Consider the following 210,876-nt stretch of genomic DNA (forward strand, 5'->3'; position numbering starts at 1 on the left):
CGTCCGAACAAACAGGCACAATATGTATACGCACGAAGACCTCGCCCAGCTTCAGGCCCAGTCACTGAAGATGCAGGGCTGGATACGCCGACAGACCTTCTCGCCCGAGCTGGAAAAGACCCTGCGCCGCTTCTCCAGCTGGGAGGTGTCTGAGTTGATATTCGGCATCAATCAGTCGACCTTCCGCGGCAAGCTGGCCGCCGACCCAAACCTTCCCCTCGGGGAAGTTGAAGAGGACGGGCGCCAGCGTTGGTTCAGCCTGGAAGAGATCAATGAGTTGCGCCGCCGCATACGCGTCAACAAGACATCCCTGCTGCCAGAGCGCCCGCAAGGCAAGCGCGCCTTCCGCGCCGCCATCGCCAATTTCAAGGGCGGCGCAGGCAAGTCCACCGTCGCGTTGCACTTCGCCCATGCCGCTGCGCTTGACGGCTACCGCGTGCTCGCCGTCGACTTCGACCCGCAAGCGACGCTCAGCCATTCGATGGGCCTCAGCGATGTGGGCGAGGACCACACGGTCTGGGGGATCATGGCCCGCGACCTTGAACGAGAGACAGACCGGATGAACGCGTCGGCCCCCGGCGCCGAAAGTGGCACCGCCCTGCCCCAACGCCGGCTGCCATCGTCTATCCGCGACATGGGCCTTGGCGCGTTGCGCCCCGCGGACTTCATCAAGCCCACGGCGTGGCCGACGATTGATATCGTACCATCCTGCGCCAATGCCGCCTTTGTCGAGTTTGCTAGCGCCCAGTATCGGCACCTCAATCCGGAATGGACCTTCTTCGGTGCGGTGTCGCGCTTCCTCGACGCGCTGCCGGACGATGCTTATGATCTGATCCTCTTCGATTGCCCGCCTGCGATTGGTTACCAGTCGATGAACGCGGTCTTTGCGGCGGACATGCTCTATATTCCATCGGGCCCCGGCTATTGGGAATATGACAGCACGACCAGCTTCATCGGGCAGCTTGCCGAGGCGTTGGAGGATCTGTCGCATGGCTTCGAAAACTTCCCCACGGGGAAGATCGCCTTGCCCAAGGCGTTTACCGACATCCGTTTTCTGATGACCCGATACGAGCCGTCGAACGAGCTGCATCAGGCCATGTTCGCAGCTTTCCAGCAGGTTTTCGGCGACCGTATGGCCGAGCACCCGATAGAGCTGACGCGGGCGGTTGAGCAATCGGGGCGCTTCCTGAGCTCTATCTATGAGATTGATTACCGCGAAATGACGCGCGGCACATGGCGCCGTGCGCGGGCAAGTTTCGACCGCGCCTATGAGGAATTCAAATCCCACCTGCTGATCGCGTGGGACAAGTTGGAGGCTGACGCATGAGCCGCAAACGCCGTATGTTCGATATCGAAATGCCTGAAGAAGGCGACGAAAACTTCCCCGCGGGGAAGGTGGAGCAGAAGGACTCGCGACGCGGCCCAATGGCGACTGCCATCGCCGAAACCGCCGAATCCAGCCGCGACCGCGCGAAAGTAGAGGCCGAAATCCGCGCGGAAAATGATGCTCTGGCGCAGGAGCATGTTCGCCTGAAGCGCGCCGGTCTGGTCACCGATATGATCGAATTGGATGCCATCGAAACGTTCAAGCTGATGCGCGACCGTGCGCCGGGGCCGGATTTTGAGCTGCCCGAACTCGTTCAGTCCATCCGCGATATCGGCCTGTCAAACCCGATCAGGGTAGAGCCGCGCACAGATGGTCGCTACGAACTCATTCAGGGTTATCGCCGGCTGTCAGCCTATAGGGAGCTTCTGAAGGAAACCGGCGATGCCGAACAATGGGGCAGGATCCCAGCCGGCATCGTGGCCAAGGGCGATGCGTTGGAGCAGCTTTACCGGCGCATGGTGGATGAGAATATGGTGCGCAAGGACATCTCTTTTGCAGAGATGGCGCAGCTTGCGGTTCATTATGCAATGGATCCGGACACGGATGAAAACGACCCGGACAAAGCCGTGGCGATCCTGTTCAAATCGGCGGGCTATCAGAAGCGCAGCTATATCCGCAAGTTTATCCCGCTGGTTAAAAGTCTTGGTGAGACGCTGCAATTTCCGCAGGAGATCCCGCGTGCGCTTGGGCTCGCCCTGGCGCAGCAGGTGGATGAGGTGCCGGGCACGGCTGCTGCCATCAAGGCTGAGCTGAAGGATTGGGACAATCGCTCGGTGATGGATGAGTTGGGCGTGTTGCGGCGTTTTGCGGGGCAGGGGGGTGATGGCAGTGACGACGCGCCGCAAAGCGTGAAGAAACCCGCTGTCCCTGCCGAGAAGGCAAAGACGACCTTCCAGCTTACGCGACCGCAAGGCAGCGCCAAATGCACTGCCGCCAACGGCCGGCTGGAGATACGGTTGCCGCGAGACTTCTCTGCGCTTGACCGACGGCGGTTGGAATCGGCGGTCGCGGCCATGCTTGACCAGCTTGACTGATCTTCCCCGCGGGGAAGGTCCGCCAATCGCCTAGCTTTGTCGCCGCAAGCTCGCTGCCGGACTGCTTGCGATAGGCTCGAAAGTGCAGCGCGGGGTGAGGGGTAGGGCAGGGGGTGATATAATAGCAGATGGGGCGGAGCAGTTTTGGCAGATATACGATAGATCCGATAATCAGTCCTTATCGTGTATGATATAGCCTTCATTAAAATAATCTTGTAACGGAAATTGGGAGCTTTATAATTGCCGTACAATGATAAATGTAATCATATAACAGAATGATAAAGTGAATGATGCATCTCCCGGCTCTGACCTCCTGACCGATATTCTCGCCGTCGAAAGCGCGGCGGGCCGGCTGGAGGGTGCGTTTCTGGCCGACCCCGAACTGGGCCGGATGTGGCGGGCGCAGATGGTGCTGAGCGAGGTGTGCCGCTCGGTCGGGCTCGAGGATATCCATCTCTTCGAGGGCGACCTGGTGATGCGCGGCTTCGAGAACCGGAATACGTCGCTCGCGACCGCGCGCGGCGCGCTGCACGGGGCCGAGCTTATGCGGGTCATGGCCCGGCCCGGCGATCTGCGCGCCGATCCGGTGGCGGTGCTGACACGCTGCCTGCGGGCGGGGTTTGCCGAGGATCGGGCCTTGGACCAGGAAGGGCAGGGGGCGGAATGGCCCGATCTCGTCGCCCTCGCGCCAGGTATTGTCGGCGAGATCGATGCGGCACCGACGCCGGTTCTGGCCGCGATCCGGGCCGCGGCGCATTTGCGTATGGCCACCGCAGCGCAGCTTCCGGCAGCGGAGCGGCTGTTGTTCATCGCCGTGGATCACGCCAGTCGGCTGCCGCATCAGCGCGACCATGCGACCACTGAGGAGACCGGGGTCGCACCGCTGCTGGGTCAGATCCGCGCAAGCTGGGTGCTGCTGCCCTCGATGGCCATGACCGCGCAGGGTTTTCGGGCCTGGTCGCCCGGTAGTGCGCGCGGAATCCGCGATCTGCTGGCCGGTTTGCGCATCGAGTCCGGCCGGGCACTTGGCCAGCTGCCACTGCTGCGCCGCTGGCGCGACCGGGCCCGCCAGCTGGCGGCGGACCAGCCCGGCAAGTCGCATCTGGACGATCTGGTGACGCTTGCCATCCATCAGCCGATTCTGACCGGGTCCGGCATCGCCGAGGCGCTTGGTGTCACCGACCGCACCGCGCGCAATCTGGTGGACAAGGCGGTGGATGCCCGTCTGCTGGCCCCGATCACCGGCCGACGCAGCTATCGGGCGTGGGCACCGCTGCCCATGGCCGAGCGGCTTCGGATGCGCAATCCGATCAGCGAGCGGCCGCGGAGTACAAGGCCCGATCCGACGGAGGCAGATCTGCGCGTCGGACACGAGTCGGACGCGGCAGGGCAGGGGGACGCCATGGCCGAACTCGACGCCGCATTGGCGCAGGCAGATGAGATCCTCGGGCGATACCGCCCGGTGACGCTGCGCGAATAATCCCGGGATTGATCTGGGCGAAAGAGAGGATGCAATGACAGAACCCAGCCTGAAAACCGACACCCGACAGGCCGATTGGCGCCGCCGAAATGTGCCTAAATACACCGCCCATCTGGCCGTGCAGCGTGGATTGAAACGCGGCGAGATCACCCGCCAGCCCTGCGAAGTCTGCGGCCATCCCAAAACCGACGCCCATCACGACGACTACGACGCGCCCCTGCAGGTCCGCTGGCTGTGCAGACAACACCACACAAGGCTGCATAATGGCGGAGAAGATCTGTTCGCGGGGGTGTGTGGGCGGGACTAGGCGGAGGCGGTTTTGTCGCAAACTTTTGCCGTGAGGGGAGTGGATCCAAACGCTTGCTCGCTTACGCTGCCAGTTCCGCAAATTGAGCAAAGGGGCAGAGTCCAGGTGTCAACTGGCCCTTACGGATCATGTTCGCGGCCTCAATGCCCTCAAGTGTCGCTGACGCCGAAGCGAAGGATTTGAACCCGAGCATGGGCCGGATCCGCTTCTTGATGCTGCGGTGGTCTTGCTCCACGCGATTATTGAGGTATTTGATCCGTATCATTTCGATCGGGATCGGACAGCCAAAGCGTTTCAGCATCCTATTAATCTCGGTGATGCCCGCAGTATTTGCCCCGCTCTTGTCGATCACGATTTTGCGCGGCAGGCCATTCACTTCCAGCGCCCGGGCGAAGAACCGGGTGGCGGCCTTCTTGTTGCGGCGCTTCGACAGCATGAAGTCCAATGTTTTACCGAATTTGTCGACCGCCCGGTACTGGTAGACCCATTCACCCTTCACCTTGATGTAGGTTTCATCCATGCGCCAGGACCGATCTGTCGGATGCTTGCGGCGGCGCGCTTCCTCTGCCTGTTGGCCGGCATATCTCCCGACCCAACGGTTCAGCGTCGCGTGATCGACCCTCACACCCCGCTCGGCCATGATCTCTTCCAAACCCCGGTAGGGCACCGTGTAGCGGACGTAGAAAAACACCGCAAACAGGATCACGGTTTTGGGGAAATGCGCCCCGTTGAAAGAAACCGTCATAACCGCATCCCCCCTCTGCCAAGATCAGACAGGATCATACATCGCCACTCCTCCCAAGAAAATCTTGCGACAGAGCCGAGTTGTGCAGACCGTATAGCTCGTCACAGGGAAAACGATCAAATAAGCCGTCCGCGAGCATCGCCCGCGCACCGCCCAGCCCTTCTTCTGCCGGTTGGAAAATGAACACGACCCGCCCGGCAAAATCCCGCGTCTCGGCCAGATAGCGCGCCGCACCCAGCAACATGGTGGTGTGTCCGTCATGACCGCAGCCGTGAAAGACACCGGGGTTCTGAGAGCGATAGGGAAGGTTGGTTTCCTCTTCCATCGGCAAGGCGTCCATGTCCGCGCGCAGCCCGATGGTCTTGCCCGGCCGCGAACCTTCCAGCACACCGACGACGCCGGTTTTACCAATGTTGCGCGTCACGGAAATGCCCCAGCCCTCCAGCAGTTCTGCCACCCGCGCGGATGTCCTGACCTCCTGAAAGCCTATCTCGGGATGGGCATGAAAATCGCGGCGGATCGCGGTCAGATCATCGCTGTAGGCAGCGATGCCGTCGATAACGGGCATGGCGTCTCTCCTTGGTATGTCTGCAAGCGTAAGATCGCAGGTTATCTGTCTGTCTTTTCAGGGCGTGCTACCACGATCTGACGGTCTCGGACATATGAGGTGACTACCTGCTTGATCAGGTAAAACAAAATACCCGCCGGTCATCGGCACGGGGCAGAGGTGAGCTTTGGTAAAAAGGGTTCAATACGCGCCATTTGGGTGTCCGGCAGTCAAAACGGATAAGTACGTTCACCTTTCGCTTTTCGAAAAGTTAATCAGTCGAGCCTGCAGAAAACGACGCCTCTCCAAATGAGGGCGAGACGTCTTTTTGATCCAGACGCCGGGCTTCCTCGGCTGTCGTCATGACACCGGCAGCACCGATTTCTTCAAGTGCGTCGTCGATTGTCTCTGCGCCCGATGCCGGGCGGTAACTGTCATCGCCCGTTTCGGATGTGGAGGCGAAGCGCTGTTGCCAACCATCCTCGCTTTCGCAGGCCAGAACGACGCGGACGGTTCTGGGCTGGGAAATCTCATACTCCCGGCAAAACTCACCACCCACCGTCAGGAAGGAGGCGATCATCACAAGATCACTGTCGTCGTCAAAACGCTGCGCTTCACCGGAGGGCAGGGACTCTAGCGCCGCGATCTCGGCAGCAGAGAAACCGTCCTGCGGCTGATCCAGCCACCACCAGCCGAGCCCCAAAGCCAGAATTGCGGCGCAAGCGGCGGCGAGCAGAGGTCTGCGGTTCAAATTGGCAGGGGTTGCAGTCCCCGCCGGGGCTTTGGGCGCGGCAGTGGCACGGATATGCGCCGCAAGCGGATCCTCTTCCGCAGCTATTACCTTCATGCCGGCCAGTAGCCGTCGCGTTTCCTGAAAGCGGTGAAGGCGCTGCTGAAGGCCGGAATCGGATGCCACTGCAGCGCGGACGGCCTCGGCGCGCAGCGGATCCAGTTCGCCGTCGGCAAGTGCCATCAACGTTTCGTCATCTATCTGCATGAACCAGTTCCTCGCGGTAGCCTTTTGTATACGTCGCGGCGTTCATTTTATTCCAAGCTTTTGTGACAACGCGATCCGGGCACGTGACAAGCGGCTCATCACGGTGCCGATGGGCAGATCAAGGGTTTGCGCGGCTTCTGCGTAGCTAAACTCTTCCACGCAGACCAGATGAAGCACTTCGCGCTGATCGTCCGAGAGGTCCAGCATCGCGTCGCGTACGCTGCGCAGCATCAGCCGCGCCTCAAGCCCTGGGCCGGGATCGGTCGGCAAAACTTCTGGCTGCTCGTGAACATCGATCTGTGTTCCGGCCCGTTTTTCGCGGCGAGTCATGTCAATAAACGTGTTTCGCATTATCCTGAACAACCACGGGTCCATCTTTTGGCTACGATCGAAGCTGTTGGCATTGGCAATGGCCCGTTCCACGGTGATCTGTACCAGATCGTCAGCCACGTCCGGACGACGGGCGAGCGACAGCGCGAAGCGCCTGAGATTCGGCAGCAAGGCGATCAGGGCTTCGCTGAAGGCCGCATCCATGGTGACTCCGCACTAAAAATTGTTAATCAATTGGAATAATAAAAATCGAGCGGCGTAAATGTCCAGAAATGCAGACAGGAGGGCATCATGCCATTGCGTGTTATCATTTTCATGCTTGTTTCCTTGGGTACGCTTCACGCAGATTTCCGGTATGGCGGATCAATGTGGCAGGTTACAGTCGCTTTTGCCGATGATGACGATAGCGGCAGAGGTGATGATGACGATGATGATGGCGGCAGCAGCAGACAAAACGACGACGACGATGACGATGGATTTTTCGTCCGCCGCCGGGTGCAGCAACCGCGGCCTCAGCCTCAGCGTCGTGTTCGGGCTGTTCCTGCGCCGCCGCCGCCGCTTCGCGCACCTGATGAGGTGATTGCACGCGGCCTTGGCGAACAGGATCTGGCCGAGCTTCAGGCAACGGGCTTCCAACTGCTTCGGCAGGTCGAACTGAATTCCGGTCCGGATTTTGTCCGCCTTCGCAAGCCCGCGGCCCTTGGATTGGAAGAGGCGCGGCAACAGGTGCGTGATCTGGCCTCGACCGAGGCTGCGGATTTCAACCATTTTTACCGGCCAGAGAACGACGAGGCCACGCAAGACTGCCCCGGTGGCATTTGTCCGGCACGACGGATGATCGCTTGGCCGACCGATGTTTCGGGCTGCGGGGAAGCGCCGCGTATCGGTATGGTCGATACCGATCTGAATGCCGAACATGACGCGCTGAAACAGGCACGGGTGACGATTCGCAAGATCGACAGCGGAGATATGGCCGCATCCGAAAAATTGCATGGTACGGCGGTAGCGGCACTTCTGGTTGGGCAGCAAGACAGCCGTGCTCCGGGGCTTGTCCCTCATGCCGAACTGATCGCTGTGGATGCCTTTTACAAGATACGCTCAGACGAACGTGCCGACGCCTTCGCGCTGATCGAGGCTCTGGATTACCTGGTCGCCGAACAGGTGGATATTGTGAATATGTCGCTCAGCGGTCCGGCAAACGAAGCGCTTGCGGACCAGATCCGGCATATGGCGGCACAGGATATGGTGATGGTTGCGGCGGCGGGAAATGGCGGACCGAAGTCAAAACCATCCTATCCGGCGGCGTATGACGACGTGATCGCCGTCACAGCCGTAGATCGCGACTCTCGGGTGTATCGTCGGGCCAGCCGCGGCCCCTATATCGACGTCGCGGCGCCGGGTGTTGATGTCTGGACGGCTGCCTCGATCAGCGGGCGGCGCGGCAAGACGGGTACATCATATGCCACACCTTTTGTCACTGCTGCCGCTGCGCTTCTTATGCAGGCCCGCCCGGAACTGAGTGCAGGGGAAGTCCGCGAGATAATACAGGCGTCGGCCCAGGATCTGGGGGAAGAGGGCAGGGATGAGGTGTTCGGCTACGGACTGCTACAGCCCTCGCATCCCTGCCAATAGCGAGCGGATGCAGCTGCATTTTATGCGGCTGCATCGCCTTCTTCCGCGTGCTCCTTGATTTCCAGCCGTGAAGCGACGTTCTCGACGCACAGGACAGAAGCCGGCATGGCCCGCAACCAGCGGCTGACCGCCGTGCAAATATCCGGACCTGCCGCTGCCAGGTCCTGTCCGATCAACACCAGCCTGGGTTTTGCTATTGCCGCCTGAACAAGGCTGACCGCCGCACGCTGTTCCGCTGACAGGTTGCTGCCGCCTTCGCTGACGCGCCGGTCCAGATCGCCATCCGGGCAAAGCGTCCGGCGCAGGCCGAGCCGATCGATCACCTCAAGAATTCCATCGTCGTCGGGCCGACTGGAGGCGGAAACGGTCAGCACCCGGCGCAGCGATCCGCGCAGCATTGGCCGATCCGGTCCGATCCGGCAGATATTGCGGCGCAGGGTACCTCGGCTAAGATCCTCAATGGGGATGCCCGACAGGAAAATGGCTCCGGCATATGGCGCTTCAAGCCGTTGGAGAAAGGAAAACAGTCTCGACGCCTGCAACTCGGGCAGTTTCAACAAATGGCATGCGCCCGGATCGACGATCAGGGTGAGCGGATCGCTGTCCGCGTCGAGCCTCAGCTCATCAATCCTCAGCGCAATCGGCCCCGGAGGCAGCCCAAGCCTGCCATACGCCCCGCGCCGGGGCCGCGAAAGCGCAGCGGCACATTTATCCCGCGCGGCCCGCCAGGCGGCATAATGGTTCCAGACGCCGGCCAGCTCTCGCATCGGTGTCAGCAACAGGCCAAGCGCCGCAAGTGCCGCGGCGATCGTGTCGGTTCCAAGTCCGGCCCGCGCCCCGATCAGGATCACTAGCGCCGCGGTGATGCCGGCGATCAGATCGGGCAGCGACTTCAGCATCTCTGCCATGCGTAGCCGGGCAAGGGCGGCGTCGATCATGCGTTCGCTGCGGCGTTGCAAGCTGCGCAGGGCCCGCCCGCGTTGCCCAAGCCGATCAAGTTCGGGGGCAAGGGCCATGCGTTCGGTCATATCAGCGGCAATCCGTCCGCGTCGCGCGCGCAGTCGGCGCTGAAGCGGCACAAGTGACGCACCACCAGCAACAATCGCGGCAAGCGCTACTATTGTGGGTGGCAGAATTGCCCATAGAAGCACGGGCGACAACCATGCCAGAACCAGAAACGTCACCGGGATCAGAATGCAGCCTGCAACGAGGCGCGGCAGGCCCAGCCTGGCCCAGTTTCGAAATGCAGTCATGTCGCCCACGAAACGCAATCCGACATAGCCGCTGCGGCGGGCCGCAACGTCGCTGGCCGACATGGCGCAAGCATGTTCGAAAAGCGCCTTTCGCAGATCAAGCGCATATGCCTGCCCCAGCTTTTCGCCGTCAAGCTGCGCCGCGACCCGGACCGAGGCAATCACCGTCCCGGACAGCGCCAGCACAAGAAGCTCTGTCATGGGCAAGTCAGACTGCCGGGCGTTCATCGCTGCAAAGAGGCCGCGCGTCGCGATGGCAGCGGCCCCGGCCGCGGTCCCCTGCAACAGGGTCAGAACCGCCACCCGCGCAAGCAGCCATCGTCGTCCATGCGCTAGAAGTGGCGGCATGTATGTCATGCCGCCTGCTTCCATTGTCCGATGATCCGCAACGCCAGCCCGTTAACCTCTGCCGGATCAGACAAGTCCCGCTTGCGCAAGACCTGGATATTTGTGGCGGCCTGAGCCTCGGCACTGGCCATGGGAGAACAGCTTACGATGCCGGTGAGGATGTCGGGGCGCAGCCCGATCCGTGATAATTCGCTGACACCCCCCGCCGCCGCCACGGCGTCACCACATGCAAAGATCAGCCCCGAAATCCGCTTCTTAAACCAAGGGTCCGCGATTAATTGTGCAGTTTCACGCTGGAACAGCCCGTCAGCCACCTCCATCACGGCGATTTCCGACCCGCTGCGCTGCGCCTCTGCCAGCAAGCGTTCGATCCCGCTGCGAATGCGGCTCAGCGGTTGCATATAGGTGGTCACCATTCCCGCATCGGTGAAGTCGCCGACGTAATGGGCCCCTGTATCACTATATTCATTGTAATCGCCGAAGGCGCCTGTTCCCGTCGCCTTGATCGTTGCCGTTTTCCAGCCCGCGCGCCGAAGTCCAAGCGCAAGCTGTGCGGTGGCCAGCGTCTTGCCGGAATTCATTGAGGTGCCCAGAACCGCGATTATCGGAATATCCGCCCATTGCTGCGGGTCGGGCAGCGCGAACTGATCAAGGTTGAGCGCACAGCCTTTCACATCCAGAAGCCGTCCCTTTGGCAGCAGCTTCGTGGCGGGTCTGATACGTTCATTGCGGGCGATCATTCGCCCGATACATCCGCCGCCTGCCAGCATGTCAGCCCCGGTCGGGTCGATTTCGGCCAGCCCCTCGAACTGATCCGGTGCATAACGTGCGCCACAAGCCAGCACGACAAGATCACCGGGGAACAGTTCGGAAGGGCGGCCGGTGGTCAGTTGCACGCGCTTGTGCTGCCCGATCTCTTGAACCTGCGCCAGAATGAGGTCTCCGGGTCGTGCTGCAGCGAAATCGATGTCCATGCCAGCGGCCCGCTCACGAATAACGCGGCGTGTCGAAAAGCTCCATTTCGCGGTGCTCAGAAGTTTCTTAACGGTGGTTTGCATTTTGCTCTCCGATTCAGTGTTTCGCTTCAGGCAGTGGCTGTCATGCAGGGTGCGGCGGCATTTGCATTACAGACCTGTCGGGCCAGACCGCCATGGCGGATGGCCCAGACGACATCGTGGCCGCAGCCGGCAATATCTTGCAGCCCGATACGAGGGTGCAGGCCATGATCCCTCGTGGCTTTCTCCAACGCCGCGGCATAGCGATGCGCACGGACAAGACGGGTTTTTCCCTGAATGCGATCAAGTTCGGGCGTCTGGCGCAGTGTCTTGTCGCGTCGCGTGTCGCGGTTGCCGGCATAGATATGGAACGGGCGGTCAAGAAACGCGCGCAGGCTCGCACGGGAACGGCGCAACCAGGTTTCGTCCCGGCTGTTCACGCTGTCGGCCAGACCGTATGGCCAAGGCATGGAATGATCGGGCAGGCAGTACCAGCCGGCAGCGGCAAGATGCAGATCGGCGACCTTTTGCGGGTACAGCATGGCAAAGCGATGGCCAAGTTGCGCCCCACCCGAATGTCCGAAAAGACTGACAGGCTCGTCAAACTGCGAAAATTGCAAAGCGGCGGCGGACAATAAAGCCAGCAGCGCATGATCCGGTCTCGCGGCACGGCCCGGACGCTGAAAGAAGCGCCAGTTCTCGGCATCGAAATGCGGCACAATGATCATGCGCCCGCTGGCTTCCGCCTCGCGGCGGAACAGGCTGGTCAGTTGGGAGGCATTACGCGAGATCCCATGCAGTACCAGCAGCGGCGGCGCCGTGGCGCGCCGGTCGGGAATGATGATATTCGCGCTCAGCCGCTTTGCCGTGCCGACGGTTGTCAACGTCGTGATACGCGCCTGATCGGTGTTGATTTCATGCAGATAAGTCATGCTTGGTTTCCCATCGTGCTCTCTGCCCGGACTACGTTGGGTTGCAGGCGTTTATTCCTGCATCGGCGAATTATTCTGAAAAAATTCAGCTTTCAGAGCTGAGTGGGCGGCTTGCCGGCAATAGAAATCCGTGGCTGCACCAATGGCAGCCACGGAGGGGAGGGGCACTCAGATTAAGCTGCGATCAATCATCGTCATCATTGCCGCGGCCGCCGTCGTCGTCGTCATCGTCGCGACCCCCGCCCCCACGACCGCCACGGCTTCCCCCATTGTCGTCATCGTCGTCACGCCCGGCAACGCTGCGCCGCCCGTCGTCATCGTCATCGTCGCGGTTGCTACGTCCAAGACGTCCGTCGTCGTCATCGTCCCGGTCAGAACGGGAAATGCCCCGACGGTCATTGTCCCGATTCTGATTCATGCGGCGGATATCCCGGCGCGAGAGATCGCTTCTACCGCCGAGCGACCAGATCTTGTTTGCACCCTCGCGGCCGAAGGCCCGCACAAGCTCGCTATAGGACAGCAACCCATTCCCGTTTCGGTCGATATCCGAAAACCGCGCGGATTGCGCCGGTGTGGATGCGCTTCCCATCAGAAGCACCGACAAGCTGAAAACGGCAATCTTGTGAGTGTGTTTCATAGTAGTCTCCTTCTAGCCCTCCGGATTGCTGCAAAATGTCGACAGCCGGACAGCGGAGATCATCCGCATGGCGGCTGGCACCGAGAGGTCATTCACTGGATTTCCGGCAGGGCGGGTCGCCGCGGCGGCGTCGATCTGACCGCCGCGGCTTCCCGGATCTCTGCCTGTTATGTGCGACCATGTCGCATCGTTTTCCCTTCCTCTACCGCCCGTCATTGGGCGGTGAAGGGATTACGACTGCGGTGGGGTATTATTCCGATCGGGCTACTTTTTATTTTCATCGGAGATCAGCGATCTCCGCGTCAGGCGCAGGTAGAGACGCCGGCCCTGTCTCAGCAAAGGATATATCATCGCGGCCCTGCGCGGCGAGGCAAACAGACGGCGCTGCAATCCATTGCCAATGCCGCCCGAGCCGGACAGCGTTGCGATCAGGTGCATGGCGTCCGCGCCGAAAAACTGCCTTCCCTGCCAAATGACCGCCATCCCTTGGTCCAGATCGCGCCCATCCGCGAAGGCGGCCGCAACACGCGGATCGTCCGACCGGGCATCGACCAGTTCGACCGCGCCCAAGACATCACGCAGTCGCATCATCGACACATAGGATGAGCAGAACGGACATTGTCCGTCATAGATTATCGTGATCCCGCGATTCATCCCACATGCCCCATTTCGTCGTTTACATTGGAATAACGTCTCACCTCTGCCGTAATTCCCCTAGAGGACGCAGAAAGGAGAAGACACATGACCCGGATGGATCAGGTGGCGACGATGTGGAACCGCGCCACAGGGTCGCTTTCGAAACCCGTCTCCGGTCTGTCGCTTGCGGTTTTTCGTATCGCCTTGGGTGCGCTGCTTCTGTGGGATTGCTGGCGTTTTATAAAATACGACCGGATCTGGCGGTACTGGATTGAGCCGGATTTCCATTTTACCTACGCCGGTTTCGCCTGGGTGACGCCACTGCCCGCAACGTGGCTTTATGCCGCCTGGGCCGCGATGGGTATCTGTGCCTTTCTGGTGATGATCGGGCTTTTCTACCGCGTCGCCATCGTCGCGCTGACGGTCATCTTCAGCTATTTCTTCCTGTTGGATAAGGCGGAGTATCTGAACCACTTCTATCTCGTGATCCTGTTCATGATCCTGCTATGCTTTCTGCCTGCGCAGCGGAGGCTTTCGGTGGATGCCAGACGCAAGGTGCATGATACCTATGTTCCCTATGCTGCGGTATTTATCCTGCGCGCACAGATGGAAGTCATGCTGATCTTTGCCGGTCTGGTCAAACTGACCCCTGACTGGCTGGCCGGGGAACCCCTTGGCCTTTGGTTGCGCGCACAGGCTGGTGATTTCCCCTTCGGTGTCCTGTTCAGCTATGACTGGGCCATCATCGGCGCAAGCTGGGGAACCATTGCGCTGCATCTTCTGGGCGCGCCGCTGTTGCTGTGGAGAAAGACACGATTGGCGATTTTCATTGTCTACTGCCTCTTTCACAGCGCCAATGCGATGTTCTTCAACATCGGTATCTTCCCTTGGCTGACCATCGCTGCCACAACGATTTTCTTTGCACCAGACTGGCCGCATCGTGCCGCCCGCTGGCTTCTGGGCCGGTTCGAGGAATTGCCGCCCATGACGCCGGCACCGGCCCCGCTGCTGCGTCCCATATCGGGCGTCGCGCTTGCATCGATCATGGTCTGGATGGCCCTACAGCTTTTCCTGCCGCTTCGCGCGGGCTTGTTTCCGTCCGAGGTCCGTTGGAGCGGGGACGGCCACCGGTTTTCATGGCGGATGCGAATCTTCGACCGCTATGCCGAGGGTCGTTTCATCGTCAGTGCGCATGGTCGGGAATGGGTAATCGACCCCTTCGAGTATCTGTCAGAGCGTCAGGCAACGAAAATGCTGGTACGCCCGGACATGATCCATCAGTTCGCGCGGTATCTGCAAGGCATCTGGCTGGACCGGGGCTATAGCAAGGTTGCGGTTCGCGCAGACATCGGCAAATCCCTGAATGGTCGCCCACTACAAACCTATGTCGATCCCGGCGTCGACTTGACAGCAGTTTCCGTGCAGTTGCTTTCAGCCGATGATTGGATCCTTCCCTTACGAGATTGTCCGGTTGGTTCCAATGCATGTCTCAGATAGACCAAAACTCAGCGGCACTCCCAGCTCTTAGGCGATACGCCGGTCACCCTTTTAAACGCGCGGGTGAAGGCGCCGGGCTCGGAATAGCCCAAAATATCCGAAATCTGTGAAAGACTCAGATCGCTATGACGAATATACAGCTTGGCCCTGCCGACCATTACTTCGTCCTGCAGCGCGCTGAACCGGACGCCTTCGTCGGCCAGCCTGCGGCTTAGGGTGCGCGCGGTCAAACCCAACTGGCCGGCGACGGTTTCCAGCGAGGCGATGGGTTCAAGCGCCCGCAGTTGTCGCGTCACCAGATGGGATGTTCTGTCCTGTCTGCGCAGCACCGGAAGTTGACGCATGATCGCCATTTCCAGCGAACGGAACATCGCAGCACTCGCTGTGATTGGCCGATGTGTCCAGAACCCTTTCGGCATCCGAAGCTCATTCCTGCCGCGGCCAAAACGCAGAAGGCCCGATAGCCTGTCGGGCAGGTGGCGGTTGGTTACATCGCGATCATACTGAAAATCCATCGACAAAGGCGGCGGCGCATCGGGGTAGAAGCCGTGGATGAAACCAAGCGTCGAGGCCATGTCGCGTGCCGCAGAAAACGCATCCAACGTCTCGTTTCGGGTTTCAGGGACAAACTCGATGAATTCCTCTTCGTCGGTTTCGCCAAATGCAACGCAGCAATTTGACCAGATGAGTTCCGGAAAACGCAGGAACATCGACAATCCCTCAAGGCAGCTTCCGGCGAATTTTGCGGCATTGCTGATCGGGGCGAACATGCTGATATCGGTGCTGGCACCAATAGCAAGCCCGGCCTCCAGCGGGGTGACGTCGCTATATTCCGTTTCCAGCAAGCGTTGCAGAAAGCGTCGCTCTGCCGCGATGTCGATCAGCATGTCGGGGTCGGACATAACCGCGGCAGGCAGGTTGCTGTCACGGATCAGCGCAGATGTATCGCTGCCTTTCCGGTCAAGCTCGTGCAGATGCAGCAGAATGCCAAAGGCGCGGCGCTTTGGCGTCACCAGATTTTCGATTCTTATGATGCGTCGCTCTGACACGGTTGTTCCCCTACGTCACAATGGTCATTTGAAGCAAGAATGGCGTGAAATGTCAATTTTGTGTCCGTTTCAATCCTTACCGGAACAGCCCGGCAATGAGACGCTTGTCCCAACTGGGAGGAGATCACATGGAACAACGCGAGGTTGTCATCATCGGCGCAGGCATTTCCGGCATCGGGGCCGCCTGCAATATCGAACGCAAATCCAAAGGCACGGATTACGTCATTCTGGAGGGGCGAGAGGCGATCGGCGGGACATGGGATCTGTTCCGCTATCCCGGCATCCGCTCGGACAGCGACATGCACACCTTCAGCTTCGATTTTCGCCCTTGGCGCAAATCCAAGCGGCTGGCCAGCGGCGAGGATATCCGAGCCTATCTGGCAGAGGTCGTCGACGAATTCGGCCTTCGCGAAAAGATCCGCTTCGGGCACAGGATCGAGGCGGTCGCATGGGATAGTGGCGCCGCGGAATGGACGGTCAGCGGCACCCGGAACGGTGATGAGCCGTTCACGATCAAGACCCGTTTCCTTGTCATGGCGACAGGCTATTACAATTACGAACAGGGTTATCGCCCGGATTTCGACGGGATGGAGGATTTCAGGGGCATCGTCGCCGACCCGCAATTCTGGCCGGAAGATCTGGATTACACTGGCAAGAAGGTCGCCCTGATCGGCAGTGGTGCTACAGCGGTGACCATCGTTCCCGCCATGGCAGAAAAGGCTGCGCATGTGACGATGATCCAGCGGTCGCCCAGCTATGTTTTCAATTGGCCGGTCAATGACGAGACGGCGGGCTTGCTGATCGACTGGCTGCCGGGACAGTTGGGTGCGCGGCTGGTGCGCGGCCGTAATCTGGCGCTGAACAATGTCATCTTTGCGCTGTGCCAGCGTTATCCCCAGATGATGCGCCGCTTCTTCATGAAGCATATGAGCGGGCTTCTGGGGGGCGACCGGGCCTATACCGAGCAGCATTTCAACCCGCGCTATAACCCGTGGGAGCAGCGGCTGTGTTCGACTGTCGGCAACGACCTGTTCGGCTCAATCCGCGATGGTCGCGCCTCGGTCAAGACGGACCATATCGACCGCATCACCGCAAACGGAATACGCCTGAAATCCGGGGAAGAGGTCGAGGCCGATATCATCGTCCCTGCAACCGGGCTGAAACTGCGCTTTTTCGGCGGGATGAAGATGATCCGCGACGGGGTGGAGCTGGCCTCGGGGCAGTTGACCAGCTATCGTGGCCTGATGTTCGCGAATGTGCCGAACCTTATCTATTTCGTCGGCTACACGAACAATCCCTGGACCGCGAAGGCCGACATGATCGCGCATTACCTGACCCGCGTGCTGAACCACATGCGCAAGACCGGGCTGCGCGTCGTCATGCCCGAACTGGACGAAAACACGGCCGACGCTCTGCCGATGCTGGCACTGACTTCTGGTTATGTGCAGCGCGGCAGCGATCTGCTGCCCAAGGTCGCGCAGGACGAGCCTTTCCGGGTTTATCAGAATCCATACAAGGACTGGTTCTTCATCCGCCACTCTCGCCTGAATGACGGTGTCTTGCGGTTCTCGGGCAAAGGGGCACATGCAGAAGCGCCAACCCCCATATCCGCCATCGCCGCCGAGTAGACTTTCACCGGACCTGGCCCGCGCGCCACGCGGCGCGTGGCACAGATAGCTGAGGTATCATCATGTATCTGAAAGCAAATACGTTTATGGCGAAGATGGGTGACCTGTCGCTTGGACTGACACCCGCTGCTGTCGCGAGTCTTCTGGTCACTGGCAGGCGCGCGCAATGCGATGGCCGCCGCGTCGATCCGCACGCCCAAATTGCAGGCCGGTTCTTTACCGCGCTGAGCATTCCGACCAGTGATGCGAAGCTGCAAGCGTTCCGCGCCTTTTTCGACGATCTGGGAAAGCGCGCCGGGTTCACCGACACAGGGGGCGTCAGCGCGCGCGACATTGCGATGCCGCTTTCCGATCGCAGTCTGACCGCACGGCTTTACTCGCCCGATGGCGTGGCAGAGGACGGGCCGCTGATCCTGTTCTTTCATGGCGGCGGCTATGTGCTGGGCAGCGTCGCGGGCTATGACCCGATCTGCCGCAGGCTGTCCAAGCTCAGCGGTCAGCGGCTGTTGTCGGTCGAGTATCGTCTGGCACCCGAACATCCCTGGCCGGCACCTGTAGAGGATGCCCGCGACAGCTGGGCATGGGTGCAGCAGAACGCAAACCGGCTGGGCATCGACCCGAACCGCGTAACGCTGTCGGGTGACAGTGCAGGTGGCGGGCTGGCTCTGGTCGTTGCCAATGACGTGACGTCGAGACCGCAACAGGCGCAACCTGCGGGATTGGCCCTTGCCTATCCCGCCGCACGTGTCACGCTGGAGGAGCGGGAGGAAAAGGCGCTCGCAGGGATGGAGTTGCTGCTGGGTGTCGACGTGCTGCACTGGTTCAGGAAAACCTATACGGCGGGGCGTGTATCGGCGTATGATCCAACAACTTCGCCCGCGCTTAATGATGAGGGCCTGAACCGCATGCCGCCGACGCTGATCCTGACGGCGGGCTTCGATCCGCTGCGCCCCGGTGCGGAATTTCTGCGCGACCGCTTGGCGGCGAAACATCGCGCAGTCGAACTGCATGAATACCCGTCGATGATTCACGGCTTTCTCAGCCTTGGGCGGCATTTCAGGGAAGCAGAGGACGCGGTGCAGCGTCTGGCGCAGCATGTTCGTGCTTGCAGCGAGCACAAGCAGCAGTCGCGCCAAACAGCTATGGGAGGGAACACATAATGACCGGCCGGATGATGTATGAGCAACTGACGGTAAACTCACTGATTGACCACGCCGCGCGTTTTCATGGCGCGACAGAGGTCGTGTCGGTTGAAACCACAGGCGAGGTGTCGCGCAGCACATGGACCGAGGTTTCGGCCAACGCGCGACGTCTTGCCTCGGCACTGGATCATCTGGGCGTATCGTCCGGCGCGCGGGTGGGGACCATTGCATGGAACAATCGTCGCCATCTGGAAATCTATTTCGGCGTGGCAGCAGGCGGGCGCGTGACCCATACGATGAACCCGCGGCTGACGCCCGAGCAGGTGGCCTATATCGCCAATCACGCGGGCGATGAGGTGCTGATGTTCGACGCCACATTCCTGCCGCTTGTGGCGCCGATCCGCACCCATCTGGACAGCGTGAAACATTTCGTCCTGCTGGGGCCGCGCGACACCACTGCTGCCAGCAAGCTGGACGGTCTGCTGTTCTATGACGAATTGCTTGAAACCGGCGATCCGGAACATGAATGGCCCGAGATCGACGAACGCGCGCCGGCCGCCATGTGCTATACTTCCGGCACAACCGGCAATCCAAAGGGCGTGCAATATTCGCACCGCTCCATCGTGCTGCATTCCATAGGGGGTAATCAGCCCGACGGGCTGGCGCTGTCGGCGCGTGACACTGTCATGCCGGTGGTGCCGATGTTCCACGTGAACGCATGGGGCGTGCCTTACATCGCAGCTCAGGCCGGATCGCGGCTGGTTCTGCCGGGGCCGAAGCTGGACGGGGAAAGCCTTGCCCGCCTGATTGATGCCGAGGGCGTGACCGTTTCGTTGGGCGTGCCGACGATCTGGATGGGTCTTCTGGCCGGGCTGGAAACCACCGGCGCCACGGCGTCCAGCATGACCCGGACGGTGGTCGGCGGATCGGCCCTTCCGCCCTCCATGATCCCGACCTTCCGCGACAAATACGGCGTCGATCTGGTCCATGCCTGGGGCATGACCGAGACCTCGCCGCTTGGTACCCTGAACCAGCTTCTGCAGAAGCACGAACACCTTTCGGCAGAGGAGCAGGCGCAGATCCGGCTGGGTCAGGGCCGCCCGCCATGGGGCGTCGACCTGCGGCTCGTTGATGACGAGGGACAGGTGCTGCCACATGACGGCACGACGCAAGGCGCGCTGCAGATACGCGGTCACTGGATCGTCGAGGGCTATTACGGCCAATCCGAAAGTGCCCTGACCGATGACGGCTGGTTCGATACCGGCGATGTCGCGACGATTGACCCTGACGGCTATATGATCATTCGCGACCGGTCCAAGGATATCATCAAATCGGGCGGCGAATGGATCTCGACAGTGGAGCTTGAAAACATCGCTATTTCCCATCCCGCAATCGCCAATGCTGCAGCCATCGCAGCGGTCCATCCCAAATGGGATCAGCGACCGGTTCTAATCGCGGTCCGCGCTGCCGGTGCCGAGTTGTCGGAAGAAGAGATGATTGAGTTCTATGTTGGCAAGGTCGCGAAGTGGCAGGTTCCCGACCGCGCCCTCTTCGTCGATGAGTTGCCGCTCGGCGCGACCGGCAAGGTCCTTAAGAACCGGCTGCGGGAGCGTTTCGGTTATATACTGATCGAAAGCGAGTAGACCGGCTTCCCCCATGCCCAGGATGCCGTGCGCCTGACGATGGAAGAGACAATTGCCCTTGGCGCTTGCCGATGTCTTGAAGCCATGCCTGGGACAGACGCTTGTGGTGTTACCGTGCCACGACCAGTGAATAGATCCGCCAAACTGCACCGATTCTTTAGCGCAATCAGCCTGGACATCCCAATACAGCCTTGCTCCGCCGTCAATCGCTGAAGGCAGCGGCCGCGCACACAACCGAAGGATGAATTTTCCCGTTGAACTCCTTGTTTCCAGCATAAAATAAGGCAATACCTATTCAACTTTCCTTAGATCTTTGCCTTTAGGCAGGAAGCAGGTGCCGATGCAAAGCCCGATCCATGACATGACCGACCGGGCCGAAGGTGCGTTATTTGGGCTGGCAATTGGCGACGCCCTTGGAATGCCTTCTCAAACCCTGGTGCGAGAAGAAATTTGTGAACGCTACGGCAGGATAGAGGGTTTCGTCGCACCGTTTGAGGGGCATGAGGTTTCTCATGGTTTAAGGGCTGCACAGGTTACGGACGACACGGAACAAACCCTTTTGCTGGCCAGGCGCTTGATCGCCGATCCTGTGGTTTTCGACGATAAGGCATGGGCGCAAGATCTTCTGTCGTGGGAAGCCGGCATTCGCCGGCGCGGGCTGAGAGATATTCTGGGGCCGTCGACGAAATCGGCGATTGAGGCCCTGCTGTTGGGAACGCCACCCACAGAGACCGGACTGAAAGGTACGACGAACGGGGCGGCGATGCGTATCGCGCCGGTCGGGATCATGATGCAGACGGATGCTGCATCTCTGGTAGAAAAGGTCGCGCAGACGGCACGTGTTACGCATAATACCGGTGAAGCTATCTCTGCGGCCTCTGCGGTCGCGATGATGGTGTCGGCGGGCATCGCGGGGGAGAGCATTGATGACGCACTTGCTTCGGCGCTCGGTGCCGCGCAACTTGGGCAGACCTATGGCAGCAAGGCCGGCGTCGCCGATATGGTGGATCGGATTGCGACCGCGGTGGAAATCGGGCGGACCGGCGATGTCGGCAAGCTGGTCGAAGCGACAGGCAGTTCTGTGCAAAGCCATGAATCAATTCCGGCGGCATTCGGTTTGCTGACGCTCTGCCGTGGGGACGGGTGGAAGGCGATGTTGCTGGCGGCCAATATAGGTGACGACACCGACACGATCGGTGCAATCGTCGGCGCGATGTGCGGCGCGTTTAGCGGAAAGTCTGGCCTGCCCGCTGACGCCGTCGCCGCCGTCACGGCCGCAAATGATCTGGATATCCCCGCAATCGCAGGCAAACTTGTGTCGCTTCGTCAGAAATCGGACAGTCGCGGCTGATGCCAAAGCTTATACAACTGACCGCGCCGGTTCTGGATCTGGTCTACAAGGTCACAGCGATCCCGGAATCGGGTACAGAGGCGATTGTGAACGACTTTTCCTCGACCCCTGGCGGTGGCATCAACGCGATGGTCGCAGCCCGGTCAGCGGGGATGGATGTTGCCCTTGGCGGAAGCCTCGGCAGCGGGCCATTTGCGGATACGATCCGCGAAATGCTGGCCGAACACCAGATCGAACATATCGGTGCAGCTGTCGCCGCAAGCGACCAGGGATCATGCGTCGTGCTGCTGGAACCGGATGGAGAGCGCACTTTCGTCGCCTATCCTGGTGCGGAAGGTCACATTTCGCCGTCCGACCTTACCGGGCTGGCGGTGCATGGCGGTGACTGGGTGATGCTGTCGGGCTATACGCTCTACTACCCAGGCGCAGGACCGGCTGTCGCTGAATGGATCGCGCAATTGCCCGACGATATTCATGTACTGTTCGACCCCTCACCACTTGCAGCAGAGATACCCGCCGCACTGCTTGAGGCTGTCGTGAGCCGTGTCGACTGGATCAGCAGCAACCGTGCGGAGGCCGCTGTTCTTGTGGGCGATAACGATCCGGTTGGTATGGCCGGGACGATGGCCAACGGTCGCAAGGGTGCGGTCCTGCGGCAGGGCGCCGATGGCGCTTTGCTGGCGATGGACGGACGGGTCGAGAAGATACCACCGCATCCGGTTCACGTCGTTGACAGCAACGGTGCGGGCGATTGCCATATCGGCAGCTTTATCGCTGAAATATCCCGCAGCGGCGATGCCGCCCGCGCGGTCCGCTATGCCAATGTCGCAGCTGCCCTGTCCACGACCCGCGACGGCCCTGCGACGCCGCCAGAGCGGGGCGATGTATTGGCGCTCATTTGACGCGGCAGAGGTGCCGGCCCCATAAATACTCATCAGGAGGAACCCGAACATGAACATCAAGCTGATCGCGATACCGGCACTGGTCCTGTCCACCCAGATGACCGTGGCAGAGGAAATCCGCGTTCTCAACTGGCAGGGATACGGCACCGATATCGGCTGGTCTCTGGAAAGCTTCAAGGAAGCAAGCGGGCATGACGTTGTCCATGAATATTTCAACTCGGAACAGGAAATGCTGACCAAGCTGCGCACCAATCCCGGCGCCTATGACGTGGTCATGATCAATGCCGTGTTCACTGAACAAGCGAAATCCGAAGGGCTGATCGCGCCTATTGATACCTCGGAAATCGAGAACTTCGCGGACATCGCCCCTTCCTTCGCCGAGGACAGCAAGCTGGTCTATGATGGCGAAGTCTATGGCGTGCCGTGGACCTGGGGGCTGACCTCTGTCGCAGTTAACACCAACGCCTATCCCGAACCGCCTACCTCTCTGGAAACCATGTGGGACCCGGAGCGCGAGGGCCGCGTCTCTATCCGCGACGACGCGTTGGAGGCGATTCAGTTCGGCGCCCTGGCAACAGATCAGGACATCAACAATATCGCAGACATGGACGCGGTGCGCGAAAAGCTGGCCTCTCTGATGCCGCAGCTGCGCACCTTCTGGGGCAGTGAAAATGACTGGAACCAGTATATGGCCGCCGGAGAGTTCGACATTGCGACCTATTGGTCCGGCTCTGCCGCGCGTTCAATCGCGCAGGGTCTGCCGATCAGCTATGTCGTACCCGAAGAGGGCGCGATCGGCTGGCTTGACAGTCTCTCGATCCCGGAATCCTCGACCAAGAAAGAGGCCGCTGCCCAGTTCATCGACTGGATGATCGACCCGGAATTCTATGCGAAGTGGGATCAGGAAGGTGCGCCCGCATCGGCCAACAGCAAGGCAATGGAAGAACTGCCCGACGATTCGTTTAACAAGAGCGTATTGGGCGATGCCGACACGGTCGCCCGTGTACAGTTTCAGGCCCCCATCAGCGACGAAACCCGCGAGGAATATCTGAAGCTGTGGCAAACGCTGAAAGCACAGCAGTGATCCGGGGGAACCGGCGGGCATGGCAGACAATCTGACCCCGGACGACCATAAGCGGCTGTTCACATTGCTGAGCCCCGCCTATCTGTGGTTAACGGTTGCCATTTTCCTGCCACTTTCGGCGATGCTGTTCTTCAGCTTCGTCAGCGACATGCCGGGCGGGGATACCGCCTGGCATCTGACGCTGGAAAATTACCGCGAGTTCGTTTCCAATCCCACCTATTTTACGCTGTTGCGCAAGTCGCTGCTGCTGGCCACAACGGTTACGCTGATCTGCCTGCTGATCGGCTTTCCCTGCGCGCTCGTTCTGGCCAAAAGCATCAAGGGACGCTCGCGAGAGGCGCTGTTTCTGCTGGTGATCCTGCCTTTCTGGTCAAACTCTCTGGTGCGGATATTTTCATGGGCCATCGTGCTGCGTGGTAATGGCGTGCTGGAGCTTGGGCTGAACGCAGTCCTGCCCTTCGATGTGCGACTGAACCTGATGTTCACCACCACCGCGATTATTATCGGACTGGTGCACAGCTATCTGCCCTATGTGATCCTGACCAGCTATCTGGCGCTGCAGGCGATCAGCGATGATGTCATAGACGCCGCCAGGACGATGGGTGCCTCGCCCTTCACAATCTTGCGCCGTTTGCTGATCCCGCTTTCCGCCACCGGGCTGATTGCGGGCGCGACATTGGTGTTCGTGCCCATTGTCGGCTCTTTCATGGAGCCACGCATTCTGGGCGGCCGTGTCGGCACCTATTACGGAACGGTGATCGAGGATCAATTCGTCGCCGTCTATAACTGGCCGCTTGGTGCCGCGCTGTCATTCCTACTGCTTGGGGTCGTGCTGCTGATTCTTGGCCTTGCAAGCCCTGCGCTAAAGCGGGGGGCCGTGTGATGCTGCGAATGCTGGGGATATTGGGGCGCATCTGGCTGGGGCTGATCCTGTTTTTCCTTTACGCGCCCATCGTCGTGATGGCGGTGATGTCTTTCAACGCCTCGCCCTACTACCAATTGCCGTTTGAATTCTCGACCCGTTGGTATCAGGAGATGGCAGCCAACGATCAGATCATCACTGCCGCGATCCGTTCGGTCCTGATCGCCTGTGCGACGACCGTTATCGCAACCGCACTTGGCACCGCTGCATCGGTTGCCCTGTTCCGCTATGACTTCCGGGCCAAGCGTGTTTTGCAGGCGCTGCTTTTCCCGCCGATTGCAATTCCGTGGCTGATATCGGGCACCGCCATGCTGATCTTCTTCTTTTCGATCGGCATCGGACGCGGGACGCCCGCCGTGATCATCGGACATGTGGCACTTGCGCTGCCCTATGTCATTGTCACCGTCTCTGCCCGGATGAGCAGCTTTGACATCACGCTGGAAGAAGCCGCGCGCTCACTGGGCGCAAGCCAATGGACCGTCTTGCGCCGCGTCACGCTGCCCTGGATCACGCCCGGCATCATCGCTGGCGCCCTGTTCGCATTTGCGGTCAGCTTCGATCAGTTCGTCGTGTCCTATTTCCTGTCGGAACCGGGCGATACCACGCTGCCCGTGCTGATCTACACCGCCATCCGCAAGGGCTTCACGCCAGAGATCAACGCCATCTCGACCATCATTATCGTCGTTTCCATGGCCCTCGTCCTGTTCGCGACCCGCAACTCAAAGTTCGGAGGAGAAAGCTGATGTCCGCCGTCGATGTTCAGAGCGTCTCGAAAAGCTTCGGCACCGTAAAGGTTCTCGACGACATTTCTGTTCATTTCGGCGATGGGGAGCTTTTCGGTCTGCTCGGCCCGTCTGGAAGCGGCAAGACCACGCTTTTGCGACTGATCGCGGGCTTTCATTTCCCCGAGGATGGCACAATCCGGATCGGCGACCAGAATGTCGAAAATGTCCCGGTAGAGCGGCGCGATGTCGGAATGATGTTTCAAAACTATGCCCTGTTTCCGAACCTGACAGTCGCCGACAATGTCGGATTTGGCCTGCGGGTCCGCAAGGTCTCTGCCGCCGAGGAAAAGCGGCGCATCGCAGAAGCGTTGGAGCTTGTGCAGCTGGGCAATATGGCGGATCGCAAACCACGCCAACTTTCCGGCGGGCAGCAGCAGCGCGTGGCACTGGCGCGGGCCATTGTCACGAATCCGAAGGTTCTGCTTCTGGATGAACCCCTGTCCGCCCTCGACAAAAGTCTGCGCGTCGAAATGCAGTTCGAGTTGAAGCGCATTCAGCGAGAGGTCGGGATCACCACGATCTTCGTGACCCACGATCAGGAAGAGGCGCTGACCCTGTCAGACAAGATTGGCATTCTGCGGGCGGGCCGTATCGTCCAGTCCGGCCCACCCAGAGAGGTCTATGAGCGGCCAGCCAGTGCCTTTGCCGCCGGTTTTCTGGGAGAGGCAAACTGGTTACCGGAACGCCTGTATGAGGGGCTGTCACTTCCGCGCGCGGCGGATCAGATGAGTTTCGCAATTCGTCCAGAGCAAACAGATATGACCACATCGCGCCCCGACGGTCTGAACGCCGTGCAAGGCCGCCTGAAGCATCGCGTTTTTGCCGGTTCGATGGCCACCAGCCTTGTGGACGTTGCTGGCACGGAATGGAAGGTCGTCGCCCGCGACCGCGATATTCCCGACATCGCCGAAAACGGCGAGGTCTGGCTCAGCTGGGAGCCGTCGCGGACGATTGCTGTGCCCAAGGGTGACGCGCCCTGATCGGCGCTCATCGCCGCTTGCCCGGTTTGCCACCATATTCGCGCCGCACCGCTTCCGGAACCTGATCTTCGGACACGACACCGATCAGAATGCCGGTTCCGAAAGAGTTACTCCGCATGGCCTCTATCTGCTGTTCGGAGCGGGTGATCCTTTGCGCAGGCCGTCTTGCCCATTCTGACAGCCGTCGCTCCATGAGTGTGCGGACCGCCGCATGGTCGGCAGAGGGGCCAAGATCGCGCAGCTCATCGTGATCGTTGCTCAGGTCAAACAGCATCGGGCGGAAGGTTTCGGCGTGGATGTATTTCCATTCCTTGTCCCGGATCATGACCAGCCGGGCGTCCTTTGGTGCCACGCCCAAAGCCTCTGCCATCGGTGTCGGGCCATAATCATATTCAGACACCACGAATTCGCGCCAATCCTCTGGCCCTGCGCCATGCAGGAAGGGCAGAAGCGAACGCCCCTCGATAATATGGCCGGGCAACTCATCGCCCGCGAAGTCAACGAATGTCGCAGCGAGATCAATCGACTCGACCAGTTCGTCGCAGACTGTACCGCGCGCTGCATCGGCTTCGGGTGAGGGATCATAAATGATCAGGGGAATTTTTACGGAGGGATCGTGGAACAGATCCTTTTCACCCAGCCAGTGATCGCCCAGATAGTCGCCATGATCGGCGGTCAGAACGATCATGGTATCTTTCAGGCGTCCGGTTTCGTCCAGCCAGTCCAGCAGCTTCCCCAGCTGATCGTCGCATTGCGCGATCAAACCCATATAGGCGGGGATGACCTCTGCCCGGACATCGTCGCGTGAAAATGCGCGACCGATGCGGTTGTCCATGAAGGCCGCATAGACTGGATGCGGGTCCACACGTTCGGCTTCATCACGTGTGGCCGGAATCACATCCTCGGGGCCGTACATGTCATGCCACGGGGCGGGCACGATATAAGGCCAGTGCGGCTTGATATAGGAGAGATGGCACATCCACGGGCGATCATGATCGGCGGCGATGAAATCCATCGCCTGCCGGGTCAGCCACGGGGTCTCACTGTCCTCTTCAGCGATATTGGCGGCTTTGCGAGAGTTCAGTAGGAACCATCCCGACACCATGTCCTCGCCATCCAGCCCTGAATTGGCAAAGTCATGCCACGGGTTGTCACCGTCATAGCCCCTTGACTTGAGGTAATCGTTATAGGGCTGCGGACCCTTGTCATACCAACCCGCCTCGCCCTTGCCCCACAGGCCGTCATCGCGCGTGTGAATGTCGAAGCCGCATTCGGCGACACGCGCACCGATGATACTGTCGCGCGAAAGCCCCAGCCGTTCCATCCCATCCGCATCGACGCGCATATGCGTTTTGCCCACAAGAACCGCATCCATCCCCGCCTTGCGCAGATGGTCACCAAGGGTGATCTCACCGACGCGCAGCGGATAGCCGTTCCAGCTTGCGCCATGCGAATGCACATAGCGGCCGGTATAGAAACTCATCCGCGACGCGCCGCAGACCGGCGACTGGCAATAAGCGTTGGAAAACCGAACACCCATCTTCGCCAGACGATCCATATTCGGCGTCTGCATGGTCGGGTGGCCGGCGCAGGACATGTAATCATGCCGCAACTGATCGTACATGATGAACAGAATGTTGCGCGGTTCCGGCATCACGGGCCTCAGATCAGCTCAAGAATTTCATTGACAAAATCAACGTTGCTGCGAATGCTTGACAAAGTCAATGAAATCTCGTGGCTCTTGGGGGAGGGATGCGCGAAGCGATCAGCAAAACGCCAGCCCGGCAGGCGGAGCCTCAACAGGACATTCGCGATCTGCTGAGCTTTCGTCTGACGCGCTTGTCGCAGGTCAGCGACTCTGTTGGGCAGCGATGGCTCAGCCGGGATTATGGTCTGCGCCTGCTTGAGTGGCGCGTGATCGGCCTTGCCGCAGCCATGTCGCCCAAGGCGCGCTTTGCCGATGTCTCGCGTATCCTGAACGCGGATAAGGGGCAGCTTAGCCGGACCGTATCGGCCCTGGTGACAAAGGGCCTCATTTCGCAATCGCCGGACCCGTCAGATCAGCGTGGCCGGGTCCTCTCGCTGACAGGTGCGGGGCAGGACATCTATCGCCGGGTGATGCCCGAAGCTGTCCGGCGCAACGCGGAAATGGTCCGCAATCTGACAAGCAATGAGATCGCGCATTTGTTCGAGCTGCTGGAAAAGATGCAGCCAATCATGGACGAGCGCGCGAAAAACGAACCCTGACATTCGCATCTGAGGAGGAGAGAATATGAAACTTGCAACCACCCTGCTGGGCACCGCAATCGCATTGACGATGACAGCCGGTGCTGCGCTTGCCGAATGGCCCGAAAAGCCGATCCAGATCCTGATCCCATGGCCCGCACCGAATGACCCGTCGACGCTCGTGGCCACCGCTGTTGCGCCGGTCATGTCAGAAAGCCTCGGCGTTCCGGTCAAGGTGGTCAACAAGCCGGGCGGTGGTGCGGTGCTGGGCGCTGCCGAACTGGCGCAGGCGCGGCCCGATGGCTATACGCTTGGTCTGGTTTCTGTCGGGCCGATGATCACGCAGGTCGCACGCGGCAAGACGCCTTACACACTTGACGATTTTCAGGCGCTCGGCCTTGTCTGGGCAAGCCCCTTCAGCATGGCCGCGCGCGCCGATGCACCCTATTCCAACCTTCAGGAACTGGCCGAATACGCAGCCGATAACGAGGTGCGTCTGGCGCATTGGGGTATTGGCGCCGTGCCGACGCTGATCGCGATGAACTATGCCGACAAGGCCGGTTTCGAATGGCAGGAAACGGCATATGACCAGCTGAACCCGCTGCTTGTCGATCAGGGCGACGCGGATGTAATCACCTATTCGACCACCGGGCTGACGGATTACATCGAGGCCGGACAGATGAAACTTCTGGCCGCGATGGTACCCGACCGCCTGCCCGCCTTCCCCGATGTGCCCAACGTCGCCGAACAAGGCTATGGCCCCGCCTTTTCAGTGTGGTTCGGCGCGTTTGTCCCTGACGGCACCGATCCCGAGATCGTGACCAAGCTGTCCGAGGCGCTGTATGCTGCGATGGAAGACCCGGAGGTTCAGAAGGTGATCGAGAATGTCGGCGTCGTCCCTGAAACGGATGGCCCGGAAGCCGCAGAGGCGCGGATGCAGGAAGAATTGCAGACCTTCAGCGCGTTGATGACCAAGCTCGGGATCATGGAGTGAGCGCCGACGAACAGCCGCAATCGCCGGGTGAGAACCTGGCGCTTGCCCTGATCGGTCTGGTGGCCCTGATCCTGCTGGTGGCCTCGCCCTGGCTGGTCGACCGCTCTGGCCCGGATCCTTATTACAAAGGTCCGCTTATCTATCCTCAGCTGGTGCTTGCGATCATCGTTGTGGCGGCGCTGCGCCCGGCCATTCAGGCGATCCGCCATCCCACCGGCATTCGCGGCATTGATCTGATGCCGCGCCGCAGTCTGGGTGTCTTCGCCCTGATGTGCGCCTTTCCGGTCATGATCGCCGCGATCGGACTGGCTCCGGCCTGCTTGCTGGCAATGGCGTTGGGGCTGATAACCGCCCGGCAAAGCTGGCAGCGCTCGCTTATCATCGCAATCGCCGGGGCCGCCGTTCTGTGGCTGCTGTTCAAAGGCCTGCTAGACATCTGGTTCCCGCAGCCCTGGCTGCTGGACATGGTCCGGGGCTGAGCGATGGATTTTCTGACCGCAGGATTCACGGCAGCCTTCGCCCCCGGCAACCTTCTGGCACTGATTGCTGGTTCGGCGCTAGGCATCATCGTCGGCGTCCTGCCCGGACTGGGCCCGATGGTGGGCATGGTCGTCCTGCTGCCTTTTACCTTCGGGCTGGAGCCGTCAGTGGCCCTTTCCCTGCTGCTCGGCGTGTTCTGCGGCGGCTATTTCGGCGGTGCGGTTCCCGCAATCCTTCTGCGCACGCCGGGCGTTCCGTCTTCGATCGTCACCAGCTTCGACGGCTATCCGCTGACCGAAAGAGGAGAGGCGCAGACCGCCCTTTCAAGCGCGCTCGTCGGGTCACTGGCGGGTGGGCTGATCAGTGTCGTGCTGCTGATGGCACTAGCACCGCTGCTGGCTGGCATTGCACGCAGCTTCGGGCCACCGGAATATCTGTTCGCGGCGATCCTTGGCCTTGTGCTGGTCATCGTCGCCAATCGCGGCAGGCTGGCGCAGACCACGATCCTGACCGGCATCGGCATGTGGCTGGCCACGGTCGGCATCGACGGCCCGACACTGGCACCCCGCTTTACTTTCGGCTTCTGGGATTTGCAGAACGGGCTGGATCTTGTCGCACTGATCCTTGGCCTTTTCGGAATCGGTCAGGCATTGTTGCTGCTGGAACAGGGGCTGCTGAAAACCGACAATCTGAAACTTGCCGGAAACCGCCTTGGGCTGGACCATATCCGCCGCGCCTTCGGCTATCCGCGAACGCTGCTGCGTTCCGGCGTGATCGGCACATTCATCGGTTTGCTGCCCGGAACAGGAACGATGCTGGCTTCTTACCTGTCCTATGACGTGACACGACGCCGTTCGCGCAACCCGGAAAGCTTCGGTCAGGGAAATCCCGAAGGCTGTATCGCGGCAGAGGCCGCAAACAACGCCGTCCCCGCCGGTGCGATGATCCCATTGCTGACGCTTGGCATCCCCGGAGAGGCGCTGAGCGCGCTTTTGCTGGGTGTGTTCACGCTGAACGGGATCTACCCCGGCCCGCTGCTGCTGGTGAAAGAGCCGCAGCTGATTTCGACGCTTTACTGGTCAATGCTGCTGATCAACCTCATCTCTTTCGCGATGCTGGCCGTATTGCTGAGACCCTTCGCAATGGTGGTGCGCATTCCGCCTGCAATCCTGTCGGTCTGCGTGATCGTGGTTTCGCTGATCGGGATTTACGCGGTCAACAACCGGCTGTTCGATTGCGGTGTGGCGCTTGTCGCCGGGGCTTTCGGCTATTTCCTGCTGCGGGCAGGCTGGCCGGTTGTCGCGCTTGTCATGGGGATTGTCATCGGCCCGATCATCGAAAACCGCCTTCGCCAGAGCCTGAGCATGGGTGACGGAGATCTGAGCCATATCCTGACACGGCCCGTTTCTTTGGTGCTGCTGGCGGTGATTGTGCTGCTGGTTGTTTTGCCGCCGTTAAGCGACGCCGCGCGGCGAAAAAAAAGAGCGGGCCGGTAAAAACACCCGCCCGCCGGTCAGATCATTCGCTACGCCTCGCCGTCCGCAGGTTCAGGCGGCCGCAGGCTGTTCCTCCGCCGGAATGGGCGGGTTTGTTTCGGGCGGGATGGGGCAGGCGTAGGGGGAATCGGCCAGATATTCCGCATGGGCGGATTTGGCCGCCGCAATCAGCTCCGGCTTGGTCAGCGCGGCCCGCGCCGTTGCTGCCATCACCTTGGCCGCGTGAAGCATGCCCTTATGCGCCGCCGGCACCTTCCCCTGAGAAGTCTGCTGCCAGCTATGCAGCGCGGTTCCAACAGCGCAGGTCGCCACACGGGCCTGAACGGTCGGAACGGCCCAGCTGACATCGCCGACATCCGTTGACCCCATTCCGCCCATGAAGGGCCGGTCCAGCGGCGCGACGAAGTCGCACATTGCCTTGTCGTAGTCGGGCTTCATGGCGAGGCGGATGAAAGTGTCGGCGATATCCTCGCGCGTCATCGTCTTGCGGATCTCTTTCGCGAAGGCGATGTCCTGATCATCGAAGGGCACCGGGCCAAGGGCATCGAATTCAGCCTGCATCGCCTCGGAGAGCGGGCGATTTCCGACAAGGTTCGAAACCGCCGAAAACACCTTGGACGTGACCTTGGTTTCAGACATCAGCGCCGCACCTTCGGCGATGTTGCGGACACGCTCGACCAGCAGGGCCAGCCCCGCCAGATCGGGGCTGCGGATCAGCTGCCGCACGGTCGCCTTTGCCTGAACCACGTTCGGACCAATCCCGCCCGCGTCGAGATAAGCGTAATGGACCCGCGCCGCATCGGGCATATGCTCTCGCATATAGTTCACGCCGACATTCATCAGTTCGACCGAGTCCAGGGCAGAGCGGCCAAGTTCCGGCGCACCGGCAGCATGTGCGGCTTTGCCATGGAAGGTAAAGTCAATCCGCGTATTGGCCAGCGAGCGCATATCGTCCACGGCGTTGAAGCTGGCCGGATGCCATGTGATCGCGATATCCACATCGTCGAACAACCCGTCGCGCACCATATAGGTCTTGGCGGCCCCGCCCTCTTCCGCCGGGCAGCCATAATAGCGCACGGTGCCGGGCAAGCCTTCCTCTTCCAGCCAATCCTTGACGGCAGTGGCGGCAGACATGGCCGCCGCGCCAAGCAGGTTGTGACCGCAGCCGTGCCCGAAACCGTGATCGGCGATCTGCTTCGGCTCTGCCAAGCCGGGTTGCTGGGACAGGCCCGGCAGCGCGTCGTATTCGCCCAGTATGGCGATGACGGGGCCGCCTTGCCCGGCTTCGCCCATCACGGCGGTTGGAATACCCGCGATATTTTCGGTCACGCGGAAGCCCTGCTGGCGCAGCATCCCGGTATGCGCCGCGCAGGATTGCTTTTCGCCATAGGCAAGCTCTGGCGTGTCAAAGACACGGTCGGCGAGGCCGGTGAATTCCGCGGCCCTTTTTTCAACATGGGACCAGATCGGGTTGTCATTGCGCATGGCTTTCTCCTTCAGGCGGGGCGTGCGGCTCTCAGGCCGCGCGGTCATTCAAATGGCAGGCCGACATCCGCCCCGGCGCGACCTCTTTCAGCGCCGGAACTTCGATCCGGCAACGCTCATGAGCATGGGGACAGCGGGGGTGGAAATGGCAGCCTTTCGGCGGGTTCATGGGTGACGGGATCTCGCCCTCGATGGCGTGGTAGGTTTTCTTGCCCGTTTCAAAAGTCGGAATATTGGCAACCAGAGCCTGAGTGTAAGGGTGGTTCGGCCGCGCGATCAGATCCTGCGCCGTGCCGATTTCTACCAAGCGCCCCAGATACATCACCACGATCCGGTCAGAGATATGTTCGACCACGCCGAGATCGTGGCTGACAAACATATAGGTCAGGTCAAATTCCTCGCGCAGCCTGACGAACAGGTTCAGCACCTGCGCCTGAATCGACACATCAAGTGCGGCGACAGATTCGTCGCAGACCAGAAAGTCCGGCTTGACCGCAAGCGCCCGCGCGATCCCGATCCGCGCCCGCTGACCGCCGGAAAACTGGTGCGGGTATCGCTTGCCGGTGCTGGGGTCCAGCCCAACCTGTTGCAGAATGTCGTCGACATAGCCGGGTACATCGCGGCGCGGCACGATCCCGTGGACCCGCGGTGCCTCACCGACAATGTCGCGCACGCGCGAACGCGGGTTCAGGGATGACATCGGGTCCTGAAAAATCATCTGGATCTTCAGCGCGGCTTCTTTTGCAGCGGCACCTTTCAATGTCGCCACGTCCTGCCCGCGATAAAGAATGCGTCCCTCTGATGGTGCATTCAGGCCGGCGACCATCCGGCCAAGCGTGGATTTCCCGCAGCCGGATTCGCCGACAAGGCCCAGAATTTCGCCGCGCCGTATATCGAGGCTGACATCATCAACGGCATGAACGGTGACAGGGTGCAGGTCAGCACCCAGCTTGCGTGCCGCGCGCTCAGCAACGTCCAGCTCTTTCGTGAAGCGCTTCGAGACGCCGTCGATCTGCAGGATTGGGTCTTGAGTCACGAGGCAGGCACCCCCTCGACAGTTTCGTCATGCGGATGGAAGCACCGCACCATGCGATCCGGTCCGGCGGGGCTTAGCGAGGGCTCTGCCTGACAGGCTGCGTCGGCGCGCGGGCAGCGGGGCCGGAACTTGCATCCATCGGGCAGGTTCAGAAGCGAGGGCGTCGCCCCCTTGATCTGATTCAGCATCGCCCCGTGCTGCTTGCCATGCGGCACGCTTTCGATCAGGCCGCGCGTATAAGGGTGGCGGGGCTTTGCGATGACCTCTGCCGTTGGTCCCTCTTCGATGATGCGGCCCGCATACATGACCGCCAGCCGGTCGGCGAGGCCCGAGACAACGGCAAGATCGTGGGTGATCCAGATCAGCGCCGTGCCGGATTTGGCACAAAGCTGCTGAACCTCGGACAGGATCTGCGCCTGAATGGTCACATCCAGTGCCGTTGTCGGTTCATCCGCGATCACCAGATCAGGTTTGTGCAGCAGCGCAATCGCAATCGCCACCCGCTGCCGCATCCCGCCAGAGAACTGATGCGGATAGCTTTGCAGCCGCTCATCGGGCGACGAGATGCCAACCTGCACCAAAGCCTCGCGCGCGCGGTGAAGGGCCTCTGCCCGCGATACGTTTTCATGGGCGCGCACGGTTTCGATCATCTGGGTGTCGATGCGCAGAACCGGGTTCAGCGTCATCATCGGGTCCTGAAAGATCATCGCGATGCGCTTGCCACGCAGTTTGCGCATCAGTGCGTCACCGCCTGCGATCAGATCGTCGCCGTTAAACAGGATCTGCCCGCCCGCGATCCGGCCCGGCTGGTCCACAAGCCCCAGGATCGAAAAGCCCGTCACCGACTTGCCGGAGCCGGATTCACCGACAAGCCCCAGTATCTGCCCCTTCTCCAGCGAAAAGCTGACCCCATCGACAGCCTTCGCCACCCCGTCGCGGGTGAAGAAATGCGTTTGCAGATCTTTGACTTCCAGCAATGCGGTCATTTCTGCAACCTCGGGTTAAGAACATCGCGCAGCCGGTCGCCGACCAGGTTGATGGCGATGATCGTCACGACAAGCGCGATGCCGGGGAACAGGCTGATCCAGTAGCGGCCGGACAGCAGATAGTCGTAGCCATTGGCGATCAGCAGCCCAAGCGAGGGCTCGGTGATCGGCACACCGACGCCAAGGAAGGACAGCGTCGCCTCTAGCGCGATAGCCTGCGCGATCTGCACGGTGGCCACCACGATCAGCGGCGGGATGCAATTGGGCAGCAGATGCCGGAACATGATGCGGCGGTTGGAAAAGGCGAGGCATCGTGCGGCATCGATATAGTCCTTCTGCCGCTCGACAATGGCAGAACTGCGCACGGTGCGGGCGTAATAGGCCCATTGCACGATCACAAGCGCCATGATGACCTTGTCCACCCCGCGTCCCAGAAGCGCCAGCAGGATCAGCGCAATCAGGATAGCGGGGAAAGACAGTTGCAGGTCCACGATGCGCATGATGAAGCTGTCGATCCTGCCGCCGAAATAGGCCGCCGTCACCCCGACAATCGTGCCAATGGTGATCGCCAGTGCCAATGAGGTCAGCGCAACCATCAGGCTGATCCGCAGGCCATACATGATTGCCGACAACATATCGCGGCCCTGCAGGTCGGTGCCCAGCCAATAGGTCAAATCGGTGCCCATGCTGGCCTCGCCCGGTGGCAGGCCGCTGTCCATGATGTTGAGTTGGGCGAGATCATAGGGGTTCTGCGGCGCAATCCACGGGGCGGCAATCGCGATCAGGGCGACCAGCAGGAACAGGATCAGGCCGATAACCGCGACCGGGTCCTCGACAAATTCCTTCGCGATGCGCACGAAGGGCGTTTCGACGTGGGCGGGAGCGGGGGCGGGGGTGTTTGTGGCGGCCTCTGTCATCCCTTCATCTCCGACAGGCGGATGCGCGGATCGAGAAGAGAGTAGATCACGTCGACCACGAAATTGATGGTCACGATGATCAGAACCGTCAGCATCAGATAGGCGACGATCACCGGGCGATCCAGCAGGTTGATGCTGTCGATCAGCAGCTTGCCCATGCCGGGCCATGCAAAGACAGTTTCCGTCACGATGGCAAAAGCCACCATCGACCCAAGCTCCAGCCCGATGATGGTGACGACGGGGATCATGATGTTCTTCAGAATATGCACCAGCACCACACGGCGATCCGACAGCCCCTTCGCACGTGCGAATTTGATATAGTCCTGCAACGCAACCTCTCGCGTGTTGGCGCGGGCAAGCCTGATGATCAGCGACATCTTGAATAGCGCGAGGTTCACCGCCGGCAGGATCAGATGGGACAGCCCGTCCCATGTCAGAAAGCTGACCTGCATCCCCAGAAATTCGGTCGTCTCGCCGCGCCCGCCTGCCGGCAGCCAGCCGAGCAGAACCGCAAAGACGAGGATCAGCAGCATCCCCTGCCAGAAGTTCGGCAGCGAAAAGCCAAGGATCGAACCGGCCATGATCGTCCGGCCCGCGATGCTGTTCGGGCGCAGGCCGGCCCAGACACCCAGCGGAACCCCGATACCCACCGACAGAAACAGCGCGACAAAGGCCAGTTCCATCGTCGCCGGCAGCCGGTCCAGAATGATTTCAAGCGCCGGGCGGCCATAGACAAAAGACGTGCCCAGATCGCCCTGCAGCGCATTGACAACGAAAATGCCGAATTGCTGATAAAGCGGCTTGTCCAGACCCAGCCGCTCTGTCGTGGCGGCAATGTCGGCCTGCGTCGCTTCGGGGTTGATCAGAACATCGACCGGGTTGCCGATGAAATAAACACCAATGAACACCAGCACCGCCATCGCGATGACGGCAAGGATGCTCTGTCCCAGTCGGCGGACGAGATAGACGATCATGGGGCGGTCCTTCTGACCCTGGCAAGCTGCTGGGAACCGGCACCCCGTCCGCGCGGGATGCCGGTCAGGTTGTTTACTCGGCCGCCTTTTTGACCTCGGTTGCCATCGTGTACTGATCCACGCGCGGCTCATAGGTCAGGTCGGATTTCATCGCCCAGACAGTCTGTTCGTAATGCAGGGGAATGATGCCGAAATCGTCGAGGACCATCGTTTCAGCCTGCTGCAACATCTCGTCACGCTTGGCATCGTCGATGGTCGCCATCGCCTCCAGCAGGATCGCATCCATTTCCGGGTTGGAATAGCGGCCCGCATTGGTCGGCCCCATCCCGGTATTGGCATCATAGGTCGCCACCAGAGATTTCAGCGGAGACGACATATCGCCCGAGGAAGCGCCCCACCCGGCCATATAGATCGGGAATTCCAGTGCATTCCGACGAGAGAAGAACTGGCTGGCCGTGCTTGCATCTACCTTGGTCTGGATGCCGATCTGGGTCATCATCTGCGCGACAGCCTGCGCGACCTGTTCATCGTTGATGTAGCGATCATTGGGCGTGCCAAGCGTGATCGAGAAGCCATCCGGATAGCCAGCCTCTGCCAGCAGTTCCTTGGCGCGTTCCGGATCATAGGGATCGACCGCGCGGCCAGAGGTGCCGAACATCGGCGGCGGCAGCAACTCGCCCGCTGCCTGTGCGTAACCACCCATGATCCGTTCAGTGATACCTTCACGGTTGATTGACAGCGAAATCGCCTCGCGGACGCGGGCGTCCAGCAGCGGGTTTTCGTCGGCGCCTTCGATGCCCGGTGCATCTTCGACCTGCTGCATATGCAGGTAGATGATCCGGTTCGACAGGGCATCGACGACCGAGAAGCCGCCTTCCTCGATCCGCGGAATGTCCTGAATGGGCGGCGATTCGATCATATCCACGTCGCCGGCCAGCAGTGCTGCAACGCGGGGGCCATCACTGGTGATCGGGCGCATGACGACGCGTTCCCATTCCGGGGTGCCATCCCAGTATTCATCAAAGCGCGTTACGACCAGTTCCGACCCGCGCGTATAGGTGTCCAGCTTATATGGCCCGGTGCCAATCGCGATATCGGGTGAATTGAACGCCGGAGCCTGCGGCACGTCTCCCATACCCTCGCAAGTTCCTTCGGGGCCATAGGTCACGGTATCCTCGGCACCCAGGGCATCGGCGGAAACGATGGCAAGGCTCCACAGATCGGTGGGCAGCAGCGGATTGGTCGCGGTCGTGGTGATGGTCAGCGTATGATCGTCTTCGGCCTGCATATCGGCGATGCCGCCGGTGAAGATCGTATAGGCAGAGGGCGAATTCTCAACCAGAGGAACACGGCAATAGGAATAGATCACATCGCGCGCGGTAAAGTCGCTGCCATTGTGAAACTTCACCCCTTCGCGCAGCTTGAAGCGCCAGGTGGTGTCGTCAACCGCCTCCCAGCTTTCGGCAAGGCCGGGGGTGACTTTCTGCACGGCGTCCTGCGTGGTCAGCGCCTCGAAGATGTTCTTCGACACCTGAATATTTGTAGAAAGCTGGTGAAATTGCGGGTCCATCGAAGTCGCCTCGGACTTCAGGCCGATTGTCAGCTCTTGCGCGAATGCCGGGCTGACACCGGCGGCGACAATCCCGGCCACAATCGGTGCGGTCAGTCTTTTCATGGTCATCTCCTTCCTGTTGATCTGAATGAGCCTGTTCCCGAGGTTGATCCCCGATGGTGCAATCCGGCTTGGCGACCACGGTATTATGCGATAACCATAAGTCAACCATGAAAGATTATGATTTTTCTGCATAGGCTGTGATGCGATCCCGAATAGCCGACGAACAACGAAATCGCCACGCAGGCATCACCCTTCGCGAGCTGGAGGTTTTGCAGGCTCTGATCGCGGCGGGCACATCCATCAGCGCAGCCCGTCGGCTTGGCATTTCGCAATCGGCGGTCAGCCGCAGGCTTTCGCAGCTTGAGGACCGGATCGGCTCACAGCTGTTCACGCGAACCGGTGGCCGGCTGACACCGACGGTCGAGGCCTTGTCGATCAACGAAAAACTTGCCCCGATATTCGAAACACTCGCCCAGATCGTCAACGCGGCGGATGAAACGAAACAGGCCAATGCGGGCACGATATCCATCGTCGCACCGCCAACCATTGCCCACAGGTTTCTGCCGCCGCGCATCGCCGCCTTCCGCAAGCAAAACCCTGCGCTGCAAATTGCTTTCGACGTTCTGGCCAGTGACAGTATGCTGACCGGGATTGCCGAGGGGCGCTATGACATCGGGCTGAGCGACAGCAACATCGCGCATGAGGGCATCACCAGCGAATTGCTGCTGGAAACTCAGGCAATCTGCATTCTGCCGCAGGGGCATCATCTGGCGTCCTATGACGTGATCCGGCCAGAGGACCTGCATGATGAGCAGTTCGTTGCCCTGTCGCGGCGACATTCCAGCCGCGCGAAGATCGACCGCCTGTTTGATCATGCCGGAATCCGCATGCAACCCGTGATCGAAACATCGACGAATGTGTCATTGGTGGAATTCGTGCGAGAGGGGCTGGGGGTGTCGCTGCTGAACCCGTTTCCGATGATTCACCAGATCGGAGATCAGATTGCCGTGCGTCCCTTTTTGCCCGCTGTAAGCTACAGCACCAATTTCCTGACACCCGCAAGCCGCGCCCCTTCGGCGGTGACGCAGGCGTTCATTCAGTATATACACGGCAGCCTTGATCGCGATGCCTATCCGGGCACCGCAATTAAGCCTTGAGCCCGCGGTTCGGACGGTAAAATTATTCTACCTGAAAAACGTAGTACGGCTGCGTGTTACCGGACGGAATATACCGGCTGAAACGGCTTGAGAAGTGATCCCGTCAACGCCGTTGGTTCAGAAAGAACGGGCGAAAAATGAAAAGACTGAAACGGATGGCGGCGAACCTGAGAGTCGGTCAGTAGCTATTGCATCGGTAGCGTCAAGAAGCTTTGGCACATTTGTTCACGCGACGACGGCTCCTTTGGTTTGATCGGCGAATAGCGGGGTCATGTTCATATATTTCCGCGTCGACCATTGGTGCCGGCGATGTGCCTCAGCCTGGCCGCGGCCAGGTTGAGGCAGGATTTTCCATCTGGGAAGGCACCGACAACACGGGTGCGACGCCGGATTTCTTTCATCATCCGCGCCAGCGGGTTGTTGGTCCGCAGCTTGATCCAGTGGCAGTCTGGAGTTCGCGCCGGTCCGCGCAGCGGCAAAGCTTCTGGGGGGACGGTTTGAGGCAAGAACGGGCGGAGCCCGGTAGAAGGTCAGGGTCTCGTGACCATGCCCTTCCGGCAGATCCGCCGCTTTGGACAGCCTCATGGCGCGCGGGTTGGCGATGACAGCAGCCATCTTTTCGGATGCTGTCCTGTGATCCTCCTGCGCGTGGATGGCCACTCACGCATCTTTGCAATGTCGCGGACCTTGCCAGCGGGCACGAGGCTGAAGACGTTGCGGTAGAAATGCACGACGCTAACACTGCCACCCGGCATCGGGCAGGAACTCGGATGCGCTTTCGACAAGGCCACGGCAGGCGTCCGAAACGATCGGCAGATAGAATACAACTGATTTGGATTGTGCTGTTTCGCTTATTGACCAACCTCCATCACGCTGTTGGGCGTGGCGGTAATCGTGTTTTTTCATAAGTGTGGTTCCAGGCAATCCTATTGCCATGATGCTGCCTCCCGGTGCAACGGAGGCGGACATCGCCCGGCGGGCTGCGCTTTATGGGCTCGACAAATCACTTCATACGCAGTTCCTGATCTGGGGCAGGGGGTCACGGCGATTGCGGCAGCTCTATCACGACACGACAACCGGTTCATCCTAAATCCGATCCACCAGATGCCGGGAGTAAACACCCTAACGAGCCCGTCATACGAGTGATTTCTGCCTTTCGGGTCTGACACGCAGGCACCAGTGCCCACAGCAAAAGAACAACTTGACTCAAAATAGTTTGTTAAGACAAAGTGCCTGAAAGACGAAATGTAGCTATCTTTTCGAACTGCAGGGAGTGCTGAAGATGGGCCGGCCGAATATCATCCTGATCTTGAACGACGACATGGGATACTCGGACATCGGTTGCTACGGCGGAGAGGTGGAGACACCCAACCTTGACAGTCTTGCGGCCAGCGGATTGCGTTACTCTCAGTTTTACAATACCGCCCGTTGCTCTCCCTCACGCGCGTCGCTGATGACGGGGCTGCATCCGCACCAGACGGGGATCGGTATTCTGACCTATGATACCGGGCCAGAGGGCTATGTCGGCAATCTGGTGCAAGGCTGCGCGACAATACCCGAGGTGCTGAAATCGCGCGGGTATCGCAGCTATATGTCGGGCAAGTGGCATGTCGCCGCTGACCTGGACAAGCCCAACGGCGCATGGCCGGTGGAACGTGGGTTTGACGAATTCTACGGCACGATCATCGGGGCGGGCAGTTTCTACTACCCGAACACGCTGACCCGCGGGAACGAAAACGTCGAGCATGAGCCGGTCGATGACCCGTCCTTCTTCTATACCGACGCGATCTCCGATCAGGCGGCGCGCTTTGTTCAGGATCATGCGCAGCGGGACGATGACGCGCCGTTCTTCATGTATGTCGCCTATACCGCGCCGCACTGGCCCTTGCATGCGCATGAGGAGGATATCGCCAAATACAAGGGGCGTTTCGATGCCGGTTGGGACAGGCTGCGCGAGGAAAGACTGGCTCGGTTGGTAAAGGCTGGCCTGATCGATAAATCCTGGCAACTGACAGACCGCGATCCGTCTCAGCCGCCGTTCGAGGAGGCGGCGGAGAAGGAATGGCTGACCCGGCTGATGGAGGTCTATGCCGCGCAGATCGACCGAATGGATCAGGGGATTGGCCGCATTCTTGACGCGTTGGACGATACCGGCCAGCGGGACAATACGATTGTCATCTTCCTGTCCGACAATGGCGGCTGCGCCGAGGATATTCCGCAGGGGGTCGAACCCAAGCAGCTGGTCGAGGATCTGCGCATTGCACAATACGAAACCCGCGACGGCAGGCCGGTTCACATCGGCAACGATCCCTCTGTCATGCCGGGCGCCGAGGATACCTATCAAAGCTATGGTATCCCTTGGGCGAACCTGTCGAATACGCCGTTCCGTCTGTATAAGCATTTCACGCATGAGGGCGGCATCTCTACCCCTCTGATCGTGCATTGGCCCGGCAAAGTAGAGGCGGGTGGTATTCGCCATCGTCCCGGACAATTGCCGGATATCATGGCGACGATCCTTGATATTACTGGCGCTGACTATCCGACCGAACGTGCGGGCAATGCGGTTCCGCCCTGCGAAGGGGTCAGCCTGATGGACAGCTTCGCGCAGGATATGCCGCGCGGCGAACCCTTGTTCTGGGAACATGAGGGCAATGCTGCGATGCGCGATGGCGACTGGAAGCTGGTGCGGCGCTATCCGGGCGCGTGGGAGCTGTATGATATGGCCGCCGATCGCACTGAAATGCACGACCTTGCATCGCGCCATCCCGATCGGGTCGCACGCATGGCCGCCGCCTGGGATGAATGGGCGGAACGCTGCGGGGTCATCCCGCGCGAGAAGATACTGGAAATGATGAAGGCAATGAATGTGGATGCGTTCTGGGAAGAGGACGCCTGACCCGGAAAAGGGCAATTGCAAAGGGGGAGGAAAGACATGATGAAGATGACAAAACGCGTGCTGCTTGGCAGCGCGGCAGCCTTGGCGCTGAGTGGTGCCGCTTGGGCGCAGGATACGATGACCTTGCGGCTGGCCAATGTTCTGGCACCGACCGACGTGACCGCCGCCGGTGTCGACAAGTTCGCCGAACTGGTCGATCAGAAATCCGAGGGCCGCGTGAAGGTAGAGGTCTTCCACGGCGGGCAGCTTGGCTCTGGCGTGGAGACATTCGAAGCGGTCAAGAACGGCAACCTCGATTTCGCCGCCGACAGCTTCGCCAATCTGGCCACGATCACCCCGGCGTTTGAGGTGTTTCACTTCCCCTTCCTGTTCGAAAGCCGCTCTCAATTGCTGAATGCGATGGAAAGCGAGGCGGTGCAGGAAAGGGTCAACGAAGAGCTGGCACCGACCAATCTGCGTTGGTTCACAACCTTCGAAATCGGCGGCCCGCGTGAGGTCGGCACGTCGAACAAGAAGATCGAAACCGCCGAGGATCTGGCCGGGATGAAGTTCCGGGCGTCGCGTTCGCCGCTGGAGATCGGCAGCCATGAGGCCTGGGGTGCGGCCGGTGTGACGGTCGACTGGCCTCAGACGCCAGAGGCGGTGCGCATGGGCATGGTCGACGGGCTGACCGTTCCCTATGCCAGCTTCTATTCTGCCAAGTTTCACGAAGGCGGGCTTATCAAATATATGCTGGATCTGAACTTCCAGAACTATGCCTCTGTCGTGGTGGTCAACGCCGAGAAATATGCAGCACTGCCCGAGGATGTTCGCAGCGTTCTGGAAGAAGCGGCGCAGGAAGCCCATGAATGGCATGTCGAATATGTTGCCGACTATGTCACGCAGAACGTCGCCGACATGAAGGAAGCCGGGGTCGAAATCTACAGTCTGCCTGACGAGGAATACCAAAAGGTCAAGGACATGACGATCGACAGTGTCTGGGGCAAGTTTGTCGGCCAGCCCGGCATGGAGCAGGACAAGATCGACCTCATCCAATCCGAAGCCGGTGAGATCGGCGATGGCGGATGGGGCTATTCTGTCGAATAGGGAAGGTGTCTATGGCAAGGTCTGAACTTCACGCGTTATTGCGTTCGATCCAACATAGTCTCTATGTAAGCGTCCGTGCCGTTTGTGTGGCCTTGCTGGCACTGATCGTCATTTCGATCAGTGCCGCCGTCCTCGCACGGTTCGTCATTTTCACACCACTCAACTTCGCCGATCCGCTGTCGAAATATCTGATGCAGTGGATGGCGTTTCTTGGGCTGGGCATGGCGATGTGCCGCTCGGAACATGTTGTCGTAAGCGCCTTTTCCGACCGGCTGTCGGTGCCTGCGCGTAAAAGGCTTGGGCTGGTCATATGCCTTCTGGTCGCGGCGCTGTTTGTCGTAATCCTGATCTATGGCTGGCAGTATGCGATATCGGGCTGGAACTCTTCCGATCCGTTCGTCTTTGGCGTTCCCATGATCGTGCCTTACCTGTCCGTTCCGGCGGGTGCGCTTTACGCGCTGATCCAGTCTCTGCTGAGCGCGGGTATCATTCTGACCGGCAGAGATGACGAAGATCCGCTGCCACATGCTGCCACACAGGGAATCTAAGACGTGCTGGGTATCTATCTTGTTGTCTTCCTGTTGCTGATCTTCCTTTCGGTGCCCATCGCCTTTTCGCTGGGTCTGGCCACGGTCACCGTGTTCTGGCTGGACGGTCAGCCGCTCAGCCTGTTTGCGCAAAGGCTGTGGACCGGGCTGGACAAGTTCACCCTTGTCGCGCTGCCGCTCTTCATCCTTGCCGGTGAGTTGATGAGCGGGTCCGGCATCCTGTCACGGTTGCTGGATTTCTCTCGACTGTTGGTCGGGCGGATCAAGGGCGGGTTGCTGCATATCAACATCCTCGTCTCGATGTTTTTCGGCGGCATCAACGGCTCTGCCATCGCGGATACAAGTGCGGTGGGCGCGATGCTTATCAAAGCGACAGAGCGTGAGTATGGAGAGGCCGATACTGCGGCGGCGGTTACGGCTGTCTCATCCGTGATCGGGCCGATTATCCCGCCAAGCCTGCCGATGCTGATCTATGCTTTCGCTGCCGGAAATGTGTCTATCGCCGCGCTGTTTCTGGCGGGGGTGATTCCCGGCGTTCTGCTGGGCGCCACCTTGCTGATCGCAACGGCAGTTATTGCCAACAAAAAGGACTATCCGCGCGACAGCACTCGCTACGCCCTGCGTGAGGTTCTGCGCATCATCGGTCGCTTCTCCATCGCGGCGGTCCTGCCGATCATCATGGTGGCAGGCGTCGTCGGCGGCTTCGCAACCCCGACAGAGGCGGGCAGCATCGCCATCCTCTATGCGCTGTTTGCTGGTTTCTTTCTGACCCGAGAGCTTAGCTGGGCGGCGGTCTTTGCCGCGATGGAGCGTACTGTGCTGGTGACTGCGGTGGTGATGATCATCATTGCGTTTGGCAACGTCTCAACCTGGTGGCTGACGATCGAGGGCGTGCCAAGGATCGTTGCCGAGTTCATTCAGGGCACGACCAGCAGTCCCGTCGCCTTCATCGCAATCATGCTGGTGGTTTATCTGGTCGTTGGCCTGTTTATCGAACAGGCCGCCGCGATGGTGATGCTGGTGCCGATCTTTGCGCCTCTGGCGACAAGCTTCGGTATCGACCCGGTACAGTTCGGGCTGTTCACCTGCATGACGCTGGCCTTGGGGCTTGTCACGCCGCCTGTCGGCCTGTGCCTGTTCGTTGCCGCCAGCATTGGCGGGATCAGCGTCGGTCGGGTGGTGCGGGCAGCCGTGCCCTATCTGCTGGCGATGTTCATGGTTGTTCTTCTGATCGGCTTTGTGCCGCAGGTTTATCTGTGGCTGCCCCGCTGGTTCGGCTATTGAGCGGCACGCGCAAGGATCACTGGATTTGCGGAGGCAAGATTGAGTATAGCCCGATCCTGTCCCGGCAATTCACGCAAACCGGGCTGTATATCGTTGACCGAAGCCTGAGATGAGCAAGAACAATAAAAGCAATCGGACCAAGGCCGCCGGGGCCAACCCGCCATATGAAGCCGGGGTGCCGCTGCACGCGCAGGTGCGAGAGCGTATCCGTCGTCATGCGATGGGCGGTGATCTGATTGATGAAAACGGTCGCCTCATGCCGGAACCAGAGCTTGTTAAGCATTTCGGGGTCAGCAGGGTAACCGTCAGGCAGGCGCTTGCCCCGCTGGTTGCAGGCGGCATGTTCGAACGTACGCCGGGACGCGGGACATTTCTGCGCGGCAACCTGTCTGAACGCTGGGTCGGCCGCCTGATGGGCTTTCAGGAGATTATCAGCGAGCAGGGCGACAGTGCTGTCGCGCGCGTGCTGGATCAGGGGTTGATCAAGGCGACCGAAGAGATGCGGAAGGTCATGGATGAGGCAGCGCTTTGGCAGCTTCGCCGTGTCCGATACGCCGATGACGCGCCGATAGCGATTGAACACGCCTATTATCCGCCGGATATCGGCGCCGATCTTCAGGATCGTGATCTTGCAATCGTGCCGATCTATCGGGTTTTCGAAGAAGATATGGGCCTTGTGATCGGTGAGGCCAAGCAGGACGTTGCCGCCCGTCTGTCGCTTCCGGAAGAGGACCAGCTGCTCTCGCTGGGCCATCAATCCGCGCTGCTCAGCCTGCGGCGCATCACTTATTCCGACGACGGGCGCCCGCTGGAACTTCTGACTGCCGTTTATCGCAGCGATGTTTTCAGTTTTTCCATATCGCTTTCGCGTGGGGTCTGAAGCGGAGGTTTTTCAGCGAAGCCGGGCAAAGAGCTACGCTTCATGTCCCGGACTTCACCGCACGCCCGTCTGCTTCGTCCCGATCGTCCGGGATGACGTCGCGCAGCGTTTCAAGGGTCATATTGTAGTGCTCTGTCAGCAGCGAAATGGCGAGGTCGGGGTCGCGTTCCAGCACCGCATCAAGGATCGCCTGATGTTCTGCCGCGCCGCCTTCGCGTCTTGCGCGACTGGGATTGGTGTTCATCGACAAGTTTCGATAGCGCACTGCCTGATCCATGAGAGTCGTGCAGAAGTTCAGCAACAGTTCTGACTGGCAGCGCGACAGAAGCAGCGTGTGAAATTCCTTATGCCGTCTTTCCCATTCCTCAGAAAGCTCGCGCCCATGCTCCTCTGGCAGGCGGCGATGGGTGCGGACCAAGCGGTGACAACTCAGCACCAGAGCCTCTTCCCAGGCATCATCGACATGCTGCATCGACTCTCGCAATGCGAGTGTTTCGACCCATACGCGGGTTTTGACCAACTCTTCCAGTTTGGCCATCGAGATCGCGGTGACGAAGAAGCCCCGATGGCTGCGACGTTCGACCAGCCCCTCGGATGACAGACGGTTAAGCGCCTCTCGCAATGGCACAGAGCCTATGCCGTAGCGATCGGAAAGTACGTCGACCTGAAGCTTATCGGTTGGAAACAGCTCTGCGGTGAGGATATCATTTCGCAGCAGGTCATACGCTTGCTCTGAAAGATTTTTGACTTCCTGTTGCTCACTTCCGTCACCCGTCATCGATTAGCCCAACGCACCAGGTTTCGATGATTTGTTCCAGAACACGAAGTATCGCTGCATCCAAACGACGGTAAAGTACAGAGCAAGGCCGAGCAAGCTGAGATACAAGATAAGCGCAAACACCCGCGGCGTGTCCAGCTGGCTGGCGGATTGCCGGATGAGGGCGCCGAACCCGCTGCCGCCACCAAGAAACTCTCCGGTGATTGCGCCGGCCATGACGCCTACTGCCGCGATCTTAAGGCCCGTGAAGATGTAAGGCAGGCCGGTCGGCAACTTCAGCCGTAACAGCGTCTGGACACGACTGGCACCCATTGCCTTGAAAAGCATCCGCTCGTTCTCTGTTGCTGCATACAGGCCGGCCGCAGTTGCAACGACGATTGGAAAGGTTGCAATGAAAGCAGCGAGCGCCACCTTTGACGCAATATCAAAGCCGAGCCACGCGATGAACAAGGGCGCGAAGGCAACCTTCGGCATGGTGTCAATTGCGACAAGGTAGGGCATGACTGCGCGTTCACCGAACTTCGTTTCCCCGACCAGAACACCCAGTGAAAAGCCGATCCCGATGGCAATAGCGAAGCCGTAAAAGACCGTACGTGTCGTTGTCCATAGCGCTTCGAGCATATAGCCCCCGCTCAGAAGGTTCTCGCCGACAAAGCCCAGATCAGCCAGTGTTTCGGCTGGTGTCGGAAGGATGATCGGGGAGACCCATCCAAAGCGGGTCACAATGTCCCAGACGCCGACCACGACCACAAACAAAGCAATCATTGCAACAGATCGCGGGATGCGGTCGATAAAGGCTTCGCGTTCTTGCCAGATGGTATCTTCCGGCTCCTGCGAATGCTGAATATCGGTCATTCGTGCGCCTCCTTCCCCAAAAGCCCCCGGATATGGGCGACGATCTCGCCGAATTGCGGTGTGTTCACCATTTCCAGCCTGCGCGGTCGCGGCAGATCAATCCGCACATCCTCAAGAACTCTGCCTGGACGCGACTGCATCACAATGATGCGGTCGGACAGAATGACTGCCTCATCAAGCGAGTGGGTGACGAGAAAGGCCGTCGCGCCGCGTTCAAGGCAAATTCGCTGCAACTCCATATTCATGAAATCTCGCGTCAGCTCATCGAGCGCCGAAAAGGGTTCGTCCAGCAGCAGCACCGCCGGATCGGAGACCAGCATCCGGCATATAGAGGCACGCTGCGCCATGCCGCCGGAAAGTTCCCCCGGATAGACATTCGCGAAATCGCCCAGACCGACAAGCTCCAGCAGGTCGGCAGCAGGTTGGCGCGCGGCCTTTGCGGCGCTACGGCCCTGCCGGATCTCGATCGGCAGGACGATGTTTTCGATCGTCGTTTTCCATGGCAGCAAGGTCGCCTGCTGGAACATCATCCCGATGTCGGGTCGCGGGCCGAGGACGGGCCGGCCGTCAAGAACGACCCTGCCCGTTGTGGGCGGTATGAGCCCCGCCATGATCTTCAGCAGCGTGGACTTCCCGCAACCGGACGATCCGATGACCGAAACGAATTCACCTTTGTAAATGGTCAGAAACACATCGGAAAGCGCGACCAGATTGTTGCTGGCATAGGTCTTTGACAACCGTTCGATCTGATAGACCGGCTGCAAAGGCTGCGCGTCGGGTTCAGGCTGTATCGGGCGAGGCTCTGCCATTGGCATCAGGCATTCCAGTCAGGCACGAACTCGTTCGTATAGACCGCCGACAGATCGGCCAGCGGCTCTGCCAATGCACCCGAGTCAACGGCAGAATCGTGAATTGCCTGCCAGTGCTCTGGCGGCTGGAAGCCGTAACCTTCGTCAATATACTTATCAGTCGGCGTCATCCTCTCGACAACACCGTCGAACAGGGCCGATGCATAATCCTGTTCCGCTTCCTGAGGATTACCCGCTGCGCAATGGGCTAGGCAGGTTTCCTTGTTGGCCGGATCAGAGGCAAATTTTATGCCGCGCACAAGTGACCGGCCGAACGCCAGCGGAAGTTCGGGCGTTGATGCAATCTGACTTTCGAGCATCGCGATCCCATTGCCGAAAAAGCCCAGATACTCACTCGGTGTGATCTCGCGCAGGTTCAGGCCGCGGGCGGCCAGAATCGCTACGTCTGACACTGCGCCAGAATAGGCAGCGACCTCATCGCGCAAAAAGGCAACAGCTGCAGTGCCGCCATCTCCTACCGGCAGATAGGTGAAATCCTGATCTGGTTTCATGTCTATATCGGCCATAATCGCATTGGTGAAAGACACTTCGGCGCCATCGGCTGTTCCTATGCCAATAACGGTGTCTTTCAGGTCGGCCGGTGCCTGATACAGACTTTCCTCCTTGACCATCAGGCCGAATACAGACTTCGGATAAAGGTTGTAGATGAATTTCACGTCGACGCCGCGTGCGCGCGCACCCAGAGTCGGACCTGGGCCGGGCGCACCGATCTGCGCTTGTCCGGCGGTCATCGCCTGAAGCACCGCTGACGAACCATCTATCGCCTCCAGCGTCGGGGTGAAGCCTTCCTCCTCAAAATAGCCTTCACCGACTGCCACCCAATAGGGAAGCCATGTCAGGGCTGACGGGTTCGGCACAGCGAATGTGATCGCCGTTTGCGCCCGGACAATCGCGGGTGCGCCAAGCGCCGACACAGCCATGCCGCCAAGCGCAAGCTGGCCGAAGCTGCGACGGGTCAGATTATTCCTTGTCGTCATAATTTCTCCTCGCTGTTTGCTACGCGTCCGCATCAAATCAGTTGCGCAGGGTAGCTGGACCACATGTTATACGATCACAAGTATTTCGGCAAAGATTATAAAAAAACATCGTTAAGAGAAGGAAATTATCTTGAACGCAGCGCATATTCGCTGAATCCTAAGCGGATGATGACTTGCAGCGACCGAATCGTGACGCGGCCCGTGCAGCCGATTCAAGTTGCTGCAAGCACACCCATGAGGAGGGGGATCCATGACGAAGTTTGCCGTTGCCGCGCCCGAAGAGGCATATCTGGACATCACTGGCTCGGAAGAGGTTTTCCCGGTTCGGCGTATCTACTGCATCGGCAAGAACTATGTCGCGCATATTATCGAAATGAACGCCGATGAGCGCGACCCCCCGGTAATCTTCATGAAACCGCGCGATGCGCTCGTCAGGAACGGGGGCGAGATTCCCTATCCCGTTTTCACCAAGAATTTTCACTATGAATGCGAATTGGTCGTCGCGCTGAAGTCCGGCGGCTATAATATCGCCGAAAGGGATGCCTCCAGCCATATCTTCGGCTACGCGGTCGGTCTGGACATGACGCGCCGCGACCATCAGGCGGAAGCACTGGAAAAGGGTCTGCCGTGGGAGGTGACGAAAGCCTTCGACAAATCCGCCCCAATTGGACCCATCACACGCGCAGACGATATCGGCATCATGACCAAAGGTCATGTGAAGCTGGACGTCAACGGAGAGACGCGGCAGGACGCCGACATATCCCTGCTGATCTGGAAGATCGACGAGATCATCGCAAAACTGTCAGAGCAGAATGAGCTGAAAGCCGGCGACATCATCATGACCGGCACTCCGGCCGGCGTCGGTGCGGTGGTGTCTGGCGATGTGCTGGACTGCTCGGTCGACGGGCTGGAGCCGATGCAGGTCAAGATCGGTCAGCCTGCCGCCTGAGTGTGGGGTGTGATCAGTAAATACTGTGCAGCGGCCTATACGCGTGATAGTCCTGCCTTATGATTTACAGAAGCATCATTGACGGCCAGAGCGGCCAGAAATTTATTGACGACGCGATCAGGGAGCTTGGTGTGTTGTCACATTAACTCGCTGAGTTTTCTAGCCTGGGTGCCGGGCGCTGATTAAGCGACGTTTGCCGCGGATTTCCACGCCTCGAATGCGTCGAGCCTATGGTAGCGGATGGTGAGAGCGGAACGGCGACGGGCTGGAACAGAGAAACGATTGCGGGTTGCGGAATGGCAAGTCATAAACCGCTGCGACCCGCCCGGGGACCGGAAGCCCTGCATCACACGCTCTCTTTTCGAAATGATAGATGGTTGTTTTCAGCCCGATTGTTCAGACCCTTGTGGGGCCAATGATCAAGCCCGGGCGCGACTTCGCGCTTAGCGGCGCCATAGGATCGCAATTTGTCTGTAATGACCGTTTTGGGAGCGAAGCCCCAGCGTTTCATCAGCTTGATCAACAGTCGCTTTGCGGCGCGCTTGTCGCGCTTCGATTGCAGGATTTCCTCAAGAACGACATCGTTTTGATCGACCGCGCGCCATAGCCAGTATGACCGGCCCGCGATCTTCACGACGACTTCGTCCGGATGCCAGACATCGTCAGGACGAGGCTGCCGTCGCCGCGGAGCGTGGGCGATCAGAGGACGAACTTGACGGTCCAACGCCGGATCGTTTCATACGAAACGTCCACGCCTCCTTCCAGCATCAACTCCTCGACTTTGCGCAGGCTCAGGTGGAATCGAGCGCAGAGCCAGACAACATTGGAAATGATCTGAGGCGGAAAGCGATGGCGCATGTAGCTGATTTTCTTTGTCTGCATCGACAGCGCCTACGTCCAGATCAAGAAACACGCAACCTCAGGCCTGTTAACGTGACAACATCCCGGACGGTTATGGTCAGTGGCTTTTACGGGTATTCTGCCATTGCGGGTGCGGTGCCGAATGCCGCCCATGTTAGCGCGCCAAGCCCTAGCAGCATATTTGGAACGAGTCTCATCACTTGCCTCCGGATGGATTCGGTTTAGTGTTTGAATGTCGGTCTGCGATTGGCCAACGCCGTGGCGTTCAGCAACAAGGCCTTGCATTGCCTGAGTTGACCAACAGGCCGCGCGGCTGTCCAATGCATTTATAGGGCTGTCTGTCATGCGTCTGGTGCATAAGCCGGATGGTGACGCGAGTGGCAGATCTTCAAGGGATTTGCCAATATGAGGGCCGTCAAGACATCTTTGCGTCAACCTTTAACAGGTGCTCGGCAAGCGTTTTGGCGCCATAGTCGTTCCGAAACAGCCCCATATCTGCAAGCCGCCGCATAAGCTGATCGAAGAAAAGCCGCATCGACTCCTCTGACCCGCCGGGCAGCGCGATGAAGCCGTCTATGGCGCCCTCATCGTGCCAGGATACGATCTCGGCCAGCACATCCTCGACCGTGCCGACGGCGACCCAATGGGCCGAGCCGACGACTTCGGGGCGGTGCAGGACCTCGCCGAGTGTCGGGCGGTTCTCAAGGATGTGTCGGCGCAGCAGGTCGGCATGGGTGCGGCTTCGGACAGGGTGGTCGCATCCGGGCAGATCCTCGGCTGTCAGAATCTGTTCGTCGGGCAGATGCGATAGGTCGATGCCCAGGACCATGCGCAGCTTTTCCAGCCGCTGTTCACGGGTGAAATGATCATGTGCGCGGCGGTGCAGTGCCCATGCCTCTTCCCGCGTTTCGGCGATGAAGAAATACAGACCCGGCAGCACCCGGATCGCATCGGCGGGACGGCCGGCGGCAACAGCGCGGCGGCGCAGATCGGCCCGCAATTCCTGTGCGGCAGCCATATCGGGTGTCGCCGCGAAAATTGCGTCGGCGACACTGGCGGCGAAGCTGCGGCCCCGATCCGAGGCCCCGGCCTGAAACAGCGGCGGATCGCCGGCGGGGTGACCCGCGATATTCAACGGCCCGTCGACGTGGAAGAACTCACCCCTGTGGTTGACCGGCGGCAAGGGCCGGCCATCGGCCAGATCCTGCGGAGGATTGGATCTCCACAGTGCCTTGACAGTATCGACAAATTCCGCGGCCTTGCGATATCGCGCCTCGGGTGGTGGCATCTCTGCCGCACCAAAATTCCCCGCACCCTCAAGCGAAGTGACAATGTTCCAGCCGGCCCGCCCGCCGCTCATCCAATGCAGCGACTGCAATTGCCGGGCGGTGACATATGGCGGGTTGAAGCTGGTCGAGATGGTTGTGACCAAACCGATATGGCTGGTATTCAGCGCAACTGCTGTCAGCGCAAGCGTTGGGTCGAGAGGTGCGGCACCCTTGGCAGGCGTGCCGGGCGGGACAAACAACGTGTCGGGTTTGAACACGAAATCCAGCTTTGCGGTTTCGGCCATCTGCGCGAGCCTGACGTTGAAGGCCACCGGGTCCTCATCGACGTTGCGATGCTCCGACGCCCCTTTCAGCCAGGTCGCTGTCAGGCTGAGCCCGATCGTAAGCTGCCTCTTCCGTTCCGCCATGCACCTTCCCCGACATGCGGGCGGCGCGGTCGGGCCGCGCCGCATCCGATCAGAATGTTACCTTCAGGCCAACGCCCAGTTCGCGCGGTTCCGTTACCGTCGCCTCATAGCCGCCGATGGTGGCAGAGGGGCGCATGAAGGTGGCGGCGTTCTCGTCGAAGATGTTGTTGACATAGGCAAACAGCTCCATGTTGTCGCGCGGCGTATAGGTCATGCGCGTATTGGCGATGGTGAAGCTGTCGACCTTGCGATCATCCGAATTGGCGTCATCGGAATAGTATCCGTCGGTATAGCGCAGGTTGCCCGAAAGGCGCAGGTCCGGGGTGATGTCCCAGTCGGCGCCGAGCGTCAGCGTCTTGCGTGGCGCGCGGGCGAATTCGGTGCCTTCATAATCGCCAATCGCATCTGAAAACTCGGTGATCTCGGTCCTCAGCAGGCCAAGCCCGGCCTTGAGGCGCAGCGCGTCGCTGGCGTGATAGTCTGCCGTGACCTCCAGCCCATAGGATTTCGCCTTGTCGGCATTTATCGTGTAGGACGACCACAGCCCGCCCACGACCTCTGCAAAGACATAGCGCTGCGCGTTGTCAAACTCGCTGTAGAACAGATTCCCGGTCAGGAACAGGCGATCATCCAGCAGCCGCGCGCGGCCGAACAGTTCATAGTTCCACACCGTTTCGGCGCCGTAATCGTAATAGACGCCGTTATTGAGGTTCAGCGACGTGCCGCCGGGGTTATACCCTTTGCTGATCAAGGCGCCGATGGTGGTATCGGGCCGGATCTCATAGGCCAGCGAAAGCTTGGGAAGCCAGGCGTCGAAGATTTCGTCATAGTCCAGCTTGGTTCTGGCGAAGGACGATTCACCGTTTCTCACGATATGGTCGCGCTGATAGCGCAGCCCGCCGGACAGAATCCAGCGATCTGCGAAGCGCCAGTTCACCTCGGAAAAGATGCCGAGGCTTTCCTTTTCGTCGTAATAGTTAGAGTCGCCGCGGAAATTCAGGTATTCATCGGCCTCGTTGCGCGATGCATAAAGGCCCACCACGCCGCTGATCGGATCGTCCTCGGTGCCGAAAGTGGCGCGGGTCTCGTTCGAGATGCTTTTGGTATCAAGGATCGCGGTGCCGGATGTCTCGGGGACGGTTTCGCGGAAGGTATGGCCGTCGGAATATTGCAGCCGGTTTGTCAGCGTTGTGCCGTTGGCGGCATCATAGCGAAGATCGAGCACCGTCGTATTCGTGCGCTGCGCCCATGATGGGTTCGAGGTCGCGGTGCTGTCGCGATCTTCAAAGGGAATGGTCGCCGCTTCCCAGGTCGGACGGTTCGTGTTGCTGTGGCTGAAGGTCAGCTTCGCCTCAAAACCCGGCAGTTCCTCGGGCTGCCACAGCAGCTTGACCCGCGCATTCCGGCTTTCAAGATCGTGGCCGGTGTCGGTTTCCTGATAGGCCGTGCTGGTATAGTCGATAAAGGTGTCGCGCGCCGAATAGTCCAGTGCGACGCGCGCCGCCAGATCCTTCGCAATGGGGGCCGAATACATTGCCGAAACCCGGCGCTTGTTGCGGCTGCCATATTCCAGCTGCACGGCCCCTTCAGGGGAGAAAGTGGGGTCTTTGGTGTTGACGATAATGGCGCCGGCAATGGAATTCGCGCCCTGAGCGACGGTCTGGGGTCCGCGGAAGACCTCGATACTGTCAACGTCCCATACGGCGGTGCCGCTGAAGACCTGCTCGTTATAGTTCAGGTAATGCCCGTCAAGATTGACGGATGTGCGCGGCTGCGTGCCGCCGAAAAACGCCGTGGCGCCGGAATTGGGCCCCTCGCTGTCCTGGCCACGAATAGTGGGCGCGCCTGCGAAGCCACCGGTATTGGCATAGCTGAGATTGGGGACGTCGGCTGTCGCCTCGGCCACGGTTTCGATCTGCGAGTTCTCTTCAAGATCCTCGGCCGTGACCACGGCCACCGACGATGCCGTCTTATCGATGCTGCGGGAGAGTTTTTCGCCCGTGATTACCAAAGTATCCAGGACGATTACCGGGTTCGTGGTGCCGTCCTGTGCGAGGGCGAGTGTGGGGCAACCCAGTGACAGCGTGACAAATGCAACGCCGCCCATGAGATGCGCGTATCTGCGCTGAGTCATGTGCATATTCCTAACCATTCGGTCGGCTGGCTGGCACATGGGCTTGCTGACGTGTTGTTTTGCGTCCCCCTATACAGAATGTGTTCTGCATATCAAGGACCGGAGTGCCGAATCTGAACCTGCGGGCGCAAATGTTGTCGGATTTCAACAGCGTTAGCGCCGCCCGGTCCGGGTTAGGAGCCACAAGATGTAAAGCCCGCCTAGCAGACCTGTCGTCAGGCCGATTGGCATCACAAGATTTCCAGCGATCCGCTGGCTCAGCAGATCGGCGGCCAGCAGCAGAACCGAACCCATCAGCGCGGCAGGCAGCATCGGGATCTCTGGCGCTCGGGTCAGCCGCCGCACAAGCTGTGGTGCAGCAAGTGCCACAAAGGTGATTGGCCCGGCCGCCGCCGTCGCTACCGAGGTCAGGCTGACCGCCGCCAGAACCGCCACCAGCCGCGTTTTTTCGGTCGCGACGCCCAGTTGACGGGCCATGTCGTCGCCCATATCCAGCAGGCTCAGGCGGCGGCCGTGCCAGCATGCAATGGGCGCAATCAGCAGAAATCCCATGTTGGCTGGCAGCACATGCCACCATGTCCGCATATTCAGCGACCCGGCCAGCCAGACCTGTGCGGCCATGGCCCGGTCCAGGTTGCCCATCACAACCAGCATCGTGTTCAGTCCCGACAGCGTCGCCCCGATGCCGATTCCGACCAGCACCAGCCGCTGCCCCCCTGCTGACCCGCCTTTGCGCGACAGCAGAAAGACAGCCGCCGCCGTCGCCACGCCAGAGATCATAGCGGCAAGCGCCGTCGCCAGCGGGCCCGCGCCGAACATAACAATCTGCACAATCGCCCCCGTCGCCGCGCCGGTGGTAAAGCCGATCACATCGGGCGATCCCAGCGGGTTGCGCGCGACTGACTGAAACATCGCCCCCGCCATCCCAAGTGAAGCCCCGACAAACGCGCCGGTCAGCAGCCGGGGCAAACGAACCCTCATGACAATCTGTTCGGCGGCAGGATTGTCGCCTGTCCCGCCAAGTATCGCCAGAAGCTCGGCCACAGGCAGCGGCATCGTCCCGGTTCCCATCAACAGGACGGCAAGAGCCAGCAGAACCATGAAAAGCAGCGCACAGATCAGCGCCACACGAGGGCGGAAAAGCACAGACAGCGAACCCAGCCGCAAGGCCCGGAACGACCCGTTCATGATCCCACCAGCCGAAAGCGGCGCACAAGGATGATGAAGAACGGCCCACCAAGGATGGCTGCGACAATTCCGGCGGCGATCTCCTCTGGCCGGGCAAGGACGCGGCCCATGATGTCGGCCGTCAGCAGCAGGAAAGCTGCGATCAGGCCCGAGGCCGGCAGGATCAGCCGGTGGTCCGGCCCGCAAATGATCCGCGCCGCATGGGGTGCCAGCAACCCGACAAAGCCGACGGGCCCGACCGCCGCCGTCGCGGCGCCTGCCAGCAACATCACCGTCAGACAGGAAAGCACCCAGACCCGCCCGGTCCTGACCCCAAGCGTTCGTCCCAGATCCTGACCCAATGCGATGGCGTTCAGGTTGCCCGCCAGCCCGGCTGCCAGCAATCCGCCTGCCAATACCGCCGGTGCCAGCACCGCCGCCACATCAAGCCCGCGTCCCTCCATCGAGCCGGCGGTCCATTTGCGTAAGGCGTCGAAAAGCTCCAACGGGGCATTCAGCACCAGAATGCCGGTCAGCGCGCCCAGCACCACCGACAATCCCGCACCTGCCAGAACCAGCCGGATCGGATCGGAGCCGGTGTCGTGCGCCCGGCCCAGCAGGACAACGACTGCACCCGCGAGACCGGCGCCGGCAAAGCCGAACCAGACATAGCCTGCAATATCTGACAGTTCGAACAGCGCGATGCCCAGCACCACTGCCATCGCGGCGCCGGCATTGATGCCCAGAAGCCCCGGCTCGGCCAGCGGGTTGCGGGTCAGCGCCTGCATCATCGCCCCGGCCATGCCAAGCGCAGCACCCGCCAAGGCTGCCAGCAGGGTGCGCGGCACACGAAGCTCTCGGACGATCAGATGCAGGTCATTGCGGGGGTCGGGCTGGCGCAGTGCATCGAGGATAACGGGCAGCGGGATATGGCGCGACCCGACCGCAAGACTGGCGGCCATGACTAGTAACAGGACCGCCAGCCCGAACGCCAGCCAGAAGCGTCGTCCGCGCGTCATTGTGTGGGCAGATGCTCCAGCACCGTGTCGATCATCTGGCGCCCCGAATAGGGATCGATACGGAAAGAGCTTTTGCCAAGCGGATAGACCCGGCCCGACAGGACCGCCGGATGGTTGGCCAGAACCGGATCGGCCATGAAGGCCGCCACGTCGCGTTCGTCCCCGGCCAGCAGAAACACCGTCTCGCCGGTGATCGCAGCCGACAGGTTTTCACGAGAGATAAAGTCGAAATCCGATGATCGGGTGACCGCACCGCGCAGATTTTCGGGCAGCGGTTCGACCGTGAAGCCTAGCGCGGTCAGGATTTCTGCCTGCGGGCTGTCGGACTTGCCGATGGACCAGCTTCCGCCGATATCATAGCCGACGATGCTGGCGCCGCCCTTCGGCACTGCGATCCGGGCCGTTGCGTCGGATGAATATGCCGCGAAGCTGGCGATTGCCTCTTCGGCCTGCTGTTCCCGGCCGGTTGCCCGGCCCAGCATCCGCGCCATCTCTGGCCAGCTTTGATCGGCATAGTTCAACGCAATGGCCGGGATACCAAGTGCATCCAGTTCGGCCATATAGTCCAGCCCGCTATCGCCCCCGGTTGATGAGGCGACGACCAGATCCGGCGTGGCGCCGATCAGTGCTTCGATATCGAATTGCAGGTTGGGATAGAGCACCGCCACCCCCTGCGCGTCTGCAGCCTGCGCCCATTGGTGGAAAAAACCCTTGTCGTCCGTCAGCGGCCCGACAGCCGTTGCTGCCGTCGCGACAAGCGGCGCGTCAATGGCCAGCAGGATTCCGGTCAGGCTGGGCGAGGTTGAAACAATCCGCTGCGGCGCCTGTTCAAGCGTCAGTTCGCCCGTGTCATGCGCAATATCGCGCGGCCAGCCGGTATCCTGCGCATAAAGGGCGAAGGGCAGGGCCACCGCGATCAGAAACAGGGTGCGAAACATGGGTGCCTTTTACCGGTTCCGGGTCTGACAAGTCGCTGGCTGATCGGGGGACAAGAGGGAACCGACGGCTGCGGCCATATTGCAGAACGCATTCCGCAATGCAACATGAGGGTGATCGAGCAAGGAGTCACCGATGCATCGCCTGTCAGCCGAAAACGCCACGCTGCGCTATGACATGCGCGAGATCTCCCGCGGTCTGTCGGTCGCAATTCCGGACGGGTCCCTTTCCGTGATTGTCGGCCCGAATGCCTGCGGCAAATCGACCCTGCTGCGCGCATTGTCGCGCCTGCTCACGCCCGCCGCCGGTCGTGTGATCCTGGATGGGGCAGAAATCGGCCGCCTGCCCGTCCGTGATGTCGCCCGGCGCCTTGGCCTGCTGCCACAAAGTGCCATCGCGCCGGATGGCATCACGGTCGCCGACCTGGTTGCGCGCGGGCGCTTTCCGCATCAATCGTTCCTGCGGCAATGGTCACTGGCGGATGAACGCGCGGTTTCCGAGGCGCTCGACGCGACTGGCATGACCGATCACGCCACGCGGCCGGTTGCCGAACTGTCGGGCGGGCAGCGCCAGAGGGTCTGGATTGCCATGGTGCTGGCGCAGGAAACACCGATCCTGCTGCTTGATGAGCCAACGACCTATCTGGATATCGCCCATCAGATCGAGTTGATGGAGCTGCTGACCGACCTGAACGCCAAGGGTCGGACCATCGCCGCCGTGCTGCACGATCTCAATCAGGCCTGCCGCTATGCGTCCCATCTGATCGCGATGCGCGACGGTGCAATCATCGCTGAAGGGAGGCCCGAAGAAATCGTGACCGAAGCGCTGATTGCGGAGGTCTTCGGCCTGCACACCCTGATCATCCCCGATCCGGTGACGGGGCGACCAATGGTCGTGCCGAAGGGGCGTCAGGGCTGACGCGCGGCCGGGGTTCCGCCAGTTTCGATATTGATCTGCCTTGCGGCCCGCAACATCGCCTCACTGTCATTTTCGCTGCGGATGCTGCCAATATCCGCAAATGATGTGACGACGCAGGCGACCTCTTGCTGTGGGTCCAGAATGACTGCAGCCTGACCCTGAATTATTTGGCAGTAAGTGATTGCTGCGCTGTGCCCATCCAAGCTTTCGGGCCTGTTCCAACAGAGATTGCCGACGTGTTGTAACTGATCTGCAATTGGTGTGAACAGCCCGTTTCAGGCAATCATTTCGCGGGCATAGCTCTGCCACAGATCAAAGGCATCGGATCTGGCGTGGCGGTATGAGATGGCGGAAAGACGATAGCGGCGGGGTCTGAATATCGTATTGATCTGGTCATGGACGGACAGGAAACGCTGCGCCTGCCTAGGCGACTTGAACCGGCCGATGAGCTTCTCTCGCTTCCGCGTCGGTCGGTGCGAGCCCTCGATCCGGTTGTTGATCCCTTTGTGGGCGCGGTGGTCGGCGTCCGGGGCCAGCTGACGGATCGGTTTGATATAGCTGCGCAACTTGTCCGTAATGATAACGCGGGGCTGGGCAAAACGGGCGATCAGTTGACGCAAGAAGCGCTTGGCCGCTTTGGCGTTTCGCCTTGGCTGCACCAGAATGTCGAGCACATCCCCGCTCCCATCCACGGCCCGCTACAACCACATCTTCACGCCGTTGATCGGCACGACGACTTCGTCCAGATGCCACTTCTCCGCCGCAGCGGGCCGGTCGCGCTTGATGCAATGTGCGAAATGCCGACCAAACCGGTGCACCCATTTGCGAACAGCTTCCCGGCTGACAATTACGGCCCCCTCAGCGGAGCAGATCCTCTACATCCGCCGTGCGCAGCGCGAACCGATGGTAGGCCCAAACGGCGTAAGCGATGATCTCGCGCGGGAAACGAAAGCCTTCAGGCGCGGCATCTCAGCTACAATATTCATGGTGAACGGCTAAACTGCCGCAGGTGCGTCAGCAAGTTGGCAATGCCCGACAAACAGATAGAGCTTGCCTTCCTCCGTCCTGACCTCGGCGATGTCCATATGGATACAGCCAATAGGATATCGCTTGAACTTCTGCCGCTTAGGTTTGTCACCTTCGACGTCAGGCAAATGCGATATTCCATGTCGCTGAAAACAGCGATGCAATGAAGATCGTGTCAGATGGGGGATCGAGGGCTGCAAGGCATAGAGACAATCGTCCAGAGGCAAGAGCGTGTGACGCCGCAAGGCAATGACCATCGCTTCTTCTTCGCTGAGAATGGTTGAGCGCGGCTCTTTCGGCCCGGCCTTTTGATCCTCGACCGATTGCCGCTTGCGTCATTTGGCAACTGTCTTGGGACAGATCTCAAGTTCGCGACTCAACTCCGCGATCGAAGCTTGCGATCGCTGTATGTGAGCTTCGACGGCGTGCGTGGTCGAGCCGCTGCAAAAGCCGAGAGAGCGAAGGTTTCAGTCACTCTGCGTTCAACCCGGCATCAAGCCATGCAAAATCCGGGCGCAGCGAAGCCATCGCCCGGATCAGCTTTTACGACGGCGCGATCACATCGCCGGCAACAGCACGCCGTCAATGACGTGGACGACGCCGTTGCCGGCCTCCATATCTGCGGCGGTAACCGTTACGCTGTCGTTGATCTTCACCATTTCACCGTCGCGCGTCAGGGTCAGATTGCAGTTGCCCATTGTCGTCACCGGATGCGCGCCGCCATCATCGGCAATCATTTGCGCGACATCGGCAGCAAGCGCCTTCGTCTCAACCACGTGGCAGCCGAGAATCTGGACAAGCTGCTCCCTGTTTTCGGGCATCATCGCCTCTTCAAGCGCGCCCTCTGGCAAGGCTGCGAAGGCCGCATCGGTCGGGGCAAAAACGGTAAACGGACCTTCGCCCATAAGCGCTTCACCCATTTCAGCCGCGACGACGGCCTGTTCAAGCGTCGTGTGATCTGCGGATTCCATCACGATATCCGCAACAGTCGCCGGCATTTCGGTTGCGTCCTGCGCAAGGGCGGTCGAGGCCGCCAGAGCAAAGGCCGTGGTCATTGCAAATTTAATAACTTTCATTCCATCCTCCTATGGCTGGTCATCTGGTGACGAAAGCGAAGCGACAATTGTTGCGGTGCTCACGCTTTCGTGAAAATCAGCGATGGCTTGCGGTCGGGTCTGCGCTGTTGCATCCTCAGCCCAGCGAACCGGAGCCCTCTATGTCCTCAGATGCGGCAGAGTTGCAGGAACTGCTCGCACGGGTCGCCTTGCGGGACCGTGCCGCGTTCCGGCAGCTTTACAGCATGACCTCACCGAAACTTTTCGGGATCAGCTTGCGTATCCTGAAGGATCAGCAAGAGGCGGAAGATGTCTTGCAGGAGGTGTTCGTAAAAATCTGGCACAATGCCGACCGTTATTCCGCGCAGGTGGCAAGCCCGCAGGCATGGATGAACGCCGTGACGCGCAACCTGGCCATCGACACGCTGCGCCGTCGCAAGCCAGGTGGCGGCGATCTGGATGCGGCGGAAAGCCTTTCGGATGATCGCCCCGGCCCGGAAGACGCAGCTGTTATGCGATCTGAGGGACGACGGATCGACGCCTGCCTGGACGAGCTTGCCCCAGACCGAGCCGAGGCCGTGCGCCTGGCCTTTATCGAAGGCGAAACCTATCAGGAGCTGGCAGAGCGGTTCACCGTTCCGCTGAATACAATGCGCAGCTGGCTTCGTCGCAGCCTGCTCAGATTAAGGGAGTGTCTGTCCAGATGACCGATGACATCCCGATGCCCGATCCCCGCGACATCGCCACGGCTGGCGAATATGTTCTTGGCACATTGCCACTGGCAGAGCGTGAGACGTTTCGGCGCCGCCTTCTGAATGAACCGGCTTTGGCGGCCGAGGTCGCAAGGTGGGAGGCGCATTTCGATCCCATTGCAGATGAGGTCAGGCCCCTCAGCCCGCCCGCCAAGGTTTGGAACCGTGTCGAAAGGCGTCTGTTCCCGGAAAGCATACCGCCTGCAAACGCTGTCAGATTCTGGCAATGGCTTTCTCTCGGTTCCGTCTGCGCGTCAGCCGCCATGATCGCGCTGCTTTGGTTCGGTCAGCCGGAACCCGAAACAGAGCCCAGACTTTGGGTTTCGGATATGGTGTCAGTTGACAGCTCTGTCCGGCTGACCGCGCTTTACGATGAAAGCGATGGCGAAATGCGCGTTTCCGTTGCTGGTCAACCACCCGCAGAGGGTCGCGATTTCGAGCTTTGGCTGATTCAGGGCGAACGCGCGCCGATCTCGCTGGGTGTCATGCCGCATGAGGGACAGGCGGCCATGCCAATCCCGGAAGACCTGCGCATTCTTGTGGCGAATGCAACGCTGGCCATTACGGACGAACCCGCTGGTGGCGCACCGGGCGGCGTCGCAACCGGCCCTGTCGTCGCGCAAGCAGCAATGCGTCGAATCTAAGGCGCCCAACCGGCGCGACATCGCGACATAAAGATAAATCAACTTGCTTGCGTCATAACGTGTTCTATCTTTGTTCCATGCAGCGAACATTACAGGACAAACTGGCAATCCTTGCCGATGCGGCGAAATATGACGCCTCTTGCGCGTCCAGCGGGACGACACGCCGCGATTCGCGCGGTGGTGGCATAGGCAGCGCCGGTGGCTCGGGCATCTGTCACGCTTATACGCCGGATGGGCGCTGCATCAGCCTGCTGAAAATCCTGATGACGAACTTTTGCATTTACGATTGCGCTTACTGCATCAATCGCGTGTCCAGCCGGGTTGAACGTGCGCGCTTCACCCCGGAAGAGGTCGTTACCCTGACACTGGAATTCTATCGCCGGAACTATATCGAGGGGCTGTTCCTCAGCTCTGGCATCATCCGCAGCCCGGATGACACGATGGCCGATATGGTGCGCATCGCAAGGATGCTGCGGCGCGATCACGGCTTCAAGGGCTACATCCACCTCAAGACCATTCCCGAAGCCAGTAAAGAGCTGATCGACGAGGCGGGGCTTCATGCCGACCGGCTTTCGATCAATATCGAGCTGCCGAAGGACAGCAGCACGCGCAAGCTTGCGCCGCAAAAGAAGCCTGAGACGATCCGCGCCGCGATGGCCGGTGTGCGCCTGTCAACCGAGGCCAGCCGGGATCGCAGCCATACCGGCAAACGCCCGGCAAATTTCGCGCCTGCCGGTCAGTCCACGCAGATGATCGTTGGCGCCGATGCGACGCCTGACCGGGATATTCTGGGCACGGCCTCGCGACTATATACTGGTTATCGCCTGCGCCGCGTTTACTATTCCGCATTCAGCCCGATCCCCGACAGTTCGGCCGCACTGCCGCTGATCCGACCCCCGATGATGCGCGAACACCGGCTGTATCAGGCCGATTGGCTGATGCGTTTCTACGGGTTCGAGGCCGATGAGATCACGCCGGTCGGCACAGGTGGCAATCTGGATCTGGAGATTGATCCGAAGCTGGCATGGGCGCTTGCCAATCGCGCCCGCTTTCCCGTTGACGTAAACCGGGCGGGACGCGAGATGCTGCTGCGCGTCCCCGGTTTCGGCACGAGAAGCGTTGACCGGATCATCGCCGCGCGTCGGTCCGGCGCGGTGCGCTATGCCGATCTGGTGCGTATCGGCGCGGTGATGAAGAAGGCCCGGCCCTTTGTTTCCCTGCCGGACTGGACGCCGGGCGGCTTGACGGACAGCGAAAACCTTCGGGCGCGCTTTGCCGCCGCACCCCGGCAATTGTCGCTATTCTGATGTATCGCGCTGCGCTGCCCGCACAGTCAACAGTACCGCGTTGGCGCGAAATTGCACGGCGGCTGGCCAGTCACCGAATTGCTGCCGAAGATATCGAATGGACGCGGCAGCCGGGTGATAACGGGCTGTTCGATACCGATCCGTTACCGAGCAAAGTCGGGCCGCATCCCGTAATCGCCAGCAAGACGTTGCTTGACCTGACCGGCACTGTCCTGTGCCACGCCGATCCGCAAGCTCCCGCGCTTGCCTATCGTGTGTTGTTGCGCCACCAGATTGACCGTCATGCTCTTTCAAACCCCGCCGATGCGCTGACGCAAAAGCTGAGACAGATGGAAAAATCGGTCCGGCGCGACGTTCACAAAATGCACGCATTTGTGCGCTTCCGAGAAATACCCAGCGACACCCCGCGGCGCAGCTTCGCCGCCTGGTTCGAGCCGCAGCATTTCATTACCGAACGCTCGGCGGACTTCTTCGCGCGACGTTTCGCAGATATGGACTGGCTGATCGCGACGCCGGAAATGTCAGTCATTTTTCGGGAAGGCGTGCTTGAATATGCCCCTGCACCCCATCAACGTCCCGATCTGCCCGAAGATGCCAGCGAGGCGCTGTGGGCGACCTATTTCCGCAATATATTCAACCCGGCGCGGGTCAAGATTTCGGCAATGAAGTCCGAAATGCCAGTCAAATACTGGAAAAACATGCCCGAAACGCGCCTGATCCCGCAGATGCTGGCCGAGGCGGATGCCCGCGTCGCCGCCATGCGCGCTGCTCTGCCCTCTGATCCGCCAGAGCGCGCGGCCCGCATTCTTGACCGCTTGCCTTCCACCCAACTGACCGATCAGCCCGAGACGCTTGAACAGGCGCGCGAAGCGGCAATGTCCTGCACGCGCTGTGATCTATGCCAAACTGCGACGCAAACGGTCTGGGGCGAAGGGGATCCCAGTGCCGCCTTGATGATCGTGGGAGAGCAGCCCGGGGATCAGGAAGATTTGCGAGGCCGCCCCTTCGTCGGTCCCGCAGGTCAACTGCTCAGGGAGATGATGCAAGAGGCAGAGTTGGGTCCCGTCTGGCTTACAAATGCGGTGAAGCATTTCAAGTTTCGTCCGCGCGGAAAACTGCGCCTGCACCAGAACCCCAATCGCGGGGAAATCCAGCATTGTCGCTGGTGGCTTGATCTGGAGCGCCGGTTTATTGCGCCCAAGCTGACGCTCGCACTCGGCGCGACGGCGGCTTTTTCTTTGACCGGAAACTCCGGCTCTCTTCGCGAGAGGCGAGGAAAGATCGAGCAGGCGATGGAGGGTGGCCCAATTTTGATAAGTTGGCATCCAAGCTATATCCTCAGGCTATCGGGTGAAGATGCCGAAGCCGCACGATCGATGCTGTTGGAAGATCTGCAATATGCACGGCATATCACGAAGTGAAGATTTGGGAATATATACCACAGTTGGCGAGTTTCTCTGCATCGCAAGCTCTTAATGGTGTACAGCAATCCCTTGAATCTAAGGGGATTTACCTAGCTTGATGTGCTACCCACGTGCCCTCGGCCGTTATCAGAGTGTCCGCCGTGCCTACCGATTTTGGAGCGCCCGAAGTCGGAGTTTCCGACCTTGCTCATGGCAGCGGGCTGATAACGCAGTGTTTTAGAAGAGGCTTGCGATGGAGTCTTTTGTCTTCAGATGCTGTCTTTTACCCGATCCCATGTGCGCATCAGATGCTCTCGCATGATCCGGCCAAGCCGCGCACCGTCGCGCTCTTTCAGCGCGGCGACCATTTCCTCATGATCCGCAACCGCTCCGGCCCAGTTCTCAGGCTTTTGACTGCCGATAAAGCGAATGCGTTTCAGCCGGGCCTGCAGGATGCGCTGCATCTCTGCCAAAGGTTCGTTCTTTGCAAGTGCGGTCAGTTGCGAATGGAACTGCTGGTTCAGCTTGTAATATGGCATACGGTCGTCGGCGCGGTATTGCGTCATCATCTGCTCATGCAGGCGGATCAGCTTGTCGACTTCCGCATCAGTTGCGCGGACGCAGGCTAATTCTCCTGCAAGTTGTTCCAAATTGCCCAGAACCTCCAGCATGGAGAACACTTCTTCCGGGCTCCATTTGCGGACGATACAGCCGCGGGAAGGGCGCATGACGATCAGCCCTTCAGCGGCGAGGGTACGCAGCGCCTCGCGGAAAGGGGTGCGCGAAACGCCCAGTTCTTCGATAAGTGACGCTTCATCTATTCTTGTGCCAGGCTCAAGAATTCCTTCTATTATCAGGTCCCTTACGCGGGAAACCACCTGATCGTGAAGCGAGCGTGTCGTGATGGCAAGAGAGCTGTTCATGCTGGCCGGTCTGTAATGATTGGCCCTTGAAGATAGCACCGCGCCACGCCGAAGCCCAACCTAAAAAATATATTGCAAAAATATTTTTTGTGCTTGTATACAAAATACAGAATAAATGTGGCGGCGCGAGGACCGTCAGTTTTCGACAGAGGAGGAAAGTCATGAAATCTGTTCGTTTGGGTATGGCCGCGCTGCTTGCCAGTGTCGCGTCTTTCGGGGCCATCAGCGCAAGTGCTGAAACCTATGTTGTCGCGGTCGGTGCGGCGTCCAACAGCCTTCAGGGGCGCAGTGCGGCGAAATTCGCCGAAGACCTGCAGACCCGGCTTGGCGATGCGCATGTGGTCGAGTTCTACGCTGACGGCCAGCTTGGCGATGAGAAGGAACTGCTGCAGAAACTTCGCCTCGGGACGGTGGATTTCACGCTGATTTCTTCGATAATGACGAACGCGGCGCCGGAATTCGCGCTGTTCGACATGCCGTTTCTGGTGCAGGATCGCGCACATCTGAAGGCGATTGATGCTGAAATCGTTCAGACGACGCTGGCCGGGAAGGCGGAAGAGGCGGGGCTGAAACTAATCTCGACCTGGGAAAACGGGTTCCGCCAGATCACCAACAGCGTGCGCCCGATCAACACGCCCGAGGATCTGGCCGGTCTGAAAATCCGCACGCCATCATCTGAATGGCGGGTCGCGATGTTCAACGAATGGGGCGCGAACCCAACGCCTATGGCATTCTCTGAGGTGTTCGTTGCGCTGCAAACCGGCACGATGGAGGGGCAGGAAAACCCGCTGACGAATATCACCGGCGCGAATTTCCAGGAGGTGCAGAAGCATCTGAGCCTGACGGGCCATGTTTATTCGCCCACCTATCTGACCGCCGGCCTGCCGGTCTGGAACGAGCTGCCGGATGATGTGCGCACCGCAGCGGCGGAAGTTGCGGCCTCGGTTCAGGACTGGTCGCTGGCCGAGGGTGAGACGGCCGATGCCGAACTGGTCGAGAAGGTGAAAGCCGCAGGCATGGAGGTGAATGAGGCCGACAAGGCGGCATTTATCGCTGCCTCTGCCCCGGTCTACGAAGCTTTCGCGGCGCAGGTCGAAGGCGGCGGCGAATTGGTCAGCCAAGCGCAGGCACTCGCTGAATAAGCTGCCATGAAACCTGCCCGCGCCGGTTTGGCGCGGGCGGTCCAACCCCGGAGTCCCCAATGTTCGCCATAATAGAGCGCGGGCTGGTGCGTTGCATCGAGGCCGTCTGTCTTTTGTTGCTGCTGGGCCTGACAGGCTCGGTCGTCTATGCGACGACCATGCGATATCTGGGCGCCTCGCCGTCCTGGTATGATGAAATCGCCAGCATGTTGCTGGCATGGCTGACCTATTTCGGTGCAAGCTACGCGATCTTCCAACGACAGCATATGAGCTTTGGCGGCCTCGTCGCTGCCCTTCCGCGCAGTGCCGCGGTGGCGCTGACGCTGTTTTCCGAATTTCTGGTTATCGGCTATTTCGCGGTCGTCGCTTGGTATGGCAACGCGGTTCTGGCCGTCGCCAAGTGGGATTCCCTGCTGAGCCTTCGCTGGATGACCCTTGATATCGTGCAATCCATCGTTCCGATCTCTGCCGTGCTGATGATCATAGGCACGCTGCTGACCATGCCGCGCACGGTGCGAAATGCGGCGCAGGGGATTGATCAGGAACATGCCGAAATCGAGCATGCAATCGCTCAGGCCGAGCGTGAGAACGCGGCCATGCTGAAGGATGACAAGAAATGATCCTGCTTTGCACAACGTTCGCGCTGATCGGTCTGATTATGATCAACGTCCCGATTGCGATTGCAATCGGTGTGGTTGCAACGGCCGGGTTTGCACTGACCGTCGGCCCGGCCAGCCTGTATGACGTGGCCATCGCGCTTTATGCTGGCGCCACGAAATTCCCGCTGATCGCCATTCCGCTGTTCATCCTTGCCGGAAACCTGATGAACACATCCGGCATTTCGGCGCGCCTGATTACCTTTGTCACCGCGCTGATCGGCTTTGTGCGGGGCGGGCTGGGCATGGTCAATATCGGCGTGTCGATGGTATTCGCCGAGATTTCCGGCTCTGCCGTGGCGGATGTCGCCGCGACCGGAACCGTGCTGATCCCCGAAATGAAGAAGCGCGGCTATTCACGCACGCTGGCCGCCGCGATCACGTCGTCCTCGGCCTCGCTTGCCATCATCATCCCGCCCTCAATCCCGATGATCCTTTACGGCGCGATTGCCGAGGTCTCGGTCCTGAAGCTTTTCGTCGCGGGCATCATTCCGGGTGTGATGGGCGGCGGGTTGCTGATGCTGGTGACCTATATCCTTGCCGTGCGCTATGATCTGCCGCGGGCCGAAGGCTTCGATCTGTGCCATGTCTGGGACACGTTCAAGAAGGCGTTCTGGGCGCTGCTGATGCCGGTCATCATTCTGGGCGGTATCTTCTCGGGCCTTGTGACCGCGACCGAAGGCGCGGGGCTGGCCGTGGTCGCAGCGCTGCTTATCGGGCTGTTCATCTATCGCGATCTGGATCTGCGCGTCCTTCACCGGGCCATGCTGGACGGGGTAAGCCAAACCGGCGTGGTCATGCTGCTGGTGGCAACCTCGGCCGCGCTTGGGCTGTTTCTGACGCAGGCGCAGGTGCCGCAGCAACTGGCCGCGCAGATCACCGGGATGACCACGAACCCGCTGATCGTGCTGGCGCTGCTGAACCTGCTGCTGCTGGTGCTGGGCATGTTCCTGCACGGCGCGGCCGCGATCATTCTGGTTATGCCTGTGGTCATGCCGCTTGTGAATGCCGTGGGCATCGACCCGATCCATTTCGGGATCATGGTCACGCTGAACCTCGCGATTGGTCAGCAGACGCCGCCAGTGGCTTCGGTGCTGATCACCTCCTGCTCGATCGCGCGGGCGGGGATCTGGGAAACCTCGCGCGCCAACCTGCCTTTCATCGGCGTTCTCGCCTTTATTCTGCTGCTGGTGACCTATGTGCCCGCAGTGTCTCTTTCCCTGACGGAGTTGGTCAAGTGACGAACAAGAAACCAACCATCGCCATTATTCCGGGCGACCCATCCGGCATCGGGCCGGAACTGATCGCAAAGCTGTTGCAGGAAGGCGATGTCGCCGCCGCCGCCAATATCGTTCTGGTCGGCGACGAACATATCTGGCGCCAAGGTGCGGCGCAGGCGGGGCTGCCGCTGGATCTGCGCGCGGTCACCGAGGACGACATCGCATCGCTGTCCGGCACTGGCTGGCTTAACCTCAATACGCTGACCCCTGACGAGGTCCGCATCGCCGAAGTGACAGAGGCAGGCGGCCGCAGCAGCCTTCGCACGCTGGATAAGGCGCTTGATCTGGCCATGGCTGGAAAGGTCGATGGCATCCTGTTCGGGCCGTTCAACAAGGCGGCACTGACACGGGGCGGGATGAATGCCGAGGATGAGCATCGCTATATGGCCCGATATCTCGGCTTTGGCGGCTATCATGGGGAACTGAACGTGCTCGACGACCTTATGACCACCCGCGTGACCAGCCATATCGGCCTGAAAGATGTGGCGGCGAATATCTCGATGCAGGGTGTGTCGGACGCAATCGGGCTGGCAGAGCAGACGCTGAAGCGGGCAGGGGTTGTTCGCCCGCGCATAGCGGTGGCCGCCCTGAACCCACATGCCGGCGACGACGGTAAATTCGGGCGAGAGGAGATCGAAATCATCGCCCCCGCCGTCGAGGCCGCGCGGCTGCATCAGAAGGATGTCACCGGGCCCTGGCCCTCGGACACGGTTTTCCTCAGGGCCAGGCGGGGCGAGGTCGATGCAGTTGTCACGATGTATCACGACCAGGGACAGATCGCGATCAAGCTGATGGGCTTTGAACGCGGCGTGACCGTGGCGGGCGGGCTGCCCGTGCCGGTGACCACGCCCGCCCATGGCACCGCCTTCGATATCGCCGGACAGAACAAGGCCAATGTCGGCGCAACGCGGCAGGCATTTCACCTGCTGGCCCGCATGGCCGCTACCCACCGCAGCCTTCGCGCAGACGCATAAGGAACAGCATTATGACCAAGATAAAATCCATCCGCACCCGCGTCTGGAACTGGACCGGCCCGACCGTCCCGCCGACCGGAAATTTCTGTACCAACGCGTCAGATGCGTTGTGGAGCAAGGGCGATGCAATGGCATCCTTCCGCTTCCACCAATGGCTGACCTGCGAAATCGAGACCGAGGACGGCACGGTCGGCATCGGCAATGCTGCACTTGCGCCGACAGTGGTGAAAAAGGCTATCGACGACTGGTTCGCACCCCTTGTGATCGGCGAGGATCCGTTCGACTATGCCTATATCTGGGAAAAGATGTACCGCCGCAGCCACGCATGGGGCCGCAAGGGCATCGGGATGACGGCGATCTCGGCAATCGACATCGCAATTTGGGACCTGATGGGCAAACTGGCTGGCAAGCCGGTGTTCAAACTGCTTGGCGGTCGCACCAAGGAAAAGATCCCGGTCTATTACTCCAAGCTTTATTCCGGTCCGGTCGAAGCGATGCAGGCCGAGGCGGAGGAGGCGAAGGCAAACGGCTATAACGCCTATAAGATGCGCTTCGGCTGGGGTCCGAAAGACGGCATGCCGGGGATGCGCGAAAACCTCAAGCGCGTTGAGGCCGTGCGTGAGGTGATCGGTCATGACGCCGACCTGATGCTGGAATGCTATATGGGCTGGAACCTCGATTACACCAAACGGATGCTGCCGAAGCTGGCGAAATATGAGCCCCGCTGGTTGGAAGAGCCGGTGATTGCCGATGATGTCGAAGGCTATCGCGAACTCAACGCGATGAACATCGTCCCGATCTCCGGCGGCGAGCATGAGTTTTCGGTGATCGGCTGCAAGGACCTGATCGAGAAGAAGGCCGTCAGCGTCCTGCAATATGACACCAACCGCGTTGGCGGCATCACCGCCGCGCAAAAGATCAACGCCATTGCCGAAGCCTTCCAGCTTCCTGTGATCCCCCATGCCGGTCAGATGCATAATTATCACCTGACCATGGCCAATACGAATTGCATGATCTCGGAATATTTCCCGGTCTTCGATGTCGAGGTCGGAAATGAGCTGTTCTATTACATCTTCGAAGGCGATCCGGCGGCGGTCGACGGGTTCATCGATCTTGACGACGACAAGCCCGGCCTCGGGATAACGATTACCGACAAACACCTCCATAATTTTGAGATTCAGGAATGACCCGCTACTCCGGTATCTGGCCCGTCGCGCCAACGCCCTTCAATCCCGACGGCACACTTGACCTCGAAGGCATGAAGCGCGTGCTGGATTGCCTGATTGATCAGGGCGCAGATGGGATTTGTGTGCTCGCGAATTACTCGGAACAATTCGCCCTGCGCGATGAAGAACGCGAGTTGCTGACCCGGTTGTCGCTGGAACATGTGGCGGGGCGCGTGCCGGTCATTGTCACGATCAGCCATTATGCGACCCCCATCGCGGTTGAGCGTGCGCATCTGGCCAAGGATTTGGGCGCTGATATCGTGATGATGATGCCGCCCTATCACGGCGCCACGCTGCGCGGCACGCCTGATCAGACCTTCGAACAATTTGCTGCCGTGGGTGAGGTCGGCATCCCCATCATGGTGCAGGACGCGCCGATGTCGGGTGTCGATCTGCCCGTGCCGCTGCTGGTGCGCATGGCGCGAGAGATCGAGATGGTGAAGCTGTTCAAGATCGAATGTACCCGTGCCGCGAACAAGCTGCGCGCGCTGATCGCCGAAGGTGGCGACGCGATTGAGGCGCCTTTCGACGGTGAGGAAGGCATTACTCTTCTGGCCGATCTCGACGCGGGCGCGACCGGGTCGATGACCTCGGGCATGATTGTCGATCAGATCAAGCCGGTGCTGACGCATTTCCATGCTGGGCGGCGGGAACAGGCGACGGCGGCTTACGGTCGCGTGGCCATGGCGATCAACCATGAAAACCGGCAATGCGGCTGGCTGTCCTGCAAGGCCGCAATGCTCGAAGGCGGCGTCATCGCATCCGATTTCAGCCGTCACCCCGAAGTTCCGCTGCAACCCGCCATTCGCGCCCGGCTGATAGAGCTACTGAAGCCGCTTGACCCGTTGGTTCTGCGGTGGGGCAGGTGAACCGGCCGCGCATCTTCGGCGTTATTTTCTGAAAAGGACATGGATATGCATTTCACCCCCCACGGCAAACATCTTATCGCTGGCGACTGGGTTGGCGGTGACCGGCAGTTTGCGTCGGAGCCGGCGCATGGTCCTTCGCATCAGTTTTCGGTCGGCACGGTCGATCTGGTGGATCGCGCCTGTGAAGCTGCAGAGGATGCGTTCTGGACCTACGGTTATACGTCGCGCGAGGACCGGGCGAAGTTCCTCGACGCGATCGCCGATGAGATGGAGGCCCGCGCCGATCGGATCACCGAAATCGGCACGCAGGAAACCGGCCTGCCCGAGGCGCGCCTTCAGGGCGAGCGGGGGCGGACGACGGGCCAGCTGCGCCTGTTCGCCGATCACATCCGCAAGGGCGATTATCTGGACCGCCGCCATGACGAGGCACTGCCCGAGCGCCAGCCCCTGCCGCGCCCCGATCTGCGCATGATCCAGCGGCCGATCGGGCCGGTCGCGGTCTTCGGGGCCTCGAACTTTCCGCTGGCCTTTTCGGTGGCCGGCGGGGATACGGCGGCGGCGCTCGCCGCGGGCTGCCCGGTCGTGGTGAAGGGCCATTCCGCCCATCCCGGCACCGGCGAGATCGTGGCCGAAGCGATCCATGCCGCCATTGAGGCGACCGGCATGCCCAAGGGCGTGTTCAGCCTGATTCAGGGCGGCGACCGTCAGGTCGGGCAGGCCCTGGTCCAGCATCCGCTTATCAAGGCGGTGGGCTTCACGGGATCCTTGGGCGGGGGCAGGGCGCTGTTCGATCTGTGCGCGCAGCGGCCAGAGCCGATCCCGTTCTTCGGAGAGCTTGGGTCTGTGAACCCGATGTTCGTCCTGCCCGAGGCCGCGCAGGCCCGCGGGGCCGCAATCGGCAAGGGCTGGGCCGGATCGCTGAGCATGGGCGCGGGCCAGTTCTGCACCAATCCCGGCATCGCCGTGGTAGAGCAGGGGCCGGCGGGCGACGCCTTCGTGCAGGCCGCTGCTGACGCGTTGAACGAGGTCGGCCCGCAGATCATGCTGACCGGCGGTATCGCGAAGGCCTATCGCGACGGCAAGGCGCGTTTCGACGGGCGCAACAGCGTGAAACCCATCGTCACCACCGACAGCACGGGGCGCGAGGCCAGCCCGAACCTTTATGAAACCGACGCGCAGACCTATCTTCAGGATCACGCTTTGGGCGAAGAGGTTTTTGGCCCCTTGGGTCTTGTGATCCGGGTCGGCGGCGTGGATGAAATGGTCGCGCTCGCCAAGGGGTTCGAGGGTCAGCTGACCGCGACGCTCCAGATGGATGAGGCCGACGCCGAGGCCGCGCGTCAATTGCTTCCGGTGCTGGAGCGCAAGGCCGGCCGCGTGCTGGCCAACGGCTTCCCCACCGGCGTCGAGGTCGCCGACAGCATGGTCCATGGCGGCCCATACCCGGCCTCCACCAATTTCGGCGCAACTTCGGTCGGCACCCTGTCCATCCGCAGATTCCTGCGCCCGGTCAGTTTCCAGAATATCCCCGAAAGCATCATGCCAAGGGATCTGGGGTAACCCACCCGCCGGGCGCATCATCGGCGCCCGGCCATGCTTATTTTAGCGCCGCCTGCCGAAACTTTGCATACAAAAAGTATTTTGTATTTGCTTTTCGCGCCCATGCGACCGATAAAAATCATATGGAATCGGTCCTGATAGGACCCGCATACCAGACAGGGAGAATAAACCAAATGAAAACCAAGGCTTTGACCTTCGCTGCAATCGCGGCAACCGCCATTACCGGCCCGGCTTTTGCCGACAAGCTGGACGATATCATCGGCTCGGGCACGCTGCGCTGCGCAGTTGTGCTGGACTTCCCGCCCATGGGGTCGCGCGACGAAAATAACGAGCCGCAGGGCTTTGATGTCGATTACTGCAACGACCTTGCCGCCGCCCTTGGTGTCGAGGCAGAGATCGTTGAAACCACGTTCCCCGAACGTATTCCGGCGCTCGTTTCCGGTCAGGTGGATATCGGCGTCGCGTCGACCTCGGACACGCTGGAACGCGCCAAGACGGTTGGTTTCACCATTCCCTACTACGCCTTTGAGAACGCCGTGACCGCGAATGAAGGCGTGGAAATGTCCACTTGGGAGGACCTCAAGGGCAAGACGGTCGGCGCGACCGCCGGCACCTATGAGGCAATCTGGCTGGAAGAGCGGGTGAATGAATGGGGCGAGGGCGAATTCCGCCCCTATCAGAATCAGGCGGACGTGTTCCTCGCGCTGAGCCAGGGCCAGCTGGACGCCACCGTTTCCACCGTTGAAGTCGCCGAAGCGAATGTCGATTCCGGCAACTTCCCCGGCATCAAGATCGTCGACAAGGCGCCGATGGTTCCGGATTACGTCGCACTGATCGCGCTGCGGGAAGAGCAGGGGCTGATCAACTATATGAACCTGTTCATCAACCAGCAGGTTCGCACCGGCCGCTATGCCGAGCTTTATGAAAAATGGGTTGGTGAAGGCGAGCCCGCCGATCTGACCATTCAGGGCGTCTATCGCTAAGATTACCGCCATCAAGCGGCGCGGACCAATCCGCGCCGCTTTTTCGTAAAGACGAGGGGCGGAGATGTTCAACTACAGATTCCAGTGGCGTCAGGCGTGGAACCGCTTGCCAGAGATGCTGGACGGCGCGCTTATCACCATGCAGATCGCGATCCTGTCGATGGTGATCGGCATTCTGTTCGCCATTCTGCTGACGCTGTTCCGCAGGTCCGGCAGCCGTATTCTGGGCGGTATCGCGACAACATGGGTGGAAATCGCGCGCAACACACCGGCGCTGTTCCAGATCTATATGGCGCATTTCGGACTGGCCGGGCTTGGGCTGCATCTGTCGCCTTATCAATCGCTGCTGCTTGGCATTACCTTCAACAATGCCGGCTATCTGGCCGAGAACTTCCGCGGCGCCCTGAAAGCCATTCCCGATACGCAGCCGCGTTCGGGACGCTCGCTTGGCATGTCGGATCTGCAGGCTTTCCGCTTTATCGTGTTGCCGCAGATGATCCGAATTTCCTTTCCGACGATCACCAACCAGATGGTCTGGGCCGTTCTGATGACTTCTCTGGGTGTCACGGTCGGCATGAATATGGACCTTTACGGCGTCACGCAGGACCTGAACGCGCTGACCTTCCGCACGTTCGAGCTTTTCGCGATGGCCGGGGTAATCTTCTACATCATCGTCAAGATCATTCAGGCGGGTGCCTGGCTGATCTCTCGCCGTCTGTTCCGGTATTGAGGGGGTTGCCATGTTCGATACCGCATTGACGCTGAATGACCTTATATTCCTTGCCAAGGGCGCGGGGATGACGATCTTCGTGACCGTGCTTTCGGTTTTCTTCGGGACGGTGCTTGGCATCATCTTCGGGGTGATCCGCTATCAGCTTGGGCCGGTTTGGTCCGCGCCGTTGATGTTCGTGCTGGACATCTTCCGCTCGATCCCGCTGCTAATCCAGCTTGTTTTGACCTATGCCTTCCTTGGCACGGTACTGCGGCTTGGGCTGTCGGGCCTGACCGTGGCCTGTATCGTGCTGACGCTTTACACATCCGCCTATTGCGCGGAAATCGTGCGCGGCGGGATCGAGGCGGTGCCGCTGACGCTACGCCGGGCCTCGCGCTCGCTTGGGCTGACTTGGGGGCAGGACATGATGAATATCGTCCTGCCGCTGGCCACACGGGTGGCGCTGCCAAGCTGGATCGGGCTGGCCCTTGGGGTCATGAAGGATTCCGCCCTTGTCTATGTCGTGCAGGTGACGGAACTGCTGAAATCCACGCAGATCCTGATTACCCGCCTGCAGGAACCGCTGCTGCTGCTGACCATTTGCGGCGCGTTCTACTTCCTCATCAGCTTCCCCGTCGCACGTATCGGCGGTTATCTGGAAAGACGGTGGTCCAATGATTGAGATCGAAAACGTCCGCAAATCCTTCGGCGCGTTAGAGGTGCTGAAAGGCATCGACCTGACCGTATCGAATGGAGAGGTGCTGACCGTCATCGGCGGATCCGGCTCGGGCAAGTCCACGCTTCTGACCTGTATCAACGGGCTGGAGCCGATACAGGCTGGCAAGATCACCGTTGACGGGACAGAGGTTCACGCCAAGTCCACCGACCTGAACAAGCTGCGCCAAAAGATCGGCATCGTGTTCCAGCAATGGAACGCCTTCCCGCATCTGACGGTCAGGGAAAACGTCATGCTGGCCCCGCGCAAGGTGCTGAAACAGCCCAAGGCCGAGGCCGAGGCAATGGCGGAAAAGCAGCTGAACCATGTGGGCCTTGGCGACAAGCTGGACGTGTATCCGGGGCGTCTCTCGGGCGGGCAGCAGCAGCGTATGGCGATTGCCCGCGCTTTGGCGATGTCGCCCGATTACATGCTGTTCGATGAGGTGACATCGGCCCTTGATCCGCAGCTTGTGGGTGAGGTTCTGGACACGCTGCGGATGCTGGCATCCGAGGGCATGACGATGATCTGCGTCACGCATGAGATGAAATTTGCGCGTGAGGTCTCTGACCGCGTGGCTTTTTTCCATCAGGGCGTCATGGCCGAGATCGCCCCACCGGATGAGCTTTTCGGCGACCCCAAAGACCCGAACCTGCAACAGTTCCTCTCTGCGACGCATTAGCCATGACCGGGCCGGATGTGATCGTGATCGGGGCCGGCGTGATCGGCCTTTCCTCTGCGCTCGCTTTGCAGGCGCGGGGGTTGGCCGTCACCGTGATGGATCGCGAAGGACCTGCGGCGGGCGCGTCGGCGGGCAATGCAAGCTGCTTTGCCTTTTCGGAGATCATGCCGCTTGCATCCCCCGGCACGCTGCTGAAAGCGCCGAAATGGCTGCTGGACCCGCTTGGGCCTTTGTCCGTGCCGCCCCGCTATGCGCTGAAGATCGCGCCGTGGATGGCACGGTTTGCGGCTGCCTCCTTGCCGCACCGGGTGCGTCATTCGACCGATGCGCAGACCGCGATCATCGATCTCGCGCGGGCAGAGCTGGAGCCGTTCCTTGCCGCCAACGGCCACGGCAATCTGCTGCGCAAATATGGCAACCTGCAACCCTACGAGTCCGAACGCGAGTTCCGCGCCTTCCTGCCCACATGGCAGGCCCGGAAACGTCACGGCTTCGATTTCCGTCATCTGACGCGAGAGGAGATGGACGAGATCCAGCCGGGCCTCGCCCCTCGTTTCATCAGCGGCACCTTCACGCCGGCCTATTGGTCGATTTCGGACCCCAAGGATTACACGCTGGCATTGGCTGAACGCTTCGTGGAACGCGGCGGGGTGATCGAAAAGGCAGAGGTTGCCTCGCTGCGGATCGACGGCGACGAAGTTGCGATCAACGATACCCGCCGCGTGCCGCATGTGGTGCTGGCGGCGGGCGCGTTTTCGCATCGAATCGCCCGGACCCTCGGCGACAGGATCCCGCTGGAGACAGAGCGCGGCTATAACACCACTCTGCCGCCCGATGCCGTGGACCTGCGCGCACAGATTACCTTTGGCGGGCATGGCTTCATGGTCACGAAACTGGATACGGGCATCCGCGTCGGCGGGGCGGTTGAGTTGGGCGGGTTGGACGCGCCGCCGAACTATAAACGCGCCGATGCGATGCTGAAAAAGGCCAAGGCGTTCCTGCCGGGCCTCAAGACGGAAGGCGGTCGGCAATGGATGGGCTTCCGGCCATCGCTTCCCGACACGCTGCCGGTTATCGGGCCTTCGGGTGCCGGGCGTCGCGTGACCTATGCCTTCGGCAATGGCCATCTTGGCCTGACCCAATCCGCTGCAATGGCCCGGCTGGTCAGCGATCTTGTCACCGGCCAACCCCCCGCAATCGACCTGCAACCATTCGCCCCATCGCGGTTCTGACACCATGGCAACGCACACATTTTCCTGCATCGACGGCCATACCTGCGGCAACCCGGTTCGCCTTGTCGCGGGCGGCGGCCCCCGGCTGGAGGGCGCGAATATGCTGGAGAAACGCGCCCATTTCCTGCGCGAATTCGACTGGATCCGCACCGGGTTGATGTTCGAACCCCGCGGGCATGACATGATGTCGGGCACCATCCTCTATCCGCCGACGCGGCCCGATTGCGACGTGGCGGTGCTGTTCATCGAAACCTCGGGCTGTCTGGCCATGTGCGGCCACGGCACCATCGGCACCATCACCATGGGCATCGAAAACGGGTTGATCCACCCGCGCGAGCCGGGCCGGTTGTCCATCGAAACCCCGGCGGGCAAAGTCGATATCAGCTACGTTCAGGAAGGCCGCTTCGTCGAAGAGGTCCGTCTGACCAATGTCCCCGGCTTCCTCTATGCCGAGGGCCTGACGGCAGAGGTCGAGGGTCTGGGCGAAATCGCCGTCGATGTGTCTTATGGCGGCAATTTCTACGCCATCGTCGAACCGCAGATGAATTTCCGAGACATGGCGGACTTCTCTGCGGGCGAGCTGGTCGGCTTTTCCCCGAAACTCCGCGCCGCGCTGAACGCGAAATATGAATTCATCCACCCCGAACACCCCGAGATCAATGGTCTGTCGCATATCCTTTGGACCGGCGCGCCCACGCAGGACGGCGCCCATGCCCGCAATGCCGTCTTCTACGGCGACAAGGCCATTGATCGCAGCCCCTGCGGCACCGGCACATCCGCCCGCATGGCGCAGCTTGCCGCCAAGGGAAAGCTGAAGGCAGGCGACGAGTTCTGGCACGAATCCATCATCGGCTCGATCTTCAAGGGCCGCGTGGAAGCCGAAACAGAGGTCGCGGGACGCCGCGCAATCGTCCCCTCCATCGCCGGATGGGCGCGGATGACGGGCTATAACACCATCTTCATCGACGACCGCGACCCCTTCGCGCATGGCTTCGTGGTGAAATGACCGCGACCCGCATCCTGCCCGGCACGGGTGAAGGCCCGGTTCTGGCGATGGATCAGGGCCTCAGCTTCTGGGGCGGGGTAGACCCTGAAAATGCGAGGGTGATTGACACGCACCATCCCGCATTCTTCGAAGACCTCTCTGGCCGTGTCGTGATGATGCCGACCAGCCGCGGCTCGTGCTCTGGCTCTGGCGTCATTCTGGAATTGATGCTGAACGGAAACGCCCCCGCCGTGCTGATCTTTTCGGAAGCCGAGAACGTGGCAACACTTGGTGCGCTGATCGGGGCCGAGATGTTCGGCAAGACCATGCCTGTCTTGCGCGTCACCTCCGAAGATTTCGGCAGGCTGGCACAAGCCCCATTTCTGCGGATTTCAACGGACCGGATCAGCGGCAATGGGATCGCGCTGCCAATTGACGACCTGCCCTCCGATAATCTGCACCTGACCGCTGAAGACGAGGCCGTCTTGCGGGGCAGCCGTGGTGAGGCACCTGCACTTGCCATGAAGATCATCCGCACGGTCGCGCGGCTTCAGGGTGCAGCCCGGCTGACCGATGTCACACGCGGCCATATCGACGGCTGCATCCTCGCCAATCAGGCGAATCTGATCTTCGCCGAGAGGATGGCGCGGATCGGCGCAAAGGTCCGCGTTCCGACGACGATCAATGCGATTTCGGTTGATCGGCAGAACTGGCAGGGGCAGGGCGTGCCGCTGGTCTTTGGCCAGCAGGCGTCGCGATTGGCTGACGCCTATACCCGCATGGGCTGCCAGCCGACCTTCACCTGCGCGCCCTATCAGCTGGATGACCGCCCCAACCTGGCCGAAGATATCGCATGGGCCGAATCCAACGCCGTGATCTATGCCAACAGCGTGCTTGGTGCCCGGACGCCGAAACACCCGGATTATCTGGACCTTTGTATCGCGGTGACTGGCCGGGCCCCCCTGTCCGGCGTCTATCTGGAAGAGGAACGCCGCCCCACCCGCATTCTGGATTTCGAAGTTCCGCCCGGCGCGGATGACAGCTTCTGGCCACTGGCTGGTTATCAGGCAGGCCTGAAATCGCCCGACCGTATTCCGCTGCTGCGTGGGCTTGCGGCTCTGCACCCGACAGCCGACGATCTGAAGGCGCTTTGTGCGGCTTTCGGCACCACCTCTGCCGCGCCGATGCTGCATGTGGCCGGTGTCACGCCAGAGGCAAACCTGCCGCCGAAACCACTTGCGGATCGTGCGAATATCTCAGTTCGAGACCTGTCGGGCGCGTGGCAGGAACTGAACAGCGGCCCAGAGGATATTGATCTGGTTGCGATCGGCAGCCCCCATGCATCGGCGAATGAATGCCGCGAACTCGCGCGGCTTCTGAACGGCAGGCCGGTGCGGGCCTCGACCATTGTGACCGCCGGGCGCAGCATCATCAGAACGCTGAATGTCGATGGCACATTGAAGCGGCTTGAACAATCCGGCGTTCAGGTCGTCCCCGATCTTTGCTGGTGTTCGATAACCGAACCTGTGTTCCCTGCCGATGCCCGCACCATCATGACCAATTCCGGGAAATATGCCCATTACGGGCCGGGCCTGTCGGGCCGGGCAATGCGCTTTGGCAGCCTTGCCGATTGCGCAAACGCCGCCCTGTCCGGCATCGCCCCTAAATCACTGCCCGATTGGCTGAGCCTCAGCGAAGGAAGCATTCATGCGTAGCAGCAAAACTGTTCACGTCATCTCTGCCCATGCCGAAGGTGAGGTCGGGGATGTCATCGTAGGCGGCGTCATGCCACCCCCCGGCGACACGATCTGGGAACAGTCCCGCTGGATTGCGCAGGATGACAAGCTGCGCAATTTTGTCCTGAACGAACCGCGCGGCGGTGTCTTTCGCCATGTGAACCTGCTGGTGCCGCCCAAGCATCCTGACGCCGATGCGGCATTCATCATCATGGAGCCAGAGGACACGCCGCCAATGTCCGGCTCCAACTCTATCTGCGTGTCAACAGTGCTGCTGGATGGCGGGCTGATCCCGATGCAGGAACCCGAAACCCGTCTGACGCTGGAAGCGCCGGGCGGGCTCGTCCGCGTCCGCGCCGAATGTCGCGACGGCAAGGCTCAGCGCATCTTCGTGCAGAACCTGCCCAGTTTTGCCGGCCCGCTTGAGCAGACTTTGGAGGTAGAAGGCCTCGGCACGCTGAACGTGGATACGGCCTTTGGCGGTGACAGCTTTGTGGTCGTCGACCCAGCCGCGATGGGCTTCGCGATGACCCCGGATGAGGCGCATGACATCGCCCGGCTGGGTGTGCGGATCACCAATGCGGCCAACGAACAGCTTACATTTAGCCATCCCACGCTGCCCGATTGGAAACATTTCAGCTTTTGTCTGTTTGCCGGGGCGCTGACGCGTGACGAAAGCGGGCTGCGGGTCAAGGCAGCTGTGGCGATACAGCCGGGAAAGGTTGACCGCTCTCCCACCGGGACGGCGCTTTCGGCACGCATGGCGCTGCTGCACGCGCGTGGAGAGATGACACAGGCAGATCACCTGACGGCGGAATCGCTGATCGGCTCTACCTTCGGGGGCCGTATTGTCAGCACGACGAGGGTCGGGGATAGGCCCGCCATTATTCCGGAAATCTCTGGCCGTGGCTGGATCACCGGCATTCATCAGCACATGCTCGACCCCGATGATCCGTGGCCAGAGGGTTATCGGCTGAGCGACAGTTGGGGCGCAAGGTGACACTCCTGCCACACTCTCACATTGATCGAGTGTCCCGCGTCCAGTATTCAGCTTGTCGACTGAGAGAGGTTGCATGAACAAGAACAGCGGCACCGCCATTCCAGAACGCAAGCGCGGCGAAGGCGTCAAATTCGTCTATGAGATCCTGCGCGATGAGATCATCGACCTTGTTCTGCCCCCCGGCAGCCCGATCGACGAAATTCAGCTTGCCGAGCGCCTGTCAATGTCGCGTACACCCATCCGAGAGGCCCTGGTCCGGCTGGCCGGAGAGGGGCTGGTCACGACGCTTCCGAACCGTTCCACCGTCGTGTCAAATATCGACTTTATCAATATGCACAACTTCTTCGATGCGCTGACGCTGATGTATCGCGTCACGACGCGACTGGCGGCCGAGAACCGGACAGAGGGCGATCTGAAAATCATTCGGACCCATCTGGCGGCTTTCGACAAGGCTCTGGCAGAGCGCGATGCGCTTGGGATGATTGCGACGAACCGCAATTTTCACGCCGCCATCGCCGAGGCCGGGCGCAACCCCTATTATATCGGATTGTTCAACCGGCTGCTGGACGAGGGGCGCCGTATCCTGCGTCTGTACTATTCATCCTATGATGATGCCCCGCCGGCGACAGACACGGACGGTCACGAAGGCATGGTCAGGGCCATCGAGGCACAGGATGTCGATGAAGCCGACAGGCTGGCGACCGTTCATGCCGACCTGATCGTCGGCCAGATCCGCAGCCTTCTGGCCAAGGACCGGCGGCAGAATATAGCTCTGTAAATCCAGAACCGGCTGTTTTTACAGCAGGTTATTCTGTCCGCAATATATGTCGACAAATAAAATACAAAAGATATAATGCACTTATACGCGGCCCGATTCGATCCGTGCCCTGGCCGCATGAGCATTAGGAGTGCGATATGGACAGGCAGATCTTTTTCGGCACCATCCCGGCGCTGATGACCCCGTGCAAGGACGACCGGACCCCGGATTATGACGCGCTTGTCGCGACCGGTCAAAAGCTGATCGCTGATGGCATGTCGGCGGTGGTCTATTGCGGCTCGATGGGGGACTGGCCGCTGCTGAGCGATGAGCAGCGCATGGAAGGCGTCAAGCGGCTGACCGAGGCCGGCGTGCCCGTCATCGTCGGCACTGGCGCGATCAACACCGCAAGCGCGGTGGCCCATGCCGCCCACGCCCAGAAAGCCGGCGCAAAGGGTCTGATGGTGATCCCGCGCGTTCTGTCCCGCGGCCCGTCACCCGCTGCTCAGAAAGCGCATTTCAAGGCGATCCTCGCCGCGGCACCCGACTTGCCCGCGATCATCTATAACAGCCCTTACTACGGCTTTGTCACCAAGGCGGATCTGTTCTTTGCCCTGCGTGCAGAACACCCGAACCTGATCGGTTTCAAAGAGTTCGGCGGACCTGCCGACATGACCTATGCCGCCGAAAACATCACCAGCGGCGACGATGATGTCACGCTGATGATTGGCGTGGACACCGGCGTTTTTCATGGGTTCGTGAATTGCGGGGCGACCGGCGCGATTACCGGAATCGGCTCTGTCCTGCCGAAAGAAGTGCTGCATCTTGTCGGGCTGTGTCAGGCGGCGGCAAAGGGCGATGCCGATGCACGCGCCCGCGCGAAGGAACTGGAAGAGGCTCTGGCTGTGCTGTCGTCCTATGACGAGGGGCCGGATCTGGTGCTGTACTTCAAGCATCTGATGGTGCTGAAGGGGCAGCCGGAATACAGTCTGCATTTCAACGAAGCCGACGCGCTGAGCGACAGCCAGAAAGGCTATGCCGAGGCGCAGCTGAAACTGTTCGATGCGTGGTATGCCGAATGGTCACAGCAGGACGGTGCCGTTCAGAAATACGCCGCCTGATCAGGACGCGGCGTTCACAGGTTCTATACCGGGCGTGCACAGGTGATGTGCGCGCCCGGTTTCACTTCTGGCGCTAGCCTGCCAGCAGGGCTGCGTTACCGCCGGCCGCCGTTGTGTCCACGCAAAGATGTCGCTCATGCGCGACATGGGCCCGATCCGGCATGGCGCAGATCAGCGGCAGGATTTCCGTTTCCCGTGCGGCAAGTGCCTGGGCATAGCTGCGACCGGTTTCGGCATTGCCCCACCATATCGCGGCAGAGAAACCTTCCAGTGTGGTGAGTGCCGCTGGTTCTAGCGCGCCGTCGACGCGGACGGCCTGACCGCCAAGAGCCTCGACCGCTGCGGCCTGTGCCGCTGCTGCAACGCGGCCCGGACCAAGGCAGAGGACGGGTTCGCGGGCATGAAGGCTCAGCCGGTTCAGCTCTCCGGTGGGGCCGGGCATGATCTGCTGCCCGATCTCTGGCGCGGTCGTCTCGGACAGGGCCGCATTGATCGCTGCAGGATCCGCATCGCCGCTTGGCTTGCCAGCGGGCAGAGCGGCCGTTTCGGCAGCATAGAAGCGGGGCAGATAATTCGGCCCGCCTGCCTTTGGGCCGGTGCCTGACAGCCCTTCGCCGCCGAAGGGCTGGCTGCCGACAATGGCGCCGATCTGGTTGCGGTTCACATAAATATTCCCGGCATGAACACTGTCGGCGATTTCCTGAACGCGGCTGTCAATGCGGGTGTGCAGGCCGAAGGTCAGGCCGAATCCGCGTGCGTTCACATCCTTCACCACATTGTCGATATCGCTGGCCCGGAAGGTGGCGACATGCAGCACGGGGCCGAATACCTCACGTTCCAGATCGTCGATGCCATCGACCTGAATCAGCACCGGCGGCACAAAGCTGCCCCCACTCGGGGCCACAAGCTGATGCAGCACGCGGCCGGTCTGAGCGTCGATATAGCGGCTGATTTCCTGCTGTGCATCGGGATCAATGACAGGGCCGACATCGGTTGAAAGCAGTGCCGGATCACCGATGGAAAGCTGATCCATCGCGCCTTTCAGCATTTCGATCACATGGGGGGCGACATCCTCTTGCAAATAGAGGCAGCGCAGCGCCGAACAGCGCTGACCCGCCGACTGGAAGCTGGAGGCGATGATGTCGCGCACGGCCTGCTCTGGCAGGGCGGTGGAATCGACGATCATCGCGTTAAGCCCGCCGGTTTCGGCTATCAGCGGCGTGCCGGGGGCAAGATGCTCGGCCATCGCCCGCGCGATGATCCTTGCGGTATCGGTAGAGCCGGTAAAGACCACACCCGAGATGCGCGGGTCAGAGGTCAGGGCCGCACCAACCGTCGCGCCATCTCCGGGCAGCAGTTGCAGCGCCGCGCGTGGGACGCCAGCCTGATGCAGAAGGCGCACGGCAATCGCGGCAATCAGCGGCGTCTGTTCGGCGGGCTTTGCCAGCACCGCATTGCCAGCCATCAGGGCCGCCGCGATCTGCCCGGTGAAAATGGCCAGGGGGAAGTTCCACGGGCTGATCGCCGTGAAGATGCCGCGCGGGGCGTCCTGACGATCTTCCCCCTGAAGTGCGTAGTACCTCAGGAAATCGACGGCCTCGCGCAGCTCGCCTACGGCATCGGGCAGGGATTTCCCCGCCTCACGCGTAAGCGCGGCGAAGATTTCGCCATAGTTTTCCTCGTAAAGATCTGCCGCACGACGCAGCACCGCTGCGCGCTCGGATGAGGGTGCATCCCAGACCGCCGCATCGGCAATGGCGCGACCCACGGTTTCGGCATCGGCATCCGTGACCTGTGCAACAGTTTCACCTGTGGCCGGGTTCACGACGGCGCGTTGCTTCCCCGTCGGATCGGATAGGGTGATCGGGTTGGCATCGGACAGCTTTGCCGGGGTTGCGGCGGTGATCCGCGCAAGCTCTGCCTCATCGGTCAGGTCGAAACCGGCAGAGTTTTCCCGCCGCGCGCCGAAAATCGCCTCTGGCTGGACCAGCAGGGCAGGGGGTTCTGCACTGTTCAGCATGTCGAATGGGTCGCGCGCAATTTCTTCCGGCGGGACGTCCTCATCGACGATCTGGTGAACGAAGGATGAATTCGCGCCATTTTCCAGCAGGCGGCGCACCAGATAGGCCAGCAGGTCGCGATGCGCACCGACCGGCGCGTAGATGCGGCAGCGCCCCTTGGTTTCGCGGATGACGATCTCGTGCAGACGTTCACCCATGCCATGCAGGCGCTGAAACTCGAAATCCGTGTCGCCAACCATATGTAGGATCGCCGCGACAGTATGGGCGTTATGGGTGGCGAACTGCGGATAGATGCGGTCCGAATAGCCGATCAGCTTGCGGGCATTGGCGATATAGCTGACATCGGTTTCCACCTTGCGGGTAAACAGCGTGAAATCCGGCAGGCCTTCCACCTGCGCCAGCTTGATCTCCGTATCCCAATAGGCGCCCTTCACCAGCCGGACCATGATCTTGCGGTCAAGCTGCGCCGACAGGTCATGCAGCCAGTCGATGACCAGACCGGCGCGTTTTCCATAGGCCTGCACCACGACGCCGAACCCGTCCCATCCGGCCAGCGAGGGGTCGGACAGAACCGCCTTGATGACCTTCAGCGACAGGACAAGCCGGTCCTGTTCCTCGGCGTCGATATTCATGCCCATATTCGCGGCTTTTGCGGCCTGCGCCAGTTCCAGCACGACCGGCACAAGCTCAGCCAGCACCGCATCTTCCTGTGCGACTTCATAGCGCGGGTGCAGCGCGGACAGCTTGATCGAGATGCCGGGGTTTTCGCGCACCGATCCCTTGGTGCAGGATGCCGAAATTGCGCGGATGGCGGCTGCATATTCGCGGGCATAGCGGTCGGCATCGGCACGGGTCATGGCGGCCTCGCCCAGCATGTCATAGCTGTAGCTGTAGCCCTGCTCCTCCATCCCCTTCGCCCGATCGAGCGCCGCGCCGATTGTCTGGCCCAGCACGAATTGGCGGCCCATCTCGCGCATGGCGCGGGTGACGGCGGTGCGAATGACAGGCTCGCCCAGTCGGCGGATTGCGCCGCGCAGGGTGCCGACGATGCCGGGCTGGTCGTCATCCAGCACCTTGCCGGTCAGCATCAGCGCCCAGGTGGACGCATTGACCAGGCTGGAGGTCGCCTCTCCCAGATGCCGTCCCCAGTCGGATGGGGCGATCTTATCTTCGATCAGCGCGTCCATCGTGGTGCGGTCAGGCACGCGCAGCATCGCCTCGGCCAGACACATCAGTGCGACGCCTTCGCGCGTGGACAGCCCGTATTCGCCAAGAAAATGTTCCATCAGCGTTGGCTTATCGGTACGACGGATGCGGCGGACCAGATCGGCGGCGTTGTCGCTGATGCGGCCGCGCGCTTCCGGCGACAGTGCGGCCTGTGCGATCAACTCGTCCAGCAACGGGGCAGCGTGCCGGAACTTGGCATCAAGGGTGAACTGGCTGAAATCGGTCGCTGGCATCTGATCCTCCATCTTTCAAAGGGGATTTAATCCATCATGCATGGACGATGCGTCCATATTGGCGCAGAATGCCAGTCGTATCGACTTATTTCAGGGTTCTATCTGGACATGACAGCAGAGCTGGACAGCACCAACCGCAAGATATTGGCAGAGCTTGTCGCCAATGCCCGCATCCCGATCACGGAACTGGCGCGAAAGGTCGGGCTGTCAAAAACCCCCGTCGCGCTGCGCATCCGCCAGATGGAGGAAATGGGGCTGATACAGGGCTATCGTGCCATCCTGTCGCCGCTGTCGCTGGGGCTGACGCATGTCACCTATGTCGAGGCGCGGCTGACCGATACCCGACAGAAAGCTCTGGAACAATTCAATGACGGAGTCAGGTCCATCACCGAGATCGAGGAGTGTTACATGATTGCGGGCGGGTTCGATTACCTGCTGAAAGTCCGCTCGCGCGATATGACCCATTTCCGCCAGATCATGGCAGAGAAGATTTCGTCGCTACCTTTCATTCATGCGACAACCAGCTATGTCGCGATGGAGGCGGTGGTCGAGCAGAACTGGACCGAAATCTGAGCATCCTTAAATGCAGCGGGCCGAGGCGTTCCCCGGCCCGTTGTTATCGTACCTTCGTTCAGCTCAGAAGCTGCCTGTCATTCTGAATATGGCGCACCGCCAGCTTGCGGCCCATGCGGCCTGATGCCAGTTGGCGCGCCGCCACAGGCACGTGACCATCCAAAGCCAGTTCCGGGAAGATCGCAAATATCTCTGCCGCGGCGGCTGGGCCGACAGATTTCAGCGCTTCCCGTCCGGTGAACAGCGATTCCGATTCCGCGCCATTGGCCAGCACGATCTGATGGGCGTCGAACAGGAAGTGGACATATGTGACCTCTGTCAGATCATGGGCCACGTCGATCCCTTCGATCTGGCACAGCTGCTTGGCCGCAACCAGAACCTCCATCGCGCCGAACATTTTCAGGGCGATCTTCGAGCGAACCAGAATACGGTGCTGCGGCGAGACGATCAGATCGGCCTCTGGCAGCCCCTCGCCAAGCGCACCTGCGCGGATGCGGATCGGGCGAAGGTTCGGGTTGGCGTTCAGGATCGCAGCGTCCATCCTGCGCTTGCCGATCCAGCGGATCGCCTGCAGCCCGGCATCGCGGGTTTCCACCATATCACCGACAGCCAGATCGCCGGCGGCCACCTCACCCGCATCAGTACGGATCAGCGCGTCGGCGCCGAAGCAGACGTTGGTGTTGTCATAGGTCAGATTGCTGCCAGCGACGCCAGAGATGGTCAGTGTGATGTTTGACTCGTTCAGGACGCCATCGTCATCCTGATCCGCCCGCATCCACTCCAGCGGGTTCGCGTATGTATCCCCACCAACCGGGACCGACGCATTATAGGCGTCCAGAGTGGCCTGATTATAGTAGCTGCTGAGATCGACGAAATCGTTATTCGACTGATCGCTGTCGCCGAAATCCTGACCGGTCGCGGTGTTGAAATCGCTGATCGTATCGCCATTGCCCGCAATGAAGGTGTCGAAGCCGTCGCCACCCGTCAAACTGTCGGCCTGATTTCCGCCATCCAGAAGATCGCGGCCCGACCCACCGCCCAGGGTGTCTGCCCCGTCGCCTCCGAATAGATCATCGTCACCAGAGCCACCGACAAGCGTATCGGTACCACCCTGACCGTAGATGGTATCGTCACCAGTGCCTCCATCCAGCGAATCTGCGCTGCCATCGTCCGCTGTAGGGCTGTGACCGTATATGATGTCATTGCCCGACCCGCCTTCGACAGTATCCTTGCCGACGCCGGCATACACTGTATCGTCTCCCGCGGCTGCGCGGATGTAGTCCATGTCGCCGGAGTGACCGGGAAGGGTTGCATCGCCCGAATCGACACGATCACCATCTTCGTCAGAAACGCCCGGCTCAAGCAACTCACCGCTAGAGGTGCCATCAACATAGCCGTCTCTAAACGGAAGGACGCTGCGATTTACAGCAACGCCGCTAAAATTGCTGAGATAGTCTGGATTGCTCGGGATGCTGATGGAGACGATCGGATATTCCGTAAGGGACGGCTCACCTGTTTCAGTGCCGCTTGAAGGGGGCGGCATAATGAATGTGTTGCCGTTCTCATCCTGAATCAGACGCACCGGCACTGTAATGGTTCTTGTGGTACCAGGACCGGTTGCTTGTACGACAGTTACGTTGCGGACACGGATGGTGTGATCCAGCTCCAACTCATATGACTGGCCGCTTAGCGTATATGAGATTGTGTCCTCGTTGGTACTGCTCGCCTGATTGTGGTCCAAGGCAACGACATTGCCCGACCCACTGTTGTCGTTCAAGGTGACCTGCATGCTATGGGCGAATAGCGGATCGCTCGTGCTGCCATAGGTCTGACCACCCATAACCGCACCGACATCCTCAACAGTGTTGTTGCTCTCATCCGTATCCATATCGGTCAGGTCGCCGATATAAATCATCTGATATGTATAGCTTGGCATATTTTTCCTCCTCAATGCAAAAACCTGATCGGACCCGACCCGATGCATTGAAGAAGCTGACGCCGCAGGAAAAACAATTGCGACAAACCCATAACTTACTTCAGACTGCTAGCCGCATTTGCGGCCGAATCGACGAGCCATTGCCTGATAACTGCTTAATTTTTTAATTTCATGCGGATGTCTGTGGCAACTGTTCTTTTGTACAACGAATGCCCGATGTGCTGCGTGCTTGGTGCTTGCGCATAGGCGCTGCCGGTGAAAACCTGTCAGTGCCTGAAAGTAACCTGAGTCGGTACCGCCCAATGACCCGCATCCTGCATCGTAATATTGGCCCTGAACTGCCCCGCGCCGTTGCGGGCAAGGGGGTCTGGATCACAGATGCCGAGGGGCGCAGCTATATCGACGGATCGGGCGGGGCGGCGGTGACAAGCCTCGGTCACGGCAATGCCGAGGTGCTGGAGGCGATGCGCGCGCAGATGGATGCGGTTGCCTATGCGCATACGTCTTTCTTCACGACCGATGCGGCTGAATCTCTGGCTGATCGGCTGGTCGATCTGGCGCCGGACGGGCTGGATTACGTCTATCTCGTCTCCGGCGGGTCCGAGGCGGTGGAGGCCGCGCTGAAGATGGCGCGGCAATATTTCGTCGAGATCGGCCAGCCTCAGCGCCGCCATATCATCGCGCGCCGGCAAAGCTATCACGGCAATACGATCGGTGCCCTGGCGACGGGCGGCAATGAATGGCGGCGCAAGCAGTTTCAGCCGATCCTGCCGGAAACGCATCACGTTTCGCCCTGCTATGCCTATCGCGACATGGCCGAGGGCGAGACGCCGGACGACTATGCCGCAAGGTTGGCCGCAGAACTGGAGGACAAGATCCTGACGCTCGGCGCGGATGAGGTGATTGCCTTCGTTGCCGAACCTGTCGTGGGCGCGACGCTTGGTGCGGTGACGGCGGTCCCCGGCTATTTCAGTCGCATCCGCGAGGTTTGCGACAAATATGGCGTGCTTCTTATCCTGGATGAGGTGATGTGCGGCATGGGCCGGACCGGCAGCATCTTCGCGCAGGCGCAGGAAGATGTTGTCGCCGATATCACCACCGTCGCGAAGGGGCTGGGCGGGGGATACCAGCCGGTCGGCGCGGTTTTGCTGTCGGCAAAGATCTATGACGCTTTCAGGGATGGCTCTGGCCTGTTCCAGCATGGGCATACCTATATCGGTCATCCGATGGCAGCAGCAGCGGCGGACAAGGTTGTCGAGATCATGTCCCGACCGGGGATGATGGAGAATGTGAACGCAATGGGTGCGCGCCTTCAGGAAGGGTTGGAGGCAGCACTTGGCCAGCACGCCAATGTCGGCGATATCCGGGGCAGGGGGCTGTTCCGCGGGATCGAGCTGGTGGCGGATCGGGACAGCAAGGATGTTCTGGACCCGGCGCTGAAAACGCATGCGAAGATCAAGAAAGCGGCAATGGCGCGGGGCCTGATGTGCTATCCGATGGGCGGGACTATCGACGGCGTCAGGGGCGATCATGTGCTGCTCGCGCCGCCTTACATCATCACGCCGGATGAGGTCGATCAGCTGGTCGACCGCATGGCCGGCGCGATCCGGGATGTGCTGGGCTGAGTGCCGTGCAGGCCGCCAAAGCACCTGCACGGGGCGTAAATATCACGCATATATGCTGTATATATCCTGTAGATACATCGCCGTTCAGCGCCGCCCGGTGATGCCTTCAATCGCGGGTGGCGGGTAAGGGCGCGTTACCAGTGCCGATTTGCGCTTTTCGTAGAACGCATTGCCGCCCGTCGTCAGCACGTAGTGCATATTGTCATAGGGGAAGCTGTAGCCCGCCGTATGGAAAAATGTGGCATTTGCGATCAGCGGATGACGCTCGCCGCGCATGACCGATCTCGCGGCTTCCCGCACCATCGGCACAGAGCGGTCATTCATCTTGCGGGTCAGCACGCCCTTGGCGAACTGGTTCTTCTGACCCACCACCTCGCAAACGGTATCCGGGAACTTGTCGGATTTCACGCGGTTCATCACCACGCTGCCGACCGCAATCATCCCGTCGCGGCTGGAGCGGTTGGATTCGAAATACATCGCGCGGGCCATGCATTCTTCTTGGTTCTGGCGCGATCCGAATGAACAGCCCGCCAGAACCAGCGGGCCAAGGGCCAGCATGGCGGCAAGCCGCATCTTGCGGTTGATTTTCATTGTCCGTCTTTCTGCTCGTTGCATGTTCTTTTTTGGGAACATGCTAGCAGCAGGGGCGGGGTCGTCGCAATATGTCAGCTTATCAGATTGCCGCCCGTTCCAGCATCCCGAACAGGTCGCGCGGATCGTCGGGATCGGCCAGCAGGTCGAGCTGCTGGAACAGGCCGGTGCCGTCCAGTTGGTCGCGGACATAACGCAGGGCCGAGAAATCCTCTGTCGCGAAGCCGACGCCGTCGAACAGCGTGATCTGGGTTTCGCTGCGGCGGCCGGGTGCGGAGCCGGCGATGACCTGCCACATCTCGGTCACGGGGAAGTCGTCGGGCATTTGCTGGATCTCGCCCTCGATCCGTGTCTGGGCCGGGTATTCGACGAACACGTCAGAGCGGCTGAGGATATCCTTGTGCAGTTCGGTCTTGCCGGGGCAGTCGCCGCCGATGGCGTTGATATGGATGCCCGCGCCGACCATATTGTCGGTCAGGATCGTCGCATATTGCTTGTCCGCGGTGCAGGTGGTGACGATCTGCGCGCCCTCCATCGCTTCTTGCGCCGAAGCGCAGGCGGTCAGGTCGAAGCCCTGCGTTTCAAGGTTCCTCATCGCCTTCTGCGTCGCCGCCGGGTCGATGTCGTAAAGCCGCAGCCTGGTCACGCCGCAGATCGCGCGAAACGCCAGTGCCTGAAACTCCGACTGCGCGCCATTGCCGATCAGCGCCATCGTATCGGCCCCCTTCGGCGCAAGATAGCGCGCCACGAGGGCAGAGGTCGCCGCCGTGCGCAGGGCCGTCAGCACGGTCATTTCCGACAGCAAAACCGGATAGCCATTGCCCACATCGGCCAGCAGTCCGAAAGCAGTGACTGTCTGGCGGCCTTCCTTGGTGTTCTTGGGGTGGCCGTTGACATATTTGAAGCCGTAAACCTCCCCATCCGAGGTGGGCATGAGTTCGATCACACCTTCTTCCGAGTGGCTGGCGACGCGGGGGGTTTTGTCGAACAGTTCCCACCGGCGGAAATCCTGTTCGATATAATCCGCGATACCTTTCAGCATCTCCTCTATCCCGATGCGATGGATCAGGCGCATCATGTTTTCGACGCTGACAAAAGGAACATAGGCCAGATCGGACGGCTTGGCGGACATGAGAAACCTCAAACAGATAGGAAAGCACAGTATCTACATTGCAATTTGCAAAAGATATGGCAAAAATGCCAGATAATTGCGGGTTATTGTTACATAATCATGGTTATTAATATACAATTTGTAAGGTCATGAGCGGCAAGCACGTCTTTGACGATCTGGATCGTGAGTTGATCGCCCTGCTGCGGCAGGACGGGCGCGCGCCGGTGTCGAAGCTTGCAGAGATCATGGATGTGTCGCGCGGGACGGTGCAGACGCGGCTGGACCGGCTGCTTGCCTCTGGTGCGGTGCTAGGTTTCACGGTGCGGGTCCGTGACGATTACGACGCCAGCCGGATCCGCGCGGTGATGATGATCGAGGTTCAGGGACGTAATACGTCGCATGTCATCCGCAAGCTGCGCGGACTGCCGGAATTGCAGGTGCTGCATACCACCAGCGGCAAGTGGGACCTGATCGCGGAAATCATGGTCGAGGATCTGGCGCAGTTCGATCGGGTGTTGCGCGATGTGCGGCTGGTGGACGGTGTGCTGAACAGCGAGACGAGCATTCTGCTGTCCAGCATTTGAAGGCCGGACAGAAAGCCCCCCGGCATCAAGCGATGCCGAGGATACGCGTTGCAGTTCAGCCCGATCAGACCTGACCCGACGTGAACAGAGGCTTGCCGTTCTTAAGGTGGCGGAAGACAAGCTTGCGCGACATGCGGCCCGACGGCATTTGCCGGGTCGCCGGTGCCGTGTAGTCCTTGTTCCGAAGCTCGGGGAACAGCGTCAGGATTTCAGCCCGCGCATCCTCGCTGACCGCTTTCAGCGCCTCTGGCCCGGTGTAAAGCGACTCTGTTTCCGTGCCGTTGGCAAAGACAAGCTCGTGCTGATCGAACAGGAAGTGGAAATATTCCACTTCGTCCACCTCTGCGAAGTCTATCCCATCGACCGAGAGAAGCTGCTTGGCGGCAACAAGTATTTCATCCTCACCGAACATCTTCTGCGCGATCCGGGAGCGCAGCAGGATGCGATGCTGCGGTGAGACATGCAGGTCCTGTGCCGGATAGCCGGGCGCCAGGGCATTGGCTGCGATGCGGATCGGGCGAAGATTTTCCTTATGGCCAAGCTTTTCGGCCGACAGGCTGTTGCTGCCGATCCAGAGGATAGGCTTCAGCCCGTTATCCTTGGTCAGAACCAAATCGCCTGTCACCAAATCCTCGATCGGGACCGGGCCGTCTGCCGTCTCGATCAGGGTGCCGCGGCAGAAGCACATGACATTGGTATTGTCATAGGTCAGTTCATCGCCGGTGGCACCGGTTATCTGCATCGTAAGCTTAATGGTTTCGCCAGTGCCCTGCCCGTTGTCGATACCGGTCTTGGTCACATCATTCAGGATACCGTCATCGTTCTGGTCGCCGCGAAGCCATGCCAGCGGGTTGCTATAGGTATCCTGACCAAGCGCCTCTGCCCTCGCGTTGTAAACGGCAAGGTTTGCGTCGTTGTAATAGCCGCTCAGATCAACGTAGTCGTTGTTGGTCTGGTCATTGTCGTCGATGTCGCTATTTGCGGCGGTGTTGAAATCAGCGATGGTGTCGCCGTCGCCTGCGACGAATGTGTCGAAGCCTTCCCCACCGACCAGTGAGTCGTCGCCTTCACCACCGTCGATGTAATCTCGACCCGCCTCGCCCTTGATCTTGTCTTCACCTGTGCCGCCGAGGATGGTGTCGTCATCCGTCCCGCTCCAAATGGTGTCGTTTCCGGTGCCGCCATCAATGTAGTCTTTGCCTGCGAAGCCGTCGATATTGTCATTGCCTGCGCCGCCGTAAAGCGTGTCATCGCCGGTATCCCCGCCGGAAACATAGTCCTGTCCGTCGCCGCCATAGACGACGTCGTTCCCTTCACCGCCATCGACAGAGTCGCCAACAAGCGATTCATCCCCGCCATAGATGGTGTCGTCGCCAGCACCGCCCTTAATCAGGTCATCAGAGCCACCCCCGTGGAGGACGTCATTGCCGTCGTCACCGAAGATGTCGTCCTCGCCGTCGCCGCCGCGGATCGTGTCATCGTCGGCGCCGCCGTAAAGTGTGTCGTCGCCAACGTCGCCGAGAATGGAGTCGTCGCCGACACCGCCGTACACCAGGTCGTTCTGGGCGCCACCAAGCAGCTTGTCAGAGCCGACGCCGCCTTCGATGGTATCCAGCCCGTCGCCACCCTGAATGCTGTCGTCACCCTCGAGTCCCTTGATCAGGTCATTGCCGGTGCCGCCGTCAATCGTGTCGGCGCCACCCGGCGGGGCATATTGCTGAGCGAGGTCATTGCCTTCAGTCGTTATTGTCACTGATCCGGTATCTGTGACGTTTTCGTGAAGTTGGGTGATCTCTCCCGTCGCATTGTTGACCATGACGATGTTGGCGCCGGGCGGGAAATAGAAATCACGGACGTTGCCGACTGTGCCGGGAGGAACACCCATCGTGTCGGTGACGAGTGTCCCGTCCGGCTCTATGTAGTAAACGGTCTGCGCCACGCCGGAATTATTGGTGAAGGTAACGCGAACCTCTCCGGGATGCTGATTGGGACCTGGGCCACCGCCATATTCGCTTGCCGACCCGGCTTCACTTGTCAGAATATCTTCCACGACCTGCTGTGAGCTGTTGCGCAATGGCAAAGCATCCAACCCATCGCCGCGGATGACATCATTCCCCGCGCCACCCGTTATCGAATCCATGGCACCGCCGCCACTGATCGTATCGTTGCCGCTGCCGCCGTCGATTGTGTCGTCGTCATCGCCACCGGAAAGGGCGTCCTGGCCGATCCCCCCCGAAATCGAGTCACGGCCTGCGCCACCCGATAGCGCGTCATTGCTTGCGACGGCAGAGGCAGTTCCGTCATCGCCAATCAGCGTGTCGTTGCCCAGGCCACCCTGCGCCGCGTCGTCGCCCAGCCCGCCATTGACGCTGTCATCGCCGCTGCCGCCAAAAATGCGGTCGTTGTCACCACCGCCGTCAATTGTGTCATCTCCGGTATCGCCGAAAATGGTATCGTTGCCCGCGCCCCCGAGAATACTGTCAGCGGCTCCGCCCGGCGCGTTTTCACCGAAATTGGCGTCGTAATTGGCGGTCAGGTCCTTCGAAGTTCCCGCATCCGCACTGCTTACCGGCATCACCCCCCGGATGACGCCGCCCTGCACAAGGGCAAGCTGCGAGTTCGCAGGCACGGTAATGCCCACCGGGTTTCCCGGCTGAACGGTTTTCATAAGGACCAGAGAGCCATCGGGCTCGATGTAATAGACATCGACAGTACCCAGAGTATCGTGACCGACGGTCAGGCTGACCCCGGTGGTGCTGTAGGGGCTGGCAGATCCGAATTGCGGCATCAACTGCCCGTGATTTCCGGTGGCTGAAGCATTGACGGCAATGTAATTGTCGCCGGAAATAACGTCATTTCCTGCATCGCCAGCAATCGTATCGCTGCCCGCACCGCCAACAAGGGCATCGTAGCCATCGCCACCGCGCAGTGTGTCGTTCCCTTCCGAGCCGGAAAGGCTGTCATTGCCCCCGGCGCCGGTCAGGCTGTCATCGCCCTCTGCGCCATCGTAGTAATCATTATTGGCTGTTCCGCCGATATTGTTGTTGCTGGACGTTCCGTAATTCGTGGCCATCGACAAGCTTCCTGTGCTGAGATGTAGAGTTGCAATTGAAATGCCTGCGAACAGGCATAGGTGCAGAGGGCCCACGCGCGAGGTGCGCGGGGATCAACTCTTGGGGTAATTTCTGGTTATGCCCGGTACGGCGTTCTGCCATTGCCGTGCTGATGCGTTTATCTGTGACGCGGGCAGGCGATCAGGGCGAAAAATGCAGATCGCCCTTCCCTATCCGCGAAACAAGACTACGAAATGCCGCAGCGCCTCCATCATCTGAACGATCACGAGGTCGGGCATAGACGTCAGGAAGCAGAGGTCGCACGGAGCCCAATTTCATAGGGCATCTTCAGCATTTCCCAGCGAATCGCGGCAAGACCATAGGATCGAGCGTTAAACTGTTCAGTTCCTAAACCATGCGGAAATTGAGCGATCAATGGAGCAACAACTAAAATGTTATTAATAAATGTGAACCAATTATAATATTTTGCAATAACCTGTTTGCCTGCGTCTCGCCAAGAAGCAGGAACTACTTTGATAAAGAAGCTTACGTTTCGGTTCTGCCAATTAACTTGAGATTATTGTGCCGGTCGTTAACTATTTTCAACGATAGGTAGTATTGCTCGCGGTACTGCTGTGCGCGCGGCCGTGTCCGTCATCCGCATTTCGAATGGCCGCAGCTTGGACAGGTCATGCAGCCTTCGATCATGCGCATTCCGTATTGGCCGCAGCTTGGGCAGGCCGGACCGCGCGGGCGCTCGCCCATGGCGACCACATCCGCCTGCGGATCGGATTTCAGGCCCAGACCTTCCCCGGCCAGAAAGCCGATCGAGATCATGTGGCGTTCGATGACGCCGCCGATGGCCGCAAGAATGGATGGGACGTAATTGCCCTGCACCCAAGCGCCGCCGCGCGGGTCGAAAACGGCCTTCAGTTCTTCGACCACAAAGGAAACGTCGCCGCCACGCCGGAACACCGCGCTGATCATGCGGGTCAGGGCGACCGTCCAGGCAAAATGCTCCATATTCTTGGAGTTGATGAAGATCTCGAACGGGCGGCGTTGTCCGGCCTGAACAATATCGTTGATCGTGATATAGATCGCGTGCTCGCTGCCCGGCCATTTCAGCTTGTAGGTCGAACCTTCCAGTGCCGCCGGGCGCTCCAGCGGTTCGGTCAGGTAGACGACATCGGCACCGGTATCGGCTTCCGGGACAGTTTCTGAGTTTTCGCTGACGGACAGGACAGAGCCGGTCACATCATTCGGGCGATAGGTCGTGCAGCCCTTGCAGCCCAGATCCCATGCGGCCAGATAGACATCCTTGAAATCCTCGAAGGAAATATCCTCCGGGCAGTTGATGGTCTTGGAGATCGAACTGTCGACCCATTCCTGCGCCGCTGCCTGCATGGCGACGTGATCCTGTGGGGCGAGTGTCTGCGCGTTGACGAAATAGTCGGGCAGTTCCGCCGCGCCATAAAGGTCTCGCCACATCTGGACGGCGTAATCGACGACCTCTTCCTCGGTCCGCGAGCCATCCTTTTGCAGCACCTTGCGGGTATAGGCATAGGCAAAGACCGGCTCGATCCCCGACGACACATTGCCCGCATAAAGGCTGATCGTTCCGGTCGGTGCGATAGAGGTCAGCAGAGCGTTGCGGATGCCGTGTTCGGCGATGGCGTTGCGCAGGTCGTTATCCATGCGCTGCATGAAGCCGGAATTCAGATATTCATCTGCGTCGAACAGCGGAAAGGCCCCCTTCTCTTTCGCGAGTTCGACGGATGCGAGATAGGCAGAGCGCGCGATGAGCTTCATCCATTTGCGGGTCTGTTCGACAGCATCCGGCGCGCCATAGCGCAGACCCAGCATCAGCAGCGCATCGGCCAGTCCGGTGACGCCAAGGCCGATGCGGCGCTTGGCCTGTGCCTCTGCCGCTTGCTGGGGCAGCGGGAATTTTGAGGCATCGACCACGTTATCCATCATGCGGATTGCGGTGCGCACCAGCTCATCAAGTGCCTTCTCGTCCAGCCGGGCGGTATCGGTGAATGGCGCTTCGACCAGACGGGCAAGGTTCACGGAACCCAGCAGACAAGCGCCATAGGGTGGCAAGGGTTGTTCGCCGCAAGGGTTCGTCGCGGCAATGGTTTCGGCATAGTGCAGGTTGTTGGCCTGATTGATCCGGTCAATGAAGATCACGCCGGGTTCGGCATAGTCATACGTCGCCCGCATGATCCGGTTCCACAGATCGCGCGCCTGGACCGTGTGATAGATCTTGCCTTCGAAGGAGAGATCCCACGGGCCGTCGGCTTTCACAGCCTGCATGAAGGCATCGGTGACAAGAACCGAAAGATTAAACATGCGCAGCCGGGCACTGTCCTGTTTGGCTTCGATAAAGGCTTCGATATCGGGGTGGTCGCAGCGCATTGTGGCCATCATCGCGCCGCGCCGCGAACCTGCCGACATAATCGTGCGACACATGGAATCCCACACATCCATGAAGGACAGCGGGCCGGATGCGTCGGCGGCCACGCCTTTTACTTCTGCCCCCTTTGGCCGGATGGTCGAGAAATCGTAGCCTATCCCACCACCCTGCTGCATGGTCAGCGCGGCTTCTTTCAGCATGTCGAAGATACCGGCCATGCTGTCGGGAATGGTGCCCATGACAAAGCAGTTGAACAATGTAACCGCCCGGCCCGTTCCGGCACCGGCAAGGATGCGGCCTGCGGGCAGGAATTTGAAATTTTCAAGCGCGGCGAAGAAGCGGTCTTCCCATGCGGCGGGGTCTGCCTCGACACGGGCAAGGTCACGGGCCACACGGCGCCAACTGTCCTCGACCGAGGCATCGACAGGCTGTCCGCCTGCATCCTTCATGCGGTATTTCATATCCCAGATCTGTTCAGCAATCGGAGCAGCGAAGCGGGTCATCAGGCCAATCCTTGTGGTCGTAACGCAGGCCCCCACCAGATATTGACTTTCGACGGGCGATAAAAGCGGAATCGCTGCGCCCGAGTGACGCGCGGGGCCAGAGGTTAAATCTGGCCCCGCGCGGGTTTGAAATCAACTGCAAGCCGGCCCTGATAAAGGATCAGACCGGGAAAAGATGCGCTTCGGATGCGTCAAAACGCAGGCCGATTTCCTCGCCCGGTTTCAGGATGCGGTCCTCGGCCACGGCGGCGATGATCTGGCTGCCGTCGCGCAATTCAATGTCGATGACGGTTTCAGTGCCAAGCCGCTCGGTCAGGGATATCTTGCCGTGAAGCATCGCCTGATCGTCGGGCACCGGGGTCAGGTATTGCGGCCGGACGCCAAGCACCGCCTTCTGTCCCGCAACGATCCCGTCCTGACGGATCGGGGCTTCGATCGGTTCCAGCGACGTGCTGCGCACCAGTGCCTTGTCGCCTTCAATCTTCTCTACATCCACTTCGATGAAGTTCATTGATGGTGCGCCAAGAAAGCCAGCGACGAAGCGATTGGCGGGGTTGTGGTAAAGCTCCATCGGGGTGCCGACCTGCATCACCTTCCCGTCTTTCAGCACGACGATCTTGTCGGCCAGCGTCATCGCCTCGACCTGGTCATGGGTGACATAGACCATCGAGGCACCCAGCTTCTGATGCAGCTTGCCGATTTCCAGCCGCATATCCATGCGCAGCGCGGCATCCAGATTCGACAGCGGTTCATCGAACAGGAAAACCTTGGGCTGGCGCACAATCGCGCGGCCGATGGCAACCCGCTGGCGCTGACCGCCGGAAAGCTGCGAGGGGCGCCGGTCCAGCAGGTGTTCCATCTGAAGAATGCGCGCGGCCTCTTCAACCTTTGCCTTTTTCTCTGTCTTCGGGGATTTGGCGATGGTCAGGCCGAAACCCATATTCTCGCGCACGGTCATATGCGGGAAAATGGCGTAGGTCTGGAACACCATTGCGATGCCACGATCTGCGGGCTGGATGTCGTTGACAACCTTGCCGTCGATCTCTAGCGTGCCCGAGGTGATATCCTCCAGCCCTGAAATCATGCGCAGAAGGGTGGATTTGCCGCAGCCAGAGGGTCCGACGAAAACGGTGAACTCTCCGTCCTCGATTTCCAGATCGACGCCCTTGATGACCTCGGCGCTGCCATAGCTTTTGCGGATGTTCTTGAGGGACAGATGTGCCATTGCCTACTCCGCCGGTTCGGTGATGCGCTCAACGGCCAATCTGCCGTCTGCGTCGATCAGCACGGTTTCGGGATCCATCACATAGCCGCCGAAATCGCCACCATCGGGACGATCCGCAAAGCCGAGGATTTGCAGGCTGTCGCCCGTATCCACGATCCGCGCGGCATAACGGCGGCAGGGAAGTTCGCCATCAAGGAAGGGACCATCGGCCACGCGCCACGGACCGCGCGGGCTTTCGCCGATCAGGTAATGGTTGCCGGTGACCGGCCCGCCGGGCGTCTTTTCGGCGCGGTCCTTCGAGAAGTGATTGGCGGCGGTGCAGAACAGGCAATACCAGCGGCCGTTCTTTTCAAACACCTGCGGGACTTCCAACTGGCCGTAATCGCCGCTGAAGACCGGCGGCTGCAAGGTCCATGTCTGAAGGTCGGGCGATGTCGCAAAGCCGATCGCGCCGCCGGCATTTGGTTCGGCCACACCGTCGACACGGGCGGTGAAGAACATCAGCCAGCCATCACCATCGGGGTCACGCATGACCCAGGGGTCGCGCATGGCACGGTCGTGCCAGAAGCCCTGTTTGAAACTGGCCTCGTATTCCTGTGCGGCCGGCCCTTCCAGATCAAGGCAGAGCCCGTCGCCAACGCGCGTCCAGTTGTGCAGATCGGTCGAGGTCGCATGGCCGATACGCTGATACAGCCCGTCCTCTGCCCGCGAGGTTCCGGTATAGAACAGGTGCCACAGATCGTCGTAACCGCGCACGACCGACCCGGTCCATGTGGTGTAATCGTCCCATGCCGGGCCATCGGCTGGCTGGAAGGTGGTGCCCAGATGTTCCCAGTTCACCAGATCGTCGCTGACAGCATGGCCCTGCGTCACGTTGAAATGCCGCAATTCGGGGTTTTCCAGCGATTTCGGCGCTTTCAGGAAGAAGCCATGCCAGCGGTCGCCGTCGTGTACATACCAGCTGTCCCAGATCCAGTCCTTGTCGAGTTTGATAGCCATAATGTTTATCCTTGGGTCAGCCCTTGACGCCGGTTGAGGCGATAGAGGCGATGAATGAACGTTGAAGAACAAGATAGAAGGCCAGCACCGGCAGCGTGATCAGCGTCAGGTATGCCATCAATGCGCCCCATGGTGTGTTAAGCTGGAAGAAATACCCAAGGCCGACCATGACGGGGCGATAGGTTTCCTCCTGCACCACGATCAGCGGCCAGAGATACTGGTTGTACATCACCAGGAATTTCAGGATCGCGGCGGTGGCGATGACCGGGCCGGACAGGGGCATGACAACGCGGCGATAGACCTGCCACCAGCTTGCACCCTCGGCCCGTGCGGCCTCGATCAGTTCGCGTGGCAGATCCTTGAAGAACTGCACGAACAGGAACACGGTCAGCCCGTCGGCAATCCACGGAATGATCTGCACGCGATAGCTGTTCAGCCAGCCCCATTCGATCCCTTCCAGCCCCAGCCAGGGCAGACGGGAACAGATCATCAGCAGCGGAATGGCAATGGTTTCGAACGGTACGATCAGCGTCGCAACGATGATCGACAGCAACACATCGCGCCCAGACCAGTTCAGAAACACGAAGCTGAACGCCGCGAGCGAGCAGATCACCAGTGACAGCAGAACCGTCAGGCCGGTCACAAGGACAGAGTTAAAGACGAACAGCCCGATGGGCGCGCGGTCGAAGGCCGCGCCGTAATTGTCCAGACTGATGTCACCGACGGGCAGGAAGGCCCGCAGAGATGACGTATCGCCCAGAAGCTGTGCATCCGGCTTCAGGCTGGACACCACCATGAACAGCAGCGGCAGCGCAAAGATCAGGGCGACAAGGATCAGCACCAGATAGCGCAGCGCCAGCCGCAAGCCGTGATTGTCTTGGGAAATGGCAGCCATCAGTTCCGCTCCCGTGTCAGCCAGCGTTGGATCAAAGAGATGGTCAGCACCAGCAGGAAAAGAATGACCGAAATGGTCGAGCCGCCCGAGATGTCCTGCCGCCCATAACCACGCTCTACCGTCTGGAAAACCAGCGTCTGCGTCGAATCCAGCGGGCCGCCATCGGTCATGACGTCGATCTGCGCAAACAGCGCGAAGGCCTGCATGGTGATGACGATGATAACCAGAACGGCCGTGTTACGCAGCCCCGGCCAGGTGATGTAGCGGAAGGTCTGCCATTTCGACGCGCCTTCGATGGCTGCGGCCTCATATAATGTGGGCGCTATTGTCTGAAGCCCGGCGAGCCAGATCACCATGTGAAAGCCCACCGCCTGCCAGATCGACATGGCCATGATCGCGGGCAATGCGGTCGCCGGATCGCCCAGCCAGTCGTGGCCATCAAAAGCCCCGAAGCTGAGCCATGACAGCACGCTGTTCAACAGCCCGTCCTGCCCGTCATAGATGAATCGCCACAGCAGTGACACAACGACGATGGAAACCACCACCGGCATGAAATAGATGGTTCGGAAGATGTTGATGCCGCGCAGTCTCTGATTGATCAGAAGTGCAAGACACAGCGCCAGCCCGGCCTGTACAGGTGCCACGATCAGCACGAACAGCAGCGTATTGGTCAGCGCCTTCCAGAACACGACATCGCTGGCCAGCACGACCTTGCGGTTCTCTCCCGATTGCCAGCTGAACCATTCCGACATGCCGCTATATTGCGGATAGTCGTCAGACCGGGTGAAGCTGCGCACGCGGGGATAATCAATCGCGCCGTCATCGTCGCGGATCACTTGTCCTGCATCGTCGCGTTCGGGTTCCAGCGTCAGGACGCCAAGCGACAGCAGATTCGAATAATTTTCGAAGCCGACATATTCGGTGGGGTTGGGTGATACCAGGCGCTGATTGGTCAGCGACAGGCCGAACGCAAACAGGAAGGGCAGGATGATGAACATCGCAATCAGCCCGAAACCCGGCAATGCAAAGGCCCAGCCCGCGCCGTTAGAGCGGGTCAATCTGGACGACATGGCGTCCTCCGTTGAAAAGGGTGGCGCTGCGGCCCGGACGTGCCGGGCCGCGATGCGGGTTACTGGTGGCCATAGCCCTGATTGCGTTCGATATCGGCGTCGATTTCATCGACCGCAGAGTCGAGCGCGTCCGCTACGTCCGCGCCATCGGCAATGTCAGTCAGCGCCTTGCGGAAGGCGAGCGCCTGCACGACATAGCCGGGGGTTTCGGGGCGCTTCATGCCCTGCGCTTCGGAGAGGCCGTAAAACACCTCCATCGGGGCACCTTCGCTGTAATAGTCGGACATGGCGGCGGCTTCCGGGGTCGGCGGGATCAGGCCCATCGCATTCGAGAACTCGGCCAGATATTCGTCCTGCATGGCGAATTCGATGAAGGCCGCGCCGCCTTCAGGATGCTCTGTCGCGGACGAAATGGCGAATTGCCAGCTTGCCGCGCCGATGATCGGCCCATTGCCGAAATCGGGCGCAGGCAGGAAGACGACATCGTCATAGGCTTCCAGATAAGGCAGCGCCTTCCAGTTGCCGTTCCAGGTGATCGCGAATTCGCCGTTCTGAAAACCGTTATCGTGATCGGCCATATCCTGGCTGGTGCCGGGAACCATTTCGTTTTCGAACAGACCTTGCCACCACTCGCCGAATTCAAGCGCTTCATCGCCGTTCAGCACGCCCTCGGCGGACTGATAGCCTTCTCGGTCGACCATGTCGCCGCCGAAGCTCCACAGGAAGGGGCCGAAGGCATAGGGATACCATTCGCCCTTGTCTGCCATACCGACATCCAGCGGATAGTTGAAATCGCCGGAATCCTTGATGGTTTGCAGGGCCGCGTCGAACTCCTCACGCGTCCACGGCTCTTCCAGCGTGGGTGTGCGGATGCCATACTTGTCCAGCGTCGGCTGGCGCGTCGTCATGGCGACGGCAGCATCCCAGAGGCCGACGGAATACAGCTCATCATTCCAGTAGCCCAGCACGCCGGGCAGGAATTTTTCGACGGCCGCTTCATCAATCGGCAGCGGCTGCAGATATCCGGCCCATGCCCAGTTCGGCGTGTTCGGCCCGTCGACGTCCAGAATATCCGGCAGATTGCCCGAAAGTGCAGCTGCGACGACAGAATCGTTATAGCTGTTCTGCGGGAAGCTTTCGACGACAACGGTCCAGTCCTCCTGACTGGCGTTGAAGTCCTCGACAATACCGTTCAGGACGGCGGCTTCCTCGGGGTTGCCGGCGCCGTGATACCACATCGACAGTTCTGTCTGGGCAAGTGCCGCACCGGCAGTTGCGATGGCCACTGCGAAAATCGATGTTCCAAGAAGATGGTTCATAAAGTCCTCCCGTAGGGTTCAGTGTGAAATGTTGCGGTCGCGAACCGATTGCCGCCAACGCAGAGGGCCGGCGACGCGGTACAGATGATCACCGGCCCGGTTGCCTTCGATAAGGTTCAGTAGATGGCCGGCCGCAGCCTCGCCAATGGTGCGATAGGCCAGATCGACGGTGGTCAGCGGCGGGAACAGCGTTTCAGCAATGGCGCGATAATCGTCATAGCCCGCGACCGAAACATCGCCCGGCACATCCAATCCGCGAGAGCGCAGGATGCCGTAGCCGCGCATCGCCATTTCGTCATTGCCAAAGCAGATTACAGTGGGCGGGTCGTTCAGCGACAGAAGCCCTGCAATCGCGTCCTCCAGCAGCGGCCCGTCTTCGGAATAACTCGTTTTGATGCCGGTGCGGATCAGTTCCTGATCGATAGGTAGGTTCGCATCCGAAAGTGCTGCAAGATAGCCCTCGCTGCGCAGGCGGGTGGCGGCCATGTGCTGATGCAGGGTGACATAGGCGATGCGCTGATGTCCCGCATCAATCAGCGCTTTGGTCAGGGCCTTTTGGCCAGCCCGGTCGTCGGGCAGCACGGCAGGCGTTCCTGCGTCATCGAAGCAATTCGCCAGGATCAGCGGAATATCGGCGGGGACCGGCGGCAGTTCCACCTGCTTGTGGTGGTCGGCGACATAGATCAGCCCTTCGACCCGGTGTTCCTGAAACGTGCGGAACAATGCCGGGATGCGATCCTGCTGACCCGCCGTATCCGCGATCATCAAGGTGCGGCCAGCCTTGGCAAGCCGCGCCTGCACGCCTTGCACGATGAAAAGATCGGGCAGGCCAGCAGGTTGCGTCATGTCCTGAGAGATTGCGCCGGTCACCAGCCCGATCACGCCAGAGCGTGTCGCGCGCATCATCCGTGCCGCATTGTTGCGGACATAGCCAAGCTGCTGCATCGCCGCCTCGACCGCCTCACGGGTCGATTTGCCGACAGGCGCATCGCCGTTCAGCACACGGCTGACGGTCTTGGGCGAAACACCCGCCTTCTCGGCAACGTCATAGATGGTGGCCATTGCGTCTCCTCCGGTGACATCAATGTCATGACATCGGTGTCATTGTCAAGGACATGCGTTGGGACGGGCCTGTCTTTCGGAACGGCTCTCGCAGGCATGGCCTGCAACGCGCAGGATATTCGAAGTTTTCCGGATAAGGTGAAACAGGGTTGCTGTGACGTTTTGCACGCTGAAACCCCGTCCTTCTTCGAAGCGGGCACCCTGCCCCACCTTGCCTTCCCTTTGCGAATCGCGTTAGGCGCCAGCGATCAACAGATCACACCCGTTCAGATGACACAGAACCCCAGCCAAGGCGCGACGATCCGCTTCGACAGCGTCGAGAAATCTTTCGATACCGCAGGCGGTCGTGTGACCGCCCTTCAGGATGTGTCGCTGACCGTCGGCGCGGGCGAAATCTGCGGGATCATCGGCCGGTCCGGCGCGGGCAAATCGACCCTGTTGCGAATGGTCAACGGGCTGGAAAAGCCGACCGCTGGTACGATCACCGTGGGCGGGCGCGATGTGGGCCGCGCGACGGGGGCAGATCTGCGGGCGACCCGGCGAGAGGTCGGGATGATCTTCCAGCATTTCAACCTGCTGTCATCGCGCACCGTTTACGGCAATATCGCCCTGCCGCTGGAAATTGCCGGCGTCCCCTCCGCACAGATCCGGCCCCGCGTGCACGACCTGATCGCGCGGGTCGGGCTGGACGCGCAGGAAAAACGCTATCCGGCAGAGCTTTCGGGAGGGCAGAAGCAACGCGTCGGCATCGCGCGGGCTTTGGCGACGCAGCCCAAGGTGCTGCTGTCGGACGAGGCGACATCTGCGCTTGATCCCGAAACCACGCAAACGGTGCTGTCACTGCTGCGCGACATCAATCGCGACCTTGGGCTGACTATCCTGCTGATTACGCATGAAATGGCTGTGGTCCGCGACATTGCCAGCCACATGGCGGTGATCGACGGTGGCAATATCGTCGAATCCGGGCCGACCTATGATGTTTTCGTGCAGCCGAAACATCCGACGACGCGCTCTTTCCTGTCTGGCGTCACCGGCATCACCCTGCCCGCCTTCATCGCCGGAAAGCTGCAGGACACACGTCCCGATGGCCCATCGGAAGAGGTGATCCGCGTCACTTTTGCAGGCAGTCACGCCACCGATCCCATGCTTGCAAAGCTGACCGCAGAGATGGGCATCGCCGTGAATATCCTTGCCGGTGCCATCGAGGAAATCGGCCCGCATCCCTTCGGCAACCTGCTGATTTCCGTCGATGCGGCGCGGGGTAAGGAAGCCCGCACCTATCTTGAACGCCACGGCCTGCTGACGGAGGTGCTGGGTTATGTCCGCTAATCTTATCGGCCTGCTGTATGACGCGACATTGCAGACGCTTTACATGGTTGCGGTCTCTGCCCTGATCGGGACGCTGTTTGGACTGCCGCTCGGCGTGTTCCTCGCTACCTCGCAACGCGGAGAGCTGTTATCTGCGCCGTTGTGGAACAAGGCGCTAGGGCTGATCGTCAATGCTGCGCGGTCGGTGCCCTTCATTATCCTTGTCGTGGCCATCATTCCCTTCACACGGATGATCGCAGGCACGTCCATCGGGACGACAGCGGCCATCGTGCCGCTGACCATCGCGGCAATCCCGTTCATCGCCCGCCTTGTCGAAAACGCCATCCGCGAAGTCGATGCCGGCCTGATCGAGGCGGCGCGGGCGATGGGTTCGACCCCTTATCAGATCATCCGCAAAGTGCTGATCCCCGAAGCGATGCCGGGCATAACGCTTGGCCTGACGCTCGCCGTGGTCAGCCTTGTCGGCTATTCCGCGATGGTGGGCGCGGTCGGGGGCGAAGGTCTGGGTGATCTGGGCATCCGCTATGGCTATCAGCGTTTCATGCCCGATGTGATGCTGGCCGTCGTCATCATCCTGATCGTCATGGTGCAGCTTATCCAATCCATTGGTGAATGGATCGCTGCGCGGGTCGACAAGCGCGCGCCACGCAATCGCGGCAACTGAATTCAAAGCAAGAAGAGGTAACAACATGTTCCGTCTCACCACATTTGCATCCGTTCTGACCCTGTCCGCTGCGGCGGCAATGGCCGAAGACATCAAGATCGGCGTCACCCCCGGCGAACATGCCGAAATCATGGCCGAGGTCGCCCGCATCGCAGAGCCCGAAGGGCTGAACATAGATATGATCGAGTTTTCCGATTATGTCGTCCCGAACCAGGCGCTTTCGGACGGTGATCTGGATGCCAACAGCTTCCAGCACCGGCCCTATATGGAAAACCAGATGAAGGATCGCGGTTATGAGCTGGTCGAGGTCGCGACCACCATTACCGCGCCCATGGGCGTCTATTCCGACCGGATCGAAGATCTGGCCGACTTGCCCCAGGGCGGCTCTATCGCGATCCCGAACGATCCGACCAATGGCGGTCGCGCGCTGCTGCTGTTGCAGGATCTGGGTCTGATCGGACTGGCCGAGGATACCGGCCTTGTTCCCAGCACGCTGGATGTGACCGAGAATGAGAAGGATCTGAGCTTCCTTGAACTCGACGCTGCCCAGCTGCCGCGTGCACTGGCCGATGCCGATGTCGCGATCATCAACACCAACTACGCCATCGATTCCGGTCTGGACCCGAAGGAAGATTCCATCGCGATGGAAAAGGCCGACAGCCCCTATGTGAACATCATCGCCGTGCGTAAGGGTGATGAGGATCAGCCGTGGGTCGAGACGCTGGTCAACGCCTATCACTCGGATGAAGTGAAAGCATTTATCGAAGAAAACTACGGCAGTTCGATTCTGACGAGCTGGTAAGATTGCCGATCAGGACAATCTGAAAGGCCTGGCATTTGCTGCCGGGCCTTTTTCTAACCCTCGCCCTCTGCAGCGGTTGTCAGATTAAGCGCTTCCATCCGTTCCGTATCAAGGATGTGAATTTCTTCCGGCGGGGTGCGCAGCGCAAAGCTCATCAGCCGCAAATCGACACCCATTTCGTCCAGATAATCCATAACGCTGGCCTGCGCCCGCTGGACATCGCTGACCGCAAGGAAAGCGGGCAGGAGGGTGTTCTTGCCGAAATAATGCTGGTGCACGCCGACAACCGCGCCCTCGGTCGCCTGACGCGTGACACCACCGGCAAGAATATAGGGGCAGGCGGACAGGCAGACTGCGCCGTCTTCAACTTCAGTGCTTAACCTTGCACCGCGAATGGTGCGACCAATGGCCAGAGCATCGGCCACAGAACCACCCGAACTGTCCAGCGAGACACGGGTTTCGCCGGGCCGGTTCTGGTCAAGCCAGGTGGTGAAACGATCCGCATCGCCGTCCGCAATCTGGCCCGAAAGGCGGATGGCGCCATCCTCGATACTGAACTCAAGCGCGTTTGCCATCGGGCGCATTGCCGGGGCGCCGGGCTCCGACGGCCCGATATCCGGGCGATAGGGACGGACGCTTGGTCCTTCGACCGGGGGCGCAAACAGACCGGGCGCGGCACTGCCGGGGTTTCCGCGCAAGTCTATCCAGATGATCGCCAAAGCCAGCAGCACCTGCGAGACCAGCACCGCGCGGATGGCTGCCTGCGGCGACGACAGCAGGCGCATTCAGCGCTCCATCACGTCGGGCTTGCCGCTGGCGGCGCGCGGGTCATCCGTGACCTCGCTGCGAAGCGGAACAGGACGCGGCGGCGCGGCCTCGGCAGGGGGTTGCGCATGGGTGGGGCGCATAGGTGCAGGTTCGTCGTCATATTCCCGAAGCACCTCGGCGGCTGCAAGGGCTGCGCGAAGCTCTCCCACGGTCATGCGATCATCGCTGTGGTGCACACCGCGCCCGGACCTTATCGCCGACTGAATGACCATGATGATGAACACCAGAACGGCGGGCAGAAGGTCGATGGAAATTGCGCCCGCCCATGCCGGGATGAAGTTTCCTGCATAGACGATCACTGCATCGGCGGCGGACATGGGCGCATAGACTGCCTCATCCGGTGGCGGCAGGGCCTCGACCTCGGCCGCGGCGGTCGACAGGGTATTTGCCCGCTGCTCGACCAATGTCAGGACAGAAGTGATCGTGTTCGACTGGCCAAGCTGAACCTCGGGCGAGGATCCGTCCAGTTCGGGCAGAACGACCGCCTCGGACAGGTCATTCGCGGCGCGGCTGACAAGCGGTGCCGGATTCAACTGGCGAAGCTGGGTGATAAGCCCTGAAAGCACCACCGCATCTTCGGAAAACTGCACCGTGCGGTCAGAGAGCACACCCGGCCCGACCGTGGTGCCGCGCATCTGCGACAGGATATTGTTGCCCTGGGCAAAGGTTGCTTCTATCGGGCCTTCCACCTCATTCAGCTGGACCTCAAGCGCCTCCAGCTCTGCCCGCTTTTGGCTGAGGACGCGGAACACAGCGCCGCGCCCGGAAAAGCCGGACAGGGTGCCGCCTGCCTCAAGCTCTGACAGGTCGTCGAAGCTTTGGCGGACACGTGCAACATCGCGCGACAAAGACTGTCCGGCGACGGCGTTGGAATGTGCGCGTTCCAGCGATGCCTGATAATGCTGGATGGTCGTCGCCATATGGGTTTCGACCGCAGCACCCCCGGCAAGCGCCGCCGCGTTCAGCCATGATGACATGGCGACGATGGCGACGCAGCCAAGCACCATTGCCAGGAACAGGCCCACGCGCGATGCCGCACTGCGCACCGCCGGCAAAAGGCGCAGCATATAGGACCAGAACACGAAGATACCGACCGAAACGGCGATGGAATAGGCAAGTGCGGCGAAGGTCGTCCAAATGCCGGGATCGTCCAGCAATGTCCTGACGCCCAGATATGTGTAAATCCCAGAGGCCGCCGCCAAAACGCCAAGCGCGGTTGATGTGAAGCTGTCCAGCCAGTCCAGATGACGCTCCAGCTCTCGGGCGTATCGGTCGCCGGCACGGTCCGAGCGGGTGGCGTGATCTGTCATCTCTGCTCCGTCATAGCGGGTTTTGGTTCTGTCGGCGCCTGTATGTTTCAGCATAACGGCATGCTTGTCGATGCGCCGCGAGCGCGAGCGGGTTCACGCTTGCATGATGCCGTCATTCGATCCGGGCGACGATGTCGCCTTCGGCAATTTCGTTGCCCGCCTGGACCTTCAGGCCGATTGCGCCTTCGGCATCGGCGTTCAGCGTCATTTCCATCTTCATTGCCTCCACCACCGCGACGGGCTGATCCGCTGACACCGTGTCCCCATCCGACACCAGCCAGCGTGCCAGCACCCCCGAAACCGGCGCGCGCAGCCCCTTGCTGTCCAAGGGTTTGGCGTTCGCGGCGACCTGCTGCGCCGGCGCGGTACTTCCCCCAATCGCCGCTGCGAGCCGGTCGAGCGCGGTTGCACTCAACCCCAGATCGACGCGCGCGCCGTTAACTTCCGCAGGCAGGCGCAGGACGGTATCCTCAACCGAGGTGACACGCAGCGCGGCATCCAGATCATCGGCGAAATCGGTTTCGATCCAGCGGGTATGAACGCGGAAATCCCCGTCTCCGTTGAAGTCAGGGCTGTCAATCACCGCGCGGGCAAAGGACAGCACAGAAGCAACGCCTTCAATCCGGAACTCTGCCAAAGCGCGACGGGCGCGGGCAATGGCCACGTCTCGCGAAGGACCCGTCACGATAAGCTTCGCCATCAGAGAGTCAAAGGCCCCCACGACGGTCGATCCGCTTTCGACCCCGCTGTCAAGCCGGATACCGGGGCCAGCGGCGGGCGCAAAGCGCGTGATGCGTCCGGGCGTCGGCAGGAACCCCCGGCCCGGATCTTCGGCATTGATCCGGAACTCGATGGCATGACCGACGGGTTCGGGCATCTGGGGCAGTTTCAGGTGCTGACCCTCGGCAATGCGGAACTGTTCGACCACCAGATCGACGCCCGTGACGGCTTCTGTCACCGGGTGTTCGACCTGCAAACGGGTGTTCACCTCCAGAAAGCTGACCATGCCGTCAGCACCAAGCAGAAATTCGACCGTCCCCGCGCCGCAATACCCTGCAGCGGCGCAGATATCGCGGGCGGCATTGGCGATGCGATCCGCCACATCATCGGACAAAAAAGGTGCGGGCGCTTCTTCCACCAGCTTCTGATTGCGCCGCTGAAGAGAGCAGTCGCGCAGCCCGACGACCACGACATTGCCATGCTGATCCGCCAGGACCTGCGCTTCGACATGGCGGGGGCGGTCCAGAAACCTTTCGACATAGCAGGCGTCATTTCCAAAGGCGGTCCGGGCCTCGCTGGCGGCGGCATCGAACAGCTCTTCGATTTCGTTTTCATTCCGGACGATCCGCATACCGCGACCGCCCCCACCGGCGGCGGCCTTGATCGCGATGGGCAGGCCGTGTTCGGCGACGAAGTCATGGATTTCCGCAGCATTGCTGACCGGGCCATCTCTGCCCGGCACAAGCGGTGCACCGACGGAACGCGCAATCTCACGCGCCGCAATCTTGTCGCCCAGCCGTGCAATCGTGTCGGCCGACGGACCGATCCAGATCAGCCCTGCATCCGTCACGGCCCGCGCGAAATCCGCGCTTTCCGACAGAAAGCCATAGCCGGGATGCACCGCATCCGCCCCTGCCCGCCGCGCAACGTCAAGCAGAGCATCTGCGTTCAGATAGGTCTCCGCCGGGGTTTTTCCGGGAAGTGAGAACGCCTGATCCGAATGGCGCAGATACAAAGCGTCGGCGTCCTGATCGGCATAGACGGCGATGGATTGCAGGCCATAGTCCCGGCAGGCGCGGATCACGCGCAGCGCGATTTCCCCACGATTGGCGATAAGGATCTTCTTCATGGCTGGCCTTTCTGCGGCGTGATCTCGGCAAAGGGGGCGGTGGCCCGGAAGCGCAGCTTTGCACCGGGTGGGGCCTGCGCGACAAGATCAAGGTGATGTGGCGCGACGGTGGCAATGACCGGATAGCCACCTGTCAGCGGGTGGTCGGGCAGGAACAACACCGGCTGGCCGGAATGAGGGATCTGGATGGCGCCAGTCATCGTCGCCTCACTTGGCAATTCGCGACTGTCCGCGCGACGAAGGGGCACCCCCTCAAGCCGCTTGCCGATGCGGCTGGATTGCTGTGTAACGATCCAGGTCTGGTTCAGAAAGCTGTCTATTTCCGGACCCGCGAACCAGTCCGTGCGGGGGCCCATGATGACGTCAATCTCTACCACGTCGCCTGATCGCGGCAAGGCGGGCAAGGGCAGTGGCGGTCCCACAGCCTCGCTTCGGGCCCGCGCAAGCCCGACCCAGTCCCCGGCCTTCAGCACATCCGGGCCGATCCGGGCCAGCGTATCTGTGGCGGCGCTGTCCAGAACCGGCGCCACGGCGAACCCGCCACGCACACCAAGATAGCCGTACATCCCATTTTCAGGGCCACCGATCGCGACCTCATCCCCCGCATCCACCGCAAAGGCCGTATGTGAAGGCAGGCTGATATTGCCATTGAGCGTGACGCTGCGCGGTGCTCCGGCAAGCGCCATTGTGCAGGGCGTCGTTGCGCGAAGGCGCAGCCCGCCACCGACAAGCTCTAGCGCGGCGGTGCCTGCGGGATTGCCGAGCAGGCGGTTCAGCGACCGGAATGCCCCGGCATCCACCGCACCCGATGCCGCTATTCCCTGCGCCAGTTGTCCGTTGCGCCCCTGATCCTGCATCAGCGCCGGGAAGGGTGCCGCAATAATGTCCAGACGCGCATCCGGCTTTGCCGGCTTTTGCACAGGCGGCGCGGGCGGCAGCGAAAAGCTGACACCCGGCTGCGCCAGATCGACGAAGCGCACGCTGTCACCTGGTTTCAGCCATGCGGGCGGATCGCGGGTGATATCCCACATCGGCAGCGGGGTTGTGCCGATCAATTGCCAGCCGCCGGGGCTGTCCTGCGGATAGACAGCGCTGAAACTGCCGGCCAACGCCACCGAACCCGCAGGAACAGCGGTGCGCGGGCTTGACCGGCGGGGCACGTTCAGCGCCGGATCGCCCCCGGCGAGATAGCAGAAACCGGGGGCAAAGCCGTTGAATGCGGCAAGCCAGGCCGTTTCGCCGTGGCGTGCAATCACGTCTGCCCGCGACAGGCCGGTCAGGCTGGCGACCTCTTCCAGATCTTCCCCGTCATAGTGCACCGGAATCTCGACTTCTCGGCCCCTTGTCTGGGTCTGTGCGGAAAGATCGCGCAAACTTATTTCTGCCGCAAGCCGCTCTGCCGTGACCACGTTCGGATCATAGGTGACGGCAAGCGTTTCCGCCGCAGGAACAAGTTCTGCCACGCCGTTCGGCAGATTGGCGGTCAGGCTGGCGAAAAGCGCCAGCACCTGATCCAGATTATCCAGTTGAACCAGCAGGGCATCACCGCCGGCGGGCAGAAAACGCATCCTCAGCTGTCCATCCGGACGAAGGGCGACAGTGCGATGCCTTCACTGTCAAAGGCACTGCGGATGGTGCGCGCGATGCTGACGGCACCGGGGCTGTCGCCGTGAACGCAGATCGACTGCGCGTCCAGCCGGATATCGCGCCCCTCCACATCCGCGATGACGCCGTCACGGGCAAAGCGCAGCATACGGGCGGCAATTTCGTCCGGATCGTGCAGCACGGCCCCTTTGGCACGGCGTGAGACAAGCTGTCCATCCGGCTGATAGCCACGGTCGGCAAACGCCTCTCCCACCACCGTCAGGCCAGCGGCGCGGGCTTGTTCGACAATGGGCGATCCGGCAAGCGCAAGCAAAGGCAGCGACGGATCATAGACGCGTATCGCCGCAATCACCGCAGCCGCCTGAGAACCGCCTTGCGCGATGGTATTGTACAGCGCCCCATGCGGTTTGACATAGCGCAGGCGCGTTCCCGCCGACCGCGCCAGCCCGTCAAGCGCGCCAAGCTGATAGATCACATCTGCCGTCAGCTCCCGCGCAGGGATATCCATCGCGCGGCGACCGAAACCGGCAAGGTCGCGATAGCCGACATGCGCCCCCACGGCGACGCCGTTCCCAGCGGCGTCCCTCAGCGTATCAAGGATACCGGCCGGGTCACCGGCGTGAAAGCCGCAGGCGATATTGGCCGAGGTCACGATATCCAGCATTGCCGCATCATCGCCCATTTTCCAGGCGGCGAAGCTTTCGCCCATATCGCTGTTGAGATCCATCATTTCCCCGCTTGGCAGTTTGTCGCTCAACCTTAAACGAGTTGAACCGATTTTCTAGGCTTCGCGTTGGTTGTGGCACAACCGTCAATTTTGCAAACGGAGAGAGCCAATGCGTTTCATCGTCGTGCTTCTTGCATCGACAATTGCGGCCGCTGCGGCGCCCGTTGTCGACCCCGACGGCCCTTTCGTTATCGGAGAGGCTTTCCCCGAAACTCCGGCTACATGCGGCTCGCTTCGCGGCTGGTTGGATGATGTTCCCGATTACGACGGGCGGATCAGTATGGCCATAGAAGGAGAGCTGCTAGCCAGCGAATATGATGGCGTTTTGGCCTATCTTTTCATGTGCCCCGAAAAGGACGTTCAGGTCATTTGTGTGACCTATGAACCGCATGAGATCGTGAAAGATCAAAAAGTCCTGTTGGCCGGCGGTTTCGCCGGTGCGGGTGACGGGCAGGTGATCCTGGATCCCTGCCTCGCCTACGATGTTCGCGATCAGCCAGATTAAAGCGTGATGCGGAACCGCGCGAAGCCTTCTTCGCCTTCGCCCGCCGGTTCGATGGTCAGTCCCTTCACCTCTGCCAGATAGTCCGCAGCTTTCGGGCCGGTGTCGAACAGTACGCTTGTCCCTTCCAGCGGGGCAAAAGACCAGTTGCTGTCTGCCTCCGGGTCTATCGTGCCCTGCTCAACGATGTAGCGCACGATGATGTCGCGATTGGTGTCCGGGCCTTCGAACACGATGGTAGAGCCGTCATTGCCGGGGAAGCTGCCGCCACCGCCCGCGCGATAGTTGTTGGTGGCGACGATGAATTCAGCAGCAGGGTCAATGGGCTGCCCGTCAAAGGTCAGGTTGACGATGCGGTTCGCGCCTTCGTTCACCACTGCCCCGTCATTGTCGTATTTCGAGGGCTGAGACAGGTCGATCTGATATTCGACCCCGTCGATCACATCAAAATTATAGCTGGGGAATTCAGGGTTCAGCAGAAGCTGATCAGCCTGACCGGGTGTGATCTGATTGAACATTCCGGCGCTGCGTTCCAGCCAGTCCTTGACCTGCTGTCCGGTGATTTTCACCGCGCGGATCGTGTTGGGGTAAAGATAGAGGTCCGCCACGTTCTTGATGGCAATATCGCCCGCAGGCACGTCGGTATAATATTCCGGCCCGCCACGGCCACCTGCCTTGAACGGCGCACCGGCAGACAGGATCGGCAGGCCCTCATGCTCGGTCCCGGCCATCATCTGTTCGATATACCAGCTTTGCGCATTGGTGACGATCTGAACACTTGGATCATCGGCAACGAGCGCGAAATAGCTGTAAAGCGGTGCCGAGGTCTGGCCCACCGACTGCCGCACATAATCAAGCGTGGCCTGATGTTCGGCAGCAACGCTTTCCTCCACCGCCGCGACGCTTTCGACCAGCGGTACCACATTGCGATCCGCGTCACGTTCATAGATCGGGCGTGCCTCTACCGTGTGGCTGGCGATGCTCCAGCCGTCCCCATCACGTTCCAGCAACAGGTCGACCAGGCCCATATGGCTGCCCCAGAACCCGGCCATGACGGCAGGCTTGCCGTTCAGAGTCCCTGCGGTAATGTCAGCGCCTTCTAGCGCTTCGTAATCGGGGCCGGGGAAAACCAGATGCTGGTGGCCGGTCAGGACAACGTCGATACCGTCAACACCCGCCAAGGCAAGCGACGCGTTTTCTGCATCCTCGGCCAGGGGCAGCGGATCAATGCCGGAATGGGACAGCGCGATAACCAGATCGACGCCTTCACCGCGCAGCTTCGGCACCCATGCCTCTGCCGCCGGAACGATGCCACGCGTGGTCACATTGCCCTCCAGATGCTTGCGGTCCCATTGCATGATCTGCGGAGGTACGAAGCCGATCAGGCCGATGCGGATCGGGTGTGTTTCCCCTGCGCCATCGGTCAGTTCGCGTTCGAGAATCGTGTAGGGGGGCACCAGCGTTTCATCGGTATCCGGTGTCTCGCCCTCTGCCGTCACCACGTTGCAGCAGACGACCGGGTAATTCGCACCGGCCAGAGCGTTTTTAAGGAATGTCAGCCCATAGTTGAATTCATGGTTGCCCAGCGTCCCGGCATCCACCCCAACTTCGTTCATTGCGGTTATGATCGGATGCATCTGCCCCTGATCCATCCCGCGTTCATAAGCGATGTAATCGCCAAGCGGGTTGCCCTGCAGGAAGTCGCCATTGTCCAGAAGGACAGAGTTGGTGGCCTCTGACCGGACCGCGTTTACCAGGGAAGCCGTGCGGGCCACGCCGACGGTATCGACCGGCTTATCGGCGTAGTAATCATAGGGCCAGATGTGAACATGCAGGTCCGTCGTTTCCATGATGCGCAAATGCGCCTGCCCGGCCTGAGCGCGCGCCGAAAACGGATGAAGCATGACCGCGCCGACACCGGCAACGCTTGCGGACAGAAACCCTCTTCTCGTCATCGCAAAGGGATTGTTCATCTGACATCTCCTGATGTTTGGATTTGGCGGCAGGCTAGCACCATGCCGGCCGATATCAAGCGCGGTATTGGTTGCCTTCGGCCAGGTCATTGTCATAGGCGCGGCTATCCGCAATGCTGCCTCATCTTTGCGTCAATCAGGTGAATGAGGCAGGCGAATGAGCGATCCGGTTTCAATTTCACGCCGCAAGCCGGTCACGGTGCCGCGCCGCTTGCAGCGGTTTCTTGCGCTTGACGATTTCGAACCGGCGGCGCGGCGTTTGCTGCCAAGGGCGATATTCGGATATGTCAGCGGCGGCGTTGAAAACAATGCCAGCCTGAATGCCAATCGCAACGCTTTTAACAGCATGGGTTTTCGCCCACGCATCCTTCAGGATGTATCCGAGCGCGATCAGACAACGCGCCTTTTCGATGAAGATATCGCGTCACCCTTTGCCATCGCACCAATGGGCTTCAGTGCTGTCGCGGCCTTTGACGGCGATGTGGCATTGGCGAAAGGCGCGGCGGAGGCTGGGATATTTGCGATCTGTTCCGCAGCCTCGCTGACGCCGCTGGAACGCGTGGCAAAGGAAGGTGGCAGCCGTTGGTTTCAGGCCTATATCCCCGGCGATGATAACCGCATCCGGCCATTGCTGGAACGTCTGAAACATGCCGGGTTCGACAGGCTTGTTGTGACCGGCGATGTGCCCGTGGCCAGCAACCGTGAAAACAACGCCCGCAACGGGTTCGATGCCCCATTCCGGATGTCGGCGCGGCTTGCATGGCAGGGCTTTACCCATCCCCGCTGGAGCATCGGCACTTTGGGCAAAGAGATTGTGAAACGCGGTATGCCCCATTTCGAGAATATGGAAGCCGTGCAAGGCCCACCGCTGTTTTCCCGCGACCTCGTGCGCTCGACCATCGCGCGTGACAAGCTGTCATGGGATCATATCCGCCGCATTCGCGATCTCTGGTCGGGCAAGCTGATCGTTAAGGGTGTGATGCATCCGGGCGATGCCGTGGCGGCAAGTGACGCCGGATGCGATGCAATCATCGTCTCTAACCACGGTGGACGGCAGCTTGACGGCACGGTTTCCCCGCTGCGGGTGCTGCCGCAGATACGCGAAGCGGTGCCCGAAATGGTCGTGATCGTTGATGGCGGTATCCGGCGCGGAACCGATGTGCTGAAAGCGATCATGCTGGGCGCCGATTTCACCCTTGTCGGTCGCCCGTTCCTTTATGCTGCGGCGACACATGGCATTCCGGGCGTCGCCCATGCCGCAAAGCTGCTGCGCGAAGAGATCGACCGGGATATGGCGCTTCTGGGTGTCACCTCACCCTTCGCGTTGCGTGGGGAACAGTCGGTGCAGCTGGACTGAACGATCTATAACCCGTGGGCATCCAGAAATCCGTTCACCTCTTCCGTCGCCTGCTCGCGCAGTTCGGGCCGAAATTCCAGCAGCGAGAAGGGCGCACGCTCTTCCTGCTCAAAGCCGTGACCGGCATCTTCGTAGAGGACCAGTTCCAGATCGGCACCGCGTTCGCGCAGGTCTTCGGCCATTCGCTGACAGGCGGGGGTGACCTTCAGCTCATCCTCGCCAGCAAGGATCATCAGAATGGGCGGCATTTCGGACCAGTCACCCTCTGCCGCGCCATTCAGAACGCCGCAATAGGGGTAGATCACAATCGCCGCAGCGATCCTGTCATGCAGCGATCGTGCCGGGGCGGGCCATGCCGACAATCCCGGCGGCAACTCTCCCGCACTGCTTTGCCGCAGAAACTCCAGCACCGACCACCCACCGTGAGAGGCCCCCAGAAGGATCACATCCTCTCGCTCGCTTTCGGCCATCGCAGTTGCAATGTCCCCTGCCCTTTCAGCACCGGGCAGCACCTGTCCCATGCACAGCAGTCGCCAGCTTTCCAGCTTATCGAAATCGCGCGGCTTATGGCTGTCGACGATCAGACCAGGATAACCGCGCCCGGCCAGCACCTGTCCCCAATAATCCATGTTGTCGTGCACACCGTCGCACCCAGACAACAGAACCGATCCCGCTTCGGCAATCGCCGCATCATCCGGAACCATGCGCCAGTCCGGTGACAGCAGGGCCAGACGCTGTTCCGGGGTATCTTCGTCAATCGCAATCCCGGCCCAGTTCCGCAGCGAATTCAGCGCGGCGGCAAGCAATAATACGCCAAGAAAACCGGCCAACACGAAAAGCCAGAGCCGTCGTTTGTTCAGTTGTCGCATCCCTGCTGTTTCTCGTTGTCGCATCTTGCCATCAGCCTGTCCGTATCGGCCTGCGTCCAACCATCCGGCGCGGTCACAGCCAGCCAGGCACCGATATAGTCACGTGCATAATAGGAATGTCCATGCCCTGACGGCGCGCTGAGCGCGATGGCCATATCAAGCGCAAGCTGGAACTGCGTCACCACCGGCATAAAGCTGAGATAGGGTGACACATCCTCTGCCGGGGGTTCCGTCATCCATACGGGCGGGCGCCACAACGAACTGGGCTGGTAGAAGACGATGGGATCGCTTGAATATTGCAGGAACATCAGCCGCATGCTGCCCCAGCCATCGGGTCCGCCTGCCGGTTTCGTGTGACTGGTGAAACGGAACAGACGCCCCTCTCCGACATCGGGTGCGATATAGGGCGTATCGGGATTGCGTGCGGCCATCGCCTCGTTCCAGCGGGCCGACGGGAACGGCGGGCCGACCCAAAGCGCGCCGTCGATGGGATCGTCCAGCAATGCCTCCAGATCAGTGCCATACATCGAGGCCCAGGCCCCAAGGCTGAGGCCGTGCATATACAGCTCGGGCCGGTGATCTTCAGGCAGGCTGCGCCAGTAGCTGTGGATGGTGCTGACCAATGCGCGCGCTTGTGCCAGCCCGGCATCGGTTTCGAGAATCAGCGCCAGAGGCGATTGAAGATAGGAATACTGCACCGCAACAGAGGCGATATTGCCGCCATGCATATATTCCAGCACGTCGAAACTGGCAGGATCCAGCCATCCGGTGCCGGTCGGCATCGCGACGATCAGGACCTCGCGTTCAAACCCGCCGATACGGCGCAACTCGGCAAGCGCCAGATCAGCCCGCTCCTGCGGTGTCTTGGCATCGGCCAAACCGACATAGACGCGCAAGGGCTTCATCGCGGTGTCGCCACTGAATGCGGCAATCGCCTCTGTCCCCGGTCCGGTGGTGACAAAATTTCGGCCGGGCTGGCCCATCGCCCCCCAGTTGATCAGAGACGCCGTGCTGCCCGGAATATCGGGGTCCGTCGGCGGCGGCGGTGCGTTTTCGAAAAGATCCTGCGCGAGCGTATAGCTTTTGTCGAAGAAGCCGATCATGCGATCAACGATACCGTCACGGGTCGCAACCAGCAGGATGAACCCAACGATCAGAAGCCCGGCGATATTCGCCGTCCGCTCTGGCATGAAGCGGTACAGCCAATGCCGTGTGCGGTCGAACAGCAGGCGGACCAATGCACCGATCATGTAAAGCAGCACAAATATCAGCGCCGCAAGCGCCAGCATCTGGAACATATTGACAGATTCAAGAGGCTCCATCCCCATGCGCGTCCGGATAGAGTTCTGCCACGGCACCTCATTCATAAGTGAATAGATGAGGATCGCCAGCACGGGCAGACCGACCGCGAGATGACCAATGACAAAAGCCGTTCCGCGCAGCCTTGGCAGGGCCATCTGCCGCCATAAGGTCAGCACCAGCCGCCCGGCCATATAGCCAAGCGCCGCGACCGTGCCACCCAGTACCCCCTGCAGCAGCCAGCCGCGCGGAATCAGCGATGGTGTCAATGAGGCAGAGAAGAACAACAGCCCCACAAAGAACGGTAAGAGTGAGATACCAAACGGCTTCTTCCAGTTCATTCCGATGCCCTGTAAAATTTGCAGTGATAGAAATCTGATGCGTCACCACCTTGCCTTTAAAAACGCGCAAGGGGTAGTGCACCGAGCCCGTTTGCACCGGATTTCGCTGTCGTGCTGACCTGCCAGTGACTTATCCGGCGGGGCATGGACCTCTGCCAGTTGCCGTGCAATCCTTCACCAAAACGCAAACGGCGCATCAGGACCCTCTCGCGCCGCAAGAAGCGGGGTGGCGCATGTTTCAGAGATCCGACCCGTTGCGGGGCCTGTTCGGTGTCGTTCTTTCCCTGCTGCTGATTACGCTGGCCGGGCGCTTCATGATCGTCGGCAAATCCTTCCTTCTGCCGATCATCATCGCCGTCATCTCTGTCTATGTACTGGTCGAGGCCAGCGATGCGCTGCGGCGCGTCCCGCTTGTCGGGCGCGCGCCGGAATGGGCGCGGCGCATGTTGGTGCTGGTCGGTTTTCTGGTCGTCGCCTTCTGGCTGGGCGGGGTGATGATGTCGACCGCTTCTCAGGTCAGTGCGAAACTGCCGGAATACCAGCAGAACATCGACATGCTCTATTCGGATATGACCCGTATGCTTGGCCTTTCGGACCGGCCCGATCTGGATCAGATGATCGAGAGGATGCGCCAATCTCTGCCGATCCGCGAAATTGCGACTGCGGTGCTGTCCTCTATCAGCTCTGCGGCGGGGCTGATGTTCATGGTGCTGGTCTACGCCACCTTCCTGATGAGCGAGCGCGGCGGGTTCGCGCATAAAATCGCCGTCGCTTTGCCAGGGGAACGTGCACGCAGGGCCAGCAATATCATCGCCGATATCAACGACGCGATCAGCGAATATATCGCTGTCAAAACGCTGGTGAACGCAATTCTCGGCGTGATCTCATTCGTTGCGATGACCATTCTTGGTGTCGATTTCGCACTGTTCTGGGCGGTGCTGATCGCGCTTTTGAACTATATCCCCTATGTCGGCTCTATGCTGGGTGTGATCTTTCCGGTCGTGCTCAGCATGGCGCAATTCGGATCTGTCCAGAAAACACTGGTTATCGCGGCGCTGCTGACGGCGGCGCAGATCTGGGTCGGCAATGTGCTGGAGCCTCGCATGGTCGGCCGCAAGGTGAATATGTCGCCCTTCGTGGTCATGGTCGCACTGGCGCTGTGGTCGTCGGTATGGGGCGTCGCGGGGGCAATTCTGGCCATTCCGCTGACCTCGATCATCGCGATCATCATGGCCAATTTTGAATCGACGCGGCCATTTGCCGTGCTTCTGGCCGAAAATGTCGAGCCGTTCGAGGTTAAGCAGGCGCGCGACCTCTGAGAAGCCGCCCGTCACCGAAGTCAGCTTGTTGGATGGCCGGATTTCTGACAGCCTCGGAACAGGCCATATGTATAAGGGAGTTTTCAGATGAAGTCTTGGATGCCTATGCTGGCCGCCGGCCTTGCTGCCCTGATCGGCGGGCTTTTCGCACTTATCAACCCGACAGGCGCGGCGGTAACGACAGTGACGCTGGTGGGGTGGGCGCTGATCATCGTCGCTGCCTTGCAAGGCTGGGCGGCGTGGAAATCCCTGACCACGGGCGCGCGCATCCGCTCTGGCGCGATTGCGGCGGTTGCACTTTTGCTGGCGCTGTTTCTGTTTTTCGGCGACCCCGCGCAAAGCAGACTGCTGCGCATCGTGATCGTTTTGCTGCTGCTGGCCTCTGGTGCTGCCAAAATATATGCGGCGCAAGCGATGAAGGGTGAGCAGAATATGCCGCTGGTCGTCGGCGCGGGCGGCGTCTCACTGTTTCTTGGCCTTGTCCTGATGATCGGGCTGAACCCCAATTTCGGTGTGCTGCTGGGCATCGAGCTTCTGGCCACGGGGCTGGGCCTTGTCCTGATGGGCATGTTCCGGCGGACCCATCCCGCCATCACCTGAAACGGCAGGAGACACCATTGCTGAGGTTGCTGCGTCATATTGCTGGCGGGATCGGTGATATATTCAGCGGCATCCGCGCCGCCTTTGCCAGCAGGCAGGTCCGTTTCCTGATTGCGCTGACCGGCCTGCTGATCGCAGGTGCGTCGGTCTTTTACCACTGGGTCGAGGGTTGGGGCTGGATTGATGCAATCTACTTTTCGGTCATCACGATCTCTACCGTCGGCTATGGCGACTTCGCCCCCCAAACTGCGATCGGCAAGCTGTTCACCAGTGGCTATGTCCTGTGCGGGTTGGGCCTGTTCGTGACCACAGCAACAGCGATTGGTGACAGCATCGTCAGGCGCGCAGATCACCGAACGGACAAAGAATGAGAATGGCGTTCCTCGCAGCGATATACGGGCTTGTCGCTGGCATCATTGCCGCGATTGTGCTGTGGCTGATGGGTCTCGTCTCTGGCCTTGTGTGGTCCGGGCCCGACGCAGGGTGGTATATTTTTCTGATGATTACGGCAGGCGGTGCACTGATTGCCGCCCTGCGCCATATTCATGATGGCGAGGATCTGGCAGCGCAGATCACCGAGATGCGCGACCCAAAGGCAAAAGCCCGAAAAGCGACACTGATCATGGCCGCCATGGCGATTGTCGCGGTTGGTTTTGGCGGTGCTATCGGGCCAGAGGCGGGGATTCTTGCGGTGGTTGAAACCCTGTCGATCCTGATCGGCTATCGTCTTGCGCACAGCAATGCCGAGGCGCGGATGCTGGCGGAATCTGGCGTCGCGGGCGCGTTGGGTGGCCTGTATGGATCCCCGCCTGCCGGTGCGGCGATTGCGCAGGAACACCCCGAGGCACCTCGCTGGCAATTATATCTTGCCGCGCTGACGGGACTGTTCGGCTTCCTGTTTACGACAAATCACTTGCTGCCAGAGGCTTCGCTGCGCATTTCGCTGCCCGAATATGCCCCGATCCAGAATGGCAGCGATATCCTGTTTTCCGTCGTGCCCGCGCTGCTTGGCGCGGCGGCGGGTCTGGCTTTCGTCATATTGCTTCCGGCGCTGAAGGCTTTTCTGAACGGGCTGGGCAATACGGTGGTGCAGACAATGGTCGGCACGCTGATCTTTGCGGCGCTTGCAAGCACGTGGCCGATCCTGCGCTTTTCCGGTCATCATGAGCTGGAGGCGATGCTTGAATGGGGCAGCCAATCCGGCATGGCCGCGTTGCTTGGTTTGTCACTGCTCAAGGCCCTTGCACTGGCGCTGTGTCTGGCTGCGGGCTGGCGGGGTGGCGCGGCATTTCCGCTGTTGTTTATCGGCGCGGCTGCCGGCGGCGCGGTTCTTTGGGTCATGCCCGATCTGCCGCCGACGCCTGCGCTTGTCGCGGGCATGGTCGCCGCGCTGAGCGCCGGGATGGGCAAACCCCTCGCCGCTGTTCTGATTGCCTTCCTGATCCTCGGCGGCGCGGCGGTCGGGCCGCTTTGTGTCGGTGCGGGCATTGGATGGGCAGCTTCTCGGCTTGTTCCGAAAGCAGAGATGCACTGAGCGTGGGCGGCTATTTCAGCGCCGCCAGCTCATGCGACAGGGATGACAGCCGCTCTCGGATAAGGGCAAATTTTGCCATCCGACCATCTGCAAGTCGTCTGTCTGCCTCAACCGGCCGAACAGGTTGGTGTGAAATCGGCGCCGGCCGGTCTGTTCCTTCTGCATCAAGCGCCATATGGACCAGCCCAAGTGCCGTGCTTTCGGTTTCACGGGCGCGGGAAACGGGCTGCGGCAACAGACCAGCCAGGAAACTCAGCAAATAGTCATTCTGCGCCATCCCGCCATCGACCGAAAGCGATGTGATGGCCTGCTCTGCCGCTATTGCCTGCACGACCTCTGCCGTGCGCATCGCCACCCCTTCCAGAAGCGCCTGCATAAGGTCGTGCGCGCCATGTTCCAGCGACATCCCGAACCATGACCCACGCGCCTTCCGATCCCAATGCGGACAGGCCAGTCCGGCGAGCGCGGGCAGAAACACAAGCTGCCGGTCAATGGCTGCGGGTTTTGCGAAGCTGCCGATTTCGTCGTAATCGCGGAAGAGGTTAAGCGACCTTGCCCAGTCTATTGCCGCAGCTGCGGTATAAACGGCACCATCCAAGGCATAACGAACCCCCTGTCCCGGCAATCGCCACGCTATGGTGGGCAGCGGTCCCGGCTGTGCGGGCTTCACCAGCCTGTCTGTTACGCATTGCACAAATGCGCCGGTGCCGAAGGTGATCTTTGCCGCGCCCGGCACGCGACAATCATGCCCGTAAAGTGCCGCCTGCTGATCGACGATACTGACAACAAGGCGCGCGCCATTCGGCAGAACGCCCAGATCGCCGGCTGTATCGGTGATCTCCGGCAAACAGGCGCGGTTCACACCGAACATGCGGCACAATTCTTCGTCCCATTGTCCCGTCTCGATATTCATCAGCGATGTGCGCGATGCGGTCGCGATATCTGTCTGAAACCTCCCGGTCAGGCGGTCGCGGAAAAACGCATCGGTCGTACCCATGCGCAGCCGCCCCTGCCGGGCCAGTTCGGCAGCCTCAGAGCAGTTGCGCAAGATCCAGCCCAGCTTGGAGGCCGAGAAATATGGATCAAGCGGCAGTCCCGCGCGCGACATTACCTCTGGCCCAAGCCCGTCGGCCTGCAGATGGGCTGTTTCAGCTGCCGTCCTGTCATCCTGCCAGACGATGACAGGGCTGACGGGCCTGCCGTCCCTTGCGTCCCATGCCAGACAGCTTTCACCCTGATTGGCCAGCCCGACCAGATCGGCATCGGTCTTCAGTGCCTCGTCAAGATTTGCCAGCAGTTCATCGGGATCATGTTCGACATGACCCTTGGCGGGCATGATCTGACGATGCGCCTTTTGACAAACCGGACGCAGAACCTCACCGTCATGCAGCAAGGCACGGGTCGAGGTGGTGCCTTGGTCGATGGCGAGGATATTCATGCAGCCTCCTCTAGCGACAGAACAAAGGCGCCCGTGCCGGGCTGTTCGGGAAGGTCAAGTGTGATGCGCCGCTCTGGCATGGCGTTGACGCGCCGCCTTGATATGATCTGTCCGTTCTGGCTAAGGCGCAACTCACCTTTGACTGGACGGGTAACACGAAGCAGGATTTGCTGATGCCGCCCGGGTCCGCTGGGCGCGATATGCTGCGGCAAGGCATAGCGAATGGTGTCGCTGGCTATTGTCAGGGTCTGGTTAAGGGAACGGTCTGGCAATTCGTCGCGCAGGAAAGCGTGGATCGCATGCGCCGCCCGCTTACCCTCTGCCCATGAGGCACCAGCCGTTTCCACAGGACGCAGAAGATTCCCCGCAGCGAAATAGCCCGGCATGGAAATCCGCCCAAAACTGTCCACAACCGGTCCGGTCGAGGCCGTGTCGATCACACCGCCCGATGCGGCCAGCAACGCCGCTTCCGAGCGGAACGCGCCGGTCAGCAAAACACCATCGCATTCCAGTTCACGGCCTCCCTGCGCTCCGGTCAATGTCACACCGGTCACACGCTCACGACCGTGAATTGCCGCGATATTCGTATTCAGGTGGATGGGCACGCCCAAAACGCGTGGCAACAAAGCAGCCGGACTGCGGGCAATCACATGCGGCCCCTGCTCTATCATCGCAACGGGCTTGATACCTGCCTGCCTGCACGTCAGCAGCGCCGAAAAGCTGACGAGCTCGGTGCCGAGAATGACCGGGCGACGAAACGGCACCTGCTTGTTCAGATGCACCAGCCCCTGAAGCGCGCCCGTCGGGATGACACCACCTGGCTTCTGGCCCCCGATCATGCGCTGAACACGGCTGGCTTCCCGCGTTCCGGTCGCAATCAGCACCGCGCGCGCGCTGAGTGTGAAGGTGCCCTCTGGTCCGGTCAGCTGCAATTCCGGACCGTCAGCCAGTGCCGTTACCGTGGTGTTGCACATGATCGTGGCACCGCCCGCCTCCGCCGCCGCTGTCAGCCGCGCGGCATATGTCTTTCCGCCCATTATGCGATGGAATTCCCGCATGCCGAATGGCGAATGTCCGCAATGTCGGGGAACGCCGCCCGGAACCTGCTCTCGCTCTATCACGGTGACATGTCCGGCCCCGATCCGTCCAAGCTCTGCCGCTGCGCCCAGCCCTGCCGGGCCGGCGCCGATGATGGCAATGTCAGTCTGCATCGGGATCGCCGCGGGTCATTGGCTGCGTAAAGCGCCCCTCGGTCATACGGGACAATTCGGCCGTGCAGCCAAAGCCCTGACAGCGCCCCATCGTCACGCGCGTCCTGCGTTTCAGTCCGGCCAGAGAGTTTGCCGGGGCGGGCGCTGACATTGCCGCCTCAATCTCCCTTCTTGTGACAAGCTCGCAATGGCAGGCGATACCGCCATTTCCGGGCTGCAGGAAATCCCGTTGCGCCTCTTGCGCCAGCATTGGCATATGCGGCCAATGCTGTGCTTCCCCCGCCCGCAGACCCACCAGATCCGCGACATGCCTTGCGATGCCGAGTGCTGCCGACAAGCCGGTCGAGCGGATGCCGCCCACTGTCACCAGACCCCGCGACAGATCGGCCCGTATCCGGTACCCCTTCTCCTCGGTCGCGGGACGCAATCCGGCATAGGCCGCCGTCACCTCATGACCTGCAAGCGCAGGCAGAATGGTTTCACCCGTCTTTTGCAAATCTCGCATGGTCTGGCTGTCCAGCGACGCCACCTCGCGGCTATCCTGCTCTTCCGCTGTGGGTCCGACAATCAGGTTACCGAAGACCGTGCGGCAAACGACAACGCCCTTGGTGATCTTTGACGGGACCGGCAGCAGAATGTGACGGGCGAGCGCTGCCGCGGGTTTGTCGTAAACCACGAACTGCCCCTTGCGCGGGCGGATCTGAAACCAGCTTTCGCCGGTCAGGATACGTTCGACATGATCCCCCCAAAGACCCGCCGCGTTGATGACCAGACCGGCCTCTACCGCGCCCGCTGTCGTGTCCAGCCGCCAGCGTTCACCCAACCTGTCGGCAGCGGTCAGCGCAGCGCGGCAGCGCAATTCCGCACCGTGCTGCACCGCCTGATACAAATAGGCATGTGCGGCGGACCACGGATCAATCAGGGCTTCTCGCGGGACGCGGAAACCGGCCCTGACACGGTGGGCCAGCTGCGGCTCTGCCCGCAGCAGCGACGCGCGATCCATTGGCTGGATGTCTTCAACGCCATTCTCGCGCGCCTGCGCCATCAGCCCCGGCAGGGCCGCAACCTGTTCATCGTTCCACGCCAGCACAAGCGCGCCGCAACGATCCAGCGGCAGGTTCATCCGTCGGTGGATTTCCACATATTCGGCATAGCCTGCTTTGATACAGTCAAGTTCCAGCGAATTGGCAGGGGCGTCGAAGCCAGTGTGCAGAATCGCGCTGTTGCCCTTGGACGCCCCATCCAGAACGTCATGCGCCTTTTCCAGCAGCACGACCCGCGCACCGTCTATGGCGAAGCGACGGGCAAGTGCGCAGCCGACAATACCGGCACCCACGATGGCCACATCGTAACCAGCCACGACGTACACTCCGCTTGTCACATGCTGCTGCGGAACTATACAGATTTTGACCAAACGGGCAAACGAAATTTGCTAATTCGTGGAAACGGGCAAAAATAATCAATTGACTGTGAAAAATTCGTTGACACGGTCGTAATCGGCGGCTTGGCTCTGGTCAGAGGGGCAGACAACAGATGAAGCCGCGCGAACGACGTTTGCAGATTGAAATCTTGATCAGAAATGAGGGTTCGGCCAGTGTCGAGGATCTGGCCGTGCATTTCGCCGTTTCGACCGAAACGATCCGCCGTGATCTGGCACGACTGGCCGAAACGGGCCGCATTCTGAAAGTTCATGGCGGGGCGCGAACGGCGCGGCTTTTGACTGAACCGAGCATGGAAGTGCGCACCGCGCAGGCTAGTGAGCAAAAGACGAAAATCGGCCGATTGCTCGCCAAGGAGATAGAAGCCGGCGCGACGCTTTTTATTGATACCGGCTCCACCACTTTGGCGGCAGCCCCGGCCCTCGCCGAAATCAGTGGCCTGACGATTATTACGAACTCCTGCCGGCTTGCCGACGCACTGGCGATGGCGGATTCTGATGCGTCGGTTCATTTGTTGGGGGGCAGATACGTTGCGGGCAATGCGCAGACCGTCGGACCGTCCGTGCTGAACCAGATCGCGGAATATCAGGTCGATCACTGCATCCTGACCGCTGCCGCCTTTTCGGCAGAGATCGGCGCAATGGATGCCAGCCATGATGAGGCCCAGATCGCGCGCGCGATGATCGCCAATGCACAAAACCTGATCGTGTTGGCTGACAGCAGCAAGCTGGAGCGTCGGGCCGCCTTCACCGTTTGCCCGACCGCGAGGATTGGCCTTTTGATTACCGATGAATCCATACCCGCGCATATGCGCGCCCAACTCGGCGAATGTTCGGTCAGGCTGTTATGTTAATAGTGAAGCAAACAGGGATGGGGTGCCAATGCCGAATGTGATCCGCGGATATGTCCGCGCGGTGGACAGGATCAGTGATTGGGCCGGCTGGTTGGCCGCATCTCTGATCTTCCTGATGATCGCGACGCTTTTACTGGATGCAGTAACGCGCAATGTCATCAACATGCCGGTCCATTGGGCGATAGAACTGACTCAATTCACACTGGCAGCTTACTATTTCCTTGGCGGGCCGTTCACGCTGAAAAACAACGATCATGTGCGGATGGATCTGCTTTATGCCAGCCTGTCCGAACGTGGCAAGGCGCGACTGGATCTGGTGACGATCTGGTGCCTGATCTTCTATCTTTGCGTCATGCTGATGGGCTCTATCAGCAGTCTGAAATACGCGATTGAAACGGATGAGCGGCGGTTTTCGATGTGGAACCCCTCGGTCATTCCGATCAAGGCGCTGATGGTGGTCTGTCTGGTGCTGATGCTGCTGCAGGCGTTCTCGCTGGTGTTCAAACATATCGCGACGCTGCGCGGGAGGCCGATTGAATGAGTTACGAGACCATCGCCCTTCTGATGTTCGCCTCTATGGTGCTGCTGCTGGTCAGCGGGCAAAGGGTCTTTGCGGCCATCGGCTTTGTCGCCTCGGGTGCTGCACTGCTGCTTTACGGGCAGGGTGCGATAGAATTGCCGTTCAACCAGGTGTTCAAGCTGTTCAACTGGTATGCGATGCTGACCCTGCCGATGTTCATTTACATGGGCTATGTGCTGTCGGAATCGGGGATCGCGGAAGACCTGTACCGGATGCTGCATGTCTGGTTCGGGCGCGTGCGCGGCGGGCTGGCCATCGGTACGATCTTCCTGATGGTGATTATCTCGGCCATGAACGGGCTGTCAGTCGCGGGCATGGCGATTGGTGCCACGATTGCCCTGCCGGAAATGCTGCGCCGCGGTTATGACAAGGTGCTGATCTCCGGCGTGGTGCAGGGCGGGTCGTCGCTTGGCATCCTGATCCCGCCATCGGTCGTCATGGTTCTGTTCGGCATGATCGCCCGTCAGCCGGTGTCGAAACTGTGGTTTGCCGGGCTGGTGCCGGGTCTGATCATGGCGGCGATGTTCACCATCTATATCTTCGTGCGGGCGCGGATGAACCCATCTCTTGCCCCCGTCGTCGACGAAGAAGAACTGAACATGCCGCTGCGCGAAAAACTGGCCCTTGCCCGCGCAGGCATCATTCCATTCGCGATCTTCTTCCTGATGACCGGGCTGTTCGTGATGGGTTATACGTCGCTTGTCGAAAGCTCTGCTGTCGGTGCAACGGCGGCGACGCTGGCCGCCATGCTGAAGGGGCGATTTACCTGGGCGCTGATCAAGGAAACCTCGCTGAAGACGCTGTCGGTCAGCTGCATGTTCCTGTGGCTGATCCTTGCGGCACTGGCCTTCGGTGCGGTGTTTGACGGGCTGGGCGCGGTCCGCGCGATTGAGAACCTGTTCCTGAACACTTGGGATCTTGGCCCGTGGCAGGTCATCATCATGATGCAGCTTTCCTTCATCCTGATGGGGATCTTCCTTGACGATACCGCCATGCTGGTGATCGTCGCGCCGCTTTATGTGCCGCTTGTCGGGATGCTGGATCTGGGCTTCGACAACCAGTTGATCTGGTTTGGGGTCCTTTACACGATCACCTGCCAGATCGCCTATATAACGCCGCCTTTCGGGTATAACCTGTTCCTGATGCGCTCACTCGCGCCGGCCGAGATTACGCTGGTGGATATCTACCGCTCGATCTGGCCCTTCGCGCTGATGATGGCGATCACCATTGCGCTTGTGATGATCTGGCCCGGCATCGCCCTTTGGCTGCCCGAGCAGATGAACGTCCGAGGCTGACCCATTCCAAACCCCGCCAAGAGGGTTCCACCCAACAGAGAGGATAACATGACAAACAAGCTGATAACCCCGTCCGAGAGGATCCTGTCCAGCCGCCGCAAGTTCCTGCAGACCGCAGGGATCGGGGCTGCGGCGTCCACACTGGCCGCACCTGCGGTTCTGGCACAAAGCACACCGATCAAATGGCGTTTGCAGACCTATTCCGGCGCACCGCTGGGTGCCCATGTCATCAAGCCGCAGATCGACGCCTTCAACGCGGCGGCGAATGGCGAGATGGAGATCGAGCTTTACTATGCCGACCAGCTTGTGCCCACGGCGGACCTGTTCCGGGCGCTGCAAAACGGCACCATCGACGCAGTGCAGTCGGATGAGGCGACGATGGCCTCGCCCGTGGATATTTCTGTCTTTGGCGGCTATTTCCCCTTTGCCACGCGCTACAGCCTCGATGTGCCGTCGCTGTTCAACTATTACGGGCTGAACGAGATCTGGCAGGAAGCCTATGACGAGGTCGATAACGTCACCTGGCTGTCCTCGGGCGCGTGGGATCCGCTGCATATCTTTACCGTGGATAAGCCGATCCGCAGCCTTGCCGACATGCAGGGCCTGCGCGTCTTTGGCGTGCCGACTGCGGGTCGGTTCCTGTCGCGTTATGGGCTGATCCCGGTGACAATTCCCTGGGACAATGTCGAAGTCGCTATGCAAACGGGTGAGTTGGACGGCGTGGCCTGGTGCGGCTTTACCGAAGCCTATGAGGTCGGTTGGGCCGATGTCTGCAACTATGCGCTGACAAACTCTGTCACCGGCGCATGGTTTGGCAGCTATTTCGCCAATACCGCAAGCTGGGAAAAGGTACCGCCTCATCTGCAGCAGTTGTTCCGTTCCACCATCGACCAGTCCCATTACTATCGCGCCGTCTGGTATTGGGGCGGCGAGGCGCAGTTGCGTGTCGAGGGCGAGAAGATGGAACTGACCAGCCTGCCAGATGAAGAATGGGATCAGGTCGTCACCGATGCTCAGGGCTTCTGGGATGAGGTTGCGGACTCCAGCGAACGCGCCGGCCGCGTCGTGCAGGCGTTCAAGGATTACGCCGCCAATATGGAAGCCGCGGGCTATCCCTACCGCTAAGATCATCGCCGGGCGCATTTGCTGCGCCCGGCCCCTGACCGGAGGACATCATGCCCGCAAACCTGACTCTGGACGATCTGAAAACCGCATGGGATGCGGGAGAGATCGACACCGTGGCCGTCGCCCTGATCGACATGCAGGGCCGCATGATGGGAAAGCGTTTCCATGTGCAGCATTTTCTGGATGCGCATGACGAAACCCATTGCTGCAACTATCTGCTGGCCACGGATTACGAGATGTTCACCGTGCCCGGCTATAAATCCAGCAGTTGGGAAAAGGGCTATGGCGATTATGTCATGCGCCCGGACCTGTCGACCCTGCGCCGCCTGCCATGGGCGCCCGGCACCGCGCTTGTCATGGCCGATCTGCTGGATCATCACACGCACGAGCCCGTCCCCCACGCGCCCCGCAATGTGCTGGCGCGTCAGGTCGCCCGCGCCCGCAAGATGGGGTTCGAACCCATGATGGCGACCGAGCTTGAGTTCTTCATGTTCGAAGAAAGCTTCAAGGACCTGTTCGATGCGGGCTATCGCGAATTGACGCCCTCGGCCCGGTTCAATGTCGACTACGCGTTGACCGAAACCTCGGGCGATGAAGTCGTCATGCGGGCGCTGCGCAACGATCTTTATGCGGCGGGGGTGCCCGTCGAATGTTCCAAGGGCGAGGCAGAGAGGGGTCAGCACGAAATCAACGCGCGTTATTCCGATGCTTTGGACGCGGCGGATATGCATATCCTGATCAAGGCCGCGACCAAGGATATTGCGCGTCAGGCCGGGCGATCTGCCACTTTCATGGCGAAATACCACCATGACAAGGTCGGCAGTTCTTCGCATGTGCATCAGTCGCTGGCGAAGGACGGCGTCAATGTCTTTGTCGACGACAGCGACGATCTGGGCATGTCGGATCTGATGAAATCCTATGTCGCCGGCCAGCTTGCCCATGCCTCGGCGCTGACGCTTTTCCTTGCCCCCAACATCAACAGCTACAAACGCTTCGTCGCAGGCACCTTCGCCCCCACCCGTGCAGTGTGGAGCGTCGATAACCGCACCGCAGGTTTCCGGCTTTGCGGCGAAAATACCAAGGCCGTGCGCATCGAATGCCGGATCGGCGGGGCGGATCTGAACCCCTATATGGCCTGCGCGGCCTTGCTGGCCGCAGGGCTTGACGGAATCGAAAAGGGGATGACGCTCGGCCCGGCTTTCGCGGGCGATCTGTATCAGTCGCAGGACGCGCCCGAGGTGCCGCGCACGCTGGGCGATGCGGCCAAGGCGGCAGTTGCGTCGGACATGCTGAAATCCGCATTCGGTGAGGATGTGATTGACCACTATCACCGCGCCGCACTTTGGGAGATAGAGGAGCAGAATCGCGTCGTCTCGGACTGGGAAGTGATGCGCGGGTTTGAGCGGGCTTGAAGGAAGGTTAACATGTCAGGACAGATCCAACTGATCTCGCCGGTCGATGGCGAGGTTTATGCCACCCGCGACGTGCTGTCGCCGGATGCGGCCCGCGATGCCGTAACCCGCGCGAAGGCCGCGCAGCCGGACTGGGCCGCGCGACCGCTGGCTGAGCGTGTGAACCTGGTCATGGCGGGCATCGAAGCGCTGACCGCGATGAATGACGAGATCGTGCCGGAACTCGCCCGGATGATGGGCCGCCCGGTGCGCTATGGCGGCGAAATGGGCGGTGTCCGGGAACGCGCGGACTATCTGGCTGGCAAGGCGGCAGAGGTGCTGGCCCCCGATGTCGTCGAAGACAGCGGCGATTTCCGCCGCGAATTGCGCCGCGTCCCGGTGGGCGTCGTGTTTGTCATCGCGCCCTGGAACTATCCTTTCCTGACCGCGATCAACACGATTGTGCCGGCGCTGATGGCGGGGAATGCGGTCGTGCTGAAACATGCCAGCCAGACCCTTCTGGCCGGCGAAAGGCTGGCGCAGGCCATGCACGGCGCGGGCGTGCCTGCGGATGTGTTCCAGAATGTCGTCCTCGATCATGCCACGACCGAGGCACTGATCGCCGAACGCCATTTCGGCTTCGTGAATTTCACCGGATCGGTCGGCGGTGGTCGTGCCATCGAAAAGGCGGCGGCGGGCGGCTTCACCGGCACAGGTCTGGAACTGGGCGGCAAGGACCCCGGCTATGTCGCGGCGGATGCTGATCTGGATGCGGCGGTGAACGGGCTGATGGACGGGGCGATGTTCAATTCCGGGCAATGCTGCTGCGGGATCGAGCGGATCTATGTCCATGAAAGCCTGTATGATGCCTTTGTCGAAAAGGCTGCGGACTGGGCGCGGGCGCTGAAGCTGGGCGATCCGACCGACCCCGAAACCACGATGGGCCCGATGGCGAATATCCGTTTTGCAAAGCTCGTCCGCGATCAGGTGGCAGAGGCGGTCGCGGATGGTGCCCGCCCGCTGATCGACGCGGGCGACTTCCCGGCGGATGATGGCGGCGCCTATCTTGCCCCGCAGGTGCTTGTCGATGTGAACCATAGCATGCGAGTCATGCGCGAGGAAAGCTTCGGCCCCGTGGTCGGCATCATGAAAGTCGCCAGCGATGATGAGGCCGTGGCACAGATGAATGACAGCGATTACGGGCTGACGGCGTCTATCTGGACATCCGATCCCGACCGCGCCGCGTCAATCGGGGACAAGCTGGAAACCGGCACCGTCTACATGAACCGCTGCGACTATCTGGACCCCGCGCTTTGCTGGACGGGCGTCAAGGACACCGGGCGCGGGGCCAGCCTGTCGGCACTTGGTTTTCACGCAGTCACCCGCCCGAAATCATTCCATCTGAAAAAGGTCACCGCATGAGCCTGTCCGCCAACTGGTCCTATCCGACCGCCGTGAAATTTGGTGCCGGCCGCATTGCCGAACTGCCCGAGCATTGCCGGGCCGCAGGGATCGCCAAACCGCTTATGGTGACCGACCGAGCCCTTGCGACCCTGCCGATCACCGCGCAGGTGCTGGAGGTGCTGGAGGCGGCGGGGTTAGGCCGCGCGGTTTTCTCGGATGTCGATCCGAACCCGAATGAAGGCAATATGGAAGCCGGTCTGACAGTCTATCGCGATGGCGGGCATGACGGGGTGATCTGCTTTGGCGGCGGCTCGGCACTGGATCTTGGCAAGATGATCGCGCTGATGATCGATCAGCCCGTCAGCGTCTGGGATCTGGAAGATATCGGCGACTGGTGGACACGGGCGAAACCCGACAGCATCGCACCAATTATCGCCGTACCGACCACGGCAGGGACAGGATCCGAGGTCGGGCGGGCGGGCGTGCTGACGAACAGCGCCACCCACAAAAAAAAGATAATCTTCCACCCGAAACTTCTGCCCACGGTTACGATCTGCGACCCCGAACTGACCGTCGGAATGCCACGCGCGATTACCGCAGGCACCGGCATGGACGCGTTTGCCCATTGTCTGGAGGCCTATTGCAGCCCCCACTACCACCCGATGTCGCAGGGCATCGCACTGGAAGGCTTGCGGCTGGTGAATGAAAACCTGCCCCGCGCCTATGCCGAGCCGACCGATCTGGAAGCCCGCGCCAATATGATGAGCGCGGCTGCAATGGGTGCCGTCGCCTTCCAGAAAGGTCTGGGCGCGATCCACAGCCTCAGCCATCCCGTCGGCGCGGTTTACGGCACGCATCACGGCACGACAAATGCGGTGGTCATGCCGATGGTGCTGAACTTCAACCGCCCCGCGATTGAAGACCGGCTGTCCCGCGCCGCCGATTATCTGGGTATCAAGGGCGGCTTTGACGGGTTCTATCAGCGCGTTCTCGATTTGCGCGCTGAACTGGACATTCCGCCGAATCTGGCAGCGTTGGGCGTGGAAGAGGCGCGGCTTGATGAGTTGACGGAAATGGCACTGGAGGATCCGTCCTGTGGCGGCAATCCGATAGAGATGACACGACAGAACACCCGCGCGCTGTACGATGCCGCAATGAAGGATGCCGTTTGAATGGACGATCGCCACTGTGATCTGGCGGGGATATAGCAAGATCGTAGCGGATCGGTAAACCAGAGCGCATCTTAGGCATCGCAGCTTATTTATCTAAACGTATGTAAGGGCTGAAATATGCGCGGAAACGACGAATTTGCTTTCTTCGCAATGTTTGCAAATTCCAATGCGAACAAAGTGTGTGCTCGATCCTGTGCGAACGGCTCAGGCGGGTCGCATGCGTTGACAGCATATCCTTATCCGCAATTGAAACCGCAGCCTGTCATGTGAGACATGACAGCGTAAGATCAATTCTCCTGTACAAGCCGCGACAGGCGTCTGGCGCCCGCCGCTTCTTTCAGCGCATGACTCCAAAGGCTGTCGACCACTTCTTCATGAAGGCGGACCGGCTCTTCCGAGGCTGTCAATTGCGCGACGCCAAGCCGGATATTGGCGAAACTGCCCAATCTGAAGGGGCTTTGGACCAGCACCTTGCTGCGACCGTGCCGGATCAACTGGAAGCTGCCGCCGGGCATGGAATCCTCGATCACGCCGATACGGATCCCCGGCCTTGGGTTTTCAATCATCGCGATAATATGCTCGACCTCTGCCCGTGATATCCGCTGGCGTTCCTGCCTGACCCGCGGCGAAAGATCCGGTTTGCCGACGAAGCCGCTGCGCAGGAACTGTTCGATTTCTGCCGCAGACACGATGCTTGTCACGCGCATTTCCCGGCGCTGCCAGACGGCCTTGCGTCGAGCCAGAATATTCATGATCGCGCTGATTTCCTGAATGCTGCGGGCGCGTTGCGGTGCCTCTGGCGGGATGCTTTCTTTCAGGACGCGCGGCAGGAAGCGGTCGAACTCATCCGTTGTCAGAAGGTATGACACCGGGCCGAACAGGACAGTGATATCGTCGCTTTGTTCCTCCAGTTGCTGAAGGCGCGAAAAGAATGTGATGGCAGATGCGGTGTGCTCTGACCCCGCACCCAGCAGCGTGGTTATCGAAACGCCCAGAAAAGTCGCGATACGCGCCAGCTTGTCGACGCGGATCGGCGCGCCGGCTTCGTAACGATACAGAGCCGCGCGAGAAACGCCGATCTTGCGCGCGACCTGTTCCGGCGACTGTCCCGAACCCAGACGATAGGCGCGCAACCTTTCGCCGAGCGCCGAAAGCCTTTCCTGATCGCTGATCACTGGTCCATCCTTTCGCGACTGCCTAAGCTTGCCGCAAAACATAGCTAGCATGATCCGGCGATTTGTCTCAATTACGAGATTCACGTTGACTTGATGCGCAGCCTGCGCGGAACCTTGAACAGCACAACAGGAGATCACACCCATGCCCATGGCAATCCAACGCCGCACCGCCATCGCGCTGCTGACCACGGCGCTGACCGCCACCGCCCTGCCCGCGATGTCGCAGGAATATGTCGCGAAGATCGGCCATCTGGAATCGCCAGAGCAGAGCCGACACGTCATGCTGGAAAAGGTGGCGGAACTGGTCAATGAACGCACCAATGGCGAAGTCGAATTCCAGATCTTTCCGCAATCCCAGCTTGGCGATCAGCGCACGATGACTGAAGGCGTGCAGCTTGGATCGTTGGAAGCGACCGTCGCCCCCGCTGCGTTCCTTGGCGGCTTCAACCCGGCAATCTCGATCCTCGACATTCCATACCTGCTACCAAATGATCCGGCTGAGGCTGCGGCGCTGCGCGAAGGCCCGTTCGGGCAGGCTTTGCTGGACAGCTTTTCCTCTCGCGGTGTGGTTGCCATTGCCGAATGGCCGAACGGGCGCAAGCAGATGACCTCAAACAAGCCGATCACCTCGCTGGAGGATTTTGCCGGCCAGAAATTCCGCGTCATGGACAGCCGAATCCTGATTTCGCAGTTTGACGCACTTGGTGCATCCGCAATCGCCCTGCCCTTTGGCGAGCTGTACACCGCGCTTCAAACCGGCGTTGTGGACGGCGAAGAAAACCCGATGGATACCATCCAGCGGATGAAGTTCGACGAGGTTCAGAAAGAGCTGGTCATCACAGACCACGGCGCGATGGAAGATTTCGTCCTGTTCAGTCCGATGTTCTGGGAAAGCCTGCCAGAGGAACACCGCCAGACCATCACCGACACCTTCCTGGAGGTCGTGCCGGAACTGGTCGAACATAAGGCCGCAGCAGTCGATGCCGCGCTTGAGGATATCCGCAGCCGTGGCAATGTGAACATCCGCGAAGCGTCCGAGGAAGAGCGTGCCGCCCTGCGTGATGCAACTTATGATGCAACTGTCGCCGCCTATCTGGATATGGCCGGGGATGAAGGCCAGACCCTGATCGACCTTTACGAGGCTGAAACCGCGGAATGATCCGCCCTGCCCCCGCGGCCATGTGCCGCCGGGGCATTCCCAACTTCAGGACACCTTCATGACCTATCTTCGCCGGATCGAAAGATTCGTGATCGTCGCGCTTTTCCTTGGCATGGTTGCGCTGTTCTTTGCCAATGTCGTGATACGAGAGGTCTTCCCCGCCTATGCCAGCCAGATGGCTTGGTCGGAAGAGGCCGTGCGCCGCGCAAATACGGTGATGGTGTTCCTGTCGCTTGGCCTTACCCTGGAAGCCGGTCGCCATATCGCGGTCGATACCTTCCGCGACCGGCTGCCCTCTGCATTGCGGATGCCGCTTCTGAAGCTGATCGACATCACCGGGCTGGTCTTTTCGCTTTATATGTCCTGGCTGGCATGGGGCCTGTCGATGTTCGTGCTGGGAACCGGGCAGCGCAGCCCGACGCTCGGCGTGGAAATCGGCTGGCTGTATCTGGCGCCGATGGTTGGCTTCCTGCTGTTGGCGATGCGCTATGCGCTGTCGCTGACCGGCAGGCTGGATCGCTTCACCAGGACGGATGAGGTCGCCTGATGCTGATCGCAATCGTCGCCGTCGCCGTTTTCCTGCTGATCGCCGGGTTCGAGATGTTTCTCGTCCTCGGGGTTCCGTCGCTGCTGGTAAAAGAGGCGTTCTTCAGCAAGCTGCCCGACCCTGCTGTCGTGCAAAAAATTTTCGGCGGGATCGACCACACAACCCTGCTGGCCATTCCGTTCTTCATCCTCGCGGCCAACCTTATGGCCTCCGGCCGGATCGCGAAGGATCTGACCGGGCTGATGCACGCGCTGCTGGGCCATACGCGCGGCGGCATGGGTCATGTGACGGTCGGCGGCTCCATGGCGTTCGGCGCGGTTTCGGGTTCTGCACCCGCGACCGTCGCGGCCCTCGGCGGGTTGGTTTATCCCGAAATGCGCCGCTCTGGCTTTTCGGACCGGTTCAGCGTCGGCCTGCTGGCATCAAGCGCGGAAACGGCGCTGCTGATCCCGCCATCCATCACATTTATCGTCTATGGCTGGATGACCGGCACCTCTATCGCGCAGCTTTTCGCGGGCGGTCTGGCCGTCGGAATACTGCTGGGTCTTGCTTTCGCCGTCATGGTCGAGATTGAGGCACGGCGCACCGGCGTCCGACCCGGCAGCCGCACGACCGCCGCCCAACGACTGGCCGCGCTGAAAGCCGCAATCTGGGCCATCGGTATGCCGGTCATTATCCTTGGCGGGATCTATAGCGGCCTGACCACCCCGACAGAGGCCGCCGTGGTCAGCGTTGTCTACGCGATTTTTGTCGAGATGATCGTCTATCGCCATATCGGCCTGCGCCAGCTTTTCAAGATTACCGAGGAAGGTGCCATCGGCACCACGGTCATCTTCATCCTGCTGGCGATGGGCGGGCTGATTTCCTATTTCGTCACGCTGGCGCAAGTGCCGGGCACGATCACCGATTGGCTGACCGCGATCGAGGCGGGGCCTGTCACTTTCCTGATTATCGTGAACATCCTGTTTCTGATTGCGGGCATGTTCATCGACCCGAACTCTGCCATGCTGATCCTGATCCCCCCGCTTTTCCCGGTGGCCCAGGCGCTTGGCATAGACCCGGTGCATTTCGGCATGATCGTCACGCTGAATATCAGCCTTGGCATGATAACCCCGCCTTTCGGGCTGGATATCTTCGTCACGGCCAGCACCCTGAAACTGCCGGTTCTGTCGGTCATGCGCGGCGTTCTGCCCTTTATCGCGGTCAACCTGATCGTGCTGCTGATCGTGACCTATGTGCCCTCGATCTCTCTTTTCATTCCGCACCTGATTTTCGGAGGCTGATATGAGCGTGCATGACTTTCCGATCCGTCAGGCTGCCTTGCCGGTCCTGTCGAACAACAAGGTCAACGAAGAATATCGCCAGCTGATCCTGCGCGCCCCATCCGAATTGATGGCGCGCTGCCGCCCCGGCCAGTTCTTTCACCTGCTCTGCCCGACCACGAGCGAATCCGCGCCGTTCCTTCGCCGCCCGATGAGCATTTATGCCGCCCTGGCAGACCGCGAGGAACTGCATTTCCTGTACAAGGTCACTGGCCTTGGCACAGGCACGCTTGCGCGGCTGCAAACCGGCGATGTGATGGATGTCCTTGGCCCGCTTGGCAACGGCTTCACGCTGGCCGATGACTGGCGCAACCTTTTGCTGGTCGCGCGTGGCGTCGGGCTGGCCACGCTGGCGCCGCTGGCCCATGCTGCGAAGGACAGCGGTCGTCGGCTGACAGCGATTTGCAGCGCCCGGCATGCGGATGTGCTGATGTCGGTCCAGATGTTCGAGGGGCTGGGCGCCGATGTCATCACCGTCACGGATCAGGATGGCACATCGACGCCGGATGCGCTGCGGCCCGTTATCGACAACCTGGTCGCGCAGGGCCGCGTTGACGCGATGTTCACCTGCGGGTCCAACCGTTTGCTCAAGCTCTGCCAGCAGGTATCGGCGGATCATGGCATCCCCGGAGAGGTGGCGCTTGAACAGCAGATGGCCTGCGGCATCGGCATGTGTCAGTGCTGCGTCCGCTCCTTTCGCAAACCCGGCGGTATCGTACAGCTTCGCGTCTGCGCCGAAGGTCCGGTCTTCGACATGGCAGAGGCGATGGGGGCGTGATGGCCGATCTGACGACAAAGCTGGGATCGCTGACGCTGCAGAGCCCGATCATGCCAGCCTCTGGCACATTCACCGATGAGCTGGCGCAGGTCTTTGATCTGGGTCTGATTGGCGCGCATGTGACCAAGACCATCACGGCAGAGACCCGAGGCGGAAATCCCACGCCCCGCGTTTGCGAGGTTGCGGGGGGAATGCTGAACTCTATCGGTATCCCATCGAAGGGCGTCGATTATTTCGTCGATCATGTCATCCCGATCTACCGGCAGTGGGATGCGCCACTTGTGGTCAGTATTTCGGCGGGAACGGCGGATGATTTCGCGCGGCTATGTGCGCGCGTCAGCCAGCCCGGCGTCGCGGCAATCGAAGTGAACATTTCCTGCCCGAATATCGAGGAAGACGGCAAAGCCTTTGCCATGCGTCCCGAAACCACGATCCGCGCGATGGAGGCCCTGCGTGCCGCATCCGATCTGCCGCTTTGGGCGAAGCTTTCGCCCAATACCGGCCAGACGGTCGAGGTCGCGCAGGCGGCAGAGGCTGCGGGCGCGGATGCGCTTGTCGTCGCAAATACCCTGCTGGCGATGGCGATTGACGTGGACAGCCGCAAGCCACGCCTTGGCAACCTGATGGGCGGGCTGTCGGGCCCGTCGCTGAAGCCGATCACCCTGCGCATGGCCTATCAGGCGGCGCGTTCGGTCAGCATTCCGGTCATCGGATGCGGCGGCATTTCGACATTGCAGGACGTGCTGGAATATCTGATCGCAGGTGCCGCAGCGGTGCAGGTCGGCACGGCCAGCTTCCGGGAACCCGCCATCATGCCACGCCTCATTGAAGAACTGGCCGCATGGATGGACGCGCAAGGTATCGCTTCGCTGCCGGAACTGATCGGCTCTGTCCGCGATGATGAGGCATCCGACGCCATGATCTATGCCGAGGCCGCGCCATGACCGCCGCAGGCTTCGCAATCAGCGACGAGGATGCCGATTGGGCCGCGCACATATTCAAGGCCGTGGCAGCGATGTCACCCGACAGCGCCGGTGTCAGCCGCCCTGCCCTGTCTGCGACGGAAACCAAGGTGCTCGATTTTCTGGACACACAGGCGGCAGAGGCGGGATTGGAAACCTGGCGGGATGCGGGGCAGAATTCGGTCTATGCGATGCCCGGTCAGCGGGATGCGCCACGATATGTTCTGACCGGCAGTCACGTCGATTCCGTGCCGCAGGGCGGGAATTACGATGGCCTGGCGGGCGTTGTCGCCTCGATGATGTGCCTGCGTGCCGCCCTTCGTCAGGGGTTGTCCTTTCCGCTGCCGGTTCATGCCATTGCCATGCGGGCAGAGGAAAGCGCATGGTTCGGGCCGTGCTACATCGCCTCGAAGGTTCTGACCGGATCGCTGGCAGAGGATGAGGCGACGGCCAGACATAAAGGCGATGGCCGCAGCCTGCTGGATCATCTGGCGGATGTCGGCGTAGCGGCAGAGCCGCTGCGGGCAAAAACCCCGCTGGCCGACCTTTCGCGCATCGCCAGCTATCTGGAACTTCATATCGAACAGGGCCCGCTTCTGGCCGAACGAAACCTGCCCGCCGCGGCTGTGTCCGGCATACGCGGCAACCTGCGTTTCCGCGACATCGTCGTCAGTGGAGAGGCCGGCCATTCCGGTGCGGTCCCGCGGGCCTATCGCCGCGATCCGGTGATGGCGATGGCCGATCTGCTGAATAGGCTGGATGAAAGCTGGTCGACCATCGTGCAGACCGGCGGCGATCTGGTTGTGACAGCAGGGATGCTGGGCACCGACCCGGCAAGTCATGCCCTGTCACGCATCCCCGACAAGGTCAGCTTCAGCCTTGATATCCGCAGTCAGGATCTGCAGACGCTGACGGGAATGCGCGATCTGCTGGAAACGGAAATGGACGATATTGCCCGCCGCCGGAAAGTAAGTTTTGCCACCGGCCCCGCAATCACAACGGCCCCGGCCCTGATGGCGCCAGAGATTATTGCCGGTCTGAAGGACGCGATGAGCGCGCTTGGCATGGACCCGATGGCCATGCCCTCTGGCGGCGGACATGACGCGGCGGTATTTGCCAATGCGGGCGTCCCGTCCGGCATGGTGTTCGTGCGCAACCGCAACGGCTCGCACAATCCGGACGAGGCGATGGAGATTGACGATCTGGTGGCAGGTGCGCGGATCATGTTGCAATATCTGACGACACCGCGGCAGTAAGGAACCGGCATGGCCAAGCATTTTCCCGATCAGAAGCTGATGGCGAACATGACCGCCAAGATGCTGCTGGAGCTTGGCGCGGTGCGCTTTGCCGATCAGCGACCGTTTACCTTTACATCGGGCCTTGCCAGCCCGGTCTATGTCGATTGCAAACGGGTGATCTCCTATCCATCGCTGCGCGGGACGCTGCTGGATTTTCTGCTGGCCACCATCGACCGCGACATCGGGCGCAACAGTTTCGACGTGGTCGCGGGCGGCGAAAGCGCGGGTATTCCTTTTGCGGCCTGGATTGCCGCGAAACTGTCGCTGCCAATGGTTTTCGTGCGCAAATCGCCGCGCGGCCTTGGACCGCAGGCCAGTATCGAAGGCGATCTGGAGCCGGGTGCGCGGGTGCTGCTGGTCGAGGATCTGACAACCGACGGCGCCAGCAAGCTGCAATTCTGCAAGGCCCTTCGCCGGGCGGGTGCGCAGGTCGATCACGCGGTGGTTCTGTTCTTCTATAACATCTACAAAGACACGCTCGCCCATCTGGACGACAACGGTCTGCGCCTGCATTGGCTGGCCGATTGGTGGGCCGTGTTGGAAGCCGCGCAGGAAATGGATGCCTTTGCGCGGGACGATCTGGAAAATCTGGAAAACTTCCTTCATGCACCGCTTGAGTGGTCGGGCGAGCATGGCGGCGCGACGCGCATCGGAACAGCCTGAAAGGAGACTTGAATGTTCAGCGAGAAAATCGAGCTGATAGAGAAAAACGGCAAGAGCATCCACGCCTATCACGAGGTCGTTGGCGTCCTGCGCAAAGCGGCGGCGCAGCAACCCGATGATGCCGCCGGTCACCTTCTGCTGGCACTCGCAGCAGAACAGTTTCTTGAGCTTAACGAGCGTATGCCCCTGCGCGCGCAGCAGGTGACGGAATCATACGACCGGATCAAGGGCTTTGCACAGAAGCTGGACAAAGGCCGAGACGCCGGCGCGGCTGAATATCTTGCCGCGATAGAAGGCGTTGCCCAATCGCTCGCCGTTGAATAGCGCCGGGTCCCCGCGCAAGGCATTGCGTCCGACGGCTGTGCCCGAAGGATCACCTCTGCCGGTTTGTCGCGGTATCGGGCGCGGCGCCGTGCACTGAGTCGATTCCGTCGATGACGGTTCGGGCTTCATGCGCCGTAATCGACCATGTGCGGTGCATCTCAACCCAGCGGCGGCCCGCCTCGCCAAGGCGTTCGCGCAATGCCGCATTCTCAATCAATTGCTGAAGCCTGTCCGCCAGCGACACGATATCGCCTTTTTCAAAGAGCAGCCCGGTTTCACCATGCTGGACCATCTCTGACAATGCGCGAACCGAAGAGGCCACGACCGCCTTTTTCATGGCCATCGCCTCCAGCGGTTTCATCGGAGACACCATTTCTGTCACCGGCTGCGGCTTGCGCGGGAAGGCCGCGATATCGATCAGGGAATAGTATCCAGAGACCATCTCATGGGGCACGCGACCCGGCATAATCAGCCAATCGGAAAGTCCCGCTTTGGCCGCCAAAGCCTCTATCGCCTCTGTGATCGGGCCTTTTTCCTGCGAGGACACATTTTCATTGCCGACAAGCAAAAGGCGGAACCCAACGCCCCGCGATTTCAGCGCGGCACATGCGGCAGTCAGGTCGTCCAGCCCTTCATACTGAACGAAAGAGCCGACATAGCCGATGACCGGTACATTGACCGGGATAGCAAGCTGTTGGGCGAGATCGGTGTCCCTGCCGCGAGGCGCAAACTGGTCGGGGTCGCAGGAATTTGGCAGAAGGCTGATCTTCGCGGATGGCACGCCCCTTCTTTCCAGCTCTTCGCGCATTCCCTCTGTCAGCGTGAAAACATGATCGGCAGCACTGGCGCACATTGCTTCCAGCTTGGCTTGGGTTTTGAATGACGCGGTTGACCGAAACGCCGGTTCGCGCGATGCGCGGGTAACTTCCCAAAAGCCGCGCACTTCGTAGACGAAAGGGATACCAAGACGCCTTGCGGCAATCTGGGCGGGGTGAGCCGTCAAGTGATTGGACGCGGCGATGACAATTTCGGGGCGCAAATCGCGAAGCTGCACCTCGATTGCCTGCGCGGCCTGCTTCACATAGCGCCCGCCCCCGACCTCACGGCGCGAAGGGGAAATGACACGCCGATATTCGACCCAGCCGATCTCCTCGATCAGAGGAACGTCCAAGGGGTCAATATCGACCGTCTCGACAGGAAAACCGGGTCGGGTCACACAACGCACATCAAATCCGGCGGCGCGAAGACCCAAGGCCAGACCGTGCGCTCGGGTCGCATAGCCGCCCGACGAAAACGGCAATGAGTTGTGGAGGATATAGCAGATCCGTTTTGGAACTGGCGTCAACTGGGGTGGGTTCCTTGCCGTGATCGCCGCCTGCAACCATTGCAGGTCGAGTGGCGGCGCCCGCAAAGCATTTCGTTGCTGGTCCAGCCAACGCCGCTGCGTTTCGTTAAGACCTTGCAGCGTATCAATCGCTAGGAGGATCTGATCTGCTTCGTCAAAGTCGTGCAGTTCAATCGCCGCGCTCAGCCGCATCTGCTGAAACGCAAAACCGCCTTCGTCGCGGCAGAGCCAGTCGATCAGCTGACGGCGTGAATTCGGCCGCCCCAGCCGTTGCAGGATTTTTCCTGACTGATCCAGCTGTCGCGCAAGGGGACTTGGTTCCTTATCCTGCGCGCTCACTGGTGTCGGCGTAAATGCAGGGTCGTTCTGGCTCAAGGTTTTTTTGTCCAAATGCCGCGCGTGTCAATCAGGTCAGCGCCCGCCGCGCCAGGTGGCGGGCTGTTTCGGAATTCTGTGTGATCGACCAGCATGACGCAGATATCAGCCTCTATCCCGACCCTCATCGCAACAAGCCCGGCCTTTCCATCAAGGCGGTCCGGCAGCCTGTCGATATGGGGTTCAACGACGGTGATCTGGCCGGGGAACTCCTCTGTCAGGCGTTCGACAATCTCTATTGCCGGGCTTTCACGCAGGTCATCAATATCAGGTTTAAACGACAGGCCGAAGCAACAGATACTTGCGCCCGCGCCCTTCCGCGCGGCGGCGGCACGCACCCGCTCGACCACCCATGAGGGCTTTTCGTCATTGATGCACCGAGCCGTGCGGATAATTTTCGCCAGATCCGGCGTCTGTGCGATGATGAACCACGGATCAACAGCAATACAGTGACCACCGACGCCGGGTCCGGGTTGAAGTATGTTCACGCGAGGATGCCGGTTTGTCAGGCGGATCAACTCCCAGACATCAATGCCAAGCCTCTCACAAATCAGCGACAGCTCATTCGCGAAGGCAATATTGACGTCGCGAAAGCTGTTTTCCGTCAGTTTCGCCATCTCGGCTGTTCTGGCGTCGGTTTCCACGCAATCGCCTTCGACGACCATGCGATATAAATCACGGGCAAGCGTGGCGCAGGCCGGGGTCATCCCGCCGATCACGCGGTCATTGCTGACCAGTTCTTTCAGCGCATGACCAGGCAGGATACGCTCGGGACAATGGGCGATGCGGATGTCGCTGTCCTCGCCATGAGTTTGCGGGAAGCTGAGATCGGGGCGTTCTTCGGCCAGCCATCCCGCCATCAACTCTGTCGCGCCGACCGGACTGGTCGATTCCAGCACGACCAGATCACCGCGCTTCAGAACCGGTGCGATTTTGCGCGCTGCGGCCTCGACATAGGACAGATCGGGTATTTTCTGTTCATCACCATTCAGAAACGGAGTCGGCACGGCAATCAGGAAAGCATCGGCATGCTCCGGCTCGACTGTGGCACGCAAACGTTCCGACCGGACAGCGCGGCGAAGCGCCTCATCCAGTCCCGGCTCGACAATAGGACATTCGCCGGCATTCACGCGATCGACGGTAGCCTGATTAATGTCAAGCCCGACCACATTGATATTGCGAACCGCAAACACAACCGCGGTCGGCAGCCCGATATAGCCAAGGCCGACCATGCAGATTTTGTTGAATTGGGCCTTCATGCTGTTCCCCCGAATTTGGCAAGTGCGTCAAGAATCCGCTGCGTCGCTTTGCCGTCACCATAAGGATTGTGGGCAAAGCTCATCTGCTGATAGGCGGTTTCATCGGTCAGCAGGCGCGAGGCCCAATCGAAAATGCGTTTCGTATCCGTGCCGACAAGCTGCACCGTTCCAGCCTCAAGCGCCTCAGGACGTTCCGTGGTATCACGCATGACCAAAACCGGTTTCCCCAGCGACGGTGCCTCTTCCTGAATCCCGCCCGAATCGGTGATGATGATCGTCGCGCGGTTCATCAGCCACACGAAGGGCAGATAGTCCTGTGGCTCAATCAGGTGAATATTGTCATGTTTACCCAGAAGCCGCGTCACGGGTTCGCGGACATTCGGATTCATGTGCATCGGATAGACGATATCGACCTCTGGAAACCGTTCGGCAAGCTGGGCAATCGCGGTGCAAATCCGCTCGAAACCGCCGCCAAAGCTTTCACGGCGATGGCCGGTCACCAGAACCATCCGGCGATCCTCAGTCAGGAAATCAAACCGCGCCGCGATCTCCTCCGCCATTCCCGTTTCGTTTTTGAAACGCCCGACCACATCCATCAGCGCATCAATGACGGTATTGCCGGTCACGATGATCCGTTCCTCTGGCCCGCCCTCGCGCAGCAGGGCTTGGCGCGACGTATCCGTCGGCGCGAAATGCAATGTTGCCAGCGAGCCTGTCAGCCTTCGGTTCCCCTCCTCGGGCCAGGGCGAATAGATATTGCCGGTCCGCAAACCTGCCTCGACATGACCGACCGGGATGCGGGCATAGTAAGACGCGACGGTCGCTGAAAACGTCGTCGCCGTATCGCCGTGAACCAGCACGATGTCCGGGCGCTCCTTTTCCAGCACCGGCTTCAGACCGCTTAGGATGGTCGAGGTCACATCGTAGAGATCCTGCCCGCTTTTCATGATGTTCAGGTCGTGATCCGGCTTCAGCCCGAACAGCGTCGTGACCTGATCCAGCATCTCGCGATGCTGGCCCGTTACGCAGACAACCCCTGTGAAGCGGGCATCCGCATCAATCGCCTTTGCAAGAGGGGCCATCTTGATTGCTTCGGGCCGGGTCCCGAATACGGTCATGACTTTCATATTTCGGCACCATTGATTGCGGCGGAAGAAGGCATTGTCTCTGACGCTAATGTCTGAAGGTTGATTGCGTCTGCACTGGCGATGTGGATCAGCGCGTTGAGCGTGGCGTCCTCATCGGTCATGTCGACGCAAAGCGAGCCGGGCGGAAGCTTCGTCCGCGAAAGGGCGCTGCCCGTTTCCGCAAAGGCCAGAACTGGACGCCCCGCCGAGCGGTAATCGGCGAGCTTCGAGGGCAGGTAGGGGTTGGTTCGAAATGCAGCATCAGTGGCTGTATCGTTGATGAACAGCCAATCCATGGCTCGCATATATGACAGCGCATCAAGGTAATCGAGCGCGGCAGAGGCGATCACAAACCTGTCGATACCAAGATCAGCGCATTGCCGCCGAAATTCACGGGGAACGTTGCCAAAAACCAGTAACCGCAGCTTTGCCTTCAGATGGTCAGGCAGCCGGGCGAAGGCGTTCAGCAAAGGTGTCAGATCCCGTCGCGGGTTCAGGTTTCCGAAATAGCCGATCCAGATATCACCACGCGAGGCTTTCGGACAGGGCATCTGTGAAAGGATGGTCGGACCGGGGACCGGATGTTCCTCGATTTCTGAAATGCTGCTTATCCGTGCGCGGACATTTTCAGGAAGGTCTGGCTGCGAACCCATCAGATCGCGCTGTTCTTCATTGTTGAAAACAATGCGGTCAGCAAGACAGAAGGGAAGATACTCCGCCCAGAACATCAGCGATTGTCCATCCGGAACGTCGAAACCACGCGCACGAATGGCGGCGGCAATCCGGCTGTTTTCCAGCCACGCGTCATCAACAAGGGCGTTGCTGTCGTCGCCTGTCAGGCTTTGGCGGCAAGGATCAGAGAACTCCGCCGTCCAACTATCGCCAAACCCCGCGACAAATGCAGCGGCGGCGGCGAAATGCGACTGAGCCCACATCGACCTGGAATAGATTTCGTCATAGCGTTGCGCCCCAAATTCGTCAGATTGCAGCGCCTGAACAGTGGCGTCGGCGAAATCAGTGAATGCGGCCGCTCTGGCCGGATAGTTTTCCGCCTCAAGGACAATATGTTGTCCGATCCGCGCCGAAATCGCCCCATAGAGCCCACCGTCCAGCGGTGCCACGCCGCTCATATCGTTGGAAATCACATCGACGCTGTCGCCGCTTTTCTCAACGCGCCGCGCCATGACATTTCCCGATGCATTCGCAAAGGGGGGAAAAGCGAAGGCGATGACAAGGCGTGCGGATGGGCCTGACAGTTCCGGCAACTCTGCACCGGCTTTGCTCAGCATTTTTCTGATCTTGTCATGCCATGCAGTGCATATCCCCAAACCGGTCCAGCGAAAGCGGGGTATCTGCCGGTATATCCGCTCGGCCTCCGAAATGTTCCCAAGGCTCGCTTCCAGCTCGACCGCCTCGCGCAAGCGCTCAAGCGAGGGCCGTATGTCTTGCGCGCGCGATAGCAGTGCGCGCCGCGTCTGAGCCGGAAGACAATCGGCCAGTTGCCGCTGCGCACGACACAAGCCATTTGCCAGAAATTCAATCTCTAGTTGTTTCATTGGCGCATTATGAAGCCGGTGGCGACTTGCGAAGTGTCGACTTCAGCCTTCTGAGCGGCCCGGTTATCTTCCAGGAGATGGTGTTGAACACGTCGTCTATCAAACGGAGCAGCCGGTCGCGATCGGCTTGTAGATCTGCAATCGTACGGTCTCGAATATCAAGCTGCCGCGAAAGCTCCCCGATTGTCAGCTCCGCATCGCTGGCATTCAACGCTGCATCGTCATTCCTTCGAAGTTCCGATTCCAGATATCTAATTTTATTATTTAAATCTGAGACGATTGCCTCCAGCCTGGCAACCTCATCCCCCAATACGGCGATATCGGTCATCCGCTCGACCATCGCATCTCCAGCCTCGCTGTTTGGAGCGGACTCATTATACTTCCGGGCCACCTGAGAGGCCTGATCGCTCTTATTAAGAGCCAATTCGTTTGAAGAGTATCGCCGTACCATTCGATGTTCCTGACTGATCAGTAACTCTCTCTATGGTTGTATATCCTTAGGTAAAATTTGTGAAGGAGAAATTCGTCCTTAGGTTGTGCTTTGGTGCGCGTGCTCACCTGGCTGCAAGGAGGTTCTCGTCTGTAAGCCGCGGATCGTCCCGTTTAAAACGCTGAATTTAACCTGGCTGTCTGATGCCAAGCTTTGGCCGTACGTTCCTGCAGGACGAGTGGTCGATGGTACAGGTTCGTCACGTTATGGCCGCGACCTCGCGCTGCGTCAGTGTGGCAATACAGCAATTGAAACCCTGCCGGCAGGAGCGGAGCTGGAATTCGGGTATCTCTCCAAAGACGGTCACGAGGTAGCGAAAGCGGCAGACAGTCGATGATCTGAGGACTTGGCACAAGAAGCCCTGCTCGTCAGTTGTTACCGGAGATAGAGGAGGCAATGATCGTCGCCTTCGACACCGGCAAATGCGGCCGGACGATTTGTTTAAGGCCCGCAGCCATCGATCCCAAGCCTGACGCGTTCAGGGCCGCATCGATTCCTGCAACCTCATGGCGTTTTCCGGCATCCTGATGTGAAGGACGGCGAGAAAATACGGCGGATGCTGTTCAACTGCCATCGCTAGGCAGGCAATTGACGCTCAGTCTCGATCCAGATCCAGCAGGCCGTTTCTAGCTGCGTCAAGATAACCGATATCGCGCAGTGTGTCCGCGGGGTAGCGGCGGTCGAAAAGAAACCGCTCGATCGTGAAGTCGGGCTCAATCAATGCCAGCTTTCCGGCAGAGGCCATTGCGGCCTTTATATCGCCGTTGCAAGCCTGCAGCGCCAGCAACTGGCGCAATGGGGCACGGTAATTGACGTTGCCCTGTGCCGCCCGTTCGGCTGCTTCCATAGCTTCTTGAGGGCGACGCATGGAAAGGCAAAGAATGGCATGTTGCAGGCTGCACATCGCCTCAAATTTTGAATAGGCGGAGATCTGGCTGGCGTGGCGTGACATTTCCCACGCTGTCTTCGCGTCGCCCTGCGTGGCACGGGCCTTTGACATGGCCAGAAGAGCAAAAAGATTATGCGGATCCTCCCGCAGAACCCGGACCGCCCTTTGCGCCGCCCCGCCGATATCACCCAGAAGCCCGCCCCGCACGCTGGCCGACAGGGCAAGCACCATCGGCTCATCGGGGGACAGGCCTTCGGCCCGGTTCAGCAGGTCGGTCATTTCAGCGCGCAGATCGTTCGTGTCAGGTTGCACCTCCTCCAGTGCCATAGACATCAGCACCCATGCGCCAAAAGCCAGGAAAAGCCCGGATTGCAGCTGACTATATGCCGATCCAAGCCCGTCGAAAGCGCGGCTCATGGCAGTGGCATCGAAGCTGAGCGTATCGCGCAGCGCTGATTGGACATAACGGCTGCGCTGAGCGATGGTCGAATCTGGCCGGGAATGTTGCGGCAGGCGCTCCAGTGCCGCATCGGCCACACCCCAGCAGAAACGACCAAGCGCTTGCTCATCCGCCAAAAATCCGTGAAGGTCGCTGACGAAACAATGGTCGCTATGGACCAGATCGTCAGTGGCTGGGTCGATAACCTGCGCGAGGATCATCGCGCTTTTGTCCCCCTGATCGACCGAGGTGCGGATGATAAGGTCCGGGTTTTCCTGACGGAGCGTCCGCCTGGCACAGGCGATGAAGCCGCTGACCGTCTTGCCGATCTGATCGTCCACCATCTGCGCCAGCGGGTTGACGCCCTGCGCCGTTCTCCATGGCATTCCGCATTGGATAAGCACCACGTGGCCTGGATCGCTGTCTGTCTTGACGCGGTCGGCATAGCTGACGCGCTTATGGATAAGCCAGTCGTTGAATTCCGGGTCAAGGATATCCAGCCCTTCCAGAAACTCTCCCTCTGCCGAGTGGTCGGCAAGGTCGGTTTGCACGGCCGAGGCATCAAGCCAGACATGTTTGCGGTCGCTGCCCAGAACATGGGCAGCGGGGCCAAAGCAGCGCCGGATTTCCAGCAGGGCGGATCGCAGACTGCCCTGCGCCTGCCGCGGGGCGCGATCGCTCCACAATTTGTCCTCTAGCCAGCGGCGCCCGCGCCGCATCGACGGGGTTTCTGCCAGCAGTGCCAGAAGACCGATTGACTTTCGGCCAAGCGGCGTAATGTCCGCACCATTCGAATCGGTCACGAGAAATGATCCCCGCAATCGGATTTTAAGGCGGCCATTAGAATTTGGCATGAATCGACAAATCCCGCGAACGTAGGAAGCGTCCGAGCGTTAAACCAGCGTCAAAAAGCCGGACCTTCCGGATTGATAATTGACCCATCTTATCTGTGTTGCAAAAATCCATCAACTAATTGCATCGGAGATTGTGATGGCCGGATTAGGCATGTTGGGTCCCAGCAACGGAAAAAACGGGAAAAATGGCAAGAACGGAAAAAACGGAAAAAATGGCAAGGATGGAGATGACGGTGTGTTTCACGCCGGTGGTCCTTCCGATACCGTTCTGAGTTATGCGCTTCTAAGCTCGCATCAAGGCATTACGCCGGTTTGGGACACTGCGGGTCTACGCCCAGCTTCGGCGGCCGGCAACGAAGTGGGACCGGAAGATTCATCCGATTTCAGGAACTTCGTCCATCTGGAGCCGCTTTATCGCGAACATCTTGTCGACTATCGCCTGCTATCGCTGTTTAAAACGCTTTCGCTTGAACCGGGCGAGGATATTTCTCTTTTTACGCGCCGAAAGCGCACGGGTCCAAGGCGAATGCGCAAGCCGGACCCTTTGTTTCGTTTGCCGCTATTCAACATGGATCGCGCCACACTTGAAAAGCAGGTAGCAATGATCAAGACGGCATCATTGCTGCGAGAAGAGCGATTAGAGGAAATCGTCGTTCAGCAGACCGATATCATATCGTTTTTCGGAATGATCAATTATCTGGATGCTGATTCGACGCCATATACTGTGATGCTGCTCTACGCGCTTTTGCGTTTGGGGACCACATTGGAAACGCCCATGAAGCTTTTTGCCAATGCGCCACGGCCCATCGCCGTTTCGGCCTTTGTGCAGCCGATGATCCAGACTCCGACCCATGCCAGCTATCCTAGCGGCCATGCGGTCGAGGCTTATATGATTGCGACTGTGCTCTATGCGCTCAGCGGTGCGCAGCCAATCGGGATCATGCAAAGCGGGCCATCGAAGTCGTTCGATGTGAGCACCGCGTTCAGCGATCCGGGTGCACCGTTGATGCGGCTTGCGGCGCGGATCGCGGAGAATCGCACTGTCGCGGGCGTGCATTATCCTATTGATAACTTCGCTGGCGCGGGGCTTGGGCTGGCGATTGGTGAATATCTTGTCAATGCGCTCGCAGGTGGCAAAAAGACGGGCTCCTATCGTATCACGCCGCCGGATCTGGCCGATACATTTTTCGAGTTTGAAACGGTTACAATAGGGGATGCAACCAATCCCGGCGCAATTGAAAAGACTGGTAAGCTGAATGTCGATCCAGATCGTACCGATCCCCTGCTGCGTCAGATCTGGCGCAGAGCGCGGCGCGAGATGATCACGGTTGCACCTGCCTCCTGATCACAGCGATTCAGTAAGCCGTCGCGATAGGATTGCCGCGGCTGCACTGGTCCCCGACAGGCGAGTGCGGCTGCCGCTATAGGTTCCTGAGGCGTCAAGACCAGCGAGCGCGATGGTATCGACCTGCGCGGTTGCTGACGGGTCGTCGATTGCCGCCCATTCCGCACCTTCGCCAGAGTAGTCAGCCCTGATCTCAGCACCGTAAAAGCGCAGGTCCGCGCCTGCGGTATGAATGCGCCGCGAAGCCGGATCACTACCCAGTTGTGCCGTGGTATAGCTGCTGTTTGTGCCATGATTGGTCAGCGGGGCTGTGACATCGCGGATCAATACATCATCCTGGATATGCGCAACAATGGTGCCGTCGAAGTAGGACTGTCGACCGCCGGTAACAAAGCCCGGTGCGCTGTCGCCACGCTGGATCTGCAAAACCAGATCCAGCGGCTGATCGCTGGGGTTTTGGAACTGCAGTTTCCATGCCCCGGAAGGCGCAGAGGCCAGCGGCGCGCGCGGATCGTGCGGCGTTGCATATGGAAGATGCCCCGTGGGCGCGATTGCCAACATCAGATAGCCGGGCTGCACGGGGCGATCAGGTGGCGTGCGAACAGGAACATGATAAAGCCTGCATGGTGTCGTATCATCGCCGCCGGTCAGTGGTGGCAGAGCCTCATTGGGGGGTGCCGTTCCGTCAAGCCCCGCAGCAGCGTTGGGGGCATTGAGGGTAATGCGCAGGCCATCGGGTGGCGCGGCCAGCCGGCTGAGCCCGTCCTGCGTCTTCACCGCGCGAATTTCCATGAAAGTCGGGAATGGGTTGTCAGGTGGCGCGATCCAATGCGGGGCAGCCACCGTATCGCCGGGCGGAACGCAAAGCCTCGCCACCTGCCGCCGATTTCGGCTGTTGCCAAAGGCATAGACGACATGGACCGTCTGACCATATTGCTCTGCCAGAAGGATCTCGCGGCGAATTTGCTCTTCCAGAAACTTGCTGCCATCCTTCGGGCCGGCAAGCGTTCCATAGCTGATATTCACCACCAGCGGGCTGCGAAGAGACAGCCTGCGGGCGCGGGCGCAAAGCCAGCGGAATCCTTGCACGATATAGCTTTCGCTTGTCGTGCCAGAGGTATCCATCGCCGCTTCGGGGGGCAACTGCACCGCAAGCAGTGGATCGCCGGAGCGATCCCCCCCAAAAGCCAGATCGGCGACCGAGCTGCCATGCCCGTCAATCGGCGGCGGTTCCCTGAAAGCAGCCACGGTGTGCAAGTCGGTGTTGATCTCGTGATAGATGCTGCGTTCGCTTTTGCGCGTATCTGTAATCAGGTCGTCGATGTCGCGGCCAGTCAACACGCGGCCGACATGGATGTGCACGCCCGGACCGAAAGTGTTTTCATGCAGTCTTTCGCGCGATTGCAGCCATATCGCGCTGAACCGTGTCTGATCGGCGGTTTCACGAAAACGGCGGTTAAGAAAACCGATATCGTTGTCGATCAGCGCACCTATAGCCTGATCGGAGGCAAGGCGAATATTCTGTCCTTCGGGTGGTGGGTCGTCGATTGTCGTGACAAGTGCCGGCGCGCCAATATCAATGACATCGGCAAAGGCCAGTGTCTGCTCATGCTCTGCCCATGTCTCGGCCACTGGACGATAGAAGAAAAATTCAAGCACAGGCTCGACCGGACCGCCTGAAGACATGGCCACGGCATAGTGGATAAGGGCAGTCATGACCTCTTCGGGGTCGAATTTGTGTGTATCGCCGTCAAGAAACTCCAACCCGCGCAGCTTTTGTAGCCGATATGCAATGCCCCCCTCTTGCTTGCGATGAAGGGCGCGCGGCTCACCTTTTGGGGTAATCAAGTTCTCTCGTTGCAGAAAATCGAAAGCTTCTTCCTGAGTGAGCGGATCACGGATGCGGCCAAATACCGGCTCCATCATTAAACCTTCGGCATCTCCGGGTCGCAGCAGGGTTTTTTCCAACTCGCGCGCCCAGTGCAGGTAGCCGTCCCAGAAAAAAAATTCCGGCATTGCCATCTCCCGTGATCCGCCCGCAACCATTCAGCCAATACGACTTGCTTCGGTCAAGCCCGTCAACCTGCGAAAGGCGCGTATAAGGGCGCTTTTGACGCTTTATTAACGGAATGTACTGGTCGGATTAACGCTGCTGTGACGCGATCCATTGAGAATGGGCGCACAGCATTTAACGATTATCCGTCTCAAACTGGAGCGATAAGCATGCCAATTAAGTCAAAGTCCGGTTCCGCAGGTCTTGCTTCTTTGAACGAAGATGACCTGAATGTCCTGTTTGAGTTATTCAGGGACAGGCTAATCGCCGAAGGGCTGGTCAATGCAGCTGGCACTGACGCCGTACCTTCCGGCCAGCCGGTCTCATCCAAAGCCCCTGCGGTGCAATGCTGTCCAATTTGTGGCAGCGCGGACGCCGCGCCGGATTCGGATGACGACGCGCCGCCCGTCTGGTTCGTCGCAGAGGGGGGCTACAGCTCCCGGATCAAAACGATGCGTATATGGATCGAATTGCAAGAGGCGCTGATCGACTGGAAAGATCGCCACTGCGAAACGATGCCAGAAACGCGGCTTGATGAAATGGCGGCTTCAGCCGTTTGCGCGCGGATGGATGTGCTTGCGGCGGTGAATCTGTCTTTCTGGTTCCGGTGCCGTGGCGTCTATCTGCACTATAACGACATCGCTTCAGATGAAACGTTGCAGGATGTGGTCACGACGTTACAGGTGATTCTGGAAGATCTTGGCCATATAATCGCCGAGGAACTCTGATCGGGTTCAGACGATGGCGGAAGCTCACCAGGCAAGTTTTTTACGACGCTTCTGCGTGTCCCTGACAGCGTGTTTGATGTCCATGATCATGCCTGGCCTGAACGCCAGGGCAGCGTACCATCCGGCAGGTTCTTACCCATCCTGTCGGTAAGAACCACCAGAAACCCAACCATCAAAAGCGACATGACCGACAGCGCGGCAGCACCGGTAGAGTTGCCTTCATACTGCATTGAAAATATCTGAACGCCGATCGTTTCCTGCCCCGCCGACCAGAGCAGCGCGGACAGCGTCAGCTCATTGATCGCGGTCATGAAGATCAGCATGCCCCCCGCGACTGCCGATGGCATCACGGCAGGGGCGGCCACAAAGACGATCCGCCGCCATATGCTGACACCGGAAATCCGCGCCGCCTCATCCAGCGAGGGGTCGGAGGCTGCGATTGTCGCCTCGACAGGGCGTAGTGCCATTGGCAGAAAGCGGCCCAGATAGGCGACCAGCAGAATGGCCGCGGTCCCATAGATCGAGACGCCGATCAGCGGAAGTGGGCGCAGATAGACAAGGATCATCGCAAGCGCCAGCACCGTGCCGGGAACGACAAAAGCGGCATCGGCAAGCCAGCTGAGCAGCTTTGCGGGGCGGTTGCGGGCGGTGATCGCAAGCCAGCCCATCAGGATGCTGACCATGGCCGAGATCACAGCAGCAAGGCCCGCCAGCGTAAAGGAATTCACAAAAGCACGGCGAACGGCGGGATTGGCAAGCGCTTCGGAAAAATTCGTCATGCTGGCCGTATCCAGACCAAGCTTCACACCAAGCGCGGGGACGAGCGCCGTGGACAGAAGGGCAAGGATCGGAAGGATCGACAGCCAGATCAGGGCAAGCCAGAGGAATGCGAGGACGGGCCATTTGGCGCGGCCAACCTCGAACCCACGGAAACCCTTGCCTGCGGGTAGCGGTACCGTCAGCGTTCGCTGCAGCAGATGCCGCAGCAGCAATGCCGCAGCGGCCAGCATGACCAGAACCAGTGCCATTGCCGCAACCCTTCCGATGACCTCGGGGCCGAACCCGTTCAGCCGCTGATAGATCACCGTTGTCAGCACGGGAAAGCGACCGGGAATGCCCAGAAGGGCGGGCACGCCAAAATTGCCGATTGCGGCGGCAAAGGCCAGCACCGCGCCGGCAATGGCCGCGGGCAGTGCGAGCGGAAGGATGATCCGTCCAGTGATGCGCAATGGGCTGGAACCAGAGATCCGCCCGGCCTCGATCAGATCGGCGGGCACGGATGACAGGCTCGCACGGACCGCGATAAAGACAAGCGGCATATGTTCCAGCCCCATCAGCCAGGCGATGCCCCAGCCGGAATACAGCGGATTGGACCTGCCCGGTTCGGGTGCCAGCCCAAGGGCCGACAGCACCGGCGATCCGCTGCCCATCAGCTCGATCCAGGCAAGCGCCATGATCTGCGAAGGGATCAGCAGCGGCGACAGCGCCAGAAAGCTGATCAGCGCCCGGCCCGGCAGGCGAAGAAGGCCGGTCGCCAGTGCAAAACCTGTCCCAAGCAGGGTAGAAACCGCCACCGACCCGGCAGAGGCGAAGATCGTGTTCCAGAATGCGCGTTGAAAGGACCGCCCGGAAAGCGTGTCGCGCATAAGCCCCAGTGCCTGCCCGTCCTCTCCCGGTGCGAAAGACAGGGCAAACAGCCGGATCAGCGGCCATGCGCCGGTCACCAGCACATAGACAGCCAGAAGGGCGACGATCAGATGAACGCCGCCCTTCGTCAGGGTGGGTCTGCCCGTATCAGCCGCCAAAGAGATCAGCGAACTGCTCTTTATTCGCCTGATCGTCTGCCATCAGCTGATCGGCGTCGAGCGGCAGGATGGTCAGGCTGTCAAGCGCGGGATAGCCCTCGGGTGCGGCGACGCCTTCGATGATCGGGAAATATCCCTGCTCGACCGATTGTTCCTGCGCGGTCTGCGAAAGCTGCCAGTCAACGAATGCCTTCGCGGCTTCTTCATTATCCGTGCCGTTGACGATGGCGACAGGCTGGGTGATCGCGCTGACGCCCTGTTCCGGCCACACGAAATCGACCGGAGAGCCGTCGGCTTTCGCGTTCATGGCCATATATTCGATAATGATGCCATAGGCTTTTTCGCCCCGTGCAACCGCCTCGATCACGGTGCCGTTGCCCTGACCGGCGACCGCGCCATTATCGGCCAACTCTTCATAAAACTCCCAACCGAATTCCGGCTGCTGGACCACGGTGCCGACATGGATCACGGCAGCACCGGAATAAAGCGGGCTGGGCATGATCAGTGAAGCTGCAACCTCTGGTGTCCGAAGATCGTCCCAGGATGTCGGCGCGGTGTCCACCATATCGGTGTTATAGACGATGCCGGTGGTGATCAGCTTGGTGCCGAAAAAGGTCATATCCGGGTCGATGACATCGGCGGGGATACCTTCGACCGGCGCATCGGCATAGGCCAGCAGCCGGTCATCGTTCTTCAGCTGCGTCATGGCAACCGCATCCGCGATCAGCAGCACGTCGGCGGGGGTAGAGCCTGCGGCGAATTCGGCCTGAAGCTTCGACATCAATTCGGTGGTGCCGGTGCGAAAGACCTCTACCTCTACATCCGGGTAGTCCTGATTGAAGGCTTCGACAACGGTGGCCATCTGTTCCTGCGGCTGCGAGGTATAGACGGTGATCGCGCCGCTCGGTTCGGCAAATGCCGGGCCAGCCATCGCCGCTGCAGTAACGATCAGTGGAGTTGCAAAACGCATAGTCGGAATCCTCTTGTCATTTCATCGCGTACCTATCGCTCTGGTTTGAAACATTCGTGACAGTTCCATTGCGTGCCCTGCATGGCTGGTTCCCACAGCCGTATTGCAGCATTCGCCATACGGATATGTGGGCCATCTGCAAGAAGCCGGTGGATGGCACGATCCGTCCCGGAATGGGCGACGATCAAAGTCGGCAGGTCAAGGTCAATTGCGGAAAAAGCCGCTTCGGTGCGCTCGTTAAATGCCTGAAGCGCCTCGCCTTTCGGTGGCGTTTCCTCGCGGCGCAGAATGCTGCGGGGCTGACCCTCCCACACGCCCCAGTTCCGTTCGGCAAGGCCTTCGCTGATCTGGATGCGCAGGCCAAGCGCCTTGGCCACCGGCTGTGCAGTCTGCTGCGCCCGCTTCAGGGGCGAGACGACGATCTGTTGTACTCCCGTATGCTTCAGAAAGGCGGCCGCCTGTCTAGCCTGCGCAATGCCCGATTCGTTCAGCGGCAGGTCGGTGCTGCCGCAAATGATATCCTGCGCGTTAGCCGCAGTCTGGCCATGTCGCAAAAACAGGAAAGCACCCGACCGCAGCGTCACCATGAGATATCGCCCTGTGCGGCCCAGCTAACGGCGGGGAAGGCAGCGCTCAGACTTTGTCTGTGGGCAGCGGTAGCGAAGGCCGGAATCACGATCTTGGCTGCTGTCTGGGACAGCAGCGTTTCCAGCGTTGCCCGATCCGGGTGAACATTCCAACGCACCTGTGTTGCGCGCCCCTCTCGCACCCAATCATACGCTGGCGAGCCCTGCGACAGATGCCCGGTGAAGATGATCGGAACGCCTGCAGAAAGTGCGCGGGGCCCCAGTTTTTCCGACAGCCCGCTGCCGCAATTCGCGCCGGCGGCGACCATGATCCCCTGCATCGGGCTGTCAGGTTCTAACCGCCCGGCATTGTTAAGAAGCCGGTCGAGGTCGCTAACACCCGTTGATCCCAGCCAATCACCGTGGGACAGCATCACTTTTCCCACCTGCCGTATCTGATCGCAAATGCTGACCCGCCGCCCGCTGTCCAAAAGGGCCAAGGCGATTTCCAACCCGCGACCGGCAGGCGGCGCCGGTAGAAGGCACGGCCCGTCGACCGCCAATTGCATCAGCGCGGCGATTTGCGTCGTCAGATGATCTGGCTCGACTCCATAAGAACAGTCGAGGATTGCCGTGTGTGCGCGAGGAAGCGCAGCGGATGGAAACAGCCCGGTCCCCTCGGCATAATCACCGCTATATACCAGCCCGCCCGGCCCACCGACCCGCATCCAGACTGCACCCGGCGCGTGTCCGGCAAGCCCGGTTTCCACCGAAACGCCTGCGATATCGCCGCGTATGGGCAGGTCTTGCGCATCACGAAGCGCCGGAGTTTCGGCAAGGGCACGGGTCGGTGCAGTCGCATAAACCGGTGGCGATCCGATGCGGTCAAGCAGGTCCAGAGAGCCGACATGATCCGCATGACCGTGAGAGATAAGCACCGCATCCACCCTGCCGATGCCGGACAGATCGGGCCTGCGTCCTGCATCGGGGCCTTTTCCCATGTCCAGCAAAAGCCGCGCCCGGCCTGTATCCACCATGAAACAGGCCGGACCTTTTGCATCGAACCCGCCAAGCGCCTGAACCCGCATCATGCCGGAACGCGGGTCCTTTGCGGTGAAGCCGCCCCCAAGGCCACGCCTGGTGAGCCGTCACGCGGCAGAACCCAGCCACCGCGCAGCGCGACCTTTAACGGCTCGCCCTGCTTTGCGGGTCGGTCAAGTCGCAGGGTCAGCGGCTCTGCCTCGGGCAGGTCATCGAACAGGATATCCGTCATGTGATAGCCATCTTCGAACCGCGACGAGGAAACGGTCGCCTCGATTCCGTCCCGCGAAGGAATCAGGTCGCGCGAATGCAGGCAAAGCCAGGCTGCGCCATTCTGGACGATGCCGGGGATTGCGACCTCATGGCGACCGATCTGGATACGGCAAAGACCATCTGCGCCGCGATCTCTCACCGTCACCGGCAATGTGCGGCCATGACCGACAAAGCGGGCGACCATCGGCGTCGCCGGCTGATCGAACAGCTGTTGCGGTGGCGCAAGCTGTTCCAGCCGCCCCTGATCCATGACGCCCACCAGATCGGCGACTGCCATCGCCTCATTCTGGTCATGCGTCACAAAGACCATCGTGCATCCGGTGGCTGCGTGAATGCGGCGGAACTCGGCCAGCATCGACTGACGCAGATGCGCATCGAGATTTGCCAGAGGTTCGTCCAGAAGAAGGATGCGCGGCCTTGCCGCCAGACTGCGGGCAAGGGCCACCCGCTGCCTTTGTCCACCCGACAGCTCATGCGGTTTGCGCCCGGCGAACCCGGCCATGCCGACCATCCGCAAGGCCTCTGTCACGCGCTGTTCACGATCGGCACGAGACAGACGGTTGAGGCCAAAACCTATATTCCCCGCGACGGTCATATGCGGCCAGAGCGCGTAGGACTGGAACACCATGCCCAGTTCGCGCCCTTCAGGTTCAACAAAGCGCGAAGGCGAAGCGACCGTCTGGCCTGCAAGGGCTATGGTGCCGTCATCGGGACGTTCCAGCCCCGCGATCAGGCGCAAAAGCGTTGTCTTGCCGCAGCCGGAAGGTCCCAGCAGGGCGACAAACCGCCCGGAGTCCAGCTTGGTTGAAATATCGTCAACGGCGGTCGTATTCCCGAAGCGCCGCGAGACGTTCTTAAATGTGATCTCGGTCATGCGTGCTCGATAGACAGAATTTACGACGGCTTCGTGAAGGTTGATCCACCTCACCACCGTCTGGGCGTGTCATCGGAATACCCGGCAATTTAATGACTCATGAATAAGTGTAACCTCGACCCGCGCGAAGGCGATTGGGTTTGTCCACTCCAGGGTGTGAAACAAGGTTCGTAAGTCAAGCGCGTCATGCCGTAAGGAAGCCAAGATTCTTCGAGAGATACCAGCAAGCAGCCAGACCCGTTATAATCACACAATCGGCTGACCGGGCACAGCACAGATGTCAGAGCGGGTCAGGAAGCGTTTCTCGCGACCGTTGTCCAAGCTGAACATACCGCCCCTACCAGGCACGACGTCGATGATAAGGTCGGTGTGCTTCCATGTCTCATACTGCGAGGCCGAGATATAGAACGGCGCGCCGCCGATCTCTCCCAGCTTCACGTCACGCTCACTGACCTTGAAGTCGTCCTGCGGATAGCACATCGGTGACGAGCCGTCACAGCAGCCGCCTGACTGGTGGAAAAGGACGGGGCCATGATCGGCGGTGATCTCCGCGATCAGTTCAAGAGCGGAATCGGTGGCGGTCACGGTGCTCATGTTTTCAACCTTTCCTCAAGGAATTTCAGAACCTGTTTTTCCTCGTGCCGAAGTCCGGGCTTCTTCAGCTTCTTTTCGATCTTATCACGCAATTCAAGTTTCAGCTCATCCGCCATATAGGCATCGATAATCTGCGGATGAACGTAGCACTTGCGACAGATTGCGGGCGTATTGCCCAGATGGGCGGCCACCGATTCAATCGCATCGCGGACATTGGCCTTGGCGGCGGATTCACTATCCGCCTTTTCATATTCAGCCAGAGCAATCGCAGCCAGAACGGTTCCGGTCCAGGTGCGAAAGTCCTTGGCGGTCACTTCGCTGCCCGAAATATCTCGCAGATAGTCGTTCACCTCGGTTGAAGATACCTGTTGCCGGTCGCCGTCTTCGTCCTCGTATTGAAAAAGGTGCTGACCCGGGAGATCCTGCACCGATTGCACGATCTTTGCCACGCGGCGGTCAGTGATTCCCAGATCCCAATCCTTCCCGCCTTTGCCCTTGAATTTGAATCTGATCTTGCTGCCGTCTATATCGACATGCCGGTCGCGCAACGTGGTCAAACCATGAGATTTGTTGCTTCGTGCATAGTCGGTATTACCCACGCGTATCATGGTGTTTTCCAGAAGCCAGACAACAGTTGCCAGCACCTTTTCCGCTGGCAGGCCGCGACGCCCCAGATCCTTGTGAACCTGTTGACGGATCTTCGGCAGCGCTGTGGCGAATTGCAGCATGTGGTCATATTTCGCGCCATCACGGACCTCTCGGAAATCGGGGTGATAGCGATATTGCTTTCTCCCCCTCGCGTCACGGCCAGTAGCCTGCAAATGCCCGCGCGGATCGGGACAGATCCACACATCCTGCCAAGCTGGCGGAATGGCGAGCGCATTGAGACGCGCGCGCCGCCTTTTGTCGGTGATCGTCTGACCATTGCTGCCGCGATAGCTGAAACCCTTGCCGGATCGGGCACGGCTGATGCCAGGTGAATCATCGCTGACATAGATCAACCCCACACTTTCGGCTGCGTCTTCGGGGTCAACAATTGCAGGTCTTGTGTCCTTCGGCATGTTCGCGCTCCGTCCCGGACCGGATATGAGACTGAACGTGGAAGGCAGCAAATAAGTTGCCAATGAGACGTCTGCGGCGGGTTGCGCCGCCGCAGACAGGTTCGTCATGCCGACATATCCAGCACGATACGTCCGTCGATCTTGCCCTTTTCCATCCTGCCAAATATGTCGTTGATATTGTCCAGAGGCTCTGCCGCAGTGTGGGCGTGAACCTGACCCGAACCCGCGAAATCCAGCGATTCCTGAAGATCCAGCCGGGTGCCGACGATAGAGCCGCGAATGGTCAGCCCGTTCAGGACCGTGTCGAAGATTGGCAGCGGGAAGTCACCCGGCGGCAAGCCGTTCAGCGCAATCGTCCCGCCCCGCCGCGCCATGCCGAGCGCCTGCGCAAATGCCGGGCGAGAAACGGCGGTGACCAGGACGCCATGCATCCCGCCAACCTCTTTCTTCAGATAGTCGCCGGGGTCGTTTTCCATTGCGTTGACGGTCAACTCGGCCCCCAGTTCCGTGGCCAGTTTCAGCTTTGACGGGTCAATATCGACCGCCGCCACGCGCAGACCCATGGCCTTTGCATATTGCACCGCCATGTGACCGAGCCCGCCGATCCCCGAAATAGCCACCCAATCGCCGGGTTTCGTATCGGTCATCTTCAGCCCCTTATAGACCGTGACGCCCGCGCAAAGGATCGGCGCGATCTCGACAAAACCGACATTCTCGGGAAGGTGGCCAACGAAATTCGGGTCGGCAATCGCGTAATCCGCAAAACCGCCATTCACCGAATAGCCGGTATTCTGCTGGCTTTCGCACAGGGTTTCCCAGCCGCCCAGACAATGCGGGCAATGTCCGCAGGCGGTATAGAGCCACGGCACGCCGACGCGGTCGCCCTCCTTGACGTTCTTGACGCCCTGACCGACGCCCGAGACATAGCCCACGCCCTCATGGCCCGGAATGAAGGGCGGGTTGGGTTTCACGGGCCAGTCGCCATGGGCGGCGTGCAGGTCGGTATGGCAGACCCCGCAAGCCTCAATCCTGACCTGAATCTCGCCGGGGCCGGGTTCCGGCACGGGGGCATCCTCGATCTCCAAAGGCTTTCCGAACTCGCGAACAACTGCGGCTTTCATTTTCTGGGCCATAATTTCCTCCGGTTTTAAGCATGACTTTCCCGCCCGCCGGGGGCGGTTGAATGGGTGGGGGCCATGACAGCCCCCGCCTGCGATGTTCAGTGGATCAGAAGAAGCCCAGCTTCTGCGGGGCATAGCTGACCAGCATATTCTTGGTCTGCTGATAGTGGTCGAGCATCATCTTGTGGTTTTCGCGACCGATACCCGACTGCTTGTAGCCGCCAAAGGCCGCGTGCGCCGGATAGGCGTGATAGCAGTTGGTCCACACGCGGCCCGCCTTGATCGCGCGGCCCATGCGGTAGCAGGTATTGGCATCGCGGCTCCATAATCCGGCACCAAGACCGTAGAGCGTGTCATTCGCGATCTCCAACGCCTCTTCCTTGTCCTTGAAGGTGGTCACGGACACGACTGGACCGAATATCTCCTCCTGGAAGACGCGCATCTTGTTGTTGCCCTTGAAGACGGTCGGCTTGATGTAATAGCCGTCCTTAAGATCGCCCCCCAGATCGGCGGCCTCGCCCCCGGTCAGGACCTCGGCGCCTTCTTTGCGGCCGATATCCATATAGGACAGGATCTTCTCTTTCTGCTCGCTGGAGGCCTGCGCGCCGATCATCGTGTCGCTTTCGCGCGGGTCGCCCTGCTTGATCGCCTCGACCCGTTTGATCGCCTTCTCCATGAATTCATCGAAGATGGATTCATGCACCAGAGCACGCGACGGGCAGGTGCAGACCTCACCCTGATTGAGCGCGAACATGGTGAAGCCTTCAAGCGCCTTGTCGAAGAAATCGTCATCCTCACGCGCGACGTCATCGAAGAAGATGTTGGGTGATTTGCCGCCCAGTTCCAGCGTCACCGGGATCAGGTTTTCGGCTGCATATTGCATGATAAGACGACCTGTCGTCGTCTCGCCGGTGAAGGCGATCTTGGCGATGCGGGGGTTGCTGGCAAGCGGCTTGCCGGCCTCCAGCCCGAAACCGTTGACGATGTTCAGCACGCCCGGCGGCAGGATATCGGCCACCAGATCCATGAAGACCATGATGCTGGCCGGCGTCTGTTCGGCGGGCTTCATCACCACACAGTTACCAGCAGCAAGCGCAGGTGCCAGCTTCCACGCCGCCATCAGCAGCGGGAAGTTCCACGGGATGATCTGGCCCACAACGCCAAGCGGTTCGTGGAAGTGATAGGCGACCGTGTCATGGTCGATTTCGGAAATAGAGCCTTCCTGCGCCCGCAGAACCCCAGCAAAATACCGGAAATGATCGATTGCCAGCGGCACATCGGCGGCCATCGTCTCTCGGATCGGCTTGCCGTTGTCCCATGTCTCGGCGGTGGCGAGCAGTTCCAGATTCGCTTCCATCCGGTCGGCGACCTTCAGCAGCGTATTGGCACGCTCGGTCGAGGAGGCATTGCCCCATTTGTCCTTCGCGGCATGGGCGGCATCCAGTGCAAGCTCAATATCTTCCGCACTGGACCGGGCGATCTCGCCCACATCCGCCCCGGTGATCGGGGTCACATTGTTGAAATAGCGGCCCTGCGTCGGTGCAACCCATTTCCCGCCAATGAAATTGTCGTAGCGGCTGGCAAAAGGCATCGCGCTGACACCCTGAAATTCGCGTGGCTGATCGTTCGGCATTTTTTCCTCCTCCAATTCCCGGCAGCATGTCCCCGGGGATGGAGGAAGGATCGGCCTCGGATCAGATTCGCACAATCTGGCAGGCGGACACCGCATCCGCACCTGTCTCAGCAGTGAGACAGTCGTGCGCTATTTCTGCTCCAGCCCCAGCTTTGCCATGCGTCGATACAGCGTCGCCCGCCCGATCCCAAGCGCCCGCGCCGCAGCCGTGACGTTGCCATCACTTCGCGCAAGGGCACGGGCAATGGCGGCACGCTCTCCCTTGTCAAAACCGCGCATATCGTCGTCGCGCACCAGCAGATCGGTGGCCGGGTGCGGCTTGATATCACCCTCGCGCGGCAGGCCGAACGCCTTGCGCGCGGCGCGAGTCGCACCAATGGTCAGATCATCCTTGTCCACCGCGATGAGCGAGGCCGAACCGCCCCGTTCCGCATCAGCCACCACGATCCGCGCACCGGGAAAGGCCGCACGGAACAACGATGCTTCGATCGCACTGGCAGTCTGGGCGACCTGCGCCTCGATCAGGCGGGCCAGACTGTCTGTCGCGGCACCTTTCACCGCGCTGACATCAAGCGCCGCTACCAGCCGACCATCCGGCCCCCAGATCGGCGCATCCATGCAGGACAGGCCGGTATTGCGGGTGTGAAAATGTTCGTCCCTGTTGATCGTCAGCGCCCTGCCCTCTGCCAGACAGGTGCCGATGCCGTTAGTGCCCTGCGCGGCCTCGGACCAGTCAAAGCCTTCCGAGAGGCCCCATTCGCGGAACTGCGCCGCCTCTCCATCGCGGACGCGCTGCGCCAGTATCATCCCCTCACAGTCGGTCAGCAGCACATTGCAGCCCGACAGACCAACCAGCGAATAAAGCCGGTCGAGCTGCGGATTCGCGAGGTCAACCAGAAGATCTGCCGCCGCCCGCCGCTCTTGCAGTTCTGCATCCGAAATCCGGCCGGGAAGCCGCGTCGTCGCCGGGTCGAGCCCATATTTCAGCATCGACCGCCGCCAAGAGGTCACAAGCGCCGAGCCGGCATTGCCGGATTGCGACTGCTCTACCACGAAATCGGCATGCGACTTCCGCACCATGATTCTGCCTCCCCGCCCGAGGATAGCAAGATTCGCAACCGACATAGGAAAAATTATGATCTGACATGCCCTGCGGCCAGCAACTGCCTATCCGTTTCGACCTACAAGGGAACCGTGGCAAAGCAATCCGTGATAGCCCGAACTGATCCGCCGCCGCACCCGCGTCTTGGGCGTCTTCCCGGACGGTATATCCTTCCTCAAAGGCGTAAATGACCAGCGGACGCCCGTCGCAGCTGGATGAAAGTTCGGGGGCGGGTCAATGACGTCAGCTATTGCGCAATACAAATGCCAAAGTACTTCGAACCGAAGGACGAGTGATTCAGGATATGTTATCCTGCAGTCCAAAATTGTCTGGGAATTCTGCTAAGTAGTTTTTCCTAGCTTCATTTGAAGCACTGTCTGCTAACTTGCGGATGATCGAAATAAACTCCATCAAATCTCGGCCCTGCAATTCTTGTAGCTCCACACCCACGCCCTCCATCAGAGAGACCGCAAAATCACTATTAACCTGTTCGTCATCGGCAGACTCAAGTTGGAACAACAAGTCTGTAAGACACATACATAGCCTTTCAGAAAGAGACGTTGTCATTCTGGCACCACCTTCACGGTTATGTTTGTTACATTTAATTCTTCGAACATTCTCGTAGCCCGGTTTGCCTGTGCTTGGGTCGGTACCTCCCAACGGGCAGTCAAACCATTTTGCTCCAAGACCTCGGACTGTCTAACGACCTGATTTTTAGCTTTTGATGTCGTCACGACCGAAAGCTTGCGGTCTATCAACACATCTCCATCCACTCCATCGAAACGTACGGTCGATGTTATCCCGTCTGGGTTTGTTTTAGTAAGGGAAGGGGCTTGTCCTTTTTGAGTTTCAATGTTCGGCCAACAAACTCGACTCATAAATTAATACATGACTTGACCAAGGCCGCTGATCATTAGTCTTATTGGTTTGGCATGATTCAGGCTCCACATGGGGACCCGATCAAGAAGCAATCTTTCTAGCGGAAAGATGGACAAATGGCATGTCTGAAGCCTTTCTTTCCAAAGAAATAAGGCAAGCCCCGCGTCGATGATCTGTCGGTAGCCGGTTCGGATTAACCCAACTCGTCTGACCGTGAACCGGGCGCCGATGATACGCCCGGCGGGTGGGTTACCCCAGATCCCTTGGCATGATGCTTTCAGGGATATTCTGGAAGCTGACCGGGCGCAGGAATCTGCGGATGGACAGGGTGCCGACGGAAGTTGCGCCGAAATTGGTGGAGGCCGGGTATGGGCCGCCATGGACCATGCTGTCGGCGACCTCGACGCCGGTGGGGAAGCCGTTGGCCAGCACGCGGCCGGCCTTGCGTTCCAGCACCGGAAGCAATTGACGCGCGGCCTCGGCGTCGGCCTCATCCATCTGGAGCGTCGCGGTCAGCTGACCCTCGAACCCCTTGGCGAGCGCGACCATTTCATCCACGCCGCCGACCCGGATCACAAGACCCAAGGGGCCAAAAACCTCTTCGCCCAAAGCGTGATCCTGAAGATAGGTCTGCGCGTCGGTTTCATAAAGGTTCGGGCTGGCCTCGCGCCCCGTGCTGTCGGTGGTGACGATGGGTTTCACGCTGTTGCGCCCGTCGAAACGCGCCTTGCCGTCGCGATAGGCCTTCGCGATACCGCCGGTCAGCATGATCTGCGGGCCGACCTCGTTCAACGCGTCAGCAGCGGCCTGCACGAAGGCGTCGCCCGCCGGCCCCTGCTCTACCACGGCGATGCCGGGATTGGTGCAGAACTGGCCCGCGCCCATGCTCAGCGATCCGGCCCAGCCCTTGCCGATTGCGGCCCCGCGGGCCTGCGCGGCCTCGGGCAGGACGAACATCGGGTTCACAGACCCAAGCTCTCCGAAGAACGGGATCGGCTCTGGCCGCTGCGCGCACAGATCGAACAGCGCCCTGCCCCCGCCCAAGGATCCCGTGAAGCCCACCGCCTTGATAAGCGGATGCTGGACCAGGGCCTGCCCGACCTGACGGTCGCCGCCCTGAATCAGGCTGAACACGCCCTTGGGCATGCCGGTCGCCTCAATGGCGGCATGGATCGCTTCGGCCACGATCTCGCCGGTGCCGGGATGGGCGGAATGGCCCTTCACCACGACCGGGCAGCCCGCGGCGAGCGCCGCCGCCGTATCCCCGCCGGCCACCGAAAAGGCCAGCGGAAAGTTCGAGGCCCCGAAGACCGCGACCGGCCCGATCGGCCGCTGGATCATGCGCAGATCGGGGCGCGGCAGGGGCTGGCGCTCGGGCAGTGCCTCGTCATGGCGGCGGTCCAGATAATCGCCCTTGCGGATGTGATCGGCGAACAGGCGCAGCTGGCCCGTCGTCCGCCCCCGCTCGCCCTGAAGGCGCGCCTCGGGCAGGCCGGTTTCCTGCGTGCCGATTTCGGTGATCCGATCGGCGCGGGCCTCCATCTCATCGGCGATCGCGTCGAGGAACTTCGCCCGGTCCTCGCGCGACGTATAACCGTAGGTCCAGAACGCATCCTCTGCAGCCTCACAGGCGCGATCCACCAGATCGACCGTGCCGACCGAAAACTGATGCGAAGGACCATGCGCCGGCTCCGACGCAAACTGCCGGTCACCGCCAACCCAGTCGCCAGCGATAAGATGTTTGCCGTGGGGGGTGAAATGCATGAGGGGGACCTCCTGACCTTTGTGATGCCTGACATCGTTATTGCCGATCTTGCATACATGACGTATACAATTGACGCAACCTGACTCACCACTCGCATGAGGCCGTCATGAGCAATGCCAGAACCTTCACCGCAGAACAGCTTCGTCAGAGCATCGAAGAAATCTTCGTGAATGCCGGGCTGACCAAAGAACAGGCCGGGCCGGCTGCCGGTGTGATCCTTGCCGGAGAGCGGGACAACTGCAAATCGCATGGCGTCTATCGGATCGAGGGTTGCCTGCGCACATTGGCCGCAGGAAAGGTGAAACCCGACGCTGTGCCGGCCCTGACGGATGACGGCGCGGGGATCGTTCGTGTCGATGCTGATGGCGGCTTTTCACCCGCGGCCTTCGCCCTTGGCGCCCCGGTTCTGGCCGAGCGGGCAGAGAAGCTGGGCATCGCGGCACTTGTCATCAACAACTGCACCCATTTCTCGGCCCTCTGGCCAGAGATCGAAGCGCTGACCGAGCGCGGCCTCGCAGCAATGGCCATGTGCCCCAGCTATTCCTCCGTGGCGCCTTCGGGCGGCAATGCGCCCCTTCTGGGCACCAACCCGTTTGCCTTCGGCTGGCCACGGCCCGACGCGCCGCCTTATGTGTTCGATTTCGCCACCTCTGTCGTCGCGCGGGGTGAGATTGAGCTGCATCGTCAAGCCGGCAAGCCGCTGCCGGAAGGCTGGGCCGTCGATCGTGACGGCAACCCCACAACCGATCCGGCAGCCGCCCTTGAAGGCGCGATGCTGCCATTCGGTGCGCATAAAGGATCGGCCATCTCGACCATGATCGAATTGCTGGCCGGCGCGATGATTGGCGATCTGACAAGCGACGAGGCATTGGACTATCTGGGAACGACCGCAATTCTGCCCCATCATGGAGAGCTGGTCATCGCATTCTCGCCCCGCCGCTTCGCCGCCGGACGGCCCGGCGATCCGTTCCGCCGGGCAGAGGCATTTCTGGACGCCATCGCCGGTCAGGGTGCAAGACTGCCGTCTCAACGGCGCTTCGCCGCACGCAGAAAAACGGCGCAGGACGGCATCACGCTCACAGGTGATGAAGTTGCGATGATGCAACGGCTGCGGGATAATCCCGGCGAGATCAAAGCCTAACGCGACGGGAACGTGTCGCTTCCGATTGCAGCCGCCATATGCCTGACATATGGTGCACGGGCACGTGATCAGGCCAAATGTGCGATTTCACTGGCCGGTCGTCATTCATTTGTCCTCGAAAATGGTTATTCAACGATGAGAACTATTCGGGTTTTCTTGCAGGCTTCCGTCATGGGGCTTGCCATCTTCGCGGCACCTGCGAATGCGCAGGCACCGGGTGGTGAGGCACCGCCGCCAGCGGTCACCTTTGTCACGCTGCAAGCTGAGGATGTCACGCTGACCTCGTCCCTGCCCGGCCGTGTCATCGCCTCTGCCGAGGCGGAGCTGCGGCCACAGGTCAACGGCCTTATTCTCGAACGCACCTTCGAAGAGGGCAGCACGGTTTCCGAGGGAGATCCGCTGTTCAGAATCGACGCCCGCAGCTATGAGGCTGCGGTGGCACAGGCAGAGGCGGCTCTGGCGCAGGCTCAGGCGCAGTCGGATGAAGCCGCCCGAGAGGCAGAGCGGATCGGCGCACTGCGCAGCCGCAGCGTGGCCAGCCAGCAGACCGAAGACAGCGCCATTGCCGCACGCGATGCCGCACGTGCGGCGGTGCAGGCCGCGCAGGCTGCGGTTGATGCGGCGAATATCGATCTTGACCGGACCACCATCCGTGCCCCGCTGGATGGGGTAATCGGGCTCACACAGGCATCGCAGGGCGCGCTTGTGACCGCCAGTCAGGCGACCCCGCTGGCGGTGATCCGTCAGATTGACCCCATTCAGGTTGATGTGACGCAATCGGCGGCAGAGATCATTCGCTGGCAACGTCAGGGTGCCCGCGCGGTCCTGCCGAAAGATGCCGATGCCTCTGTCACGCTGCATCTGGCTGATGGGACGGATTACGATCAACAGGGCTCTCTCATGGGGGCCGAACCGCATGTCGATGAAACGACCGGCGTCGTCACCCTGCGGATCGAAGTCGCAAATCCCGACAGCCTGCTGCTGCCGGGCATGTATGTTCAGGCAGAGATCCCGCAGGCCACGCTGGAAGGCGTCATTCTTGCGCCGCAGGAAGGTGTGACCCGCGACCGCCGGGGGCGTCCGGTGGCCTATGTCGTGAATGCCGATAATGTCGTGGAAGAGCGGCAGCTTGATATCGTGCAGGATCGCGGAAACACATGGGTTGTCCGCGAGGGGCTGGCCGATGGAGAGCGCCTGATCGTCGAAGGCTTCCAGCGTATCGGACCCGGTGCGACCGTCACGCCAGAGGAACGTCAGGAACAGCCCGCTGAAGGCGAAGCAGCTGCGGGGGCCGCACAGGGCGAGGCAGCCGAAGCAGCGCCCGCCACAGAAGAAGCCACAGCGGCTGACACCGCGCCCGCCGAAGAAAGCCAGCCAGAGGCGGAAGAAGCCGCCCCCGCCGCTGAATAAACCGCAACGCCCGGATTATCGAAGGCAGAGCCATGGCCCGTTTTTTCATTGATCGCCCGGTTTTCGCATGGGTCATTTCTATCATCATCATGGGGATCGGCGTTTTGTCGATCGTCTCTCTGCCGATCGCGCAATATCCGCAGATCGCACCGCCTTCGGTGACGATCCGCGCGACCTATCCCGGCGCCTCGGCCGAAACGGTGTCGAATACCGTCACCCAGATCATCGAACAGCAGATGACGGGACTGGATGGACTCAGATACATGTCCTCCAGCTCGACCTCGGCAGGGTCGTCCACCACCACGCTGACATTCGAAACCGGCACCGATGAAGATATCGCCCAGGTTCAGGTCCAGAACAAGCTGAGCCAGGCGACATCCCTGCTGCCGCAACCCGTGCAAAGGCAGGGCATCGCCGTCGAAAAGGCCGCATCAGGCTTTCTGATGGTGATCGGGCTTGTCGGCAATGACAGTTACGATCAGGCCGATTTGTCAGATTATCTTGTCACCAACCTCGTCGACGACCTCAGTCGGGTGGAAGGGATCGGCAGCGTGCAGGTTTTCGGTGCGCAATACGCGATGCGCATCTGGCTCGAGCCGTCAAAGCTTGCCGCCTTTGAGATGACACCTTCGGATGTGGTCAACGCGGTTTCAGCCCAGAACACCCAGATTTCAGCCGGTGAGTTCGGCGGGCGTCCGACCATGCAGGGCCAGCAGCTGAACGCGACCGTAACTGCGCAATCGCTGCTGTCCACGCCAGAGGAATTCCGCCAGATCGTGCTGCGGGCAGAGGAAAACGGCGGGCTGGTCCTGTTGCAGGATGTTGCCCGGATCGAAATCGGCGCGGAATCCTATGTCGCCGATGCGACCTATAACGGGCGTCCCTCGTCAGGCATGGCGCTAAGCCTGGCGCCGGGGGCGAACGCGCTTGATACGGCGGAACGCGTCAAGGAGAGGATGGAGGAATTTGCCGAATTCTTCCCCGAAGGCGTCGAATATGTGATCCCCTTCGATACCTCTCCCTTCGTCGAGATCTCGATTGAAGAGGTCGTCAAGACGCTGATCGAGGCCATCGTTCTGGTCTTTGTCGTGATGTATATCTTCCTGCAAAACTGGCGGGCGACGCTGATCCCGACATTGGCCGTACCCATCGTTCTGCTGGGGACCTTCGGGATCATGGCGGTGTTCGGCTTTACCATCAACACGCTGACCATGCTGGCCATGGTGCTGGCCATCGGTCTTCTGGTTGATGACGCCATTGTCGTGGTCGAGAACGTCGAGCGCATCATGGAGGAAGAGGGGCTGAACCCGCGCGAGGCAACGCGGAAATCCATGGGCCAGATCACCGGCGCACTGATCGGCATCGCCCTTGTTTTGTCGGCTGTCTTCGTGCCGATGGCGTTCTTTGGCGGTTCCACCGGGGTGATCTATCAGCAATTCGCGATCACGATTGTGTCGGCAATGGCGCTGTCCGTGGTCGTCGCATTGACGCTGACACCTGCCCTTTGTGCTTCCATGCTGAAGCCGACGCATGGCAAGCGTGGCGGGCTGTTCGGCCTGTTCAATCGCGGCTTCGACGGCACGACGCGCGGATATACCGGCGCCGTCGGCTGGATCGTGCGCCGCCCGCTGCGCGTATTGCTGATCTACGCAGCCCTTGGTGCGGCAATGGTGTTTCTGTTCATCAAGACGCCACAGGGCTTTCTGCCGGACGAAGATCAGGGGATCATGTTCGTTCTGATCCAGGGCCCGACCGGGGCGACTGCAGAACGCACGCAGGCTGTTGTGGACGAGGTCGAACGGTATTTTCTGGAACAGGAAGCGGCCTCGGTTGATTCCATGTTCGGGGTCGTCGGCTTCAGCTTTGCCGGGATGGGCCAGAATGTCGGCATGGCCTTCGTGCGCCTGAAGGATTGGGAGGAACGGCCCGATCCCTCACAATCCGTTCAGGCCGTCGCCGGGCGGGCTTTCGGTGCGCTCAGCCAGATCAGGGATGCCATGGTGTTCCCGATCGTGCCGCCTTCTGTCATCGAACTCGGCAACGTCTCGGGCTTCGATTTCTATTTGCAGGCGCGCGGCGGACAAAGCCACGAACAGCTGCTGGAGGCCCGCAATATGATGCTGGGCATGGCCGCGCAAAGCCCGCTGATCACACAGACCCGGCCTTCCGGGCTGGAGGATGCGTCGCAGTACCGCCTGAACATCGACTGGCAGAAGGCCGGGGCGATGGGCATCAGCGCGACCGATGTGGCGGGACTGCTGCAGGTTGCGTGGACGGGCACCTATGTGAACGACTTCGTCGACCGGGGCCGGATCAAGAAGGTCTATGTTCAGGGCGAGGCGAACAGCCGTTCGGTCCCGACCGACCTTGAGAAATGGCGGGTTCGGAACGCATCCGGCGGGCTGGTACCATTTGCGAATTTCGCGGAAGGCGAATGGACCTTCGGACCGCAGGGCCTGACGCGCTATAACGGTGTGCCGGCGATGCAGTTGCAGGGCAGCCCCATGCCCGGCGTCAGCACCGGCGACGCGATGGCCGAGATCGAGAACCTGGCAAGCCAGCTTCCTGCCGGTTTCAACGTGTCGTGGACGGGCCTGTCACTGGAAGAACGCGAATCCGGCGACCAGACCGCGCTGCTTTATGCGCTGTCGCTGGCGGCGGTGTTCCTGTGTCTGGCAGCACTTTATGAAAGCTGGTCGATCCCGCTTGCGGTTATTCTGGTCATGCCCATCGGTGTGCTTGGTGCATTGCTTGGCGCATATGTGGGCGGCTTCGACAATGGTGTTTTCTTCCAGGTCGGCCTGCTGACGGTGATCGGTCTGACCGGCAAGAACGCGATCCTGATCGTGGAATTTGCCAGAGAGCAATCGGTGGCCGGCGCACCCCTGTACCGCGCCGTGGTCGAGGCCGCGCGCCAGCGTTTCCGCCCGATCATCATGACCTCAATCGCCTTTTCGCTTGGCGTGACACCTTTGGTTCTGTCGACAGGCGCGGGTGCTGCGGGCCGGAACGCGATCGGTGCGACGGTTCTGGGCGGAACATTGATGGCAACCGTTCTGGGCATCCTGTTCGCGCCGCTGTTCTATGTCCTGATGCGCAGGCTGTTAGGCCGCGGCGACAGGATGGAAGACGATGACGCGGTGACGCAGCCGACCCCCTCACGGGTCTGAGCCGGTTGTGCCGTTGCCGCCACGCATCGTTGTCATGGGCGTATCCGGATGCGGAAAATCCACCTTGGCCGAGGCGCTGTCAAAACGCCTCGGCTTTTCCATGATAGAAGGGGATGCGCTGCACCCGGCCGAAAATATAGCAGCGATGCAGTCGGGCAGACCCCTGACCGACGAAATGCGCGGGCCCTGGCTGGCAGCAATTGCCGCCGCGATGGAAAAGGCGCTGCAAACCGGCCCCGGAGCCGTTGCAAGCTGTTCAGCCCTGAAGCGCAGCTATCGCGATATACTCTCTCAACACGGCCCGGTGGCCTTCGTGCATCTTGATTTGCCGCTGGCCGCCGCCCGGCACAGGATGGCAGATCGCCCCGGCCACTTCATGAACGCTGCACTTGCCGAGAGTCAGGCTGCGACGTTGGAACCGCTGGCCCCTGGAGAAACCGGGATCGCGCTTGATGCGATGCTGGGCCCGGAACTACTGACGGATGCTGCGGCGGGATGGTTGCAACAGCACGATTAGGCGCTTGCGCGGGAATCCTACCGCTTGCGGTGCTTTTTCAAATTGTTAGTCTCGCCCGAAGGTTAAGCGGCACGGGACGATGCAACGCAAAGGTTTTGTTACGAGTTCAAGGGCCGTCGCCGCAGATATGACAGCGTGGGCGATCACCACCTTCGCGCATCTGCTGACCGCTGTGCAGCCGCAATGGCAGGGCTTCGACCCGGCAGAGCGTCATCAGCGCATCTATTTCGCCAACCATGTCAGCCACGGCGATTTCGTCCTGATCTGGGCGGTTCTGCCAAAATCGCACCGGCGCAGGACGCGGCCCGTTGCCGGGGCCGATTACTGGCGCAGGGGCGGGTTGCGTGAATTCATCGGCAGCGACGTCTTCAACAGCCTTCTGATCGAACGCAATCGTGACGGCGTCGAGGACGATCCGATCGCACAGATGGCAGCGGCGCTTGACGAGGGTTCGTCATTGATCATCTTCCCCGAAGGCACGCGCAATCTGACAGATACAGAGCTGCTTGCCTTCCGTTCCGGCATCTACCGGCTTGCCCGGTCGCGGCCCGGCATTGATGTCGTTCCGGTCTGGATCGACAATCTGAACCGTGTGCTGCCCAAGGGGTCATTTATCCCGGTCCCGCTGATGTGCAAAGTGATCTTCGGCGCACCCATGCATGTGGGTAAAGATGAAACGAAGGACGCTTTCCTGGCCCGGGCGCGCACAGCGCTGCTATCGCTCAAACCCCGGCAGGAGGACGCGCCATGAACGACGTTCGTGCGGACCTTCTGGCGACCATTGCCGGGATCGGGGGCGTTCTGCTGGTCGCCTCGATCATCGGTGCGATACTTCAGCGGCGATATTCCCCGGATGGAGAGAATGCCGCGGTCGAGAACCTGAACGACCGGATCCGCGCGTGGTGGGTGATGGCAATCACGATCTCTGTCGCGCTGCTTGGCGGCCGGACGGGTGTCGTGCTGCTGTTCTTCATATGCTCTTTCGCGGCATTGCGGGAATTCATGACCCTGACCAATGCCAGCCGCGCCGATCACAACACGCTGGCAGCCGCGTTCTTCATCGTGCTGCCGGTGCAGTTCTACCTGATCTGGATCGAATGGTACGGGCTGTATTCCATCTTTATTCCGGTCTGGGTGTTCCTGCTGCTGCCCGTTGTTTCCGCGCTGTCCGGGGAAACGCGGAACTTCCTGATCCGCGTGGCCGAAATGCAATGGGCCCTGATGATCTGCGTCTTCTGCGTCTCGCACGTTCCGGCCTTGATGAGCCTGAACATCCCCGGTCACGAAGGCCGCGGCGTTCTGCTGATTGCCTGGCTGGTCGTGACCGTGCAACTTTCCGATGTGCTGCAATATGTCTGGGGCAAGCTCGTCGGCAGGCACAAGATCGCACCACGTCTGTCGCCCTCGAAAACGGTTGAGGGATTTCTGGGCGGCTGTCTGTCGGCAACCGCTATCGGCATGGCGCTGAAATTCATGACGCCGTTCACCCTTTGGCAGGCCGGGCTGATGGGGCTGTGCGTCATCATGATGGGTTTTCTGGGCGGGCTGGTGATGTCGGCCATCAAGCGCGACCGGGGCGTGAAGGATTGGGGCCATACCATCGCCGGGCATGGCGGTTTCATCGACCGGCTGGACTCTGTGCTGTTTGCCGCGCCGATCTATTTCCACCTTCTCCGCTATTACTGGTCAGTTTGATGAGCGAACCCGAAAACCGCCGTCCCCTTGCCAGCCGTCAGACCGGATGGGCCAACCGCATTGCCACATGGCTGGCCTCGACGCGGATCACACCGAACCAGATCTCGCAGGCCGGCATGGTCACGGCCCTGCTGGCCGGCGCCTGCTTTTGGGCCAGCGGGTCGACGGGCGGGTTTGGCCGCGAGCTTCTGCTGCTGGCTGCGGCCGGATTCTGCCAATTGCGCCTGCTGTGCAACCTGTTCGACGGCATGGTCGCGGTCGAGGCAGGTCGGGGCAGCCCCGATGGCGGCTTCTGGAACGAGTTTCCCGATCGTGTATCCGACATGCTGATACTGGTCGGGCTTGGCCTGGGGGCAGCGGCGCCGACCCTTGGCTGGGCGTCCGCGGCAATGGCACTGCTGACCGCCTATATCCGTGAACTGGGCTTGAATCTGGGACAAGGCGCCGATTTTTCCGGTCCGATGGCCAAGCAGCACCGGATGGCTGTTGTGACCGCTGCGGCTCTGCTTGCCATGTTTGAACCGTTGTGGGGCGGTCACAGCCAAGTGCTGCGCATCGCATTGTGGATTGTCACCATCGGTGCTGCACTTACCGCGTTGCGGCGCTGCTGGCGGCTTTTGGTAAAGCTGCGCGGATAGCAAAGCCGGATAGGGCGCGGTATCACTTGCCGGGCCTTTTAATCTTGCAACTCTTTCAGCTCATTTGATTATGTGCCAGAAGAATTGCGTCAACAAAAAAATGGCGGGGCGCGTGACACATGGGCAATATCGACTGGATCGCGGCTGATTGGGGCACATCCAATCTTCGCATCTGGGCCATGAGCGGGGATGCCGTCATCGAAGCGCGCGGCTCGGATCGTGGCATGTCCGCCATGTCTGGCCCCGACGATTTCGCGGCCGAGCTGGAGCGTCTGACCGAAGGTTGGCCTGCCGTTCCGGTGGTGGCCTGCGGCATGGTCGGCGCACGTCAGGGCTGGACCGAAGTTCCCTATAGCGCCGTCCCCTGCACTGCCACTCCCGCGCTGACACCCGTCGCCGGTGATCCGGGCGGCAGGCCCGTTCTGATCGCCGCCGGTGTCATGCAGGCTGATCCGCCCGACGTCATGCGCGGCGAAGAAACTCAGATTGCGGGCATCCTTGCAGCGAAGCCGGATTTTGATGGCGTGATCTGCCTGCCCGGTACCCATACGAAATGGGCGCGGATCTCAGCAGGTGAGATCTGCCATTTCCAGACCGTCATGACGGGCGAGATATTCAGCCTGCTCAGCCGCCAGTCGGTGCTTCGCCACAGTCTGAACGGCGCTGCAGGACAGGCTGGCTCTGCCGCGTTTGCCGATGCCGTTTCAACCGCGCTCAGCCAGCCGCATCAGGCCTGGGCGCGCCTGTTCCGGTTGCGTGCCGCCGGTCTGATCGGCCCCGGCGACCCGGCAGAGGTTCACGCCCGCCTGTCCGGCACCCTGATCGGGCTGGATCTGGGTGCCGCCCGCCCCTATTGGCTGGGCGAGCAGGTGCTTATCATCGGCGCCCCATATCTGGCAGAACTTTATTCCACGGCATTGCAGCAACAGGGCGCAGCCCCGGTTGTGGGCGATGCCGATACCACCACGCGCGCCGGGTTGCTTGCCGCATGGCGCCAATATCAGGACCCGTCATGACACGTCCCATCATCGCCATTCTCCGCGGTATCACACCGCCAGAAGCCGTCGCCGTCGCCAAAGCGCTGATCGGGGCTGGCGTGACAACGATCGAGGTTCCGCTGAATTCTCCGGATGCCTTTGACAGCATCGCACGCCTGGTCGCGGAATGCGGCAACGATGCGAAGATCGGGGCCGGAACGGTCCTGACACCCGCAGAAGTTGAACAGGTCGCGGCAAATGGCGGCAGGCTGGTCGTCTCGCCCAATTGCGACCCGACGGTGATCCGGGCGACCCGCGCAGCCAGGATGGAAAGTTTCCCCGGTATCATGACCCCGACCGAAGCCTTCGCCGCGCTAGATGCAGGGGCGACCGGCTTGAAGCTGTTCCCCGGAGAGCTTGTCGGCCCGGTCGGACTAAAGGCGATACGCGCCGTCCTGCCTGAAGATGCCGCCTGCTATGCGGTCGGCGGCGTTAACAGCGATACGCTGGGCGAATGGCTTAAGGCAGGTGTCTCTGGCATTGGTGTCGGCTCTGGACTGTATCGTCCGGGTGATGCGCCGGAAACCGTGGCCGAACGTGCAGAGGGACTCGTCCGGCTGTGGGATGAGCACAAGGCGGACTAAACCTTTAGCCCTGCGGGGTCATGGCCTTGCGTTGGCGGTTACGTTCCAGACCCAGTTGACGTTCACGCCAGATAATCAGGATGCCGGCAAGGATCACAATCGACGCACCAGCCAGCATGACCGGGGTCGCGGCCTCGTTAAACAGGAACCAGCCGATGGCGACCGACAGGATCATCGACACATAGTCGAAGGGTGCGATCAGCGAAGCCTCGCCGAAACGATAGGCGGAGGTCAGCAGGATCTGCCCCATCCCACCCAGAAGCCCGGTCGCAATCAACAGCGCCAAAGTCGTCGCGTCAGGCATGACCCAGCCAAACGGAACGGTCAACAACCCAAGCACCGATGAGGTTGCCGAGAACCAGAACACGATTGCGGCCGTCTTTTCCTCTTGCACCATCTTGCGCACGAAAACCTGCGCCAACGCGGCACAGGCCGCGCCGCCCAAGGCGACGACTGCGCCAAGCGTGCGGCGAAAATCGGGCTCTGCCCCAGCCAGCCCGATCTGGGGTGACAGCACGATCAGCACGCCTGACAGGCCAAGGGCCACCATCGACAGACGGAAAAGACGGACGTTCTCGCCCAGAAACATCGCCGCAAAAACAACCACCAGCAGCGGCGCGGCATAGCCAATGGCAATCGCCTCGGGGAAGGGCAGCAGCGCAAGCGCCCAGAAATTCAGCGCCATTGCGCAGGTACCGGCGATACCGCGATAAAAATGCTCCATCGGGCGGTTCGTGCGCAGCCCGGTGCGCAACTCTCCTCGCCATGTCAGCCAGACAAGAATGACCGGAATCGCGAAGAAAGAGCGGAAAAAGACCTGCTGTCCCGGCGGCACCCCAAGCCCACCGTCAGAGGTCGATTTGACGATGGCCGCCATGACGGTAAAGACAAGCACGCTGAAGCATTTCAGCAGGATGCCGCGAATGGGGCTGTCCATGATCGGGTATCTTCCGAAATTCGTTTCGGGTATAGCCGCTGCCTATTCCTCTGACGTTCGCGGGTCAATGGCGTGGGTCAACAACGCCGAAGATCGAAACCTTGACCACCATCGCACCAGAAGCAGGATTCACATTTTGTTCGATGCTGCCATTCTGCGGATATGAACGACAGCGACCTTTGGTTCCTGCCCGGGCCAGCCGATGATGAAGTGCCTGAGCCAGCGGTTCACTCCGGCCTGAGGAGTGCTGATGCGTGGCAGCATGTGCGATCCTCACTCGCGGTCAGTCTGGCCGGTGCCGCGCAGGCGCATTGCACGCTGAGCTGGTCAATGATCCCGGCATTATCCGCCGCCTCGCCATGATGGAGGTCGAGGCGATGTTGTGGGCAGAGGGCACGCCGCTTTCCAGCGAGGATATCGGCCGCGAAAGTGCAGGTTCTAGAACCCCCGCCGAGGTGTTACGGGCCAATGTCATCGGCCACCCCTACAGAACGGATAAGCAGCCAAGCAAACCGAAATCACATCTGGATTAGGTCAAAATACCCGTAAACAGGATTCCCAGGTGGCTGAGGTTGTGATTCTCCTAATGGTACTGGCAGGACGTGAACATGGCACATTTTAATCTGACGGATTTGGAGTGGTCGGTGATCCAGCCGCTGCTTCTAATGACGGCTCGCCCTCGATCGGGGTGCGTCAGCACGCAGCCTACGGTCAAAAAAACGAACGATCCCGTTGGATGGGTCGCTCGCGTAGTGGCCTGACGACCAAGATACAGCGTGACATTCCCGGCCTTGGTGAAAAGGTAACGACTCAGGCAGCACCAGGGAAGCTACATCGTTTAACCCAGAGGCAAAAATGTCTCTGGGTCGGAAATAGCGGCCCCACCGACTGACGCGCCGCCCTTGTTACGCAAAGGGGTTTTCGATCCGGCAACCCGTCGGCTCAAAGTCCGAGACATTGCGCGTAACGACAACCGCATCGTGATGCAGTGCTGTTGCAGCAATCAGCAGATCGGCACCCGCATGCCCCAACCGCGCCGACAACTGTCCCCAGATCCGCGCGGATTGCGCATCGAATGGCAGCAGGCGATCACCGAACAACTGCACCGTCCGACCCAGCCAGTTGCGCAGATCGCGCGCAAAAGCCGGGTCCTGCTGTTCCTGTCGCGCGATGCCGCGCTCAATCTCGCCGAGGGTTACGACAGACAGATACAGCACATTGTCATCCTGCCGCTTCAACCACGCCGCGACCTCTGGCGCGCGTTCTGGCCTGCGCAGCGCCGATATAACATTCGTGTCAAGGATCAGCATCAGAAAGCTACGTCGCGCGGCCGGGCCTCTGCCCGTTCCGCCTCTACCTCGCCGCGTGGCTGGGTCAGAAGATGCTTGGCGAAACTGCCACGATTCGACTGCGCCTCTGCCAATATCCGCGCATATTCGGATGCCGAAAGCACGACCACAGCCGGCTTACCCCGGCGCGTGACTTCTTGCGGCTCACCCGCAAGCGCCGCATCCACCACAGCGGAAAACTTGTTCTTCGCGTCCTGCAGACTCCACATGCCCTTACCTGTCTAGCTATTTGGCTAGATAGATAACAGTTCCATCGATGATTTTCAACCATGCGGAGCACACCAGATGTGGCCGCCCGTCGCACCCACCTAAATCATGATGTGCTGAAGGTTGGTGCCTTCGGGCAAGGCTTCGCAGTCCTTGTCCCAGAACGAGTCCGGCAGTGACCAAGTGTGGTTTGAGGTCCGTCGTTGAACGCAGAAACAAAACGGGTCTGCCGCATAGATCGAATAGCCTTTTGACGCCAGTTGCAGCAGCTGGAAGGTATCTTCTCCAGTCGAGCGCTCCTGAAACGGCGCATTAAGAAACATCGTGCGGCGGCCCAGAAAGGTAGCGCCATAGACGAATTCAGACCTGCGATGGCACTGCATCGGATGCTTCAAATAATAGCGTCCCGTTGCGACATCATGCCAAAATGTGCCGCGTTTTCCGATAAGATCATAGCCGCCCCAACGTGTCGGCAACAGCATATCTGCAATATAGTTAGGGCCGTAAAAGTCATCGTCGTCCATCTTGGCAACAAATTCACCTGAAGCCGCCTGGATCAGCGAGTTCATTTTGTACCCAAGAGAGACCTTTTCACGGAAATGGATATGCTTGAAGCGAAGATTTTTGCCGGTCTTGCGAATAGCCCGCGCCAATTCCTCGAGCGAGGCTGCAACGTCCTGCTCTGAATACAAGTATCCAAATCCTATGACCAACTCCAGATGAGGATGCGTCTGCGATATCGCATTTTCGACTATACGCACGTAATCTGCTGGCTGCTTCGTCGGCGTGATCATCGAAACAAACGGCGCAAAGGCGTCTTCGTCCATGTCAGGATAGACCGTCTGCAGAATTTGCCCCACCCTGTCGCGATAGGTTTCACCCTTCATCACATGCCGATAGCCTAGGTGCGAGCGCCTCATCCAGTAATACTTGTCTTCGATCAGACGACCCGTCTCTCGGATCGCATCCTCTTCGGTTTCCACGACGGAGACGGCGTCCCCAAACTGCTCTGTAATAGCTCTTGAAGGCGAGCTCACGACGGGCGTGCCACAGGCCAGCAGCTCATAAACACGACGAGACATCATAGTGGGCGAGTCGGTGATTGTGTTTACATTCAGAAATGCGCGGAAATTGCGATACTCCTTCACTATCTCCGAATACGGCAGTGACTGGCGGCAAAAACGACGGTACTTCAGCGGAAAACGATACCGCTCCTCGGCCTGTTCGGAATGCCGGTCGAAAATGGAACCGTTATGGCGCGATATGGCCGGCAACATATAGTCCATTTGCCTGATCCTATCTTCGTGGCTCTCGCCATAATACCCACCGGCAAAGGCAACCGTGTCGCGCTTCTCGAATGTCGGCGCGTTCCCGGGGTTGCAGGTTTCTGAAGGGGCGGCAAATTTCAGCACATGAACAGATTTGCCCGGTAGAGCCGCTTTGTATTTTTCAACGCTATTGGAATCAGAGGTAAAAATGATATCTGCCTGCCCTGCAATCGGCAGAAACTTATCGAAATGCATTGGATCTTCCTTGTTATAGAAGACGATGTGCTTGCCGGTGATCCGCGCACTTTGAATGGCCGACAGAAGAGCAAGACGGTTGGGATGATGCGGCGTCGCGGCCGTCATACCATGCTGCCAGGCACCTCCATTGCCACGCCAGAAGCTTTCCAGAAAAAGCATGTCGCTGTCGGACTTGCTGATTTGGTTAATGTAGTCTGTTCGTGAAAGCGGCTTTGCATCGACGCTTCCGGTGATGCAGGCTTCTGTGAATTCATCCATAATATAAAGAAAAGGCTTGCTGTAGGCTTTCGACGGCGCAACAAGCTGAGTTCGTGACCGACGAAGCGCTTGCATGATTTTGCCACGCCCAACAATCAGCTTGTCGCGCAATTGTGTCAGGTCGGCTGGCAAAAGCTGAAAGGCAGCTGACAGGATCAGATCATCGTCGGATTTGAGGAACCGCATCACCTTGATCCGAAGATAGGTCGCGCCGTCCGGCACCACAAACCTTCGCAGGACAACACCATCTTTCGACGGTTCGATGTAGAAGTAGTGATCGATTTCCGGCTTTGACGAGCGTGACAAACCGCCAATATCCAGTGTGCGCCCAGCCACATCCAAAGCCATCACAGAGCACAAGAAACTTTTTTTGTCCATAATGTGGGACATCGGGCTGATCATCAACTTCAGCTCGACATGCCCCCGGATCGCCGGGACCAACGCTTCGATCGGCTCGTCATCTATCCTCTGATGCTGGCTTGCTGTGGAAAAGCCAGGAAAAACATGGGGCGTGGCGAGAAGGTTATCGCAAATCCTGACCAGCCGGGCCGCGTCGAGCTCATACCCGGACGTCGCCGAGAAGACATCGTCTGCATATTTAAGCGCGCGCTCGACATCATTCATATCGTAGTTTCCACTCCTGTGCATATGAGAATGGGTCCGCCCGCTCACTCGTCCAGACCGCAAATAAAGTTGTGACGAAAACACTCTAAAATAGTTTTCTATCACGCGTCTACATCTTATGCGTGTTTTTATAGGAGAAGCCGCTGTTTGTGCCGCTGTTCAGCGCGGTGTCTCTCCGGACATCTGTGCACTACGGATTGTTATGAAATTCGCTGTGGCTAAGCGCGCCGCATAGCGCTGTGACACTGTAGTCCGAAATACATTTCGTAAGCTCGGCCGCGGCGAGCTTTATTAAAATCCATAACTTTACTATTTTTGTCGGATATGATAGCGACCGGGCCGAAGCTAGCGAAGCCGCCAGCACAAAAATCAAGACATCGGAGATGATATGCGACACAGGTTTTGTGTGCGCTGCGCCCTGCTGGGCAGCGTTGTGTTTGTGACCCCTTTGGCCGCCTTGGCCCAGAGCGGCGCGGAGGTGATTGTGCTGGACGAGATCACGCTTAAAAGTAAACGTGACGTCGAAACCCAGACTGCCAACCCGGTCACGAATATCGACCAGCAGGAAATAGACGACCGGCAGGCCGGTACGATCGCCGAACTGGTCGATACGGTGCCGGGCGTCACGCTTGTCAACGGCGCGACACCAAGCGGATCGGGCATCAATATCCGCGGCTTCGGCGCGAATGGCACCTATGGCACAGACCAAATGGTCATGATCCAGGTGGATGGCGCGACACAGGGATCAGAAGAACTCTACCGGTTGGGCACGCAGCTTTACACCGATCCCTCTCTCTACAAGACCGTCTCGGTCTCACGCGGGACGGTCGGGTCTTTCGAATATGGCTCAGGTGTGGTTGGCGGGATTGTGAGGCTGGAAACCAAGGATGCCTCGGATTTCACGGGCGGGGTGTCGGGATATAAGCTGCGACAGACGCTGGAGGCCGCTTCGAACGGTGACGGCCTGACCTCATCGACCATTCTGGCATGGCAGCCGAATGATGATCTTGAGATTCTGGGCCAGTATGTCTTTCGCAAGATGGACGAGCAAACCGACGGTGCCGGCGAAGATGTCGGGGCAGAGCCGTTCAAGCTGCCTTCCTATATGCTGAAAGCGAAATATACATTCGGCGCGGCACGCGATCAGTCGGTAACGCTGTCCTATAACGACACGCAAACCAGCGAAAACGATGTGCCCTATGACCAGTTCGGTCTGGGCGGAAGCTCTTTCGGCAATGTCGACCGAGACGTCCGCACGCGCACGACCGTCCTAGAATATGAATATGATCCATCAAATCCGCTGATCCATATCGAAGCCAATCTCAGCCATGCCGATCAGAAGATCGACAGCACCTATATCGAGGGTACTTCGCCCTACGGACCGGCCGCCGGCTCGCTGGGCGATGCCGATCACCGCTATGAAACCACAAAGCTGACGGTCAAAAACACATCGCGCTTCCAGACCGGTTCCGCCGAACACGATCTGCGCCTTGGGGCAGAGATCATTCGCAAAAAACGGGCCGAGGCCGTTTCCGCGCCCGGTGGCACAGATCGGCGCTTCGCTTTGTTTGCCGTGGACGACATCACATGGGGCGGCTTCACCATCAGCCCCGCAATGCGCTACGAAACACAAAAGCTGCGCCGTCAGTCCGACGCGTCGGGCAGCAATCCACAAACAGAATATGACAATGATGCAATCATGGGCGGTATCTCTGCGCGCTATGAATGGTCGAATGGCTTCTCGGCATTCGCTAGCGCTGCCTATACCGAAAACCTGCCAATCCTCGACGATTTCGACAAAGACAGCTTCATGAACCAGTCGCAAAAGGCCCGCGTCTACGAGATCGGCGCGGCCTATGACGCCGTCGACGTCTTTTCGGGCGGAGATACGCTCAGCCTGAAGGCCAATCTCTATCAATCCGACATCTGGGATGTGACCTCTTATTCCGGCGTCGCAGAGGTAGAGATGCGCGGGCTGGAGCTGGAGGCAAGCTATAGCGTCGCCAGCGGCTATTACGCCGACATGAACGCCACGATCAGCAAGGGCGATGCGTTGGGCATCAACGGGGAAGAAACCCATTGGGGTAATGCACCCGCCGACAGCCTGTATCTGACGCTTGGCAAGCGTTGGGGGGAAAAGTTGGATCTCAGCTGGGAAATGCTCGCCAATGCACGAATGGACCGGGTAGATAGAACGAATCGAGAGACACCCGGCATTGGCGTCCACAACCTCCGTGCCACATATCGTCCGCAGGCTGGTGTGCTGGAAGGATCGGAATTCCGCGTCGGGGTCGAAAATATCTTCGACAAGGAATATCGTCCGCATCTGGCCACGCGGAACGGCGCGGGACGCAATGTGAAGCTGACAGTCGCAAAGACGTTCTGAGCGATTTATCCCAGATCTTTTCGGGGCCGTGCGGAATACCGCGCGGCCCCATGCTATGGCTATTTGAGATTGCGGCGCCGCAACACAACCTTGGACGTGCCGTGGCTGCAAACCTTCGTCAATGCATGATGGCAATCGCTGGAACAGACTGTGATGGAAAAGATCGAATTTGTGCAATCGATCCTGCCATCAGCCTTCGTCAGCCCAAATCACCTTACAGATCACTATCTATTTCGTACGATAGCGGAACCCATACCGATGGCAAATCGGTCGCTTTCGGTCACGACTGCCCGGTTTCGCGGACCAATATAAGAAGGCGCGTTTCTACGGTTCTCACAAATATTCAAGTCTGGTTTCGAAACCTCTGCCCCTGAATCAGCGGATAAAGCCCAGGACCGAAGCCATCAAATACGACGATCCCCTCGGACAAGGTGCCTCGACCGAAATAGTGTTCGACCCTCACTATGCGCCCGATGCAGAATATGGGCCTGCATCGCGCTGTCCCGCGCCGGTGATGGACAGGATTGCGCCGCCCCTGCCACAGTGTTATAACAAATAACACACATGCTGTTGGAGGGGCTGCATGATACGATCACCCCAATTTTCCGGGCGCAGCCGTGCTGTTTGATTTTTCGGGCCGCACGCTGCTTTTGACCGGCGCGTTAGGCGGGATCGGCAGCGAAATCGCCCGGTTATTTGCACGGGCAGACGCCAATCTGGTGCTCGCCGACCGGGACGCGGATCGCGGCGCAGAGTTCGCCGAGCGGTTGCCCGGACGCGGCCGTAAGATCAGTTGCGCCTTCGATGCGACCGATCCGGCTTCGTCAGAGGCCGTGATCGACCGTGCCGTTTCCAGCTTCGGCACGCTGGATTTCGTCGTCCCATCCGCCGGTATCTACCTGGCAGAGCCCTTTGCAACCATGACCGACGATCAATGGCGCCGCACGATTTCGGTCAATCTGGACGGCGTCTTCCGTATTCTAAACCGGGCGGCGCCGCATCTGGCGGAAAACTCTGCCATCGTGAACATCACCTCGCTTGCGGGTCATCGCGGCGCTTTCGAGAACGCGCATTATTCAGCGTCTAAAGGTGCGCTGACCTCGCTGACACGAAGCCTTGCGCGAGAGCTTGCGCCAAAGACACGCGTGAATGCCGTAGCACCCGGCATCATCGAAACAGAGATGACGCGGGATCTGCTGAGCGACCGGGGCGATAAGACAATCGCCGATACGCCACTGCGCCGCTTCGGCCGGCCAGAGGAAATTGCGAGCGTGGTCGCGTTTCTCTGCTCGGACGCGGCATCGTTCATTACCGGTGAAACCATTCAGGCAAACGGCGGCATTCACATGGCCTAGCCGTGCCCGCCCACCCGATTTCAGGAAGCTGACATGAAAGAACTGCTGAAAGACAGGCTGGCTCTCATAACCGGCGCGGGACGCGGGCTTGGCGCTGCCATCGCCGCCGGTCTGGCCGGTGCAGGTGCGCGCATCATTCTGGCCGATATCGACGCGGAGAATGCGGCGCGTGAGGCAGAGGCCCTTTGCACACAAGGCTTCGATGCGACTGCCCTGACGCTCGACGTGACGGATCGTGACGCGGTGCAAGCATGTGCCAGCGACATCCTCGCCGATCAGGGCGGGTTGGATATCCTTGTCAACAACGCCGGAGTGGCTGGCCGTGCCACCTTCGACGATCCCGATCAGGCGGACATCTGGGACCGGATCATGAAGGTCAATCTGCAGGGCGCATTCAACACCGCCCACGCCTTCGTCCCGGCCCTGATTGCCCGCAAAGGCTGCGTCATTCACATGTCATCGGTCGCCGGGTTCGTCGCGGGCGGATCGACCGCGGGATATGTGGTGTCGAAAGGCGCGATCCGTTCGCTGACGCAGGCAATGGCCCGCGATCTTGCGCCGCATGGCGTGCGCGTCAACGCGGTCGCGCCGGGCATCATGCAAAGCGAGATGGCCGACGCGCAATTGAACCGCCCCGGCGGCGCTGACTGGTTCCTGCAACGCGCACCCATGAAGCGCATTGGCGAGCCGCGCGAAATCGCCGAGCCGGTGATCTTCCTTGCATCCGACATGGCGAGCTTCATCACCGGCGCCGTGCTGCCCGTCGATGGCGGTTTTCTTGCTGCCTGAACCCATTCGTAAAGTGGATTTTCCAAATGCCTGTTTTTGACGACCTCGTACCCTCGGCCCCCTGGACGGAAATGCGCGTGACAGAGGAGGACCGGGCCGCACTTGACCCAAAAACCGGGCTGACGATGCTGGCACAAATGCATCTGATCCGCGCCTTCGAAGAAAAGGTTCTGGATCTGGCGGGCAAGACGCTGGTGCATGGTCCGGCCCATTCAGCAATCGGTCAGGAAGGCGGGGCGGTCGGTTCTGCCCTTGCGATGAGACCGGGCGATCAGGTCAATGGCTCTCATCGGGCGCATCATCAGTTTCTTGCCAAGGCGATGGCCTATGTCGCGCAGGACGGGATTGATCCGACGCAGCCATTCAGCGACGATCTTCGCCAGCTGGCAACCCGCACCCTCGCAGAAATCATGGGACTGTCGCAGGGCTTCTGCAAAGGGCGCGGCGGCTCAATGCATCTGCGTTGGGCCGAGGCGGGCAATCTGGGCACCAATGCCATCGTCGGCGGCGGGGTGCCGATGGCGGCGGGCGCCGCCTTTGCCCACCAGCGTGCCGGCGATGGCAATGTGGTCTATACCTATTTCGGCGATGGCGCGGTCAATATCGGCTCTGTCCTTGAAACCATGAATATCGCCGCAGCATGGAAGCTTCCGGTCTGTTTCTTTATCGAGAACAACCGCTATGCGGTTTCCACCAATGTCGAAGAAGCAACCGCCGAAACGCGCCTGTCGTCGCGTGGCCCGGCCTTTGGTATTCCCTCGATCAAGGTCGACGGAATGGATGCGCTTGCCGTCTATCTGGCATCCGAAAAAGCCAATGAGATCATGCGCGCCGGTGGCGGGCCGGTGGTCATAGAGGCCGATCTTTACCGCTATTTCCACCAGAACGGCCCGCTGCCCGGTTCCGCCTTCGGATATCGCGACAAGGCGGAAGAGGCCGAATGGCGCGCCCGTGATCCGCTTGATGCGATGGCGCGTGACCTGCAGCAACGCCAGATCATCGGTGTGGACGCGGTGACCGAGCTGCGCCGCAACAGCCAGCAGATGATGGAAGAAATAGCCGCCGAGATGCTGGAAGAGACAGATGGCAAGACGCGCATCCGCCCCGCGCTCTGGCCGGAAGAAAGTTTCGTCGATTACGGGCTGCGCGGTGATCTGTCGGAGTTTGAAGGCGCTCGCTTCGAAGAACAGGTTAGCTTTACTGGCGATATGGCCGATGATGTCCGCTTTATCGACGTCGTGGCCGATGTCATGGGGCGCCGGATGGAAACCGACGGGCGCATCGTCGTGATGGGTGAAGACGTGCATCGGCTGAAAGGCGGCACGAACGGCGCAACACGGGGATTGTCCGACCGCTTCCCTGATCGCTGCCTTGGCACGCCCATTTCCGAGAATGCCTTTACCGGCCTTGCGGCTGGCATGGCAGCAGACGGGCGCATCCGTCCTGTGATCGAATTCATGTATCCCGATTTCATGTGGGTCGCCGCCGATCAGGTGTTCAACCAGATCGGCAAGGCACGGCATATGTTCGGCGGTGACAGCCCGATGCCGCTTGTGCTGCGCACAAAGGTGGCGATGGGCACGGGCTATGGCTCGCAGCACTCGATGGACCCGGCGGGCATCTTTGCCACATCTCCCGGATGGCGGATCGTCGCCCCGTCGACGCCATTCGACTATATCGGCCTGATGAACTCTGCCCTGCTTTGCGAAGATCCCGTGCTGGTGATCGAGCATGTAGATCTTTATGCCTCGCGCGGAACTGCACCGAAAGACGATCTGGACTACTGCATCCCGCTTGGCAAAGCCCGCATGGTGCGGGAAGGTAACGTCCTGACCATTCTGACCTATCTGGCGATGGTCGAAAAAACCCGGCAGGTGGTCGAGGAACTGGGCGTCGATGCGGAAATCATCGACCTGCGTTCGCTGGACCGGGCGGGGCTGGACTGGGACATGATCGAGGCGTCGATCCGCAAAACCAACAATGTGCTGATCGTCGAACAGGGCGCCGCTGGCACGTCATATGGCGGTTTGCTTGCCGACGAATTGCAGCGCCGCGTGTTCGACTGGCTGGATCAGCCGATCATGCGTGTGCATGGCGGCGAAGCCTCGCCGTCGATTTCCAAGGTGCTGGAAGCCGCCGCCGCCGCTCGCCCGCAGGATATTACCGCCGGAATAGCCGAAGCGATGCAGGCGCAGGGCCGGCCGATCTCTGCTTGAGAAACCCGCCTAGGGCTGGCTTCGGGGCTACCGCGCCTCGGCCAGAACCATATCGGCACCCTTCGCGGCAAGCATCATCACCGCCGCCTGAGTGTTGCCCGACACCATCTCTGGAATGGCAGAGGCATCTATGACACGCAAACCATCCATCCCGCGCACCCGAAGCGACGGATCGAGAACCGCCATGTCATCGTTGCCCATCCGGCAGGTGCCCACGGCGTGATAGATGGTCTGGCCATTGGAGCGTGCAAAAGCCAGCCAGTCTTCGTCCGAGACGCAGTCCGGCCCCGGATTCAGCTCTGCCACGCGGAACGGATCCATCGGGGCCTGTTCGATGATCTTCCGCGCCAGCTTCATGCCATCAACCATCGACCGCCTGTCCTCTTCCGCATCCAGAAAGTTCGGCACGATGGCGGGCTGCGTATGCAGGTCCGCCGAAACGGCGTGGATCGAGCCCCGCGATTGCGGCCGCAGCTGCGTGACGCCAATCGTCATGCCCGGAAACCGGTCCAGCTTCCGCTCTGCCGCGTTGGCATAGCTTGCGTGCATGAAGAAGAACTGCACGTCCGGTCGGTCCAGATCGGGACGAGAGCGCAAAAAGCCATGCGTCAGCCCGGTGCCATAGGTCAGCACGCCCTTGCGCCGCGTCGCGTATTTCATGACTTCCCCCGCAAGGCGCGGCATCCGGGTCAGTTCGTTCAGCGTGACCGGCTGAGAGACACGCCAGTTCATTCGTGTGCAGAAGTGGTCAATATAGTTCTCGCCAACGCCCGCCAGATCATGGTGAACGTCGATACCCAGATCGCGCAAACGCTGCGCATCGCCTACACCGGAAATTTCAAGCAAGTGCGGCGTCTGAACTGCGCCTGCCGCGAGAATGACCTCGCCCGCGGTGAAATCCTGCTGGTGCCCGCGGTGGATGGCACGAACGCCCTTCGCACGCCGACCATCCAGCAGAACACGGGTCACGCGCGCATTCGTCAGCACTGTCAGGTTTTCCCTGCCCCGCGCCGGGGACAGCCATGCGCGATTGGCCGACCATCGTTCGCCGTTCCTCTGGTTCACCTGATACCAGCCGACGCCTTCCTGTTCAGCCCCGTTATAGTCAGGGTTAAAGCGCTGCCCCTGCGCAAGTGCCGCGTCGATGAATGCCTGACCTATGGCGTTCTGTTCCACCACCTCGGCAACCGGCATCGGGCCCGACTTGCCGCGAAAACCGTCCTCGTCTTCATGCTGCCAGGTCTCGATGGATTTGAAATAGGGCAGCACGTCCTGCCAGCCCCAACCGTCGCAGCCCTGTTGCGCCCAAAGATCATAGTCCTGCGGTTGCCCGCGCACATAGATCATACCGTTGATCAGGGTCGATCCGCCCAACCCCTTGCCGCGTGGAATGGCGATTTCGCGATGATTGGTCGCCGCTTCCTTCGTGCTCCAGAAACCCCAGTTGTAGCGACGGTTCACCAGTAGCTTATAGAACCCGGCGGGAATGCGTATCCAGGGCGACCGTGCCTCGCCGCCCGCTTCCAGCAGCAGGACCTTGTGACGTCCCGATCGGCTGAGCGTCTCGGCCAGGATACAGCCTGCGGTTCCACCCCCGACGATGATGTAGTCATAGTTGATGGAGGGTTGTTTGGTCTCAACCATCAAAGCCCCCTCATGCGCCGGGCACGCCCAGATGCCGCGCCATCAGCCGGACCTGTTCACGCAGCATCGGACGGCCGGGATGGGTCCGCGCACCCTTTTCCTTTGCCAAGGCAAGGATCGGCGTCTCTTCCGGCTGCATGATGACTTCGGCGACAACCTGACCGGGGCGGAAGGCCGTATCCTCTGTCGGCAGCGGATCACCGTCCTTCATGCCAAGCGAGGTGGTGTTCACGACGATGTCGCGGCTGGCACTATCTGCAGGACCCGTCGTGACCTCTGTGCAGGGGTATTTCGCGGCAACGCGTTCGGCCAGCAATCGCGCCTTGTCCTGCGAACGGTTCACGATGTTCAGACGCCCCGCGCCTGCCTCGGCCAGAGCAAAGGCGATGGCCGCACCGGCGCCCCCTGCCCCAAGCTGGCAAATATCCATCCCGGCGACATCTATGCCCGCCGCCTTCAACCCGCCGACGAAACCCTTGCCATCAAGCATGGCACCGACCAGAGAGCCATCGCTTTCCCGGCGGATCGCATTCACCGCGCCAATCTCAGCGGCGTCACCTTCAATCCGGTCACACAAGGCAAGGATTTCGACCTTATGCGGAACGGTCACGATCATGCCGCCAAGGTTTTCCATCCCGCGCAGGCTGTCCACAAACCCCGCAAGGTTTTCTGGCAGAACGTGGAACGGCACCAGCACCCCGTCATGGTCGATTTCCGCAAACAGGCGATTGACCTCTTGCGGGGTCTTGATGTGATGAATGGGGTTGGCAACGATGCCGTAAAGTTTGGTATGGCCGGTAATCATGAATTTCCTCAGGTCATGTAAAGCCCGCCGGCGACGTCGATCGTCTGGCCGGTGACAAAGCTGGATTCGGTCGAGGTCAGCCAAAGCGCGACATCCGCGACCTCTGCCGGTTCGCCAAGCCGTGCCATAGGTGTCAGCCGGACCTGTTCCGCATTCACCTCTGGCGCGACGCCCGCAACCATTGGTGTGGCGATACGGCCCGGTGCCAGGGCATTGACCCGGACAGAGAACGGCCCCAGCTCTGCCGCCAGGTGCTTGGTGAACCCGATAATGGCCGATTTCGTCGCGGCATAGTGGCAGGCAACAACCGGAGAATAGGTTTTGCCCGCGACGGAGGAGGTATTGACGATCCAGCCGCGCTTCGCCCGCGTCATCGCCGGTGTAAGCGCACGGATGGTGTTGAACGTGCCGGTCAGGTTCACATCCGTCACCCGCCGCCACTCGGCCGGATCCATTTCCCAGACCTTGTGGGCAACACCATCATGCTTGGGTGAAATCCCGGCATTGTTGATCACCGTATCAAATTCAAGCCCGGTCGCGTCAATGGCACCGACCAGAGCGTCATAATCTGAAACGTCGCAGGTCACCGGCACCGCTTTGCCAAGCCCCAGCCCGTTCAGCTCCGCACAGGTCCTGTCGACATCCTCGCCCTTCAGATCACAAATCCCGACCGTCGCATGACGCTCGACAAAGGCTTGTGCAATTGCCCGGCCGATGCCGCGTGCCGCGCCTGTCACCAGCACGTTGCGACCCTGATGAGAGGGGCGGGTCCGCATTTCCTGCGGGGTGATTTCTGTCAGCTCCATATCCTATATCCCCAGATATGCGCGGCGGACGTGATCGTTCTTCAGCAGAGCCTCGGACGTGTCGTCCAGCACCACCTGCCCGTTCTCCAGCACATAGCCGCGATTGGCGACCTTGAGCGTCGTAAAGACGTTCTGCTCGACGATCAGCACGGTGGTGCCGGTTTCCGCGACCTTGCGGACAACGTCGAAAACCTGACTGACGATGATCGGCGCCAGACCAAGCGAAGGTTCATCGAACATCAGGATTTTCGGCTTTGCCATCATGCCGCGTGCAATCGCGACCATCTGCTGCTCTCCGCCTGACAGTGACGACGCCGTCTGACCCGCGCGTTCGCGAACACGGGGAAACAGATCGAACACCTCTTGCAGCCGCGCCTCCTGCTCGGAGCGGGCATCCTTGCGATAGGCCCCCATCAGCAGGTTTTCCCGCACCGTCATGTCGGGGAAAAGCTGCCTGCCTTCCGGGATCAGGATGATGCCGCGATCCACCACCTCATGCGGTGGCAGCTTCGTCATATCCTCGCCCATAAAGGTGATCCTGCCGGCACGCGGCTTGATCTGGCCGACAATCGTGCGCAGCGTCGTCGTCTTACCGGCCCCGTTCGCGCCGACAATGGTGACGATCTCGCCCTCATTCACCGTCAGGCTGACATTCTGAAGAATCGTGGTCGGACCATAGCCCGCATCGATGTTTTCAAGTGTGAGCATCGGCGAACTCCTTGCCCAGATAGGCTTCGATCACATGTTCGTCCTGGACGACCTGTTGCGGCGTGCCTTCTGCAATCACCTCGCCCGAGGCGAGCACGATCACCCGGTCGGACAGCGACATCACCGCCTGCATGACATGTTCGATCGCGATGATCGAAACGCCGCTGTCACGGATCGACAGCATCAGATCGACGGCGCGGCGCACATCGGCCTGGTTGATGCCGGCCATCACCTCATCCAGCAGCAGAACGCGCGGCTCCATCGCCATGACGCGCGCGACCTCCAGCCGCTTCAGACCGCCGATGGTCAGCCCGCGGGCCTCATTCTTCAGCAGCGGCCCAAGCCCCATCCGCCAGGCTGTTTCGCGCGCGGCCTCCCTTGCGTCCTTTTCATCATGGTGACGGTAGAACGCACCGACCATGATGTTTTCCTCAACCGTCATGGCGGCAAAGGGCTGCACGATCTGGAAGGTGCGCCCAAGTCCGAGCGCCGCGAAGTCGGCCGGATTCGTCGGTGTATGCCACTGACCGTCAGGACCGCGCATACTGACCTTGCCTTCATCCGGCGACAGGAAGCCAGAGAACATGTTGAACAGCGTCGTCTTGCCCGCGCCATTCGGGCCGATCAGGCCCAGAACCTCTCCCTCGCGCAGGGTGAAGCTGACATCCTTGGTCACATGCAGACCGCCGAAATGCTTGTTCAGATTCTCCACCCGCAGGATGTCGTCACCGATGCCGGGCCGGTCGGGCGATGGCGGCGTGACTTCCCGCGCGTCCGCGACGGGCGCGGCGACAGGGTCGGTCTGCGTTTGCGCAACCTCCTCGTCCGAGGCGGCAGCACGATGCGCCGTCAGCCGCTTGAGCAGACCCATGATGCCGTTCGGCATGAACAGCACGAACAGGATCAGGACCAGACCATAGACGAAACCATGCAGCCCTATGGCCGATGCGCCAAGCGAGGCCCGCGCCCATTCCGTGATCGGAACCAGCAGTGCGGCGCCCAGAAGCGGGCCGGGCACAGTGCCGATACCACCGATCAGCGCGAACATGGCAATCTGGATCGAGAAGGCCAGACCGAACATCGAGGCGGGCTCGATAAAGGTCAGATACATGGCGTGGAATGTCCCCAGCATGGCACACAGCGCCGAGGAAATCGCGACCGCGATCAGCCGGACCTGAACCGTGCGCACGCCAGCGGCGCGGGCGGCAGATTCCCGTTCGCGCGTGGCGACCAGATAAAAGCCCAGACGTGAACGGCGCACCACCCACGAAACAGCAAGTGTGAACAGCAGCATACCGAAAATAATCAGCAGCGAGGGCCAGCGTTCGCGAAACACCATCCAGGTCCAGCCCAGCTTCAGCTCTATCATCAGCCCCGTCGCACCGCCGGTGAACTCACCGAAATGCAACGCAAGCACCCGGAACACCTCCAGAAAGGCGATGGATGCCAGCGTGTAGAACGGACCTTTCAGCCGGAAGCAGGGGTAAGAGATAATCATGCCCACGATGGCAGCAACGGCCGCGCCCGCGAACATGCCCAGCCAAGGCGTGACACCCATATTGAACAGCATCACCCCGACATAGCCGCCGATGCCATAGAACACCGCATGTCCAAGCGACATCTGCCCCGCAAATCCACCAACGATGTTCCACGCGGTGGAAAGGGCTGCGAACAGGCAGATGGTCACGAAGATATGCGAGACGAAGGCATTGTTGATCAGAAGCGGGACCACCAGCAGCGACGCCACCAGCAGGCCGAAGACCACCTGCCCCCAGCCCCATCTACGGTCTTTCTGCGTCACGCGCGGTTCTGTGTCACTGATGCTCATGACTGCTCCTCAGGACAGATGCGACAGGGACATCCGGCTGCCGAACAGCCCGGACGGTTTCAGGATCAGGATGATCAGGAAGATGCCGAACACCACGGCCTCGCGCAGGTCGGACCCGATATAAAAGCCCGACATCGCGTCAATGATCCCGATGATCAGCGCGCCGAAAAACGCACCCGGGATAGAGCCGAGCCCGCCAAGCACCACGACGACAAAGGCCGTCAGCACGAAATATGTCCCGATATTGGACGAGGTCGGGTAAAGCGGCGCAATCATCACCGCCGCCAGCCCGACACAGGCCGCGCCCAGCCCGAAGCTGAGGATATAGATGCGCGGCACGTTCACACCCATCAGCTCTGCGGCGCCGCGGTGCTGGGCGACAGCGCGGATCGCGCGGCCGGTCTGGCTGCGCTTGAGAAACAGCTCCAGCCCGATAACCAGCAGGATCGCGGCGATGAAGATGTAAAGCTGTCCGGTCAGCAGCCGCACGGGGCCAAGGTCAATCGGTGTGCGCAATCCGAAATTGGGTGTATTGGCGATATCGGCACCAAAGATAAGCAGCGCCAGGTTTATCATCGCCGTCGACAGCCCGACCGTGGCGAAAATCTGAACATGATCGTCATCGGCGCCCATCAGCGGCTGGATCAGCAGCCGCTGCGTCAGCGCACCCAGAATGAACAACATGGGCACAACGATAATCACCGCAGCATAGGGGTGCAGCCCAAGCCTGGTGACAATCATCCACGTCGCGAACATCCCGGCCATGAGGAATTCGCCATGTGCGAAGTTCACGACCTTCACGATCCCGAAAATCAGCGTCAGGCCAATCGCCACGATGGCAAAAAGCCCGCCAAGCATGATGCCGTTCAGTAATACCTGAAGAAACGTCGTCATGTCATCCACCCCAGTCGAAAGGGGGCGGCGTCGGCGCCGCCCCGGTTGCAGCCCCTATTCGGTCGCGAAGCGCATTTCGGCGACCGCCGCGTTTTCGGGATAGACGGTGACAAGCTTGCCATCCTGCCACTGCATCCCCAGCATGAACGCGCGTTCGTTCTGGTTCGTATCACCGAACTGCACGCCATAGCCGGTGGCCGTCGTCCCGTCCGCAATGTCGGTGGCTTTCACCGCCTCGACGATCTGATCGGGCTCAAAGCCCTCGCCGCTGCCAATCGCCTCCAGCACGGCCTTCGCACCGACATAGTTGTTCAGCGAATGGCCCGACCGCGGGGATTCGTTGTATTTTGCCTCATAGGCGGCAACGAACTCCTCCAGACCCGGTGTCGCTTCGGTGTTCACGGCGTATTGGGTGAAGTCCACGTCATAGACGCCGTCAATGATGTCGTGACCCACCGCATCAGCCGTCGGCTGCATGGAATAGCCGCCGCCGCCGCCGATGATCGCCAACGGTTGATAGCCGGCCTCATTCGCCTGCTGCAGGAACAGGACCGAGTCGTTCTGATACGAGGTCTGCAGCACCACATCCGCGCCCGCATCGCGCAGTTCCAGAACCAGCGAAGACATATCCACCGTGTTGGCCGGATAGCCCGACTTCAGCACGACGTTCAGGCCCTTTTCTTCGGCATTCGTTTCCTGGTGGCCCGCGACCGAGGTTCCATAGGAACTGTCTTCGTAGATGATGCCGATCTTCAGCTCTGCCGGGTCTTTGCCAAGGCCGGGCGCGATGCTGTCGACCAGCATATTGATGACATCCTCGCCCATGTTTTCGGCGGTCGGATTGGTGCGGAACAGATATTCGAAGCCCCGGCCCGTCACCTCATCCGCGACCGCGCCCAGCTCGAAATACGGAATACCGGCCAGTTCCGACACCTGCGACGCGGCAATCACCCGCGACGAGGAATAGGTGCCGAAAATCGCCTTGACCCCTTCCAGAGAGATCAGGCGCCGCGCCTCGCCGGTCGCCTGGTTGTTGTCGACCGCGTCACCCTTGACCAGCACGACCTCTTCGCCCTGAACGCCACCTGCGGCGTTGATTTCTTCTACCGCCAGCTCCAGCCCGCGCGCGCTTTCTTCACCCAGAAGGGCAAGCGGTCCGCTGATCGGGTAAAGCGATCCGAATTTCACCTCGGCCAGTGCCGGCGCGGCAAGCACAAACCCAAGCGCGGCGGTGCCCAGCAGATTAACAGTTTTCATGTCATTCCTCCCTTTCAAATGTCAGTAGTTGAGTGCCTGTTTCCCCGTGAAGCTGGTGACAGGCGGATAGGCGCGTTCATCGGTCACCACGTCGATCACCGTCATCACATCGGCGCGTCGCGCATCTTCGATTGCACCCGCCAGATCCTGCGCGCGTTCGACGCGGACGCCGTTCACACCGCAGGCGCGTGCAATCGCTGCGTGATCGACCGGCTGAAAATGAACCACATCGGTATGTGCACCGAAAATGCTCAGTTCGGCGTGTTTCTGATAGCCGAGGATCTGGTTGTTCAGCACGACGACAATGACCGGCAGGCCCATGCGCTTCGCGGTCTCCATCTCTCCCCAGACATGGGCGAAGCCACCGTCGCCGGTCAGGCAGAATACATCCGCATCGGGACGCGCGACCTTGGCACCAAGCGCAAAGGGCAATCCCCAGCCAAGCCCGGCCAAACCGCGCGGGGTAATCACCCGCTGCCCGGCCTGCCGGATGGTGATCCCATCCCCCACCCAGATCGAAGAGTAAGATGCATCGGCCACGACGATACTGTCCGGCGTCAGCGCCGCGTCGATCTCGGCCACCACACGCTCCGGCCGCAGGGGTGCCGCGTCAGAACCAGCGGTGGCATGGCGCTTCTCCTCGGCCGCGGCTTTTCCATCCGAGATGCGCGCTTCAAGAGATGCACGCGCAGACTGCCGCTTGCCCGCATCCATCGCCCTCAGCGCTGCGACCAGAGCTTCAAGCCCCAGCCTTGCGTCACCAGTCAGGCGCAGCGCCTCATAGTTGCGGCCGATCTCTGCCCCATCAATGTCTATCTGGATATAGCGCGCATCCCTCGGATATAGCTGCCAGCTATCGGTGCCGTTCTGGTTCGTCCGGTTGCCGACCAGCAGGATCACATCGGCGTCGCGCACCATCGGCGCAAATGCTTCTGCCTTCGCGCCCGGCCCCATGAAATAGCCCACAACGCCAAGCGACAAGGGATGCGTCTCATCGACCGCGCCCTTGCCCATCACTGTCGTCGCGACCGGAAAGCCAATCTCCTGTAGTGCGGAAAGAGCCGCATATCCGCCAGAGCTGTGCAGCCCGCCGCCTGCAATCACCAGCGGTCGCTCCGCCGCGGCAAGCAATGCGGCAGCCTCATGAATGCGGGCCGGATCGGGCGCGGTCGGATCAAGCGGATAGGTGCCAAGCGATGCCTGCCGCCCCGTCTGCGGCAGCGCCTGTTCCAGCTCATCAAGAATATCCACCGGCACCAGCAGCACCGCAGGACCGGACCGGCCCGTCGTGGCATTGGTGATCGCCATGTCGACGTAATCGTCGATCCGGCCGATATCCGTCACGCGGCGGACCCATTTCGCGACACCGCCAAACAGGGCCAGATGGTCCAGTTCCTGAAAGGCGTTCTTGTCGGTCTGCTGCCTGTGCACATCCTGCACGATGGCGACCACCGGAATGGATGCCTTCAGCGCTTCTGCCAGACCGGGCACCAGCAGGGTTGCCGCCGGCCCGTTCTGCGCAGTCACCACAGCGACACGTCCCGACACCCGCGCGAATGCATCCGCCATCGCGGCACCGGCGTTCTCGGTGCGATAGCCGACCTGCGAGATTCCGTAATCCGGGGCGGCAAGGAACAAGGCTGAAGGAATAGACTGGCCGAACACCTTATCTATTCCGTGCCGCTGCAAGGCACCCGCAAGGATATGTGCGCCGGTCCGGTTCGATCCTGCCTGCCGATCATCCATGGGGTTATCCTTCCTCACAGGCGGCGGTCTTCAGGATGATCTTGCCGGTATGGGCCGATGCCTCCAGCCGGGCATGGGCGTCCTGCACATCCTCCAGGCGGAAAACGGAATCGATGACAGGACGCGCGTCTTTTTCAAGGATCAGGGGCAGCACCTGCTGCTCGACCGCCTGGGTCAGTGCCGCCTTCATCGCAATCGGCCTTGCCCGAAGTGTCGAACCCGTCAGCGTCAGCCGCTTGAAGAGCAGCGGCCCCATATTCAGATCCGCCTGCGAGCCCTGCTGAAAGGCGATCTGGGCAATCCGCCCATCTTCGGCGATCAGGTCCAGATTGCGCTGCATATACGATCCGCCGACCATATCGACGATCACATCCGGCCCTTTGCCGTCCGTCAGGTCGCGCCCAACCTTCACAAAGTCCTGTGTCTTGTAATTGATCGAATCCGACGCGCCGAGTTCAACCGATGCGCGGCATTTTTCATCAGAGCCACAGGTGGTGATCATCCGCGCACCAATCGCGCGGGCCAGCAGCGTTGCCGTTACACCAATCCCGGATGTGCCACCGTGCAGCAGAACAGTTTCGCCCTGCTTCAGGCCGGCACGCTGGAACAGGTTGCTCCACACCGTGAAATAGGTTTCGGGAATGCCGCCCGCCTCGATCATCGACAGCCCGTCGGGCACGCGGATACAGACGTCGGCCTGCACGATGGCTTCCTCTGCATAGGCACCGCCCGCGACAAGCGCCATGACACGATCACCGGGGGCAAAGCGGGTGACGTCCGGCCCGAGTTCCGTCACCTCTCCGGCAAGCTCCAGCCCAAGAACGTCCGTGACACCGGGCGGCGGGTTGTAATTGCCCTCACGCTGCATGGCATCGGGGCGGTTGATCCCGGCAGCATGGACCCGCACCCGCATCTCACCCGGTCCGGGCGGCGGCAGTTCGCGGCGCACCAGTTCCAGCACCTCGGGCCCGCCGGGGCGTGCTGCGATGACTGACAGTGTTGCTGGAACATTCATGACTGACACCCTTTCGACACGAAAAAGCCGCATCCGGGCGACAAGTCCCGCCCTGCCCCATTTGCCGGGGTGCGTTCATGCGACACTCGCATTAATCCTCCTTATGACGCTTGCAGGCACCTCAACCGCTGGCATGCGCCAATCCTGTTGTTATAATCCACATGTTATAACACTTAGTCAATTCGAAACCGCGAACAGCGGATCAAGGGGAGGGGACCGGTGCAGGCGACTGAAAACGAATGGATAAAGCCGATCCAGCGGCAAAATCTCAGCGAGCTGGCCTATAGCAATTTGCGCGCGGCACTGATGGAAGGGCGGATGAAACCGGGCGATGACCTGCCGCTTCGTCCGATTTCCAGAAGCTTTGGAATCAGCGCCACCCCGATGAGAGAGGCGCTTTTGCGGCTGGTGACCGAACGCGCGCTTGAGATGGACGGTCGCGGGCGCATATCCGTGCCGCATCTGACCCGCGCGGCACTGATGGAAATCAGGATGATCCGAAACCACCTTGAAGGTAACGCGGCGCGTGTCGCCGCCCAAAGCGCGACCCCGGCGGGCATCGACGCGCTTGAACAGGTTCATCGAGAGCTTGTCACCGCGCAGGATGCCGAGGATTTTCCCCGCGCCATCGGGCTGAACACGCAATTTCATCTCAAGCTCTGCGAAATCGCTGACCTGCCGGTGTCCTATGAAGTGGTGTCGAACCTCTGGGTGCGCTGCGGTCCGATCCTTTCGCATCTTTACGATGCCGGCGTGCCGCCGAACTGGGACCCGCATCCGCATATGCTTGTGGTCGAGGCGATCCGCGGCAACGATCCGGATGCGGCCTACAGCGCACTGACGCGGGACATCGAACATGGCGGGGCCGGCTTGCTGGCGCATGTTGTTGATGAGGCGACCGATCATCCCGCGCCACCTGAATAGCGATCCTCGACCCACCTGATGGCCCCCTTCAGCCCCGCCAGATCGAGAACCCTCGGCAGATGGCCGATATGTGGCGACCGCATCGTCAGCTCGGCGATCGTGGCGATTTCCGCGTCAGTTGCCTGCCGCCCGCCCAGATCGAACAGGCTCACCGGCAGCCCCAGATCGCGGCTGAAACCAGCGAAATCGTCTATCTCTGCTTCATCGGCGCCCTGCGCCCGCATCTGCACAATATTCGCGTAAGCCACCTGAAGCCCGTGCATCGCCTGTGACCACGGCGCCACCGCTGTCAGCCCGCGCGTCATCGAATGTGCGACCGACAGACCGCCGCTTTCAAAGGCCAGCCCACTCATCAGCACGACAGCCTCTGTCACCCGTTCCAGTGCCGGATCGGGACTGCCCCGGTCGACCGCCGCCAGGGCATCGCTGGCGAAACGGCGCAGCACATCATGGCAGGCATCGGCAAGCGCGACCGATGACCATGCCGGGCTTGCCCCGAAGATGTTTCGTCCGCCAGCCTCGGCACAGCAGCGGACTTCATGGCACTTGCCGATCGCATCACCAATACCCGCCACAAAGAACTGACGCGGGGCGGCAGCGATAATGGCCGTATCGACGATGACCAGATCCGGATTGCGGGGCAGCTTGCGAACTTCCAGCAAGCTGTGATCCTCGGCATAGAGGACATAGTTATGCGACGTTGGCGCATCGGTCGATGCAATGCCCGGAACCGTCACTACCTTTGCGCCAAGCTGATGGGCCACGGCCTTTCCGGCATCGATGCATTTGCCGCCGCCAAAGCCTATGACAATCTGCACCCCCTGCCCCGCATCCGCAGCAAGCCGCGTCACTTCTCCCTCGGTGCATTCCCCACCGAAAGGCAGCAGACGCGCAGCCACGCCCGCTTCCCGGCAGGAATCGCTCAGCTTATCGCCATGCGGCTTCATCAGGGCCGCGTCGATCACGCAAACCGCTGAATCACCAAGCCGCGCGACCTCTGTCCCGATGCCAGCCAAAGCGCCGGGGCCCTGAACATATCTGGAAGGAGAACCGAAAACGATCATGCCTGCCCTGCTGCGTTCGATGGCGCTCACTAAGGCCATCCCATCATCATATATGATATACGATGCTTGATCTGTGCAGCCAGAGTCAATAGGCTTGCCAGATCAAGGCGCGGCACATGAGGGAACAGATGACATCCGCCAGCACTTCCGCAGGCCATATCGGCAATGATTACTCGCCCGATACTGAAACAGTTGCGCGGTTGCGCGACCGCGCGCAGTTCATTCGTCTGGAAACGATTCGCCTGATCGAAATCGCCAAGACCGGGCATTACAGCTCTGTCTTTTCCGCGGCAGAGATGTTCGCGGCGCTTTATTACGACGTCATGAAACTTCGCCCCGGCCAGCCGGATTGGGACGGGCGCGACCGCTTCACCATCGGCAAGGGTCATGCCGCTGTCGGCCTGTTCCCCATCTATGCCGATCTGGATTTCTTCCCGACCGAGTGGCTGGACGATTACACCCGCCTTGGCAGTCCGCTTGGCGATCACCCCGACATGCGCAAGGTGCCGGGCGTCGATTTCTCATCCGGTTCCATCGGCCACGCGTTGTCAAACGCCATCGGTATCGCATTGGCGCAACGCTGGACCGGCAAGGATTACAAGGTGTTCTGCATGATGGGCGACGGCGAAATGCAGGAAGGCCAGGTCTGGGAGGCCGCCCTTTTCGCCGCCCATAACCGGCTGTCGAACCTGATCGCCATCGTTGACCGCAACGGGTTTCAATTGGATGGGCGCGTCGATGATGTCATGAACATCGAACCGCTTGCCGACAAATGGCGCGCCTTCGGCTGGCAGGTGCATGAGGTCGACGGCCATGACCTTTCTGCAGTGACCGAACTGATGCGCCGCCTGCGCGCGGATGACACGCGCACCTCCCCTGCCCTCGTCATTTCGAAGACGCTGAAGGGCAAAGGTGTAGAATACATGGAGACCGAGCCGGGCTGGCACCTGGGCTGGCTGGACCCCACCGATGCCGAAGACGCCATTGCCGAAATAAAATCCAAGGTGATCTAGGATGAACGCCCCAAAATCCCCGAATTCGTGGCAATATCGCGGCCTGAACGCGGCCAATCCCGGCCTCGACCATCTGTCGAACGGGCTGATCGACCTGGTGAAGGCAGGCAATAACGTCGTCGCAGGCTCTGCCGATCTGCAATATTCGAACGGGCTGAACCGCTTCGCTGCAGCCTATCCCGACCGCTACATCTCTTTCGGCATATCGGAACAGAACATGGTTTCCGTCGCCGCAGGCATAGCGACAACCGGCGTGACCCCCTTTATCGCCACCTTCTCTTCCTTCCTTGGCCTGCTGGCCTGCGAACAGATCCGCATGGACGTCGCCTATTCCGCGCAACGCGTGCGGCTTGTCGGCCATCACACCGGCATCTCGCTTGGCTTCTACGGCACCTCGCATCACGCGACTGAGGATATCGGGACCATGCGTTCCATCGCGGACCTGACCATCGTCTCGCCCAGCGACGGCGCCCAGCTGGAGGCCGCGATCCGCGCCTCTGCCGATTGGGATCAGCCGATCTATTTCCGCATCGGGCGCGGGCGTGATCCGGTCGTCTATGAGGGCGGCACCGATTTTCGCTTCGGCAAGGCCCATACCCATTCCCTCGGGGAAGAGCTGAACATCATCGCCTGCGGCATCACAGTCCACCCCGCGCTAGAGGCAGCGGCGCAGATGAACAGGGCCGGGCGTTCGGTCGGCGTAATCGACATGGCGTCGATCAAACCGCTTGACCGCGATGCGGTGCTGCAAGCCGCCGAAAGCGCACACCGCCTCATGACGGTAGAGGAACATAACGTTCTCGGCGGTCTCGGCTCTGCCGTGGCAGAGGTGCTGGCCGATGAAGGCAAGGGTGTCCGCCTGAAACGGCACGGGATATATGATGAATACGTCCTGATCGCGCCGCCAACCCATCTGTATGAGCACTATAAGCTGGACACGGCGGGCATCCGCGAAACGGCGGAAACATTCCTGGCGGGGGGCTGAAGAAACAGATGCAAACAGCGGTAATCACCGGCGGCGGAACCGGCATCGGGCTGGCCACTGCACAACACCTGCTGTCGCAGGGCTGGCACGTCGTCGCATGCGGGATCGACCACGAAGACCCCTTGCCCGACGGGATAGAGTTTCAGCGCTGCGATGTTACCGACGCAGCCGAGCTGAGCGCCCTGATGGCCCGCGCAGATCGGATCGACGCGCTCATCAACTGCGCCGGCATCATCAAACAGGCCGAAGAGTGGCAGCCCGAAACCTTCAACAATGTGCTGGATGTGAACCTGACCGCCTCTATGGCGGCGGCAACAGCGGCACGTACAAAACTGCGCGATGCGGGCGGCAGCATCGTCAACCTCGCCTCTATGTGGAGCTGGTTCGGATCGGCCAACGCCCCGGCCTATGCCGCATCAAAGGGTGGAATCGTCGCGCTGACCCGTTCGCTGGCGGTCGCTTGGGGGCCAGAGGGCATCCGCTGCAACGCCATCGCACCTGGCTGGGTCAACACCCGCATGGGTGCCGGCGCGCGCAACGACCCGGCCCGCGAACCGGCGATCACGGCGCGCATACCGCTTGGGCGATGGGCGGAACCATCTGAAATTGCAAAAGTAATCGGATTTCTCGTGTCAGAGGATGCGGCCTATATCAACGGCGCACTACTGCCCGTCGATGGCGGCTATTCCGTCGCCTGAACGCCGGCAGCCTCCTGCCGCAGGATCAGCTTATTCGACCACTCGATATCCGCCTGCATCGCCTCTCGCGCGGCATCGCCGTCGCCCGCCTTCAAGGCTGCTATAAAGCGGAAGTGGTGGTGGTCATCGGCTGACAATTCGCGCACCGGCATTTCCTCGTGGAAGCTGCGCAGGAACGGCCCCATCAGCGTCCACATGTTTTCACAGATCGCCTCGATGAAGGGCAGTTCGGCCCGGCGCAGGATCAGGAAATGAAAGGCGCGGTTATGCTGCGCGGCCTCTCGCGGGTCTTTGGCGGCGGCGGCAGTAAACCGGCTGTTGATCTCTTCAAACTCGGCGATATGGGACGGCGTCGCAATCTCACCGACCCTTGCCGCCGCCCGCCCCTCCAGATCGCGCCGTATCGCAACGATCTCGCGCAGATCGCGCGGCGTCAGCTCCGGCACCGCGACAGAGGTTGCCGCCGTGAAATTCAGCGCCCGCTCTGAGGCAAGGCGCATAATCGCCTCGCGCACAGGCGTTGACGATGTGCCATATGTATCCGCGACTCCCGCGATCGTCAGCCGCTCTGCTGGCCGGTATTCGCCATCCATCAGTGCGCGCCGCAGATCACGGTATATCTGTTCAGACAGGCTGGTCCGTGTCAGCTTCTTGGATGTCATGCCCCCTGCCCTGCCTTACTATAGCAGCTTATACCCGCGTCACCGCGCATCGACGACCACCGATTGCACCGTATGGTCAGACCGCTGCACCGCCACCGTCAGGCGGTTAATCAAATGGGTGCGGATATAACTAGCGTGAAAGCCGGTCGGCGCAATCAGCGTCAGCCGACCGCCTTCCATCCCGCCATCGGCTAGCCCCGCCAGCCAGGCCTCGAAGATCGGCGGGTCTTCTGCGGCCAGCCTCGCCCGCGCGGCTGCCCAGACCGAACCCGCAGGCATCGCCTCTGCCCGCCGGAACGGCACGACCTTCTGATCCCCCGCCGTCGTCGTGGCAGAGCCCCCTGCCCTTTCGACGAAATCCGGCCCGATATTTTGCCACGCCCCGCGCGTGTCCAGCATGATGCGTTCCAGATCGAAGCCCAGCACCGCCACCCGACCACGAGCGCCCTGCCGTTTGATCGTGATCCAGCCAAGCGCGCGCAGCCGTGCCATGTCCCGCTTAACGGTGCGTTCATCGACACACCACAGCCGCGCGATCTCTCGCTGACCCATGGTCAGCTCATTGCGTTGCCAGTTATATCGCGTCGTGATCAGGGACATGAAACGCAGGATCAGCCGCTGGCGATGCTGGTCACCCGCATGGGCATGTGCCATCAGCGCCGAAAGAATATCGTATTTCTTCGCCGCAGCCTCTCGGCCAACGGGACGGATCACCTGCATCACTGCTCCTGCCCACCGGTTTGTCCGGCTGTCACATTCCGACCGCATGATGCGGCCTATGAACAGCGGCGTTGTCTTGTGTGCGTCGCAACGCTTTTCGCCGTTCTTACCGCATTTGCGTTTGCTTTTCCGATTCTGTCAAGGAATTTGCGAACTGTTGCGCAGTTCACCCTGAAAACCAAAAGAAAGAGTCGGTAACAATGGTAATAGGGGACGTCCTGTGTGACCCCTATTCGTGCCCCGATGTCCCCCAATTCTTGCTGTTCGCGGCTTGGGTGTCCCCCTATTTGGCGCAGGCAACGTTCGCTGCCTGGCCGAGCGTTGCAACACCGATTCGCGCAACACCCGCTGAGTTAGGCTATTCTGTGTTCTCACTAAACTTAGACTTTACGAAAAATGCAAATCCAGCGTAAAAGAGAAAGGAGCAGTAATTTG

181 protein-coding genes and 7 pseudogenes are annotated in these 210,876 nt (G+C 60.4%); 96 read left to right on the forward strand and 92 right to left on the reverse strand.

Going from position 1 to position 210,876, the window contains the following annotated elements; translation table 11 throughout:
* Nucleotides 1-22: 22 nt before the first annotated feature.
* From PAF20_RS16700 to PAF20_RS16715, 4 genes are all read left to right on the forward strand, one after another.
* Nucleotides 23-1,327: an AAA family ATPase gene (locus PAF20_RS16700; RefSeq protein ID WP_271073451.1), complete on the forward strand. Its 1,305-nt coding sequence runs from the start codon at nucleotides 23-25 to the stop codon at nucleotides 1,325-1,327.
* The gene (locus tag PAF20_RS16705) at nucleotides 1,324-2,421 is read left to right on the forward strand and encodes a ParB/RepB/Spo0J family partition protein (RefSeq protein ID WP_271073452.1); all 1,098 of its coding nucleotides are present in this window, start codon (nucleotides 1,324-1,326) and stop codon (nucleotides 2,419-2,421) included. The genes PAF20_RS16700 and PAF20_RS16705 overlap by 4 nt, the downstream gene beginning before the upstream one ends.
* A 283-nt stretch (nucleotides 2,422-2,704) precedes the next feature.
* Nucleotides 2,705-3,901, forward strand: coding sequence for a helix-turn-helix domain-containing protein (locus tag PAF20_RS16710; protein WP_271073453.1), 1,197 nt, complete (start codon nucleotides 2,705-2,707; stop codon nucleotides 3,899-3,901).
* A 34-nt stretch (nucleotides 3,902-3,935) separates the two neighbouring features.
* Nucleotides 3,936-4,208, forward strand: a complete 273-nt coding sequence (locus PAF20_RS16715; RefSeq protein ID WP_271073454.1) for a hypothetical protein — start codon at nucleotides 3,936-3,938, stop codon at nucleotides 4,206-4,208.
* Nucleotides 4,209-4,269: 61 nt separating this feature from the next.
* Here the strand turns inward: PAF20_RS16715 and PAF20_RS16720 are convergent, their stop codons facing one another.
* The 5 genes and pseudogenes from PAF20_RS16720 to PAF20_RS16740 form a co-directional block, all read right to left on the reverse strand.
* Nucleotides 4,270-4,953 carry an IS6 family transposase gene (locus PAF20_RS16720; protein ID WP_271073455.1) on the reverse strand — a complete coding sequence of 228 codons (684 nt, stop codon included), beginning with the start codon at nucleotides 4,951-4,953 and terminating at the stop codon, nucleotides 4,270-4,272.
* Between the two features lie 76 nt (nucleotides 4,954-5,029).
* Nucleotides 5,030-5,521, reverse strand: a pseudogene (locus PAF20_RS16725) (amidohydrolase); the annotation flags it as partial.
* 250 nt (nucleotides 5,522-5,771) lie between these two features.
* Entirely contained in the window at nucleotides 5,772-6,497 is a 726-nt protein-coding gene (locus PAF20_RS16730; protein ID WP_271073456.1) for a hypothetical protein, read from the reverse strand.
* Between the two features lie 42 nt (nucleotides 6,498-6,539).
* The gene (locus tag PAF20_RS16735; protein WP_271073457.1) at nucleotides 6,540-7,031 is read right to left on the reverse strand and encodes an RNA polymerase sigma factor; all 492 of its coding nucleotides are present in this window, start codon (nucleotides 7,029-7,031) and stop codon (nucleotides 6,540-6,542) included.
* 159 nt (nucleotides 7,032-7,190) lie between these two features.
* Nucleotides 7,191-7,628, reverse strand: coding sequence for a hypothetical protein (locus PAF20_RS16740; RefSeq protein ID WP_271073458.1), 438 nt, complete (start codon nucleotides 7,626-7,628; stop codon nucleotides 7,191-7,193).
* 33 nt (nucleotides 7,629-7,661) lie between these two features.
* Between PAF20_RS16740 and PAF20_RS16745 the strand changes: the two genes are divergently transcribed.
* Entirely contained in the window at nucleotides 7,662-8,459 is a 798-nt protein-coding gene (locus PAF20_RS16745) for a S8 family serine peptidase (protein ID WP_271073459.1), read from the forward strand.
* A 20-nt stretch (nucleotides 8,460-8,479) separates the two neighbouring features.
* On the opposite strand, the gene PAF20_RS16750 is transcribed toward PAF20_RS16745, so the two are convergent.
* From PAF20_RS16750 to PAF20_RS16770, 5 genes are all read right to left on the reverse strand, one after another.
* A complete protein-coding gene (locus tag PAF20_RS16750; RefSeq protein ID WP_271073460.1) occupies nucleotides 8,480-10,060 on the reverse strand; it encodes an ABC transporter ATP-binding protein in 1,581 nt (526 codons plus the stop codon).
* 5 nt (nucleotides 10,061-10,065) lie between these two features.
* The gene (locus tag PAF20_RS16755) at nucleotides 10,066-11,118 is read right to left on the reverse strand and encodes a P-loop NTPase family protein (protein ID WP_271073461.1); all 1,053 of its coding nucleotides are present in this window, start codon (nucleotides 11,116-11,118) and stop codon (nucleotides 10,066-10,068) included.
* Nucleotides 11,119-11,144: 26 nt separating this feature from the next.
* On the reverse strand, nucleotides 11,145-11,987 hold the full coding sequence (locus PAF20_RS16760; RefSeq protein WP_271073462.1) for an alpha/beta fold hydrolase: 843 nt from the start codon (nucleotides 11,985-11,987) through the stop codon (nucleotides 11,145-11,147).
* 184 nt (nucleotides 11,988-12,171) lie between these two features.
* Nucleotides 12,172-12,624, reverse strand: coding sequence for a PLC family EF-hand domain-containing protein (locus PAF20_RS16765; protein WP_271073463.1), 453 nt, complete (start codon nucleotides 12,622-12,624; stop codon nucleotides 12,172-12,174).
* Nucleotides 12,625-12,888: 264 nt separating this feature from the next.
* On the reverse strand, nucleotides 12,889-13,278 hold the full coding sequence (locus PAF20_RS16770; protein ID WP_271073464.1) for a DUF393 domain-containing protein: 390 nt from the start codon (nucleotides 13,276-13,278) through the stop codon (nucleotides 12,889-12,891).
* 87 nt (nucleotides 13,279-13,365) lie between these two features.
* Here PAF20_RS16770 and PAF20_RS16775 point away from each other — a divergent pair, with 87 nt between their 5' ends.
* Complete coding sequence (locus PAF20_RS16775; protein WP_271073465.1) at nucleotides 13,366-14,757, forward strand: HTTM domain-containing protein; 1,392 nt, start codon at nucleotides 13,366-13,368, stop codon at nucleotides 14,755-14,757.
* Nucleotides 14,758-14,765: 8 nt separating this feature from the next.
* Here PAF20_RS16775 and PAF20_RS16780 read toward each other — a convergent pair whose 3' ends face one another.
* Nucleotides 14,766-15,806, reverse strand: coding sequence for an AraC family transcriptional regulator (locus PAF20_RS16780; protein ID WP_271073466.1), 1,041 nt, complete (start codon nucleotides 15,804-15,806; stop codon nucleotides 14,766-14,768).
* Between the two features lie 128 nt (nucleotides 15,807-15,934).
* On the opposite strand from PAF20_RS16780, the gene PAF20_RS16785 reads away from it, so the two are divergent.
* The 9 genes from PAF20_RS16785 (at nucleotide 15,935) to PAF20_RS16825 (ending at nucleotide 26,243) form a co-directional block, all read left to right on the forward strand.
* Entirely contained in the window at nucleotides 15,935-17,434 is a 1,500-nt protein-coding gene (locus PAF20_RS16785; RefSeq protein WP_271073467.1) for a flavin-containing monooxygenase, read from the forward strand.
* 62 nt (nucleotides 17,435-17,496) lie between these two features.
* The gene (locus PAF20_RS16790) at nucleotides 17,497-18,594 is read left to right on the forward strand and encodes an alpha/beta hydrolase (RefSeq protein WP_271073468.1); all 1,098 of its coding nucleotides are present in this window, start codon (nucleotides 17,497-17,499) and stop codon (nucleotides 18,592-18,594) included.
* Nucleotides 18,594-20,219: a long-chain fatty acid--CoA ligase gene (locus tag PAF20_RS16795; RefSeq protein WP_271073469.1), complete on the forward strand. Its 1,626-nt coding sequence runs from the start codon at nucleotides 18,594-18,596 to the stop codon at nucleotides 20,217-20,219. The genes PAF20_RS16790 and PAF20_RS16795 overlap by 1 nt, the downstream gene beginning before the upstream one ends.
* Before the next feature lie 340 nt (nucleotides 20,220-20,559).
* Nucleotides 20,560-21,570 (forward strand): ADP-ribosylglycohydrolase family protein, encoded by a 1,011-nt coding sequence (locus PAF20_RS16800; protein WP_271073470.1) that lies wholly within the window; start codon nucleotides 20,560-20,562, stop codon nucleotides 21,568-21,570.
* Nucleotides 21,570-22,472, forward strand: a complete 903-nt coding sequence (locus tag PAF20_RS16805; protein ID WP_271073471.1) for a PfkB family carbohydrate kinase — start codon at nucleotides 21,570-21,572, stop codon at nucleotides 22,470-22,472. The genes PAF20_RS16800 and PAF20_RS16805 overlap by 1 nt, the downstream gene beginning before the upstream one ends.
* Nucleotides 22,473-22,521: 49 nt before the next feature.
* Entirely contained in the window at nucleotides 22,522-23,556 is a 1,035-nt protein-coding gene (locus PAF20_RS16810) for an ABC transporter substrate-binding protein (protein ID WP_271073472.1), read from the forward strand.
* A 19-nt stretch (nucleotides 23,557-23,575) separates the two neighbouring features.
* Complete coding sequence (locus tag PAF20_RS16815; RefSeq protein ID WP_271073473.1) at nucleotides 23,576-24,439, forward strand: ABC transporter permease; 864 nt, start codon at nucleotides 23,576-23,578, stop codon at nucleotides 24,437-24,439.
* Nucleotides 24,439-25,221, forward strand: a complete 783-nt coding sequence (locus PAF20_RS16820; protein WP_271073474.1) for an ABC transporter permease — start codon at nucleotides 24,439-24,441, stop codon at nucleotides 25,219-25,221. The genes PAF20_RS16815 and PAF20_RS16820 overlap by 1 nt, the downstream gene beginning before the upstream one ends.
* Entirely contained in the window at nucleotides 25,221-26,243 is a 1,023-nt protein-coding gene (locus tag PAF20_RS16825; RefSeq protein ID WP_271073475.1) for an ABC transporter ATP-binding protein, read from the forward strand. Before PAF20_RS16820 ends, PAF20_RS16825 begins: the two co-directional genes overlap by 1 nt.
* A 7-nt stretch (nucleotides 26,244-26,250) precedes the next feature.
* Here PAF20_RS16825 and PAF20_RS16830 read toward each other — a convergent pair whose 3' ends face one another.
* Nucleotides 26,251-27,897: an alkaline phosphatase family protein gene (locus PAF20_RS16830; protein ID WP_271073476.1), complete on the reverse strand. Its 1,647-nt coding sequence runs from the start codon at nucleotides 27,895-27,897 to the stop codon at nucleotides 26,251-26,253.
* Between the two features lie 98 nt (nucleotides 27,898-27,995).
* Between PAF20_RS16830 and PAF20_RS16835 the strand changes: the two genes are divergently transcribed.
* The 4 genes from PAF20_RS16835 to PAF20_RS16850 are packed head-to-tail and all read left to right on the forward strand — an operon-like array spanning nucleotide 27,996 to nucleotide 31,439.
* Entirely contained in the window at nucleotides 27,996-28,490 is a 495-nt protein-coding gene (locus PAF20_RS16835) for a MarR family winged helix-turn-helix transcriptional regulator (protein WP_271073477.1), read from the forward strand.
* Nucleotides 28,491-28,515: 25 nt separating this feature from the next.
* Nucleotides 28,516-29,463: a tripartite tricarboxylate transporter substrate binding protein gene (locus tag PAF20_RS16840; protein WP_271073478.1), complete on the forward strand. Its 948-nt coding sequence runs from the start codon at nucleotides 28,516-28,518 to the stop codon at nucleotides 29,461-29,463.
* Nucleotides 29,460-29,942 carry a tripartite tricarboxylate transporter TctB family protein gene (locus PAF20_RS16845; RefSeq protein ID WP_271073479.1) on the forward strand — a complete coding sequence of 161 codons (483 nt, stop codon included), beginning with the start codon at nucleotides 29,460-29,462 and terminating at the stop codon, nucleotides 29,940-29,942. The genes PAF20_RS16840 and PAF20_RS16845 overlap by 4 nt, the downstream gene beginning before the upstream one ends.
* Nucleotides 29,943-29,945: 3 nt before the next feature.
* The gene (locus tag PAF20_RS16850) at nucleotides 29,946-31,439 is read left to right on the forward strand and encodes a tripartite tricarboxylate transporter permease (RefSeq protein ID WP_271073480.1); all 1,494 of its coding nucleotides are present in this window, start codon (nucleotides 29,946-29,948) and stop codon (nucleotides 31,437-31,439) included.
* A 51-nt stretch (nucleotides 31,440-31,490) separates the two neighbouring features.
* Here PAF20_RS16850 and PAF20_RS16855 read toward each other — a convergent pair whose 3' ends face one another.
* The 6 genes from PAF20_RS16855 to PAF20_RS16880 all read right to left on the reverse strand — a co-directional run bounded on the left by PAF20_RS16855 (nucleotide 31,491) and on the right by PAF20_RS16880 (nucleotide 38,512).
* Nucleotides 31,491-32,924: a M20 family metallopeptidase gene (locus PAF20_RS16855; RefSeq protein ID WP_271073481.1), complete on the reverse strand. Its 1,434-nt coding sequence runs from the start codon at nucleotides 32,922-32,924 to the stop codon at nucleotides 31,491-31,493.
* Between the two features lie 31 nt (nucleotides 32,925-32,955).
* A complete protein-coding gene (locus PAF20_RS16860) occupies nucleotides 32,956-33,960 on the reverse strand; it encodes an ABC transporter ATP-binding protein (protein ID WP_271073482.1) in 1,005 nt (334 codons plus the stop codon).
* A complete protein-coding gene (locus PAF20_RS16865) occupies nucleotides 33,957-34,946 on the reverse strand; it encodes an ABC transporter ATP-binding protein (protein WP_271073483.1) in 990 nt (329 codons plus the stop codon). The genes PAF20_RS16860 and PAF20_RS16865 overlap by 4 nt, the downstream gene beginning before the upstream one ends.
* Nucleotides 34,943-35,863, reverse strand: a complete 921-nt coding sequence (locus tag PAF20_RS16870) for an ABC transporter permease (RefSeq protein ID WP_271073484.1) — start codon at nucleotides 35,861-35,863, stop codon at nucleotides 34,943-34,945. The genes PAF20_RS16865 and PAF20_RS16870 overlap by 4 nt, the downstream gene beginning before the upstream one ends.
* Nucleotides 35,860-36,837 (reverse strand): ABC transporter permease, encoded by a 978-nt coding sequence (locus tag PAF20_RS16875; RefSeq protein ID WP_271073485.1) that lies wholly within the window; start codon nucleotides 36,835-36,837, stop codon nucleotides 35,860-35,862. Before PAF20_RS16875 ends, PAF20_RS16870 begins: the two co-directional genes overlap by 4 nt.
* A gap of 73 nt (nucleotides 36,838-36,910) precedes the next feature.
* Nucleotides 36,911-38,512: an ABC transporter substrate-binding protein gene (locus tag PAF20_RS16880; protein ID WP_271073486.1), complete on the reverse strand. Its 1,602-nt coding sequence runs from the start codon at nucleotides 38,510-38,512 to the stop codon at nucleotides 36,911-36,913.
* 140 nt (nucleotides 38,513-38,652) lie between these two features.
* Between PAF20_RS16880 and PAF20_RS16885 the strand changes: the two genes are divergently transcribed.
* Nucleotides 38,653-39,609, forward strand: a complete 957-nt coding sequence (locus tag PAF20_RS16885; RefSeq protein ID WP_271073487.1) for a LysR substrate-binding domain-containing protein — start codon at nucleotides 38,653-38,655, stop codon at nucleotides 39,607-39,609.
* Between the two features lie 225 nt (nucleotides 39,610-39,834).
* Here the strand turns inward: PAF20_RS16885 and PAF20_RS18960 are convergent.
* Nucleotides 39,835-40,061 (reverse strand): annotated as a pseudogene (locus tag PAF20_RS18960) (transposase); the annotation flags it as partial.
* Between the two features lie 369 nt (nucleotides 40,062-40,430).
* Between PAF20_RS18960 and PAF20_RS16895 the strand changes: the two are divergent.
* From PAF20_RS16895 to PAF20_RS16920, 6 genes and pseudogenes are all read left to right on the forward strand, one after another.
* A pseudogene (locus tag PAF20_RS16895) lies at nucleotides 40,431-40,691 on the forward strand (ABC transporter permease); the annotation flags it as partial.
* A gap of 200 nt (nucleotides 40,692-40,891) precedes the next feature.
* The gene (locus PAF20_RS16900; protein WP_271073488.1) at nucleotides 40,892-42,505 is read left to right on the forward strand and encodes an arylsulfatase; all 1,614 of its coding nucleotides are present in this window, start codon (nucleotides 40,892-40,894) and stop codon (nucleotides 42,503-42,505) included.
* Nucleotides 42,506-42,541: 36 nt separating this feature from the next.
* Nucleotides 42,542-43,591, forward strand: a complete 1,050-nt coding sequence (locus tag PAF20_RS16905; RefSeq protein ID WP_271073489.1) for a TRAP transporter substrate-binding protein — start codon at nucleotides 42,542-42,544, stop codon at nucleotides 43,589-43,591.
* Between the two features lie 11 nt (nucleotides 43,592-43,602).
* On the forward strand, nucleotides 43,603-44,139 hold the full coding sequence (locus tag PAF20_RS16910; protein WP_271073490.1) for a TRAP transporter small permease: 537 nt from the start codon (nucleotides 43,603-43,605) through the stop codon (nucleotides 44,137-44,139).
* Nucleotides 44,140-44,142: 3 nt separating this feature from the next.
* The gene (locus PAF20_RS16915; RefSeq protein ID WP_271073491.1) at nucleotides 44,143-45,423 is read left to right on the forward strand and encodes a TRAP transporter large permease; all 1,281 of its coding nucleotides are present in this window, start codon (nucleotides 44,143-44,145) and stop codon (nucleotides 45,421-45,423) included.
* 109 nt (nucleotides 45,424-45,532) lie between these two features.
* On the forward strand, nucleotides 45,533-46,303 hold the full coding sequence (locus PAF20_RS16920; protein WP_271073492.1) for a GntR family transcriptional regulator: 771 nt from the start codon (nucleotides 45,533-45,535) through the stop codon (nucleotides 46,301-46,303).
* A 40-nt stretch (nucleotides 46,304-46,343) separates the two neighbouring features.
* On the opposite strand, the gene PAF20_RS16925 is transcribed toward PAF20_RS16920, so the two are convergent.
* From PAF20_RS16925 to PAF20_RS16940, 4 genes are read right to left on the reverse strand one after another with little or no spacing between them, the layout of a single operon-like run.
* Nucleotides 46,344-47,081: a GntR family transcriptional regulator gene (locus PAF20_RS16925; protein WP_271073493.1), complete on the reverse strand. Its 738-nt coding sequence runs from the start codon at nucleotides 47,079-47,081 to the stop codon at nucleotides 46,344-46,346.
* Between the two features lie 3 nt (nucleotides 47,082-47,084).
* Entirely contained in the window at nucleotides 47,085-47,936 is an 852-nt protein-coding gene (locus PAF20_RS16930; protein WP_271073494.1) for an ABC transporter permease, read from the reverse strand.
* A complete protein-coding gene (locus PAF20_RS16935; protein ID WP_271073495.1) occupies nucleotides 47,933-48,751 on the reverse strand; it encodes an ABC transporter ATP-binding protein in 819 nt (272 codons plus the stop codon). Before PAF20_RS16935 ends, PAF20_RS16930 begins: the two co-directional genes overlap by 4 nt.
* Nucleotides 48,751-49,782: an ABC transporter substrate-binding protein gene (locus PAF20_RS16940; protein WP_271073496.1), complete on the reverse strand. Its 1,032-nt coding sequence runs from the start codon at nucleotides 49,780-49,782 to the stop codon at nucleotides 48,751-48,753. The genes PAF20_RS16935 and PAF20_RS16940 overlap by 1 nt, the downstream gene beginning before the upstream one ends.
* Before the next feature lie 250 nt (nucleotides 49,783-50,032).
* On the opposite strand from PAF20_RS16940, the gene PAF20_RS16945 reads away from it, so the two are divergent.
* The gene (locus PAF20_RS16945; protein WP_271073497.1) at nucleotides 50,033-50,731 is read left to right on the forward strand and encodes a fumarylacetoacetate hydrolase family protein; all 699 of its coding nucleotides are present in this window, start codon (nucleotides 50,033-50,035) and stop codon (nucleotides 50,729-50,731) included.
* A 182-nt stretch (nucleotides 50,732-50,913) separates the two neighbouring features.
* On the opposite strand, the pseudogene PAF20_RS16950 reads toward PAF20_RS16945, so the two are convergent.
* From PAF20_RS16950 to fepB, 6 genes and pseudogenes are all read right to left on the reverse strand, one after another.
* Nucleotides 50,914-51,613: pseudogene (locus PAF20_RS16950) on the reverse strand (IS6 family transposase).
* A 394-nt stretch (nucleotides 51,614-52,007) separates the two neighbouring features.
* Nucleotides 52,008-53,288: an NtaA/DmoA family FMN-dependent monooxygenase gene (locus tag PAF20_RS16955; protein WP_271073498.1), complete on the reverse strand. Its 1,281-nt coding sequence runs from the start codon at nucleotides 53,286-53,288 to the stop codon at nucleotides 52,008-52,010.
* Nucleotides 53,289-53,337: 49 nt separating this feature from the next.
* The gene (locus PAF20_RS16960; RefSeq protein WP_271073499.1) at nucleotides 53,338-55,422 is read right to left on the reverse strand and encodes a TonB-dependent receptor; all 2,085 of its coding nucleotides are present in this window, start codon (nucleotides 55,420-55,422) and stop codon (nucleotides 53,338-53,340) included.
* Between the two features lie 153 nt (nucleotides 55,423-55,575).
* The gene (locus tag PAF20_RS16965) at nucleotides 55,576-56,610 is read right to left on the reverse strand and encodes a FecCD family ABC transporter permease (RefSeq protein WP_271073500.1); all 1,035 of its coding nucleotides are present in this window, start codon (nucleotides 56,608-56,610) and stop codon (nucleotides 55,576-55,578) included.
* The gene (locus tag PAF20_RS16970; RefSeq protein ID WP_434802965.1) at nucleotides 56,607-57,608 is read right to left on the reverse strand and encodes a FecCD family ABC transporter permease; all 1,002 of its coding nucleotides are present in this window, start codon (nucleotides 57,606-57,608) and stop codon (nucleotides 56,607-56,609) included. The genes PAF20_RS16965 and PAF20_RS16970 overlap by 4 nt, the downstream gene beginning before the upstream one ends.
* Nucleotides 57,605-58,546 carry a Fe2+-enterobactin ABC transporter substrate-binding protein gene (gene fepB / locus PAF20_RS16975; RefSeq protein ID WP_271073501.1) on the reverse strand — a complete coding sequence of 314 codons (942 nt, stop codon included), beginning with the start codon at nucleotides 58,544-58,546 and terminating at the stop codon, nucleotides 57,605-57,607. The genes PAF20_RS16970 and fepB overlap by 4 nt, the downstream gene beginning before the upstream one ends.
* A gap of 133 nt (nucleotides 58,547-58,679) precedes the next feature.
* Here fepB and PAF20_RS16980 point away from each other — a divergent pair.
* A pseudogene (locus PAF20_RS16980) lies at nucleotides 58,680-59,496 on the forward strand (ABC transporter ATP-binding protein).
* A gap of 241 nt (nucleotides 59,497-59,737) precedes the next feature.
* On the opposite strand, the pseudogene PAF20_RS16985 reads toward PAF20_RS16980, so the two are convergent.
* The 3 genes and pseudogenes from PAF20_RS16985 to PAF20_RS16995 form a co-directional block, all read right to left on the reverse strand.
* A pseudogene (locus tag PAF20_RS16985) lies at nucleotides 59,738-60,448 on the reverse strand (IS6 family transposase).
* Nucleotides 60,449-60,496: 48 nt separating this feature from the next.
* Nucleotides 60,497-60,898: pseudogene (locus PAF20_RS16990) on the reverse strand (transposase family protein); the annotation flags it as partial.
* A 147-nt stretch (nucleotides 60,899-61,045) separates the two neighbouring features.
* Nucleotides 61,046-61,564, reverse strand: a complete 519-nt coding sequence (locus PAF20_RS16995) for a fasciclin domain-containing protein (protein ID WP_271073503.1) — start codon at nucleotides 61,562-61,564, stop codon at nucleotides 61,046-61,048.
* 140 nt (nucleotides 61,565-61,704) lie between these two features.
* Between PAF20_RS16995 and PAF20_RS17000 the strand changes: the two genes are divergently transcribed.
* The 4 genes from PAF20_RS17000 to PAF20_RS17015 all read left to right on the forward strand — a co-directional run bounded on the left by PAF20_RS17000 (nucleotide 61,705) and on the right by PAF20_RS17015 (nucleotide 65,667).
* Entirely contained in the window at nucleotides 61,705-62,250 is a 546-nt protein-coding gene (locus tag PAF20_RS17000) for a sigma-70 family RNA polymerase sigma factor (RefSeq protein ID WP_271073504.1), read from the forward strand.
* Complete coding sequence (locus PAF20_RS17005) at nucleotides 62,247-62,939, forward strand: anti-sigma factor (protein ID WP_271073505.1); 693 nt, start codon at nucleotides 62,247-62,249, stop codon at nucleotides 62,937-62,939. Before PAF20_RS17000 ends, PAF20_RS17005 begins: the two co-directional genes overlap by 4 nt.
* A 77-nt stretch (nucleotides 62,940-63,016) precedes the next feature.
* On the forward strand, nucleotides 63,017-64,246 hold the full coding sequence (locus PAF20_RS17010) for a putative DNA modification/repair radical SAM protein (protein ID WP_271073506.1): 1,230 nt from the start codon (nucleotides 63,017-63,019) through the stop codon (nucleotides 64,244-64,246).
* A complete protein-coding gene (locus PAF20_RS17015) occupies nucleotides 64,246-65,667 on the forward strand; it encodes a UdgX family uracil-DNA binding protein (protein ID WP_271073507.1) in 1,422 nt (473 codons plus the stop codon). Before PAF20_RS17010 ends, PAF20_RS17015 begins: the two co-directional genes overlap by 1 nt.
* A 251-nt stretch (nucleotides 65,668-65,918) precedes the next feature.
* On the opposite strand, the gene PAF20_RS17020 is transcribed toward PAF20_RS17015, so the two are convergent.
* Nucleotides 65,919-66,572 (reverse strand): GntR family transcriptional regulator, encoded by a 654-nt coding sequence (locus PAF20_RS17020; protein ID WP_271073508.1) that lies wholly within the window; start codon nucleotides 66,570-66,572, stop codon nucleotides 65,919-65,921.
* Between the two features lie 182 nt (nucleotides 66,573-66,754).
* Between PAF20_RS17020 and PAF20_RS17025 the strand changes: the two genes are divergently transcribed.
* The 17 genes from PAF20_RS17025 (at nucleotide 66,755) to PAF20_RS17105 (ending at nucleotide 84,202) form a co-directional block, all read left to right on the forward strand.
* Nucleotides 66,755-67,714, forward strand: a complete 960-nt coding sequence (locus tag PAF20_RS17025; protein ID WP_434802966.1) for a TRAP transporter substrate-binding protein — start codon at nucleotides 66,755-66,757, stop codon at nucleotides 67,712-67,714.
* A gap of 59 nt (nucleotides 67,715-67,773) precedes the next feature.
* Nucleotides 67,774-68,334 (forward strand): TRAP transporter small permease, encoded by a 561-nt coding sequence (locus PAF20_RS17030; RefSeq protein ID WP_271073510.1) that lies wholly within the window; start codon nucleotides 67,774-67,776, stop codon nucleotides 68,332-68,334.
* A complete protein-coding gene (locus PAF20_RS17035; protein ID WP_271073511.1) occupies nucleotides 68,331-69,611 on the forward strand; it encodes a TRAP transporter large permease in 1,281 nt (426 codons plus the stop codon). The genes PAF20_RS17030 and PAF20_RS17035 overlap by 4 nt, the downstream gene beginning before the upstream one ends.
* Entirely contained in the window at nucleotides 69,608-70,624 is a 1,017-nt protein-coding gene (locus tag PAF20_RS17040) for a 4-hydroxythreonine-4-phosphate dehydrogenase PdxA (protein ID WP_271073512.1), read from the forward strand. Before PAF20_RS17035 ends, PAF20_RS17040 begins: the two co-directional genes overlap by 4 nt.
* An 11-nt stretch (nucleotides 70,625-70,635) precedes the next feature.
* Complete coding sequence (locus PAF20_RS17045) at nucleotides 70,636-71,811, forward strand: L-rhamnonate dehydratase (RefSeq protein ID WP_271073513.1); 1,176 nt, start codon at nucleotides 70,636-70,638, stop codon at nucleotides 71,809-71,811.
* Complete coding sequence (locus PAF20_RS17050; protein ID WP_271073514.1) at nucleotides 71,808-72,719, forward strand: dihydrodipicolinate synthase family protein; 912 nt, start codon at nucleotides 71,808-71,810, stop codon at nucleotides 72,717-72,719. Before PAF20_RS17045 ends, PAF20_RS17050 begins: the two co-directional genes overlap by 4 nt.
* A 45-nt stretch (nucleotides 72,720-72,764) precedes the next feature.
* Nucleotides 72,765-74,279 (forward strand): aldehyde dehydrogenase (NADP(+)), encoded by a 1,515-nt coding sequence (locus PAF20_RS17055; protein WP_271073416.1) that lies wholly within the window; start codon nucleotides 72,765-72,767, stop codon nucleotides 74,277-74,279.
* 173 nt (nucleotides 74,280-74,452) lie between these two features.
* Nucleotides 74,453-75,262 (forward strand): ABC transporter substrate-binding protein, encoded by an 810-nt coding sequence (locus PAF20_RS17060; protein ID WP_271073515.1) that lies wholly within the window; start codon nucleotides 74,453-74,455, stop codon nucleotides 75,260-75,262.
* Nucleotides 75,263-75,326: 64 nt separating this feature from the next.
* On the forward strand, nucleotides 75,327-75,992 hold the full coding sequence (locus PAF20_RS17065; protein WP_271073516.1) for an amino acid ABC transporter permease: 666 nt from the start codon (nucleotides 75,327-75,329) through the stop codon (nucleotides 75,990-75,992).
* A 10-nt stretch (nucleotides 75,993-76,002) separates the two neighbouring features.
* Nucleotides 76,003-76,656, forward strand: a complete 654-nt coding sequence (locus PAF20_RS17070; protein ID WP_271073517.1) for an amino acid ABC transporter permease — start codon at nucleotides 76,003-76,005, stop codon at nucleotides 76,654-76,656.
* Nucleotides 76,649-77,371 carry an amino acid ABC transporter ATP-binding protein gene (locus PAF20_RS17075; protein WP_271073518.1) on the forward strand — a complete coding sequence of 241 codons (723 nt, stop codon included), beginning with the start codon at nucleotides 76,649-76,651 and terminating at the stop codon, nucleotides 77,369-77,371. Before PAF20_RS17070 ends, PAF20_RS17075 begins: the two co-directional genes overlap by 8 nt.
* 2 nt (nucleotides 77,372-77,373) lie before the next feature.
* Nucleotides 77,374-78,603, forward strand: a complete 1,230-nt coding sequence (locus PAF20_RS17080; protein ID WP_271073519.1) for an NAD(P)/FAD-dependent oxidoreductase — start codon at nucleotides 77,374-77,376, stop codon at nucleotides 78,601-78,603.
* Between the two features lie 4 nt (nucleotides 78,604-78,607).
* Nucleotides 78,608-79,609, forward strand: a complete 1,002-nt coding sequence (locus PAF20_RS17085) for a 4-hydroxyproline epimerase (RefSeq protein WP_271073520.1) — start codon at nucleotides 78,608-78,610, stop codon at nucleotides 79,607-79,609.
* Nucleotides 79,606-81,303: a cis-3-hydroxy-L-proline dehydratase gene (gene lhpI, locus PAF20_RS17090; protein ID WP_271073521.1), complete on the forward strand. Its 1,698-nt coding sequence runs from the start codon at nucleotides 79,606-79,608 to the stop codon at nucleotides 81,301-81,303. The genes PAF20_RS17085 and lhpI overlap by 4 nt, the downstream gene beginning before the upstream one ends.
* Entirely contained in the window at nucleotides 81,296-82,324 is a 1,029-nt protein-coding gene (locus PAF20_RS17095) for a trans-3-hydroxy-L-proline dehydratase (protein ID WP_271073522.1), read from the forward strand. Before lhpI ends, PAF20_RS17095 begins: the two co-directional genes overlap by 8 nt.
* A 73-nt stretch (nucleotides 82,325-82,397) precedes the next feature.
* The gene (locus tag PAF20_RS17100) at nucleotides 82,398-83,102 is read left to right on the forward strand and encodes a GntR family transcriptional regulator (protein ID WP_271073523.1); all 705 of its coding nucleotides are present in this window, start codon (nucleotides 82,398-82,400) and stop codon (nucleotides 83,100-83,102) included.
* A gap of 137 nt (nucleotides 83,103-83,239) precedes the next feature.
* A complete protein-coding gene (locus PAF20_RS17105; RefSeq protein WP_271073524.1) occupies nucleotides 83,240-84,202 on the forward strand; it encodes a dihydrodipicolinate synthase family protein in 963 nt (320 codons plus the stop codon).
* Between the two features lie 73 nt (nucleotides 84,203-84,275).
* On the opposite strand, the gene putA is transcribed toward PAF20_RS17105, so the two are convergent.
* The gene (gene putA / locus PAF20_RS17110; protein WP_271073525.1) at nucleotides 84,276-87,683 is read right to left on the reverse strand and encodes a bifunctional proline dehydrogenase/L-glutamate gamma-semialdehyde dehydrogenase PutA; all 3,408 of its coding nucleotides are present in this window, start codon (nucleotides 87,681-87,683) and stop codon (nucleotides 84,276-84,278) included.
* Nucleotides 87,684-87,791: 108 nt separating this feature from the next.
* Here putA and PAF20_RS17115 point away from each other — a divergent pair, with 108 nt between their 5' ends.
* A complete protein-coding gene (locus tag PAF20_RS17115) occupies nucleotides 87,792-88,256 on the forward strand; it encodes an Lrp/AsnC family transcriptional regulator (protein ID WP_271073526.1) in 465 nt (154 codons plus the stop codon).
* A gap of 58 nt (nucleotides 88,257-88,314) precedes the next feature.
* Here the strand turns inward: PAF20_RS17115 and PAF20_RS17120 are convergent, their stop codons facing one another.
* On the reverse strand, nucleotides 88,315-90,192 hold the full coding sequence (locus PAF20_RS17120) for a Hint domain-containing protein (RefSeq protein ID WP_271073527.1): 1,878 nt from the start codon (nucleotides 90,190-90,192) through the stop codon (nucleotides 88,315-88,317).
* A gap of 302 nt (nucleotides 90,193-90,494) precedes the next feature.
* On the opposite strand from PAF20_RS17120, the gene PAF20_RS17125 reads away from it, so the two are divergent.
* Complete coding sequence (locus PAF20_RS17125; protein WP_271073528.1) at nucleotides 90,495-91,817, forward strand: aspartate aminotransferase family protein; 1,323 nt, start codon at nucleotides 90,495-90,497, stop codon at nucleotides 91,815-91,817.
* Between the two features lie 84 nt (nucleotides 91,818-91,901).
* On the opposite strand, the gene PAF20_RS17130 is transcribed toward PAF20_RS17125, so the two are convergent.
* Entirely contained in the window at nucleotides 91,902-92,408 is a 507-nt protein-coding gene (locus PAF20_RS17130) for a cell wall hydrolase (RefSeq protein ID WP_271073529.1), read from the reverse strand.
* A gap of 82 nt (nucleotides 92,409-92,490) precedes the next feature.
* Nucleotides 92,491-93,540: an ornithine cyclodeaminase gene (ocd, locus tag PAF20_RS17135; protein WP_271073530.1), complete on the reverse strand. Its 1,050-nt coding sequence runs from the start codon at nucleotides 93,538-93,540 to the stop codon at nucleotides 92,491-92,493.
* Between the two features lie 128 nt (nucleotides 93,541-93,668).
* On the opposite strand from ocd, the gene PAF20_RS17140 reads away from it, so the two are divergent.
* Nucleotides 93,669-94,103, forward strand: a complete 435-nt coding sequence (locus PAF20_RS17140) for an Lrp/AsnC family transcriptional regulator (RefSeq protein WP_271073531.1) — start codon at nucleotides 93,669-93,671, stop codon at nucleotides 94,101-94,103.
* Between the two features lie 64 nt (nucleotides 94,104-94,167).
* Here PAF20_RS17140 and PAF20_RS17145 read toward each other — a convergent pair whose 3' ends face one another.
* The 8 genes from PAF20_RS17145 to PAF20_RS17180 form a co-directional block, all read right to left on the reverse strand.
* Nucleotides 94,168-97,176: a Hint domain-containing protein gene (locus tag PAF20_RS17145; protein ID WP_271073532.1), complete on the reverse strand. Its 3,009-nt coding sequence runs from the start codon at nucleotides 97,174-97,176 to the stop codon at nucleotides 94,168-94,170.
* A 634-nt stretch (nucleotides 97,177-97,810) separates the two neighbouring features.
* Entirely contained in the window at nucleotides 97,811-100,075 is a 2,265-nt protein-coding gene (locus PAF20_RS17150; protein ID WP_271073533.1) for an adenosylcobalamin-dependent ribonucleoside-diphosphate reductase, read from the reverse strand.
* 160 nt (nucleotides 100,076-100,235) lie between these two features.
* Complete coding sequence (locus PAF20_RS17155) at nucleotides 100,236-101,300, reverse strand: ABC transporter ATP-binding protein (RefSeq protein WP_271073534.1); 1,065 nt, start codon at nucleotides 101,298-101,300, stop codon at nucleotides 100,236-100,238.
* Between the two features lie 3 nt (nucleotides 101,301-101,303).
* Entirely contained in the window at nucleotides 101,304-102,299 is a 996-nt protein-coding gene (locus PAF20_RS17160) for a glycoside hydrolase family protein (RefSeq protein WP_271073535.1), read from the reverse strand.
* A 16-nt stretch (nucleotides 102,300-102,315) separates the two neighbouring features.
* Entirely contained in the window at nucleotides 102,316-103,194 is an 879-nt protein-coding gene (locus PAF20_RS17165) for a carbohydrate ABC transporter permease (protein WP_271073536.1), read from the reverse strand.
* A complete protein-coding gene (locus PAF20_RS17170) occupies nucleotides 103,194-104,264 on the reverse strand; it encodes a carbohydrate ABC transporter permease (protein WP_271073537.1) in 1,071 nt (356 codons plus the stop codon). Before PAF20_RS17170 ends, PAF20_RS17165 begins: the two co-directional genes overlap by 1 nt.
* A gap of 59 nt (nucleotides 104,265-104,323) precedes the next feature.
* Nucleotides 104,324-105,583, reverse strand: a complete 1,260-nt coding sequence (locus PAF20_RS17175; RefSeq protein ID WP_271073538.1) for an ABC transporter substrate-binding protein — start codon at nucleotides 105,581-105,583, stop codon at nucleotides 104,324-104,326.
* An 18-nt stretch (nucleotides 105,584-105,601) separates the two neighbouring features.
* On the reverse strand, nucleotides 105,602-106,645 hold the full coding sequence (locus tag PAF20_RS17180) for a LacI family DNA-binding transcriptional regulator (protein WP_271073361.1): 1,044 nt from the start codon (nucleotides 106,643-106,645) through the stop codon (nucleotides 105,602-105,604).
* A gap of 270 nt (nucleotides 106,646-106,915) precedes the next feature.
* Between PAF20_RS17180 and PAF20_RS17185 the strand changes: the two genes are divergently transcribed.
* From PAF20_RS17185 to PAF20_RS17195, 3 genes are read left to right on the forward strand one after another with little or no spacing between them, the layout of a single operon-like run.
* Nucleotides 106,916-107,974, forward strand: coding sequence for a methionine ABC transporter ATP-binding protein (locus tag PAF20_RS17185; protein WP_271073362.1), 1,059 nt, complete (start codon nucleotides 106,916-106,918; stop codon nucleotides 107,972-107,974).
* Complete coding sequence (locus PAF20_RS17190; RefSeq protein WP_271073363.1) at nucleotides 107,964-108,638, forward strand: methionine ABC transporter permease; 675 nt, start codon at nucleotides 107,964-107,966, stop codon at nucleotides 108,636-108,638. Before PAF20_RS17185 ends, PAF20_RS17190 begins: the two co-directional genes overlap by 11 nt.
* A gap of 25 nt (nucleotides 108,639-108,663) precedes the next feature.
* Nucleotides 108,664-109,440 (forward strand): MetQ/NlpA family ABC transporter substrate-binding protein, encoded by a 777-nt coding sequence (locus tag PAF20_RS17195; RefSeq protein WP_271073364.1) that lies wholly within the window; start codon nucleotides 108,664-108,666, stop codon nucleotides 109,438-109,440.
* 53 nt (nucleotides 109,441-109,493) lie between these two features.
* Here the strand turns inward: PAF20_RS17195 and PAF20_RS17200 are convergent, their stop codons facing one another.
* The 5 genes from PAF20_RS17200 to PAF20_RS17220 form a co-directional block, all read right to left on the reverse strand.
* Entirely contained in the window at nucleotides 109,494-110,225 is a 732-nt protein-coding gene (locus PAF20_RS17200) for a COG3904 family protein (RefSeq protein ID WP_271073365.1), read from the reverse strand.
* Nucleotides 110,226-111,578 carry a hypothetical protein gene (locus tag PAF20_RS17205; protein WP_271073541.1) on the reverse strand — a complete coding sequence of 451 codons (1,353 nt, stop codon included), beginning with the start codon at nucleotides 111,576-111,578 and terminating at the stop codon, nucleotides 110,226-110,228. It abuts the gene before it with no gap.
* A gap of 112 nt (nucleotides 111,579-111,690) precedes the next feature.
* Nucleotides 111,691-113,427 (reverse strand): ATP-binding protein, encoded by a 1,737-nt coding sequence (locus PAF20_RS17210; protein WP_271073366.1) that lies wholly within the window; start codon nucleotides 113,425-113,427, stop codon nucleotides 111,691-111,693.
* On the reverse strand, nucleotides 113,424-114,995 hold the full coding sequence (locus PAF20_RS17215) for a 5-oxoprolinase subunit B/C family protein (protein WP_271073367.1): 1,572 nt from the start codon (nucleotides 114,993-114,995) through the stop codon (nucleotides 113,424-113,426). The genes PAF20_RS17210 and PAF20_RS17215 overlap by 4 nt, the downstream gene beginning before the upstream one ends.
* 2 nt (nucleotides 114,996-114,997) lie before the next feature.
* Nucleotides 114,998-115,762: a LamB/YcsF family protein gene (locus tag PAF20_RS17220; RefSeq protein ID WP_271073368.1), complete on the reverse strand. Its 765-nt coding sequence runs from the start codon at nucleotides 115,760-115,762 to the stop codon at nucleotides 114,998-115,000.
* 106 nt (nucleotides 115,763-115,868) lie between these two features.
* On the opposite strand from PAF20_RS17220, the gene PAF20_RS17225 reads away from it, so the two are divergent.
* Complete coding sequence (locus PAF20_RS17225; RefSeq protein WP_271073369.1) at nucleotides 115,869-116,264, forward strand: hypothetical protein; 396 nt, start codon at nucleotides 115,869-115,871, stop codon at nucleotides 116,262-116,264.
* Here the strand turns inward: PAF20_RS17225 and PAF20_RS17230 are convergent.
* Complete coding sequence (locus PAF20_RS17230) at nucleotides 116,261-118,234, reverse strand: bifunctional 2',3'-cyclic-nucleotide 2'-phosphodiesterase/3'-nucleotidase (RefSeq protein ID WP_271073370.1); 1,974 nt, start codon at nucleotides 118,232-118,234, stop codon at nucleotides 116,261-116,263. The genes PAF20_RS17225 and PAF20_RS17230 overlap by 4 nt on opposite strands.
* 157 nt (nucleotides 118,235-118,391) lie before the next feature.
* Here PAF20_RS17230 and PAF20_RS17235 point away from each other — a divergent pair, with 157 nt between their 5' ends.
* Complete coding sequence (locus PAF20_RS17235) at nucleotides 118,392-119,591, forward strand: alpha-hydroxy acid oxidase (protein WP_271073371.1); 1,200 nt, start codon at nucleotides 118,392-118,394, stop codon at nucleotides 119,589-119,591.
* Between the two features lie 5 nt (nucleotides 119,592-119,596).
* On the opposite strand, the gene PAF20_RS17240 is transcribed toward PAF20_RS17235, so the two are convergent.
* Nucleotides 119,597-120,460, reverse strand: a complete 864-nt coding sequence (locus PAF20_RS17240; protein ID WP_271073372.1) for a dienelactone hydrolase family protein — start codon at nucleotides 120,458-120,460, stop codon at nucleotides 119,597-119,599.
* Complete coding sequence (locus tag PAF20_RS17245) at nucleotides 120,448-122,100, reverse strand: alpha/beta hydrolase (RefSeq protein ID WP_271073373.1); 1,653 nt, start codon at nucleotides 122,098-122,100, stop codon at nucleotides 120,448-120,450. Before PAF20_RS17245 ends, PAF20_RS17240 begins: the two co-directional genes overlap by 13 nt.
* A 233-nt stretch (nucleotides 122,101-122,333) precedes the next feature.
* Between PAF20_RS17245 and PAF20_RS17250 the strand changes: the two genes are divergently transcribed.
* From PAF20_RS17250 to PAF20_RS17265, 4 genes are all read left to right on the forward strand, one after another.
* Nucleotides 122,334-123,419, forward strand: a complete 1,086-nt coding sequence (locus PAF20_RS17250; protein WP_271073374.1) for an AI-2E family transporter — start codon at nucleotides 122,334-122,336, stop codon at nucleotides 123,417-123,419.
* Between the two features lie 87 nt (nucleotides 123,420-123,506).
* Nucleotides 123,507-124,019 carry a DUF308 domain-containing protein gene (locus tag PAF20_RS17255; protein WP_271073375.1) on the forward strand — a complete coding sequence of 171 codons (513 nt, stop codon included), beginning with the start codon at nucleotides 123,507-123,509 and terminating at the stop codon, nucleotides 124,017-124,019.
* A gap of 17 nt (nucleotides 124,020-124,036) precedes the next feature.
* Nucleotides 124,037-124,390, forward strand: a complete 354-nt coding sequence (locus tag PAF20_RS17260; protein WP_271073376.1) for a potassium channel family protein — start codon at nucleotides 124,037-124,039, stop codon at nucleotides 124,388-124,390.
* Nucleotides 124,391-124,392: 2 nt separating this feature from the next.
* Nucleotides 124,393-125,553: a chloride channel protein gene (locus PAF20_RS17265; protein WP_271073377.1), complete on the forward strand. Its 1,161-nt coding sequence runs from the start codon at nucleotides 124,393-124,395 to the stop codon at nucleotides 125,551-125,553.
* Between the two features lie 10 nt (nucleotides 125,554-125,563).
* Here the strand turns inward: PAF20_RS17265 and PAF20_RS17270 are convergent, their stop codons facing one another.
* The 3 genes from PAF20_RS17270 to PAF20_RS17280 are packed head-to-tail and all read right to left on the reverse strand — an operon-like array spanning nucleotide 125,564 to nucleotide 129,562.
* Nucleotides 125,564-126,991, reverse strand: coding sequence for an FGGY family carbohydrate kinase (locus PAF20_RS17270; protein WP_271073378.1), 1,428 nt, complete (start codon nucleotides 126,989-126,991; stop codon nucleotides 125,564-125,566).
* Nucleotides 126,988-128,202 carry an FAD-dependent oxidoreductase gene (locus PAF20_RS17275; RefSeq protein WP_271073379.1) on the reverse strand — a complete coding sequence of 405 codons (1,215 nt, stop codon included), beginning with the start codon at nucleotides 128,200-128,202 and terminating at the stop codon, nucleotides 126,988-126,990. Before PAF20_RS17275 ends, PAF20_RS17270 begins: the two co-directional genes overlap by 4 nt.
* Complete coding sequence (locus PAF20_RS17280; RefSeq protein ID WP_271073380.1) at nucleotides 128,192-129,562, reverse strand: NAD(P)/FAD-dependent oxidoreductase; 1,371 nt, start codon at nucleotides 129,560-129,562, stop codon at nucleotides 128,192-128,194. Before PAF20_RS17280 ends, PAF20_RS17275 begins: the two co-directional genes overlap by 11 nt.
* A 173-nt stretch (nucleotides 129,563-129,735) precedes the next feature.
* Between PAF20_RS17280 and PAF20_RS17285 the strand changes: the two genes are divergently transcribed.
* The 7 genes from PAF20_RS17285 to PAF20_RS17315 are packed head-to-tail and all read left to right on the forward strand — an operon-like array spanning nucleotide 129,736 to nucleotide 137,461.
* Complete coding sequence (locus PAF20_RS17285; protein WP_271073381.1) at nucleotides 129,736-130,494, forward strand: DeoR/GlpR family DNA-binding transcription regulator; 759 nt, start codon at nucleotides 129,736-129,738, stop codon at nucleotides 130,492-130,494.
* A 28-nt stretch (nucleotides 130,495-130,522) separates the two neighbouring features.
* Nucleotides 130,523-131,035, forward strand: a complete 513-nt coding sequence (locus PAF20_RS17290) for a TRAP transporter small permease subunit (protein WP_271073382.1) — start codon at nucleotides 130,523-130,525, stop codon at nucleotides 131,033-131,035.
* Nucleotides 131,032-132,369 carry a TRAP transporter large permease gene (locus PAF20_RS17295; protein ID WP_271073383.1) on the forward strand — a complete coding sequence of 446 codons (1,338 nt, stop codon included), beginning with the start codon at nucleotides 131,032-131,034 and terminating at the stop codon, nucleotides 132,367-132,369. Before PAF20_RS17290 ends, PAF20_RS17295 begins: the two co-directional genes overlap by 4 nt.
* Nucleotides 132,370-132,417: 48 nt before the next feature.
* On the forward strand, nucleotides 132,418-133,494 hold the full coding sequence (locus tag PAF20_RS17300; protein ID WP_271073384.1) for a twin-arginine translocation signal domain-containing protein: 1,077 nt from the start codon (nucleotides 132,418-132,420) through the stop codon (nucleotides 133,492-133,494).
* Nucleotides 133,495-133,544: 50 nt separating this feature from the next.
* Nucleotides 133,545-134,906 carry a glutamine synthetase family protein gene (locus PAF20_RS17305; RefSeq protein ID WP_271073385.1) on the forward strand — a complete coding sequence of 454 codons (1,362 nt, stop codon included), beginning with the start codon at nucleotides 133,545-133,547 and terminating at the stop codon, nucleotides 134,904-134,906.
* 12 nt (nucleotides 134,907-134,918) lie between these two features.
* Nucleotides 134,919-136,307 (forward strand): aldehyde dehydrogenase family protein, encoded by a 1,389-nt coding sequence (locus PAF20_RS17310; RefSeq protein ID WP_271073386.1) that lies wholly within the window; start codon nucleotides 134,919-134,921, stop codon nucleotides 136,305-136,307.
* Complete coding sequence (locus PAF20_RS17315; protein ID WP_271073387.1) at nucleotides 136,304-137,461, forward strand: iron-containing alcohol dehydrogenase; 1,158 nt, start codon at nucleotides 136,304-136,306, stop codon at nucleotides 137,459-137,461. Before PAF20_RS17310 ends, PAF20_RS17315 begins: the two co-directional genes overlap by 4 nt.
* 287 nt (nucleotides 137,462-137,748) lie before the next feature.
* Here PAF20_RS17315 and PAF20_RS17320 read toward each other — a convergent pair whose 3' ends face one another.
* Complete coding sequence (locus tag PAF20_RS17320; protein ID WP_271073388.1) at nucleotides 137,749-138,636, reverse strand: helix-turn-helix domain-containing protein; 888 nt, start codon at nucleotides 138,634-138,636, stop codon at nucleotides 137,749-137,751.
* Nucleotides 138,637-138,778: 142 nt separating this feature from the next.
* On the opposite strand from PAF20_RS17320, the gene PAF20_RS17325 reads away from it, so the two are divergent.
* Genes PAF20_RS17325 through PAF20_RS17360 form a run of 8 tightly spaced genes read left to right on the forward strand, consistent with a single transcriptional unit; the run spans nucleotide 138,779 to nucleotide 145,689 of the window.
* Nucleotides 138,779-139,795: a TRAP transporter substrate-binding protein gene (locus PAF20_RS17325; protein ID WP_353620625.1), complete on the forward strand. Its 1,017-nt coding sequence runs from the start codon at nucleotides 138,779-138,781 to the stop codon at nucleotides 139,793-139,795.
* A 58-nt stretch (nucleotides 139,796-139,853) separates the two neighbouring features.
* On the forward strand, nucleotides 139,854-140,342 hold the full coding sequence (locus PAF20_RS17330; RefSeq protein WP_271073389.1) for a TRAP transporter small permease: 489 nt from the start codon (nucleotides 139,854-139,856) through the stop codon (nucleotides 140,340-140,342).
* Nucleotides 140,342-141,625, forward strand: a complete 1,284-nt coding sequence (locus PAF20_RS17335; protein ID WP_271073390.1) for a TRAP transporter large permease — start codon at nucleotides 140,342-140,344, stop codon at nucleotides 141,623-141,625. Before PAF20_RS17330 ends, PAF20_RS17335 begins: the two co-directional genes overlap by 1 nt.
* Before the next feature lies 1 nt (nucleotide 141,626).
* Nucleotides 141,627-142,442 (forward strand): dihydroorotate dehydrogenase electron transfer subunit, encoded by an 816-nt coding sequence (locus PAF20_RS17340; protein ID WP_271073391.1) that lies wholly within the window; start codon nucleotides 141,627-141,629, stop codon nucleotides 142,440-142,442.
* Nucleotides 142,442-143,386: a dihydroorotate dehydrogenase gene (locus PAF20_RS17345; RefSeq protein ID WP_271073392.1), complete on the forward strand. Its 945-nt coding sequence runs from the start codon at nucleotides 142,442-142,444 to the stop codon at nucleotides 143,384-143,386. The genes PAF20_RS17340 and PAF20_RS17345 overlap by 1 nt, the downstream gene beginning before the upstream one ends.
* Nucleotides 143,383-144,660: a Zn-dependent hydrolase gene (locus PAF20_RS17350; RefSeq protein WP_271073393.1), complete on the forward strand. Its 1,278-nt coding sequence runs from the start codon at nucleotides 143,383-143,385 to the stop codon at nucleotides 144,658-144,660. The genes PAF20_RS17345 and PAF20_RS17350 overlap by 4 nt, the downstream gene beginning before the upstream one ends.
* A 9-nt stretch (nucleotides 144,661-144,669) precedes the next feature.
* A complete protein-coding gene (locus PAF20_RS17355) occupies nucleotides 144,670-145,365 on the forward strand; it encodes an orotate phosphoribosyltransferase (RefSeq protein WP_271073394.1) in 696 nt (231 codons plus the stop codon).
* 12 nt (nucleotides 145,366-145,377) lie between these two features.
* The gene (locus tag PAF20_RS17360; protein ID WP_271073395.1) at nucleotides 145,378-145,689 is read left to right on the forward strand and encodes a hypothetical protein; all 312 of its coding nucleotides are present in this window, start codon (nucleotides 145,378-145,380) and stop codon (nucleotides 145,687-145,689) included.
* Between the two features lie 49 nt (nucleotides 145,690-145,738).
* Here the strand turns inward: PAF20_RS17360 and PAF20_RS17365 are convergent, their stop codons facing one another.
* The 6 genes from PAF20_RS17365 to PAF20_RS17390 form a co-directional block, all read right to left on the reverse strand.
* Entirely contained in the window at nucleotides 145,739-147,409 is a 1,671-nt protein-coding gene (locus PAF20_RS17365; RefSeq protein WP_271073396.1) for a glycosyltransferase family 4 protein, read from the reverse strand.
* Nucleotides 147,406-148,668: a UDP-N-acetyl-D-mannosamine dehydrogenase gene (gene wecC / locus PAF20_RS17370; protein WP_271073397.1), complete on the reverse strand. Its 1,263-nt coding sequence runs from the start codon at nucleotides 148,666-148,668 to the stop codon at nucleotides 147,406-147,408. The genes PAF20_RS17365 and wecC overlap by 4 nt, the downstream gene beginning before the upstream one ends.
* Entirely contained in the window at nucleotides 148,665-149,795 is a 1,131-nt protein-coding gene (wecB, locus tag PAF20_RS17375; protein ID WP_271073398.1) for a non-hydrolyzing UDP-N-acetylglucosamine 2-epimerase, read from the reverse strand. Before wecB ends, wecC begins: the two co-directional genes overlap by 4 nt.
* Nucleotides 149,792-151,351, reverse strand: a complete 1,560-nt coding sequence (locus tag PAF20_RS17380; RefSeq protein ID WP_271073399.1) for a glycosyltransferase family protein — start codon at nucleotides 151,349-151,351, stop codon at nucleotides 149,792-149,794. The genes wecB and PAF20_RS17380 overlap by 4 nt, the downstream gene beginning before the upstream one ends.
* Nucleotides 151,352-151,358: 7 nt before the next feature.
* A complete protein-coding gene (locus PAF20_RS17385; protein ID WP_271073400.1) occupies nucleotides 151,359-151,802 on the reverse strand; it encodes a hypothetical protein in 444 nt (147 codons plus the stop codon).
* 634 nt (nucleotides 151,803-152,436) lie between these two features.
* Nucleotides 152,437-153,972: an AfsR/SARP family transcriptional regulator gene (locus PAF20_RS17390; protein WP_271073401.1), complete on the reverse strand. Its 1,536-nt coding sequence runs from the start codon at nucleotides 153,970-153,972 to the stop codon at nucleotides 152,437-152,439.
* 130 nt (nucleotides 153,973-154,102) lie between these two features.
* On the opposite strand from PAF20_RS17390, the gene PAF20_RS17395 reads away from it, so the two are divergent.
* Complete coding sequence (locus tag PAF20_RS17395; RefSeq protein ID WP_271073402.1) at nucleotides 154,103-155,368, forward strand: phosphatase PAP2 family protein; 1,266 nt, start codon at nucleotides 154,103-154,105, stop codon at nucleotides 155,366-155,368.
* Here the strand turns inward: PAF20_RS17395 and PAF20_RS17400 are convergent, their stop codons facing one another.
* The gene (locus PAF20_RS17400) at nucleotides 155,369-157,384 is read right to left on the reverse strand and encodes a S8/S53 family peptidase (RefSeq protein WP_271073403.1); all 2,016 of its coding nucleotides are present in this window, start codon (nucleotides 157,382-157,384) and stop codon (nucleotides 155,369-155,371) included. It abuts the gene before it with no gap.
* A gap of 249 nt (nucleotides 157,385-157,633) precedes the next feature.
* On the opposite strand from PAF20_RS17400, the gene PAF20_RS17405 reads away from it, so the two are divergent.
* Nucleotides 157,634-158,149 (forward strand): hypothetical protein, encoded by a 516-nt coding sequence (locus PAF20_RS17405; protein ID WP_271073404.1) that lies wholly within the window; start codon nucleotides 157,634-157,636, stop codon nucleotides 158,147-158,149.
* An 86-nt stretch (nucleotides 158,150-158,235) separates the two neighbouring features.
* Here PAF20_RS17405 and PAF20_RS17410 read toward each other — a convergent pair whose 3' ends face one another.
* From PAF20_RS17410 to PAF20_RS17465, 12 genes are all read right to left on the reverse strand, one after another.
* Nucleotides 158,236-159,954 carry an ABC transporter permease gene (locus tag PAF20_RS17410; protein ID WP_271073405.1) on the reverse strand — a complete coding sequence of 573 codons (1,719 nt, stop codon included), beginning with the start codon at nucleotides 159,952-159,954 and terminating at the stop codon, nucleotides 158,236-158,238.
* Nucleotides 159,944-160,924, reverse strand: a complete 981-nt coding sequence (locus PAF20_RS17415) for an ABC transporter substrate-binding protein (RefSeq protein ID WP_271073406.1) — start codon at nucleotides 160,922-160,924, stop codon at nucleotides 159,944-159,946. Before PAF20_RS17415 ends, PAF20_RS17410 begins: the two co-directional genes overlap by 11 nt.
* A gap of 32 nt (nucleotides 160,925-160,956) precedes the next feature.
* Nucleotides 160,957-161,511, reverse strand: a complete 555-nt coding sequence (locus PAF20_RS17420) for a histidine phosphatase family protein (protein ID WP_271073407.1) — start codon at nucleotides 161,509-161,511, stop codon at nucleotides 160,957-160,959.
* On the reverse strand, nucleotides 161,505-162,581 hold the full coding sequence (locus PAF20_RS17425; RefSeq protein ID WP_271073408.1) for an MBL fold metallo-hydrolase: 1,077 nt from the start codon (nucleotides 162,579-162,581) through the stop codon (nucleotides 161,505-161,507). Before PAF20_RS17425 ends, PAF20_RS17420 begins: the two co-directional genes overlap by 7 nt.
* A complete protein-coding gene (locus PAF20_RS17430) occupies nucleotides 162,578-163,678 on the reverse strand; it encodes an ABC transporter ATP-binding protein (RefSeq protein WP_271073409.1) in 1,101 nt (366 codons plus the stop codon). The genes PAF20_RS17425 and PAF20_RS17430 overlap by 4 nt, the downstream gene beginning before the upstream one ends.
* A 246-nt stretch (nucleotides 163,679-163,924) precedes the next feature.
* Complete coding sequence (locus PAF20_RS17435; RefSeq protein WP_271073410.1) at nucleotides 163,925-164,272, reverse strand: DUF779 domain-containing protein; 348 nt, start codon at nucleotides 164,270-164,272, stop codon at nucleotides 163,925-163,927.
* Nucleotides 164,269-165,333 (reverse strand): DNA topoisomerase IB, encoded by a 1,065-nt coding sequence (locus PAF20_RS17440; protein ID WP_271073411.1) that lies wholly within the window; start codon nucleotides 165,331-165,333, stop codon nucleotides 164,269-164,271. The genes PAF20_RS17435 and PAF20_RS17440 overlap by 4 nt, the downstream gene beginning before the upstream one ends.
* A gap of 104 nt (nucleotides 165,334-165,437) precedes the next feature.
* The gene (gene adhP / locus PAF20_RS17445) at nucleotides 165,438-166,466 is read right to left on the reverse strand and encodes an alcohol dehydrogenase AdhP (protein WP_271073412.1); all 1,029 of its coding nucleotides are present in this window, start codon (nucleotides 166,464-166,466) and stop codon (nucleotides 165,438-165,440) included.
* Nucleotides 166,467-166,560: 94 nt separating this feature from the next.
* Complete coding sequence (gene adh, locus PAF20_RS17450) at nucleotides 166,561-168,087, reverse strand: aldehyde dehydrogenase (RefSeq protein ID WP_271073413.1); 1,527 nt, start codon at nucleotides 168,085-168,087, stop codon at nucleotides 166,561-166,563.
* Between the two features lie 129 nt (nucleotides 168,088-168,216).
* Nucleotides 168,217-169,167, reverse strand: a complete 951-nt coding sequence (locus tag PAF20_RS17455; RefSeq protein ID WP_271073414.1) for a GAF domain-containing protein — start codon at nucleotides 169,165-169,167, stop codon at nucleotides 168,217-168,219.
* Between the two features lie 319 nt (nucleotides 169,168-169,486).
* The gene (locus PAF20_RS17460; protein WP_271073415.1) at nucleotides 169,487-169,708 is read right to left on the reverse strand and encodes a hypothetical protein; all 222 of its coding nucleotides are present in this window, start codon (nucleotides 169,706-169,708) and stop codon (nucleotides 169,487-169,489) included.
* A gap of 609 nt (nucleotides 169,709-170,317) precedes the next feature.
* On the reverse strand, nucleotides 170,318-171,832 hold the full coding sequence (locus PAF20_RS17465; RefSeq protein ID WP_271073416.1) for an aldehyde dehydrogenase (NADP(+)): 1,515 nt from the start codon (nucleotides 171,830-171,832) through the stop codon (nucleotides 170,318-170,320).
* Nucleotides 171,833-171,939: 107 nt separating this feature from the next.
* Between PAF20_RS17465 and PAF20_RS17470 the strand changes: the two genes are divergently transcribed.
* The 9 genes from PAF20_RS17470 to PAF20_RS17510 all read left to right on the forward strand — a co-directional run bounded on the left by PAF20_RS17470 (nucleotide 171,940) and on the right by PAF20_RS17510 (nucleotide 182,025).
* On the forward strand, nucleotides 171,940-172,974 hold the full coding sequence (locus PAF20_RS17470) for an Ldh family oxidoreductase (RefSeq protein ID WP_271073417.1): 1,035 nt from the start codon (nucleotides 171,940-171,942) through the stop codon (nucleotides 172,972-172,974).
* A 171-nt stretch (nucleotides 172,975-173,145) separates the two neighbouring features.
* Nucleotides 173,146-174,384: an efflux RND transporter periplasmic adaptor subunit gene (locus tag PAF20_RS17475; protein ID WP_271073418.1), complete on the forward strand. Its 1,239-nt coding sequence runs from the start codon at nucleotides 173,146-173,148 to the stop codon at nucleotides 174,382-174,384.
* 32 nt (nucleotides 174,385-174,416) lie between these two features.
* On the forward strand, nucleotides 174,417-177,554 hold the full coding sequence (locus tag PAF20_RS17480) for an efflux RND transporter permease subunit (protein ID WP_271073419.1): 3,138 nt from the start codon (nucleotides 174,417-174,419) through the stop codon (nucleotides 177,552-177,554).
* A gap of 7 nt (nucleotides 177,555-177,561) precedes the next feature.
* Complete coding sequence (locus PAF20_RS17485) at nucleotides 177,562-178,071, forward strand: gluconokinase (protein WP_434802964.1); 510 nt, start codon at nucleotides 177,562-177,564, stop codon at nucleotides 178,069-178,071.
* Nucleotides 178,072-178,198: 127 nt separating this feature from the next.
* On the forward strand, nucleotides 178,199-178,822 hold the full coding sequence (locus tag PAF20_RS17490) for a lysophospholipid acyltransferase family protein (protein ID WP_271073421.1): 624 nt from the start codon (nucleotides 178,199-178,201) through the stop codon (nucleotides 178,820-178,822).
* A complete protein-coding gene (locus PAF20_RS17495) occupies nucleotides 178,819-179,766 on the forward strand; it encodes a phosphatidate cytidylyltransferase (protein WP_271073422.1) in 948 nt (315 codons plus the stop codon). Before PAF20_RS17490 ends, PAF20_RS17495 begins: the two co-directional genes overlap by 4 nt.
* Entirely contained in the window at nucleotides 179,766-180,404 is a 639-nt protein-coding gene (locus tag PAF20_RS17500; RefSeq protein ID WP_271073423.1) for a CDP-alcohol phosphatidyltransferase family protein, read from the forward strand. Before PAF20_RS17495 ends, PAF20_RS17500 begins: the two co-directional genes overlap by 1 nt.
* A 119-nt stretch (nucleotides 180,405-180,523) precedes the next feature.
* Nucleotides 180,524-181,420, forward strand: coding sequence for a 2-dehydro-3-deoxygalactonokinase (locus tag PAF20_RS17505; protein WP_271073424.1), 897 nt, complete (start codon nucleotides 180,524-180,526; stop codon nucleotides 181,418-181,420).
* A complete protein-coding gene (locus PAF20_RS17510; protein WP_271073425.1) occupies nucleotides 181,417-182,025 on the forward strand; it encodes a 2-dehydro-3-deoxy-6-phosphogalactonate aldolase in 609 nt (202 codons plus the stop codon). The genes PAF20_RS17505 and PAF20_RS17510 overlap by 4 nt, the downstream gene beginning before the upstream one ends.
* Before the next feature lie 4 nt (nucleotides 182,026-182,029).
* Here PAF20_RS17510 and PAF20_RS17515 read toward each other — a convergent pair whose 3' ends face one another.
* Nucleotides 182,030-182,962, reverse strand: coding sequence for a DMT family transporter (locus PAF20_RS17515; protein ID WP_271073426.1), 933 nt, complete (start codon nucleotides 182,960-182,962; stop codon nucleotides 182,030-182,032).
* A gap of 254 nt (nucleotides 182,963-183,216) precedes the next feature.
* Between PAF20_RS17515 and PAF20_RS17520 the strand changes: the two genes are divergently transcribed.
* Nucleotides 183,217-183,495, forward strand: coding sequence for a hypothetical protein (locus PAF20_RS17520; protein WP_271073427.1), 279 nt, complete (start codon nucleotides 183,217-183,219; stop codon nucleotides 183,493-183,495).
* 372 nt (nucleotides 183,496-183,867) lie between these two features.
* Here the strand turns inward: PAF20_RS17520 and PAF20_RS17530 are convergent, their stop codons facing one another.
* The 3 genes from PAF20_RS17530 to PAF20_RS17540 all read right to left on the reverse strand — a co-directional run bounded on the left by PAF20_RS17530 (nucleotide 183,868) and on the right by PAF20_RS17540 (nucleotide 186,926).
* Nucleotides 183,868-184,272 (reverse strand): type II toxin-antitoxin system VapC family toxin, encoded by a 405-nt coding sequence (locus PAF20_RS17530; RefSeq protein ID WP_271073428.1) that lies wholly within the window; start codon nucleotides 184,270-184,272, stop codon nucleotides 183,868-183,870.
* The gene (locus tag PAF20_RS17535) at nucleotides 184,272-184,520 is read right to left on the reverse strand and encodes a type II toxin-antitoxin system Phd/YefM family antitoxin (protein WP_271073429.1); all 249 of its coding nucleotides are present in this window, start codon (nucleotides 184,518-184,520) and stop codon (nucleotides 184,272-184,274) included. Before PAF20_RS17535 ends, PAF20_RS17530 begins: the two co-directional genes overlap by 1 nt.
* A gap of 99 nt (nucleotides 184,521-184,619) precedes the next feature.
* On the reverse strand, nucleotides 184,620-186,926 hold the full coding sequence (locus tag PAF20_RS17540) for a glycosyltransferase family protein (protein ID WP_271073430.1): 2,307 nt from the start codon (nucleotides 186,924-186,926) through the stop codon (nucleotides 184,620-184,622).
* 388 nt (nucleotides 186,927-187,314) lie between these two features.
* On the opposite strand from PAF20_RS17540, the gene PAF20_RS17545 reads away from it, so the two are divergent.
* The 4 genes from PAF20_RS17545 to PAF20_RS17560 all read left to right on the forward strand — a co-directional run bounded on the left by PAF20_RS17545 (nucleotide 187,315) and on the right by PAF20_RS17560 (nucleotide 193,672).
* Nucleotides 187,315-189,312 carry a TonB-dependent receptor plug domain-containing protein gene (locus PAF20_RS17545; RefSeq protein ID WP_271073431.1) on the forward strand — a complete coding sequence of 666 codons (1,998 nt, stop codon included), beginning with the start codon at nucleotides 187,315-187,317 and terminating at the stop codon, nucleotides 189,310-189,312.
* Nucleotides 189,313-189,932: 620 nt separating this feature from the next.
* Nucleotides 189,933-190,667, forward strand: a complete 735-nt coding sequence (locus tag PAF20_RS17550) for an SDR family NAD(P)-dependent oxidoreductase (protein WP_434802967.1) — start codon at nucleotides 189,933-189,935, stop codon at nucleotides 190,665-190,667.
* A 33-nt stretch (nucleotides 190,668-190,700) separates the two neighbouring features.
* A complete protein-coding gene (locus PAF20_RS17555; protein WP_271073433.1) occupies nucleotides 190,701-191,456 on the forward strand; it encodes an SDR family NAD(P)-dependent oxidoreductase in 756 nt (251 codons plus the stop codon).
* 26 nt (nucleotides 191,457-191,482) lie between these two features.
* Nucleotides 191,483-193,672: an alpha-ketoacid dehydrogenase subunit alpha/beta gene (locus PAF20_RS17560; RefSeq protein WP_271073434.1), complete on the forward strand. Its 2,190-nt coding sequence runs from the start codon at nucleotides 191,483-191,485 to the stop codon at nucleotides 193,670-193,672.
* A gap of 27 nt (nucleotides 193,673-193,699) precedes the next feature.
* On the opposite strand, the gene PAF20_RS17565 is transcribed toward PAF20_RS17560, so the two are convergent.
* The 9 genes from PAF20_RS17565 to PAF20_RS17605 are packed head-to-tail and all read right to left on the reverse strand — an operon-like array spanning nucleotide 193,700 to nucleotide 204,375.
* Entirely contained in the window at nucleotides 193,700-195,316 is a 1,617-nt protein-coding gene (locus PAF20_RS17565) for a GMC family oxidoreductase (protein ID WP_271073435.1), read from the reverse strand.
* Between the two features lie 10 nt (nucleotides 195,317-195,326).
* Nucleotides 195,327-196,121, reverse strand: a complete 795-nt coding sequence (locus PAF20_RS17570; RefSeq protein ID WP_271073436.1) for a shikimate dehydrogenase family protein — start codon at nucleotides 196,119-196,121, stop codon at nucleotides 195,327-195,329.
* An 8-nt stretch (nucleotides 196,122-196,129) separates the two neighbouring features.
* Nucleotides 196,130-196,927 carry a 3-oxoacyl-ACP reductase FabG gene (gene fabG / locus PAF20_RS17575; RefSeq protein WP_271073437.1) on the reverse strand — a complete coding sequence of 266 codons (798 nt, stop codon included), beginning with the start codon at nucleotides 196,925-196,927 and terminating at the stop codon, nucleotides 196,130-196,132.
* A gap of 3 nt (nucleotides 196,928-196,930) precedes the next feature.
* The gene (locus PAF20_RS17580) at nucleotides 196,931-197,635 is read right to left on the reverse strand and encodes an ABC transporter ATP-binding protein (protein ID WP_271073438.1); all 705 of its coding nucleotides are present in this window, start codon (nucleotides 197,633-197,635) and stop codon (nucleotides 196,931-196,933) included.
* Nucleotides 197,622-199,463: a branched-chain amino acid ABC transporter ATP-binding protein/permease gene (locus PAF20_RS17585; protein ID WP_271073439.1), complete on the reverse strand. Its 1,842-nt coding sequence runs from the start codon at nucleotides 199,461-199,463 to the stop codon at nucleotides 197,622-197,624. Before PAF20_RS17585 ends, PAF20_RS17580 begins: the two co-directional genes overlap by 14 nt.
* 9 nt (nucleotides 199,464-199,472) lie before the next feature.
* On the reverse strand, nucleotides 199,473-200,357 hold the full coding sequence (locus PAF20_RS17590; protein WP_271073440.1) for a branched-chain amino acid ABC transporter permease: 885 nt from the start codon (nucleotides 200,355-200,357) through the stop codon (nucleotides 199,473-199,475).
* A gap of 54 nt (nucleotides 200,358-200,411) precedes the next feature.
* A complete protein-coding gene (locus tag PAF20_RS17595; RefSeq protein WP_271073441.1) occupies nucleotides 200,412-201,614 on the reverse strand; it encodes an ABC transporter substrate-binding protein in 1,203 nt (400 codons plus the stop codon).
* Between the two features lie 21 nt (nucleotides 201,615-201,635).
* Nucleotides 201,636-203,360, reverse strand: a complete 1,725-nt coding sequence (locus tag PAF20_RS17600) for an acetolactate synthase catalytic subunit (RefSeq protein WP_271073442.1) — start codon at nucleotides 203,358-203,360, stop codon at nucleotides 201,636-201,638.
* A gap of 4 nt (nucleotides 203,361-203,364) precedes the next feature.
* Nucleotides 203,365-204,375, reverse strand: a complete 1,011-nt coding sequence (locus PAF20_RS17605) for an NAD(P)H-quinone oxidoreductase (protein WP_271073443.1) — start codon at nucleotides 204,373-204,375, stop codon at nucleotides 203,365-203,367.
* Between the two features lie 219 nt (nucleotides 204,376-204,594).
* Here PAF20_RS17605 and PAF20_RS17610 point away from each other — a divergent pair, with 219 nt between their 5' ends.
* Entirely contained in the window at nucleotides 204,595-205,299 is a 705-nt protein-coding gene (locus tag PAF20_RS17610; RefSeq protein ID WP_271073444.1) for a GntR family transcriptional regulator, read from the forward strand.
* Here PAF20_RS17610 and PAF20_RS17615 read toward each other — a convergent pair.
* On the reverse strand, nucleotides 205,278-206,393 hold the full coding sequence (locus tag PAF20_RS17615) for a glycerol dehydrogenase (protein ID WP_271073445.1): 1,116 nt from the start codon (nucleotides 206,391-206,393) through the stop codon (nucleotides 205,278-205,280). The two genes, PAF20_RS17610 and PAF20_RS17615, sit on opposite strands and share 22 nt — an antisense overlap.
* Before the next feature lie 98 nt (nucleotides 206,394-206,491).
* Here PAF20_RS17615 and PAF20_RS17620 point away from each other — a divergent pair, with 98 nt between their 5' ends.
* Genes PAF20_RS17620 through PAF20_RS17630 form a run of 3 tightly spaced genes read left to right on the forward strand, consistent with a single transcriptional unit; the run spans nucleotide 206,492 to nucleotide 209,059 of the window.
* Complete coding sequence (locus tag PAF20_RS17620; protein ID WP_434802968.1) at nucleotides 206,492-207,376, forward strand: transketolase; 885 nt, start codon at nucleotides 206,492-206,494, stop codon at nucleotides 207,374-207,376.
* A 1-nt stretch (nucleotide 207,377) separates the two neighbouring features.
* The gene (locus PAF20_RS17625) at nucleotides 207,378-208,361 is read left to right on the forward strand and encodes a transketolase family protein (protein WP_271073447.1); all 984 of its coding nucleotides are present in this window, start codon (nucleotides 207,378-207,380) and stop codon (nucleotides 208,359-208,361) included.
* Nucleotides 208,362-208,369: 8 nt separating this feature from the next.
* Nucleotides 208,370-209,059 carry an SDR family NAD(P)-dependent oxidoreductase gene (locus tag PAF20_RS17630; protein WP_271073448.1) on the forward strand — a complete coding sequence of 230 codons (690 nt, stop codon included), beginning with the start codon at nucleotides 208,370-208,372 and terminating at the stop codon, nucleotides 209,057-209,059.
* Here the strand turns inward: PAF20_RS17630 and PAF20_RS17635 are convergent.
* Nucleotides 209,044-209,721 carry a GntR family transcriptional regulator gene (locus PAF20_RS17635; RefSeq protein ID WP_271073449.1) on the reverse strand — a complete coding sequence of 226 codons (678 nt, stop codon included), beginning with the start codon at nucleotides 209,719-209,721 and terminating at the stop codon, nucleotides 209,044-209,046. The two genes, PAF20_RS17630 and PAF20_RS17635, sit on opposite strands and share 16 nt — an antisense overlap.
* A 39-nt stretch (nucleotides 209,722-209,760) precedes the next feature.
* Nucleotides 209,761-210,441 (reverse strand): DnaA N-terminal domain-containing protein, encoded by a 681-nt coding sequence (locus PAF20_RS17640; RefSeq protein WP_271073450.1) that lies wholly within the window; start codon nucleotides 210,439-210,441, stop codon nucleotides 209,761-209,763.
* Nucleotides 210,442-210,876 lie beyond the last annotated feature (435 nt).

The organism is Paracoccus albus (assembly GCF_027913035.1).
Taxonomy (GTDB): Bacteria; Pseudomonadota; Alphaproteobacteria; order Rhodobacterales; family Rhodobacteraceae; genus Paracoccus; species Paracoccus albus.

What these genes read in the sequence shown, in the direction of transcription:
- PAF20_RS16700 (WP_271073451.1), top strand. Translation starts at nt 23, where the DNA reads ATGTATACGCACGAAGACCTCGCCCAGCTTCAGGCCCAGTCACTGAAG.
- PAF20_RS16705 (WP_271073452.1), top strand. Translation starts at nt 1,324, where the DNA reads ATGAGCCGCAAACGCCGTATGTTCGATATCGAAATGCCTGAAGAAGGC.
- PAF20_RS16715 (WP_271073454.1), top strand. Translation starts at nt 3,936, where the DNA reads ATGACAGAACCCAGCCTGAAAACCGACACCCGACAGGCCGATTGGCGC.
- PAF20_RS16720 (WP_271073455.1), bottom strand. Translation starts at nt 4,953, where the DNA reads ATGACGGTTTCTTTCAACGGGGCGCATTTCCCCAAAACCGTGATCCTG.
- PAF20_RS16730 (WP_271073456.1), bottom strand. Translation starts at nt 6,497, where the DNA reads ATGCAGATAGATGACGAAACGTTGATGGCACTTGCCGACGGCGAACTG.
- PAF20_RS16735 (WP_271073457.1), bottom strand. Translation starts at nt 7,031, where the DNA reads ATGGATGCGGCCTTCAGCGAAGCCCTGATCGCCTTGCTGCCGAATCTC.
- PAF20_RS16745 (WP_271073459.1), top strand. Translation starts at nt 7,662, where the DNA reads ATGATCGCTTGGCCGACCGATGTTTCGGGCTGCGGGGAAGCGCCGCGT.
- PAF20_RS16750 (WP_271073460.1), bottom strand. Translation starts at nt 10,060, where the DNA reads ATGCCGCCACTTCTAGCGCATGGACGACGATGGCTGCTTGCGCGGGTG.
- PAF20_RS16755 (WP_271073461.1), bottom strand. Translation starts at nt 11,118, where the DNA reads ATGCAAACCACCGTTAAGAAACTTCTGAGCACCGCGAAATGGAGCTTT.
- PAF20_RS16760 (WP_271073462.1), bottom strand. Translation starts at nt 11,987, where the DNA reads ATGACTTATCTGCATGAAATCAACACCGATCAGGCGCGTATCACGACG.
- PAF20_RS16765 (WP_271073463.1), bottom strand. Translation starts at nt 12,624, where the DNA reads ATGAAACACACTCACAAGATTGCCGTTTTCAGCTTGTCGGTGCTTCTG.
- PAF20_RS16770 (WP_271073464.1), bottom strand. Translation starts at nt 13,278, where the DNA reads ATGAATCGCGGGATCACGATAATCTATGACGGACAATGTCCGTTCTGC.
- PAF20_RS16775 (WP_271073465.1), top strand. Translation starts at nt 13,366, where the DNA reads ATGACCCGGATGGATCAGGTGGCGACGATGTGGAACCGCGCCACAGGG.
- PAF20_RS16785 (WP_271073467.1), top strand. Translation starts at nt 15,935, where the DNA reads ATGGAACAACGCGAGGTTGTCATCATCGGCGCAGGCATTTCCGGCATC.
- PAF20_RS16790 (WP_271073468.1), top strand. Translation starts at nt 17,497, where the DNA reads ATGTATCTGAAAGCAAATACGTTTATGGCGAAGATGGGTGACCTGTCG.
- PAF20_RS16795 (WP_271073469.1), top strand. Translation starts at nt 18,594, where the DNA reads ATGACCGGCCGGATGATGTATGAGCAACTGACGGTAAACTCACTGATT.
- PAF20_RS16800 (WP_271073470.1), top strand. Translation starts at nt 20,560, where the DNA reads ATGCAAAGCCCGATCCATGACATGACCGACCGGGCCGAAGGTGCGTTA.
- PAF20_RS16805 (WP_271073471.1), top strand. Translation starts at nt 21,570, where the DNA reads ATGCCAAAGCTTATACAACTGACCGCGCCGGTTCTGGATCTGGTCTAC.
- PAF20_RS16810 (WP_271073472.1), top strand. Translation starts at nt 22,522, where the DNA reads ATGAACATCAAGCTGATCGCGATACCGGCACTGGTCCTGTCCACCCAG.
- PAF20_RS16815 (WP_271073473.1), top strand. Translation starts at nt 23,576, where the DNA reads ATGGCAGACAATCTGACCCCGGACGACCATAAGCGGCTGTTCACATTG.
- PAF20_RS16820 (WP_271073474.1), top strand. Translation starts at nt 24,439, where the DNA reads ATGCTGCGAATGCTGGGGATATTGGGGCGCATCTGGCTGGGGCTGATC.
- PAF20_RS16825 (WP_271073475.1), top strand. Translation starts at nt 25,221, where the DNA reads ATGTCCGCCGTCGATGTTCAGAGCGTCTCGAAAAGCTTCGGCACCGTA.
- PAF20_RS16830 (WP_271073476.1), bottom strand. Translation starts at nt 27,897, where the DNA reads ATGCCGGAACCGCGCAACATTCTGTTCATCATGTACGATCAGTTGCGG.
- PAF20_RS16835 (WP_271073477.1), top strand. Translation starts at nt 27,996, where the DNA reads ATGCGCGAAGCGATCAGCAAAACGCCAGCCCGGCAGGCGGAGCCTCAA.
- PAF20_RS16840 (WP_271073478.1), top strand. Translation starts at nt 28,516, where the DNA reads ATGAAACTTGCAACCACCCTGCTGGGCACCGCAATCGCATTGACGATG.
- PAF20_RS16850 (WP_271073480.1), top strand. Translation starts at nt 29,946, where the DNA reads ATGGATTTTCTGACCGCAGGATTCACGGCAGCCTTCGCCCCCGGCAAC.
- PAF20_RS16855 (WP_271073481.1), bottom strand. Translation starts at nt 32,924, where the DNA reads ATGCGCAATGACAACCCGATCTGGTCCCATGTTGAAAAAAGGGCCGCG.
- PAF20_RS16865 (WP_271073483.1), bottom strand. Translation starts at nt 34,946, where the DNA reads ATGACCGCATTGCTGGAAGTCAAAGATCTGCAAACGCATTTCTTCACC.
- PAF20_RS16870 (WP_271073484.1), bottom strand. Translation starts at nt 35,863, where the DNA reads ATGACAGAGGCCGCCACAAACACCCCCGCCCCCGCTCCCGCCCACGTC.
- PAF20_RS16875 (WP_271073485.1), bottom strand. Translation starts at nt 36,837, where the DNA reads ATGATCGTCTATCTCGTCCGCCGACTGGGACAGAGCATCCTTGCCGTC.
- PAF20_RS16880 (WP_271073486.1), bottom strand. Translation starts at nt 38,512, where the DNA reads ATGAAAAGACTGACCGCACCGATTGTGGCCGGGATTGTCGCCGCCGGT.
- PAF20_RS16885 (WP_271073487.1), top strand. Translation starts at nt 38,653, where the DNA reads ATGCGATCCCGAATAGCCGACGAACAACGAAATCGCCACGCAGGCATC.
- PAF20_RS16900 (WP_271073488.1), top strand. Translation starts at nt 40,892, where the DNA reads ATGGGCCGGCCGAATATCATCCTGATCTTGAACGACGACATGGGATAC.
- PAF20_RS16905 (WP_271073489.1), top strand. Translation starts at nt 42,542, where the DNA reads ATGATGAAGATGACAAAACGCGTGCTGCTTGGCAGCGCGGCAGCCTTG.
- PAF20_RS16910 (WP_271073490.1), top strand. Translation starts at nt 43,603, where the DNA reads ATGGCAAGGTCTGAACTTCACGCGTTATTGCGTTCGATCCAACATAGT.
- PAF20_RS16920 (WP_271073492.1), top strand. Translation starts at nt 45,533, where the DNA reads ATGAGCAAGAACAATAAAAGCAATCGGACCAAGGCCGCCGGGGCCAAC.
- PAF20_RS16925 (WP_271073493.1), bottom strand. Translation starts at nt 47,081, where the DNA reads ATGACGGGTGACGGAAGTGAGCAACAGGAAGTCAAAAATCTTTCAGAG.
- PAF20_RS16930 (WP_271073494.1), bottom strand. Translation starts at nt 47,936, where the DNA reads ATGACCGATATTCAGCATTCGCAGGAGCCGGAAGATACCATCTGGCAA.
- PAF20_RS16935 (WP_271073495.1), bottom strand. Translation starts at nt 48,751, where the DNA reads ATGCCAATGGCAGAGCCTCGCCCGATACAGCCTGAACCCGACGCGCAG.
- PAF20_RS16940 (WP_271073496.1), bottom strand. Translation starts at nt 49,782, where the DNA reads ATGACGACAAGGAATAATCTGACCCGTCGCAGCTTCGGCCAGCTTGCG.
- PAF20_RS16945 (WP_271073497.1), top strand. Translation starts at nt 50,033, where the DNA reads ATGACGAAGTTTGCCGTTGCCGCGCCCGAAGAGGCATATCTGGACATC.
- PAF20_RS16955 (WP_271073498.1), bottom strand. Translation starts at nt 53,288, where the DNA reads ATGGCGGAACGGAAGAGGCAGCTTACGATCGGGCTCAGCCTGACAGCG.
- PAF20_RS16960 (WP_271073499.1), bottom strand. Translation starts at nt 55,422, where the DNA reads ATGACTCAGCGCAGATACGCGCATCTCATGGGCGGCGTTGCATTTGTC.
- PAF20_RS16965 (WP_271073500.1), bottom strand. Translation starts at nt 56,610, where the DNA reads ATGAACGGGTCGTTCCGGGCCTTGCGGCTGGGTTCGCTGTCTGTGCTT.
- PAF20_RS16970 (WP_434802965.1), bottom strand. Translation starts at nt 57,608, where the DNA reads ATGACGCGCGGACGACGCTTCTGGCTGGCGTTCGGGCTGGCGGTCCTG.
- fepB (WP_271073501.1), bottom strand. Translation starts at nt 58,546, where the DNA reads ATGTTTCGCACCCTGTTTCTGATCGCGGTGGCCCTGCCCTTCGCCCTT.
- PAF20_RS16995 (WP_271073503.1), bottom strand. Translation starts at nt 61,564, where the DNA reads ATGAAAGTTATTAAATTTGCAATGACCACGGCCTTTGCTCTGGCGGCC.
- PAF20_RS17000 (WP_271073504.1), top strand. Translation starts at nt 61,705, where the DNA reads ATGTCCTCAGATGCGGCAGAGTTGCAGGAACTGCTCGCACGGGTCGCC.
- PAF20_RS17005 (WP_271073505.1), top strand. Translation starts at nt 62,247, where the DNA reads ATGACCGATGACATCCCGATGCCCGATCCCCGCGACATCGCCACGGCT.
- PAF20_RS17010 (WP_271073506.1), top strand. Translation starts at nt 63,017, where the DNA reads ATGCAGCGAACATTACAGGACAAACTGGCAATCCTTGCCGATGCGGCG.
- PAF20_RS17015 (WP_271073507.1), top strand. Translation starts at nt 64,246, where the DNA reads ATGTATCGCGCTGCGCTGCCCGCACAGTCAACAGTACCGCGTTGGCGC.
- PAF20_RS17020 (WP_271073508.1), bottom strand. Translation starts at nt 66,572, where the DNA reads ATGAACAGCTCTCTTGCCATCACGACACGCTCGCTTCACGATCAGGTG.
- PAF20_RS17025 (WP_434802966.1), top strand. Translation starts at nt 66,755, where the DNA reads ATGGCCGCGCTGCTTGCCAGTGTCGCGTCTTTCGGGGCCATCAGCGCA.
- PAF20_RS17030 (WP_271073510.1), top strand. Translation starts at nt 67,774, where the DNA reads ATGTTCGCCATAATAGAGCGCGGGCTGGTGCGTTGCATCGAGGCCGTC.
- PAF20_RS17035 (WP_271073511.1), top strand. Translation starts at nt 68,331, where the DNA reads ATGATCCTGCTTTGCACAACGTTCGCGCTGATCGGTCTGATTATGATC.
- PAF20_RS17045 (WP_271073513.1), top strand. Translation starts at nt 70,636, where the DNA reads ATGACCAAGATAAAATCCATCCGCACCCGCGTCTGGAACTGGACCGGC.
- PAF20_RS17050 (WP_271073514.1), top strand. Translation starts at nt 71,808, where the DNA reads ATGACCCGCTACTCCGGTATCTGGCCCGTCGCGCCAACGCCCTTCAAT.
- PAF20_RS17055 (WP_271073416.1), top strand. Translation starts at nt 72,765, where the DNA reads ATGCATTTCACCCCCCACGGCAAACATCTTATCGCTGGCGACTGGGTT.
- PAF20_RS17060 (WP_271073515.1), top strand. Translation starts at nt 74,453, where the DNA reads ATGAAAACCAAGGCTTTGACCTTCGCTGCAATCGCGGCAACCGCCATT.
- PAF20_RS17065 (WP_271073516.1), top strand. Translation starts at nt 75,327, where the DNA reads ATGTTCAACTACAGATTCCAGTGGCGTCAGGCGTGGAACCGCTTGCCA.
- PAF20_RS17070 (WP_271073517.1), top strand. Translation starts at nt 76,003, where the DNA reads ATGTTCGATACCGCATTGACGCTGAATGACCTTATATTCCTTGCCAAG.
- PAF20_RS17075 (WP_271073518.1), top strand. Translation starts at nt 76,649, where the DNA reads ATGATTGAGATCGAAAACGTCCGCAAATCCTTCGGCGCGTTAGAGGTG.
- PAF20_RS17080 (WP_271073519.1), top strand. Translation starts at nt 77,374, where the DNA reads ATGACCGGGCCGGATGTGATCGTGATCGGGGCCGGCGTGATCGGCCTT.
- PAF20_RS17085 (WP_271073520.1), top strand. Translation starts at nt 78,608, where the DNA reads ATGGCAACGCACACATTTTCCTGCATCGACGGCCATACCTGCGGCAAC.
- lhpI (WP_271073521.1), top strand. Translation starts at nt 79,606, where the DNA reads ATGACCGCGACCCGCATCCTGCCCGGCACGGGTGAAGGCCCGGTTCTG.
- PAF20_RS17095 (WP_271073522.1), top strand. Translation starts at nt 81,296, where the DNA reads ATGCGTAGCAGCAAAACTGTTCACGTCATCTCTGCCCATGCCGAAGGT.
- PAF20_RS17100 (WP_271073523.1), top strand. Translation starts at nt 82,398, where the DNA reads ATGAACAAGAACAGCGGCACCGCCATTCCAGAACGCAAGCGCGGCGAA.
- PAF20_RS17105 (WP_271073524.1), top strand. Translation starts at nt 83,240, where the DNA reads ATGGACAGGCAGATCTTTTTCGGCACCATCCCGGCGCTGATGACCCCG.
- putA (WP_271073525.1), bottom strand. Translation starts at nt 87,683, where the DNA reads ATGCCAGCGACCGATTTCAGCCAGTTCACCCTTGATGCCAAGTTCCGG.
- PAF20_RS17115 (WP_271073526.1), top strand. Translation starts at nt 87,792, where the DNA reads ATGACAGCAGAGCTGGACAGCACCAACCGCAAGATATTGGCAGAGCTT.
- PAF20_RS17120 (WP_271073527.1), bottom strand. Translation starts at nt 90,192, where the DNA reads ATGCCAAGCTATACATATCAGATGATTTATATCGGCGACCTGACCGAT.
- PAF20_RS17125 (WP_271073528.1), top strand. Translation starts at nt 90,495, where the DNA reads ATGACCCGCATCCTGCATCGTAATATTGGCCCTGAACTGCCCCGCGCC.
- PAF20_RS17130 (WP_271073529.1), bottom strand. Translation starts at nt 92,408, where the DNA reads ATGAAAATCAACCGCAAGATGCGGCTTGCCGCCATGCTGGCCCTTGGC.
- ocd (WP_271073530.1), bottom strand. Translation starts at nt 93,540, where the DNA reads ATGTCCGCCAAGCCGTCCGATCTGGCCTATGTTCCTTTTGTCAGCGTC.
- PAF20_RS17140 (WP_271073531.1), top strand. Translation starts at nt 93,669, where the DNA reads ATGAGCGGCAAGCACGTCTTTGACGATCTGGATCGTGAGTTGATCGCC.
- PAF20_RS17145 (WP_271073532.1), bottom strand. Translation starts at nt 97,176, where the DNA reads ATGGCCACGAATTACGGAACGTCCAGCAACAACAATATCGGCGGAACA.
- PAF20_RS17150 (WP_271073533.1), bottom strand. Translation starts at nt 100,075, where the DNA reads ATGACCCGCTTCGCTGCTCCGATTGCTGAACAGATCTGGGATATGAAA.
- PAF20_RS17155 (WP_271073534.1), bottom strand. Translation starts at nt 101,300, where the DNA reads ATGGCACATCTGTCCCTCAAGAACATCCGCAAAAGCTATGGCAGCGCC.
- PAF20_RS17160 (WP_271073535.1), bottom strand. Translation starts at nt 102,299, where the DNA reads ATGGCTATCAAACTCGACAAGGACTGGATCTGGGACAGCTGGTATGTA.
- PAF20_RS17165 (WP_271073536.1), bottom strand. Translation starts at nt 103,194, where the DNA reads ATGGCTGCCATTTCCCAAGACAATCACGGCTTGCGGCTGGCGCTGCGC.
- PAF20_RS17170 (WP_271073537.1), bottom strand. Translation starts at nt 104,264, where the DNA reads ATGTCGTCCAGATTGACCCGCTCTAACGGCGCGGGCTGGGCCTTTGCA.
- PAF20_RS17175 (WP_271073538.1), bottom strand. Translation starts at nt 105,583, where the DNA reads ATGAACCATCTTCTTGGAACATCGATTTTCGCAGTGGCCATCGCAACT.
- PAF20_RS17180 (WP_271073361.1), bottom strand. Translation starts at nt 106,645, where the DNA reads ATGGCCACCATCTATGACGTTGCCGAGAAGGCGGGTGTTTCGCCCAAG.
- PAF20_RS17185 (WP_271073362.1), top strand. Translation starts at nt 106,916, where the DNA reads ATGACACAGAACCCCAGCCAAGGCGCGACGATCCGCTTCGACAGCGTC.
- PAF20_RS17190 (WP_271073363.1), top strand. Translation starts at nt 107,964, where the DNA reads ATGTCCGCTAATCTTATCGGCCTGCTGTATGACGCGACATTGCAGACG.
- PAF20_RS17195 (WP_271073364.1), top strand. Translation starts at nt 108,664, where the DNA reads ATGTTCCGTCTCACCACATTTGCATCCGTTCTGACCCTGTCCGCTGCG.
- PAF20_RS17200 (WP_271073365.1), bottom strand. Translation starts at nt 110,225, where the DNA reads ATGCGCCTGCTGTCGTCGCCGCAGGCAGCCATCCGCGCGGTGCTGGTC.
- PAF20_RS17205 (WP_271073541.1), bottom strand. Translation starts at nt 111,578, where the DNA reads ATGACAGATCACGCCACCCGCTCGGACCGTGCCGGCGACCGATACGCC.
- PAF20_RS17210 (WP_271073366.1), bottom strand. Translation starts at nt 113,427, where the DNA reads ATGAAGAAGATCCTTATCGCCAATCGTGGGGAAATCGCGCTGCGCGTG.
- PAF20_RS17215 (WP_271073367.1), bottom strand. Translation starts at nt 114,995, where the DNA reads ATGCGTTTTCTGCCCGCCGGCGGTGATGCCCTGCTGGTTCAACTGGAT.
- PAF20_RS17220 (WP_271073368.1), bottom strand. Translation starts at nt 115,762, where the DNA reads ATGATGGATCTCAACAGCGATATGGGCGAAAGCTTCGCCGCCTGGAAA.
- PAF20_RS17225 (WP_271073369.1), top strand. Translation starts at nt 115,869, where the DNA reads ATGCGTTTCATCGTCGTGCTTCTTGCATCGACAATTGCGGCCGCTGCG.
- PAF20_RS17230 (WP_271073370.1), bottom strand. Translation starts at nt 118,234, where the DNA reads ATGAACAATCCCTTTGCGATGACGAGAAGAGGGTTTCTGTCCGCAAGC.
- PAF20_RS17235 (WP_271073371.1), top strand. Translation starts at nt 118,392, where the DNA reads ATGAGCGATCCGGTTTCAATTTCACGCCGCAAGCCGGTCACGGTGCCG.
- PAF20_RS17240 (WP_271073372.1), bottom strand. Translation starts at nt 120,460, where the DNA reads ATGCGACAACTGAACAAACGACGGCTCTGGCTTTTCGTGTTGGCCGGT.
- PAF20_RS17245 (WP_271073373.1), bottom strand. Translation starts at nt 122,100, where the DNA reads ATGAACTGGAAGAAGCCGTTTGGTATCTCACTCTTACCGTTCTTTGTG.
- PAF20_RS17250 (WP_271073374.1), top strand. Translation starts at nt 122,334, where the DNA reads ATGTTTCAGAGATCCGACCCGTTGCGGGGCCTGTTCGGTGTCGTTCTT.
- PAF20_RS17255 (WP_271073375.1), top strand. Translation starts at nt 123,507, where the DNA reads ATGAAGTCTTGGATGCCTATGCTGGCCGCCGGCCTTGCTGCCCTGATC.
- PAF20_RS17265 (WP_271073377.1), top strand. Translation starts at nt 124,393, where the DNA reads ATGGCGTTCCTCGCAGCGATATACGGGCTTGTCGCTGGCATCATTGCC.
- PAF20_RS17270 (WP_271073378.1), bottom strand. Translation starts at nt 126,991, where the DNA reads ATGAATATCCTCGCCATCGACCAAGGCACCACCTCGACCCGTGCCTTG.
- PAF20_RS17275 (WP_271073379.1), bottom strand. Translation starts at nt 128,202, where the DNA reads ATGCAGACTGACATTGCCATCATCGGCGCCGGCCCGGCAGGGCTGGGC.
- PAF20_RS17285 (WP_271073381.1), top strand. Translation starts at nt 129,736, where the DNA reads ATGAAGCCGCGCGAACGACGTTTGCAGATTGAAATCTTGATCAGAAAT.
- PAF20_RS17290 (WP_271073382.1), top strand. Translation starts at nt 130,523, where the DNA reads ATGCCGAATGTGATCCGCGGATATGTCCGCGCGGTGGACAGGATCAGT.
- PAF20_RS17295 (WP_271073383.1), top strand. Translation starts at nt 131,032, where the DNA reads ATGAGTTACGAGACCATCGCCCTTCTGATGTTCGCCTCTATGGTGCTG.
- PAF20_RS17300 (WP_271073384.1), top strand. Translation starts at nt 132,418, where the DNA reads ATGACAAACAAGCTGATAACCCCGTCCGAGAGGATCCTGTCCAGCCGC.
- PAF20_RS17305 (WP_271073385.1), top strand. Translation starts at nt 133,545, where the DNA reads ATGCCCGCAAACCTGACTCTGGACGATCTGAAAACCGCATGGGATGCG.
- PAF20_RS17310 (WP_271073386.1), top strand. Translation starts at nt 134,919, where the DNA reads ATGTCAGGACAGATCCAACTGATCTCGCCGGTCGATGGCGAGGTTTAT.
- PAF20_RS17315 (WP_271073387.1), top strand. Translation starts at nt 136,304, where the DNA reads ATGAGCCTGTCCGCCAACTGGTCCTATCCGACCGCCGTGAAATTTGGT.
- PAF20_RS17325 (WP_353620625.1), top strand. Translation starts at nt 138,779, where the DNA reads ATGCCCATGGCAATCCAACGCCGCACCGCCATCGCGCTGCTGACCACG.
- PAF20_RS17330 (WP_271073389.1), top strand. Translation starts at nt 139,854, where the DNA reads ATGACCTATCTTCGCCGGATCGAAAGATTCGTGATCGTCGCGCTTTTC.
- PAF20_RS17335 (WP_271073390.1), top strand. Translation starts at nt 140,342, where the DNA reads ATGCTGATCGCAATCGTCGCCGTCGCCGTTTTCCTGCTGATCGCCGGG.
- PAF20_RS17340 (WP_271073391.1), top strand. Translation starts at nt 141,627, where the DNA reads ATGAGCGTGCATGACTTTCCGATCCGTCAGGCTGCCTTGCCGGTCCTG.
- PAF20_RS17345 (WP_271073392.1), top strand. Translation starts at nt 142,442, where the DNA reads ATGGCCGATCTGACGACAAAGCTGGGATCGCTGACGCTGCAGAGCCCG.
- PAF20_RS17350 (WP_271073393.1), top strand. Translation starts at nt 143,383, where the DNA reads ATGACCGCCGCAGGCTTCGCAATCAGCGACGAGGATGCCGATTGGGCC.
- PAF20_RS17355 (WP_271073394.1), top strand. Translation starts at nt 144,670, where the DNA reads ATGGCCAAGCATTTTCCCGATCAGAAGCTGATGGCGAACATGACCGCC.
- PAF20_RS17360 (WP_271073395.1), top strand. Translation starts at nt 145,378, where the DNA reads ATGTTCAGCGAGAAAATCGAGCTGATAGAGAAAAACGGCAAGAGCATC.
- wecC (WP_271073397.1), bottom strand. Translation starts at nt 148,668, where the DNA reads ATGAAGGCCCAATTCAACAAAATCTGCATGGTCGGCCTTGGCTATATC.
- wecB (WP_271073398.1), bottom strand. Translation starts at nt 149,795, where the DNA reads ATGAAAGTCATGACCGTATTCGGGACCCGGCCCGAAGCAATCAAGATG.
- PAF20_RS17380 (WP_271073399.1), bottom strand. Translation starts at nt 151,351, where the DNA reads ATGAAACAACTAGAGATTGAATTTCTGGCAAATGGCTTGTGTCGTGCG.
- PAF20_RS17385 (WP_271073400.1), bottom strand. Translation starts at nt 151,802, where the DNA reads ATGGTACGGCGATACTCTTCAAACGAATTGGCTCTTAATAAGAGCGAT.
- PAF20_RS17400 (WP_271073403.1), bottom strand. Translation starts at nt 157,384, where the DNA reads ATGCCGGAATTTTTTTTCTGGGACGGCTACCTGCACTGGGCGCGCGAG.
- PAF20_RS17415 (WP_271073406.1), bottom strand. Translation starts at nt 160,924, where the DNA reads ATGCGTTTTGCAACTCCACTGATCGTTACTGCAGCGGCGATGGCTGGC.
- PAF20_RS17420 (WP_271073407.1), bottom strand. Translation starts at nt 161,511, where the DNA reads ATGGTGACGCTGCGGTCGGGTGCTTTCCTGTTTTTGCGACATGGCCAG.
- PAF20_RS17425 (WP_271073408.1), bottom strand. Translation starts at nt 162,581, where the DNA reads ATGATGCGGGTTCAGGCGCTTGGCGGGTTCGATGCAAAAGGTCCGGCC.
- PAF20_RS17430 (WP_271073409.1), bottom strand. Translation starts at nt 163,678, where the DNA reads ATGACCGAGATCACATTTAAGAACGTCTCGCGGCGCTTCGGGAATACG.
- PAF20_RS17435 (WP_271073410.1), bottom strand. Translation starts at nt 164,272, where the DNA reads ATGAGCACCGTGACCGCCACCGATTCCGCTCTTGAACTGATCGCGGAG.
- PAF20_RS17440 (WP_271073411.1), bottom strand. Translation starts at nt 165,333, where the DNA reads ATGCCGAAGGACACAAGACCTGCAATTGTTGACCCCGAAGACGCAGCC.
- adhP (WP_271073412.1), bottom strand. Translation starts at nt 166,466, where the DNA reads ATGGCCCAGAAAATGAAAGCCGCAGTTGTTCGCGAGTTCGGAAAGCCT.
- adh (WP_271073413.1), bottom strand. Translation starts at nt 168,087, where the DNA reads ATGCCGAACGATCAGCCACGCGAATTTCAGGGTGTCAGCGCGATGCCT.
- PAF20_RS17455 (WP_271073414.1), bottom strand. Translation starts at nt 169,167, where the DNA reads ATGGTGCGGAAGTCGCATGCCGATTTCGTGGTAGAGCAGTCGCAATCC.
- PAF20_RS17465 (WP_271073416.1), bottom strand. Translation starts at nt 171,832, where the DNA reads ATGCATTTCACCCCCCACGGCAAACATCTTATCGCTGGCGACTGGGTT.
- PAF20_RS17470 (WP_271073417.1), top strand. Translation starts at nt 171,940, where the DNA reads ATGAGCAATGCCAGAACCTTCACCGCAGAACAGCTTCGTCAGAGCATC.
- PAF20_RS17475 (WP_271073418.1), top strand. Translation starts at nt 173,146, where the DNA reads ATGGGGCTTGCCATCTTCGCGGCACCTGCGAATGCGCAGGCACCGGGT.
- PAF20_RS17480 (WP_271073419.1), top strand. Translation starts at nt 174,417, where the DNA reads ATGGCCCGTTTTTTCATTGATCGCCCGGTTTTCGCATGGGTCATTTCT.
- PAF20_RS17490 (WP_271073421.1), top strand. Translation starts at nt 178,199, where the DNA reads ATGACAGCGTGGGCGATCACCACCTTCGCGCATCTGCTGACCGCTGTG.
- PAF20_RS17495 (WP_271073422.1), top strand. Translation starts at nt 178,819, where the DNA reads ATGAACGACGTTCGTGCGGACCTTCTGGCGACCATTGCCGGGATCGGG.
- PAF20_RS17500 (WP_271073423.1), top strand. Translation starts at nt 179,766, where the DNA reads ATGAGCGAACCCGAAAACCGCCGTCCCCTTGCCAGCCGTCAGACCGGA.
- PAF20_RS17505 (WP_271073424.1), top strand. Translation starts at nt 180,524, where the DNA reads ATGGGCAATATCGACTGGATCGCGGCTGATTGGGGCACATCCAATCTT.
- PAF20_RS17510 (WP_271073425.1), top strand. Translation starts at nt 181,417, where the DNA reads ATGACACGTCCCATCATCGCCATTCTCCGCGGTATCACACCGCCAGAA.
- PAF20_RS17515 (WP_271073426.1), bottom strand. Translation starts at nt 182,962, where the DNA reads ATGGACAGCCCCATTCGCGGCATCCTGCTGAAATGCTTCAGCGTGCTT.
- PAF20_RS17530 (WP_271073428.1), bottom strand. Translation starts at nt 184,272, where the DNA reads ATGCTGATCCTTGACACGAATGTTATATCGGCGCTGCGCAGGCCAGAA.
- PAF20_RS17535 (WP_271073429.1), bottom strand. Translation starts at nt 184,520, where the DNA reads ATGTGGAGTCTGCAGGACGCGAAGAACAAGTTTTCCGCTGTGGTGGAT.
- PAF20_RS17540 (WP_271073430.1), bottom strand. Translation starts at nt 186,926, where the DNA reads ATGAATGATGTCGAGCGCGCGCTTAAATATGCAGACGATGTCTTCTCG.
- PAF20_RS17545 (WP_271073431.1), top strand. Translation starts at nt 187,315, where the DNA reads ATGCGACACAGGTTTTGTGTGCGCTGCGCCCTGCTGGGCAGCGTTGTG.
- PAF20_RS17555 (WP_271073433.1), top strand. Translation starts at nt 190,701, where the DNA reads ATGAAAGAACTGCTGAAAGACAGGCTGGCTCTCATAACCGGCGCGGGA.
- PAF20_RS17560 (WP_271073434.1), top strand. Translation starts at nt 191,483, where the DNA reads ATGCCTGTTTTTGACGACCTCGTACCCTCGGCCCCCTGGACGGAAATG.
- PAF20_RS17565 (WP_271073435.1), bottom strand. Translation starts at nt 195,316, where the DNA reads ATGGTTGAGACCAAACAACCCTCCATCAACTATGACTACATCATCGTC.
- PAF20_RS17570 (WP_271073436.1), bottom strand. Translation starts at nt 196,121, where the DNA reads ATGATTACCGGCCATACCAAACTTTACGGCATCGTTGCCAACCCCATT.
- fabG (WP_271073437.1), bottom strand. Translation starts at nt 196,927, where the DNA reads ATGGAGCTGACAGAAATCACCCCGCAGGAAATGCGGACCCGCCCCTCT.
- PAF20_RS17580 (WP_271073438.1), bottom strand. Translation starts at nt 197,635, where the DNA reads ATGCTCACACTTGAAAACATCGATGCGGGCTATGGTCCGACCACGATT.
- PAF20_RS17585 (WP_271073439.1), bottom strand. Translation starts at nt 199,463, where the DNA reads ATGAGCATCAGTGACACAGAACCGCGCGTGACGCAGAAAGACCGTAGA.
- PAF20_RS17590 (WP_271073440.1), bottom strand. Translation starts at nt 200,357, where the DNA reads ATGACGACGTTTCTTCAGGTATTACTGAACGGCATCATGCTTGGCGGG.
- PAF20_RS17595 (WP_271073441.1), bottom strand. Translation starts at nt 201,614, where the DNA reads ATGAAAACTGTTAATCTGCTGGGCACCGCCGCGCTTGGGTTTGTGCTT.
- PAF20_RS17600 (WP_271073442.1), bottom strand. Translation starts at nt 203,360, where the DNA reads ATGGATGATCGGCAGGCAGGATCGAACCGGACCGGCGCACATATCCTT.
- PAF20_RS17605 (WP_271073443.1), bottom strand. Translation starts at nt 204,375, where the DNA reads ATGAATGTTCCAGCAACACTGTCAGTCATCGCAGCACGCCCCGGCGGG.
- PAF20_RS17620 (WP_434802968.1), top strand. Translation starts at nt 206,492, where the DNA reads ATGACATCCGCCAGCACTTCCGCAGGCCATATCGGCAATGATTACTCG.
- PAF20_RS17625 (WP_271073447.1), top strand. Translation starts at nt 207,378, where the DNA reads ATGAACGCCCCAAAATCCCCGAATTCGTGGCAATATCGCGGCCTGAAC.
- PAF20_RS17630 (WP_271073448.1), top strand. Translation starts at nt 208,370, where the DNA reads ATGCAAACAGCGGTAATCACCGGCGGCGGAACCGGCATCGGGCTGGCC.
- PAF20_RS17635 (WP_271073449.1), bottom strand. Translation starts at nt 209,721, where the DNA reads ATGACATCCAAGAAGCTGACACGGACCAGCCTGTCTGAACAGATATAC.
- PAF20_RS17640 (WP_271073450.1), bottom strand. Translation starts at nt 210,441, where the DNA reads ATGCAGGTGATCCGTCCCGTTGGCCGAGAGGCTGCGGCGAAGAAATAC.